Source organism: Pantoea sp. CCBC3-3-1 (assembly GCF_007981265.1).
In the GTDB taxonomy this organism is placed as follows: domain Bacteria; phylum Pseudomonadota; class Gammaproteobacteria; order Enterobacterales; family Enterobacteriaceae; genus Erwinia.
In genome coordinates this window covers 632,201-862,886 of sequence record NZ_CP034363.1, presented here as the reverse complement: position 1 = coordinate 862,886, position 230,686 = coordinate 632,201, and the positions used below count along the sequence as shown (strand labels likewise).

The following is a 230,686-nucleotide window of genomic DNA, read 5'->3' as shown; positions in this document are numbered from 1 at the left end:
TGCTCACGGTCCTGCGGCGTGTACTGCTGGCCGTTCGGGCTGTAAATACCAATCTGACGGAACAGGCCTTCCATACCGAAAGTACGCGCTTCGTCGGCGATGATCGGAACCAGACGATCTTTGATCGACTTGTTCTTCAGCATCACGTTCAGCGCACGAACGAAAGCGATGGTGGTGGAAATTTCTTTGTTCTGCTCGTCCAGCAGCTGACGGAAATCTTCCAGCGCAGGCATTTCCAGCTTCTCGCTGAAGTTTGGCTGGCGGGTTGGCAGGTAGCCACCCAGCTTCTCACGCTGACCGTGCAGGTATTTGTACTCTTCCGACGCTTTGTCGAAGGTGATGTACGGCAGATTTTCAATGTTGGCGTCGTCCACCGGCACGTTGAAACGATCACGGATATAGCGCACGCCATCCATGTTCATTTTCTTCACCTGGTGCGCGATGTTTTTACCTTCAGCGGTGTCACCCATACCATAGCCTTTGATGGTATGCGCCAGAATCACCACAGGTTTGCCTTTGGTGTCCTGCGCTTTTTTCAGTGCCGCATAGATTTTTTTCGGATCGTGGCCGCCACGGTTCAGCGCCCAAATCTCGTCGTCGGTCATGTCTTTGACCAGCTCTGCCGTCTCCGGGTATCTGCCGAAGAAGTGCTCACGCACGTAGGCACCATCACGAGATTTAAAGGTCTGATAGTCACCGTCAACGGTTTCGTTCATCAGCTGAACAAGCTTGCCGCTGGTATCTTTTCTCAGCAGCTCGTCCCAGCGAGCGCCCCAGATAACTTTGATCACTTCCCAGCCTGCACCGCCAAAAATGCCGGCCAGCTCGTTGATGATTTTGCCGTTACCTGTTACCGGACCATCCAGACGCTGGAGGTTACAGTTGATGATGAAGACCAGGTTGTCCAGCTTCTCACGGGTGGCGATGGTGATCGCACCTTTGGATTCCGGTTCATCCATTTCGCCGTCGCCCAGGAAGGCATAAACGGTCTGCTGCGCGGTATCTTTCAGACCACGATGCTCAAGATATTTCAGGAACTTAGCCTGGTAAATCGCGCCGATTGGACCCAGGCCCATTGACACAGTCGGGAACTGCCAGAAGTCAGGCATCAGCTTCGGATGCGGGTAAGAAGACAGGCCTTTACCGTGAACTTCCTGACGGAAGTTGTTCATCTGCTCTTCGGTCAGACGCCCTTCCAGGAACGCACGTGCGTAAACGCCTGGAGAAATATGGCCCTGGAAGTAAACCAGGTCGCCGCCGTCTTTTTCGCTGCGCGCGCGGAAGAAGTGGTTAAAGCACACTTCATAAATAGTCGCGGAAGACTGGAAGGATGACATATGGCCACCCAGCTCCAGATCTTTCTTCGACGCGCGCAGAACGGTCATGATCGCGTTCCAGCGGATTGCGGAACGAATACGACGCTCCAGTGAGGTATTGCCCGGGTAATCGGGTTCATCTTCAACAGCAATTGAGTTAACGTAGTTGCTGGCCCCAGCGCCTGCCGCTACCTTCACGCCGTTTTTGCGTGCTTCACTCATTACCTGATCGATCAGGAACTGCGCGCGCTCAACACCTTCTTCACGGATGACCGATTCGATCGCCTGTAGCCAGTCGCGAGTTTCAATCGGATCCACGTCATTGTGTAAACGTTCTGACATGGGGGTATTCCTTATCTGTGTCTAATACGTTGAATTGTCTGGAGCCTGTCTCCTTGTGCTCTGATTCATTCCAAAGCACAAGGAGACAGGCCCTTCGTTGTACCCTTTAATTTTGGGTCGAATTGCCGCGTTATTTTTACGCGTTATTCCTTACGTTGCTGTAAACGGCGTAAGGAGCGCTCTCGACGACTCTGCTCCCGACTTCTGTCCAGCAATATTTCCTCAATAAACGCCAGATGGCGGTGTGAGGCTTCACGTGCCTTTTCAGGCTCGCGTGCCACAATCGCCTCAAAAATTCTGGCGCGGTGACCGCCTACTTTTGCCAGCATTTCGCGGCGCGAGTAGAGCAATTCAAAATTCTGTCGAACGTTTTGCTTCAGCATCGGCCCCATTGAACGAAGCAGATGCAGCAGAACCACATTATGGGCAGCTTCTGTGACAGCGATCTGATACTGCATAACGGCATCGGCTTCCGCATCAAGATCGCCGCTGTCCTGAGCCGTTTGAATCTGTACATGGCAATGGCGGATCCGCTCAATGTCGTCATCCGTTCCCCGCAGCGCCGCATAGTAGGCAGCAATGCCTTCCAGCGCATGGCGCGTTTCGAGTAAATCGAACTGGGATTCAGGATGGCCGGCCAGCAGCTCAACTAGCGGGTCGCTCAGGCTTTGCCACAGGCTGGTCTGGACGAAAGTGCCGCCACCCTGGCGGCGCAGCAGCAGGCCTTTTGCTTCAAGGCGCTGAATAGCTTCACGCAGGGAGGGACGAGAGACATCGAACTGTTTTGCCAGTTCGCGTTCAGGAAGCAGCTTTTCACCGGGACGCAGCGTCCCTTCCATGATCAGGGATTCGAGCTGCTGCTCAATAGCATCGGACAGCTTTGGTTGGCGGATTTTGCTGTAAGCCATCATCCCTTCTTGTTTCCAGAAGCCTGAGTAAATTGGTAATACCAATTGCAAAAAGTTGCCCGTAAAGTAACAAAGTATTCACCTGATGTCTATATGGCATCCGGGCAAAACCAGACCCAGGTCTCGTTTTTGCCGCATGCCTTGCTGGCAGAAAAGACCAGTCAAAAAAAGAACAAATGTTAATTTTTTTAACTTTTTTAAGCAGGGCAACCGCTTACGTCAAAGTTAGCGAGCAAGGGTCATAAGAGAAAACTATTCGTCATCATTTGTGATTTATGTAAAAAACAGTAAGGCCGCCATGACGACGCTTTTTTGCGCGTTCTCCAGACCGAAACAGAGAAAGCGAGTGCATTGGCAGGCGCTTATCATTATTCTTGACGCGAAGGTAGCATTGACCTCTTTTTCTTACATCACTCACTGTAAACAAACCCATACATTGGACGTAAAAAAAGAATGACACAGGCTCGCCCTCAATGAAAAAAATAACGACATCACGAGGTTTATTATGGAACAACAGCAGGGCGAAATGCTGAAGCGCGGGCTTAAAAACCGCCATATTCAGCTGATCGCGTTGGGTGGTGCTGTCGGCACCGGCCTGTTTCTGGGGATTGCACAAACGATCAAAATGGCCGGCCCGTCCGTATTACTGGGCTATGCCATTGGCGGCTTTATCGCCTTCTTAATTATGCGTCAGCTGGGCGAAATGATTGTTGAGGAGCCGGTAGCCGGTTCATTCAGCCATTTCGCTTATAAATACTGGGGTAACTTTGCTGGTTTCGCTTCCGGCTGGAACTACTGGGTGCTGTATGTTTTGGTGGCAATGGCCGAACTGACCGCAGTAGGCAATTATATTCAGGTTTGGTATCCGCAATTCCCTTCCTGGGCAGCAGCAGCCATCTTTTTTGTCTTAATTAACGCCATCAATCTGAGCAGCGTGAAAATCTTCGGTGAAATGGAGTTCTGGCTGGCGATCGTGAAAGTTGTTGCCGTTGTGGCGATGATTGTCTTTGGCTGCTGGCTGCTGTTCAGCGGCAACGGCGGGCCGGATGCAGCCGTTAGCAATATCTGGGCGATTGGCGGCTTCTTCCCCCACGGCGTGGGCGGACTGGTAATGGCGATGGCGATCATCATGTTCTCCTTTGGCGGTCTTGAGCTGGTAGGCATTACCGCTGCAGAAGCGGATAATCCGGAAAAAAGCATTCCTCAGGCCACCAATCAGGTGATCTGGCGCATCCTGATTTTCTATGTCGGCTCCATTATCGTGCTGCTTTCGCTCTATCCGTGGACCAAGGTGACCGAGCACAGCAGCCCGTTCGTGATGATTTTCCACGATCTTGGCGAAACGCTGGCGGCGAATATCCTCAACCTGGTCTTCCTGACTGCGGCGCTCTCGGTTTATAACAGCTGCGTTTATTCTAACAGCCGCATGCTTTATGGCCTGGCTCGTCAGGGCAATGGACCGAAAGCTTTGCTGAAGGTTGACCGTCGCGGCGTGCCTTATGTGGCGCTGGGCTTCTCTGCGCTGACCACCGCAATTTGCGTGCTGGTAAACTATTTGATGCCGGGCGAAGCGCTAAACCTGTTTATGGCACTGGTGGTATCGGCATTGGTCATTAACTGGGCGATGATCAGCTACGCGCACTTAAAATTCCGCCGTAAGAAAGATCAGCAAGGGGTGCAAACTCGCTTTAAAGCGATGCTCTACCCTGCGGGCAACTGGATCTGCCTGCTGTTTATGGTCGCCATTCTGGTGATCATGGCGCTAACGCCGGGTATGGCAATCTCCGTCTGGCTGATCCCTGTCTGGGTGGCTGTTTTGGCTGTCGGTTACGCAGTAAAAAACCGCATGCAAAAAGCCTGATTGTTCGGGGCGCTTCGGCGCCCCTGTTTTATGCTTTTCATTCCTTTCCTGCTTAACAATCTTCAATCCTTTCACCTTATTGATTCATCAGCGTGGCGAATTGCCGTGCAAATCACACTTTCCTGCTGACAGCTATTTTGTCCATCTCTGCGACGTTTCCCACCCGCGCAATATGACGCTAAACCAATAATACTGTGGGCTTCATCCAGTGTCGGAGAATAATCCATGAAGGGCATGGCGCTTTCGGTTAAAGAGAAGATCGGCTACGGCATGGGGGATGCAGGCTGCAATATGATTGGCGGCGCTATCATGCTTTTCCTTAACTATTTCTACACCGATGTCTACGGACTGGCACCGGCGCTGGTTGGGGTATTACTGCTTTCCGTCAGGGTGATCGACGCGGTTACCGATCCCATTATGGGCGCCATCGCCGACCGGACTCAAAGCCGGTGGGGGCGTTTTCGTCCCTGGCTATTATGGATTTCGCTGCCTTATGTGCTGTTCAGCGTGCTGATGTTCACCACGCCAGACTGGAGCTATGACAACAAAGTTATCTACGCTTTCGCTACCTATTTTCTGATGTCGCTAACCTATACGGCGATTAACATTCCCTATTGTTCGCTGGGCGGCGTAATCACTAACGATCCCGGCGAACGTGTCTCCTGCCAGTCTTATCGTTTTGTTATGGTAGGCGTGGCGACCTTAATTTTATCACTCTCGCTGCTGCCGCTGGCCGAATGGTTTGGCGGAGAAGACCGTGCGCGCGGCTATCAAATGGCCATGAGCGTGCTGGCATTCATCGGCCTGTGCATGTTTCTGTTCTGTTTTGCGACGGTGCGCGAGCGGATTCATCCCGCCGTACCCAGCAACAGCGATTTGAAATCTGATTTGCGAGACGTATGGAAAAACGATCAATGGGTGCGCATCTTGTTGCTCACTTTCTGCAACGTCTGCCCCGGCTTTATTCGCATGGCCGCCACCATGTATTACGTCACCTGGGTAATGGGACAATCAACACATTTCGCCACGCTTTTCATCAGCCTCGGCGTTGTAGGCATGATGCTGGGCAGTACGCTGGCTAAAATCCTGACCGATCGCTGGTGCAAACTGAAAGTCTTTTTCTGGACTAATATCGTTCTGGCGCTGTTTTCCAGCGGCTTTTACTTCCTCGATCCTCACGCTACCGTACTGGTGGTGGTGATGTACTTCCTGCTGAACATCCTGCATCAGATCCCTTCACCGCTGCACTGGTCGCTGATGGCCGATGTGGATGATTACGGCGAATGGAAAACCGGCAAGCGCATCACGGGCATCAGCTTTTCCGGCAATCTGTTTTTCCTGAAGGTGGGTCTGGCCGTTGCGGGTGCAATGGTCGGTTTCCTGCTCTCTTATTATGGTTATAACGCAGGCGCGAAAACCCAGTCGCCAGTGGCGATTAACGGCATCGTACTGCTGTTTACCGTGATCCCAGGCGTGGGCTATTTGATCACCGCTGGCGTCGTGAGACTGCTGAAAGTCGATCGCCCAACGATGCAAAAAATCCAGCTGGAGCTTGAGCAGCGTCGCCATAACTTCCGCGAACTGAACGATTATCATCACGGCAAAGCGCCGGTTAAACCAGAAGGAACCGAAGCATGAGCACTTCGCACTGGGCAGTCCCTTTGATTGAGCAACGCGCCGATCCGTTTATCTTGCTTCATGATAATTATTATTACTTTATTGCTTCCGTACCGGAATACGATCGGCTGGAGCTGCGCCGTAGCGAGACGCTGGCAGCGCTCGTGCAAGCTGAACCTGTGGTCATCTGGCAAAAACCAGATCGCGGTGAAATGAGTGAGCTGATTTGGGCGCCGGAACTGCACCGCATTGATAGCACGTGGGTTATCTATTTCGCTGCCGCGCCCACACGGGAAATTAAAGACGGTTTATTTCAGCATCGAATGTTTGCGCTTACCTGCACTGCCGACGATCCTCTTACGGGAGAGTGGCGCGAATGTGGCCGTGTAGAGACGCCGCTGAACAGCTTCTCACTGGATGCCACGCATTTTGTTCATCAGGGTAAGAACTGGTATTTATGGGCGCAAAAAGATCCGGCCATCCCCGGTAACTCAAATCTTTATCTGGCAGAGCTGGCGAATCCCTGGTCGCTTAAGAGCAAACCGGTAATGCTAAGCCGCCCGGAATATGACTGGGAATGCGTGGGTTTTAGCGTGAATGAAGGGCCAGCGGTAATACGACACGGCAATCGCCTTTTTGTCAGCTATTCGGCAAGCGCTACCGATGAGAATTATTGCATGGGCCTGCTGTGGATCGATATTGATGCCGATCCAATGGCGGCGAATAACTGGCAGAAATCACCCGTTCCGGTGTTCAAAACCAGCCGTGAAAATCGTCAGTTTGGCCCTGGTCATAACAGTTTTACCGTAGCGGAAACGGGTGAAGATGTGTTGGTTTATCATGCCCGTAATTACACGGAAATTGAGGGCGACCCGCTGTACGACCCTAATCGCCATACCTGTATTAAGACCTTTAGCTGGGATAACGACGGCATGCCGGTCTTTGGCATCCCGCCTGCCAACGCTCCTTCAGGTGAGTCCAAAAAAGCTGATGAAATTGATTAAAATCAACAAAATGTATTTATTTTCTTGCTGAAAATGCGCAAAGATTGAGAACGCTATTACGTTAGCTTATAACTCGTCTTGCTCATTGATACTAAATAAGGAGATTAAGATGAGAGAGCTATCCGTTATGGAGATCGAAAATGTCAGCGGGGCGGGCGTATTTGCGGATATGACCACCTGGATGGGCAGCACAGCAGGTGACTTTATTGGCAGCTCCATTGGCAGCCTGGTCGCTATCCCGGTCATTTCAACCGTGGTTTCTAAAGCTACAGGTTATGTCGGTAAACAGATTGGCAGCTTTATTGGTAGCGCCTTCGGTAATTGGGTCGAAGGATGGTTTAGCAGCACCGACAACAGTCACGCTTCTGCCTGAGTATTTTATTAGCCCTGATTAAGCAGACATCCGGCCATGCCGGATGTCTTTCGTATGATCTATTGCTATTAACTCACCGGCTTCACTACCCTAAATCAGACCAGCGTGCCGTATATAGTTAACAGCGCTACTACCACCACAATCACCAGAGAAACTTTTTTTGCCAACGCGACCGCAATACGAGGCGTTTCGACTTTATCCGTATGCAGATCGCGAGCCAGCGAGAATTGCGCGAGTCGGGTAAGCACCTGATATTGTGAAGTATGACGATCGCCGAGCGAGGCAAACCAGGCGGGTAATGCACGCTCGCCGTGTCCCAGCAAGGCATAAGCAACGCCCACCAGGCGCACCGGTATCCAGTCGATGCAGTGCAGAAGCGCATCCACGCCAGACTGCGAGCGCTCCAACGGCGTATGGTGCCGCGCCATCCAGCTTTGCCAGGCGCGCAGAAAAGCATATCCCACCAGCAATACCGGCCCCCACGCGCCACCTACAACAAACCAAAACAGCGGCGCAAGATAAAAACGGTAGTTAATCCACAGCAGCGCATTTTGCAGCTCGCAAAGGTATTCACGCTCGTTGCATTCTATCGGCAGGCCATGAATCAAGGTCAGTTCTTCCGCCAGTGCGGTGTGGGCATCAATATCGTTGCGGCTCGCGGCTTTCAGATAAGCGTGATAGTGCAGGCGCACCGAACCGGCACCAATACAAAGTAAGCCAACGCCAATCCAGAACAGCAGCTGTAATAAGCCAAAAAACAGGCCTTTCAAGGCCAGCAAACATAGCGCAACCAGCGCCATAGCAATCAGCATCATCGCCAGCGTCCGCCCCATAGAAAAGCGCTGCTGCCGGCGAAATACCTTGCTCAGATGATGATCCAGCTGCCAGTGCTCCCCTGATTTGAACAACCGTTCCCAGCCTAAAACTAACAACAAACTAAAAAGCGTCATGCCTGCTACTCCTGCTTTGTAACATTACCTGAGCGTAAACCGGCCCGGTATCGCACCCAGTCAAACGCCGGACCGGGATCGGTTTTTCTTTCCGGCGCGATATCACTATGCCCGGTAATATTTTCCGCTATTTGCGGATAATGCTCCGCCAGTAGCTGGGTAACGTTTTGCAAAGCCTGATATTGCTCATCGGTATAGGCCAGGCAATCGGTGCCTTCCAGCTCAATACCAATGGAAAAGTCATTGCAGGCTTCTCGCTCCTGATAGCGGGAAACGCCGGCATGCCAGGCCCGAAGATGAAAAGGAACATATTGAACGATTTCGCCATCACGTCGAATCAGGCAGTGTGCCGAGACCCGCAGGTGAGCAATCCCGGCAAAATAAGGATGAGCGGAGGGATCCAGAGTGCCCATAAACAGGTCATCAATCCAGGGACCGCCAAACTCGCCCGGAGGCAGGCTGATATTGTGGATCACCAAAAGCGTTGGCGTTTCCAGTAGGGGCCGCTCGTTGAAATGGGGGGAAGGCACCCTTCTTACGCCCGTTAGCCAGCCTGCTTGCAGCTGCATACTCTGCTCTCCTGTAGTGTCAATTTTTCCAGAGTAACATGAATTTTTTTTTCAGAAAGCCCAATGCGTTACCCGAAAAAGGAACACGGGAAAAAAATTTTTCATTTTTTTGCATCCAGTTTCATCGTTCATCCGTATGTAGTTATGTGAGGCTGATGACCGCGACGACGGATAAAGAAGAACAGCCCACGCAGCACCAGGGAAAATATTGCCAACACCAGTTTTATGCAGTGAATAAGAGCCAAGGCGGGATCAAGAAATTGCTCCCGACCAGAGGCCGAAACGTCAGAAACGCGTTATACCAGGTGCAGTGGATCCGTTTGAATCCATTGCACCTTTCTCATGGGACGCGGCATGACAGACACGATTATTGATAGTCAGATTCTTTTATTGCAGGCGGCAGGACGAGGCGACAGGCGTGCTTTCGAGCAGCTTTATCGCCAGATGTCACCTTATCTTTTTACCATCGCTTTACGAATACTTCGTCGGCGAGGCTGGGCTGAAGAGGTCCTCCATGACGCTATGCTGGCCATCTGGCAAAAAGCGGGCAGTTACGACCCGTTGCAGAGTGCGCCAAAAACGTGGATGACGACTATTGTTCGCCACCGTGCTATTGATTACGCCCGATTGCGGGCCAATCAGACTACGTCACTGGAGTCGACAGATTTCGATGCGCCAGAAGACGACGAACTGCAATCTCTTTCCAGCACCTTTGCTGACGGTTTACCAACGACCTCAGAAGCCCGCAGGCTGTCAGAATGCCTTAATAGCCTGCCGGGGGACCAAAAACAAAGCGTAGTACTGGCTTATTATCAGGGGTTATCGCACAGCGAGGTGGCTGAGCATTTACAGCAGCCCACCGGTACGGTTAAAAGCTGGATCCGTCGTGCGCTGGCCCACCTGAAGGAGTGTGTGGGAATATGAAAGCAAGAAGCCATTATGATACGGCTCTGGCTGCCGAATATGCTCTTGGTACGCTGCGCGGACCGGCACGGCGACAGTTTGAGCGGCGGCTGGAGCGGGAATCTGCCCTTGGGCAGGAAGTGAACCGCTGGCAAACCGTCCTCGGCCATCTTGATAATTCAATCCAGCCCGTAGCGCCGCCCGACCGGGTATGGCAAAAAATCACCCAAAGTTTACCGGCAGAAAAACGAGAACAAAAAACTTTCCGCTGGCACTATCTCGGCTGGGCGATGGCGGCTTCTTTCGCCGGTGCGCTCCTGTTCCAAATCTCTCAGCAGCCGCCTGAACTCCAGGCCATTGCGGTATTGAACAGCAGTAATGTGCAACAAGGCTCATGGGTAGTCGCACTAAACCGCAGCAAAAGTGAACTGACGATACAGTCGCTCAATGCCGGAAGTTTACCCGCGGACCACAGCTTTGAACTGTGGCTAATACCTCCAGGCCAAAAACCTCAGTCGTTGGGTTTAATCCAGGCTTCAGGTAAAACCCGCATCGCGCTAGCCGCCGAACGGCTTACGGCTGAACCAACGCTGGCTATCAGCCTTGAGCCAAAAGGCGGTTCGCCAACAGGTCAGCCTACCGGGCCGGTGATGTACAGCGGGCAGGTCTCTGCCGGTTAGTTTTCCCTGTAAAAATCAGTCTGGTTGGCAACAAAGCGGTAAAAAGCTAGCATGGTCGCACTCTTATCCGCCCTTTCGGAGTTCGACCATGACAACCCGCCGCTACGATCCCAACAGCCGCCGTGACGCATTGTTGCAGCGTATTGAAGATGATATTCCTTCTGCCGTCGCCCAGGCGTTACGGGAAGATTTGGGTGGCGAAATCGATCCCGGCAATGACATCACTGCCAGCCTGCTGCCAGCCGAAAACCAGTCTCACGCCGTGGTCATTACTCGTGAGCCCGGCATTTTTTGCGGCAAACGCTGGGTTGAGGAAGTTTTCATCCAGCTGGGCAATAAAACGCAGATCGCCTGGCATGTTAACGATGGCGATGCGATTGTCGCTAATCAGCCGCTGTTTGAGGTCACTGGCCCGTCATCGTTTATCCTCACCGCTGAGCGGACGGCGCTTAATTTTGTTCAAACGCTCTCGGGTGTGGCCACAGAAGTCAGCCGTTATGTTGCGCTTCTTGCCGGAACGAACACCCAACTGCTGGACACTCGTAAAACGCTGCCGGGCCTGCGTACCGCGCTAAAGTACGCCGTACTTTGCGGCGGCGGGGCGAACCATCGCCTTGGCCTGTCAGACGCGTTTCTGATTAAAGAAAATCATATTATTGCCACTGGTTCTATTCGTCAGGCGGTCGAAAAAGCTTCCTGGCTGCATCCCGACGTGCCTGTCGAAGTCGAAGTTGAGTCTCTGGATGAGCTAACTCAGGCAATTGATGCCGGTGCAGACATTATCATGCTGGATAATTTTAGCGTCGAACAGATGCGCGAAGCCGTGCAACAAACTCAGGCCCGCGCACTGTTGGAAGTTTCTGGCAATGTGACTGACGAAACGCTGCGAACCTTCGCCGAAACCGGTGTTGATTACATCTCTGTCGGTGCGCTAACCAAGCATATCCGTGCATTAGACCTCTCCATGCGTTTCCGTTAACTGCGTTGTTTATAGCATGCGCCATCCGTTCTGTGATGGCGTTTTTCCGCTTTCAGGTAGATTGTGCGAGCCGTCTTCCAGACTTTTTAGCAATCGCTGAAACGTAATAAAACCTGCTGAATCCTTCTCCAAAAATCCTGTTTTGCTGCTGGCGCATCCTTTCTCTAAGGCGCTAACGTGCAGTCCTCTTCACCACAAGGAGGTTGGAAAAATGGAAACACAACAAGGTTTTACCCTAATCGAACTGATGATCGTAATCGCCATCATCGCTATTCTCAGCGCCATAGGCTTGCCGGCATATCAAAACTATCTGCAAAAGGCCGCGCTAACCGACATGTTGCAAACGGCAATGCCGTTTAAAACCGCTGTCGAACTTTGCGCTATTGAGCACGGCGGTGCTGCAAACTGTAGCGAAGGAAGCAATGGTGTTCCCGCTGGAAAAGGCTCCCGCTATGTTTCCGCCGTGACGGTCAAATCAGGCATGCTCACGCTGAGCGGCCAGGAAAGCCTTAACGGACTCACGGTTATGATGATCCCACAATGGGACGGGTTGGAAGGCCAGATGAGCTGGCAACGAAGCTGTTCGACATCACAGTCCAGCCTGAAAGAAGCCTGTGAAAATGTCTTCCGCTTTGATGATTCTGATGAGGTTGCCGAATGATCTCATCCTCTTCCCACCGGGCCGTTGAGGCCCTTTGTCAACGCTACCAGGCCGTCATACTCTCTTTCACGCCGCAACGCTTACATCTTGCCGTTGCTGCACCGCCTTCTGAGGAGATGATGGAAGCGCTACGCTTTGCCACCCATACGACTATTGATGTGGAGTGTTGGCCGCCAGCACGTCTGGAGCAATTCAGGCAGGAGCGCAATCTCACACCGGCTTCCGGTATTCAGGCATCGGCAGACAACGGCGAAACAGCGGTTCAACGTATCGACGGTATACTGACGCTGGCAGTGCAGCAGCGCGCTTCTGATATCCATATTGAGCCGCAGACGGATTCCCTGCGGATTCGCTTTCGTGTCGATGGGGTCTTACAGGAAGTGCCTCTTAACGGGAGGGAGAACGCGGCGGCGCTGGTGGCAAGACTGAAGATTTTAGCCAATCTGGATATCGCTGAACGCAGAATGCCGCAGGATGGTCAGTTCACACTGTTGCTTCAGGAAAAGGCCGCGTCGTTCCGCCTCTCCACATTACCCACACGCTGTGGCGAGAAAGCGGTTATCCGCCTGTTGCAAAATGATGCCCAATCCATCGCGCTGGAAAACCTGGGTATGTCTCAGACTGCACTCAGGCATTTTAAAGAGGCTCTGGCGCGGCCACAGGGATTGATTTTAGTCACCGGTCCAACAGGCAGTGGCAAAACATTTACGCTCTATAGCGGATTAAGCTCGCTAAATACGCCGGGCCGCAACCTGTGCAGCGTTGAAGATCCCATTGAAATTCCGCTGCCGGGCATTAATCAAACGCAAATCCATCCCAGGGCGGGTCTGGAGTTCAGCCACGTATTACGTGCGCTCCTGCGCCAGGATCCCGATATCATCATGATTGGCGAAATTCGCGACGGGGAAACTGCAGAAATTGCGATTAATGCGGCTCAGACGGGCCATCTGGTACTTTCAACGCTGCACACCAACTCTACCCTCGAAACCTTAACCCGGATGGGGCAAATAGGTATTCCCGGTTATTTGCTGGCTTCAGCCTTAAAGCTGGTTATTGCCCAAAGGCTGGTTCGCCGGCTCTGCCCGCACTGCCGGGAGCCCGCTGAAGCCGTCGCGCATTTCCCGCGGTCGCTCTGGCCCGGCACGATACAAAACTGGCATGCTCCAGGCTGCGAACGCTGCTATTCCGGTTTCTATGGCCGGTTAGCGTTGTTCGAACTTCTCCCGGTTACCGCCCGACTACAAAATGCGATTGCGGCAAACCGTTCACAAGAGGAGCTGGTAGAAATCATGCATCAGCAAAAAGTGAACTCTTTGTTTGTTGAAGGATTGCATTGCGTTAATCGCGGCGAGACCACTCTCGAAGAGCTAAACAGAATAGTGGGCAAAGAAGATGGCTGATCCTTTGCTGTTCCGCTGGCAGGCGACTGACGGAGAAGGTCATTTTCATCAGGGCGCGTTCTTCTGTCTGAACCAACAGGAGGTTATGGAGCGCCTGATATTACTGAATTTGCATCCGCTAAAGCTGATCAAAGGGCGTAAATATCGGGCCAGAGACTGGCAATGGCAGCATAAAATTACTTTTTTTCGCGAACTGGCGACCTTACTGCGAGCAGGCATGACGTTGTCTGCCAGCCTACAGCTGATTGCTGAAGGACACAGCGATCCCGGCTGGCAGGCATTGCTGACGCAAATACAGCAAAGCGTCGCGGAAGGAACACCGTTTTCCGATGCACTGGCAAGCTGGCCTGCGGTATTTCCCTCTCTGTTTCCTGCGCTAATCAAAGTCGGCGAACTCACCGGGAAGATGGACGAATGCTGTCTGCGGCTCGCTGAACAGCAGGAGCGCCAGCGGCTACTGCAAAAGAAAGTCATTAAGGCGCTGCGCTATCCGCTGTTTGTGGTGGCTATCGCGCTGGTGGTCAGTATCGGTATGTTGGTTTTTGTGCTGCCCGAATTTGTCGCTGTTTATCAGGCTTTCGATGCTCCGCTTCCGGCATTTACCGCAGCCATTATTGCGCTGTCGGCAGGACTGCAAAAATACGGCCTGCTGCTGCTTCCCTTACTGTGCGCACTGGGCTATTTCTGGCGCTGGCAAAGCCACAGATTGCCAGCCTGGCAACGGGCGGAGCAACAAGGGTTACTTCGCCTGCCTTTAATCGGCAGGCTCTATCGTGGCGGCCAGCTCTGCGCAATATTTATGACCCTCTCTCTGACTCAACAATCCGGGCTAACCTTGCTTCAGGGCTTACAGGCTGCTGAGAAAATTTTGAGCCAGCGGATCTGGCGTGAAGCCATAGCGGTATTGCAGCAGCACATCGCCTCAGGTTATCCCCTGCATCAGGCCCTGGCTCATCACCGCCTTTTTACCCCGCTCTGTTATCAATTAATCAAGGTTGGGGAAGAGGCCGGCGCGCTGGATACGCTGCTAATCAGACTGGGAGAATGGCACGAAAGCAGCACGCATGAGCTGGCCGATAATCTGGCTGCGGCCCTGGAACCTCTGATGATGTTAGTCACGGGGATTTTAGTAGGAACGCTGGTTGTCGCCATGTATCTGCCCATTTTTAACCTTGGGGAGGCATTGGGGTAACAGGCCCACTGCAAAAATGTGCAGTGGGCAACGACGTTCTAACGATTGAAAACCCGGTTTTCCTGCTCCGCAACGCGAATAAACGTCGTGCGTTTAGTCAGCTCTTTCAGGCGTTCTGCACCGACATAGGTGCAGGCCGAACGCAGGCCTCCGAGGATATCTCTGGCAGTGTTGTCTACAGGCCCGCGAACGGGTAGCTTAACGGTTTTGCCTTCTGCTGCACGGTAGCCTGCTACTCCGCCTACATGGCGATTCATGGCGGATTCAGAACTCATGCCGTAGAACAACATAAACTGTTCGCCATTTTCCTCCACGACTGTGCCTTCACATTCATCATGCGCAGCGAGCATACCGCCTAACATGACAAAATCGGCACCGCCGCCGAATGCTTTAGCCACATCGCCAGGCACCGAGCAGCCGCCGTCACTGACAATTTGCCCTCCCAGGCCATGAGCCGCATCGGCACACTCGATAACGGCAGAAAGCTGCGGATAACCTACCCCTGTTTTTACTCGGGTTGTACAGACCGAGCCTGGACCGATGCCAACCTTAACGATATCCGCACCGGACAGAATCAGTTCTTCTACCATTTCACCCGTTACCACATTACCGGCAACGATCGTTTTACCCGGGCAGGCTTCCCGCGCGCGCTTCAGGAAAGCGACAAAATGCTCGGAATAGCCATTGGCTACGTCGATACAGATAAAATTCAGCGCGGGTGAAAGCGCCAGAATTTGCTGCATTTTGATAAAGTCGGCATCTGAAGTCCCGGTTGAAACCATAACGTGTTTAAGCACGCTCTCGGGAACACGGGAAATAAATTGCTGCCACTGCGCTACGCTGTAGTGTTTATGTACTGCGGTGAGCAAGTCGAATGAGGCGAGTGCTTCCGCCATACTAAAGGTGCCCACGGTATCCATATTGGCGGCAATAATCGGCACGCCTGACCAGGCCACACCTGAATGTTTAAAGGTAAATTCGCGAGTTAACTCAACCTGTGAACGGCTTTGTAACGTAGACCGCTTAGGACGGATCAACACATCTTTAAAGCCCAACTTGATATCTTCTTCAATACGCATATTTCTCTTCCTGGTTGATGGCGCAAGTCTTGAGCGCGGGCACTGCGGCCAGCTCCAGTGTAGTCATCATACGCACTAAAAACGCCGCAACAAGACTGCGAAAGCAGGTTTATTTACGCTACAATCCGATAAATTTATCTGACATCCTCTGATGTGATCTGCGCCTCATTTAGGCCCCTTAGCCCCAGTGTTTTAAACGCGGCTACGATGCATTCACACCAGAGCCGTAAGAGCCGAGGCTTATGAGCTATACTGTTGCGCTGACCGGTGGCATTGGCAGCGGAAAAACAACCATCGCCAATGCCTTTGCCGCCAGGGGCATAGAGATTATCGATGCCGATGTGATTGCCCGCCAGGTAGTCGAACCGGGGCAGCCTGCTCTCGAGGCTATTCGACAGCGGTTTGGCACCGGGATCGTCCCGAAAGACGGCACGCTTAATCGCGCAGCCTTACGCCAACGCATTTTCAGTTCTGCGCCCGATAAGGCCTGGCTGAACGCCCTTTTGCATCCGCTGATCCATACTGAAACCCGTCGTCAGCTGGCGCTTGCCCGCTCGGTTTGGTGTTTATGGGTGGTGCCTTTACTGGTCGAAAATAATTTACAGCATCTGGCGAACCGGGTGCTGGTGGTCGACGTAGACCGTGATACTCAACTGGCGCGTACTATCGCCAGAGATGGGATTAGCCGTGAACAGGCTGAACATATTCTGGCTGCGCAGGTCACTCGCGAAGAGCGACTTGCTGTGGCAGACGATATTATTGATAACGGCGGATCGCCTGACGATGTAGCCGCCCAGGTTGCCCTGCTGGACCAGCGCTATCACCAGCTCGCCGGAGCAACAAATCAGGATTAAAAGCATGAGCACAACGGTTTTATTTGAGCACCCTTTAAACGAAAAAATGCGCACCTGGCTGCGAATTGAATTTTTACTGAGTCAGTTAGAAAGCAGCCGCACCATTACTAATCCTGTCAGCGCGTTGACTTTTTTCCGCAATGCGGCGGAACTGCTTGATGTTTTCGAGCGGGGTGAACTGCGTACTGAGATTGTTAAAGAGCTGGAAAAACAGCAGCAGAAATTACGCTCATGGGTAGAGGTGCCGGGCGTTGATATGGAGCTGGTAAACACGCTGCGCGAGAATCTTAAAGCGCGATCCACTGAGCTGATGGCTGCCCCGCGTATGGGTCAGCTGCTGCGCGAAGATCGCCTGATAAGCCTTGTTCGTCAGCGTCTGAGCATACCTGGCGGCTGCTGTAGCTTTGATCTGCCTACGCTACATATCTGGCTGCATATCGCACAGGAAAAACGTGATCTACAGGTTGCGCAGTGGATGAATTCACTGGCACCCATTCGTGAAGCATTGACGCTGATCCTGGATTTACTGCGTCAGTCTGTTAACTTCCGCAACCAGACCAGCCTGAACGGATTTTATCAGGATAATGCGGAGGGCGCGGACTTACTGCGTCTCCAACTGATGCTGGAAGATTCGCTATATCCGCAAATATCCGGGCATAAAAGCCGCTATGCCATCCGTTTCTTACCGCTCGACAGCGAGCACGGCGAAGTGCCGGCCCGCCTCGATTTTCAACTTGCCTGCTGTTAAGGTTTTTACCGATGAATGAAGTGACGATTGTTAACTGCCCAACCTGCTCAAAAGAGGTGATTTGGGATGAGCTCAGCCCCTGGCGCCCGTTTTGCAGCAAGCGCTGCCAGCTGATCGATCTGGGTGAATGGGCGAATGAAGAGAAGCGCATTGCCAGCGAAGGTGAGTTCTCAGAAAGCGACGACTGGAGTGAACAGCAGCCGGATCGCGATTAATCCATCAGATCGGTAATGAAAGGAAAACAGAAGTGAGGTTTATTCTGTTTTCCAGCTTCTGTGAGCAACCGCTATTCAAGCGCTTCCGCTTTTAAACGGGTAATGACGCCAGCGTTAGCGGGGGGAAACTGCTCCGCCACTAGCGCTTTCTGTGCGACCCAACGTTCAGGCTGCCCTTCACGGCCATAGGGTGTGCCCTTCCAGCTATCGACAATAAAGAAATGCAGCGTCACTTTCAGCTCGCTATCAGCGTGCTCTGCCTGGCCATAAGCATTTAGCTGCAAAACTTCAATGCCGGCTTCTTCACACAGCTCACGCTTTAACGCCTGCTCAGGCGTTTCCCCCGCTTCGATTTTTCCGCCAGGAAATTCCCACATATTAGCCATATGCGATTTCGCCGATCGCCGGGTAAGAAAGATATTTTTATTCCGATCGCGGATGATACCCACCGCTACTTGCAGATGTTTCATGAACTCTCACTCTGAATAACAACACACCTCGTCACTATTCCAGCGTTAAGGCGCAATGACAAGCCGCAAACGCAACAGTGCGTAATGCCTCGAAAATTTGTTATGCAATACGATGAAATCGTTTCTGCACCACGACACTCAATATGTACAGGCGTAAAGTGCTTTTGGCAAAGACGTTCCCGGACTTTAACAGCGAAGGATAATGCAAGAGGTGGAAAATGGACCAACAGTTCTGGAATATCAGGCAAAAGATCCTGGTTGCTGTCGCCATCGTTAGCGTGACGTCGCTGGTAATCTGGCGGATACCTTCAGGAATATTGCTACCTGCTACATTGTTGCTGAGCTGGATGCTGCTGTCTCTGTCGCTGACAGACCTGCGATATATGCTGTTACCCGACAGATTGACGCTCTCATTACTGTGGCTCGGACTGATAAGTAATGCCGCGGGGCTGCTTCCTTCTGTGCAGCTGGCCTGGGCGGTCTCTGGCGCTGCTGTTGGCTATACCTCGCTTTTTTTGCTTTCACGTAGCTATCGATTTTTCGCAAAGAAAGAAGGATTAGGTTTGGGAGATGCCAAGCTGCTGGCCGCTCTGGGCGCGTGGCTTGGGGTTTACCGACTGCCGACAATCATCCTGATCGCTTCATCCATTGCCATTGTTATGCTGCTGGCAAGCTGGATGTTTACCGGCCGCGATTTGAGTAAACCTTTCCCTTTTGGTCCCACACTGGCTTTCGCTGGTTGGGCGGTTTTTCTCTGGCAACATGGATAAAAAAATACCCTGTCAGCCAGTGCTGACAGGGTATCCTCAGTCGACTTATCCGGACCGCAAAGTTAGCGGACCCTCACGCTGGCAGTTACGCCAGACGACCGTGACACTGCTTGTATTTTTTACCCGAGCCACATGGGCATGGATCGTTGCGGCCGACTTTGCGTTCACCGGTTTGCTCAGCCAGCGCCAGCGCGGCTTCCGTTTCGGTATCGACATGGCTTAGCTGCTGCTGCTGTGCCAGGCGCTCAGCTTCCTCACGGCGCTGCTCTTCCATCGCTTCCACTTCTTCCGGCATACGAACCTGTACCTTGCTCAGCGTGCTGATGACTTCATACTTCAGCGACTCCAGCATAGCTGCGAACATAGCGAAAGATTCGCGCTTATATTCCTGCTTAGGATCTTTTTGCGCGTAGCCACGCAGATGGATACCCTGACGCAGATAATCCATCGCCGCCAGATGCTCTTTCCACAGTGAATCCAGCGTTTGCAGCATCACGCCTTTCTCGAAGTTGCGCATCATTTCAATGCCAACAATTTCTTCTTTACGCTGATACTGCTCTCTCGCCTGCTCCATAATACGTTCGCGCAGGGTTTCTTCATGCAGTTCAGGCTCTTTATCCAGCCATTCTGCAATCGGCATTTCCAGGTCGAAATCGTTTTTCAGGCGTTCCTGCAGGCCAGTTACATCCCACATCTCTTCCAGAGACTGCGGCGGAATGTAGGTATCGATAGTCGTTTTAAATACGTCATCACGGATGCTGGCGATGGTTTCAGACACGTCAGAAACGTCCAGCAGCTCGTTACGCTGGGTATAAATTGCCCGGCGCTGATCGTTAGCCACATCGTCATATTCCAGCAGCTGCTTACGGATATCAAAGTTACGGCTTTCAACTTTACGCTGCGCGTTAGCGATAGCCTTCGTCACCCATGGATGCTCAATCGCTTCGCCAGGCTTCATGCCCAGTTTACGCATCATGTTGGAGACGCGATCGGAAGCAAAGATACGCATCAGCGCATCTTCCATCGACAGGTAGAAACGCGATGAACCGTTATCACCCTGACGACCAGAACGGCCACGCAGCTGGTTATCGATACGACGCGACTCATGACGTTCTGTACCAATGATATGCAGACCGCCCGAAGCCAGTACCGCGTCATGGCGAATTTTCCAGGCACTTTTGATCGCGTCAATTTGTTCTGGAGTCGGTTCAGCCAAATCGGCAATTTCAGCCTGCCAGCTACCGCCCAGCACGATATCGGTACCACGTCCTGCCATATTAGTCGCGATAGTTACCGCGCCAGGCTGACCAGCCTGAGCAACGATATCAGCTTCACGAGCATGGAACTTGGCGTTCAATACAGCATGTTTGATGCCTGCACGCGTCAGTTCTTCCGAAACAACTTCGGATTTCTCAATTGAGATGGTCCCTACCAGTACCGGCTGACCGTTAGCGGTACGCTCGCGGATATCTTCAATGATCGCATCGATCTTTTCCTTCTCGGTCATATAAACCAGATCCGGCAGATCTTTACGCACCATCGGGCGGTTGGTTGGCACAACAATGGTTTCAAGCTTGTAAATCGAGCTGAATTCAAAGGCTTCCGTATCGGCCGTACCTGTCATCCCGGCCAGCTTGTTATACAGACGGAAGTAGTTCTGGAAGGTAATCGAAGCCAGCGTCTGGTTTTCGTTCTGAATTTCCACGCCTTCTTTGGCTTCTACCGCCTGATGCAGACCATCAGACCAGCGACGCCCCTGCATAGTACGGCCGGTGTGTTCATCAACGATGATAACTTCGCCATCTTTAACGATGTAATCCACATCACGAGTAAAGAGAACGTGGGCGCGCAGTGCAGCCGTCACATGATGCATCATCATGATATTGCCTGGCGAATAGAGCGACTCGCCCTCTTCCATAATGCCTTCACTGACCATCAGTTCTTCAATTACCACCAGACCGCGCTCGGTAAGATGCACCTGACGGGCTTTTTCATCCACGGAGAAGTGTCCCTCACCCTGGAAGGTGTCGGAATCTTCTTTTTCCTGACGGATCAGGTGTGGGATGATTTTGTTGACCCGGATATAAAGCTCCGAGCTGTCTTCTGCCGGGCCAGAAATGATCAGCGGCGTACGTGCTTCATCGATCAGGATTGAGTCAACTTCATCCACCAGCGCATAGTTCAGCTTACGCTGGACGCGATCTTCAGGGCTGAACGCCATGTTGTCGCGCAGGTAGTCAAAGCCATATTCGTTGTTGGTGCCGTAGGTAATATCTGCCGCATAGGCTTCACGTTTAGCTGGTGCAGGCATGCCAGGCAGGTTGATGCCGATTGACAGGCCCAGGAACTCAAACAGCCCGCGGTTGTTTTCCGCATCACGCTGTGCGAGGTAATCATTCACCGTGACAACGTGAACGCCTTTGCCGCTCAGCGCGTTTAGGTAGGCGGGTAACGTCGCGGTCAGGGTTTTACCTTCACCGGTACGCATTTCAGCGATGCAACGATCGTTCAGTACCATACCGCCCAGCAGCTGGACGTCAAAGTGACGCATGCCAAACACACGTTTACTCGCCTCACGCACCGTAGCGAACGCTTCCGGGATCAGATTTTCCAGCACTTCACCTTTTTCCAGGCGAGCACGGAACTCAACGGTTTTCGCTTTCAGCTGCTCATCAGTGAGCTTTTCGAAATCGGGTTCCATCTTGTTGATCTGCTCAACAACTTTACGCATGCGGCGTAGGGTACGGTCGTTACTGCTACCAAAAACCTTGGTTAATAATTTGATTAACATAATAAAAATATTCTCTCAGCCACCACATATGTGGTGAAAACCTAAACGTAGATATTAAAAAATGAAACGCCAGAGGTTACGCGAGAGAAGCAGGCCCGGCACGGATGCCCTGAACCTGGGCCAGCCAGAGGCCGGTTTGATGGTGAGGTTTGGCGGCCACCTGACGCTGCTGCGTCTGACGAATAATCGTTGGCGGCTTCGCTTCATGCGTCAGTAATGCATTCAGCGTGTCGAGCAGCGCCAGCTTCTGGACTTCAAGCGGCATTGCCTGCTCAATATCTGGAGTACTGGCGGGCGTCAGTGAGAAAGAAAGATGGCGAATAACGGTGCGGATCGCATGCTGATGCCAGTAATCGACGTTAAAATTAGGCCGACGGGCGCTTTCCTGCAACAGTGCCAGGCCATCAAAGCGTACGACACTGCTGATATTGAGGCTTCTGGAGGCGGTTTCTGGTATGGTTGCACGATCGCCACTTGAGGCGTGAGGCAGGCCGAGACTCGCCGCGACCATCCCCAACAGGAGATGCGGCCAGAAATAACGTCTGCCAAATTGTCGCCAACGATTTAGAATACCCACTGTTTTCCGCCGGAGCCTGCTATGCGCGATAGTCGCCCGCAATCTATAGAATATTTATTCGAAACTACCGAAGGCCAGAACATGCTGCAGTCCATTCAGCAACGCGCCATTGCGCTGAATAAGCTGAACCGTGCAGTAAAAGGAGTTCTCCCTGCACAGCTGCATCCCTGGTGCCGCGTGGCGAATTTTCGCCAGGGCATTCTGGTGCTCGAAACCGCTAATGCCAGTTGGATGATGCGTTTACGCTACGAACAATCCAGCCTGCTGTCAGCTTTACGAGCGCAAATACTACCATCATTGACGGCAATCGACATCAGGATAAATCCAACGTTAGCGGCAAAAGCACAGGAAAGCGCGCAGGAAAGCAGCAGTCAGTCAGCGGCCGAAGAAAAATCAGCTGGACGTCAGCTTAGCGAACAGAGTGCGGAAATTTTGCGGAGCGTGGCGAGCCGTAGCCCGGAGAAGCTGAGACAAACAATAGAACGACTGGCCTCGCTGGCCGGAGAGAGTACCCGCTCAACCAGTCGTAATAAATAGCTCTGGCTTATGCCAGAACCAGGTTTGGTGCCCTGAATTTCACCGGCAGCTCAGCTTCGTCTTCGAAGGTTGCCCATTCCCAGGCTTCCTGCTTAGCCAGCACGGCCTGGAGCAGTTTGTTGTTCAGTGCATGACCACCTTTGTATGCGGTAAACGCACCAATGATGTTATGACCACACATAAACAGATCGCCAATAGCATCAAGCATTTTATGGCGAACAAACTCATCTTCAAAGCGCAGACCGTCTTCGTTCAGCACGCGATAGTCATCGACCACGATGGCGCAGTCAAAGCTGCCGCCCAGGCAAAGGCCCCGTGACTGTAACGCTTCGATGTCACGCATGAAACCGAAGGTACGAGCACGGCTGATCTGACGCGTAAAGGATTCTGCAGAAAAATCCATGCAGTAGCGCTGAGAGCTGGAATCAATCGCCGGATGCTTGAAGTCAATGGTGAAGTCCAGTGTAAAACCGTTGTGCGGAGACAGTTCAGCCCATTTGTCGCCATCTTCAACCCGGACCGGTTGTTTGATGCGCACAAACTTTTTCGCGCAGTTCAGTTCTTCAATACCGGCATCCATCAGCAGATAAATAAAGGGAGCGGCGCTGCCATCCATAATAGGAATTTCAGGCGCGTTAACTTCAACCACAATATTATCAATGCCGAGGCCAGCCAGAGCTGCGTTCAGGTGTTCGACTGTCGAAATACGCACGTCATGCTCATTGACCAGGCAAGTACAGAGCATGGTATCACGCACGGATTTGGCATCAGCCGGGAAATCAACCGGTGGATTCAAGTCAGTGCGACGATAGATGACCCCGGTATTAGCCGGCGCAGGGCGTAATGTCAGGGTGACTTTTTTGCCGGTATGCAAACCGACGCCAGTCGCCTGAACAATACGTTTTAATGTCCGTTGTTTGATCATCGCATTATCTCGCAAAATTACTCATCCGACCGCCAGTGTATATCACTGACGGGCGAACATTTTAACACAAAGAGCGGAGAATCCTAATTCTCAGGAAATTCTTAGTCCGCCTGCTTACGCAGGAAGGCTGGAATATCCAGATAGTCAGGCTCTTTGTTTGTTTGCGTGGCCGGATCGTTAACCACTTTCGCCGCAGGCTTCTGTTCCTGTGGCAGCGGTGCCATACCATGCTGCTGGTAGCGATGATCGATAGCCGGTTGCGTCTGCTGCTGCTTGTTGGTCACCAGGGTGATTTCCGGGCGCTTGTCCATACCAATACCGGTAGCGACAACGGTTACACGCAGTTCGTCGTTCATTTCCGGATCCAGCGAGGTACCGATAACCACGGTGGCATTGTCGGAAGCAAAGGCACGAATGGTGTTACCCACGGTTTCGAACTCGTCCAGACGCAGATCGAAGCCAGCGGTGATGTTAACCAGTACGCCGCGCGCGCCAGACAGATCGATGTCTTCCAGCAGCGGGCTGGAAATAGCCATTTCTGCGGCTTCTTCTGCGCGATCTTCGCCGCAGGCTACGCCAGAACCCATCATCGCATAGCCCATTTCGGACATAACGGTGCGCACGTCAGCAAAGTCGACGTTCATCAGGCCTGGACGCGTAATCAGTTCGGCAATACCCTGCACCGCGCCTTTCAGCACGTCATTAGCTGCACCAAATGCGTCCAGCAAAGAAATGCCGCGGCCCAGAACTTTCAGCAGCTTGTCGTTTGGAATAGTAATCAGTGAGTCGACATGCTTAGACAGCTCGGCAATACCCTGCTCCGCGAAAGCCATACGCTTTTTGCCTTCAAAATTGAAAGGCTTAGTGACGACAGCAACGGTCAGAATACCTAAATCTTTTGCCACTTCAGCAACCACTGGCGCTGCACCGGTACCGGTACCGCCGCCCATGCCGGCTGCGATAAACACCATATCCGCGCCTTCCAGCGCCTGACGCAGTGCTTCACGATCTTCTTCTGCAGAGTTGCGACCCACTTCCGGATTTGCGCCGGCTCCCAGACCTTTGGTAATGCCGTTACCAATCTGGATAGTCTGGCCCACTGCCGTTTTACGCAGCGCCTGAGCGTCAGTGTTCACGGCAAAGAATTCAACGCCTTCGATGCGCTCACGCACCATATGCTCTACGGCGTTACCGCCGCCGCCGCCGACGCCGATGACTTTAATCACCGCGTCATTGGTTAATTCCATAGGTTCAAACATAATTTCTCTCCGTTATGTGCCTGTCGCCTGGAGATCATAAATAAGCCTAGCATGATCTCCTTTTCTCAAAATTAAAACTCTTTTCTCAGCCAGCTGTTGATTCGTTTGAACCAGTTACCCACTGAGGCTCTTTTTTCGACATCCGCCTCACCGTTAAGATGAGACTCTTTTCCGTAATGCAGCAGGCCAACCGCCGTTGAGTAATACGGCTCCTGCGCATAATCCGTTAATCCGGTAATGTTCAGCGGCTGCCCAATGCGTACCTGCGTGTGGAACACACGCTGGGCGCAGGCCGCCAGACCTTCAATCTGTGCCGCGCCGCCCGTCAGGACAATGCCAGCGGCAAGGTGGTGCTTCACACCCTGCTGGCGCAGCTGTTCCTGCAGCTGCAGGATTTCGTCGTTGACTAGGTTTAGCAGCTCGGTGTAACGCGGCTCAATCACTTCGGCCAGCGTCTGACGCTGTAAACTTCTTGGCGGACGGCCGCCAACGCTCGGTACCTCGACGTTTTCGTCTTTACCAACAATCGAGCCTAAAGCGCAGCCATGACGCACTTTAATGGCTTCGGCATCCGTTGGCGGCGTCCCGAACGCATAAGCGATATCGCTGGTGACCACGTTACCCGCATACGGAATAACCTTAGTGTGACGCAATGCACCGCCAGTATAAACCGCGATATCCATTGTGCCGCCACCGACGTCCACGACGCAAACGCCCAGCTCACGTTCATCTTCGGTCAGTACGGCAAAACTGGCGGCCAGACCGGCAAAGATCAGTTGGTCAACTTTCAGGCCGCATCGTTCAACGGCTTTTACGATGTTTTTTGCCATATCGTTATGGCAGGTAATCAAATGCACTTTCGCCTGCATGCGCACACCGGATAACCCTACCGGATTTTTGATCCCTTCCTGATAATCAATCGCGTACTCTTGCGGAATAACGTGCAGAATGCGGTGTTCATCACGAACACGGACGGATTTAGCGGTATGCACCACATTTTCCACATCTTCCTGTGTCACTTCTTCTTCCGAAATAGGAACCATCCCTATTTCGTTCTGGCAACTGATATGTTTGCCTGATAATGCAAGGTAAACGGATGAAATCTGGCAATCCGCCATCAGTTCTGCCTGGTCAATCGCGCGCTGTACGCACTTTACGACGGATTCCAGGTCGTTTACGCCGCCTTTATCCATGCCGCGCGAAGGACAGCTGCCCACCCCGATGATGTTGACCATGCCATCGGGCAGAATTTCCCCTACCAAAGCAGCGACCTTAGCGGTGCCGATTTCGAGTCCAACTACCAGTTTTCTGTCCGTCGCCTTGATCATTGTTGTTTAACCTGTGCCTGATTCTGTTGCTTATTACCGTCAGTGGTCGGAATGAGTGGCGGCGCCCAGCCTACTGCCGCGCCAGAGTCATATCGCAGGTCCACATAACTGATACGCTTATTTTCCGTCTGCGCCTGCTGTTGCAGCGTTGGATAAAGCTGGATGAAGCGTTTTAGTCGCTTCATATCTTCATTGCGTCCTAATTCCAGACGCTCATCATCGTCCAACACCAGCTGCCAGGACCGTCTTGCGGTCATTGACGCGGCTTTCAACTTAAATTTACTGGCGGCCAGCATGTCGCTCATCTGGTGAAAACCTGCCAGCACCTCAGATTCGCTTCCTTCAGGGCCATAGAGCATCGGCATTGACGCTTTGCCCATATGGTTAGCCGGTACGCTAAATGATTTTCCACTGGCATCAACCATATGCAGATCATTCCACCGGGCAACCGGAACATATTCAACCAGATGAATCTTTAATTCATCCGGCCATTGCTTACGCACGCTGACCTGCTGGATCCACGGCAGGCGTTCTATCTGCTGCTGGATAACGTCTACGTCCTGCGACATAAACGTTCCCGGTGCGCCCAGCGACAAAATAGCCTGACGAATATCATCGTTGGTGGTGTAGTGCATTTGCCCTGTCACCACCAGCCTTGACAGCGGTAGCCGGGAAGCGTCATTCATCCACTTCACAATCACGAAACCACCTGCAGACATCACGCCAAGCACTATGAGCAGAAAGAGAATGCCTGCCAGCCGCGAACCATTGCTGCGGCCGGTGCCAGTGCGCACTTTTTCCTGCGCTTCACGATTTCGGACATTCAGAGCGGCCTGGGACATATCAGTCGGCCAGCTCCAGAATGCGCGCTACCAGCTGGGAGAAGCTCATTCCGGCTTGTTTGGCCGCCATCGGCACCAGGCTGTGGCTGGTCATCCCTGGCGACGTATTCACTTCCAGCAGATAAAACTGCCCGTCACCGCCCATCATCAAATCAACACGCCCCCATCCGCTACAGCCAAGCGAACGCCAGGCTTTCAGCACGATTTCACGCAGTTCAGCTTCCTGTTCAGCCGATAAACCGCTTGGACAGAAGTATTCAGTATCGTCAGAAAAGTATTTTGCTTCATAGTCATAGAACTCAGAAACGACCTGAATACGTATAGAAGGTAGTATATCGTCGCCAATTACCGCTACGGTATATTCCGGACCGCTCAAAAATGCTTCAACCAGCACTTCGTCGTCATGGCGAAACGCTTCAACCAGTGCAGCCTGAAGCGTGCCAGCTTCATTGACACGGGAGATGCCTACGCTGGAGCCTTCACAACTTGGCTTGACGAAAACGGGTAAGCCCAGTGCCGCAATACGAGCGCGAATGTCATCACTCAGACCGGCATCCATTTCTTTACGCGTGATGGCAACGTAAGGCGATACCGGCAAGCCGCAACCCTGCCACAGGCATTTGGTACGCAGCTTGTCCATGGTGATCGCAGACGCCATTACGCCGCTACCGGTGTAAGGCACCGACAGGAACTCCAGTACGCCCTGAAGCGTGCCGTCTTCCCCGCCACGACCGTGCAGTGCGATAAAGGCTTTATCAAAGCCTTCTTCTTTCAGACGCATTACCGGGAAGTCCCGGATATCAACAGGATGAGCATCAATACCGGCTTCGATCAGCCCGGCCAGCACCGCTTTACCTGACATCAGCGACACTTCGCGTTCAGCAGAAGTGCCACCCAGCAATACCGCTACTTTCTCAGCCATGATGAACTCCTTCTTTTGTCTGCGGTTGTAACTTTTGATCGGCCAGCTTGCGCGCAATGCGCCCAACATTCCCCGCGCCCTGCACGAGGATTAAATCGTTGCCTGTCAGTTTTGGTGCCAGCATTTCCAGCACCGCATCGTGATCTGAAACCAGGATAGGATCGACTTTGCCACGGCCGCGGATGGTGCGACATAACGAACGGCTGTCGGCCCCTGGAATGGGCGTTTCACCCGCGGAATAGACGTCCAGCATCAGCAACACATCTACCTGTGACAACACGTTAGCAAAATCGTCATAAAGATCGCGGGTGCGCGTGTAGCGGTGTGGCTGAAAAATCATCACCAGCTGCTTATCCGGCCAGCCCGCGCGAGCCGCTTTAATCGTTGCATCAACTTCGGTTGGGTGATGTCCATAGTCATCAACCAGCATCGCTGTCCCCGCTACGCCGTTAACTTCCTGCAACGGATATTCGCCCAGGAAATCAAAACGACGGCCCGTTCCCTGGAAACTTTCCAGCGCGCTGAGGATCTCTTCATCCTCAATGCCTTCTTCCGTCGCCACGGCCACGGCGGCCGCTGCGTTAAGCGCGTTATGGCGACCTGGCGCATTGAGCGTGACGCGCATCAGCGGCTTATCATGGCGGGCCAGGGTGAAATGCCCCTGCGCACCATGCTGTTCATAATGCTCAATGCGAACGTCGGCATCTTCACTAAAACCATAGGTGGTTATCTGACGTCCAACACGCGGGATCAGTTCCCGAATCACAGCATCATCAACGCACATTACCGCGCGGCCATAAAACGGCAGGTTGTGCAGGAAGTTGATAAAGGTCTGCTTCAGATTTTCAAAGTCGCCCTGGTAGGTATCCATGTGGTCGGCTTCGATATTGGTGACAATCGCCACCATCGGTTGCAGATGCAAAAACGAGGCGTCGCTTTCATCCGCTTCGGCAATCAGATAACGGCTGCTGCCCAGACGCGCATGGGTGCCTGCGGCTTTCACCAGCCCACCGTTTACGAACGTTGGATCGAGGCCGCCTTCAGCATAAATGCTGGAGACCATCGCCGTGGTGGTGGTTTTACCGTGCGTCCCGGCAACGGCGATACCGTGGCGGAAACGCATCAGCTCGGCCAGCATCTCAGCACGGCGAATGACCGGTATACGGGCTTCACGCGCCGCAACAAGCTCCGGGTTATCCTGCGAAACGGCCGTGGAGACAACCACAACGCTGGCGTCACTGACGTTCTCAGGACGATGGTTAAAATAGATGGTGGCACCAAGGCCGCTCAGATGCTGTGTCACCGCATTGGGTGCCAGATCTGAACCGCTGATTTCATAGCCTTCATTGGCCAACACTTCGGCAATACCGCCCATGCCAGCACCACCGATGCCGACAAAGTGAATGTGCCGGACGCGACGCATCTCGGGCACGATAGAACGCAGTTTTGCCAGTTGTTGTGTATTCATCTTTTCTGCCTGTCGGTGCGTTGTCGCACCTGGTTCCGGGCGAGTCATCTCGCCCCACGAAATTCTGTTTATAACGCCGCTTTACAGACTTCTGCCGCCACACGCTCGGTCGCATCAGGAACCGCTACCGCACGCGCTTTGTGGGCCATCTGCAATAAGGTAGCCCGATCCCAGGCCGCCAGCGTTTGCGCCACTGTGTCCGCAGAGAACTGCGGCTGCTCATAAATTTTTGCCGCGCCCGCTTTTTCCAGCGGCAGCGCGTTCCAATACTGTTGGCGATCTTTATGCTGGAACGGTACAAAGATGGCGGGTAAACCTGCGGCGGCGACTTCACTAACGGTCAGCGCGCCGGAACGGCATACGATCACGTCTGCCCATGCATAGGCTGCGGCCATATCATCAATAAACTCGGTGACGTTATGTCCGGTTTGTTCAACCTGCTGGTAGGCGCTGTTAACGCTATCCAGCGCGCCCTTACCCACCTGGTGCCAGAGCGTAATCTTGTCGCCAAGCTTTGCGGCTACCTGCGGCATGGTTTGATTCAAAATGCGCGCGCCCTGAGAGCCGCCAATAACCAGCACACGTACAGGCCCCGTGCGATTCGCCATACGCGCTTCCGGCAGTGGTAGCGCCAGCACGTCGGTTCTCACCGGATTGCCCACCACTTCTGCCTTTGGGAACGCACCGGGGAAAGCCTGCATCACTTTTTTCGCGATCTTTGCCAGCCATTTGTTGGTCAGACCGGCAATACCGTTTTGCTCATGCAGCACTACCGGGATGCCACAGCTCCAGGCCGCTAAGCCACCAGGCCCGGAAACATAACCGCCCATGCCCAGCACCACATCAGGCCTGTAGGCTTTCATGATGGCGCGAGCCTGACGCACGGCGGTAAAAATACGCAGCGGTGCAGCAATCAGTGCCTTCAGACCTTTGCCGCGTAAGCCGCTAATGCGAATAAAATCGATGTCGATACCGTGTTTCGGTACCAGGTCGGCTTCCATACGGTCCGCCGTGCCGAGCCAGCGCACTTCCCAGCCCTGCGCTATCAGATGGTGTGCAACGGCCAGGCCAGGGAAAACGTGTCCCCCGGTGCCGCCAGCCATGACCATCAGTCGCTTCCCTTTCATCGACTACCTCGCGTAAACGCCTGTGCTTTTGCCAGACGCGTCTCATAATCAATACGTAACAAAAATACGATGGCGGTCGACATAATAATCAAACTGGAACCACCGTAGCTGATCAGCGGCAACGTCAGGCCTTTGGTGGGCAGCATGCCTGCCGCAGCACCGACGTTTACCAATGCCTGGAAGCTGAACCAGACGCCAATTGAGCAGCCGAGGAAACCGGCAAACCGCTGGTCAAGCTCCAGCGCACGACGGCCAATGGACATCGCGCGAAAAGCGACGAAGAATACCATTAACAGCGCCAGAACCACACCGATATAACCCAGTTCTTCTCCAATAATGGAGAAGATAAAATCGGTATGCGCTTCCGGTAAATACTCCAGCTTTTGTACCGAATTGCCTAAGCCCTGCCCCCAAAACTCCCCGCGTCCAAAGGCCATCAGAGATTGGGTCAGCTGATAACCGCTGCCAAACGGATCTTCCCACGGATTCCAGAAGGAGGTGACGCGGCGCATACGATAGGGTTCAGCAATAATCAGCAGGCATACGGCAAAAATACCGGAGCCGATAATTGCCAGAAATTGCCACAGCTTGGCACCCGCCAGGAACAGCATCGCCAGCGTCGTCACGAACAGCACAACCACCGTACCGAGATCGGGCTGTGCCAGCAGCAGTACCGCCAGGACAACCATCACGCCCATTGGCTTACAGAAGCCCCAAAAATTGTTTCGGACCTCGTCAACTTTGCGCACCAGGTAGCTGGCCAGATAGCAAAACAGCGACAGCTTGGACAGCTCCGCAGGCTGTATACGTAGCGGCCCCAGCGCGATCCAGCGCGACGCACCGTTGACCGAGCTGCCGACCACCAGAACGATCAGCAGCATCACCACCGTCACCAGCAGCATGATGTTGCTGTAGCGCTGCCAGAAGTCCATGGGGACACGCAGCGTTACCAGCCCCATCCCGAAGGCGAGCACCAGATAAAACGCATCACGCTTGGCAAAGAAGAAGGGGTCGTCCGATAAACGCTGGCCCACCGGCATGGATGCCGACGTCACCATGACAAAACCGATGATGGCAAGACCGATGGTCAGCCAGAGCAGCGTGCGGTCATAAAGCACCATTGAGCTGGCATCGCTTTCACGTGCGCCCATCACCCACTCTTTCAGGCGTTCAGAAAGCCAGCTGGCAATGCTTAAACCAGGAATACGCATCAGCCAAGCTCCTTCGCCAGTTGAGTAAAGGCGTCACCGCGCTGCTCAAAATTTCTGAACTGATCGAGGCTGGCGCAGGCTGGTGACAGCAGCACCATATCGCCTGGCTGTACCTGAACCGCAATTTGCTTCATCGCTTCAGCCAGCGTTTCCGTTTGCACCGCGATTTCAGGACGCAGCGCAGCCAGACCCGCAGCATCGCGGCCAAAGCAGTAAATCCGTACCTTGTCGCCTTGCAGATAGCTCGCCAGCGAACTGAAGTCCGCCGATTTTCCATCACCGCCTAACAGCAGCCAAAGCGTTCCCTTAACCTGCAAACCGTTGAGCGCCGCTTCAGTACTGCCGACGTTGGTCGCTTTAGAATCATTGATCCAGCGCACGCCATTGTGTTCATAAGCCAGCTGGAAACGGTGTGCCAGCCCGGTAAACGTTGTCAGCGCTTTCAGGCTGCTGCTGCGTGGCAGGCCCACGGCATCAGCCAGCGCAAGCGCCGCCAGCGCGTTGGTATAGTTGTGCTGGCCAACCAGCATCATTTCGTCGGTGTTTAAAACTTTCTCGCCTTTTACACGTAGCCAGACGCTGCCCTGCTGGCGGTTGAGGTGATAATCACCGACGTCTACGCCAAAACTGATGCAGCGCTTATCCGCACCGCGAACCGGCATGGTCATCGCATCATCAGCATTGACGACACAGACTCCAGCCTGTTCGTAAACGCGCAGTTTAGCTGCGCGATACTGCTGCATACCCAATGGATAACGATCCATATGATCTTCAGTGACGTTGAGAATGGTCGCAGCCGCCGCTTTCAGGCTGCTGGTGGTCTCCAGCTGAAAGCTGGACAGCTCCAGCACGTAGAGCTGGGCGGGCTTGTCCAGCAGCATCAGGGCGGGCAAACCAATATTGCCGCCTACGCCAACCTGCCAGCCTGCGGCTTTTGCCATCTCACCGACTAACGTAGTAACGGTGCTTTTTCCGTTCGAACCGGTGATGGCGACAATCGGCGCCTGTGCTTCACGACAGAAAAGCTCAATGTCGCCAACAATTTCCACGCCGGCTTCAGCGGCTTCCATCAGCGACAAATGGCTGAGTGCCATGCCGGGACTGGCGACGATTAGGTCAGCATCCAGCAGCCAGCTGTCATTCAGCGAACCTAACCAGCGCTCAACGTTTTCCGCCAGCTGGTCCAGGCCTGGCGGCGCGATGCGGGTATCCATCACGCGCGGCGTTACGCCACGCGCCAGAAAGAAATCAACGCAGGAAAGGCCAGTCAGGCCCAGCCCGATAATGACAACTTTTTTGCCCTGGTAGTTAACCTTCATCACCGTACCTTCAACGTTGCCAGGCCAATCAGCACCAGCATCAGTGAAATAATCCAGAAGCGCACGATGACGCGTGGTTCCGGCCAGCCTTTCAGTTCGTAATGGTGATGGATAGGCGCCATGCGGAAGATGCGCTGACCGCGCAGCTTAAAGGAGCCGACCTGTAGGATCACCGACAGGGTTTCCACCACAAATACGCCGCCCATAATCACCAGCAAAAATTCCTGTCGCAGCAGTACGGCAATCGTACCCAGCGCGCCGCCCAGCGCCAGCGATCCGACATCGCCCATAAAAACCTGCGCCGGATAGGTGTTGAACCATAAGAAACCCAGCCCAGCGCCGACAATCGCGGTGCAGACAATGACCAGTTCGCCAGCGTGGCGCAGATAAGGAATATGCAGGTATTCAGCAAACTTAACGTTACCGGTTGCCCAGGCAACCAGTGCAAAACCGGCCGCAACAAACACCGTAGGCATAATCGCCAGCCCGTCCAGACCATCGGTCAGGTTCACGGCGTTGCCGGTTCCCACAATCACAAAGTAAGCGAGCACGACGTAGAACAGACCCAGCTGTGGCATAACGTCTTTAAAGAACGGCACCACCAGCTCGGTGGCAGGTGTCCCTTTGCCGGCAATGTATAAGGCAAAGGCAACGCCCAGCGAGATCACCGACATCCAGAAATACTTCCAGCGGGCGATCAGACCTTTGGTATCTTTACGCACCACTTTGCGATAATCATCGACGAAGCCGATGATGCCAAAGCCCACCAGCACCACCAACACGCACCAGACATAGGGGTTGGTCGGATAAGCCCACATCAGTACGGAGACCGTGATGGAAAACAGGATCATTATCCCGCCCATCGTCGGCGTCCCGCGCTTGCTGAAGTGCGACTCCGGGCCATCGTTACGCACAACCTGACCAAAAGACATTTCCTGCAGGCGGGCAATCATACGCGGCCCCATCCACAGCGAGATAAACAGCGCCGTCAGCAGGCTGACAATGGCGCGGAACGTCAGATAAGAAAAGACGTTAAAGCCCGAATAAAAAGTGACCAGGTGTTCGGCCAGCCAGACTAACATGTTCCTTTCTCCTGTAAGCTCTGTACTACCTGCTCCATGGCGGCACTACGTGAACCTTTGATTAAAACGGTAATAACCGGCTGCTCATTTAGCAGCGCTTTCAGACGCGCAGTGACAGCGGCCTTGTCAGTAAAGTGTTCGCCCGTCCCGCTGGCATCGCTGATGATTTTGCTCAGTGAGCCGACGCTCAGCACTTTATCGATCCCTGCCAGACGAGCCGCTTCGCCCACCTCGCGGTGGCACTCCTGCGCTTCGTCGCCCAGTTCAGCCATATCACCGACAACCATCACGCGATAGCCGGGCATTTCTGCCAGAACCTGAGCGGCAGCGGTCATTGAACCCACGTTGGCGTTGTAGCTGTCATCAAGCAGTAATTTGTCCTGAGCGAGCAGAATCGGGAAAAGACGTCCGGGAACGGCGGTCAGCGTGGCCAGTCCCTGCTGGATGGCGCTAAGCGGCGCATCTACCGACAACGCCAGCGCGGCGGCGGCCAGCGCGTTGGCAATATTGTGGCGGCCAGGCAGCGGCAGCTGAACCGGGATGGTGCCCGCAGGGGTGGTCATCGCGAAATGCGTACCCGTGCTGGTAATCTGAATATCGGTAGCAGAGAAATCGCTTTCGGCCTGTGGCTGAGGCGAAAAACGCCAGACTTTTTTACCGTGCAGCGTTTGCTGCCAGTGCGGCCAGTCGTTGCTGTCGGCATTCAGAATGGCGGTACCGTTCAGCGGTAGCCCCTGAAAAATCTCGCCTTTGGCTTTTGCCACGCCTGCCAGCGATCCAAACCCTTCCAGATGCGCGGCGGCCAGGTTATTCACCAGCGCCGTTTCAGGTCGGGCGATCTCAGTGGTGTAAGCAATTTCGCCCTGGTGGTTCGCGCCCAGTTCGATAACCGCATACTGATGCTTAGCCGTCAGGCGCAGCAGCGTCAGCGGCACGCCGATATCATTGTTCAGGTTGCCTGCGGTATAGAGCGTTTCACCACACTGACGCAGAATGGCTGCCGTCATCTCTTTTACCGAGGTTTTACCGGAAGAACCGGTCAGCGCAACGACGCGAGCCGTCGATTGTTGCCGAACCCAGCCAGCGAGCTGGCCCAGCGCAATGCGAGTGTCAGTAACAACGACCTGCGGCACAGCAACGGGTAAGTGCTTACTTACCAATAGAGCTGCCGAACCGGCGGCAATGGCATCGCCAACCAGATCGTGTGCGTCGAAACGCTCGCCTTTCAGCGCGATAAACAAGCAGCCAGCGCTTACTTTACGCGTGTCGGTAGTGACGTCAGCAAACGTCAGGTCGCTACCAAAAAGTTTGCCGCCCGTTAGCTCGGCCAGCTGTTGTAAAGAAAGAGCTATCATGCCATCACTCCCAATAAACGAGCGACGGTGTCGCGGTCGGAGTAGTCCAGACGACGATTGCCAACGATCTGGTAATCTTCGTGGCCTTTGCCTGCCACCAGCACAATGTCGCCTTCTTTCGCCTGCATGACGGTATTAGTTACCGCCTCTGCTCTGCCGGATACGACGCGAGCGCGGCCCGGATCGAGTAAGCCAGTAAGGATATCAGCGACGATCGCAGCGGGATCTTCGCTCCGGGGATTGTCATCAGTAATCACTACTACGTCGGAGAACTGCTCGGCAATCGCGCCCATTAGTGGCCGCTTGCCTTTATCACGATCGCCGCCGCAGCCAAAGACGCACCACAGCGTGCCCTGGCAATGAAGCCGGGCCGCTTCCAACGCTTTTTCCAGTGCGTCCGGCGTATGTGCGTAGTCCACCACAACCGTCGGTTTGCCTGGCGCCGTGAAGACTTCCATTCTGCCGGTCACCGGCTGTAGCTGATGACCCGTTGCAATGAGTTCAGCCAGCGGGTAGCCCAGCGACAGCAGCGTACCCAATGCAATCAGCAAGTTACTCACGTTAAAAGCGCCCATCAGACGGCTTTCGATCTCACCCCCGCCCCAGCTGGAGTCGAAACGAATCGACGCGCCGTTATCGTGATAACTGACCTGCGTGGCTTGCAGCCAGCGGCCATGGCAGCCCGGCTCCAGGTTGTTCTCCATGGTGACGGCCACCGCATCCGGCAGCTTTTTCAGCCAGCGACGACCGGTTTCATCGTCCGCATTAATGATCGACTGTCCAACTGTATGTTCAGCAAACAGCAGCCATTTTGCGGACTCATAGCTCACCATATCGCCATGGTAATCAAGATGATCGCGGCTCAAATTGGTAAACGCCGCAGCGGCGAACGGCAGTGCGGCAACGCGGTGCTGCACCAGTCCATGGGAAGAAACTTCCATCGCCGCCAGCGTAGCGCCCGCTGAAACCAGCGAATTCAGGGTATGCTGCACCTCAACCGCCGAACCCGTGGTGTTTTCCGCCGGCGTGAGATGACCATACAGGCCATTGCCTACGGTCCCCATCACCGCACCGGTTTCGCCCAGCAGCTGTCCCCACTGGGCCAGCAGCTGAGTGGTGGTGGTTTTGCCATTGGTGCCGGTCACGCCAATCAGACGCAGCTTCTCGCCGGGCTGATCGTAAAAACGGCCAGCCAGCGCAGAAAGGCGCTGGGAAAGCTGTGCCAGGTAAATCACCGGCACGCCATGCATGGCTTTGATCTCGCCATCTTCCGCTTCGCCCTCGGCTTCAGCGATGATCGCCGATACGCCCTGAGCAATAGCCTGTGGAATAAAACGACGACCATCTGCAGCAAAGCCTTTTATCGCCACAAACAGATCGCCGGATGCCGCAAGGCGGCTGTCCAGAATCATCTCACGAAGCGGCAGCGAAGGCGCGCCGGGTACCCAGGGCGCCAGTAAGTCGCGCAGGTTACGATCTGTCACTCGATCCCTCACTTATTATCTACCAACTCGTTTTTGTCCGGTGGCGGTAGCGCATCAGGTTCAATATTCATGGTGCGTAATACCCCGCCCATGATGGCACCGAAGACCGGCGCGGAAACCGCACCGCCATAATATTTGCCAGCCTGGGGATCGTTGATGACCACCACCAGCGCAAAACGAGGATGACTCGCTGGCGCAACGCCAGCGGTGTAAGCAATATATTTATTCACATAGCGCCCGTCCGGCCCGACCTTTTTGGCGGTACCGGTTTTAATGGCGATGCGATAACCTTTGATGGCCGCTTTTACGCCGCCGCCGCCAGGCAGCGCCACGCTTTCCATCATGTGCATGACGGTGCGAACCAGTTCTTCCGGGAAGACACGCTGACCCGCCACTGGCGGATCAACTTTGGTGATCGAGAGCGGACGATAAACGCCATAGCTGCCGATCGTGGCATAGACTCGCGCTAACTGTAACGGCGTTACCATTAGCCCATAGCCGAAAGAGAAGGTGGCCCTCTCTATGTCAGACCACCGTTGTTTTTGGGGATATAAGCCACTGCTTTCTCCGACCAGTCCCAAATTGGTCGCCTTTCCCAATCCAAAGCGCGCGTAAGTGTCTACTAACGCTGAGGACGGCATCGCTAACGCCAGCTTGGAAACGCCAACGTTACTCGATTTCTGCAATACCCCGGTGAGGGTCAGTTCGTTATAACGCGCCACGTCTTTGATTTCATGGCCGTTGATTCGATAAGGCACGGTATTCAGGACGGTGTTTTCTTTCACCACGCCACGCTGCAATGCGGTCATCACCACCATCGGCTTCACCGTCGAACCCGGTTCGAAAATGTCAGTGATGGCGCGGTTACGCATCACGTCTTTAGTGGTTCCCGTCAGGTTGTTCGGGTTATAAGCCGGGCTGTTAGCCATCGCGAGCACTTCGCCCGTGTTGACATCAACCAGCACGGCCGTACCGGATTCCGCTTTGTTAAAGGCAACGGCATTGTTCAGTTGACGATAGACCAGCGCCTGCAGCCGTTCGTCAATGCTCAGCGCCAGATTGTGCGCGGCACGGCTGTCGACGAAAGAGATATCCTCAATGACGCGACCGTGACGATCTTTACGCACCGTACGCTCGCCAGGCTGGCCGGTCAGCCATTTATCGAAGCTTTTTTCAACGCCTTCAATTCCCTGCCCATCGATATTGGTGAAGCCAATCAGATGCGAAGTGACCTGGCCGGCCGGATAGTAACGACGCGACTCTTCACGCAGGAAAATGCCAGGAAGCTTAAGCTTTTTGATGTAGTCGCCAATGGCAGGATTGACCTGACGCGCCAGATAGACGAAGCGTCCTTTCGGGTTGGCATTCACACGGGCGGCCAGCTGATCGAGGGGAATAGAAAGCGCATCCGAAAGTGCCTGCCAGCGGCTGTCGAGCGTAATGCCGCCTTTATCATGCAGCTCTTTGGGATCGGCCCAAATGGCGTTGACCGGCACGCTGACGGCCAACGGCCTTCCGGCGCGATCGGTGATCAAACCGCGTGAAGTAGGAACAGCCTGCACACGCAGAGAGCGCATGTCGCCCTCCCGCACCAGCTTATCCGGGTTAATAACCTGTAAATAAGCCATACGCGCCAGCAAACCGCCCAGCGCGAGCAGGATGCAACCGCAAAGCAAAGCAAAACGCCAGCTGACAAAGCTGGCCTGATCTTCCTGCCGTTTTAACTTAGGCGTTGCTTTCATTCCGTCTCTTATGGCTGTACCACGATATTTTCCTGCGCAGGATCGACATGCTGCATTTGCAGTTTTTCCGTTGCCGTCCGCTCTACCCGGCTGTGATCGCCGAGGGCATTTTCTTCCAGGATCAGGTTGCGCCATTCAATGTCCAGCGCATCCCGCTCCAGCACTAACTGCTCGCGCTGTGCCGTGAGCAGGCGCGTCTTATGCGCTGTGGTCACAACTAACACCGCAGAAATCAGCACGGCGACAGCCAGGATTATCGGCAACTTGCCGTGGCGTAAAATATCGCCTGCAATAACGGCCGGTAAACTGTGTCGCTCGTTGCCAATCAAGATGCGGTCCTCTCGGCAATACGTAATACAGAGCTACGCGCCCGTGGATTCTCTGCCACTTCCGCTTCACCCGGCATCATTTTACCCAGCGCTTTCAGCTGACGGCCGCCAAGCTTGCTCAGCTGCGCTTCCGTCATTGGGATCCCCGCGGGCACCTGTGGGCCACGGCTTTGTTCACGCATAAAACGTTTCACGATGCGATCTTCCAAAGAGTGAAAGCAGATCACGGACAGACGGCCCGTGGGTGCCAGCGCAGAGAGGGCGCCTTTCAGCGCTTTTTCAATCTCGTCCAGCTCGCTATTGACCCAAATACGGATCGCCTGGAAGCTGCGCGTCGCGGGATGTTTAAACTTGTCTTTGACTGGCGTCGCGACATAGATCACCTCGGCCAGCTCTTTGGTACGCGTCATCGGCTGCTCGCGGTTGCGCTCAACGATGGCGCGCGCAATACGTTTAGCAAAGCGCTCTTCACCAAAGGTTTTCAGCACAAAAGCAATATCGCTTTCTTCTGCCTGCAAGAGCCATTCAGCGGCCGACAGGCCTTTAGTGGGATCCATGCGCATATCCAGCGGTCCGTCGCGCATAAATGAAAAACCGCGCTCGGCATCATCCAGCTGCGGTGACGAAACGCCAAGATCCAGCAAAATACCATCGATACGTCCCGTCAGTCCGCGTTCTTCGGCATACTCAGCCAGCGCGGAAAAAGGGCCGTGAATAATGGTAAAGCGCGGATCGGTGATAGCGGCGGCGGCGGCGATAGCTTGTGGATCACGGTCAATAGCATACAAGCGCCCCTGTTCTCCCAGCTGTGAGAGGATCAGTCGTGAATGCCCGCCGCGTCCAAAGGTGCCATCGATATAGATGCCGTCAGATTTGATATTGAGACCGTTAACGGCCTCGTCCAACAGCACCGTGGTATGTTTGTAATTTTCCTGCATAGCTATAACGACAAGTCCTGCAAACGCTCAGAGAGTGGTTCCTGAGTCGACTGCTCCGCGTCAATATCTTCCCTGACTTGTTGATACCAGGTCTGTTCATCCCACAGCTCAAATTTATTAAACTGCCCAACCAGCATCACTTGTTTGGCCAGGTTCGCATGCTGACGAAGCGTATTCGCAATCAGCAGACGCCCTGCATTATCCATCTGGCATTCACTGGCATGTCCGAGCAACAGACGCTGTACGCGGCGTTCCTGCGGATTCATGCTGGATAAACGAGCCAGTTTGCGTTCAATGATTTCCCATTCGGGCAAGGTATAAAGCAGCAGGCATGGCTGGTGGAGGTCAATGGTACAAACCATTTGCCCCGCGGATTCCCCGATCAGCGTTTCGCGATAGCGCGTTGGCACGGCAAGCCGCCCCTTGCTGTCGAGATTGACTAACGTTGCTCCCCGGAACATGCCAGTCTCACCCTCCAGTCACCACTTTTCACCACATTTTCCCACCGGAGGAGTTTACGGAGCGGAGGAAATCATTGTCAAGCTGCTGCTGGGCTGCGGAGGAGGTTTTCTTTTCGCGTTAAATAGCTGAAAAGTTGAAAAAGAACGGGCTTTAGGTGAAATTTGAAAAATAAACTGATGAATAATGAAAGGAATTTCCGCTGCAAATTTAAATTGTTCAAAAATATACCAATTCAAAGCGGCAAATTCGGTCTGATCAACTTTGCGACGCGGGTTGCATTTTAAGGTATTTCTTAAAATTTTCCTACCCTGTCCGCGCTACGTCTGGCCTGGTAAGAAACGGGGAGGGTCAACCGCTTAATATTGGTGGGGGTTCAAGAAAGTGAAAAGGGGTTAACGGGTTTGTCTTTACTTTTATTTACGCTCTCACCGCCTGAAAATCATTCAGGCTATAACCATTCAAGAGAACAGGCGGATATTAAAACCAGCATTAAAAAATCAGACAGGGGAATGCCGCCTGATTTTTTAACGGGCCCTTTACCCTATTTTGCGGCTTAAACGGCCACGTCGGTAAAGATTGCGTCGAATACGGGTTAAGCCAGGCTTAGGTTTGCGAGGCTCATCCAGGCTGGCCAGCACCAGTTCCAATACCCGCTCAGCCACGTCACGATGGCGCTGCCCTACGGCAAGCACAGGACAATCGAGAAAATCCAACAGCTCGTGGTCGCCAAAGGTGGCGATGGCCAGATCCTTTGGTAAACGCCCTTCGCGCTTTAGGGTGGCGTCTATCACCCCCTGCAACAAACCAAAGGATGTGGTAAAAAGCGCATCCGGCATTTCATTGTTTTCCAGCCAGTTTTCAAACAATGCCGCCGCGGCAGTACGCTCAAAACTGTTGGCATAGATGAAATCTATTTTCCGCTCGTCGCCTTTCCATGCCTCACGAAAGCCCATTTCTCGTAAAAAGCTGACCGAGAGTTCGGGTAAGGCACCCATAAAGAGAATGGATTCAGCAGACTGTTTACGTAACTCCGCGGCCAGCATTTCTGAATCATCCTGATCCGCCCCAACGACGCTGGTAAAGTGCTCACGATCGAGCGCCCGGTCAAGCGCGATAATCGGCAAGGGATCGTTGATCCAGCGCTGATAGAAAGGGTGTTCCGGCGGCAGAGAGGTCGAGACAATAATCGCATCGACCTTGCGTTGCAGCAGGTGCTCCACGCAGCGCATTTCGTTATCAGGCTGATCTTCCGAGCAGGCGATCAGCAACTGATAGCCACGCTGACGCGCCTGCCGCTCAAGATAATTAGCAATACGCGTATAGCTGGTATTCTCCAAATCAGGAATAACCAGTCCGATGGAGCGGGTCCGCCCGGCGCGCAGCCCCGCAGCAACCGCATTCGGATGGTAATTATGCTCGCGTACCACCGCCATCACTTTCTCGACGGTTTTTTCGCTGACACGATACTGCCTGGCTTTACCATTAATCACGTAGCTGGCCGTCGTGCGCGATACACCAGCAAGGCGCGCAATTTCATCCAGTTTCACAATAACCCCACGCTTAAGGCACCCGATCGGCGCAGATAATAGCCACGTCGCGGCTAAGGTTAAGATAATCTACTACATCTAACAGCAGAATAGTTTAGCCCGCAACCGCTTTTAATCGTACACGGGAGCTTTCTGGCAAAAATAAAAAAACCCGACATTACGCCGGGTTAGAAGCAAAGCGGAATAATCACGCGGAGAAATCAGCGCATAATACGTTCGCCACGCGCCACGCCAACAATGCCTGAACGTGCAACCTCTACGATTTCAGCGACCTCACGCACGGTGCTCAGAAACGCATCCAGCTTATCGCTACTGCCGGCAAGCTGAACCGTATAAAGCGAAGGTGTCACATCGACGATTTGCCCGCGGAAGATCTCAGCGCTACGTTTAACCTCTTCACGGCCGTATCCCGTCGCCTGGATTTTAACCAGCATGATTTCCCTTTCAACAAAAGCACCCTGGCCCAGTTCGGTAACGCGCAGGACGTCTACCAGCTTGTGGAGCTGCTTTTCGATCTGCTCCAGCACTTTTTCATCGCCGACAGTCTGGATAGTCATGCGGGACAACGTTGGGTCATCAGTTGGCGCAACGGTCAGGCTTTCAATGTTGTAACCGCGCTGTGAGAAAAGCCCCACCACGCGCGATAGAGCGCCGGATTCATTTTCCAGTAATACCGATAACACACGACGCATAATTAAGTCCTCTCCGTTTTGCTCAACCACATCTCGTCCATCCCGCCGCCGCGAATCTGCATTGGGTATACATGCTCGGTACTGTCTACGTTGACATCGACAAACACCAGACGGCCCTTACTCAATTCTTCCAGCGCCTCGGTGAGCTTTGATTCAAGCTCATGAGGATGATTGATGCCGATACCGACGTGGCCATAGGCTTCAGCCAGCTTCAGGAAATCGGGCAAGGACTCCATATAGGATTGCGAATGGCGACCGGAGTAGATCATGTCCTGCCACTGTTTTACCATGCCGAGATAGCGGTTATTCAGGCTTAATACCAACACCGGCAAACCATATTGCAGGGCGGTAGAAAGTTCCTGAATATTCATCTGGATACTTCCGTCACCGGTCACGCAGACCACCGTTTCTTGCGGCAACGCCAGCTTCACACCCAGCGCCGCAGGCAGACCAAAGCCCATCGTGCCCAGACCACCGGAATTGATCCAGCGTCGTGGCTTGTCGAAAGGATAATAGAGCGCGGCGAACATCTGGTGCTGACCCACATCAGATGTCACATAGGCGTCACCGTTCGTCAGGCGCCAAATCGTTTCAATCACCGCCTGCGGTTTAATTTTTTCACTGTGGCGATCGAACTCGAGGCATTGACGGCCTCGCCACTGTTCAATGCTCTGCCACCAGTCACGCAGGCTGTCGAAATCCTGCGGGTTTTCACCCTGCGTCAACAGCTCCAGCATCTGTCTCAGAACATATTTTGCATCGCCGACGATCGGAACATCTGCCGACACGGTTTTGGAGATCGACGCAGGATCGATATCAATATGCAAGATGGTAGCGTCAGGACAATACCTGGCCAGATTGTTGGTTGTTCGGTCATCAAACCGCACGCCGACGGCAAAAATCACATCCGCGTTGTGCATGGTCATGTTAGCTTCATACGTGCCATGCATACCGAGCATACCCACGCTCTGACGATGCGTACCTGGGAAAGCCCCCAGTCCCATCAGCGAACAGGTAACAGGTACGTTGAGCTTTTCCGCGATCTCGCGCAGTTCATCATCACAAGCCGCATTAATGACGCCGCCACCCGCGTAAATCACCGGTTTTTTGGCAGCTAATAAGGTTTGCAGCGCACGCTTGATTTGACCTTTGTGGCCTTGAGTCGTCGGATTGTAAGAACGCATACTGACCGATTCCGGCCATATATACGGCAGCTTGTTAGCCGGATTCATCATGTCTTTCGGTAAATCGATCACAACCGGCCCCGGGCGACCGCTGGCGGCCAGCCAGAAGGCTTTTTTCATTACCGTTGGGATCTCTTCCACCTGCCGAACCATAAAGCTGTGTTTCACAATGGGACGGGAAATGCCGACCATATCGCATTCCTGAAAAGCATCGTAGCCAATCAGTGACGAAGGCACCTGCCCGGAGAGCACCACCATAGGAATGGAATCCATATAGGCAGTCGCGATACCGGTAATCGCATTCGTCGCGCCTGGACCTGAAGTGACCAGTACGACGCCTGTTTCACCGGTAGCGCGGGCATAACCATCTGCCATATGGACGGCGCCCTGCTCATGGCGCACCAGCACGTGATCGATACCGCCAACGGTTTGTAAAGCGTCATAAATGTCCAGAACAGCCCCGCCGGGGTAGCCAAACACATGTTTTACGCCCTGATCGATTAACGATCGGACCACCATCTCGGCTCCTGACAACATCTCCATTTTCGCCTCCAGGCTTTAAGGTGCTGATTTATCTAAGCGCGCGGCAAAAAAATATCGCCACGGAACGGTCTGCGCTCATATAAGTTCAAAACCCGTTTTTATTTACATCTGGAAAATATTTCCAGCATTCAGGTACAGGGCATAGCCCATATTATTTTTGCTTTGAGTTAATGGATTACCATAACCGCAGAAAACGTGGCAGGCAAACGGCCTGATGAACGGCTGAGAAAGTACAGGTAAGCCAAGCCACTGCACATTTAGCCGAGTTATCGACAATTACACTGACTGATTGCCTTGAGAAAAGCGGTTTATACTGCCGGAAGATTCATTTTCAGTGTGATCGTTTCATTATTAAAATCAGAACAGGCTTTATTAAAGCGTACCTGTTCAAACATCCGGGCTATTTTAGTTTTATCTGCTAATAGCGAATATTTATCTGAAACAATAAACTAAACGCACCGGTATTATCAGTGAGAGGAAACCATAAGGAAAACCTTTTAAAAACCATTATAAACAGCAAGTTGCATAAGAATTACCTGTGAAAAAAAACGACATTTCCCCACGCCCGCTTTTTTCAGTGCAATCATCCTTCCTTTTTCTTCTGTCAGGCCGTTCAGCCTCAGAATATTTTCCCCTAAACAAAATTGATTTGCCGTTTATAACCTTGTTATCCGGGTTGACATCGCCCCCTTTTTTCAAGTATCAATAAAGGAACAGCAAATTTATGAGGTCTGATTCAATGATTCGTACTCTCCTCCTACCAGGTCTACTACTAAACGCATTTTACTGCGCGGTAGACTTGTGGGCGGAATGAATCACTGATTCAGGCTTACAAACTAAAGAACCCGCGCAAATGCGCGGGTTTTTTTATGCTCGCAGCAAATGGCGACGCAAACACGACAAGGAATTACTTCATGAGCCAACAAGTTATTATTTTCGATACCACTCTGCGTGATGGCGAACAGGCATTACAGGCCAGCCTGAGTGTGAAAGAGAAACTGCAAATCGCGCTGGCGCTGGAGCGGATGGGCGTTGACGTGATGGAAGTCGGTTTCCCTATCTCCTCACCTGGTGATTTTGAGTCGGTACAGACCATCGCCCGCCAGATAAAAAACAGTCGTGTTTGCGCCCTGGCCCGCTGCGTTGATAAAGATATTGATGCCGCTTACGAAGCGCTGCGTGTGGCAGAAGCCTACCGAATCCATACCTTCCTGGCGACGTCACCGATGCATATCGCCACCAAGCTGCGCAGCACGCTGCCGGACGTGATTGAGCGCGCCGTGACCATGGTGAAACGCGCTCGTAACTACACCGACGACGTTGAGTTCTCTTGTGAGGATGGTGGACGTACGCCAATCGACGATCTGTGCCGTGTTGTTGAAGCCGCTATTAACGCGGGTGCGACCACCATTAACATTCCTGACACCGTCGGCTACACCCTGCCAAATGAATACAGCAACATCTTTACCCAGTTGCGCAATCGCGTCCCAAATATTGATAAAGCGATTTTGTCCGTCCATACCCATGATGATTTAGGCATGGCTGTCGGCAACGCGATTGCTGCGGTCCAGGCGGGTGCTCGCCAGGTTGAAGGCACCATCAACGGTCTGGGCGAACGCGCCGGTAACTGCGCGCTGGAAGAGGTGATCATGGCGATCAAAACCCGTAGCCAGATCATGAACGTGCAGACCAACATCAATCATCACGAAATTTACCGCACCAGCCAGCTGATCAGCCAGATTTGTAATATGCCGATCCCGGCCAACAAAGCCGTGGTCGGTACCGGCGCTTTTGCTCACTCTTCTGGTATTCATCAGGACGGCGTGCTGAAAAACCGCGAAAACTACGAAATCATGACCCCGGAATCTATCGGCCTGAATCAGGTGCAGCTGAACCTGACCTCACGCTCGGGCCGTGCCGCCGTGAAGCATCGTATGGACGAGATGGGCTACAAAGAAAATGACTACAACCTGGACAGCCTGTACGACGCCTTCCTGAAGCTGGCTGATAAGAAGGGCCAGGTGTTTGACTACGATCTGGAAGCCCTGGCGTTTATCAACAAGCAGAACGAAGAACCTGAGCATTTTCGTCTGGACTACTTCAGCGTGCAGTCGGGTTCCAGCGTAATGGCAACCGCGTCGGTGAAACTGGGCTGCGGTGAAGAAGTGAAGTCCGAAGCGGCGACGGGCAATGGTCCGGTCGATGCCGTTTACCAGGCGATTAACCGTATTACTGACTTCGATGCAGAACTGGTGAAATATCAGCTGACGGCCAAAGGTCACGGTAAAGATGCGCTGGGACAGGTAGATATCGTGGTGAATTACAACGGCCGTAAGTTCCATGGCGTAGGTCTGGCGACGGATATCGTTGAATCCTCAGCCAAAGCGATGATCAATGCGCTGAACAACATCTGGCGCGCACGTCAGGTCGAGCAGGAACTGCAACGAAAATCTCAGGCTAACGATCAAAAGGAAGCGGTATAATTATGTCAAGGACCTATCATATTGCGGTTTTGCCCGGCGACGGTATTGGCCCGGAAGTGATGGCTCAGGCCAGCAAAGTACTGGAGGCGGTGCGTCAACGTTTTGCCATGCGCATCACCACCAGCGAATATGACGTCGGCGGTATTGCCATTGACCGCCACGGCGAGCCGCTGCCTCAGGCGACCATTGCCGGTTGCGAACAGGCCGATGCCATTCTGTTCGGTTCCGTAGGCGGCCCGAAATGGGAACATTTGCCCCCTGCTGAGCAGCCTGAGCGCGGCGCGCTGCTGCCGCTGCGTAAACATTTCCGCCTGTTCAGCAACCTGCGTCCGGCCAGCCTGCATCAGGAGCTGACCGCGTTCTGCCCGCTGCGTAGCGATATCGCCGCCAAAGGGTTTGATATTTTGGTCGTCCGCGAGCTGACTGGCGGTATCTATTTCGGCCAGCCAAAAGGCCGCGAAGGCAGCGGCCAGCATGAACGCGCCTTCGACACCGAAATTTATCACCGCTTTGAAATCGAACGCATTGCCCGTATTGCCTTTGAATCCGCACGCAAACGTCGCAAAAAAGTGACCTCCATCGATAAAGCCAACGTGCTGCAATCTTCTATTCTGTGGCGGCAAATCGTAACCGAAGTGGCGCAGGATTATCCGGACGTCGAGCTGCATCATATGTATATCGACAACGCCACTATGCAGCTGATCAAAGAGCCTTCCCAGTTTGACGTCATGCTCTGCTCTAACCTGTTCGGCGATATTCTTTCCGACGAGTGCGCGATGATCACCGGTTCGATGGGCATGCTGCCCTCGGCCAGCCTGAACGAGCAGGGTTTTGGCCTGTTTGAACCTGCGGGTGGCTCCGCACCCGATATCGCCGGTAAAAATATTGCTAACCCCATTGCCCAAATCCTGTCGCTGGCGCTGCTGTTGCGCTACAGCCTCGATGCGGCCGATGCGGCCGATGCCATCGAGCAGGCCATCAGCCGCGCGCTGGCAGAAAATTACCGTACCGGCGATTTAGCCGGCAACGGTAAAGCGACCAGCACCGAGGAAATGGGTTCGATTATTGCCCGGTTTATCCGCGAAGCCTGATTATGAAAACATTATACGAGAAGCTGTTTGACGCGCATGTCGTTTATGAAGCGCCCCGTGAAACGCCGCTGTTGTACATCGACAGGCATCTTGTCCATGAAGTGACGTCAGCGCAGGCCTTTGATGGTCTGCGTGCGCATGGCCGCCCGGTGCGCCAGCCGTCAAAAACCTTTGCGACAATGGATCATAACGTCTCCACCCAGACGCGAGACATCAACGCCAGCGGCGAAATGGCACGCATCCAGATGTCAATGCTCATCAAAAACTGTGAAGAGTTTGGCGTACGGCTGTATGACCTCAAGCATCCTTTTCAGGGCATCGTGCATGTGATTGGCCCCGAGCAGGGCATGTCTCTGCCAGGCATGACCATTGTCTGCGGCGACTCGCATACTTCCACGCATGGCGCTTTTGGCGCGCTGGCGTTTGGTATCGGCACCTCGGAAGTTGAACACGTGCTGGCAACGCAGACGCTGAAGCAGTCTCGTGCAAAAACCATGAAGATTGAGGTGATCGGTCAGACCGCGCTGGGGATTACCGCTAAAGATATTGCGCTGGCAATTATTGGTAAAACCGGTAGCGGCGGCGGTAACGGTCACGTGGTGGAGTTTTGCGGTCAGGCAGTTGAAGCCCTGAGTATGGAAGGCCGTATGACGCTGTGCAATATGGCGATTGAACTGGGCGCGAAAGCGGGCCTGGTCGCGCCGGACGACACCACGTTTAATTACGTTAAAGGTCGACAGTTCGCGCCGAAGGAAGCCGCCTGGGACGAGGCGGTTACTTACTGGCGCACGCTGAAATCCGACAGCGGTGCGCGGTACGATAAAGTCGTCACGCTGAAGGCGGAAGAGATTGCACCGCAGGTAACCTGGGGCACCAATCCAGGCCAGGTGATTGCCGTTAACGAACGCATTCCCGATCCGGCCTCATTCAGCGATCCGATTGAACGTGCTTCGGCCGAAAAAGCGTTGGCTTATATGGATTTGAAAGCCGGAACGCGGCTGACCGATGTGAAGATCGACAAAGTCTTTATCGGTTCCTGCACCAACTCGCGTATTGAAGATTTACGCGCGGCGGCTTTGGTGGTGAAAGGCCATAAGATTGCGGCGGGCGTTCAGGCCTATGTCGTACCGGGTTCCGGTCCGGTGAAAGCGCAGGCGGAAGCGGAGGGTTTAGATAAAATCTTTCTTGATGCCGGTTTTGAATGGCGCCTGCCTGGCTGCTCCATGTGCCTGGCGATGAACAACGACCGTCTCAGCCCTGGAGAACGCTGCGCTTCCACCAGCAACCGCAACTTCGAGGGTCGCCAGGGGCGCGGCGGGCGCACGCATCTGTTAAGCCCGGCAATGGCTGCCGCTGCGGCGGTCGCAGGGCATTTTGCCGATATCCGCGAGCTGACTTAAGGGATCGTTATGGCTAAAAAATTCACCCAACACACCGGCATCGTGGTGCCGATGGATGCGGCTAACGTTGATACCGATGCCATCATTCCTAAACAGTTTTTGCAGATGGTGACGCGCACCGGCTTTGGCCGCAATCTGTTCTACGACTGGCGCTATCTTGACGCGGAAGGCCAGATCCCTAACCCGGAATTTGTATTAAATAAACCTGAGTTTCGCGGCGCGAGCATTATGCTTACCCGCGAAAACTTTGGCTGCGGTTCTTCACGTGAACATGCGCCCTGGGCGCTGACCGATTATGGCATTCAGGCGATTATCGGCAGCGATTTCGCAGACATCTTTGCCAATAACTCCTTCAACAATCAGCTGCTGCTGGTGACGCTGAGTGAAGAGGAAGTCGAGGAGCTGTTCCAGCGGGTTGCCGCGGATCCGGGCATCAGCTTCACCGTTGATCTGGAAAACCAGCAGGTCATTGCCGGTGAGAAAGGTTATGCGTTTAGCATCGACAGCTTCCGTCGTCACTGCCTGATTAACGGGCTGGATAATATCGGCCTGACGCTTCAGCACGATGCGGATATCACCGCTTACGAGCAGCAGCAGCCCGTGTTTTTGCGCTAGCGGATTTAAACAACCTCCCCAAAGCGTGCTGCACCAGCGTACAGCACGTTTTTTTACCTCTTAAAATTCAGAAACTCAAACATCCTTCACTTTCACCGACATCGCCAGCGCCGCCAGCGACAGGATCAGCGCGCCCCAGTAAACCGAATAATGGCCGAAGCTTTCGGCTAATGCGCCCTGCAAAACGCCCGCAAGGATTACGCCGGTTGAAATGCTGTTGGTGAATAACGTTGTTGCTGCGCCCGGCCTGCCTGGCATCAAATCCTGAAAATAGAGCATGCCGATCCCGGCGATAATCCCAATAAAAATGGCGTTGAAAATTTGCAGCGCCATCAGGGCCGCCCGTGAATGAAACAGCACCAGCCCCAGATAAAACACCACGCCGGACAGCACCGCAAACAGCATCATTTTACGTTTACCAAAGCGCTTTACATAATGACCCGCCAGCAGCATCGCCGGGATCTCCAACCCTGCCGCCACGCCCATCAGCAGGCCGGCTAGTTTGTCCGGCAATCCCAACACGCTGCTGATATAAAGCGGCATATCAATGATATACATGGTATTGCAGGTCCACATTAGCAGCGAGGCGATAAACAGCAGGCGCACATCCTTGTTTTTCCAGGCGCTTATCTGGGTCACTAATACCTCAGGCGATTGCTCAACCCGTGGAACAGAGGGCAGCGCAAACCAAATCAGTGCAATACAAACCACAAACAGGCCTGCGGCGATAGCAAACATGGTGGTAAAGCCATAATTCAGCGCCAGCGCAAAGGAAAGCGGCGGGCCGACAACCCAGGCAAGCGACAGCTGAGCACGCATTACCGAGCTGAACATCACCACTTCTCGCGCCGAACTGTCGGCATATTCACGTGCCAGGGCGAAAATTTGTGGCATCGAGACGCTGGCGATCGCTGAAAGCAGTACGCCGAAGGTAATCAGCGTCAGGTAATGACGGTTAAAAGCGAATAACAGCGCGTTGCCTACCGCCATCAAACAGCAAAACAGGATCAGCATCCGTCGGTCACCACGGTTATCCGAACGTTTGGCCAGCAGCAGGCTGACCACAATCCCGGCAATAGCGTTAACAGTATAAAACAGCCCAACCCAAAACGGACGCACTTGCACTTCGCGAGTCAGAAACAGGCTTAAGGTAGGTGCCTGAAGCGCACCCGCAACCCCGACCATAAAAGAGACGGCCATAAAAGCGAGATACACAGGATTGATACGACGGCCGGGCGTGAGAAGCGATTTCATAACTGATCCTTCAAGGAAAAATATCGCGACAGCAGGGAATAACGAAGCATAGAAGAAAACATGCAATGAAAAAAGCCAGCAGGCAAAACGCCCGCTGGCTGGTGAAACAGCACCATACTCAGATCGTAAAAAAATGAAATGTCAGAGCGCCATTCAGAGAATGCCTCCCGCTCTTTCATCCGCTTTCATTATTGCCTTAATATAAGGCAAGAAAAACTGACAGCTTTTGGCCAAGAGTTCCTCTTTTATGACATCGAAGCGTTTACATCAGCAGTTTATCCGGCTGTGGCAATGCTGTGAGGGCAAGACACAGGAAACCACGCTCAACGATTTAGCCGTGCAGCTTAGCTGTTCACGCCGCCATATGCGTAATCTGCTGAATGCGATGCAGCAGGAAGGCTGGCTGGCGTGGCAGGCAGAAGCGGGACGCGGTAAGCGCTCAACGCTGAGTTTTCTTTATACCGGACTCGCGTTACAGCAGCAGCGGGCGGAGGACCTGCTGGAACAGGATCGCATCGATCAGCTGGTGCAGCTGGTTGGCGATAAAAATGCCGTCCGCCAGATGCTTATCTCGCATCTGGGCCGCAGTTTCCGCCAGGGACGGCATATCCTTCGCGTTCTTTACTACCGTTCACTGCTCAACCTGCATCCGGCTACGCCGTTGCGCCGCTCAGAAACGCACCTTGCCCGCCAAATCTTCAGCAGCCTGACGCGGATAAATGAGGAAAACGGGGAAATCGAAGCGGATATCGCCCATCACTGGCAGCAGGTTTCGCCCTGCCACTGGCGTTTTTTCTTACGTCCGGCGATCCATTTTCATCACGGTCGTGAGATGGAGATGGTGGACGTTATCGCCTCGCTGGAAAGGCTCAAAGCCCAGCCGCTGTATGCCAATTTCCAGCATATTTCGTCGTCTACCCCATGGACGCTGGATATCCATCTGCATCAACCTGACAGCTGGCTTCCCTGGCTACTGGGCAGCGTCAGCACCGTGATCCTGCCGAAAGAGTGGCCTTCCCTGCCCGACTTCGCTCGCCAGCCAATTGGTACCGGGCCTTATGCGGTGGTGCATAATCAGCAAAGCCAGCTGCGTATTCAGGCCTTTGATGATTACTTTGGCTTCAGAGCGCTCATTGATGAGGTCAATATCTGGGTATTGCCAGAAATCAGTGAGGAGCTGGTCTACTCAGGCGTGAAGCTGGAAGGCGGCAGCGAGGCCGAAAAGTCGGAAGAGAGCCGCCTGGAGGAAGGCTGCTATTTTTTGCTGTTCGATCAGCGTTCAGAGGCAGGACGCAATGAGCATATCAGACGCTGGGTCAGCGCCATTGCTAATCCCATTGCCTTGCTGAACCAGTCCGGCGTTGGCTATCAGCGCTACTGGTTTCCCGCGTGGGGCCTGCTGCCGCGTTGGCATCATCGCAATGACATCACGCCTGTAGAAAAACCGGAAGGCCTGACTTCGCTAACGCTGACTTTCTATAGCGATCATATTGAACATCAGGGCATCGCCAATGCCTTACGGCCGCTGCTGGCTGAGAAAGGCGTTGAACTGATCGCCAGACAGGTCGATTACGAAACCTGGTATCGTGGCGAGGCAGAAAGCGATATCTGGCTGGGCAGCGCCAACTTTACGCTGCCGCTGGAATTTTCGCTGTTTGCCCTGCTGTATGAAATGCCGCTGATGCGCCACTGTCTGACCGTAGACTGGGAAAGCGACGCCCAGCGCTGGCGTGAACAGCAGCTACCGCTGGCCGACTGGAGCAGGAAGCTGATTACCAGCGGCAGCCTCCATCCTCTGTTTCACCACTGGCTGTTGCTGAAAGGCGAACGCAGCATGCGCAATGTGCGGATGAACACGCTCGGCTGGTTCGACTTCAAATCCGCCTGGTTCGCGCCGCCGGAATCGTGATGCTTTCGCAAGCCGCCGGAAATCATTATGATTATGCCGACCTCAACAGGGTGCATAACGGGTTGTTAGTCCGTTTACGCTGAGAAAAACCCATCGAACCTGACCCGGCTAATACCGGCCCAGGGATTTGAGATGACTCGCCTGCTCAGATCATGCGTCACTTCCCTCTACAAGGAACGCAAAGTGTTAAAAAAAGTTCTTCCTCTGATGGTTCTCTGTTCGCTCCCGGCCTTTGCCGCCAAACCCACGCTGACGGTTTATACCTACGACTCTTTCTCTGCCGACTGGGGCCCCGGCCCGGCAATTAAAAAAGCTTTTGAAGCCAGCTGCGGCTGCGAGCTGAAGTATGTTGCGCTGGAAGATGGCGTCTCGCTGCTTAATCGTCTGCGGATGGAAGGCAAAAACAGTAAGGCTGACGTGGTGCTGGGGCTGGATAATAACTTGCTGGATGCGGCCGAAAAAACCGGGCTGTTTGCCGCGAGTCATGTCGATACTCACAAAATCACCGTGCCGGGTGGCTGGAGCAACAGCACCTTTGTGCCTTACGACTATGGCTGGTTCGCCTTTGTCTATGACAAAACCCGGCTGCAAAATCCGCCCAAAAGCCTGAAGGAACTGGTGGAAAGCGATCGCCCACTGAAGGTGATTTATGAGGATCCACGCACCAGCACGCCGGGGCTTGGCCTGCTGCTGTGGATGCAAAAAGTCTTTGGCGATAATGCGCCGGACGCGTGGCAAAAACTGGCGAAGAAAACCGTCACCGTGACCAAAGGCTGGAGCGAGGCTTACGGCCTGTTCCTGAAAGGGGAAGGCGATATGGTGCTGAGCTACACCACCTCTCCGGCTTACCATCTGATTGAAGAGAAGAAAACCCAGTACGCTGCGGCAAACTTCAGCGAAGGTCATTATTTGCAGGTGGAAGTCGCCGGGCAGCTGAAAGGCAGCAAGCAGCCGCAGCTGGCACAGAAATTTATGCAATTTATGCTGGATAAGCCTTTCCAGAGCGCGATACCGCAAGGGAACTGGATGTACCCCGTCGTGCAGAGCAAGCTGCCCGCAGGCTTTGAGACGCTGACCATCCCGACCGTGTCGCTTCAGTATTCGCCACAGGAAGTCGCCAGCCAACGTAGCCAGTGGATCAATGCATGGCAACGCGCCGTCAGCCGCTAACCGCCGGTCCGCTGGTGCCGGGTGCACTGGCGGCCACGCTGCTGGTGGCTGTTGCACTGCTGGCAATAACGGCCCTGTGGCGCAGCGCGCCTGCCGTCGACTGGCACAGCATCTGGCAGGATGACTATCTCTGGCACGTGCTGCGCTTCTCTTTTTGGCAGGCTTTTCTCTCTGCCTCGCTTTCAGTCCTGCCCGCTATTCCTCTGGCGCGGGCTTTATATCGCCGCCGCTTTCCGGGGCGAAAAATGCTGCTACGCCTTTGCGCGATGACGCTGGTGCTGCCGGTGCTGGTAGCGGTGTTCGGCATCCTCAGCGTATATGGCCGCACCGGCTGGCTGGCGCAGCTTTGTTCGCTGCTTGGGCTGAACTACAGCTTCACGCCTTACGGCCTGCAAGGTATTTTACTGGCGCACGTATTTTTTAATCTGCCGCTGGCCGCACGACTGCTGCTTCAGGCCCTTGAGCAAATTCCTGGCGAACAGCGCCAGCTGGCTGCCCAGTTGGGGGTGGCTGGCTGGAACCATTTTCGGATTGTGGAATGGCCGTGGCTGCGCCGCCAGATCCTGCCTGCGGGCGCGCTGATCTTTATGCTGTGCTTTGCCAGCTTCGCAACCGTGCTGTCGTTGGGCGGTGGGCCAAAAGCGACCACCATTGAACTGGCTATTTTTCAGGCGTTAAATTTTGATTATGATCCCGGCCGGGCAGCGCTGCTGGCGCTGATCCAGATGGTTTGTTGTCTGGCGCTGGTGATGGTTAGCCAGCGACTCAGTAAGGCGCTGCCTGCCGGAACGGCCAATATCAGTGGCTGGCGCAACCCGGAGGAGAGTCTGACCGCAAAACTCACTGACGGCCTGCTGCTAACGCTGGCGCTGCTGTTACTACTGCCTCCCCTGGTGGCCGTTATCTCCGAGGGCCTGAACGGCGGAATGGCCAGGGTGCTGCAACAGCCTGCACTCTGGCAGGCAACGTTTACCTCGCTGCGGATTGCACTGGGTGCGGGCATGCTGTGCGTGATCCTGACCTTTATGCTGCTGTGGAGCAGTCGCGAGCTGCGTCTGCGGCAGCGGCCTTTTTCCGGCCAGATGCTGGAGCTGAGCGGTATGCTGATCCTGGCGATGCCGGGCATTGTATTAGCTACCGGTTTTTTCCTGCTGCTTAATGAAACCACCGGGCTACCGCAGTCGGCAGACGGCATCGTCATTTTTACTAATGCGCTGATGGCCATCCCTTACGCAATGAAAGTGCTGGAAAATCCGCTGCGCGACATTGCAGAACGCTACGATCGCCTGTGTACAGCACTGGATATTCGCGGCTGGAACCGGGTGCGTCTGATTGAAATTCGCGCGCTGAAACGACCGCTGGCACAGGCGTTGGCCTTTGCCTGCGTGCTGTCGATTGGCGATTTTGGCGTCGTAGCGCTGTTTGGCAATGATGATTTCCGCACGCTGCCTTATTATCTTTATCAGCAAATTGGCGCCTATCGCAGCGCGGACGGTGCGGTTAGCGCGCTGCTGTTGCTGCTACTCTGTTTTTTGCTGTTTACCCTGATTGAAAAACTGCCGGGACGCCATGCTAACGCTGACTAATCTGACCTATCTTTATCATCATCTGCCAATGCGTTTTGCCTTACAAATGCAGCCTGGCGAGCGGGTCGCGGTGCTTGGGCCAAGCGGCGCAGGGAAAAGTACGCTACTCTCACTGATCGCTGGTTTTCTTCACGCCGACAGCGGTGGCCTGCTGCTGGCAGGTCAAGACCACGTCAAAAGTGCTCCGGCAAAGCGCCCGGTTTCGATGCTGTTTCAGGAAAACAATCTTTTTACCCACCTCACCGTGGCGCAAAATATCGCGCTGGGGCTGCACCCGGGCATGAAGCTTGATGCCGGCCAAAAGCAACAGTTGCAGTCTATTGCCGGGCGCGTGGGGCTGAGTGAATATTTGCAGCGGCTGCCTGCGGAACTCTCTGGCGGCCAGCGCCAGCGTGCCGCCCTCGCCCGCTGTCTGATGCGTCAGCAGCCGCTTTTGCTGCTGGACGAGCCTTTCTCGGCATTAGATCCCGCCCTGCGCAAAGAAATGCTACAGCTGGTCGATGAAGTCTGCCGGGAGCGTAATCTTACCTTGCTGATGGTCTCGCACAGTCTGGAAGATGCGGCACGCATCGCGGATCGCAGCGTGCTGATTGTCGATGGTCGCATTTACTGGGATGGCAGCACACAGGCACTGCTGAACGGTGAGGTCAGTGAGGCGGCGGTGTTAGGGATCGGCCTGCGATAAACGGCCGACCCCGACACATCACTATCCAATAAATACTTGCCACAGCAGATGGCGGAAAATTGGCATCATAGGATGGAACTGAATAGCAATAAAACTGGCGATGGCCGCCAGCATCATTAACGGTGCCAGCCAGCGTAAACGGGACACGGGCAGATAAGGCGTGGCCCAGTCGTTCTGTTTTTTCACCCGCAGCCAGCGCCAGCCGAGCCAGACACCCAGCCAGACCAGCAGCGCAACCGCTAACAGCAACCATTTAAACAGGCCGCTGTTGGCCTCTTTTGGCACGTCGATAGCCACGCCAGCCAGAATACCCGGCAGCAGATAAAGCGGCGGCCAAAAGATGCAGCCAATAATATTCGGCGGAATAAACTTCTTCACTGGCAGTTCGAGCATGCCCGCGACCAGCGGGATCAGCGGACGCGTCGGGCCAACAAAGCGACCGACAATAATGGTAAACATGCTGTGCTGATGCAGCGCATGTTCTGTTTTATCCATCAGCGCCTGATGTTTTTTGATAAACGACCAGCGGTGAAGCGGTCCTTTAAACTGCCAGCCGATAGCGTAGGAGATCCAGTCGCCAAGCAGGCAGCCGACCGTTCCCACGGCCCAGGCCGGGTACAGACCAATCTGGCCGCTGCCGATCAGCGCGCCAAACGACGCCATTAGCACCGTGCCGGGCAGCAGCAGCCCTACCAGCGCCAGCGATTCGAAAAAGGTAATCAGCCCAACAGCCAGCAGCGACCAGGCAAGTGATTGCGTAATAAGATGTTGTAGCCAGGCTTCCATACTTTTCACATTTTCTGTAACAGGATCCCGGATTGTCCTGAGCTGGCTGAATGGCGTCAAGCGCTGATTTGTATGCGAATACTGACGCAAGCGATAACGACATGGATAAGGCGGGAGACACTGTATAAATGAACATGTTATCCTTGTTCATTGTGACAGCAATAAGGGCATCTGGTGAACGACGCACGCGCAGGCTTTCTGCTTACCCGCCACTGGCGGGACACGCCGTCCGGGACGGAGATTGTTCTGTGGCTGGCGACCGATGCCGGCCCGCAGCGGGTGGTATTGCCCGTGCAGGAGTCGGTGGCTTTTCTTCCTCAGCAGCAGCTTGCTCAGGCCGAAGCGCTCCTTACGCATGAGCGCGACTATCGGCTGGTGCCGCTTAATCTGAAAGACTTCCGGCAGCGTCCGGTCACCGCTATTTACTGTAAACAGTATCGCCAGCTGCAAAAACTGGAAAAGCTGCTGCGGGAAAATGGCGTGATGGTGTATGAAGCGGATATCCGCCCGCCGGAACGTTTCCTGATGGAACGGTTTATTACCGCTCCCGTGTGGTTCAGCGGCCAGCCTCGCGGTAACAGCCTGGTCGACGCCCGCCTCAAACCTAATCCGACTTACCGTCCGCCGCTGAAATGGGTCTCGCTGGACATTGAAACCACCCGCCACGGTGAACTCTACTGCATTGGTCTGGAAGGCTGCGGCCAGCGTGACGTGTATATGCTGGGGCCGGAGAATGGCGATGCCAGCAAGCTGGATTTCAATCTGGAATACGTCGCCAGCCGCCCGCAGCTGCTGGAAAAACTCAATGCCTGGTTTTTGAAACATGACCCTGACGTGCTGATTGGCTGGAACGTGGTGCAGTTTGACCTGCGCATGTTGCAAAAGCATGCCGATCGCTACGGTATTCCGCTGCGGCTGGGTCGTAATAATGAGACGCTGGAGTGGCGCGAGCACGGCTTCAAGCCAGGGATCTTTTTTGCTCAGGCGACCGGACGGTTAATTATTGACGGTATTGACGCCCTCAAATCCGCTTTCTGGGATTTTGCCTCATTCAGTCTCGAATCCGTCTCGCGCGAGCTGTTAGGCGAAGGCAAAGCCATTAACAATCCCTGGGACCGAATGCAGGAGATTGACCAGCGCTTTGCCGAAAACAAACCCGCGCTCGCCCATTACAATTTAAAAGACTGCGAGCTGGTAACACGCATTTTTCAGCACACCGATCTGATGCCGTTTCTGCTTGAGCGCGCAACCGTCAACGGTTTACCTGTCGATCGTCACGGCGGCTCGGTTGCCTCTTTCAGCCATCTTTATTTGCCTCGCATGCACCGCGCCGGATTTGTGGCGCCAGGTATTGGCGAAGTGGCGCCGGAAGCCAGCCCCGGCGGCTACGTGATGGATTCCCGGCCCGGACTGTACGATTTGGTGCTGGTGCTGGATTACAAAAGCCTTTATCCCTCGATTATTCGCACCTTTCTGATCGACCCTGTCGGGCTGGTCGAAGGCCTGGCCCACCCTGACGAGGCGGACTCGGTCAACGGCTTTCGCGGCGCGCGTTTTTCCCGGACTACGCATTGCCTGCCGGAAATTGTCAGTCAGATTTCGCAGGGCCGTGAAGCGGCGAAAAAACAGGGCAACAAGCCGCTTTCTCAGGCGCTGAAAATCATTATGAATGCGCTGTACGGCGTGCTGGGCACCAGCGCCTGTCGCTTTTTCGATCCGCGCCTGGCTTCCTCCATTACGATGCGAGGCCATGAGATCATGCGCCAGACCAAAGAACTGGTAGAGGCCGAAGGCTATGACGTGATTTACGGCGACACGGACTCCACCTTTGTCTGGTTGAAAACGCCACATGATGAGGCTTCAGCGGCAGCCATTGGCCAGCAGCTGGTGGAAAAAGTGAATGCCTGGTGGCAAACGCATCTGCGGGAAACGCTAAACCTGACCAGCGCGCTGGAACTGGAGTATGAAACCCATTTCTGCCGCTTTTTAATGCCCACCATTCGCGGCGCGGAACAGGGCAGCAAAAAACGCTATGCCGGACTGATCCGCGAAGGCGAACAGGAACGCATGGTGTTTAAAGGGCTGGAAACGGTACGAACCGACTGGACGCCGCTGGCCAAAAAATTTCAGCAGGAACTCTACCTCAGAATTTTTAAACAGCAGCCTTATCAGGATTATATTCGCGAAACCGTTCGCCAGCTGCTGGATGGCGAGCTGGACGAACAGCTAACCTACAGTAAAAGGCTGCGACGTCCGCTGGATGAATATCAGCGCAACGTACCGCCTCACGTGCGGGCTGCGCGGATTGCCGATGAGCAAAATCAGAAGCTGGGACGGCCTCTGCAATATCAGAAAGGCGGAAAAATTCGCTATGTGATGGCAACGTCCGGCCCGGAACCGCTGGAGGTTCGCATCACGCCACTGGACTACGAACATTACCTCTCACGCCAGCTACAGCCAGTCGCTGAGGGGATTCTTCCTTTTGTGCAGGATGACTTTGCTACACTGGTAACTGGTCAGTTGGGGCTTTTTTGACAGGTGACGAACGCGCCACCTTCCAGTACCATAGCGCCCTTCCTGACTATCTGAATTGTATTTTGCCGGGCACAGAGTGCCGGGCGGTAGTGCTATTGCCTGAAACAACCTCTACGAGAATCGAGCCGAATATCTATGCCTTTTACACTTGGTCAACGCTGGATCAGCGATACGGAAAGCGAATTGGGATTGGGAACCATCGTCGCGGTAGACACGCGCATGGTGACGCTGCTTTTCCCCGCCACCGGTGAAAACCGTCTTTACGCCAGAAATGATTCTCCTATTACTCGTGTGATCTTCAACCCGGGCGACACCATCACCAGTCACGAAGGCTGGCAGCTGGAAGTTGTTGAAGTGATTACTGAAAATGGTCTGGTCGCCTATCTTGGTACGCGTCTGGATACGGGCGAGTCTGGCGTGCTGATGCGCGAGGTGATGCTTGACAGTAAGCTGGTGTTCAGCAAACCGCAGGATCGCCTGTTTGCCGGCCAGCTCGATCGTATGGATCGCTTTGCCCTGCGTTTTCGTGCCCGTAAATATCAGAGCGAACAGTACCGCCTGGCGGTCAGCGGCCTGCGCGGCATGCGTACCAGTCTGATCCCTCATCAGCTGCACATTGCTCATGATGTGGGCCGTCGTCATGCACCACGCGTGCTGCTGGCGGATGAAGTCGGTCTGGGTAAAACCATCGAAGCCGGGATGATTATCCACCAGCAGCTGCTGGCAGGCCGCGCCGAACGCGTGCTGATCGTGGTGCCAGAAACCCTTCAGCACCAGTGGCTGGTTGAAATGCTGCGCCGCTTTAACCTGCGTTTCGCCCTGTTCGATGACGATCGCTACGCGCAGGCGCGCCTGGACAGCGACAATGCTTTCGATACCGAACAGCTGGTTATCTGCTCGCTCGATTTTGTCCGCCGTAACAAGCAGCGTCTGGAAATGCTGGCGGAAGCCGAATGGGATTTGCTGATCGTCGACGAAGCGCACCACCTGGCGTGGGAAGAAGGTCAGCCAAGCCGTGAATATCAGGTGATTGAACAGCTAGCCGAGCAGATCCCGGGCGTACTGCTGTTGACCGCAACGCCGGAACAGCTGGGTCTTGAGAGCCACTTTGCCCGTCTGCGGCTGCTCGATCCGGATCGCTTCCACGATTTTGACGCCTTTGTTGAAGAGCAGCAGCACTTCCGTCCCATTGCGGACGCCGTTTCCGGCCTGCTGGCCGACAAGGCTATCGATCAGCAGCAGATGAATATGCTGAACGATCTGATGGGCGAGCAGGATATCGAGCCGCTGTTGCAGGTTGCTAACAGCGATCGTGAAGGCAAGCTGGAAGCACGTCAGGAGCTGATCAGCATGCTGATGGATCGCCACGGCACCAGCCGCGTGCTGTTCCGTAACACCCGTAACGGCGTGAAGGGCTTCCCAAAACGCGAGCTGCATCAGATTCGCCTGCCGCTGCCAACGCAGTATCAGACCGCCATTAAAGTTTCCGGCATTATGGGCGCGCGTAAAGCGGCCGATGAGCGCGCGCGCGACATGCTTTACCCTGAGCAAATCTATCAGGAATTTGAAGGCGATAGCGGCACCTGGTGGAACTTCGATCCGCGCGTCGAATGGCTGATGGGCTTTTTGACCAGCAACCGCGATCATAAAGTGCTGGTAATTTGCGCCAAAGCGACCACTGCGCTGCAATTGGAACAGGTTCTGCGCGAGCGCGAAGGCATTCGTGCCGCCGTATTCCACGAAGGACTGTCGATTATCGAGCGTGACCGCGCTTCGGCCTGGTTTGCTTCTGAAGAAGATGGCGCTCAGGTGCTGCTCTGCTCGGAGATCGGTTCCGAAGGCCGTAACTTCCAGTTCGCCAGCCAGATGGTGATGTTCGATCTGCCGTCTAACCCCGATTTGCTGGAACAGCGTATTGGTCGTCTCGACCGTATCGGCCAGGCACATGATATTAAGATCCACGTGCCTTATCTGGAAAAAACCGCGCAGTCCGTGCTGGTACGCTGGTATCACGAAGGGCTGGACGCTTTCGAGCACACCTGCCCGACCGGCCGCGCTGTTTACGATAAAGTCAGCGCTCGACTGGTCGATTATCTGGCCTCGCCCGAAAATACCGAAGGGCTGGACGAGTTTATCCACGAATGCCGTAAGCAGCACGACGAGCTGAAAAGCCAGCTGGAACAGGGACGCGACCGCCTGCTGGAACTGAACTCCAACGGCGGCGAAAAAGCCCAGGCGCTGGCAGAGAAAATCGGCGAACAGGATAACGATATAGAACTGGTTAATTTTGCGCTGAACCTGTTCGATATCGTGGGTATCAATCAGGAAGATCGCAGCGATAACCTGATTGTACTGACGCCTGGCGACCATATGCTGGTGCCGGATTTCCCTGGCCTGCCGGAAGATGGCTGCACCATCACCTTCGATCGTGGTCAGGCGCTGTCGCGTGAAGACGCACAGTACGTTACCTGGGAACACCCGATTATCCGCAACGGCCTGGATCTGATCCTGTCGGGCGATACCGGAAGCTGTGCGCTCTCTCTGCTGAAGAACAAAGCGCTGCCGGTCGGCACGCTGTTGGTTGAGCTGATCTACGTGGTGGAAGCGCAGGCGCCGAAGCACTTACAGCTGACCCGCTTCCTGCCGCCAACGCCGGTGCGCATGCTGGTTGACCGTAAAGGCACCAACCTGGCGGGCAAAGTGGAGTTCGAAAGCTTTAACCGTCAGCTGAATGCCGTAAACCGCCATACCGGCAGCAAGCTGGTGAACGCCGTGCAGCAGGATGTCCATGAAATCCTGAAGCTGGCGGAAGATCAGGCGGCGGAAGAAGCCCGTAAGCTGATTGACGTTGCCCGTCAGGAAGCGAACGAAAAACTCAGCGCTGAGCTGTCGCGTCTGGAAGCCTTAAGCGCGGTCAATCCTAACATTCGTCAGGATGAAATTGACGCGCTGGAAAGCAATCGTGAGCAGGTGCTGGAAGCGCTGAATGACGCGGGCTGGCGCCTTGACGCGCTGCGCCTGATTGTTGTGACGCATCAGTAACACCTAAAGGGCGGCGCAGGCCGCCCTCAGACAGCTGACAAACTTAAAGTGAGAGGAACACGGACCTGGAACAAAGCGTCCTGGGCCATGGAAGGCCCAGGTCGAGCTGGCATAGACGCCGCTTTTTGCGCCTTTGTGGAAGGCCCGTGTTCCTCGCACCGGCACTGTGTCAACAACCTCAGGGCGGCGCAGGCCGCCCTGATACAGGCATGAAGATGGAACCCTACAATCCTCCGCAAGAGCCCTGGCTACATATTCTGTATCAGGATGAATATATTATGGTGGTCAACAAGCCCAGCGGACTGCTGTCCGTACCCGGCCGCCTGCCTGAACATAAAGACAGCGTGATGACCCGCATCCAGCGTGACTTCCCCGACGCTGAATCGGTGCACCGGCTGGATATGGCCACCAGCGGCGTGATTATCGTTGCGCTGACCAAAGCCGCCGAGCGCGAACTGAAACGCCAGTTCCGTGAACGCGAGCCGAAAAAAACCTATGTGGCGCGCGTCTGGGGGCATCCTGAGAAAGATAAAGGCCTGATCGACCTGCCTCTGATTTGCGACTGGCCGCAGCGACCAAAACAGAAAGTCTGTTTTGAAACCGGCAAAGCGGCACAAACGGAATATGAAGTGCTGGACTATGCCGCTGATAACAGCGCACGGGTTTTGCTCAAGCCGATTACTGGCCGTTCGCATCAGTTAAGAGTGCATATGCTGGCGCTGGGCCATCCTATTCTGGGTGACAATTTTTACGCGCACGACGAAGCCAGAGCGATGGCACCACGTCTTCAGCTGCATGCAGAGATGCTCACCATCACCCATCCGCAATACCAAACGCCCATGACTTTCCGTCAGCCTGCGGACTTTTAATGCTGCTGCCGTCGCGTTTTAGCCCCCATAAATAAAAAAGTCCGGCGCCAGGCCGGACTCCCGTCCATGTGGTTTTGTTGCCTTTTCAGCCAATGCAGTGCGACAAAGTCACGGTGGATAAACCGTACTTATTCGCCGCGTTGACCAGACGCTCTACCTGCGGCTTGCCGTGGTCGGGATGCATCTCTTCATAAGCACAGGTTTTGCCAGAGAGAGTATATTTCCGCAGGCCAAAGTTGTGATAAGGCAGCAGATCGATACCGCGAAAAGCAGACTTTCCGCGGGTTATGCTGGCGATCAGCGCCATCATATTCTCCGCTTCTTCCAGACTGTCATTCACTTCCGGGATCACCGGGATGCGAATGCGCAGCGGGATTGCTTCATCAAGCATCTTTTGCAAATTGCTTAAAATGCTGCGATTACTGACGCCGGTATACCGCTGATGCCGTTTCTCGTCGGCCAGCTTCAGGTCGAACAATACCAGCTGGCTGGCCTCACAGGCCTGCCATAACAGCGGCCATGAGGCAAAACCGGACGTCTCCACCGCGGTATGGATCCCTTCCTGCCTGGCCGTTTGTAATAGCAAGCGTGAAAAGACGGGCTGAAGGGCGATTTCACCGCCGCTGAGCGTCATACCGCCGCCAGACGTTCGGTAATAGAGTTCATCGGCAATGACCGTCTGCATGACCTGCTCCACGCTTAGCCGGTTACCAATATTACGGATCGCCGCCGCCGGGCAATCCTCATCATCCGGCCAGTCAGCATAGCCCGCCTTCACAAATTTTCCCTGCGCAGCTTTGCCCGGACAACGCTGCCAGCATTGCGAGTGGCGACATCGCTGGCCGTCAAATAAGACTTCCGGCTGGCCCGACAGGCTTTCCGGGTTGGCACACCATGCACACGCCATCTGGCAACCTTTCAGAAACACCACCGTGCGTACGCCCGGTCCGTCATGCAGTGAAAAGCGCTGGATATTAAAGACGATGCCTGAGCTGTTCACCTCAGAACTGCTGCAACTGGGTGCGGCTGATAATTTCATCCTGGACCTCACGACTGAGTTCAACGAAGAATGCGCTGTAACCCGCAACTCTGATCATCAGATTGCGGTAAGCCTCCGGGTTTTCCTGTGCTTTACGCAGCGTCTCGTCATCCACGTAGCTAAACTGCATCTGCGCATTGCCCAGCATACTGGCGCTACGCAGCAGGGTAATTAACCCCTGTTCGCCCTCATCAGTGTCCAGAATGCCATGCAGCAGCTTAAAGTTATGCACCATCCCAATTTCCATCTCTTCGACGTTAATACGCCCAACGGAATTCACGATGGCAGTGGGTCCGGCATAATCGGTCTGCTGGGAAGGACTGATCCCGTCAGCCAGCGGCATGCCCGCCAGACGTCCGCTGGGCAGCGCGCCGGTCGCCAGACCAAATGGCGTGTTGTTAGAGATCGACAGCGTACCGTGAGTGAACGGGCCATACAGCATCCGGTACTGCCGATGCTGCTGCTCGATAAAGCGGATCAGATCCCGGGCGATGTAATCAACTTCGGCAATATCGTTGCCAAATTTCGCTACGTTCAGGCATGCGGAGCGGAGCGATTCATGACCGTCAAAATTATCGTGAAGCGCCTGCACCATTTGCTCAGGCGTAACCTTGTGCTGGGTGTAAACCAGCTCGCGCATCGCCATCATGGCGTTGGCATAGTCCGCCATGCCGGTCCAGATCAGGCCCGGGCCATTATTGACCATCGCCCCGCCGTGCATCACATCTTTACCCTGCTCAACACAGCCTTCTACCAGACAGGAAATCAGCGGCTTAGGGGCCAGATCCCGGTGCAGTTTCTGCATCATCAGCGTGGCTCTGGCGGCCTGCCGGACGATATGGCTTAACTGCTGTTTTACCGCCGCTTCAAAAGCAGCATAGGTGGTGAGTTCGCCCGGCTCGCCGGTCAGTGGCCCAACCTGAGAACCGCTGGCCGTTTTGCCATTGTTCAGCGCCAGCTCAATTGCGCAGGTAAAGGTGGTATACCCCACCGATGTCCACTGATAAATACGGCCCGATCGCTGCGGCTCCACGCAGCCCATCAGACAGTAATCGCGCGCATCTTCATAATCGAAGCCTTTACGCAGCATCATTTTGATGTGGGCGTCGTCAAAATGGCAGGCCGGGAAACCGATGCCTGCCCGAATAACCTCGACGATTTTGCGCATAAACGGCTGCGGTGACTGATTGTGAATACGCACCGCCAGGCTCGGCTGATAAATTTTCAGCTTGCGGGAACAGTCCATAATCAGCAGGGTCAGAGGATTGGTCGCATCGCCGCCCTCGCGTTTTTGCCCGCCGACCACAAGGTTGACGAAAGGCTGATAACCCGCAAAGTACATGGCGGAACTGGCGCTGCAAATCCACATGCATTCGGACATTTTAATCATCCAGCAGCACAGCAACTCTTCCGCTTTTGCTTCGGTTAACTCGCCAGACGCCAGATCCGCCGCAAGAAGCGGCCACAGATATTGATCGACACGACCCAGCGAAATCCCCGTCTGGTTCTCTTCCAGAATGAACAGCGACTGAGCGAACCAAATCGCCTGTAATGCTTCATAGAAATTTTCTGGCGGATGTTCCGGCACGCGGCGGCAAATGTGCGCCAGTTTTATCAGCTCCGCTCTGCGCTGGCCATCCACTGCCTGTTCTGCCAGCTGCTGGGCATAATCGGCATAGCGGTTGGCATAATCTTTCACGCCTTCACAGGTTTCAATCACCGCTTCGTAAAAAACCTGTTTATCCTGATCGTCAGGACAGGTTGGCGATAAGCCACCTAATGCTGCGCGAGCCTCGTCCGCCACGCCGCCCAGCCCTTTTTTCAGCAAAATAATATCGTAGCCGGGACAGGTATCACCGCCGCCGTTCTGGGTTTTGATGCTGAGGTCGCAGATGCCGTCATCGGTACTCCACTCCCACAGCCCGGCATGACGCAGCTGCGTTTCCGCCACCTCATCCAGTGAGCGCCCCTGCCAGAAAGGGAAAATGTCTTCACGCAGTTCGCGCTTAACCTCATCGCTGATTTCGTACGGATCCTGAGCGCGAGTGGACATGGTATCGAGCTCATCCGCCACCCAACGCCAGGCGATTTCCGGCGACACTTCGCCTCCCCGGGCTGCACCGGCCGGATGACTGATAATCAATTCATCGTCCTGAATCACCAGCGGCGCAAGCTGACAGGCACGGCGAAATGCCATTGCGCGGAGCAATAGCGTTGGCATGCCTGGATAGCGGCGATAAATTTCGGTAACGGCTCTGGCCCGGGTTGCGGAGATAAAAGGTTTCGCCTGTAAATAACGCGTTCGCAGACGATGAATGCGGGGATAAAGCTGATCCATAACATTATTCATTGAAACATTCCCATTATCACACAGCCAGCTACAATTAATGAAATACCGATAAAAGCGGGCCGATCTATTTTATTACGATAAATAACCACGCCGACCAAATTGATGATAACAATGCCCAAACCGCACCAAAGGGCATAGGCAAGGCCGACCGATAAAACCAGAATCGCTTTTGATAAAGCATAAAAACAGCAGGCGTAAATTGTCATTACCCCAAGGGTAATGCCCCAACGGCGAAAACTGTCGGTTTTAGGCAGCAGGCTGGTGGCTACAACCTCCAGCACAATGGCAATAAATAGCCACAGCAACCCGGTTAATGTACTGAGCATGATTACCTGCCTCCTGAAACAGAATTAGCGGGCTTGTCTTTTCCAGAGAGCAGATTAATCACCACTACCCCCGCAAGAATTAATAACATGCCAATTATGCTGCCATGGCTGATCAACTTGTCGAACACTACGCGGTTGGTGATTGAGGTGGCGACAATGCCGACACCGGCCCACAGTGCGTAGGCAAGGCCAATAGGGATTTTCTTCAGTGAAAGCGTCAGGAAAAAGTAGGAAACGGCATACGCCGCCAGTGCAAGCCCTGCTGGCAAAATTATCGACATTCCCTTCGATAAAGCTAACAGCGTGGTTGCCACTATTTCCATGGTAATGGCAATGCAGAGATATAAAGAATACCTGTCTTTTTTCATAATTTAATAAACCAGTGTGATACAGATAATTAACATTCAGAATTTAAAAATAAAAACGTTCTGTTCTGTATCAGTGTATCTGGATCTCTGTCAATCCAGCATAAACAATGAGGCCTCTAAAGCCTCATTATTATCAACCGGAGTAAAAATTATTGATAATTTATCATGATGACAGTAGTTTTATTTATCGCAGCCTTTAGGTTAATCATGCGATAATTTTAAATATTCAATAAACCCGTTGCAGGTTAGCACTTGACTATAAATAAAATAACTCTGTTGATTACGCTAAGCTATCCAGCCGGTGAGCAACGCACCACCGGCCGGATAATGCTTATTTAAAGCCTTTTTCCCGCTTAATCAGATCGTAAGCAGCCTGGATTTCCTGCGCTTTCTGCTTCGCCATTTCCATCATCTGTGGCGGTAAGCCTTTCGCCACCAGCTTATCAGGATGATGCTCGCTCATTAGCTTACGGTAGGCCCGTTTTATAACCGCTGGCTCATCGCTGCTTTTTACGCCCAGTACGCTACAGGCATCTTCCAGCGTCGGCCCACGCTGAGCGGATTGAAAACCACCCTGCGAACCCGCGCCCTGATAGTGACCGCCGCCGCCAAACTGCTGACCGCCTTCCATCATGCGCAGAAACTGATCGAACTGGTTATGCGAAATACCCAGCTCCTCTGCGATCACATACAGCACCTGACGCTCATTAGGATGAAGCGATCCATCAGCAAAGGCCGCCTGGATTTGAATTTCCAGAAACATCCTAATCAGGTCAAAACGGCCAAAGCAGGCGCTACGCAATTCACGCAGTTTAGTACGCAGCGGGTAGTCTCCCTCTTTTCCTTCGCGAAAGGCACGCTGCGCCGACGTTCTGGCTTCACCATGCAGCTGCATGCGATCCATCAGCAGGGAAGCCATCTGAATATCCGCATCCGTAACGCGCCCTTTCGATTTGGTCAGATGCCCCATAACCTGAAAGGTGGTGCGGAAAAACAGCGTCTGTCGGGTCTGCTGATTGGCGAAATAGCCCTGTCCTCTGACCGCCTGCGCCTTATCAACCAGATGACCAATCAGCAGGCCAAATGCTATTCCCCAAAAGCCGATGCCGCTTAACAAACCCAGCACAAGCCCGATTACTTTTCCCCAATAGCGCATATACTCCTCAATTCGCCATGCTGAAGCCCAGAAATTGCATTATCATACCCGTCATTTATCTCAGAGCCTAACGGCAACGCGGTCAAACAACCAGAGCAAGCACTGCCGCTTTCACCTTACAGCACCGCTGTAATTTGTAAGATGCAGGGTATAACACTAGCGCAACGCAGTTGAGTACGTTAGTCTCTGACCGTTTGTCGGCATGATGCCTGCTATCACGGAATTTTCGATACCGCGTATGAAAAAACGACTACCTACTTTGCTGGCCACGCTTATCGGTTCAGCGCTTTACAGCCAGCAAGGTCTGGCCGACGACCTCGCATCGCAATGTATGCTGGGCGTACCAAGCTATAACCGTCCTCTGGTTCAGGGCAAAGACACCAATAACCTGCCGGTAACGATTAATGCGGATCAGGCTAAAGGCAACTACCCGGATGATGCGGTGTTTAGCGGCAACGTCGATATTCAGCAGGGCAACAGCCGCATGCTGTCTGACGAAGTGCAGCTGCACCAGAAGCCGCAGCAGGGCCAGCCGACGCCGGTACGCACCGTCGACGCGTTAGGTAATGTGCACTATGACGACAATCAGGTCATCCTGAAAGGTCCGAAAGCCTGGTCCAATCTGAACACCAAAGACACCAACGTCTGGAATGGCACCTACCAAATGGTTGGCCGTCAGGGACGTGGTAGCGGCGATCAGATGAAGCTGCGCGGGCAAAATCGCTATACCATTTTGGAAAATGGTACCTTCACTTCCTGTCTTCCTGGCGACAATAGCTGGAGCGTGGCGGGTACAGAAGTGATTCAGGATCGCGAAGAACAGGTTGCTGAAATCTGGAATGCCCGCTTTAAAATTGGCGCGGTTCCGGTGCTTTACAGCCCCTATTTGCAGTTGCCTATCGGCGACAAACGCCGTTCCGGTTTCCTGATCCCTAACGCTAAATATGGCAGTTCCAACGGCTTTGAATTTATTCTGCCCTACTACTGGAACATCGCGCCGCAGGCCGACGCCACCATTACGCCACACTATATGAGCAAGCGTGGCATGCAGTGGCAGAATGAATTCCGCTACCTGACCAAAGCCGGTGTGGGCCTGATGGAATTCGACTACCTGCCAACCGACGATCAGTACAACAAAGATGCGGCGGCTCGTAATCTTTCCGACGACAAAGATTCCAATCGCTGGTTGTTCTTCTGGCGGCATTCGGGCGTCTACGATCAGAACTGGCGCTTTAACGCCGACTACACCAAAGTCAGTGATGTTTACTACTTCACCGACCTGGATTCGCCGTACGCTAACTCAACCGACGGTTATGTGACGCAGAAATTTAGCGTGGGCTACGCTGAGAAAAACTGGGATGCCACGCTGTCGACTAAGCAGTTCCAGATTTTCTCCACCCAAACCAATAACGACGTTTATCGCGCCGAACCGCAGTTTGACTTTAACTATTATCAGAACGACGTGGGTCCATTCGACACCCATCTGTATGCACAGGCGGTGAAGTTTACCAACGTTAATGAAGAATACCCGGATGCGACGCGTCTGCACCTGGAGCCCACGATCAACCTGCCGCTTTCTAACGGTTGGGGCAGCCTGAATACCGAAGCGAAACTGCTGGCGACGCATTACCAGCAGGATGACATCGAATACTGGAACGAAAACGTTGATACCACCAAGGTCAACCAGCTGAAAAGCAGCGTGAACCGCGTAATGCCGCAGTTCAAAGTTGACGGCAAGATGGTATTCGATCGCGACATGAATTGGGCAGAGGGCTACACGCAAACGCTGGAACCGCGTATGCAGTACCTCTACATTCCTTATCGTGACCAGAGCACTATCCGGGCTTATGACTCCACGCTGCTGCAAAGTGATTACACCGGCCTGTTCCGTGACCGCACTTATAGCGGCCTGGATCGCATTGCTTCTGCCAATCAGGTGACCACCGGCGTCACTACCCGAATATTTGATAACGATCTGGTTGAACGTTTTAACGCTTCCATTGGTCAAATCTACTCGTTTACCCCGTCTCGTACCGGACTGGAGAACGCAGACAGTGACGATCGTGGCAGTCTGGTATGGGCAGGTGATACCTACTGGAAGATTAGCGACCGTTGGGGAGCGCGTGGCGGTGTGCAGTATGACACCAGCCTCAATGACGTTTCACAAGGTAATGCCATACTGGAATACCGTCGTGATGCAGACCGGATGGTGCAGTTGAACTACCGCTATACCAGCCCGGAATATATTCAGCAGACGCTAAGCCAGATCACTAACCCTGGCTATCAGCAGGGGATCTCACAGGTGGGTACAACGGCAAGCTGGCCGATTGCTGATGCCTGGTCAGTTGTGGGTGCCTGGTATTACGATACGAAAGCGAAGCAGCCGGCCGATCAGTTACTCGGCGTGCAGTACAGCTCCTGCTGTTATGCCATTCGCCTGGGGTACGAGCGTAAAATATCCAGCTGGGAAAACGACAGCAGTAAGTACGATAACAAAATCTCGTTCAACATTGAGCTACGCGGCCTGAGCCCAACTTACAACCTGGGCACCGGCCAGATGCTGCGTCAGGGCATTCTGCCTTATCAGCGCTCTTTCTGATGTTGTGATTTAGTATGCAAACCCGCAGTGCGGATAGAAGAATGGAAAAAGTATGAAGAACTGGAGAATGCTGATCCTCGGTGCAGCGCTGACAGCCAGCACCGCGTTTGCAGCACCGCAAGTTGTTGATAAAGTCGCCGCCGTCGTGAATAACGGCGTGGTGTTAGAAAGTGACGTCGACGGCATGATGCAGTCGGTAAAAGGTCAGGCTCATCAGGCTGGTCAGCAGCTGCCGGATGACAGAACGTTACGCCATCAGATCATTGAACGTCTGGTGATGGATAACATTCTGCTGCAAATGGCAAAACAGGCGGGCATCCAGATTTCAGATGCACAGCTGGATCAGGCGATTGCCAACATTGCTGCGCAAAACAAAATGAGCGTGGATCAGCTGCGTAGCCGCCTGGCTTACGACGGCATGAACTACGCAACTTATCGCGAGCAGATCCGCAAAGAGATGACCATTGCCGAAGTGCGCAATAACGAAGTCCGTCGTCGTGTGACCATTCTTCCGCAGGAAGTGGATTCGCTGGCGAAACAGGTTTCTTCTCAAAACACCGCTTCGACTGAGCTGAACCTCAGCCACATCCTGCTCCCGCTGCCGGAAAATCCAACCCAGCAGCAGGTTGACGATCAGGAAACCCTGGCGAAACAGCTGGCAGGCGAGGCCAAAGGCGGTGCCGATTTCGGTAAGCTGGCAATCACCTACTCCGCCGATCCTCAGGCGCTGAAAGGCGGCAACATGGGCTGGGGCCGGATTCAGGAACTGCCTTCACTGTTCGCACAGTCGCTGGTGACGGCGAAAAAAGGCGATATCATTGGCCCAATCCGTTCCGGCGTCGGCTTCCACATCCTGAAAGTGAATGATGTTCGTGGCGATAACCAGAGCATTTCGGTGACTGAAGTGCATGCCCGCCATATTCTGCTGAAGCCTTCACCAGTGATGACTGACGCCCAGGCGCGCCAGAAGCTGGAACAGGTTGCGGCGGATATCAACAGCGGTAAAACCAGCTTTGCTCAGGCAGCTAAACAGCTTTCACAGGATCCTGGTTCAGCCAATCAGGGCGGCGATCTGGGCTGGAGCTCTCCGGAAGTCTTCGATCCCGCTTTCCGCGACGCGCTGTTGAAATTGAAGAAGGGGCAATTGAGCACGCCGGTTCACTCTTCTTTCGGCTGGCATTTGATTCAGCTGATGGATACCCGTCAGGTTGATAAAACGGATGCCGCGCAGAAAGAACGCGCTTACCGTCTGCTGTTCAACCGTAAATTTGCTGAAGAAGCACAGACCTGGATGCAGGAACAACGTGCTTCAGCCTACGTGAAAATTCTGGATGCCAATGCTCAGTAACCTGCGCGTGGCGATCACTCCCGGCGAACCCGCCGGGATTGGTCCTGATGTCACCCTGCAACTGGCCCAGCGCGACTGGCCAGTTGAACTGGTCGTCTGTGCCGATCCAGCTTTGCTGCGCCAGCGTGCGGCAAAGCTGGGTTTACCCTTGACGCTACGAGAATACCAGCCGGGCGTAGCCGCACAGCCACAGGCTGCGGGAACGCTGACGGTATTGCCGGTGATTACGCCACAGCCGGTTAAGGCTGGCGAACTCTGCGTGGCCAACAGTCATTACGTGCTGGAAACGCTGGCGCGTGCCTGTGACGGTTGCCTTAATGGTGAATTTGCCGCGCTGATTACCGGTCCGGTGCATAAAGGCGTAATTAATGATGCGGGCATCTTTTTCAGCGGGCATACTGAGTTCTTCGCGGAGCGGGCAATGTGCTCACGCGTGGTGATGATGCTGGCAACGGAAGAGCTGAGAGTCGCGCTGGCGACCACGCATCTGCCGCTTAAAGATGTCTCTGCCGCCATCACTCGCGACAGCCTGCACGAAGTGATCAATATTCTTCACGCCGATCTGCAAAGCAAATTTGGTCTGGCCCAGCCGCATATTTTTGTCTGTGGCCTGAATCCGCATGCAGGTGAAGGCGGACACATGGGACGTGAAGAGATCGATGTCATTATCCCTGCGCTGGATGAACTCCGACGCCAGGGGATGCAGCTGACCGGCCCGCTGCCGGCAGATACGCTGTTTCAGCCCAAATATTTACAGCATGCCGATGCAGTCCTGGCGATGTATCACGACCAGGGCCTGCCGGTGCTAAAATATCAGGGATTTGGTCGTGCGGTGAATATCACCCTTGGCCTGCCCTTTATCCGTACCTCCGTCGATCATGGCACAGCCTTAGAGCTGGCAGGCCAGGGTGACGCGGATGCGGGCAGCTTTATTACGGCGCTTAACCTCGCCATTACCATGATTAAGAGCAGTAATGAATAATCGCGTCCATCAGGGCCATTTCGCCCGCAAACGTTTCGGACAGAACTTCCTGAACGACCAGTACATTATCGACAGCATCGTCTCCGCTATCCATCCACAGGCAGGCGAGGCGGTTGTCGAGATCGGCCCAGGCCTCGGCGCGTTAACCGAACCGGTTGGCGAACGTCTGGATGCCATGACGGTCATCGAACTTGACCGCGACCTGGCGGCTCGTCTGCAGACCCATCCTTTCCTTGGGCCTAAGCTGACGATCTTCCAGCAGGATGCCATGACCTTTAATTTCGCCGAGTACGCCCGTGAAAAAGGCCAGTCTCTGCGCGTCTTCGGCAACCTGCCCTACAACATCTCTACCCCGTTGATGTTCCACCTTTTCAGCTATACTGATGCGATTCGCGATATGCACTTTATGTTGCAAAAAGAGGTGGTCAATCGCCTGGTTGCCGGGCCTGGCAGCAAGGCGTATGGTCGGCTGACGGTGATGGCACAGTATTACTGCCAGGTGATCCCGGTGCTGGAAGTCCCGCCGGAATCCTTCACCCCGGCACCAAAAGTGGATTCCGCCGTGGTGCGTTTGATCCCTCATTCGACGATCCCGCATCCGGTTAAAGATATTCGCTTACTCAGCCGAATCACCACCGAAGCTTTCGGTAAGCGCCGTAAAACGCTACGTAACAGCCTTGGTCATCTCTTCACGCTTGAAGTTTTGCAGCAGATGAATATCGATCCAACGCTGCGTGCGGAAAATATCTCAGTGGCGCAGTACTGCCAGCTGGCTAACTGGCTGAGCGAGCATCCTCAGGTTCAGCAGCAGGAGAACTAAGCAATGACCGATACGCCCCGGGTTAGTATTAATGTGCAGAGCGTTTATATTGCGTCGCAGTCGGATCCTGAAGAGGAGCGCTACGTTTTTGCTTACACCATTACAATCCGCAATTTGGGGCGTACCGCTGCTCAGCTGCTTGGCCGTTACTGGCTCATTACCAACGGCAACGGCCGCGAAACTGAAGTTCAGGGTGAAGGCGTGGTGGGCGAACAGCCGCTTATTCAGCCCGGAAACGAGTTTCAGTACACCAGCGGTGCCGTTCTCGAAACGCCGATGGGCACCATGCAGGGACACTATGAGATGATCGACAGCGAGGGCGAAGCCTTCCGTGTAGAGATCCCGGTGTTCCGCCTGGCAATCCCCACTCAAATCCATTAATTCTGATTGCGGTGCAAAGCCCTGCCGCCGCACCGCATATGGCTGGACAGGTTTATGAGCACTTATCTAATCGGCGATATTCATGGTTGCTACGATGAACTGCAATCTTTGCTGGCGCAGGTTGCTTTCGACCCCGCTCAGGACACCCTGTGGTTAACCGGCGATTTAGTAGCGCGGGGTCCCGGCTCGCTGGAAGTTTTACGCTTCGTTCGCTCTCTCGGTGATGCGGTTAAGGTGGTATTAGGCAATCATGATTTGCATCTGCTGGCCGTTTTCGCCGGGATTAGCCGTAACAAACCTAAAGACCGAATTACGCCGCTGTTGGAAGCCGAAGACGCGGATGAGCTGATTAACTGGCTTCGTCGTCAGCCGCTGTTGCAGGTTGATGAAGAGAAAAAGTTGGTGATGGCCCATGCCGGGATCACCCCGCAGTGGGATATCGAAACGGCGCAAAGCTGTGCTCGTGAAGTGGAAGCCGTGCTCTCCAGCGATACCTATCCGCTGTTTCTTAACGCTATGTATGGCGATATGCCCAATAACTGGACGCCAGAACTCAGCGGGCTGGCCCGTTTGCGCTTCAGCACCAACGCGCTGACCAGAATGCGGTATTGCTTCCCTAACGGCCAGCTGGATATGATCTGCAAAGATACACCAGACTCTGCCCCGCCGCCGCTAAAGCCCTGGTTTAAAATCCCCGGCCCGGTTTCCCGTGATTACACCATTGTGTTTGGTCACTGGGCTTCACTGGAAGGAAAAGGCACGCCGGAAGGCATTCTGGCACTGGATACCGGTTGCTGCTGGGGCGGTACGTTGACCATGCTGCGCTGGGAAGATAAAGCGTGGTTTATTCAGCCCTCCAACCGGGAACGGTCGGTAGAGGAATAATGCACAGGGCGGAAAATTTTCCGCCCTGGCTTTTAACGGCGATCGAGAATTTCGAAGCAGTAGCTGTGAGTGTTCTGTTCGTCCGCGTCATGGAACTCGCTGAACGTGGACTGCCATTCGTCAGGCTCATAATCCGGGAAGGTCGTATCGCCTTCCACTTCTGCATCAATGTGCGTCAGATAAAGACGATCGGCTCGTGGCAGCAGCTGCTCATAAACACGCCCGCCGCCAATGACCATGATTTCTTCAGCGTCGGCTGCCGCCAGCAGCGCATCCTCGATCGAACTGACCCAGGTCACGCCTTCTGACTCACCTTTCTGAGAACTGATCACAATATTCAGTCGGCCGGGCAGAGGGCGACCAATAGATTCAAAGGTACGACGCCCCATGATCACAGGCTTGCTCAGGGTGTTACGTTTGAACCACGCCAGGTCGGCAGGCAGATGCCACGGCATGGCGTTTTCCATTCCAATTACGCGGTCGGCCGCCATGGCCGCAATCAGGCTTATCATCAGATAATACTCACAAGGTGTAAAATTGGCGCCATCATACGGAAAGGTGAAACTTTCGTCGATAGCTAAACCTGGCGAAATACGTAAAGGTTTTTCAGCGTATCGTTTGCGTGTCTTTTCGCGGAACTTCGCGCTAAAATGCGCGCAGCAAGCTACGTAAAATCCTTTTTTCCAACCGACATCGAAGAACATCATGTTAGAAACCAGTTTACTTATCGTCACGATTGCGACGCTGGGCATGCTCTCCCCTGGCCCGGACTTTTTTCTGATCGTTAAAAACGCAGCGCGCTATCGCCGCAGCGCGGCTTTGATGACGGCTTTAGGCGTTAACTGCGCCGTGGCGACGCACATGACTTACTGCGTTGCCGGGCTGGCCGTGGTGATCACCACCACGCCATGGCTGTTTATGCTGCTTAAATATGCAGGTGCCGCTTACCTGATTTACGTAGGCGTGCAGGCGTTGCTTTCGCGCGGCGGCAGCAAGATGGATCTGACCAATGTCGCGCCGGAAAATACCTCGCTGAAAAAGGCGTTTTTGCAGGGCTATCTTTGCAATCTGTTAAACCCAAAAGCAACGCTGTTCTTTCTGTCGATGTTTACTCAGGTGCTGAGCGTTAACTCTGGTTTCGGCGAAAAGGTGTGGTATGCGGGCATTATCCTCACGCTTTCCTCTCTCTGGTGGCCTTCGCTGGTGATCCTGATACAGAGCGCGCCTGTACGTCGCGGGCTGGCTAAAGCTCAGAAGCTGATCGACAAACTGCTCGGCGGCGTGCTGATTGCATTGGGCATTAAAGTCGCCCTTTCCTGATAGCCTCGTCCGCGCCCGTCAGCAAAATCTCCTGCTGACGGGTAAGTCTCTGCTTATCCTTCAGCTGCTTTCCAGCCCCTTCCTTTTTATATCTAGTTCCCTCCCCACTGGCTAAAACTTTGCAGGCAGGAAAACCTCTTTGCGAGGCGTTACGCAGTCTCAGCCAGTGAGTGGCGCATCTCAACTTAAATAACGGCAAACTACCTGACGAAAAATCGTGCAATACCATTGAACTATCCTTTATTTGGGGATAGATTATGCATAATCAGGAGACACAGCAGTGGATGCTATCTTTGTCGAACTTCCGCCATTCGCACGCCATCGTGCGGATTATCTCTCCGATGAGGCGTTTATCAGCCTGCAAAATCTCTTAATGCTTTCGCCATGGTGTGATGACGTTATCCAACACACGGGCGGATTGCGTAAAGTCAGGTTAGGCGATGAGGACCGCCAAAAAGGGAAGCGTACAGGCCTGCGGGTGATTTATTACTGGTGGCAGGAAAACGCCCAGTTCCTCCTTTTTACGCTTTACAGTAAGGGAGAAATGGGCGATCTCACCGTCTCGCAGAAAAGCATGCTGCGTCAGTTGCTTGATTATCATATGGCAGGAACACCATGAAAAAACGACAGTTGTTCAATGAGCTGGTTGAAGGGATGGATGCCTGGGGAGAGATGAATGCGGGCAAAAAAACGCTGAAAACTCACCGGCTGAGCGTTGAACGCGAAATTGTGTTGCCCTCGTCTGAGCTACGGCAGATCAGGGAGTCGCTACAGCTTTCGCAGGCGCTGTTTGCCCAGTACTTACATACCGGGCTGACCACCTATCAAAACTGGGAGCAGGGTCGTGCTAAACCCAACAAGCAGGCGATTCTGCTTATCCGCATGGTTGAAAAAGATCCTCAGCTGCTGCAAACCCTTGCCGGATTGTCGCTGTAGAAACCAGTGGCAGCGCACCGCCACTGGAAAGGATTACGAACCGCTCAGACGTTTGAATTCTTCTTTTGCTTTTTGCAGCTGCTGGGTAAATCCTTCATCGGCATGCAGACGCGCGACGATGGCGCCGCCCACCACACGGGCGGCCGTCACGTCACTCTGCCAGTGATAGCCACAAATTACCCTGCTCTGCCCAAGATCGTAGCCACGCTTGAGGATAGCATCCTGTCGGGACGGATTGATTTCCGTTAGTACCAGCGCGGTGGCCCAGCCTATCGTGGTATGGCCGGAAGGATATGAGCCATTTTTGGACAGCGTGGCCTCCTCATCGGCGCGACAGGTTGGCTCATTGTAATAAGCAAATGGCCTGATACGCATATAGTGCTGCTTGGCGCTGCGGGTCGCCAGGTCGCCTGCATCCTCACGCATTTTCATCAACAGCCGGTAGATTTCAGGCGTTTTTTCTTTAGAAATCACGTGGCCGAAAGCCCCGGAAAATGCTTCCGCCACGCCGTTACCGGAAATATGCGCATCCTGCCACGCCTGCTTACCGCGCGGCGTATTACGCAGCAATTTGGCCGCATCGTACTGGGCTTTGTCATTGAGGAAGTCGATGCTGTCCCCTGCCGGTGGCGGCGGCAGTAAGGCAAGGCTGTCGATCGACTGGGATTCTTTCAAAAAGAAGAGGTCCGGGTTGGTGGTGACATCAGGAGCGGCAAAAACAGGCCCAATAACCGCCCACGTCAGCGAGGCGAGTAAGATTTTTTTCATTATTTAATCCCTTTTTCATTATCCAGTGGTATGCAAAACGCTCCGCTTTGCAAATAAAAGCAATTGCCGCGTAGATAGTAAGGGATTGTCAGCATGACCTCTGCCCTGAAGGTTACAGATTGAGCGCCGGATCACAGAGCATTCCAGAAAAAGGCAAAAAAAATCCCCGCCGGAGCAGGGATTTAGTCATAACAGATAGCGGTTTTAGCCGTTAATCTGCGCGTGCATTTCCTGTACCGAAATAACCTGCTCGGTCGGATCGGCATTCAGCGACATTGCAGTCGCAAAACCGCCGTTCAGCGTGGTGTCGTAGTGTACTTTATATTGCAGCGCACTGCGGCGGATCAGCTTGGAATCTTCAATTGCCTGACGGCCAGCCGTGGTGTTAACAATGTAGGCATATTCCCCGTTCTTCAGGCGATCCTGAATGTGCGGGCGGCCTTCATGCACCTTGTTCACCAGGCGCGGATTGATACCCGCCTCACCCAGCACCACAGCCGTCCCGTGAGTCGCATCCAGCTCGAAGCCAAGTTTTTGCAGCTTTGCCGCCAAATCCACAATGCGTTTTTTATCGCCATCGCGAACTGACAGCAGCGCACGACCGCTTTTCTTCATGTTGCTTTGCGCGCCGAGCATCGCTTTGGAGAAGGCTTCTGCAAAAGTGCGGCCCACGCCCATTACTTCACCGGTAGAACGCATTTCCGGGCCGAGGATCGGGTCAACGCCCTGGAACTTGTTGAACGGCAGCACGACTTCTTTCACCGAGTAATACGGTGGGATCACTTCTTCCGTCACCCCCTGCTCTGCCAGCGTTTTGCCTGCCATCACGCGAGCGGCAACCTTCGCCAGCGGCACGCCGGTCGCTTTGGACACGAACGGCACGGTGCGTGCGGCACGCGGGTTTACCTCAATCAGGTAAACTTCGTTATCCTTCACCGCAAACTGGACGTTCATCAGGCCACGAACGCAGAGCTCAAAGGCCAGTTTCTCAACCTGCTGACGCATTACATTCTGGATATCTTTGCTCAGCGTATAGGCCGGCAGTGAACAAGCCGAGTCACCGGAGTGAACGCCCGCCTGCTCGATATGTTCCATGATGCCGCCAATCAGCACGCGTTCGCCGTCGCAAATGGCATCGACGTCCACTTCCACTGCGTCGTCCAGGAAACGGTCCAGCAGTACCGGCGCGTCATTGGAAACGGAAACCGCCGTCTGGAAGTAGCGCTTCAGGTCGATTTCGTCGTAAACGATTTCCATCGCCCGGCCGCCCAGCACGTAAGAGGGACGCACCACCAGCGGATAGCCGATATGCGCGGCTTTTTCTACCGCCTGCTCCAGCGCGGTGACCGTGGCGTTTTCTGGCTGTTTCAGGCCCAGGCGATCGACCGCCTGCTGGAAACGCTCACGGTCTTCCGCACGGTCAATCGCATCCGGGCTGGTGCCGATCACCGGCACGCCAGCGGCTTCCAGCTCACGCGCCAGCTTCAGTGGCGTCTGGCCGCCGTACTGGACGATAACGCCTTTTGGCTTCTCGATACGCACGATTGAAAGCACGTCTTCCAGCGTGACCGGTTCAAAGTAGAGACGGTCAGAGGTATCGTAATCGGTAGAAACGGTTTCCGGATTACAGTTGACCATGATGGTCTCATAACCATCTTCACGCAGCGCCAGCGCCGCATGAACGCAGCAGTAGTCAAACTCAATGCCCTGGCCGATACGGTTTGGCCCGCCGCCCAGCACCATGATTTTTTCACGGTCGCTGTTCTGGTTAGCTTCACACTCTTCCTCATAAGTTGAATACATGTAAGCGGTGTCGGTAGAGAATTCCGCCGCACAGGTATCCACGCGCTTATAGACCGGGTGCAGGTTGTACTGTTCACGCAGCTTACGTACTTCAGATTCGGCGACGCCAGCCAGCGCTGACAGGCGTGCATCGGCAAAGCCTTTACGCTTCAGGGTACGCAGAAATTCTGCCGTCAGGCCGTTAACGCCTTCATGAGCCACCTGCGCCTCCAGCTGTACCAGCTCCTCAATCTGCACCAGGAACCAACGGTCAACATTGGTCAGCGCGAAGACGTCATCAACTGACATGCCCGCACGGAAAGCATCAGCGATGTACCAGATACGGTCGCAACCGGCATCTTTCAGCTCGCGGCGAATCTGGGTCATCGCTTCAGGATCGTTCAGGTCAACTTTAGGGTCGAAACCGTGCGCGCCCACTTCCAGACCGCGCAGCGCTTTCTGCATCGATTCCTGCAACGTACGGCCAATCGCCATCACTTCGCCCACTGACTTCATCTGCGTGGTCAGACGGTCGTTGGCACCGGCAAATTTTTCGAAGTTAAAGCGTGGGATCTTGGTGACAACGTAGTCGATAGACGGCTCGAACGACGCTGGCGTCAGGCCGCCGGTAATATCGTTCATCAACTCGTCAAGCGTGTAGCCCACAGCCAGCTTGGCGGCGATTTTCGCAATCGGGAAGCCGGTGGCTTTTGACGCCAGCGCCGAAGAGCGGGAAACGCGGGGGTTCATTTCAATAATGATCAGGCGGCCGTTCTCAGGGTTCACCGAGAACTGTACGTTCGACCCTCCGGTTTCCACGCCGATTTCACGCAGTACCGCCATTGAGGCGTTACGCATGATTTGGTATTCTTTGTCGGTCAGGGTTTGCGCAGGCGCAACGGTGATGGAGTCACCGGTATGAATGCCCATCGCATCGAAGTTTTCGATGGAGCAAACGATGATGCAGTTGTCGTTCTTATCCCGCACCACTTCCATTTCATACTCTTTCCAGCCGATCAGCGATTCATCAATCAGCAGCTCGTTGGTTGGCGACAGATCCAGACCGCGCTCGCAAATCTCTTCAAACTCTTCGCGATTGTAAGCGATACCGCCACCGGTGCCGCCCATCGTGAAGGAAGGACGAATGATGCAGGGGAAGCCAACGTCTTCCGCTACCTTCAGCGCTTCGTCCATGGTATGGGCGATGCCGGAACGCGCGGTTTCGAGGCCGATTTTCTTCATCGCCACATCAAAGCGACGACGGTCTTCCGCTTTATCAATGGCATCCGCCGTGGCACCGATCATGGTGACGCCGAATTCGGCCAGCACGCCCTGACGCTCCAGCTCCAGCGCACAGTTCAGCGCGGTCTGACCGCCCATGGTTGGCAGCACGGCATCCGGACGCTCTTTTTCAATGATTTTGCGTACTACTTCCCAGTGAATTGGCTCGATATAAGTGGCATCGGCCATCTCCGGGTCGGTCATGATGGTTGCCGGGTTGGAGTTAACCAGGATAACGCGGTAGCCCTCTTCGCGCAGCGCTTTACAGGCTTGCGCGCCAGAGTAGTCGAATTCGCAGGCCTGGCCGATGACGATCGGGCCAGCGCCAAGGATCAGGATACTTTTTATGTCGGTACGTTTTGGCATTTTCTCGCTCCTGATTATTTCGCGGTTGAACGGTAAGCGTCGATCAGTTCGATAAAGTGATCGAACAGCGGTGCGGCATCGTGCGGGCCAGGGCTTGCTTCAGGGTGTCCCTGGAAGCTGAAAGCTGGCTTATCAGTACGATGGATGCCCTGCACAGTGTGGTCAAACAGCGAAGTATGCGTTACGCGCAGGTTTGCAGGCAGGTTGCTGTTGTCTACCGCGAAACCGTGGTTCTGCGCGGTAATCATCACGGTGTTGTTGTCATGATCTTTTACCGGATGGTTGCCGCCATGATGACCCAACTTCATTTTCACCGTCTTTGCACCACTGGCCAGAGCCAGTAACTGGTGTCCCAGACAGATGCCGAATACCGGCACGTCTGTTTCCAGGAATGACTTAATCGCGCTGATAGCGTAGTCGCAAGGCTCCGGGTCGCCAGGACCATTTGACAAGAAGATGCCATCCGGATTCAGCTTCAGTACTTCTTCAGCGGAGGTCTGTGCCGGTACAACAGTCAGTCGGCAGCCGCGATCCACCAGCATCCGCAGGATGTTGCGCTTAACACCGTAGTCGTATGCCACCACGTGGTAAGGCAGCTCAGCATCGTCCTTCGGCGTTGGCAGTCCGCTCAGCGTCCAGCTGCCCTGCTTCCAGCTGTAGCTCTCGTTAATGGTGACTTCTTTCGCCAGGTCCATCCCTTTCAGACCGGGAAATTCTTTCGCCTTCTGCAGCGCCAGCGCCGCATCAGGCGCGTCGCCTGCAATGATGCAGCCGTTCTGCGCGCCTTTTTCACGCAGCAGACGGGTTAGCTTACGGGTATCGATATCGGCAATAGCGACAATGTTCAGGCGCTCCAGGTAGGCAGACAGTCCTTCTTCATTACGGAAGTTGCTGGCAATCAGCGGCAGGTCGCGAATAACCAGACCCTGCGCATGAACCTGAGAAGATTCTTCGTCAGCGGTATTGGTGCCGACATTGCCGATATGAGGATAAGTAAGAGTAACGATCTGGCGGGAATAGGAAGGATCAGTGAGGATTTCTTGATAACCGGTCATTGAAGTGTTGAAAACAACTTCCCCCACTGCCGAACCTAAAGCCCCGATGGCCCGACCGTGGAATTGGGTTCCGTCTTCCAGAACCAATAGCGCTGACTTAATCAAAACGTCCTCCAGAGAATAAACAGTCACATTATTTGCATATTAATTCAGGATGACCCCTTAAATCAATGCAAAAACCGCCTGACTGCTCGATTTTTGGCAAATTGCGCGCATTCTAATGATCGCCCATCTTATTGTCTACCCTGAGCACCTATTTTTCTTACTTTTATGCCTCACTGAGCTTAAAAAAGACTGGTCAGCACTGAAAACCACAACTATGTAGACGATAAAACCGGTTGCGTGAATAAATCGACTCAGAAAAAATCAGGAAGGAGGTAAAAAGTGGACCAAATGGTCAAAAACAGCTAGCGAAAACGAAAATTATGATACTAAAGATATTAAAACAGCACCCAGCAGATAAAAAAATACCGAAACCAATTTAAAATACAAAAACAAAAAAGGATGCAATAAAAGGCATCCTTTTCAGTTATTTACATTAGTAATATAAAATAACCTTCTGACTCAACTCAAAGTTCGTCTAAATTTAGCACGCTTCTCATATCAAAAAGGCCTGATTTCTTCCCTTTCAGCCACGATGCCGCGCGAACGGCACCTTTTGCAAAAGTCATTCGGCTGGAAGCCTTGTGCGTGATCTCTACACGTTCACCTATATCGGCGAACATCGCTGTATGTTCGCCGACGATGTCGCCAGCACGAACCGTTGCAAAACCAATGGTTTTCGCTTTACGCTCTCCAGTATGCCCTTCACGCGCGTATACCGCATGTTCGTTCAGATCCCAGTCCATCGCATCAGCAATTGCCTCGCCCATGGCCAGAGCAGTACCTGACGGCGCATCAACTTTATGACGATGGTGCGCTTCGACAATCTCGATATCGGCATAATCACCCATCACTTTCGCCGCTTTTTCCAGCAATTTCAGCACAAGGTTTACTCCAACGCTGAAGTTAGCGGCAAAGACGATCGCTATCTCTTCTGCGGCAGCCTTAATGGCCGCTTTACCAGCTTCATCAAAACCGGTAGTGCCAATGACCATGGCCTTGCGATGCTGGCGGCAAAAGGCCAGATAAGCCAGTGCCGCATCCGGCCGGGTAAAATCAATCAGCACGTCAAAGTCATCAACCACGGCTGACAGGTTGTCGCTGATTTTTACGCCCAACGCGCCAATGCCCGCCATTTCGCCCGCGTCGGTACCCGTCAGCGAAGAGCCTTCACGTGCCAGCGCTGCGCCTAAGCATACCCCTTCCGCCTCATTTACTGCCTGAATTAACTGACGCCCCATGCGTCCGGTGGCGCCAACGATAGCGAGGCGGATTTGTGCATCTTTCATAGTGAGTCCCTTTAAGTCTGTGCATGCAAAGCGTAAACAGGTTAACTACGCGCTAACCTGCACGCCACAATAAAAAAGGTATGATTAGAATTTTATGCCAGACAGGATCGATTATCAGTAAAACAAATCCCGGCACCAGCAGGAAGCGGGTGGCGTGACTCGTCAGGGGCTTTGACACTCAAAAAAAAGGGGCGGCAAAATGCCACCCCCTCTTTACGCCTTGAGCGAAAATTCAGCAACCGACAACACGTCAGGCGTTACTGGATTTCACGTACTTCCACACGCAGCTCTTTCGGCACTTCAAAGACAATATTTTCTTCGCGCCCAATTAGCTCAATAGCCGCTTCGCCGCCCAGCTCACGCAGACGCTGGATCACCTCCTGCACCAGAATATCCGGCGCCGAGGCTCCCGCGGTGACGCCAACGCAGCTTACGCCTTTGATCCACTCTTCCTGAATATCATCCGCTGAGTCGATCAGACGCGCCAGCTTACCGGCTCGCTGTGCCAGTTCGGCCAGCCGGTTAGAGTTGGACGAGTTACGTGAACCGACCACCAAAACCACATCCGCATCTTTCGCCAGCGTTCTCACCGCTTCCTGACGGTTCGTCGTGGCATAGCAGATATCGTCTTTACGCGGCCCAACGATTTTCGGGAAGCGGTCGCGCAAAGCATCGATCACTTCATAAGTATCATCAACCGACAGCGTGGTCTGGGTCATAAAGCACAGGTTTTGCTCATCTTTTACCTGTAGCTTATAAACGTCTGCCGGTGACTCCACCAGATACATGCCCCCTTTCGGGTTACTGTACTGACCCATGGTGCCTTCCACTTCCGGATGCCCGGCATGGCCGATAAGGATCGCTTCGGTACCTTTACGACTGGCACGCGCGACTTCCATATGCACTTTAGTCACCAGCGGACAGGTCGCATCAAACAGCATGGTCAAATCGCGGGCACGGGCTTCGGCACGCACCGCCTGAGAAACGCCATGCGCAGAGAAAATCAGGATCGAACCGTCCGGGACTTCCCCAATCTCTTCGATAAAGATGGCGCCACGTTCACGCAGGCTGTTGACGACGTAGCGATTGTGCACCACTTCATGACGCACGTAGATAGGCGCGCCATACATCTCCAGCGCGCGCTCTACGATGCTGATGGCCCGATCGACACCGGCACAAAAGCCGCGGGGATTAGCCAACAGGATTTGCATTTGTTGCCTCCAGCACCGGATCGATTTCCAGGACTTCTACATCAAAGTGAATAGTTTGTCCGGCCAGCGGATGGTTGAAATCCACGGTGATAGAATCGCCAGAAATCTCGCGGATCACCCCTGGCATCTCGTTGCCATCCATGCCGCTAAACAGCATGATTGCACCGATTTCCGGCTCGCCAGCCTGGGTAAAATCGCGGCGGGAAAAGTACTGAATCAAATCCGGGCTGGTGTGACCGAAGGCCGCGTCAGGCGCCAGCGAAAAGGCTTTTTTATCGCCTACTTTCAGGCCCAGCAGCTCGGCTTCCAGCGCGTCAGACAGGCTGCCGTCACCGAAGCTGAACAGTGCCGGTTTGCCGTTATTACGCGTCGATTCCGCCGTTGAACCGTCATCCAGTTTCAAGGTGAAATGCACCAGCACCGCGCTGTTGCCCTGTACAGAATCAGTCATGGCCAACCCTATTTTTCACTTTGCCCGCGGGCGTAAGAAACCCTTCCAGCACGATCAGTGCAGCACCGATACAGATGCCGCAGTCAGCAATATTAAAGGTAGCAAAATGCCAGTCGCCCACGTAGAAGTCGATAAAATCGACCACAAAACCGTGGTAAGCGCGATCGAACAAGTTACCTAATGCGCCGCCAATAATCAGCGCATAAGCAATATTGTTTAGCTTCTTGCTGGCTTCGGTGCGGTACATCATCACCAGCAGCGCCACGGCAATCGCCACGGCGATCCCGGCGAAGAACCAGCGCTGCCAGCCGCCTTTATCGGCCAGGAAGCTGAAAGCCGCGCCATAGTTATGCGCATAGAAGAAGTTAAAGAATGGCATCACCGACATCGACTCGTGCAGCATCAGCGTATTCATAATCCACTGCTTGCTGCCAAAGTCGATGGCAATCACCACCAGCACCAGCCACAGCCAGCGCAATCCGGTAGAGAAAACGGGCCGCTTCATCAGGCAAACTTACGCTGTTCGCCAGCGCCGCTGACGTTGGTGACACAACGGCCACAGACATCCGCATGCTCAGCATTCTGACCCACATCGGTGGTGTAATGCCAGCAGCGCGGGCACTTCTCGCCTTCTGCTTTATGCAGCGCGATTTTCAGGCCTTTTACCAGCTCGCTCTGCTGAGCTTCTTCTGTCGCCAGCGCGTAATCCGCAACCTGTGCGCCGGAAGTTAGCAGTACAAAGCGCAGTTCATCGCTCAGGCTGGTCAGTTTTTCTGCAAGCTGTGCGTCGGCGTACAGCGTGACGGTCGCTTCCAGCGAACCGCCAACACGCTTATCGGCGCGAGCCTGTTCGATAACCTTGTTCACTTCACCACGCACTTTCAGCAGTTCAGCCCAGAAGCTGTCGTTCATCGGTTCGTTTTCTGCCAGACCAAACAGGCCGTCGAACCACTCTCCGGTGAACACATACTTCTCACGCTTGCCTGGCAGTTCGTTCCAGATCTCATCAGCGGTGAAGGACATGATCGGTGCCATCCAGCGAACCAGCGCTTCAGCGATATAGTATAACGCGGTCTGGCAGCTGCGACGCGCCAGGCCATCGGCCTTCGCGGTGTACTGACGATCTTTGATGATATCCAGATAGAAAGAGCCCATCTCAATCGAGCAGAACTGCATCAGACGCTGGATCACTTCATGGAAGTCATAGTTCTCGTAAGAAGCGACGATATCGTCCTGCGCCGCTTTCGCTCGGCCAACGGCCCAGCGATCCAGTACCACCATCTCTTCCGGCTTGACCATGTCCGTTTCCGGATTGAAGCCGTTCAGGTTGGCTAGCAGGAAGCGCGCGGTGTTACGAATACGACGGTAGGAATCCGCCGCACGCTTCAGGATTTCATCAGAAACGGCCATTTCGCCAGAGTAGTCGGTAGATGCGACCCACAGACGCAGGATATCGCCACCCAGCTTGTTCATCACGTCCTGAGGAGAAACCGTGTTGCCGATAGATTTCGACATTTTGCGGCCCTGACCATCAACGGTGAAACCGTGCGTCAGCACCTGACGATAAGGCGCTTTGCCTTTCATCGCCGTAGAGATCATCAGGGATGACATAAACCAGCCACGGTGCTGATCCGAGCCTTCCAGGTACAGATCCGGCGTGTGGCCTTCAAATTCCGGACGCGCATCAACCACTGAGTAACTGGTTGAGCCTGAATCGAACCAGACATCCAGCGTGTCAGGCACTTTGACGTAGTTTTCTGCGTCGTCGCCCATCAGATCTTTGGCGTCCAGATCCCACCAGGCCTGAATACCATCCTGCTCAACGCGCTGCGCGACTTTTTCCATCAGCTCAAGCGTATCCGGATGCAGTTGCTCGGTCTCTTTATGCACGAACAGCGCCATCGGCACGCCCCAGGTGCGCTGACGAGAGATACACCAGTCAGGGCGCGTTGCAACCATACCTTCGATCCGTGCCTGGCCCCAGTCGGGGATCCACTGCACGCCTTTGATCTCTTTCAGGGACTGCTCGCGCAGGCCTTTCTGATCCATGCTGATAAACCATTGTGGCGTGGCACGGAAGATGATTGGCGTTTTGTGACGCCAGCAGTGCGGATAGCTGTGCTGCATTTTTTCAAAGTGCAGCAGTGCGCCTTTTTCACGCAGTAGCTCAACGACCATATCGTTCGCTTTAAAGACGTTAACACCATCCAGCGTTGGATAAGTGCCAGGCAGATATCTGCCGTCCGGGCCAACCGGGTTAGCGGTTTCGATACCGTATTTCTGGCAGATCACATAGTCATCAGGACCGTGCGCAGGCGCAGTATGGACCGCACCTGTACCCGCTTCCAGCGTCACATGCTCACCAAGGAGCACCGGAGAGGTCAGGTCGAGGAACGGATGCTGGAAAGGCAGCAGCTCTAGCGCAGCGCCTTTCGCTTCGCCCAGAACCTGCCATTCGGCAACGCCGGCGCGTTTCATTACGCTCTCAACCAGATCTTTTGCCAGAATCAGCGCGCGGCCTTCGATCTGCACCAGCTGATAGTCAAATTCCGGATGTACCGAGATCGCGCGGTTAGAAGGCATAGTCCATGGTGTAGTGGTCCAGATCACCAGAGAGATCGGCCCTTCCACCTTGTCTGCACCAAATTTGGCACGCACGGCATCCGCATCGACAGCGTTGAACATCACGTCGATGGACGGAGAGGTTTTGTCGTAGTACTCGACTTCCGCTTCGGCCAGCGCGGAGCGGCAGTCCAGACACCAGTGCACCGGTTTAGCACCTTTGTGCATATGGCCGTTGCCGATGATTTTACCCAGCGCACGGATGATGTTGGCTTCCGTTTTGAAGTTCATCGTCAGGTAAGGACGATCCCAGTCGCCCAGCACGCCCAGGCGAATAAAATCTTTTTTCTGCCCTTCTACCTGCTCAGCCGCGTAGTTACGGCAGGCTTCACGAAATTCAGCCGCCGATACTTTCTCGCCCGGCTTGCCGATCATCTGCTCAACTTTGTGCTCAATAGGCAGACCGTGACAGTCCCAGCCCGGCACGTAAGGCGCATCAAAGCCCGCCAGGCCTTTCGACTTAACGATAATGTCTTTCAGAATCTTGTTGACTGAGTGACCAATATGAATGCTGCCGTTCGCATAAGGAGGGCCATCGTGCAGGATAAAGGTTTTTTTCCCTTTTTTGGCTTCGCGGATGATGCCGTACAGGTTGTCATCATACCAACGTTGCAGCATTCCCGGTTCGCGTTTGGCCAGATCGCCACGCATCGGGAACCCCGTTTCCGGCAAATTCAGGGTAGATTTATAGTCACTCATCAGATTCTCGATTCCGTATTTCGGTTCTGTTTAAACCGGTGTTTTCAGCCCAAAAAACGTTCGGGCTGCCACCACATCTTTAGCAATTTGCTCTTTAAGCGCGTCAAGCGAGGCGAAACGCTGCTCATTACGTATTTTTTCACAGAGCACCACTTCTATATGGCGCCCGTACAGATTCATTGCAACGTCCAACAGGTGAACTTCTAACTGCTGACGCAGCCCGGCTACGGTGGGACGCGTGCCGATATTGGCAACGCCCGGAAGCGGCTTCTCGCCGAGGCCATGAACCTCAACGGCATACACGCCTTTCACCGGCGAAACGTAACGGCGGAGCGGCAGATTAGCGGTAGGAAAACCGATGGTCCGGCCCAGCGCATCACCATGCACCACCCGGCCAGAAATGCTGAAAGGGTGTCCCAGAAGCGTGGCGGCCAGCGGCAGATTGTCTTCTGCCAGCGCCTGACGAACCGCAGTACTGCTAATCCGTCGGCCATCATCGCAAAATGTCTGGGTGCTGATGACGTCAAAGTTATAATCAGCGCCCGCTTTCTGTAATAACAGGAAATCGCCCTGCCGACCAGCGCCAAAGCGGAAGTCATCGCCAACCGCCAAAAATTTGACGCCGAGCTTATCAACCAGCAAATCGGTAACAAAACTTTGCGCCGTCTGTGCAGCGAAGAGCTTGTCAAAGCGCAGACAGAGCACCGCATCGACGCCCGCCTCGCTCAGGTAACGAATTTTTTCACGCAGGCGCGTGAGTCGCGCAGGCGCTCTTTCAGGCGCAAACAGCTCCAGCGGCTGTGGCTCGAACAACATCACCACGACCGGTAAATGACGCTGACGCCCTTCTTCACACAGTCGGGCCAGCAGCGCCTGATGGCCGCGATGCACACCATCAAAGTTGCCGATGGTCAGTACGCAGCCGCGATGCTGCTCCCGGAGGTTATGTATGCCGCGGATAAACTTCATGGCTGGCTCGAATTTGTGGAAATCGGCGGATTATACCAAGTACCGCCGGGAAGGTTAACCCGCGAATGCGGCTTTACGGTTTTTATCAGCGCAATTTATGCCAGTCAGGGTGGGTTGTACGATTTTTCTTGTGAATAAGCTGTATTCATTCGGGTGAAGCTGGTAGAATCTTGCGCCATCGAAACGTAACCAGGCGTCGTTGTTTTAGCGACGCTTATTTGCACAAATCCATTGACAACCTCAGGCGAAAGAGGCATATTCCTCGGCCTTTGAATTGTCCTCATAGAACTATTTGGGAGTTGGACCTTGGCTAATATCAAATCAGCTAAGAAACGCGCCGTAACGTCAGAGAAGCGTCGTAAGCACAACGCTAGCCGTCGTTCAATGTTGCGTACTTTTATCAAGAAAGTATACGCGGCTATCGCTACTGGCGATAAAGCTGCTGCGCAGAATGCATTTAATGAAATGCAACCAATTGTGGACCGTCAGGCAGCTAAAGGCCTGATCCACAAGAACAAAGCTGCACGTCATAAAGCAAATCTGACTGCACAGATCAACAAACTGGCTTAATCGCCACGCTGTTAATCGGCTTTGATAAAGAAACCCGCCTGGCGGGTTTTTTTATGTCCATTTTTCCTCCGTCAGCCAGGTAATCCCTTACCCAGCTGAATGAAGCTCGCTAGCGTAGCTTAACCCGTAGCAGCGTATACCCCACCACGGCAGACACGACCGACCCGGTCAAAATTCCCAGTTTCGCCAGCGTCACCATTTCTTCATGAGCGGCATCAAACGCCAGCGACGCGATGAAAATCGACATCGTGAAGCCAATACCGCACAGCACGCCGATAGCGGCAATATCCTGCATGCGGGTACTTTCCGGTAGCGCGGCAATGCGCAGCTTTACCGCCAGCCAGCAAATCAGCGTAATCCCCAACGGCTTGCCGATAAACAGCCCCAGGATGATCCCTAAAGGCACGGCGGAAAAGAGTCCATCGACAGAAACGCCGCTCAGGGATACACCCGCGTTGGCAAAAGCAAACAGCGGCAGGATGAGCCAGCTCACCCAGGGCGCTAAGCCGTGGGCCAGATGAATAGCCGGCGAGTGCCCGCTCTTCTTCTCCAACGGGACAAAGAAACCGACAATCACCCCAGCCAGTGTCGCATGCACCCCAGACTTGAGCACGGCCACCCACAGCACCAGCCCTACCAGCATGTAGAGCGCGATATTGCGTACGCCAAGGCGATTTAACAGGGCCAGTACTACGATAGCGCCAGCGGCCACGCCAAGCGCCATCATGGACAGGTGCTGGGTATAGAAGAAAGCGATAATGACAATGGCACCCAAATCGTCAATCACCGCCAGCGCCATCAGAAACATTTTCAGCGCCGGAGGAACGCGACTGCCTAACAACGCAAGGATACCCAGCGCAAAAGCGATATCGGTCGCGGTAGGAATAGCCCAGCCGTGTATGGCCTGCGGGTCGCTGTGGTTGAGTAAGGCAAAAATCGCCCCAGGTGCCAGCATTCCGCCCAGTGCGGCAATCAGCGGGAACATAGCGCGTTCACGAGTGGCCAGTGAACCCGATATCAGCTCGTGCTTAACTTCCAGTCCAATCATCAGGAAAAACAGCGCCATCATGGCATCGTTAATCCACAGCAGCAGATTTTTACGGATATCCAGCTCGCCAAAACGGAACTCCACCGGCATCGCCAGCAACGATTGATAGCCGTGTTGAGTGGAAGGATTGTTTGCCAGATACATGGCGACAGCGGCGGCGATAATCAGCACCACGCCTCCGGTGGCTTCGTTCTTAATTAATCGCTTTAAAACGGCTTTCATCGGCGTCTTTCCTGTACAGAGATGAGCGTAATGGCCTGACAGGATACGCTTTTCTGACCGGGGGAAAAACAGTTTCTGGCGGGAGAATGGTTTAAGAATTAGACGGTCAGGAGAAAGATATTACCCATAAAAAACGGGCAGCCTGAGCCGCCCGTTTTGTTGGTTGTGACGGAGAGCAGAATTAACGCGTCAAATCGTCAAAGAACTTCTTCACACCGTCAAAGAAGCTTTTGGAGCGAGGGCTGTTCTTCTCGCCAGCCGCGCCGCCAAAGCTCTCTTCCAGCTCGCGCAGCAGCGCTTTCTGCTTGTCGCTGAGGCTAACCGGCGTCTCGACCACTACGCGGCACAGCAGGTCGCCCTGAGCGCCACCACGGACGGATTTAACCCCTTTGCCACGCATACGGAACAGTTTGCCGGTCTGCGTTTCAGAAGGTACCTTCAGCTTCACGCGGCCGTCCAGCGTGGGGACTTCGATTTCGCCGCCCAATGCCGCCATGGCGAAGTTGATTGGCACTTCGCAGTAGAGGTTATTTTCTTCACGCTCAAAGATCGGGTGTTTACGCACCTGAACCTGAACATACAGATCGCCTGCTGGTGCGCCATGCTCGCCCGCTTCACCTTCACCCGTCAGACGGATGCGGTCACCGGTATCCACGCCAGCCGGAATTTTTACCGACAGCGTTTTAGATTTTTCTACGCGGCCGTGGCCGTGGCAGGCATTACAAGGATCCTTGATAACCGAACCGCGACCATGGCAGGTTGGACATGCCTGCTGCACGGTGAAAAAGCCCTGGCGCATCTGCACCTGGCCCTGACCATGACAGGTCGGACAGGTCTGTGGCTGAGTCCCGGCTTTCGCGCCGCTACCGTGGCACACTTCACACTCTTCCAGTGCAGGAATGCGGATCTCTTTGGTCACGCCGCGGACAGCTTCTTCAAGCGTCAGCTCCATGTTGTAGCGCAAATCGGCACCGCGCGCAGCACGCTGCTGACGGCGTCCTCCGCCAAAGATATCGCCGAACACGTCGCCAAAGATATCGCTGAAATCTGCACCGCCGCCGCCGCCAAAGCCGCCGCCACCACCGCCCATGCCGCCCTGTTCGAAGGCTGCATGACCGTACTGGTCGTAAGCCGCACGCTTCTGCGCATCGGTCAGAATTTCGTAGGCTTCCTTGACCTCTTTAAATTTGGCTTCTGATTCTTTGTCACCCGGATTACGATCGGGGTGATGTTTCATCGCCAGGCGTTTATAGGCCTTTTTGATTTCGCGCTCGTCCGCCGATCGCGAAACGCCCAAAATCTCGTAATAGTCTTGCTTCGCCATTGTACTGGTCCTGCCCTTAACATACGTGCACGGGCGTGGAGAAACTCCGACGCCCGTGCTGGATATCATCAGTGGCCTTGCTCAGGCCACCGTGCCCGCTCAAGGGCGATTATTTTTTGTCTTTTACTTCTTCGAATTCAGCGTCGACAACGTCGTCATCTTTCTTCGCAGAAGCATCAGCCGCGTCAGCTGCGCCGCCAGCGGCCTGCTGCTGCTGTGCGAACTCCATCAGCTTGCTGGACACTTCCATCAGCGCCTGCATTCTCGCTTCGATTTCCGCTTTGTCTTCGCCTTTCAGCGCGGTGTTCAGCTCGGTCAGGGCTGCCTCGATAGGCGCCTTGTCGTCTGCTGGCAGTTTGTCACCGGCTTCGTCCAGCTGCTTACGGGTGCTGTGCGACAGATGATCGGCCTGGTTACGCGTCTGCACCAGCTCTTCGAATTTACGGTCGGATTCAGCATTAGCTTCAGCATCACGCACCATTTTTTCGATTTCATCGTCGTTCAGACCAGAAGAAGCCTTGATGGTGATCTTCTGCTCTTTACCGCTGTTTTTGTCTTTCGCAGACACATGCAGAATACCGTCGGCATCGATGTCGAAGGTAACTTCGATCTGCGGCATACCGCGTGGCGCTGCCTGAATACCGTCAAGGTTGAACTGGCCCAGCGACTTGTTATCTGCTGCGCGTTTACGCTCACCCTGCACCACGTGAATGGTGACGGCAGACTGGTTGTCTTCTGCGGTAGAGAACACCTGGCTGTGCTTGGTTGGGATGGTGGTGTTCTTGCCGATCAGCGAAGTCATCACGCCGCCCATGGTTTCGATACCCAGAGACAGCGGGGTAACGTCCAGCAGCAGAACGTCTTTCACATCACCAGCCAGTACGCCGCCCTGAACCGCAGCACCGACTGCAACCGCTTCATCCGGGTTGACGTCTTTACGTGGCTCTTTACCAAAGAACTCGGCAACTTTTGACTGCACCATTGGCATACGAGTCTGACCACCGACCAGGATAACGTCGTTGATGTCAGAAACAGACAGACCAGCGTCTTGCAGAGCAACTTTCAGCGGCTCAATAGAACGAGAAACCAGATCTTCTACCAGCGATTCCAGCTTCGCACGGGTCACTTTGATGTTCAGGTGCTTAGGACCTGTTGCATCAGCGGTGATGTACGGCAGGTTAACGTCAGTCTGCTGTGCAGAAGAAAGTTCGATTTTCGCTTTCTCTGCGGCTTCTTTCAGACGCTGCATTGCCAGCGGATCGTTGTGCAGATCGATGCCCTGATCTTTCTTAAATTCCGCAACCAGGTAGTTGATCATGCGGCTGTCGAAGTCTTCACCACCCAGGTGGGTATCACCGTTGGTTGCCAGAACTTCAAAGGTTTTTTCGCCGTCAACTTCATCAATTTCGATGATTGAGATATCGAAGGTACCACCGCCCAGGTCGTATACCGCGATGGTGCGGTTGCCCTGGCCTTTATCCATACCGTAAGCCAGTGCGGCTGCGGTTGGTTCGTTAATGATACGCTTCACGTCCAGACCAGCGATACGGCCGGCATCTTTCGTTGCCTGACGCTGCGCATCGTTAAAGTAGGCCGGTACGGTGATAACCGCTTCAGTTACCGGTTCGCCCAGGTAATCTTCCGCCGTTTTCTTCATTTTCTTCAGCACTTCAGCAGAAATCTGCGGCGGTGCCATTTTCTGGCCTTTTACATCAATCCAGGCGTCGCCGTTGTCAGAACCGGTGATTTTGTAAGGCATGATTTTAATATCACGCTGTACTTCTTCGTCCTGGAAGCGACGGCCAATCAGGCGCTTAATCGCAAACAGGGTATTTTGTGGGTTCGTCACTGCCTGACGTTTAGCAGGCTGACCAACCAGAATCTCACCATCCTGAGTGTAAGCAATGATCGATGGCGTGGTGCGATCGCCTTCTGCATTCTCCAGTACGCGAGCTTTGCCACCGTCCATAATAGCGACACAAGAGTTAGTCGTACCCAGGTCAATACCAATAATCTTACCCATCTAAACGTCTCCCACTTAAATTCAATTCATTTCAAATCAGGTTATGCACACTTAATGCGGGCTGTTTTTGCCGTTTCAACTCCCGGCGCCACGCTTTTTTTCCGGCACATAGCCTCGGATGCCAAATAAGATGGGGCCTGAACCTGAGGCATCAAGGGGCAAAGTAAAAAAATTTTCGTTTTTAAACGCTTCTTCAGATCAATGTTTCACGCCTGATGGATGATTATGATGCCGCCCACACTGAACGGCAGCGGAATTTTCGATGCTGTTGGTTACGTTAACACCCTATTTTTATTACATTTATGTTATAGCAGAGGACTTATGCATAACACTAACCTGGCAAATCCTGGCCCGCTGGGGCTGATGGGCTTCGGGATAACGACCGTCTTGCTGAATTTGCACAACGCCGGCTTTTTTCCCTTAATGTCCGTCATCATTAGCATGGGGATTTTCTTTGGTGGCCTGGCGCAAATTTTTGCCGGGCTGCTGGAGTACAAAAAGGGCAACACCTTCGGTATGACCGCCTTTACCGCCTACGGCTGCTTTTGGCTGAGCCTGGTTGGCATTTTGCTGCTGCCTCGTCTGGGGCTGGCTGAGCCAACCGATGCCGCTTTTCTTGGCGTCTGGCTGGCGCTGTGGGGCATTTTTACGCTGTTTATGTTCTTCGGCACGTTACACGCCAGCCGCGCCTTGCAGTTTGTTTTTGCCAGCCTGACGCTGCTGTTTGTTTTGCTGGCCATCGGTAATCTAACCGGCAATCACAGCGTATTGGTTTTAGCCGGTTTCGAAGGGATCGTTTGCGGTGCCAGCGCAATGTATCTGGCAATGGCTGAAGTGATTAATGAGCAGCTTGGCCGCCAGATATTACCAACAGGTGAGAGAAAGGCGGCGTAATCCCCCTGCCCTGCGCATCAGCCGCAGGGCAGCGTTAATTAGCTAAATGTATCGGCCTGGCTGCCAACCATTGCGGGTTTAAGATCGTGTTTCAGGTAGATGCCAAGCAGCAAGCCGATGACTGAAAGCGCCAGCACATACCAGGCGGGAGCCATTGGCGTCACGTTCATCATCAAGGTGACAAAGACGGGCGTTAAGCCGCCAAAAATAGCGTACGAAACATTGTAGGAAAAAGAGATACCGGTGAAGCGTACCGCGGCGGGAAAGGCGCGCACCATCACATACGGCACGGCACCGACTACGCCAACGCTGAAACCTACTAACGCATAGCAAGGGCGCAGCATGTCCGGGTGCACGCCCACCGTGTGGTAGAACAATGCGCTACAGGCGGCCAGCAACAGGCTGCCAGTGATAAAGGTTTTACTGGCACCAAATCGATCCGCAGCCAGCCCCGCGCTCAAACACCCGACAATGAGCATAATGGTCGCAAGACTGTTGGCCTGCAGCGCTTGCGTTGCCGCAATGCCATACTGTTTTTGCAGCCAGCCGGGGGTCATCAGGATCACCACTACAACGCCTGCGGAGAGCAGCCAGGTGAGCAGCATACAAACGGCCACTTCTTTTTTGTGATTCACCACGACCGCTTTCAACGGCAGTTCCGCTGCCAGCGCTTTGCGCGTATGCAGCTCAATGAACACCGGCGTTTCCTGTAACCAGCGACGTAAATAGAGGGCAATCAACCCGAAAACGCCCCCAAGCAGGAAAGGGATCCGCCATCCGCCAGCCATAATGCCCTGTGGGCCGAAAGCGGTATTAATGAGCGTTGCCACAAGCGAGCCAAGCAGGATGCCTACGGTTAAACCGGCCGTCAGCGTGCCGCAAGCGAAACCGATACGCTTTTCCGGTACATGTTCCGCGACAAACACCCATGCGCCCGGTACCTCACCGCCTATCGCGGCTCCCTGCACAATGCGCAGCAGTAAAAGCAGCACCGGGGCTGCGATTCCCCAGTCAGCATAGGTTGGCAGCATACCCATGAATAGCGTCGGCAGCGCCATCAACAATATGCTGAGGCTGAACATCTTTTTACGCCCTTTACTGTCGCCGAAATGCGCCATCACAATGCCGCCTAACGGGCGCGCCAGATAGCCTGCCGCGAAAATAGCAAAGGTTTGCACCTGTCTTAACCAGTCAGGAATATCAGGTGGGAAAAAGAGATCGCCGATAACGGCGGCGAAGAACACAAAGATGATGAAATCATAAAACTCCAGCGCGCCGCCAAGCGCAGCCAGAGAAAGGGTTTTATAGTCCTGCCGGTTCAGTCGGCGTGCGCTGTCGTCTTGCATAATTGTCAGGCATATCCAGAAGTAATAAGAAAAAAGTATCGTTAACAGTGTAAAGCTGAGCTTACTATAACGTTCATCTTCTCTTACAACAGCGCAACTCTATTTTATGCCTGAATCATTTATTTTTTAGCTGTTTGTATCGCGTCTCGCGCTCTTAGGACGAAAAGCTGCTACCACTTCGGCATGCGTTTCAATATAGGGTCCATCAAGCAGCTGAATGCAATAAGGTACGCTGGCAAAAATGCCGTGAACCTGGGTTTTCCCGTCGGCGTCTTTCAGCCCTTCCAGGGTTTCTTTGATCGATTTTGGCTGGCCCGGCAGGTTAATCACCAGCGACTGCTTGCGGATCACCCCGACCTGGCGCGAGAGAATAGCCGTTGGCACGAAGTTAAGGCTGATCTGACGCATCTGCTCACCAAAGCCGGGCATTTCGCGGTCGGCGATAGCCAGCGTGGCATCCGGCGTGACGTCTCGTCTTGCGGGGCCGGTGCCGCCGGTCGTCAGCACCAGGTGGCAGAATAGCTCGTCGACCAGTTCGCAAATAGCGTGCTCGATCATCGGTTGCTCGTCTGGCACCAGGCGTTTTTCAATCTCAAAAGGCGTAGACAGCGCCTGAGCAAGCCAGGCTTCTAAAGCGGGTAATCCTTCATCCTGATAGATGCCATTCGCGGCGCGATCGGAAACGGAAATCAATCCTATGCGTAGTGTATTCATGGTGTCATCACTGTGATCCCGGCCGCTTCAAGCGTGCGGGCGCGGTTTATAAGAAGAATAGCGGGATAAAAGAAGGATAAACCATTGCAAAGTGGGATGTACAGCAGAGGCAGGATCGTGGCCGGCAAGCCGGCCACGCTCGCCGGTTACAGCAGATCGGCAATCATTTTCTCAAGTTTGCCCTGGTCAACGGCAAAATTACGGATGCCCTGAGCCAGTTTATCTACCGCCATCGGATCCTGGTTATGCTGCCACAGGAACTCAGATTCGGTCATTTTTGCCGGACGTGCTTTCACTTCACCCGTGTAAGAAAGCTTACGCTCCAGCGTGCCTTCGCTCTCGGCCAGCTCCTTCAGCAGCGCTGGAGAGATGGTCAGACGATCGCAGCCTGCCAGTTCGATGATCTCACCGACGTTACGGAAGCTGGCACCCATCACCACCGTTTCATAGCCGTGCTGCTTGTAGTATTCGTAGATTTCAGAGACGGACACCACGCCCGGATCTTCATGCGCTGCATACTCTTTCTTATCGGTATTGGCTTTGTACCAGTCAAGAATACGGCCCACGAATGGCGAGATCAGGAATACGCCTGCTTCGGCACAGGCACGCGCCTGAGCAAAGGAGAACAGCAGCGTCAGGTTACAGTTGATGCCTTCTTTTTCCAGCTGTTCTGCGGCACGAATACCCTGCCAGGTGGAAGCCAGTTTGATCAGGATGCGATCGTTGCTGATACCCGCATCGTTATACAGCTTGATCAGCGCGCGCGCTTTGTTGATGCTGCCTTCGGTGTCGTAAGAGAGGCGCGCATCGACTTCGGTAGAGATACGGCCAGGCACCAGCTTCAGGATTTCCAGGCCAATTTTCACGTTCAGCATGTCGGAAGCGTACTGGACCTGCTCTTCTTTTTTGCTGCTCTGATCGCGCGCCCAGGCCACAGCTTCATCAATCAGCTTGCGGTATTCAGGGATCTGCGCAGCGTTCAGAATCAGTGAAGGGTTGGTGGTCGCGTCTTGTGGCTGGTACAGCTTCATCGCGGCAATGTCACCGGTATCGGCAACTACGGTAGTGAGTTGACGCAGGGAAGTCAGTTTGTCCGTCATGGTTTTCATTCTCTCAGAAGAGTTATCGGGTTCTTGAAACTGTCTGCCACGGATAATATCACGCGAGAACCGCCTTGCAAGGTAAGCTTGTCCCGACGCCACTGAGTGCTAAATCTGCCCGTTTTCCCTTGTTTTGCGAGGGATAAGCCGTGGCGATGGCAGCGATTTGTCTTTTCACCGTGCTTTTTTGTTACAGTAGCGGCTCCGTTTTATCTGCCCTGATATGGCGTATTACTTAAGGATTCTTTGATGTTGATGGTGATCTCTCCGGCAAAAACGCTGGATTTTGAAAGTCCGCTGGCGACAAAAACATTTACCCAACCTGCGTTGCTGGATGATTCCCAAAAACTGATTGAAGTCGCACGCGAACTGACGCCGGTTGAAATAGGCGCACTTATGAGCATCAGCGACAAGCTGGCCGATTTGAACGTCGGACGTTTCCAGAACTGGCACCCGCCCTTCACGCTGGAAAATGCCCGTCAGGCTATTTTGGCGTTTAAGGGCGACGTCTACTCGGGCTTGCAGGCCGAAACGTTTAACGAGCAGGACTTTGCTTTCGCGCAGCAGCATTTGCGCATGCTTTCCGGACTGTATGGCCTGCTGCGCCCGCTGGATTTAATGCAGCCGTACCGGCTGGAGATGGGCACGAAGCTGGCCAACCCGGCTGGCAAAGATCTTTATGCATTCTGGGGCGATAAACTCACCGAGGCGCTGAACGCGGCGCTGGCGGAACAGGGCGACGACGTGCTGATAAACCTGGCATCGGATGAGTATTTTAAAGCGGTTAAGCCGAAGAAAATTAACGGTCGCATCATCAAGCCGGTATTCCTTGATGAGAAGAACGGTAAGTTCAAGGTGATCAGTTTCTACGCCAAAAAAGCACGTGGCCTGATGAGCCGGTATGTGATTGAAAATCGCCTCGGCAAAGCAGAACAGCTAAAAGATTTTGCCGTGGACGGCTACTTTTTTGCCGCTGATGAGAGCAGCGAAAACGAATGGGTATTTAAGCGTCGCGAGCAGTAAAGTCCAGGTTGCCTGTTATTAACACCGTGCAGGCGCGAGGGACACGGGCCGTCCAGAAAGACACAAAAAGCGGCATCCATGCCAGCTCGATATGGGCCGTCCACGGCCCGTGACGCTTTCTTACCGGCCCGAATCCCTCACGCTTTAAGCCTGTCAGTTACTTGTTCAGCAGGAAATCGCGCAGCGCAGCGAAATCCGCCGACATCTTGTGCGACAACAGCGGCAGCTCAGCACGCTCGGCCAGCGCTTCTGGCAGCGGCAGTTTCTGGCCCAAAATTTCCTCCACGCTCTCCTTAAATTTCGCCGGGTGCGCCGTTCCCAGGAACAGGCCAAACTCGCCTTCCTGAAGCTGATCGCGCAGCAAACGATAAGCGATAGCCGCATGCGGCTCGGAGATATAGCCCAGATCCGCCAGCTCCAGCATCGTCGCTTTCGTGGTTTCATCATCCACCGCGCCGTAGCCCAGGTCGGTCAGGCGCCAGGTTTTACGGCGGAAGAGTTCTTCCACGCGTGGCCAGTTGTTAGGCTGGCTCACATCCATGGCGTTAGAAAGCGTAGCGACCGTGGTATTCGGCGACCATTCGCCGCCGGTAAGGAAGCGCGGCACGGTATCGTTGGCGTTGGTTGCCGCGATAAAACGCTTCACCGGCAGCCCCAGCGATTTGGCTAACAGGCCCGCAGTCAGGTCGCCAAAGTTACCGCTTGGTACGGAAACCACCAGCTGATTACGCTTCTCCTGCGGCAGCTGCGCGACCGCTTCAAAGTAGTAGCAAATCTGCGCCAGAAGACGGCTGATGTTGATAGAGTTTGCGGAATTCAGACCGATGGTCTTTTTCAGATATTCATCGTCGAATGCCTGCTTGACCAGCGACTGACAGACGTCGAAATCGCCGTCGATAGCGATAGTCTGGATATTGCCGCCCAGCGTGCAGAACAGTTTTTCCTGCAACGGGCTGATTTTGCCTTGTGGATAGAGGATCACCACACGCACGTTTTCCATGCCGTAGAAAGCATGCGCTACCGCCGCGCCGGTGTCGCCAGAGGTTGCCGTCAGAATGGTAATTTTTTCATCGGCGCCGCTCACATAAGAGAGCATTTGCGCCATAAAACGGCCGCCAAAATCTTTGAATGCCAGCGTCGGGCCATGAAACAGTTCCAGCGCGGAAATGTCGTCGGTCACTTTTGCCACCGGTGCCGGGAAAGCAAAGGCGGTTTTCAGACGCTCATGCAGCTGGTGTGGCGCGATCTCATCGCCGATAAAGGCAGAAAGAATTTTGCTACTGCGGCTGACGAAATCCATTTCCAGCATTTCATCGATCTCGGTCAGCTCAAATTCAGGCAGCTCCAGCGGGAAAAACAGGCCCTGTTGCTTGCCCAACCCCTGCTTTACAGCCTGTGAAAAGCTAACCTGCTCGTTGTGATCCTTTAGATTGTACAGTTTCATGCGTTATCCCAGTTTACGTGCGCCTGCCGTGTCTAAACGGCAGATGTGAACGAAGCCTTCATCATTTTGCAGATAGTGCTGACGAAGCCAGTCTGCCATGCGCTGCGCCGTATCGCTTTGATTACAAACGGCAAACAGCGTTGGGCCGGAGCCAGAAATGCCGCAGGTCAGTGCGCCAATATCCTGTGCGGCCTGGCGGGCCTCGGCAAAGCCCGGTAAAAGTTTGGTGCGATAAGGTTCGGCAATGACATCGCGCATCAGTTTCGCCGCCAGCTGCGGTTGCTGAGTATGGCAGGCGTGAATAAAGCCGCCCAACAGACGACCATGTTTAATAATTTCTTCTTTACGGTACTGCGCAGGCAAAATGGCGCGTGCCTCAGCCGTCGAAACTTTGATGCCCGGGTACGCCATCACCCACAGCCAGTCATCAAAAGCCGGAACGGACTGGCTGATGATGCCGTTCTCTTCCAGCATCAGCTGGATGCCCCCTAAAAAACAGGGCGCGACGTTATCATAATGTACGCTGCCGGAGATGCGGCCTTCCAGCTCGCCCATTAGCGCCAACAGTTCGGTATCGTTCAACGGTTTGCCACAGTGCTCATTCATCGCCATCAGGCCCGCAACCACTGAACAAGCGCTGGAACCAAGACCGGAACCGATCGGCATATTCTTTTCCAGCGTCATAGCTACCGGTACGCGTTCGCCAATCGCTTCGCAAAAACGATCCCAGCACTGCCAGACAATATTTTCCTGCGGATTGGCAGGCAGTTTGCTGACAAAGCGCCCTTCATTGCGCAGGCTAAATTCGCTGGCAGCTTCTACCGTCACGCAGTCACCCAACAGCGAGCCGTCAACGGGCGAAACCGCCGCGCCTAATACATCAAAGCCCACGCTGACGTTACCGATTGAGGCAGGCGCATAAATCTTGACCATTCTTAAACTCCCAACTTCCATGACAAGGTGCGTAACAGATCGGCGAACACCCCTGCGGCGGTCACATCGTTACCGGCACCATACCCGCGCAGCACCAGCGGAATCGGCTGATAATAACGGCTGTAAAACGCTAACGCATTCTCGCCGTTTTTCACTTTGAACAGGGGATCATTGCTATCAACGGCATCAATTTTTACCTGGCAACGGCCGCCCTCTTCAATCACGCCCACGAAGCGCAGCACCTTACCTTCCTGCTCCGCTTTACTGACTCGTGCCGCAAAAGCGTCATCCAGCTCCGGCAGGCGAGCCATAAAGGCTTCAACATTGTCGATAGCCGTCAATTCCTCAGGCAACACGGCCTCGATTTCAATATCGCTTAACTCCAGCTGATGGCCGGCTTCGCGCGCCAGAATTAACAGTTTACGAGCCACGTCCATACCGGACAGATCGTCACGCGGATCCGGCTCGGTGAAGCCCAGCTCGCGCGCCATTGTGGTTGCGGCGGAGAGCGAAACGCCTTCATCCAGCTTGCCAAAAATAAAGGAAAGCGAACCTGAAAGGATGCCGGAAAAACGCAGCATCTCATCACCGGCATTGAGCAGGTTTTGCAGATTTTCAATAACCGGCAAACCTGCGCCTACGTTGGTGTCGTACAGGAACTTGCGACGTGATTTTGCCGCAGCGGCACGCATCTGCTGATAGTAGTTCCAGGAAGAGGTGTTAGCCTTTTTGTTTGGCGTGACCACGTGGAAACCGTCGGCAAGAAAATCGGCATATTGATCGGCCACCGCCTGGCTGGAGGTACAGTCAACGATCACCGGATTCAGCAGGTGATACTCTTTCACCAGCCGGTTGAGGCGCCCGAGATTAAAGGGCTCGCTGGCTTCCTGTAACGCAGCCTGCCAGTTATTCAACGGAATACCATGAACGTTAGTCAACAGCGCTTTGGAATTCGCGATGCCACAGACGCGCAGGTCGATATGTTTATTTTTCAGCCATGCCTGTTGACGATGCAGTTGGTCAATCAGCGCCGCGCCGACGCCACCGACGCCAATCACAAACACTTCAATAACCTGATCGGTTGCGAACAGCATTTGATGTACCACGCGCACACCGGTGGTGGCATCTTCGTTATTGACCACCACCGAAATAGAGCGTTCTGACGATCCCTGGGCGATGGCAACAATATTAATATTGGCACGTGCCAGCGCGGAGAAGAATTTAGCCGAAATACCCCGCAGCGTGCGCATGCCGTCGCCGACGACTGAGATCACCGCGAGGTTTTCCATAACATCCAGCGGCTCAAGCAAGCCATCCTTTAGCTCAAGGAAAAATTCATCTTCCAGCACGCGACGGGCGCGCGCCTGATCGCTTTGCGGCACGCAGAAGCTGATGCTGTATTCGGAAGAGGATTGGGTAATCAGCACCACGGAAATACCGCTACGGGACATGGCGGCAAACACGCGGGCCGCCATACCGATCATGCCTTTCATCCCTGGCCCGGAAACGTTGAACATCGCCATATTGTTCAGGTTGGTGATGCCTTTTACCGGATTATCATCATCCGGGCTGTCGCCGCCGATTAAGGTGCCGGGCGCCTGTGGATTAGCGGTATTTTTAATCAGGCAAGGAATTTGAAACTGGGCGATGGGGGTGATGGTGCGTGGATGCAGCACCTTCGCGCCAAAGTAGGAAAGCTCCATCGCTTCCTGATAGGACATGGTTTTGAGCAGGCGGGCATCGGGCACCTGACGCGGATCGCAGGTATAAACGCCATCCACATCAGTCCAGATTTCACAACAGTCAGCACGCAAACAGGCAGCCAGCACGGCCGCTGAGTAGTCGGAACCGTTACGGCCAAGCACGACCAGCTCGCCTTTTTCGTTGCCGGCCGTGAAACCTGCCATCAGGATCTGGTTTTCAGGAGGAATTTTACTGGCGGCGATTCGGCGAGTTGATTCAGGAATATCAACGGTCGATTCAAGATAATGTCCAACCGCCAACAGTTTTTCGACCGGGTTGATCACGCTGACGCCATGACCACGCGCTTGCAGCAGCGCCTCCATGATGGCGATAGAGAGCTTTTCACCGCGACAGATGATAGCCGCATTGACGCTATCCGGGCACTGTCCCAGCAGAGCGATGCCGTGCAGCACCTGCTTCAGCTGAGCGAATTCCTCGTCAACCACGCGCGAGAGCTTAGCGTAGTCGAAGCCTGGCTGAGCTTCCGCCAGCCCTTGCAGCAACGCGGCAAAAATGTGTTCAGCGTCGGTCAGGTTCGGCTGAGCGTCCTGGCCGCTAATGGTTTTTTCAATCATCGCCACCAAATGGTTGGTGATTTTTGCTGGCGCGGACAATACGGTAGCAACCTGTCCCTGCTTAGCATTACTCTCCAGAATATCCGCCACGCGCAAAAATCTTTCCGCATTGGCGACTGAGGTTCCACCGAATTTCAGCACTCGCATGATCATTCTCCTGAATTTTTGCCGAAAAAAAAGCCCGCACTGTTGAGGTGCGGGCTTTTTTTTATTTTTTCCTGTATGCGTCAGCCCGCACCGTTACCTGTGGTAATGGTGGTGGTAATAATGATTGTTGTCATCAGGCTGTGAGTACGCATTTTAGATTTCTTGTCTGTCTTGTAAATTTTGTCCGCTTCCAGAAGTAAAGCAAACGCTATGTTAAGTCAATTTATTTATCCGGCCGCCAAAAAGCGCGGGCAAAACGCTCAGCCAGCATTTACGCCACAACCCGATCAGATCTGTTATTAAAGCGCCCTTGCATCAGCACCACTTGCTGAAACCGCACTATTATCCAGCGTTTTTATCTATAAGTTTTTTTTCTACATCGTGCAGCAACCGATGCAGCATCGCCGTATCGCGCTGTTCCAACAGTCCAATACGCTGATTCAGCCAGTCCGCCAACTTTTGATCATCATTGACATTAAGCGTGCTCAGCAATGTATTTGCCCGCTGGCGCAAAGCGGTAAGCTGCTGCTCATCGGCCGGCTCCGCCTGTAATGCTGTCACCTGACGCAGGGCGGAAAGCTGGTAACAGTAAACCATTACCGCCTGGCCCAAATTCAGTGAAGGATAGTCGCCAGCCATTGGGACGCCGGTCAGCACGTCGACCTGTTCTAATTCTTCATTTGTCAGGCCGGTGTCTTCACGGCCAAACACCAGCGCCGCGCAGCCAATCCAGTGGTGTTTTTCCTGCAGCAGGCTTTCAACCTGCTGAGGCGTGGCGTAATAGCGGAATTTGGCCCGGCTGCGCGCCGTCGTGGCAATACTGAAATCCACGTCAGCAAGTGCGGCATCAAGCGATTCCCACTGCGTGGCATTTTCCAGGATCTCTCCTGCACCATGGGCGACACGCCGCGCCGCAGGATCGAGATGGGCCTGACTATTAACGATACGCAATTCGTCAAATCCCATGGTTTTCATAGCCCGCGCTGCCGCACCGACGTTTTCAGGTCGCGCTGGGGCGACAAGTATCAAAGGAAAACGCATAACCGCCTTCTGAAGTTAAAAAATGTGAAAGTAATCTGGCCTGAGCCGGAAGTGAAATACCGAATTGTATTTTTTAACAAATCAATAACATAGAAAAACCATTGCTAACCCGTCATAACGCAAAACTATGACTTTCTTCCTCTGAATTCAGTAATAAATACATTTATCTCAATATAATCCCATTTACTTCAAGTGATTAACAAATGTTAAAAAAGGGCTATAGCTGACGGCAACGCGTAACGCGATTTGCGCGTTTGCAAACCTAACTTTGTGAGCTAAACCGGCATTCTGCGAAGGGTTTTTCACAAAAAGGTTAACGTGCTACAATTGGTTTGATATAAGTCAACTAAGCCTTATTTATTGCCAGTTGGCTGGGCCTTGTGCTGTTATGTTGCTGTTAATGAGGTTAGGATGTACGCCATTTTTGACCTTGCCGGGACAGGAAGCATTCCAGTACAACGATGAATCTTCCGGTCCAAACATGGCTTGTGAACATATTCCGTACAGCTCGTGTTACGCGTCTGAAAGGCGCCCGTGTTCTCTCCGGTACGGTAACCGCTGTATGCCCCATATCGTATTTTAGGCAATTTTAGGTAGCGAACACATGCAGACCCCGCACATACTTATCGTTGAAGACGAATTAGTTACTCGCAATACTCTCAAAAGTATTTTTGAGGCCGAAGGCTACATGGTTTATGAGGCTACGGATGGCGCCGAAATGCACCAGATTCTGACAGAGAATGACATCAATCTGGTGATTATGGATATAAACCTACCCGGCAAAAACGGCCTGCTGCTGGCGCGCGAACTGCGTGAACAAGCTAACGTGGCCCTGATGTTCCTGACCGGCAGGGATAACGAAGTCGACAAAATCCTTGGCCTTGAAATCGGTGCGGATGACTATATCACCAAGCCTTTCAACCCGCGCGAACTGACTATCCGTGCACGTAACCTGCTGTCCCGTACCATGAATCTGGCGCCTCACAGCGAAGAGCGTAAGCTGGTAGAAAGCTATCGTTTCAACGGCTGGGAGCTGGATATCAACAGCCGCTCGCTGGTCAGCCCGCAAGGCGATCAATACAAGCTGCCGCGCAGTGAGTTCCGCGCGATGCTGCACTTCTGCGAAAACCCAGGCAAAATCCAGACCCGTGCCGATCTGCTGAAAAAAATGACCGGACGCGAACTGAAACCGCACGATCGCACTGTCGACGTGACCATTCGCCGCATTCGTAAGCATTTTGAATCGACGCCGGATACGCCAGAAATTATCGCCACCATCCACGGCGAAGGTTATCGTTTTTGCGGTGATTTGCAGGACTGAGTAAAAGCTTAATGATACTTAAGGGCCCCTTCTGGCGGCCCTTTTCTTTGCAGATTATTTGTTCCACGGCATAATAGGCACCGCGCTCAGGGCGTTCTTCGGCGAGCCGTCTACGACCTTATCGGAATAGCTCAGATAGATTAACGCGTTACGCTTTTTATCGTAGAAGCGTACCACCTGAAGTTTTTTAAATACCAGAGAAGTTCGCTTGCGGAACACGACCTCGCCTTCTGATTTACCCTGGGCGATGTTATCGCTAAGCTCCACCGGACCAACCTGCTGACAGGAAATTGCCGCATCTGAGGTATCTTCGGCCAGCCCCAGTCCCCCTTTGATGCCTCCGGTTTTTGCCCGGCTGATATAACAGGTAACATTTTTTACATCGGGGTCATCGAAAGCTTCGACAATGATTTTATGATCGGGCCCAAACACTTTGAACACGGTATCAACTGAGCCGACCACCTCGGCCCGTACAGAAAGTGAGGTGAAGATTACAGCTGTGACTATTAACAATTTTTTCATTGTCATAACGTTACCATTGCATAGAAAATAGATGACATTGTAAGTTAACCGGCAGCATTGCCCTAATCAATCCGACCTGTCTTACGGGCTACCCCGGCGCAGACGGTCTTCTCAAAAGCCGGATACGTGACCTTAGCATGTCGACAGATTGCTTATTGCACCAATATTAACCAGGATGAGGACGTTTTATGGATCAAGCCGGTATCATTCGCGATTTGCTTGTCTGGCTTGAGAGCCACCTTGACCAACCGCTGGCGCTGGACAACGTAGCGACCAAGGCGGGCTACTCAAAATGGCATCTGCAACGAATGTTCAAAGAGGTCACCGGTCATGCTATCGGTGCTTACATCCGTGCACGTCGTTTGTCAAAAGCAGCAGTGGCACTGCGCCTGACCAGCCGTCCGATTCTGGATATTGCCTTGCAGTATCGCTTTGACTCGCAGCAAACGTTTACCCGCGCTTTCAAAAAACAGTTCAACCAGACGCCTGCTTATTACCGCCGCGCGTCTGACTGGCAGTCGTTCGGTTTACGTCCGCCTATTCGCCTTGATGATTTTAGCCTGCCTGCGGCAACTTATGTGACCTTGCCGGAGACCGTTCTGGTCGGACAAACACAGGTTTATAGCTGTACGCTGGAGCAGATTTCCAGCTATCGTGACGAGATGCGTCTGCATTTCTGGCGTCAGTTCCTGACCGAAACGGACAGGGTTCCGCCGGTGCTTTACGGACTGCATCAGACGCGCCCAAGCATGGAAAAAGATGATGAGCAGGAGATCCTCTACACCACTGCGGTGCCGTCCGACAAGCTTTTCCAGCCGATCTCGTCAACGCAAACGGTCTTACTGGAAGGCGGCGAATACGTGCAGTTCACTTACGAAGGCCCCCGCAGCAATTTGCAGGAATTTATTCTGCTGGTTTACGGTACCTGCATGCCGGGCCTACAGCTGACGCGCCGACAGGGTCAGGATATTGAACGTTTCTACACGCACGGCGGTAAGAAACGTCCCGAGCCACCTACGGATATCCGCTGTGAATATCTGATCCCTATCCGCCGTCCGGCCGATACGCAGACGGCCTGATGCCTTCATTGCTGCCATGACGCAATGGCAGCAATGAAGCAAGCGCCGGTTTCCGCGAGCGGCTAACGCTGTAATTCGTCGAGGGCTGGCTCATCAAGATGCGCGACGTCCCCCGCCGTTTCCACGACCCAACCGGCAGCCAGCCATTCACTTTGCTGATGATCTATCCGCGAGATAGAGCAGTTACGCAACCGTAAACGACGTTCAGCGTAGGCTGGCAGACCCAGTAACGTACTGACCAGCACGCCCAACGCCATGCCGTGACTGACCAGCAGCGGACGACTTCCCGCAGGCAATTGCAGGCAGGCGTTCAATGCCTCATGCATTCTGTCTGCCATTTCAGTCATCGACTCACCGCCGGGAATACGGCCGCCTTCGGTGCCGTTAACCAGGGTTATGCGCCAGTTCTCTTCTTCTGGCGTTAGCGAATCCAGCGGCCGCTGCTCCAGCACGCCCATGTTCAGCTCCCGCAAGCGCGGATCCAACTGGATGCGACAGCCGCAGGCATCGGCAATAATCTCGGCAGTACGTTTGGTGCGACCCAAATCGCTGGCGATAACGTGGGTGATGCCAAGGTGTTTAACCCGCTCCCCCACCTGCCGTGCCTGCTGCTCTCCCTTTTTCGTCAGCTCGCTGTCTGACTGTCCCTGAATGCGCCGCGCCGCATTCCAAAGCGTTTCCCCATGACGAACAAGATAGACCTGTAACATTGCTATTTTCCGTTATACTGCGACAAATTTGCGTAGAGGGTTCAAACAATTATGTACCATGTCATCGCTGCCACCATCAATCCGGCAAAAATTAACGCAATTTCTCAGGCTTTCAGCGATATATTTGGTGAAGGATCCTGCCATATTGAGGGCGTCGAGGTCGACAGCGGCGTTTCGCCTCAGCCCCTGACAAATGCAGAAACGAGAACTGGCGCACGCCAGCGCGTGGCAAATGCGCGTCAGATTCGTCCTGAAGCGGATTTTTGGGTGGCGATTGAAGCTGGTATCGAAGAAGACAGCGCGTTTGCCTGGATGGTCGTTGAAAACCCTCAGCAGCGTGGAGAATCGCGTTCTGCCAGTTTTACCTTACCTGCGGTGGTGATGAAAGGTATTCACGCAGGTCGCGAGCTGGGCGAAGAAATGGCCAGTTTGACCGGCATTGAAAATATCAAACATAAAGGCGGCGCCATTGGCGCATTTACCGCCGGGCTGCTGACGCGTACCAGCGTCTACCATCAGGCGCTAATCCTTGCGCTGTGTCCGTTCCATAATGCGGTTTATCAGATGCGCGTTGATTCAGATCTTCTCTGAGCCCTGGATTAGCTGCGCCTCCAGCCAGGCTTTCAGCGCTGGCGGCGCGCTTTTCAAACTGTTAGAGCCGCGCGTAATCGTTGCGATACCCACGCCCAGATCGTTTTTTAGCTCGCGCTGGCTTAGCTCACCCCGCATCAGTTCTTCAATTATGCGCAGACGCGTACCCAGCGCTTCGCGTTCGTCCGGCGTGGTCATCAGCTGCAACAGCGGCAAATGCAGACCACTGTCAAAAGCGCGCTGGAGCAGCGTAACATACCGCTGCCACTCTTCGTTGTGCGGTTCCATGGTGACAGGAACGGATGATTCGGTCATGTGTTGCCCATACTCGTTAACGAGTACAGCAGCATAGCACAGCCCGCTTCAAATCAGTAGCGCCGCTGCCATTCGCTCTCGCTTAAAATGTTGTCCGGTTTATCCATGAAATAACGGTAGTACGCATCATAAGCCAGCACGTTCTTCACATAGTTTCGCGTTTCCGAGAAAGGAATGGTTTCGATAAAAGCGACCGAATCCAGCCGTCCGGCGCTGTTTCCCAGCCAGGTTTTCACCCGCGAAGGCCCGGCGTTGTAAGCGGCCGATGAGAAGATACGGTTTTGCCCAAACTGCTGGTATACCGATTCCAGATATTGCGTGCCGATTTGAATATTGGTTTCCGGGTCCAGCAGCTGGCTGCTGTTGCTGTATCCCGGCAGGCTGTAGGTTTGCACCGTATGCTGCGCAGTGGCTGGCATGACCTGCATCAAGCCTGCGGCACCCACCGGCGAACGCGCTTTCGGATTCCATGCGCTTTCCTGACGGGCAATGGCCATGGCATAGCTGACGGGGATCGCTTTGCCATCGGTATAGCGACGGAACTGATCCTGGAAAGCCAGCGGGAAGCGCTCCTGAAGGCTGTTCCACAGCTTGCCGCTAATCGTCGCCTGCACGCTCAGCACCCACCAGTTTTGCTCATAAGCGTAACGCGCCAGCTGCTGTTGCTGAGGACGGGTTTTGCTGGCAACCAGATAGCTCCATTCCGTACGGGCCAGGTTATCCATGTTCCAGTACATCAGTTCCCGCACGCGAGAAATTTCCGCGCCTTGTGTCAGGCTACTTTCCGGCTCCGGCGCTTTATCAACCTGGAGCGGGAAATCGACGCCCAACCGTTGAGCCGCGACCATTGGATAGAAACCGCGTTCCTGCATCAGTTTGCGCAGGATCGTTTCTGCTTCCTCTTTGCGCCCACGTTCCAGCAACAGATCCGCCTGCCAGTATTGCCACTCATCCTTTTGTTTCGCCTCAACAGGTAAACGCGCAATCCAGGTATTCAGGCCACGGCGATCGTTATTGCCCAGCGACATGCGGATCCGCCGCTCAAGCAGCGAAACAGCGTCGCTGCGCATGACTACATTATCCCGCCAGCGCGCCTGCTCTGGGGTGATATCATTGCCCATCAGCCGCCACGCCACCGCTTCGTTAAGCTGCTGTTCCTCTTCTTCGCTCATCTTTTGCAAACGCACCAGCGAGGGGATCATCGCACGGGCATTTTCAGCATCGCCACGCGCTACGCTGGCAAAGGCAATGGCGGTTGCCTGACGGGTAAAATCTGTCGGGCCGACGGCGCGGGCAAAAGCTTCCACATTCTGCGGGTTGTTCTGCAAATCCATTACCGCGCTGGCAATGGTTTGATAATCTTCCGGCAGCTGCTTCGCGAGGGCGTTTACCAGGCTGGTATTGCCCTCTTTCATCGCCAGACGAATACGTTCCAGCGTGGTAATTGGCGTCTGTTTTCCGGCCGCCTGCCAGACGTTAATCAGCTTGTCGCAGGCGGATGGCAAGGCGGTGCCACGCAGCCAGAGCGTTTTTGCGCCATCCCAGGCCACCTGCTGCTCGCCGGTCGCCCATTTGGCGTAATACCAGTTGCAGCTCGCCGCGACGGGTTTTGGCACCGCCGGGCTGAAAACCAGCAGGCCGCGCCAGTCTTCACGACGAGCCAGCTCGTTGACGAAGCGGGACGGAAGCGAGCGCACCGGCGGCAGCGTAGGGTACTTTTTAATGAAATCGTTAATCACAAAACCGCTTTCCTGATCCAGGTTCTGCCCCAGCTCGCGGTATTCCAGATAAGGATAAAGAGGATAGTCACGCAACGTGGGCATTAACGCCGCCACGGTATCCATTTGATTGCTGTCCCACGCCTGCTTAATTTGCAGATAGCGACTGCGCTGGGCATCCAGCGAATCCGCCTGCGCCGTGCCGGCGACGATTGCTAAACAGGCGCCTGCTATCCACAACTGCCACTTGTCCACCATGACTTTCCTCACGTTAACGCCTCACTTTGTCCTGTTGCTGCCTCAACACATGCTAACCAGGCTTGGCCGGTCTCGCTATGCTACACACATTAATTTACTAAACTCCGCTGGCCTAAACGGCAACTCAATCACTTCACGATAGTTGTTCTTTCCCAATCGGGGTTAATTCCGATCAAAAATCGCCAATCAGCCTTCCGTCAACATAGCGGCTTGCCATCCTCGCCGGATTCACCGTTACCGCTTCGGGCTGTTAAACGGCACCAACGACAGAAGCGTTAATAGGTGAACAGGTGGCGAGATCCTACTTTTACCGATTCATGCAGGTGATGACATGACGCAACAGAATTTCGCTTCCTCCGGGCTGAAGCCTGCTTTTGCCTGGTACCGCTTTGATGCCGCCTGCGTAGTAAAGAGATTACACAGTAGCGAAACCGGTTTGTCCGCTGAAGAAGCGCGGCTGCGCCTGACGGAGCTGGGGCGCAACCAGCTTTGCTCTGATAAAGACAAAAGCACAGTACGACGCTTTTTCAGTCACTTTAACAACGTGCTGATTTACGGGCCGCTGGCTGCGGCAGGGCTGGGTGTCATATTGGGTCACGGGTTTGTCGCGGCAGTCATTAGTGGTGTCGTTATTTTCAACGTAGGGAAGCGTTTTACCGAGGAAAACAAAGCGCAGGAAGCCCTGCAAGATAAGGAAAAGCTGTTGCCCCCCCAGGCCCGGGTCATGCGCAACGGTCAGGTGCAAACGATTGATGCCCACGAGTTGGTGGAAGGCGATATTGTTGTCCTGCAAGCGGGCGATGGCGTTCCTGCCGATATGCGTTTACTTGAGGCAGACAGCCTGCTGGTGAATCAGGCAGCTCTGACGGGTAGCGCTATGGCGGTCAGCAAACAAACCGCTACCATCGCTACTGAAGTGACGATGGGTCACCGCGATAACCTGGTTTTCTGCGGAACGACGGTCAGTGCTGGTCGCGCAACCGGGATTGTTATTGCCACCGGCAGCGAAACCGAGCTGGGCAGAATGAATCAGTGATCGCGGATCGATAGCCTCACTATCCTTATTGGCGCGTTTACGGGCAAAATTAGCGCTCCTGTCCGCCGGCACCCTGGTGGCGCTGGCGGATCGCGTTAAGATAAGCGGGCTGTTTGCTGCCGATAAACATTTCCACCCGGCTGAAGCTGGTTGATAAATGCCCTTCTTTCGTTCACTCCCTGCTCACCCATAGTGCACACCATTCAGCCTTCTTTGAATAAAGCCTTCTCTTTCAGAGCATTAACGTTATGGCACAGCTTTTGCTCACCTAATCCCATCTTGTATACCAGATGGGATTCAACCTATGGCTTTCACCACCGGCTTTACCCTGAATGACTGGCAACAACACTATCAACAGCATCCGGATGATGTGCTGGCTACGCTCTCTTCGCTGCTGGCTGAATTATCGACCGATGACAACGCCTGGCTCTATCTCGCCTCACCCGCACAACTCCGCGCGCAGGTCGAGCCGCTGCTGGCGGCATGGCGGCAGGATCCCGCTGCACTGCCGCTGTTTGGCGTGCCTTTTGCGGTAAAAGACAATATTGACGTCGCGGGCTGGCCTACCACCGCGGCCTGTCCGGCATTTATTCATCAAGCCGCTGTCGATGCTACCGTCGTTGCCAGGCTGAAAGCGGCCGGGGCCGTGGTGATTGGCAAAACCAATCTCGATCAGTTCGCTACCGGCCTGGTCGGCACCCGATCCCCATTTGGCGCGGTGCAAAACACCTTTAATCCTGACTATGTTAGCGGCGGTTCCAGCTCCGGCTCGGCCTCCGTCACCGCTCGCGGCCTGGTGGGCTTTGCGCTCGGGACGGATACGGCAGGATCGGGCCGCGTTCCGGCCGGATTTAATAATATCGTTGGCCTCAAACCGACCAAAGGCTGGCTGTCAGCGACCGGTGTGGTGCCTGCCTGCCGTCTGAACGACACCATTTCCATCTTTGCGCTGACCGTGGAGGATGCTTTCCAGATCGCGAGCTGCGCCGGGGGTTATGACGCCAGCGACGCTTATTCACGCGTCAATCCAGGCTGTGCACCGGCGGCCTTATCTGCCACGCCAAAACTGGCCGTTCCCGCTAACCCGGAATTCTTTAGTGATACTCAGGCTGAAGCCGCATGGGAAAAATCACTGACGGCGCTGCAAGCCTGCGGCGCAACGCTGCATCCCATTGATTTCTCGTTATTCCACCAGCTGGCCGACCAGCTGTACAACGGTCCCTGGGTTGCCGAACGCACGGTGGCCGTTGGCGGCATGCTGGAACGGCCCGATGAGATGGATCCGGTGGTTTATAGCATTGTCGCCAAAGGCTTGCAGTACAGCGCCGTCGAAGCCTACCAAGCCGAGTATCTGCGCGCTGAGCTCAGCCGTCAGATCGCCCAAACCCTCAGTCAGTTCGATGCGCTGGTGGTACCCACCTCTCCTACTATCCATACCATTAATGAGATGAAACAGGAGCCGGTGCGATACAACTCGCAGTTCGGCACCTATACCAATTTCACCAACCTTGCTGATTTGTCGGCGCTGGCGCTGCCTGGCCCTTTCCGGGAAGAGGGACTGCCTGCCGGGATCACCCTGATTGCGCCCGCCTGGTACGATCGGGCGCTGGCGACTTTTGGTCAGCGCTGGCAGGCCAGCCTGGCGCTACCGCTGGGCGCGACGCAGAAGCCACAGCCTGCCACACACGCCGCGCTTCCCGCTTCGCCTCTTCACGTCCGCGTCGCCGTTGTCGGTGCCCATCTGACCGGCATGCCGCTTAACCACCAGCTCACCTCACGAGACGCGGTGCGGGTGGAGGAAACGCTTACGGCCGGCTGCTATCGCCTCTATGCCCTGGCGAACACCCATCCGCCCAAGCCTGGCCTGGCAAAAGCGGCTTCAGGCGCGTCGATTATCGTCGAGTTATGGGATATCCCGCTGGCCCGCTTTGGCGAATTTGTGGCGGAAATCCCTGCGCCATTAGGGATGGGTACGCTGGAACTGGCGGATGGCCGTCAGGTAAAGGGCTTTATCTGTGAGCCTGCGGTGCTGGCGCAGGCAAGAGATATCACCGAGTTTGGTGGCTGGCGCAACTGGTTGAACCGCAAGGAGATCCCTCATGTTTGATACCGTTCTTATCGCTAACCGCGGTGAAATTGCCTGTCGCGCTATCCGTACGCTGAAGCGTCTTGGCATCACCAGCGTAGCGGTATTTTCCGAGGCGGATAAAAACGCACAACACGTTAAAGATGCGGATATCGCCCTGTCGCTGGGCGGCGAAAAAGCCGCCGACAGCTATTTGCGCATTGATAAGATTCTCGCAGCGGCGCAGAAGAGCGGCGCGCAGGCTATCTGGCCGGGCTACGGCTTTCTTTCCGAAAGCCTGCCCTTTGCCGAAGCCTGTGAAAACGCCGGCATCGTCTTCGTTGGACCAACCGCGCAGCAGATTGGCGAATTCGGCCTGAAGCATCGTGCCCGCGAGCTGGCCGCCGCGGCTGGCGTACCGATGACGCAAGGCACCCCTCTGCTGGCCTCGCTGGAAGAGGCACTGAGCGCCGCAGCGGAAATCGGCTATCCGGTGATGTTAAAAAGCACCGCGGGCGGCGGTGGCATTGGCCTCACCCGCTGTGCCGACCAGCAAACCCTGCGTGACGCGTGGGAAAGCGTGCGCCGCCTTGGCGAACAGTTTTTTAGCGACGCGGGCGTATTCCTTGAACGTTATATCGACCGTGCGCGCCACGTAGAAGTGCAAATTTTTGGCGACGGTAAAGGCAAGGTTATCGCGCTGGGTGAACGTGACTGCTCTTTACAGCGCCGTAATCAGAAAGTCGTGGAAGAAACGCCCGCGCCAGGCCTGACGCCGGAAACCCGTGCGGCACTGCTGGCTTCGGCGGTCAAGCTGGGCGAGCTGGTCAACTACCGCAGCGCCGGCACCGTTGAATATATTTATGATGCCGGCCGCAACGAATTCTTTTTTCTCGAGGTGAATACTCGCCTCCAGGTGGAACACCCGGTCACGGAATGCGTGACGGGGCTGGATTTGGTGGAGTGCATGCTGCGCGTGGCGGCGGGAGAAGAGCCAAACTGGGCGCAAATGACGCAGAAGCCACAGGGCGCAGCAATTGAAGTGCGTCTCTACGCCGAAGATCCGCTGAAGCACTTTCAGCCCAGCCCCGGCGTACTGACCGAAGTTTGCTTCCCCGAAGGCGTGCGGGTTGATGGCTGGGTTTCGACCGGCACCGACGTCTCCGCCTTCTACGATCCGATGATTGCCAAGCTGATCGTGCACGCGGAGAATCGCGAAGCGGCGCTGGCAAAATTGCGCGATGCGCTCAATGAAACCCGGCTGCACGGCATTGCGACCAATCTCGATTACCTGCGGCAAATCGTGGCGACCGACGCCTTCACGCATGGCGACGTATGGACGCGCTGGCTGGACGACTTCACGCCAGCGGCACAGGTGATTGAGGTGATTCAGCCCGGCACCTGGAGCAGCATTCAGGATTATCCGGGCCGCCTCGGCTACTGGGACATTGGCGTCCCGCCTTCCGGCCCGATGGACGATTTCGCCTTTCGCCTGGCTAACCGCATTGTCGGCAACGCCGAAGAAGCGGCCGGGCTGGAGTTTACGCTGCAAGGCCCGACCCTACGCTTTCACAGCGATACGGTGATTGCGCTGACCGGCGCAGAGTGCCCGGCCACGCTGGATGAGGTCTCGCTGGCGTACTGGCAGCCGGTTGAGGTGAAAGCCGGTCAGACGCTGACGCTGGGCCGCGCGCAGAAAGGTTGCCGAACCTATCTGGCCGTGCGCAACGGTTTTGACGTGCCTGAATATCTTGGCAGCCGTTCAACGTTTGCGCTGGGGCAGTTTGGCGGTCACGCCGGGCGCACGCTGCGCGTGGCGGATATGCTGGCCATCTCCCAACCTACTCTGGCGGCCTGCACCACGCCCGCGCCGGTTAGTGAACCTCAAATACCCGATGCGGCGCTGATCCCCGTTTACGGTGACGAATGGCAGATTGGCGTGCTGTATGGCCCCCACGGCGCGCCGGATTTCTTCACGCAGGCATCCATTGATGAATTCTTTGCCAGCGAATGGCAGGTTCACTACAACTCTAACCGGCTGGGCGTACGGCTGGTGGGGCCAAAACCCACCTGGACGCGGCCGGATGGCGGTGAGGCGGGGCTGCATCCTTCTAACGTTCACGACTGTGAATACGCCATTGGCGCGGTAAATTTCACCGGTGATTTCCCGGTAATTCTTACCCGTGATGGGCCGAGCCTTGGCGGCTTTGTCTGCCCGGTGACGATTGCCAAAGCCGAACTATGGAAGGTGGGCCAGGTGAAACCCGGCGACCGGATCCGCTTTCATCCCATCAGCTTTGACGATGCGCTGGCGCTGGAAAACGCCCAGCAGGAGAGCGTGAAAAGCCTGCGCGCGACAGCGGAGCCCACCTTTACGGTTACGTCACTGGCCGCAACAGCCAATGGTTCGGCCACCGTGCTGGCAGCCATCAACGCCACGCCCCTGACGCCAACCGCCGTTTACCGACAGGCGGGTGACAACTATATCCTGCTGGAATATGGCGACAACGTGCTGGATCTGGCGCTGCGCCTGCGCGTGCACCTGCTGATGGTGGCGATACGGGAAACCGGCCAGCCCGGCATTGAAGAACTTTCACCCGGCGTGCGTTCACTGCAAATTCGTTACGACAGCCGGCTTGTCAGCCAGAAACAGTTACTCAGCCTGCTACTGGGGCTGGAGAAAAAGCTGGGCGATGTCAGTCAGATGAGAGTGCCGTCACGCGTGGTGCATCTGCCGATGGCGTTTGAAGACAGTGCCACGCTGGGTGCCGTTGAGCGCTATCAGCAAACCGTTCGCGCCAGCGCCCCATGGCTGCCAAATAACGTCGATTTTATCCAGCGCATTAACGGCCTGAGCACGCGCGAAGAAGTGCGCCAGACGCTGTTTGATGCCAGCTACCTGATCCTCGGCCTGGGCGATGTCTATTTGGGTGCACCCTGCGCGGTACCCATCGATCCCCGCCATCGCTTAATGAGTTCCAAATACAATCCGGCCCGCACCTTTACCGCTGAAGGCACCGTCGGTATTGGCGGCATGTACATGTGTATTTACGGCATGGATTCGCCGGGCGGCTATCAGCTGGTGGGCCGTACGCTGCCCATCTGGAACAAGTTTCTGAAAAACGCCCAGTTCGCAGCCAGCGAACCCTGGCTGCTGCGCTTCTTCGATCAGGTGCGTTTCTATCCGGTGAGTGAAGCTGAACTGGACGTGCTGCGCGACGATTTCCGCGAAGGTCGCGCCACCATCACGATTGAAGAAACGATTTTCGATTTCGCCGAACACACCCGCTTCCTGCACGACAACGCCGCTTCCATCGCCGAATTCCGTGAAAAACAGGCCAGCGCTTTCGCCGTAGAGGCCGCGCTGTGGGCGCAGGAGGAAGAAGGCGCACCGCTAACCGGTGAAGAGAATCTGTGCCTGGAGGAAGAGGAAGATGGCCTGCTGCCCATCAGTGCCGATCTTAACGGCAATATCTGGAAAATCCTCGTGCAGCCAGGCGACGAGGTGACGGTGGGGCAACCGGTGATCATCGTGGAAGCAATGAAAATGGAACTGACGATTACCGCGACGCAGGCCGGCAGAGTGAAACGCCTCGGCTGCCAGTCGGGACGCCCGGTCCGTCCGGGCGACACGCTGCTGTGGCTGGAATAGAGAGGCGATGATGGCGGAGCGACAGAGAACACAACGGCCGGAAGCGCTGGCGGAAAAGGTCTATCAGACGATCAAAAACGACATTTTCGATTTTCGCCTGATGCCGGGCGATCGCTTCAGCGAAAGCGAAATCGCCGCGCGTTTTGACGTCAGCCGCACGCCGGTACGCCAGGCGCTGTTCCGGCTGGAGCGCGAAGGCTATGTCGAAGTGTGGTTTCGCAGCGGCTGGCAGATCTGCCCATTCGACTTCGCCCACTTCGAAGATCTGTATGACTTACGCATTGTGCTGGAGCGTGAAGCGGTGCGCCGCCTCTGCTCGCTGCCATCGGATCAGACCCGCGAGCTGTTAAGCGATACGTGCAGTTTCTGGCTGGAAGCGCCCCGGCTGGAGGACGGCAAAACGGTATCGCTGCATGACGAAGCCTTTCACATCGCCCTGGTGACCGCCGCGGGCAACCGTGAAATGGCCCGTATTCATCGCGAACTGACCGAAAAAATTCGCATCATCCGTCGTCTTGATTTCACCCGTAACGATCGTATCGAGGCGACTTATCAGGAACACGCCGACATCCTTCAGACGGTATTACAACAACAAAGCGAGGAGGCCCAGCAAAAGCTGACAGCCCATATTGCGGTCAGTAAAGCCGAAGTCCGTAAAATTACGCTGCATATGCTGCAACAGGCACGAGCGCCGGAACAACCATCCTGATTTCATTACTTTAGAGGTTCACCAGATGAAAAGACGTTCACTGCTGAAGGCTTTTGCGCTTTCTGCGACGGTTGTGAGTATGGGTTTTGCATGGGGTGCACAGGCCGCTGACACCATTAAAGTCGGCATTCTTTCTTCGCTTTCCGGCACCATGGCGATTTCGGAAACGCCGCTAAAAGATGTGGCATTAATGACCATTGATGAGATCAACGCCAACGGTGGCGTACTGGGCAAAAAACTCCAGCCGGTGGTGGTCGATCCCGCATCTAACTGGCCGCTGTTTGCAGAAAAAGCCCGTCAGTTACTGACGCAGGACAAAGCGGCGGTAGTCTTTGGCTGCTGGACATCCGTTTCCCGTAAATCGGTGCTGCCGGTCTTCGAAGAGTTGAACGGCCTGCTGTTCTATCCGGTGCAGTATGAAGGCGAAGAGATGTCCCCAAACGTCTTTTACACGGGTGCCGCGCCTAATCAGCAGGCGATCCCCGCCGTGGAATATCTGATGAGCGAAGATGGCGGCAGCGCAAAACGTTTCTTCCTGCTGGGAACGGACTATGTCTATCCGCGCACCACCAATAAAATTCTGCGCGCGTTCCTGCACTCAAAGGGTATTAAAGACAGCGACATTGAAGAGGTCTACACGCCGTTTGGCTACAGCGATTATCAGACCATTGTCGCCAACATTAAAAAATTCTCCGCTGGCGGTAAAACGGCGGTGATCTCCACCATCAACGGCGACTCCAACGTGCCGTTCTACAAAGAGTTGGCGAATCAGGGTATTAAAGCGACCGACGTGCCGGTTGTTGCCTTCTCGGTGGGCGAAGAGGAGTTGCGCGGCATTGATACCAAACCGCTGGTGGGGAACCTGGCGGCATGGAACTACTTCGAATCGGTTGATAACCCGGCTAACAAGAAATTTGTCGCCGACTATCGGGCTTACGCGAAAGCGCACAAGCTGCCAAATGCGGATTCGGCCGTCACCAACGATCCGATGGAAGCGACTTATGTCGGCATCCATATGTGGGCGCAGGCGGTAGAAAAAGCCGGGACGACCGACGTTGATAAGGTGCGCAAAGCGATGGCTGGACAAACCTTTAACGCGCCCGATGGCTTTACGCTGACCATGGATCAGAGCAACCACCATCTGCACAAACCGGTGATGATTGGCGAGATCGAAGACAACGGGCAGTTTAACGTGGTCTGGCAGACCGATAAGCCAGTCCGTGCCCAGCCATGGAGCCCGTTTATTGCTGGCAATGATAAGAAGCCAGATAGCCCTGTGAAATCAACGCAGTAATCAGACCTTAAGCGCGCCCGGAGCAAAACATTACCGGCCATGGACGGCCCGTCAAGAGCAGCCATGAATGGCTGAGTACGGGGCATATCCTCAGGAACGAGCTTCTTCGTCCTGATTTCTGAACCTCAATGCACAGGTATTGCGATGAAAAACCGTCAACTGTTCACGCTACTCCTTACGCTGTGCCTGCTGCTGCCATGGGTAGCGTCCGCCGGACCTGCGGCAGATTTTGCTGCCGCCAGCCGGACGGAGCAGGTTAAGTTGCTACAAATCTGGGCCGCCGCGCCGGAGGCGGCCCGCCTGCCCTTTCTCACCGCGCTGCACCAGGAAAACGTCGTGCTGGATGAAAACAAACAGCCGTTCAGCCTGCATGACGGCACGCTGACGCCGCTCGACGCTGCCACTCAACCCACTGGCAGCACGAAAAAACTGTTTATGAATAACCGCCTGCGCGTGCTGATCGCCACGACGCTGGCCGCTCACCAGTTAGTGAGCAACAACGTTGCTGTGCGGCTTGCGGCGGCCCATCAGCTGCAAAACGAGGCGCAGGCCGACCAGTTGCCGCTACTCAGCCGCAGGCTGGCGGCGGAAAAGGATGCCGATGTGCACGCGGTGCTCGTTCAGGCCGTTGCGGGTCTGCAAATCAGCGATCCCGCCGCTGCGGTTCGTTTGCAGGCGGTAAAACTGCTCGGCGAAACTAGCGATCCACAAACGCAGGCGGCGCTGGAGCGCCTTACTCAGCCGCAAAACGAACCGGATGCCAGCGTGCGGGCAGCAGCGACTGAAGGCCTGCAACAGATCCGCCACCGCCTGATGCTGGGGGATTTGCTCGGCCAGGCTTTTTCTGGCCTGTCGCTGGGCTCGGTGCTGCTGCTTGCCGCGCTGGGACTGGCGATCACCTATGGCCTGCTGGGGGTGATCAATATGGCGCATGGCGAAATGCTGATGCTGGGTGCCTACGCTACGTGGATGGTACAAACGCTGTTTCAGCGCGTCGCGCCGGAGTGGCTGGCCTTTTACCCGCTGCTGGCGCTGCCGGTGGCTTTTTTTGTCACCGCCGCCATCGGCATGGCGCTGGAACGTACTATCGTGCGCCACCTGTATGGTCGCCCGCTGGAAACGCTGCTGGCAACCTGGGGGATCAGCCTGATGCTGATCCAGCTGGTGCGGGTGCTGTTCGGCACGCAAAACCTGGAAGTGGCGAATCCGCCGTGGCTCTCGGGCGGCATGCAGGTGCTGCCTAACCTGGTGCTGCCTTATAACCGCATCGCGGTGATCCTGTTCGTGTTTGGCGTGCTGATCCTTACCTGGCTGCTGCTGAACAAAACGCGTCTGGGAATGAACGTGCGGGCGGTCACGCAAAACCGCGCGATGGCCGACTGCTGCGGCGTGCCTACCGGCCGCGTCGATATGCTGGCGTTCGGGCTGGGTTCCGGGATAGCGGGCTTAGGCGGCGTGGCGCTGTCGCAGCTCGGCAACGTCGGCCCGGAACTCGGTCAGGGCTACATTATCGACTCGTTTCTGGTGGTTGTAACCGGCGGCGTTGGCCAGCTGGCTGGCACCGTGGTGGCCGCTTTCGGCCTCGGCATCCTCAATAAAATCCTTGAACCGCAAATCGGTGCCGTGCTGGGCAAAATCCTGCTGCTGGCGCTGATCGTGCTGTTTATCCAGAAACGGCCACAGGGACTGTTTGCCTTTAAAGGCAGGGTAATCGACTGATGACGCAACCTGTAACGCTTACACTCACCCGCAAAGCGCCGCGCCTCAGTATTGCTGTCGGCGCGCTGGCGACGATCGCGCTGCTGCTGTTGCCTTTTCTGGCGCTGCTGCCTGCCGATCACCCGCTGGCGCTTTCCACCTATACGCTGACGCTGGTCGGTAAAATTCTCTGTTACGCCATTGTCGCCGTGGCGCTGGATCTGGTCTGGGGCTACGCCGGCCTGCTGTCGCTGGGCCATGGCCTGTTTTTCGCGCTCGGCGGTTACGCGATGGGCATGTATTTGATGCGCCAGGCCGCTGGCGATGCCCTGCCCGCCTTTATGTCGTTTTTATCATGGAATAAGCTGCCGTGGTTCTGGGCAGGCACGCAGCATTTTGCCTGGGCGCTGTGCCTGATTGTGCTGGTGCCGGGCCTGCTGGCGCTGGTGTTCGGCTGGTTTACCTTCCGCTCAAAAATCAAAGGCGTCTATTTCTCGATCATGACCCAGGCACTGACCTGGGCGGGCATGCTACTGTTTTTCCGCAACGAAACCGGTTTTGGCGGCAACAACGGCTTTACCGGCTTCACCACGCTGCTTGGCTTTCCCGTTACCGCGACCAGTACGCGCATCGGCCTGTTTGTGGCCACGGTACTGCTGCTGGCGGCCAGCCTTGCCATTGGCTTTGCGCTGGCCCGCAGCAAATTCGGCCGCGTGCTGACCGCCGTGCGTGATGCGGAAAACCGGCTGATGTTCTGCGGCTACGATCCGAAAGGCTTCAAGCTGTTTGTCTGGACGCTGTCGGCGGTGCTGTGCGGGCTGGCAGGTGCGCTGTACGTGCCGCAGGTGGGCATTATTAATCCCAGTGAGATGTCGCCAACCAACTCGATTGAAGCGGCAATCTGGGTGGCATTAGGCGGTCGCGGCACGCTGATTGGGCCGCTGCTCGGTGCCGGGATCGTCAACGGTGCCAAGAGCTGGTTTACCGTCGCCTTTCCCGAATACTGGCTGTTTTTCCTGGGTTTGATGTTTATCCTCGTGACGCTGTTTCTGCCGCGTGGCGTGGTCGGTCTGCTGCGCCGGAGGAAACATGACTGATCAACTTTTTACCCAGCCTCACCTTGCGGATCGCCATCGTCAGCAAACCGATCCGGTATTGCTGCTGGAGAATATTAACGTCTCGTTTGATGGTTTTCAGGCGCTGACCAACCTGTCGCTGCACATCGGCGTGGGCGAATTACGCTGCATCATCGGCCCCAACGGGGCGGGAAAAACCACGTTAATGGATGTGATCACCGGCAAAACCCGACCGGATAGCGGTCGCGTTTTTTACGATCAGAGCACCGATCTCACTACCCTTTCACCCGTGGAAATCGCCCGGATTGGCATTGGCAGAAAATTCCAGAAGCCGACCGTTTTTGAAGCGCTTACGGTGTTTGAAAACCTGGAGATTGCGCTTAAAACTGACAAATCCGTCTGGGCCTGTCTGCGCAGCAGGCTAAACGGAGAACAGCGCGATCGCATTGATGACGTGCTGAAACTGCTGCGTCTGGGGGCCGATCGCTACCGGCCTGCGGGATTGCTCTCGCACGGCCAGAAGCAGTTTTTAGAGATCGGCATGCTGCTGGTGCAGGATCCGCATCTGCTGCTGCTGGATGAACCCGCGGCGGGCATGACCGACGCGGAAACAGAATACACCGCCGAGCTGTTTCGTAGCCTGGCCGGTCAGCATTCGTTGATGGTGGTCGAGCATGATATGGGCTTTGTGGAAACCATTGCCGATCGCGTAACGGTTCTGCATCAGGGGCAGGTTCTGGCGGAAGGATCGCTGCGCCAGGTGCAGGCTAACGAGCAGGTTATCGACGTTTATCTGGGGCGCTAAGATGTTACAGGTATCTGAACTGAATCAATATTACGGCGGCAGCCATATTCTTCGCGGCCTCTCTTTTGAGGCGAAGCCCGGCGAGATCACCTGCCTGCTTGGCCGTAACGGCGTGGGCAAAACCACCTTGCTGAAATGCCTGATGGGTCTGATCCCGGTAAAATCCGGCACCATCCGCTGGCAGGAGCAGATTATCAACGGCCGCAAACCTCACCAGCGCGTACAGGCGGGCATCGCTTACGTTCCGCAAGGCCGGGAGATTTTTCCACGCCTGACGGTCGAAGAAAACCTGATGATGGGGCTCTCCCGCTTTTCCGGCGCTAAAGCGAAACAGGTGCCGGAAGAGATCTACCAGCTGTTTCCCGTGTTACAGGAGATGAAACAGCGCCGGGGCGGCGATTTGTCCGGCGGCCAGCAGCAGCAGCTGGCGATTGGCCGCGCGCTGGCTTGTCAACCGCAGCTGCTGATCCTTGATGAACCGACTGAAGGGATCCAGCCTTCGGTGATCAAAGAAATCGGTGCGGTGATCCGTCAGCTTTCTCAGCGCGGTGATATGGCGATCCTGCTGGTAGAGCAGTTTTACGATTTTGCCGCCGAACTGGCCGACAGCTATCTGGTTATGTCGCGCGGCGAGATCGTACAGCGTGGCCGTGGAGAAACAATGGAAGGCGATGGCGTGCGCGGGCTGGTGGCGATTTAGCAACCGGTTTGCGGGCCTTTCTCAATGCAGGTAAGATTAAGCTCTGCCTGCCGATCTCTTCGCAACTTATTCAAATATGAGTTTTTTTAGGGTGCACAGCGGCGTTGAAAATGACCAACTCAGGAAACCGACCATGGAAACCCGCCGCGTTGAGCGTTTGAAAAAACTGGCGCTGGCGCTGAAGCGCACCGACAAGATCCACCTGAAGGAAGCAGCCTCGTTACTGGGCGTTTCTGAAATGACTATCCGTCGTGATATCAGCGAACATCCTTCAGCGGTGGTATTACTCGGCGGCTATCTGGTCAGCGATCCAAAAACGACCCAGCAACACTATTTTGTGTCCGATCAACAGACGCATAATATTGAAAAAAAACGGCGGCTGGGTCAGCTGGCCGCTTCCCTGATCCAAAAGGACGATACGGTCTTTTTTGACTGCGGCACCACCATGCCGTGGATCATCGACGCCATCGATAACCAGCTGCCCTTTATCGCTATCTGCTGCGCGGTAAATACTTTCCTGGCGCTGAAAGAGAAACCCCACTGCAAGGTGATCCTCAACGGCGGTGAGTACCATGCCGACAATGCGATTTTCACGCCGCTTGGGCCTGGCTCGGTCATGGATAATCTCTGCCCGGCCAAAGCGTTTATTTCTGCCGCAGGCGTAGATATTGAGCAGGGCGCGACCTGTTTCAACCTGAATGAACTGCCGATGAAGCACCAGGCAATGCAACGCGCAAGCACCACTTTTCTGGTAGCCGACAGCAGCAAATTCGGCAAAGTGCTGCCTGCACGAATCGGCGAACTCAGCCTGTTTAGCAGCTTAATTAGCGACGAGCCCGCCCCAAAAACGCTGGCGCAGCGGCTGCAACAGCTGGGTGTAGCGCATTACTCGCCCTGAATCCGGTCATAAAGCCACCTTCCTTTGTGGCAAACCGCACAACTGACGGGCGCTGGCCCTAAAGATACGCGGGTACGGCTGTGATTACCGGGGGAAACCAGCTAAACTTCGTGATCTGAGTGGGCAGCGAATGCCCCGGTTACTACACAGACACCAAGAGGCTCATCCTAACGTGGCTCAATTCGTCTATAGCATGCATCGCGTCGGCAAAGTGGTTCCGCCGAAGCGTCATATTCTGAAAAATATCTCCCTGAGCTTTTTCCCGGGCGCGAAAATCGGCGTACTGGGCTTAAATGGCGCAGGTAAATCCACCCTGCTGCGCATCATGGCCGGTATCGATAAAGATATCGAAGGAGAAGCGCGTCCGCAGCCCGGCATTAAAATCGGCTACCTCGAGCAGGAACCGAAGCTTAACCTCGAGCAGACCGTGCGTGAATCGGTGGAAGAAGCCGTGAGCGAAGTGGTCGGCGCGCTGAAACGTCTGGACGAAGTGTACGCACTGTACGCGGAAGAAGACGCTGACTTCGACAAGCTGGCCAAAGAACAGGGCGTGCTGGAAGAGATTATCCAGGCGCACGACGGTCACAACCTGAACACGCAGCTGGAACGCGCCGCCGATGCGCTGCGTCTGCCGGACTGGGATGCCAAAATTGCAAATCTGTCCGGTGGTGAACGCCGCCGCGTCGCGCTGTGCCGCCTGCTGCTGGAAAAACCAGACATGCTGCTGCTGGACGAACCGACCAACCACCTGGATGCTGAATCCGTGGCCTGGCTGGAACGCTTCCTGCACGACTTCGAAGGCACCGTTGTGGCGATTACCCACGACCGTTACTTCCTGGACAACGTAGCGGGCTGGATCCTTGAGCTGGACCGTGGTGAAGGGATTCCGTGGGAAGGCAACTACTCTTCCTGGCTGGAGCAGAAAGACGCGCGTCTGGCGCAGGAAGCTTCTAGCGAAGCCGCTCGTCGTAAATCGATTGAGAAAGAGCTGGAGTGGGTGCGCAAAGGCGCTAAAGGTCAGCAGTCTAAAGGCAAGGCCCGTCTGGCACGCTTTGAAGAGCTGAACAACAGCGATTACCAGAAGCGTAACGAGACCAACGAACTCTTTATTCCACCAGGGGCTCGTCTGGGCGATAAAGTGCTGGAAGTCAGCAACCTGCGTAAATCTTACGGCGATCGCCTGCTGATTGACGATCTCTCTTTCTCCGTACCAAAAGGGGCTATCGTCGGCATCATCGGTCCGAACGGCGCGGGTAAATCCACGCTGTTCCGCATGATGTCCGGTCAGGAACAGCCTGATTCCGGCGAGATCGTGCTGGGCGAGACGGTGAAACTGGCTTCGGTCGATCAGTTCCGCGACAGCATGGATAATGCCAAAACCGTGTGGGAAGAAGTTTCCGGCGGCCAGGACATCATGCGCATCGGCAATACTGAAATGCCAAGCCGCGCCTACGTTGGACGCTTTAACTTTAAAGGCGTCGATCAGGGCAAACGCGTAGGCGAACTGTCCGGCGGTGAGCGCGGTCGTCTGCATCTGGCTAAGCTGCTACAGGTTGGCGGCAACATGCTGCTGCTGGATGAACCGACCAACGACCTGGATATCGAAACCCTGCGCGCGCTGGAAAACGCCCTGCTGGAGTTCCCGGGCTGCGCGATGGTTATCTCGCATGACCGCTGGTTCCTGGACCGTATTGCCACGCACATTCTGGATTATCAGGATGAAGGCAAGATCGAGTTCTTTGAAGGTAACTTTACCGAATACGAAGAGTATAAGAAGCGGACGCTGGGTGCAGAAGCACTTGAGCCAAAACGCATCAAGTACAAGCGTATGACCAAGTAAGATGATGATTAAGGGCGGAGAAATCCGCCCTTTTTTATAACTACTGATAAAACTCGCGAAACACCGGTGACGTGAGCGCATATTCAACAAACCGCGTCAGCGCGGGCGAGTTAAGTTTGCGGCTGGGATAAACAAGCCACAGCTCGTTACCTGCCACCTTCCATTCCGGTAAGACCTCCACCAGCTCACCCGACGCCAGTAATTCATCGCATAAAAAACGCGGCAGCAACGTGATGCCTGCCCCCTGAAGCGCACATTCGCGCGCATAGACCAAATTGTCGGTCATATGAATCAGCGGCAGCAGCCAGCGGTAATACTCTTCCTCTTTTTTCAGCAACCATTCGTTCCACGCCTGATGAGCAATGCAGCGATGCTCTGCCAGCTGCTGAGGATGTTCGATTGCGCCGAACTGCGCCAGATAGTCCGGTGACGCCACCAGCAAACGATCGCAGTAGCCAATGCGTCTGCCGATCAGCGACGAATCCTGCGGCTGTCCGGTACGCAGGGCAATATCGTAACCCTCCTGCACGATGTCACGCAGCTGGTCAGAAACCGAGACCTCCAGCGTCACGCCTGGATATACTTGTTGAAAAGCCGTGTTAAAACGCGCCAGCAGCGTGGCGCCGATCCCGGCCGGTGAAGTGATGCGCAAACGGCCGCTGGGGTTATCCCGCAGCCGTTCGATCGCCGTTGTTGCGCGCTCGCTGGCCTGCAACATTTCCTGGCAATGCACCAGATAGCGCTCACCAGCAAACGTCAGATTGAGCTGGCGGGTTGTGCGATTAATCAGACGCAGTCCCAGCATCTGTTCAAGCTGGCTGATACGCTGACTGACGCTGGACTTGGGCAGCCCCGCGCGTTTGGCTGCCCCGGTAAAACTGCCGCATTCGGCCACCATGGCAAAGAGGGCCATATCCTGCAGCTGTTTAAACATTATTGTTCACCTGAAACGAACGCTTCGTTAGTAATTGTACGGCTTATCATTAGCCTGCTTAGCTTCTACACTCAATAACACAACATACAGGAGAGGTGTTATGACAATCAGAGCAATCGCTGTTAATCCAGAAAAACCGGATCGCTTTATCGAAATCCATCCCGAACAGCCCACCCCCGGCGAATACGATCTGCTGGTGGAAGTGAAAGCCGCTTCGGTCAACCCGGTTGACACCAAAGTGCATAAAGGCGCCCAAAAAAGCGGCCTGCAACAGCCGCGTATTCTTGGCTGGGATGCCAGTGGCGTCGTGCTGGATGTGGGTAGTAAAGTCAGTGGTTTCAAGGCAGGCGATGAAGTTTACTATGCGGGTGACATCACTCGTCCGGGCAGCAACACCACGCATCAGCTGATCGATGCCCGCATCACCGGTCATAAGCCAGCCTCGCTGAACTGGGCGGAAGCGGCAGCTATTCCACTGACGGCGCTAACGGCATGGGAAGGACTGTTTGACCGTTTGCACATCGACCAGGCGGCGGAAGATAAAACGCTGCTGATCGTTGGCGGCGCTGGCGGCGTTGGCTCGCTGGCCATCCCCTTTGCCAAACTGCACAGCAAAGTCAAAGTGATAGCGACAGCTTCCCGCCCGGACTCCGTTCAGTGGTGTAAAGATCGCGGTGCTGACCTGGTGATCAATTATCAGGATATGCCGGCCGAACTGGAAAAACAGGGTCTGAAGCAGGTGGATTACATTTTCTGCCTGAACGATACCGATGGTCACTGGGATACGCTGGCACAGTTGATTGCGCCGCAGGGCCAGATCTGCACCATTGTAGAAAACGAGAAGCCGCTCAATATGGATCAGCTGAAGCTAAAAAGCGCGGCGCTGCACTGGGAATTTATGTATACCCGCAGCATGTATACCACACCGGATATCGCCCGCCAGGGAGAGATCCTGAATGCAACGGCGAAGCTGCTGGACGAAGGCAAAATCACCACGTCATTAAGCAAAACGTTGCAGGGCCTGAGTGTGGAAACGCTGACCGAAGCGCACCGTCTGGTGCTGGAAGGCCATATGCGCGGTAAAGTGGTGATGGTTTACTGATGAGCAACGGGCGCCGAGCCGCCCGTTAATTTCTGCAATATTTTTATTCTCTCTACTTCTCCCTGCCCTTCATTTTACCTTCGAGCTCGCTCGTAAAAATAAACTTTTCTTCTGCGAGATATTCTCTTTTTGCTTAAAAATTTAATGCTGAATGGATGACGGTGGCAGGTAAGCCCAGGCTGCATCTTTATGTATAAACGGCTGGAATGGTCGCCCAGGACAGATCAGAGGATCAGAGGATCAGAAACAGTAAACCCGCCTGAGGGCGGGTTTACTGTTGAATCAGGCGGCCTTGTACAACAAGGCCAAAACGAACCTGGTGTCATCACCAGTATGATAGCTGGGAGAGGACGTAGCCCAGGGCTGCGGATCGATAGTAACAGCGCGGTACAATAATTAAAAGGAGATAAAAATGGACTGGGACGATTTGGAAAAACATTTTTCCTCAGCCAGACTGGGGCGCTATCGTGCTGCACGCAGTGGAGAAAAGGACAAAGCTGCAATCGATTATGCTAATAATCTCCATCTTGCCGAAGCAATGGTTCCTCTACTCAATGTTTTAGAAATCGCCCTGCGTAATGGGATCCATAACCGCCTGAGTCTGCTTTATCAACGGGCTGACTGGTGGGAGGCCTGGACGAACGAGCCCGCTTTCATTTGGCAAAATAAAGAAATTGTCATTGCCAGTACCAAACTGCTTCGACGACATGAGCAGCAAACCGCGGACAAAATGATCGCCGAATTGACATTCGGGTTCTGGAGCTCACTGTTTAATACCCGCTATCAGGATATGCTCTGGAAAGACCTACGCCTGGTATTTGCACACTGTCCAAAACCCCAGCGGCAGCGGCGTACTATTTCGGTGGCCCTGAATCGGATCAGGGATTTACGCAACAGAATTTTCCATCATGAACCCTTACTGTGGCTAACGCCCCTACTGCCCGTTCAACATGCAACAGGCGTAGCAGTCATTAACTGGATCGATCCTTGTCTGAACGAATGGCTGACAAACCATGATCGCCTTCCTGCTGTTTGGGCAGACTCACAGAAATAAACGTCCCTTTCACCGCTATCATTTTGCGCTACGCAGACATTTTTGTGACCCATCCCGCAGCCGCTTATCCAGATGCCAAAATTAACCCGGCATCGTGCCGCCATCCTTGTGCGGCTGAACGATGCTCCACCTCATCCTGCTTTTTATACTGAACCGGCAGTCTCTTATCTCGCCGGTCGGTACGCATCTTAACCATAACTTCAAGCGACTGACCGCCCTACACTTTGAGGTTTATGGCATGAGAATTCATCATATTGAGGTGATTCGCCTCAGCATTCCTTTTGAAAGCGATCGCGATTCCATTATCAAAGAAGAAACCACATGGAATGCCGCGTCGCCTGCGCTAAAGCAGATGGAAACGCTGCTGGTGCGGATTGAAACCGACACCGGCTTGCAGGGTTGGGGAGAAGGTTTTGGACATCTTTGTAATCCGGTCACCGCTCAGGCTTTGCAGGATCTGGTCATCCCTATGTTCCTGGGGAAAAACGTACCGCAAACGCGCGAAGCGTTAGTTGCCCTGACAACAGAAGCAGAACAGGCGCTGCATGCTTTTGGCCGTAGCGGTCCGGTACGCTATGCCCTGTCGGCAATCGATATTGCGCTGTGGGATCTGCTGGGACAGCATCTGGGCCAGCCGCTGTGGAAGTTATTGGGCGGACGCCGTGAGATCGGTCTGTATGCCAGCCTGGTCAGCTATAACAATCAGCCAGAAGAGGTCGCACGTCAGGTACAGCGTGCCTGGCAGGCGGGTTTCCACACGCTTAAGCTGCACGAAACGGAATACGAAGCCATTGCAGCAGCCCGCGCGGCACTGCCGCCAGAAGCCACGCTAATGGTCGATGTGAACTGTCCGTGGACGGTCAGCGAAGCCAGCCGCCGTGCTCGTCAGCTGGCGGAACTGAAGCTGGGCTGGCTGGAGGAACCGATCTGGCCGCCAGACGATATCGACGGGCTGGCTCAGGTGCGACGTGAAGGCACGCCCATCGCGGCCGGTGAAAATGCATCGGGCGAATGGGGGTTTGAATCTTTTTACTCCAGTCAGGCTGTTGATGTTGTACAGCCAAGCGTGGCGAAAGTCGGTGGGATCACTGCATCATTGCGCGTCATTGAACGTGCGCAATTGCACGGTGTAAAAGTGGTTCCACACTGTTTTTACTATGGCGCGGGTTTACTGGCAACCGCGCACCTCGTGGCGAGCCTGCCTGCCGATATTCTGCTGGAAGTGCCTTTTATCCGCTTCTCCGCCCTGCTTTATCCGCAGCTGGCTTTTGCCCCGACGCTCACCCTCGCGGAGACGCCCGGCCTGGGTTTTCAACCGGACAGCAATGTACTGAGCAACCACACCCTGAGTCACAGCACATTTAGCGCGGAGGGCATTCATCATGTTTAAAAATTATCGTAGCGTCGTTGCGCTGCTGCTGTTTTTTGCCGGGATGCTGAACTACCTCGACCGCGCCGCGCTCTCCGTCATGGCACCGCTGGTGAAAAAGGATCTGCAAATCGATGATGCGCAGATGGGCGTTCTGTTCAGCTGTTTTTTTATCGGCTATTGCCTGTTCTGTTTTCTCGGCGGCTGGGGCGCAGACCGCTTTGGCCCGCGCAAAGTGTTTAGCTGGGCTGCCGCTATCTGGTCGCTGTTTTGCGGCGCGACCGCGCTGGCAGGCAATTTTACGCACTTACTGATTGTGCGGGTGCTGTTCGGCATTGGCGAAGGCCCGATGGGCACCACCACCAATAAGTCAATTTCGAACTGGTTCCCACGCAAAGAAGTGGGCCGCGCAGTGGGATTTACCAATGCCGGTCAGCCGCTGGGCGCAGCGGTCGCCGCGCCGATAGTGGGTCTGGTTGGGCTGCACTTCGGCTGGCGCGTGTCGTTTGTGGTGATTGCTGCGCTGGGCTTCGTCTGGCTGGCGTTCTGGCTATGGCTGTTTCGTGATAAGCCGGAGCAACATCCTCGCGTTAGCGAGCGCGAGCGGATAACCATCGCGGCTCAACGTCCTGCCACTCGCGCACCTGCAGCAGCGGCTCAGCCAACAAAACTCTGGGGTTATGTTTTTTCCCTGCCGGTACTGGGTGTAGCTGCGGCATTCTTTTGCTTCAACTATATCCAGTTTTTCTTTCTCTCGTGGCTGCCGAGCTATCTGACCGATTTCCAGCATCTGGATATCAAAAGCATGAGCCTGATCGGCATTCTGCCGTGGCTCGGCGCGACCATTGGCTTTATCGGCGGCGGCATGATTTCGGACGCGCTGTTCCGTCGGACCGGCAATTTTCTGCTGTCGCGTAAGCTGGTGATTTTTTGTGGACTGGCGGTCGCAGCAGTTTGCGTCATGCTGACGGCCTGGGCAAGCAGCGTTACGGTGGCGGTATCGCTGATTACGCTGGCCAGCGTATTTGCCTATATGACGCCGCAGGCATGCTGGTCGCTGCTTCAGGATATTGTGCCGGCGGAACGCATCGGCACGGCCGGTGGATTTGTGCATTTGCTGGCAAACCTGGCGGGAATTTTATCCCCGGGCATTACCGGATTTTTAATCCAGTATGGCGGCGGCTATTCTTCAGCCTTCCTGTTGGCCAGCGCGCTGGCACTCGCCGGTATCGCGCTGCTGGCGCTGTTTGTTCGCCAGCAAAATGTTAACCAACTGCGTTCCCTCGCGTGATATTGATGGCAGGCTCTGCCTGAGAGCCTGCCAGCTTAGTGAACTGCCCGATGATTTTTAATAAAAGGAGCTTTAGATTAAATGGATAATAATGACGGCATTAAAATTATTCTCTCCCCGGTACATCTTGCAGCCTTGCTATCAGATAAAAGTGTCAGCGAGGGAGAAACCCTTAGCAATCGTCTGTATGGAGGTCTGGGCCTGGCGGGTGGCATTATCGAAATGTTCGGTGCCGGAGCGATGTGTATTGCGCCCGAGCCTACAATGCTCACAAAAGCCGGATGTGTCATCGTCGGAACACACAGCCTTGATACCGTACAGGCTTCACTCAGGCAGGTCTGGACAGGTCGCAATACAGACACCGACACTTATAATTCTGCCGTTTCATTAGCCGAATCACTGGGGGCAGACAGGAAAGCTGCGATGAAAGTCGGTTTTACGGTCGATCTGGCAATTCCGCTCGTCTTTTCTCTCGCTATCGGCGCTCAGCGAGTTATTGCAATTCAAAGTGGGCGGTTAAAATTGTCTGCACATGAAGCTCTTCCTGGCAGCAGAGCGGGCGGCCATACAATTGACAAACATATCGGTAAAACTTCGGAAGAATTACTGGCCAGACTCAAGGCGTCTCCACGACTCACCCAGTCGAGTAGCTTCCAATCAATGCGGGATGCAGAAGCTCTTATTTCAAAAGTCCTGCGAGACAACAAAAATCAGATTGCCGTATTAACAAAAAATGTCCCTTCGGGGCAGAATCTAAAAATGGTCTTTGACAGGAATTTTGCAAAGCAAACGGGCATCTCTGTTAGCCGGGGGGAAAAAGAGGCTAAAGCCTGCTATCAAGTCAGAATAATTCTGAAATTTGAATCCTGGCATGGGAAACCCTATTTTATTCTTACAGCTTTTCCAATGGTTTAATTTATGAAAAATATCAATACATTTGGACTGGACAGCTTAATTGCGGTCTATTTTGGGCAAGATTACGATATGTTCGGTAGCGGTGAGAGTGTTGATGCACAAATTGATGCCTGGATTGCTGAAACGCCGGACGCATTCAGGCACGGTTTGATCGGGGATATCGATCAGTTTTACCGCGAGTGTGACAATCTTGAGGAAGACTTTGAAGCCCGTTACGGGTTCGATTTTTCACCCGAACTATGGGGAACAACGCCGACTGATTTTCTCAGGCTTCTCAGAGAAAAAGTCATTCATTCTCTTGAATGAATTAACAAACTTAACAAGCGCTACAATAAAGACCGAACCTGGCAAAGCAGATAATCGGTCTGGTATTTGCTGATGAGATCTCCGGATGTGAGTAATGCAAAATTAGCCTGTAGCATCCGTTATTCTTGCAGGCGGTCGTGGCAGTATTACGACCGCCGCACTTACCTTTCAGCTAAATGTTCCACTGGCCTGACGATATAGAATACGCCGACCCGATTTCCCTCTTTTATGAGCCTGTCAGAATATCCGTTACGCGCTCATCATCCCTTTGACCAGCTCAACGCAGCGCAGGAAGCGCTCGTCATAATTATCCTGCTCGACATGAACAAACTCGATATTGTTTTCCTTCAGCATTGAAACCAGCAGCGACTGAAACTCTTTACGGTCCACCGAGCTGCCCAGGCTACGCAGGCCATCTGCCACCCAGGGCACATTGTTTTCCACCAGGATCACCAGATCGAAGCGGTATTCGTCAATCAGCGCCTGCACAAAGGGATGTTCGCGCCCTTCATACTTTTTGCAGAACGCCTGCGTGGTGACGAAATCGGTATCGATAAAAGCGACCTTGTTCGCATATTTAATTGCGAAATCAATGTACTGCGCCTGACCGAGCGCAATTTTATCGTAGTCGGAATATTGCAGCGCCATCTCGTCACCGCCCAGATGAGAAAAGACGTAATCACGACCAAATTCCCAGGCGCTGGTGGTGTTAAAGATGTTGGCAAGCTTGTTGACCAGCGTTGATTTTCCGCTGGATTCGCCGCCGAGGATGGCTACCGTACGCACAAAGAAAGGCTTCACTTCCGTTGGGATATATTCCCAGTAGCGGAACGGATCCTGGCGGATCTGCCCGCCGCTGATATTCATAAAAGATCGCCTGGGATCGATCAGCACCGCTTCAATGCCCAGATGTTCCTGATACTGCGGCGCATCCAGTTCTTCGCTGGTGTAAACCCGGTTTGGAATGATGCCGTGGTTTTCCATAAAGTCGTTGATGCCGCGACTCCAGATATCCCAGCCGTGCGGATAAGGCTCCATTCCTTCTTCATTGAACGAGTGAATACGGATATTTTTCTGATATTTGAAGGTTTGCAGCAGCCAGCGCAGGCGGTCGCTTACCGTAGGCTGTTGCGACATCGCACTATCTTCAAACAGCTGCCGATCGCGCGGATCGTCGTAGCCCATGATGATATGCAGCTCATCAACCTGACTACAGGCGCGCTGGATCAGATAAATGTGGCCGGTATGCAGCGGATAGAATTTACCAAACACCACGCCAATGGTTTTTTCACGGCGGGGAAATTCGAGTCCCAGATAGCGGTGCAGCGCTTCCAGCTTTTGCGCGCTGGGGCTTTTAATCTTGGCATTCAGCAGCTGGCTGAGATAGCCCTTGGTCATCCCGCTGGCTTCCGCCACCTGCTGCAACGTATAGCCCCGATGACGGATAGCCGTTTTCAGATATTCGAAAGACGACATCAAATGCCTCCTGCATATAAGGGCGCACCCTTCAGATGATAAAATGCCTGGTCAGGGCGAACATGCCGCCCCAACAGAAGTTAACTGCCTGAAGGCGGTCAGAGATCGTCCAGAATCGCCAGCGCGTCGGCCAGCTTTTTCACGCCGTAAACTTTCATGTTTTCCGGCACTTTTTTCGGCACGTTCGCGGCAGGCACAATCGCCCGTCGGAAACCGTGCTTCGCCGCTTCAGAAATTCGTTCCTGGCCGCTTGGCACCGGACGGATTTCTCCAGCCAGCCCGACTTCGCCAAAGACCACCAGATCCTGCGGCAAAGGTCGATCGCGCAGGCTGGAAACCATCGACAGCATCAGCGCCAGATCGGCACTGGTTTCGGTCACTTTTACACCGCCTACCACGTTAACGAACACATCCTGATCGGCCATCTGCAAACCGCCATGCCGGTGCAGCACGGCCAGCAGGATCGCCAAACGGTTCTGCTCCAGCCCTACGGCCACGCGCCGTGGATTGCCCATCATCGAGTGATCCACCAGCGCCTGTATTTCTACCAGCAGCGGCCGCGTGCCTTCCCACAGCACCATAACGGAACTGCCAGAGGTAATTTCATCACCCCGGCTGAGGAAAATAGCGGAAGGATTGCTGACCTCGCGCAGACCCTGTTCGGTCATGGCAAACACGCCCAGCTCGTTGACCGCACCAAAACGGTTTTTATGGCTGCGCAGCGTACGGAACCGTGAATCGGCATCACCATCCAGCAGCACCGAACAGTCGATACAGTGTTCCAGCACTTTAGGCCCGGCCAGCGAACCATCTTTAGTCACGTGCCCCACCATCACGATCGCCACGCCGCGAGTTTTGGCGAAACGCGTCAGATAAGCGGCGGTTTCACGCACCTGCGCCACGCTGCCTGGCGAAGACTGGATGTCTGCCATGTGCATGACCTGGATGGAGTCGATTACCATCAGCTTTGGCTGTTCCTGCTCGGCGATCAGACAGATCTGCTCGATGCTGGTTTCCGAAAGCATATTGAGGTTTTCCGTAGGCAGGCCAAGACGATGCGCGCGCATCGCCACCTGCTGAAGGGATTCTTCGCCGGTGACGTAAAGGGTATTCATGCCTTGAGCAAGCTTGCAGAGAGTTTGCAGCAACAGCGTACTTTTCCCTGCCCCCGGACTGCCGCCGATCAGGATTGCACTGCCCGGCACCACGCCGCCGCCCAGCACGCGGTCAAACTCTTTGAAGCCGGTGCTGAAACGCGGCAGCGCTTCCAGGCTGATTTCCGACAGCTTCTGTACGCGGCTGGGGCCAGAACTGCTGCCCGCATAGCCCGAGAGCCGCTCGTTGCGGGCGACCGTCGGCGACGCCGCCAGACGCACTTCGGTAATGGTATTCCAGGCGTGACAGGCACTGCATTGTCCCTGCCAGCGTGGGTAGTCTGCGCCACATTCGTTACAAACAAAGGCACGTTTTACCGCTTTAGCCAAATTGACCTCTTAACGCTCATCATTGATCAGACTGCCGCTGAGGATGCAGAACACCCCCATCAGGTCGGCATGACGGATCGTCACTTCAGTTTTTTCATTCACTTTCGGCTTGGCGTGATAAGCAATGCCCAGCGCGGAAGCGCCAATCATCAGCAAATCGTTGGCGCCGTCGCCGATAGCGACAGTCTGTTCAGGTGGAATTTCAAATCGCGTCGCCAGCGCCTTAAGCGTGTCCGCTTTATATTGCGCATCGACGATATCGCCTGTCACTTCGCCCGTCAGTTTGCCGTCGCGGATTTCCAGCGTATTGGCGACAATTGCTGATAAATGCAATGTATCGCGCAGGTACTCGGCAAAGTAGGTGAAACCACCAGAAGCAATCGCGACATGCCAGCCCATCGCATGCAGCTTCTGCACCAGCGAAGTGAGGCCTGGCATCAGCGGCAGCTCATCGCGCACCTGCCTGAGAATATTGGCATCGGCATCTTTAAGTGTAGCTACGCGCTGGCGCAGGCTGGCGGTAAAATCAAGCTCGCCGCGCATCGCACGCTCGGTCACTTCAGCCACCAGCTCGCCGCTGCCGGCCAGTTTGGCGATTTCATCTATACATTCGATTTCAATGGCGGTGGAATCCATATCCATCACCAGCAGGCCTGGCGTTTTCAGATGCGGAATACGGCCCAGCGGCGCAACATCCAGTCCGGCTTCATGCGCCAGCTTTAACGCGCGCGGCGTCAGGGAACCCGCCAGACGAATCACCTGATAATCTTCCACGCGCCAGGCGCTGACGATGACCATTGCCGCGCCCAGCTTATGCTGTAGCGCCGTCAGGCAATCTTTATCCAGCTTCCGTCCATACAGAAGCCAACCCGTTCGGCCCGCATGGTAGTCCAGCGGCATCACTTCATCGCCACTCAGAGAGAGAGGTAAACCCGGCCAGAGAGAGACATCGGAAGGCAGGTCGCACCAGGTCAGACTATTTGGCATTATAGCTCCTGTAGGGACATATTAACCACGCAAGAGGCTACCCTGACAGGCCCGCTTCTGGCAACATAAAGCTTTGGGCCGCTCTGCGTTTTGTAGATATTTTTAAAGGGTAATGATGGCCAAAGCCAAACTGAAATTTCGCCTGCATCGTACCGCGATCGTACTGATCTGCCTGACGCTGCTGGTCGTGCTAATGCAGGGTGCCTCATGGTTTAGCCTTGGGCGGCAAATGGCGCGTTCCGAACAGGTTGAGGAGCTGGCCCGCACGTTAACGCGGCAGGTAGCATTCAGCCTGTCGCCGCTGATGGAGAACAGTGATGATAACCATCAGAAAATTGTCGATATCCTGACGCAGCTGACCCGCGAGAGCCGTATTCTGGACGCTTCAGTCTATGACGATGCCGGAGCGCTGCTGGCGCATAGCGGTGAAACGATTAACGTGCGCGACAGGCTGGCGCTGGATGGCCAGCGGGCCGGCAGCTACTTTAACCATCAGCTGGTGCAGTCGCTGGACAGCCCGGACGGGCCACGCGGCTTCCTGCGCGTCACGCTGGATACGCACGTGCTGGTCACGGAAGCTAAACAGGTGGATAACACCACCAACATTCTGCGTCTGATGATGCTGCTGGCGTTGGCGATTGGGATTATCCTGACCCGAACGCTGCTCAGAGACCGCCGCACTCGCTGGCAGCAGTCGCCATTCCTGCTGACCGCCAATAATCCCGTGAAAGAAGACGAAGAGAGCGACGAGCCTTCGGTGAAAGAGAAATCCTGAAATGATGATGCCGGATGACGGCATCATTACCTGATTGAGAAAGACTCACCGTTACCTTGCTTTCCTGCCTTAATGGACGTAGTAAAGCGTAGCGTGTTGCCCGTGCACGGCCATATTTAATAATCTGAGGATCGGCGGAAATCAGGCGTGACAGCGTCGCCTGGCTAATACCGATCCGGGCCATTAGCGTTGCCGCATCGAGCGGACCTTGCAAAAGTAGGGCGCTAATTTCAGCCATAGTGAATAGATTCTTGAATAGATTCGTGAATAGATAATTATCACTTAACTTAATAAGAAAAAAGGAAAGTTTTGTAAAACCTAAGGTGGTTGTGAATAGATACTGAAGGGGAAACGCTGACCAGGGAGCGGCCAGCGTTGAGAGTACGATTAAATCAGGCTTTGTCGCCCAGCAGTACAGATTCCAGCGCGATTTCGATCATCTCGTTGAACGTGGTCTGACGTTCTGCCGCCGTGGTCTGCTCGTGAGTACGGATATGGTCAGACACGGTGCAGATTGCCAGCGCTTTTGCGCCAAACTCTGCCGCCACGCCGTAAATTCCAGCCGCTTCCATTTCCACGCCCAGAATGCCGTATTTTTCCATTACGTCGAACATCTGTGGATCCGGCGTGTAGAACAGATCCGCAGAGAAGATATTGCCAACGCGCGCATCAACGCCAAGGTTTTTAGCCGCGTCTACTGCGTTACGCACCATCTCGAAGTCGGCGATTGCCGCAAAGTCGTGATCCTTGAAGCGCATACGGTTTACTTTGGAATCGGTGCTGGCACCCATGCCAATCACGATGTCACGCAGCTTCACGTCCTCGCGCACGGCACCGCAGGAACCCACACGAATGATTTTTTTCACGCCAAATTCAGTGATCAGTTCTTTAGCGTAGATTGAGCAGGAAGGAATGCCCATACCGTGGCCCATGACGGAAATCTTGCGGCCTTTATAAGTGCCGGTATAGCCCAACATGCCGCGCACGTTGTTCACTTCTACCGCATCCTGCAAAAACGTTTCTGCGATATGTTTAGCGCGTAGCGGATCGCCCGGCATCAGCACAACGTCAGCGAAATCACCCATTTCAGCGTTAATATGAGGGGTTGCCATCTTTTTTCCTTATCTTATTCTGACCGGCGTCGACGCGCCGGTATGTTACGTTTCGCTGATTACAGCATGCTTTTGCCATATTCCATGGGGGTCAGGCCAAAATAGTTTGCAATAGTCTGACCGATATCGGCAAAAGTGTCACGATATCCCAGCGAGCCTGGCGTAACGCCCGGGCCGTAGATCAGCACCGGAATATGCTCACGGGTGTGCTCCGTGCCTTTCCAGGTAGGGTCGCAGCCGTGGTCGGCGGTCAGGATCAGGATATCGCCCTCCTTCACCAGCGCCATCAGCTGCGGCAGGCGACGGTCAAACAGTTCCAGACCGCCCGCGTAGCCCGGCACATCGCGACGGTGCCCCCAGGTGGAGTCAAAATCGACGAAGTTAGTGAAAACGATGCTGTTATCCGGCGCGATTTTCATCTCTTCAATCGTGGCGTCAAACAGCGCGTCCAGTCCGGTCGCCTTCACTTTTTTCGTAATGCCAACGTGAGCATAGATATCGGCGATTTTGCCAACGGAGATCACTTCACCCTTCTGCTCATCAACCAGTTTTTTCAGAATGGTCGGTGACGGCGGTTCAACGGCCAGATCGTGACGGTTGCCGGTACGCTCAAAATGCCCGGCTTTATCGCCCACGAATGGACGCGCAATCACGCGGCCAATGTTATAGCCGCCTTCAGTCAGTGCTTCACGGGCGATTTCGCACAGCGCATAAAGGCGTTCGAGGCCAAACGTCTCTTCATGACAGGCGATCTGGAATACGGAGTCAGCAGAGGTGTAGAAAATCGGCTTGCCGGTTTTCATATGTTCCTCGCCCAACTGGTCAAGGATCACCGTGCCGGAAGAGTGACAGTTGCCGAGATAGCCCGGTAAACCGGCCTTTTCCACCAGCTCATCCAGCAGCGCCTGCGGGAAGCTGTTTTCTTTCTCGGTAAAGTAACCCCAGTCGAACAGCACCGGAACACCGGCGATTTCCCAGTGGCCTGACGGCGTATCTTTCCCGGATGAGAGTTCGCTGGCATAAGCGTAAGCGCCGATAATCTGCGCGTCTTTATCCAGCCCCAGCGGGAACCTGCCGGTGGATTCTTCTGCCGCTTTGCCTAACCCTAAAGCGGTCAGGTTCGGCAGATGCAGCGGCCCTTTGCGCCCTACGTCCGCTTCGCCCTTATAACAAGCTTCAGCAATATGTCCCAGCGTATCGGAGCCTTCATCACCAAACTTGTCAGCGTCTTTACTGGACCCAATTCCGAAGGAATCGAGCACCATAATAAATGCACGTTTCATCGTGGTCTCCTGCGTCTTACGACGCGCTAAAATTTTATCGATCAGAGTAGTATGACGGTTATCCGGTGATTCTGCGACAGATAACTGGTGTCTTTGCCGGCGTGCTGTCGCTGAGGGATATGGCCTGTTTTACTGCCGTGGCCGCTTCCTGCCAGCTCGCCTCGCTGGCAGCATGGATGACCGCCAGCGGACGCTGGTTATCTGCATAATCCCCCAGCTGCGCCATCTCACTAAAGCCGACACTGTAGTCGATGCCGTCACTGGCGCGACGACGACCGCCGCCCATTGTCACAATCGCCATACCCAGCGCCCGCGTATCCATTGCGCTGATAAAGCCGGGCTTGTCAGCGTAAACCGCTTTACTGAGCATCGGCGCGGGCAGATAGCTGTCCAGCCGTTCAATAAAGTCCGCCGGGCCTTTTTGCGCCTTCACCATGCGGGCGAATACTTCCGCCGCGCGGCCGTTATCCAGCACCGCCTGAAGCTTGTTGACAGCATCGCTGTTATCCACCGCCAGCCCACCGGAAACCAGCATCTCGGCGCTCAGTGCCATCGTCACTTCCAGCAGGCGCGGATTGCGGTATTCACCGGTCAGGAAGCGTACCGCTTCACGCACTTCCAGCGCGTTACCGGCGCTGGAAGCCAGCACCTGATTCATATCGGTCAGCAAAGCTGTCGTTTTGCATCCTGCTCCGTTTGCCACGCCGACGATCGCCTGCGCCAGCTGCTCAGATTTCTCAAAAGTTGGCATAAACGCGCCCGAGCCGACCTTCACATCCATCACCAGCGCATCCAGCCCTTCGGCCAGCTTTTTCGCCAAAATTGAGGCAGTGATTAGCGGAATAGAGTCGACCGTCGCGGTAATATCACGCGTGGCGTAAAAACGCTTGTCGGCCGGAGCCAGCGAGTTGGTCTGGCCAATAATCGCCACGCCAACCTCTTTGATGATACGGCGAAACGCCTGGTCGTCGGGGAAGATATCAAAGCCAGGGATCGCTTCCAGCTTGTCCAGCGTGCCGCCAGTATGACCCAGACCGCGCCCGGAAATCATTGGCACAAAGCCGCCGCAGGCAGCCACCATCGGTCCCAGCATCAGCGAGGTCACGTCGCCCACGCCGCCGGTAGAGTGTTTGTCCACCACCGGCCCGCTGAGATCCAGCGCCTGCCAGTTCAGCACCGAACCGGAGTCGCGCATTGCCATGGTCAGCGCCACGCGCTCCGGCAGCGTCATATCATGAAAAAAGATGGTCATCGCCAGCGCGGCAATTTGTCCTTCGGACACGGAATTGTCGCGCACACCGTTGATGAAAAAGCGGATCTCTTCTTCCGTGAGCGTCAGCCCATCCCTTTTTTTACGGATAATTTCTTGTGGCAGGAACATGGTGCCCCCTGGTCATTTTCAGCCCGGACGGATACCCTCCGGGCAAGTTAAAGCGCAAGGCTGAATAGCCAACAGTGGCGTGCCGTGAGTGTGTCAGCAATCTGAGTGGACTTGACTCACCGCCCGTTTAATACGCCGAGTCGCTTTTGGCGGAGGAATGTCCGGCAGCATTCAGCAGGCTGGCTAACAGGCTTGAAGCGCCAAAGCGGAAATGACGCGCATCCGCCCAGTCGCTACCGAGAATGTCATCGGCCAGCTTCAGGTAGATGGCTGCATCTTCAGCGGTTTTCACGCCGCCCGCCGGTTTAAAGCCAACCTGATGCTTCACGCCCTGGTCAGCAATGACGCGCAGCATGATTTCAGCCACTTCCGGCGTAGCGTTAACCGGCACTTTTCCGGTCGACGTTTTAATGAAATCGGCGCCGGCAGCGATGGCGATTTCCGACGCTTTGCGGATCAGTTCAGCTGATTTCAGCTCGCCGGTTTCGATAATGACTTTCAACAGCACGCCCGAATCGGCACAGGCTTCTTTGCAGGCACTAACCAGCTCAAAACCGATCTCTTCGTTGCCGCCAATCAAGGCGCGATAAGGGAACACCACGTCCACTTCGTCGGCACCGTAAGCGATGGCCGCGTGCGTTTCCGCCAGCGCGATATCAATATCGTCGTTACCCTGTGGGAAGTTGGTGACGGTAGCAATGCGAATATCTGGCGTGCCCTGCTCGCGCAGCGTTTTGCGGGCAATGGGAATAAAACGGGGATAGATACAGATAGCGGCGGTGTTGCCAGCCGGAGATTTGGCCTGATGACAGAGCGCGATAACTTTCGCTTCAGTATCGTCATCATTCAGGGTGGTCAAATCCATCAGTTTTAGCGCACGTACGGCGGCTGCGGTTAAATCACTCATTATTTTCTCCAAACATTACTGGCAATGTTAAAATAATAACATCCATCCCGGCGATTATCCGTGATGGTTTTCACACTCATAAAAAAGCTATTGCATGAATTGTATAAAATTCGTGACTACAATCACACAAATTGTCGCAATGGCGCGCTAAAAAGCGGCTTACACAACGCTGATAAACGCCATCATACAAAAATGTTATGATAGTAACATTTCATTGTAACCGATGGCGGAAAGGAGAGTCGGGGTGGAAGGCGTAAACCGGAAGGCAGCTTCAGAAATTTGCCCGTTGTTTTAAATCCGAAAAATCCTGCGGGTGTTTTCACGCAGGGTTTCGGCAATTTCCTGCGGCGATTCATCACGAATTTCACACAGGCTTTGCCAGACGTTACGTATCCGTTCAGGCCGGTTAGGCGCGCCCTGGAATCCCTGCAACGGCATATCCGGCGAATCGGTTTCCAGCAGCAGCGAGGTAAGCGGCAAACGCGAAATCGCATTGCGGGTTTTGCTCGCACGCTCATAGGTGATGGTGCCGCCAACGCCGATGGCATAGCCTGCACGGATAAACGCCTGCGCCTGCTGCTCGCTACCCGCAAAGCCATGAACCACGCCACAGGCGGGCAGATCGAGTTTGCGAAGGTGCATAGCAAGCTTATCGTGAGTACGGCGTGAATGCAGGATTACCGGCAGGTTATAGTGCTTTGCCAGCCGCAACTGGGCATCCAGCACCGCCTGCTGCTTATCAAACTGCGGATCTTCAATATAAAGATCCAGGCCGATTTCGCCGATCGCCACCAGCTTTTCTGGTTGTTGCTTCAGGTAAGCTTCCAGCTGTTGAAGATGCGCGTCTTCATGCTGTGCAATCGCCATTGGATGCGTGCCCAGCGCGGCATACAAAGGTGCCCAACGATCGGCCAGCGCCATTACGCCAGCAAAACGATCTGCCGCAACGCCGACCACGATGATTTTTTCCACGCCCGCCGCCGCGGCCAGACGCAGGCTTTCCGCTTCGTTGCCGCTAAACGGCGCGAAGTCAAAATGACAGTGGGTATCGACGAACGTCGTCATGCCAGCGATCCTTTATCATAATCTGCATCACTGCCTGCCAGCGGATCGAGAGTGATACTCGGTTCATTTGCCACGGGAACGGCGGGCAGGACAGGCGGTTTAAGCAGCGAGTCCCCCGGACTCAGCCACTGCCCTATTGTAGCCAGGAAGTAGCGACCGGAACGACGTCCCAAATGATAATCCTGATTTAGCGAGGCAATACGGCTACCCAGCGCCCTGCTTGCCAGCGCGCGTGGCGGGAAGATTTCGATAATATTCAGTTTGCCGGGCGGATTGTTAATAAAATGCTGTGTCTGGTGATAGCTTTCTTCGTGCAGCTGAAGGATGTTTACCAGCGGCTGGAGTGCGCCGTCGCTAAGCCAGTGCTCGGCGCGTTTAAGCCACTGCGGCATGTAATTCATTTGTGGAGGAACAGTGCGGATCACCACAATCGTTTCCGCACCGCGACGCGCGGCTTCACGCACGGGAATCGCATCGCTGACGCCACCATCCAGGTAACTGATGCCGTCAAGGTCAACACCCGGCCGATACATACCGGGAATGGCGCTGGAGGCTTTAATGATTTCCAGCCAGTTTGCCGCGGTCGGCGCAAAGTAACCGGGCGTGAAATCATCACTGCGGCAGGCACACATATAGAATTCGCGTCCTTCAGCAAACCTCTTTTCACCCGCCGTTATCGCCAGCGGGAACTCTTTTGCCGTCGTTTCTACCAGCCAGTCCAGATCGATCAGATGGCCGCCACGAACAAAGCGCAGAGGATTAAAAAAAAGTTTACTGGTGGTATAACGCGTGATCACCCGACGAGCATAGCCCGCCTGGCCGCAAATATAGGCTGACAGATTTTGCGCACCCGCAGAGGTGCCAAGCAGCAAATCAAAGGGATTGAAGCCGGCTCGCTGAAACTCGTCCAGCACGCCTGCGGTGAAGATACCACGCTGCCCCCCGCCCTCACAGACCAGCGCCAGTTTGCCGGGGTGAAAAGGCGTGAGCGCCAGCGGCGCAATATTGCCGAGTGAAACGGGAATGCGCTGGCCCAATGTTGGTATCCTGTCGGAAGAAGGTAAAAAAAGGATACGCGTATCGAAACGGCAGCGTTTGACGCTTGTTGCGGTTTTGTTGTGAATTGCTTTATGCATGCAAACGGGCTGTATTCAGCCCGTTTGTTTTCCTTGCAACAGCACCGGATGGCCCGGGCTATTGTTGGCTGGTTGGCGCTAACCGTCCGGCTATAACTTCTTGCGGCCGGTAAACAGGCTGATCAGGAAGATGATGATACCCACTACAAAGACAATTTTAGCTGCCCATGCGGCTGTACCTGCCAGACCACCAAAACCTAACGCCGCAGCGATAAGTGCGATAACCAGAAAAATAATGCCCCAACGAAACATAAGCCTCTCCTTACCCTATATTAAAAATCGAACAGCTCGTGTTATTGATTTCTGCCTGAGTTCGGCATAGCTGACTTTATGGTCCTGCGATGTTTTGACACGAACCGCTTCACTCCGGAAGCGGCCCGCACCAGCGCGATTATTTAACCGTAAGGTCGTTTTTCACGCTTTTTACGCCCTCGATAGCTTTAGCAATGCCTTCTGCACGATCGGACTCTGCCTGAGTTTTCACCGTACCGGAAAGCTGAACCACACCGTTGGTGGTTTCCACTTTCACATGACGGGATGGCACATTGCTGTCCGCTAACAGTTTAGCTTTGATTTCGCTGGTCGTTGCTGCATCACCGGCATAGCCGCTGACGCTGGCTTTCGTGCTGTCTTTTACGTGTAGTTTGTCACTGACGGATTTAACACCCTCAACTTTTTTCGCCGCATCAACAGCCAGTTCGGCCTGATCCTGCGACGTCACAAAACCGCTCAGGGTAACAACACCGCTGTGGGTTTTGACTGAGATATCCGTACTTTTTATCGCGTCGTTATCAACCAGGGCAGCTTTCACCTTGGCAGTAACACCGCTGTCATCCATGTATCCACCGACTTTTTTCATAGAACTATCGATTTTGGAACCCGCGGAGTCAGTAGTGGACTGCACTTTAGGCGTAGCGGTATCTTCTGCCATAGCAGTACCACCAATCAGTGCAGAACCTACCAGAGCAGCCATCAGAGTTTTAGCAATCTTAGTCTTGTTCATCGATCTCATCCTTCTTCATGTGTGATGCACTCACAACTGTGAGCTTTCAGCCACAAACGGCGTGACTGCAGTAATCAGGCGTTGCAGCAACCGCGCCGCATGTATTGCGTCCTGTTGAATTTAAATATAGACGCTAATCTGGATTTCACCGCCGCTTGTGATTGATATGTTGGAAAAATGCTCAAATCAGAGGTTTTTTAAGATGAGTCTGTAACAAGACGCGCAGGCATGGATGAAGCGAAAACGGCATAAAAAAAGCGATGCCAGAGCATCGCTTCCAAAACAGGGCAAAAGGTGCGCGCCGTAAAGCGCCACACCGATTTGCAGAGGATTAATGTTCGCGCGTTTTGCGGAACACCACCTCAGGATAACGTTCCTGAGTAATATTGAGGTTTACCATGGTCGGCGCAATGTAGGTCAGGTTATCACCGCCATCCAGCGCCAGGTTCACTTCGTTTTTACGCTGGAACTCTTCAAATTTCTTCGCGTCTTTGCACTCTACCCAGCGGGCAGTAGAAACGTTTACCGATTCGTAAATCGCCTCAACGTTGTACTCGCTTTTCAGACGCGCAACCACCACGTCGAACTGCAGCACACCCACTGCACCTACAATCAGATCGTTGTTGTGAACCGGACGGAAGACCTGCACCGCGCCCTCTTCTGACAGCTGCACCAACCCTTTCAGTAACTGTTTCTGCTTCAGTGGGTCACGCAGGCGAATGCGACGGAACAGCTCCGGCGCGAAGTTCGGAATACCGGTGAACTTCATGTTTTCACCCTGGGTAAAGGTATCGCCGATCTGGATGGTGCCATGATTATGCAGGCCGATAATATCGCCTGGATAGGCTTCTTCCACGTGCGAACGGTCACCGGCCATAAAGGTCAGCGCATCGGCAATCACTACATCCTTGCCCAGACGAACCTGGCGCAGCTTCATGCCTTTTTCGTACTTGCCGGAGACCACACGCAGGAACGCTACGCGGTCGCGGTGTTTCGGATCCATGTTCGCCTGAATTTTAAAAACGAAGCCGGTGAATTTATCGTCGGCGGCGGTAACGGTACGTACATCGGTCTCACGTGGCATTGGTGAAGACGCCCAGTCAACCAGGCCATCCAACATATGATCCACGCCAAAGTTACCCAGCGCGGTACCGAAGAACACCGGGGTCAACTGGCCTGCCAGGAAGGCTTCTTTCTCAAATTCGTGAGAAGCGCCCTGCACCAGCTCCAGCTCTTCGCGCAGCTGTGCCGCCAGCTCCTCACCGATTGCAGCGTCGAGATCCGGGTTATCCAGCCCTTTAACGATGCGAACTTCCTGAATGGTATGGCCTTTCCCGGTCTGATAAAGATAGGTTTCATCTTTATAAAGGTGATAAACCCCTTTAAACAGCTTGCCGCAGCCAATAGGCCAGGTGATCGGCGCGCAGGCGATTTTCAGCTCGCTTTCCACCTCATCCAGCACTTCCATTGGATCGCGGATATCACGGTCCAGCTTGTTCATAAAGGTCAGGATCGGCGTGTCGCGCAGACGGGTAACTTCCATCAGCTTACGGGTGCGATCCTCAACGCCTTTCGCGGCATCGATAACCATCAGGCAGCAGTCCACCGCCGTCAGAGTACGATAGGTATCTTCGGAGAAGTCTTCATGGCCCGGGGTATCCAACAGGTTGACCAGGCTGTCGCGATACGGGAACTGCATCACCGAGGTAGTGATTGAAATACCACGCTGCTTTTCCATCTCCATCCAGTCGGATTTAGCGTGCTGGTTAGAGCCACGTCCTTTAACCGTACCGGCGGTCTGAATCGCCTGTCCGAACAGCAACACCTTTTCGGTGATGGTGGTTTTACCCGCATCCGGGTGAGAGATAATGGCAAAAGTGCGGCGACGAGCCACCTCTTGCATAAAAGGTGCATTTGACATGAACAAACTCTGTGTGGTGCTGTGCCATCGTTACGCAGACCGCGCAAAGACTTTCACAGGCGATTAATCATCAATGGCCCGCATTTTCGCCGATCCGGGCGTCATACACAATCCACAACGCCACCTGATTCAGGGAAATGGAAGACGTGCCGGAAAGCTCAGCGCTTTTCCTGCGGTTTTTGCAATGATTATGCGGCAGTGTACTCACTTTTCTGGCTGCGGGCGGCGCAGATTCTCACGCGCCTGCTCAAAATTTTCCCGGCACTGGCAGCCCTCAATATGATCGTTGATCATGCCAAGCGCCTGCATCAGCGAGTAGATGGTGACAGGGCCAACCCAGCTCCACCCTCGTTTTTTCAACGCTTTGGATAACCGCGTTGCTTCCGGGGAGGTTTTGGCATTCTGCCAGTATTCCAGATCCACGGTCGCCGGACGATCTTCCTCTTTTGGTTCAAACTGCCAAAACCACGCCGCCAGCGATCCGGCCTCTTCCACCAGCTCAATGGCTCGCTGCGCGTTATTAATCGCTGAGAGGATCTTGGCCCGGTTACGCACGATGCTTTTATCCGCCATCAGCCTGGCGACATCGTCATCGGTAAATTTAGCCACCTGATAAAAATCAAAATCCTGAAAAGCGCGGCGAAAGTTCTCTCGCTTGTTGTAAATCAGCTGCCAGGACATGCCGGAGTGAAAACCTTCCAGACACACTTTTTCATATAGCCGCCGGTCGTCCACCACCGGCTTGCCCCATTCATTATCATGATAATCCGGCATTGATGGCTGCCAGTAACAGCAAACCCGACCATCGTCGGTCAGGGTCAGTCCGGCCTGTTTCAGGTCAGCAAGATAGTGCTCGTCCATCTGTTAGCTCCCTCTCAATTGTTGCGGTGTGCTCTTTGCGGATAAACGTTGACCGCGCGCCAGTGCTATATCTGACATCAGCTGTAACAACCGCTTTTGGTTTTATCCGGTATTCACCGCTATTTTTAGACCATTAACGGCGAGACGTCAGTATTCGCTACCTAACCATGAAAGGGAAAATTTGATGAGCAATAACGACTATCAACCAGCCAAAGTCTGGTCAGAGAATAAAGAAGCTGGCGGCACCTGGGGCAGCATCAACCGTCCGACAGCGGGCGCGCGCACCGAGGCAACATTGCCAGTAGGCATTCATCCTTTACAGCTTTATTCCATGGGCACACCAAACGGCCAGAAAGTGACAATCCTGCTGGAAGAGCTGTTGGCGCTGAACGTTAACGATGCGGAATATGATGCCCATCTGATCCGCATCGGCGAGAGCGAACAATTTACCTCAGGTTTTGTCGATGTGAACCCGAACTCCAAAATCCCGGCGCTGCTGGATGTTTCCACCACGCCGCCAACCCGCGTCTTTGAGTCAGGCGCAATCCTGCTGTATCTCGCGGAAAAATATGGTCACTTCCTGCCGAAAGATCCGGCTGGTCGTACCGAAACCCTGAACTGGCTGTTCTGGTTGCAGGGTTCTGCGCCTTACCTGGGCGGCGGCTTTGGCCATTTTTATAACTATGCGCCGGAGAAAATTGAATACGCTATCGATCGCTTCACCATGGAAGCCAAGCGTCAGCTGGATCTGCTGGATCGCCAGCTGGCCGAACACCGTTATATTGCCGGCGAAGACTACACCATTGCCGATATCGCCATCTGGCCATGGTATGGCGCACTGGTTAAAGGCCAGCTGTATAATGCCGCTGAGTTCCTCGATGCCGGTTCGTATAAAAATCTGCAACGCTGGGCAGATGAAGTTGCACAGCGCCCTGCCGTACAGCGCGGCCGTATCGTGAATCGTACCTGGGGAGAGCCCGCTGAACAGCTGCGCGAGCGTCACGATGCTTCCGATTTTGACCTGAAGACAGAAGACAAACTGGCGAAATAGTCCGGTTAGCAGGATAAAATAGAAAGGGCACCTTAACGGTGCCCTTAAATTTGATCGGACGATGAATGATATTTTAAATAACCAGATCAAAGGACATTATGAAAATTGCCGCTATCTCAGATATTCACGGTAATCTTGCTGCGCTGGATGCCGTACTTAAGGATATCGCCAGACAAGATGTTGATTTCGTCGTTAATCTGGGTGACCTTTTTTCTGGTGCGCTCCAGCCTGCTGAAACCGCCGATCGCCTGCTTCCCCTGCCTTTTATAACCATTCGCGGCAATCATGAGCGCCAACTCCTGGAAAACGATCCGCAACAGATGAGCCTTTCCGACAGGCATGCCTACTCCGCATTACGTACTGAGCACTGGGAGTGGCTGAAGAGTCTGCCCGCCGAGCTCAGGATTGAAGATGACATCCTGCTGGTTCACGGCATTCCGGGTAACGATTTAATGTATTTTTTGGAAGAGGTTACGCAGGACGGCGTTGTTCTGGCTTCGGCAGAACTTGTTCAGCAGCGGGCCGCAGGAGTCAGGGAATCCTTAATTCTTTGCGGTCATACTCATCTTCCGCGCAAATTCGAACTTGCTGATGGACGCGTGATTATCAATCCCGGCAGCGTAGGATTACCGGCTTATGACGATGACCAGCCGTTTTACCATAAGATGGAGAGCGGCTCGCCTCATGCCCGCTATGCGGTGATTGAACGTAAGCAAACAGGATGGGAAGTCGATTTCCGCCAGGTGATTTACGACTGGAATTCGGCAGCAAAACAGGCAGAAGCAAATCAACGTCCGGACTGGGTTGTGCCGCTGAGAGAAGGGAAAATTGCTTAGGGATAGTATCGCATACTGACAGCCCGCACTTTAAAACAGGCATTATGGTTAATATAACGAAGCTTTCAGAGTGAAATAAACTTATCACCTTATTTAATTTCCCAGAACCGCCACGCACTTGATAATTATAAATTTTCCTGCGAGAGGAAAATATCTAATCTGCATAGCGAAAGTTATAATAGGTAAGATACCAGCCTTTATTCGAAAACCGTATAACTGTGGATAGTTAGCATAGTCGTCTACAGTTGTTGGGGCTCGATGTATGAGAAAAAAATCAAAATCATATTTTAAAGTACTTTAGCAATGTATCTCAGATGAATAAAACTATTGCATCCGCAGCAATGAACCTTTAATGAAAAAAAATCACTCTTTTAAATCTATCTAAAATAAAAAATTAACCTCATCATGTAAACCATAAGATTGTACATGATGATTATTTAAAATGTTAGCTACAGTTAAAAAAACTTAACCTATTTAAAAGACTGGACACCTAGTAAAACACCTTCATCAATCATCTTTTGTATTTCTTGCGAGTTACTTTCAATGTTTGAGGTAACCTTTCCAATAGGATATTCTTTTGAAGCTCCTAATACCTTTAGCTTTAGCTTTACTAAAGCCATTTGATAAATCAATCGGTGGCTAAAAATATCATGGGAGTTTTTATTTTTACTAGAAAAGTTAGAATTATCAAACTCAACACCCTCGCCAGCCATAAATCGTTTGTGTACATTTATTTTTATTTTCTTTGGTAATCCTTCGCCCGAGTTTAGAGCATCGATGATTTTCTTTATTGAATCTTTATTTTTTTACCGTCATTATTTATGATAGATATTTCTGCGCGTAAAGCAATAGCATATTCTATCCATGCCCAATAATCATAATCATTATTGAATTCAATTCCTGATAACTTATCGACTATAGAAATAACATTTTTAAAATCTTTTTTTGCGCATAAAATAAACGCAATCTTTGTTAAAATTCAACAATCCCCTTGTCAGTTTTTATAAATTTAGCTTTTATATTATCAAAAAATCCTCTTAAAACCTCATTCTCATTAGATAACTCTTCAATAAATCTTGAGTATTTCATTTTAATCCTCAATTCATTGAACTATTGTTTTAACTTTAGTTCCTTAGGAAAAGTTTTAAGAGCATTAGCTATTGAAGAACCAGCACCTCAATTATCACCAGGATCGATATAGCTATGCAATGTTCATTCTAATTCATGCGCTATAATTTCGTAAAAAAAACGCCGCTAAAGCGGCGATAGTATAAAATCCTTAACTTTTTTTAAAAGGATGAAGGCAACTATACAAATATTCCCGCATTAACTTAGATGCTATTTTCTTCGGGGTTGTCTCTTATTGCTTTTCTGTTTTTTTCCGCAATAAAGATTCCATTATTATGAATTACCCCTGAAATGAGATAAACGATGTTTATCCGCTAATGTATATTTAGTGTCGTATTATCAATTTTTAATTTTATTAGGAAGAACCCTTAGGATTCTTCCGGTTATATTGAGTGGCTTTTATCTGCTAAACAAAGAATTACAGATAATATTTTTACTATTTATCAAATCCTTACAATAACTTCGATATTATTGCACTTCTCACTGCTAGCCTTGAAAACTAGTGTTATACAAGAAAATTCCTTCTTGAATTGTACTTCGTAGTACCCAGGGTTCAACTTAACCATAACTCCGGACATATAATCAGAACCATCAGGTTCAAGATCCCCTCCGGTAGTATCTTCTCCAGCACCTACATAAACTTTTCCTGTTGGAACATTTAAGTACAACGATTTATAATCATCTTGTATCTCATCTTTAATTTTTATTTCATATTGTCCATCACTACCAAGATTTAAAAAAATAACGTTTCCTTTATTGATCTCATTGATCTCATCTTCAGGAATACTCCACCAATCAGCATCATCATTGATCCTGTGTTTGAGAGACCCTAAGTCAAAAATTGATAATGTTGCAGTATCAGTTGTAATTAAGAATTGTTCACTCATGACTACCTCTATTGAAAGATTATTTCGCTAATCATATCACCCGGCTGAAGGCCAGCTTTTCTTCCTGCATTTTTTAAAGAGCTTCCAACGCTTTTATTTATAGATTCATTTAACATTTGTAACCTTTGCGTTGGTGAACCACCAACAATCAGATCAACAGGATGATCCGCATTCAGTTTTGTTAAATCAGGAGATTTCCCGAAGATTCTTTCATAACGTGCAGCAACTGTTCTTCTATATGAACTTTGTACCGAGGAAATCCTAACATCATGGGTTCCTGGAGACCAAATCAACTCACCACGTTGAGCAGCACGATTAAGAGCATTTTGTTTTTTTAGAAACTGTCTTTCAAGAAAGTTCTTTTCCGAATTGCTTAAATTAGTATTGCTCAGGATTTTAGGTCTATTAACAGTTAATGTAGTGCCTGAAGTACATCTTGTTAGTCCTAAGGGATCAATCCAGTTTAACGGATTTGGCACATAAGCATAAGTATTCAACCCACCCATCAACCCAATAGGGTCAACCTGCGTAAAGCGCCCGCCGACCGGATCGTAATACCTGAACAGATTGTAATGAAGGCCCGTTTCTCTGTCCAGGTACTGGCCCTGGAAACGCAGGTTCTGCTGCACCGCCTGGAAGCCCGTGCTGTTTTCCCGCTCCGTTTCGCCCCAGGTGGAGAACCGGCCGCGCCACACCACCTCGCCCCGCTCGTCGGTCATGCGCTCCGGCAGGCCGTTCAGTTCGGTGTGGTACCAGAAGGTCTCCGACTGCCCGCCAATGCTGTCGACTCTTGCCACCGGCTCCCAGCTGCCCTCGCTGTAGATGTACTGCGTGTTGCGTGCAGGCTGAAGGCTGCTGCTTTCGCCCACCATCCGTAATCCGCTCCACAGGAAGCTTATCGTTTCCGCGTCTTTCCCGTGGCGGTGCAGGATTTTCTGCGTGCGGCGGCCCAGCGCGTCGTAGCGGTACTCCGCCCGGATATATTCACGGTCGCCGTCAAAGCGCACCTCCGTGACCCGGTGCTCGTCATCGTAAGTAAAGTGCTGCTCCGGCGCGCCTTCAGCGGCCCTGCGCCACGTCATCCGGCCAAAGCCGTCGTGGCGCCAGCGCGCGCCCTTCAGCCTTTTCAGCAGGTTGTGCCAGACGATATCGCCCGGTTTATCCGTCTGATTTCCGGCCGCGTCCCACGTGAAGTGCTCCTCCTTAAACGGCCGCACCTCGCGCGTCACCTGGCCCGCCGCGTCGTAGCCGAAGCGCTGCTGCTGGTTCGCCCACTCGCGCTGCCCCGTACTGCCGTCGGTCACCAGCTGCTGCATCACCTGGTCGAGACGGTCCCAGCGGTAGCGGCGCTCAAACACCACGGCGTTGCGCCCGCTGAAGCCGCTGCGCCGCATCACGATGCGGCCCGCCGGGTCGTAGCGCGTTTCCTGATGCAGCGCGCCCTGGGTACGCCCGGTTTCGCGGTGCAGCCTGTCGCGCTGATATCCGGCGATTTCATGGCGCCTGCCGCCGTGCTTCAGGTTCATCTGCAACAGATGCCCGGTGCCGTAGCGCAGGCAGCTCAGCTCGCGCCCGTCCGGCAGCGTGGTCGAGGTGAGGTTGCCCAGCGCGTCGTACTGATGTGCGATAAGGCCGCCACTGTTCTCTTCCGCGAGCAGATTACCCGGCGCGTCGCTGGTGAAGCTCAGCATCTCGAAGTCGGTGACTTCGCGCCCTTCCGCCTGCGCGCTCAGCCACGCCGCCAGCGGCATCTTCTTCACCGTCACGCCGCGGTCGCCGTAGTGATATTCGGTGCGGTGCTGCGCGGTGGTTTTTGCCGTCAGGCGGTTTACCGCGTCGTATTCAAAACGGGTCACGTGAGGCTGGTCAGCTGCCGGTTCAGAAAGCGCGGACTGCCAGGCGGCCTTCTCTGTAACACCGCTGCTGGCAGAGCGCTCAGCCTCGCCGTCACCGCTCAGAGGATGCTGCACAATCTCCGCCACGCGACCCAGCGCGTCGTAGCCGTAGCTCCTGCGCCGTCCCGCCCAGTCGATCTGCGCGATCAGCCGCTCGCTGTTGTCGTACTCAAACTGCCAGCGATCCTGATTCGGATTGATCAGCGCGATCGGCCGGCCAAAACGATCGTACTGCCAGCGGGTCCTGTGCCCCGCCGGATCGGTTTCGGTGACGATCTGCCCGCGCGCGTTGCGCGTCACGCTGCGCTCCGAGAAGCCATCGATGTTCTCGCCGGTCAGCATCCCGGCGGCATCATATTCATATTCGGTTGTGCGACCGTCGGGACGCGTCAGGCACTGCAACCGTCCCGCCGCGCTCCAGCGCCAGCGCGTGGTGTTGCCTTCCGCATCCGTCTGGCTCAGCAGCCTGCCTGCGTCATCGTAAATGCGGCTGCTCGGGTTGCCGGAACAGTCCTCGTCGCGCGTCATCTGCCCGCGTTCGTTCCACCAGAAGCGGTGCGTGTTCTCCAGCGCGTCGGTGCGCGTCAGCAGATCGCCCCGATCGTTCCACGTAAACCGGCTGGTGCCGTTCAGCGGATCGGTTACCGCCACCACGTCACCGGCGGCGTTGTACTGATACTGCCAGACCGCGCCGTCGGGCTGCACTTCCTTCACCGGGAAGGCGAACGACGGATGCCAGGTGGTCAGCGTCGTGCGGCCCGCCGGATCGCGCACCATCGTCAGGTTAGCGCGCTCGTCGTAGCCGTACTGCCAGAGCCTGTCGCCCGGCTCGTGCGTGGCCATCAGCAGCTCGCCGTGCTCCGCCCAGCGCCAGTGCCAGCGTGCGCCGTAGCTGTCGGTATAGTCGGTGATGCGACAAAGTTCGTCCCAGCGGTGCTGCGTGGTGCCGCCGGAGAAGCAGGTCACGGTCGCGCTGCGATCCTGCTCGTCGGCATCGATCAGCCAGTGCTCCAGGCAGTTGCGCGCCTCGTCCAGCACCTGATATTCGGTGACGCGCCAGTAGCGCGGATCGCGGGCAGGCTGCCACTGATATTCCACGGTCAGGCCGGTGGCATAGCTGTGCGAGGCCATCAGATCGCTGGCGCGATCCCAGCTGAAGCGGCGGGTCTCGATACCGTCGGCATCCTTCACCGAAATCAGCTGCCCTTGCGGGCTCCAGGCGTAGTGCACCAGCGGACGCAGCTCGTCTGCCACCACCTGATGGACCGCCGCCAGCCTGCCGTGCACCGGCTCGTAGCTCAGGCGCACGTCCAGCGCTTCGTTATCGCCGGAGATGCTGACCAGCTGCCCCGCCTCGTTCCAGCTGAAGTGCTGGCAGTTCTCGTGACGATCGTAAATGCGGCCGATGCGCCACTCGCCTTCGCAAGCCGGATCCGGCTCGTAGAGATGAAACTCGCCCTGTGCGGTCTGCATCACAATCACGCCCTGAAGCGAGCAGAAAAGCGTAAAGCCTTCCTCGTCGAAGCGGACAACGTCACCCGGCGCGATTTCGCCCAGGCCCAGCTCCTGCCCGGTCACATCACGCCAGGCAAACTGGACCGTGCCGTCATCGTGCTTAAACCGGATTAACCGGGTTTCAAACGGCAGCATCCAGCCGGTGCCTAATATGCCGGTGGTCAGATTGCGGCTGTGATAAATGCGCTGCCAGAAAAGCGGGATCCGATCCTCCAGCATGAAATCGAGATCCTCCTGGCCCGCGAGGATCTTCGCACCGGTTGCGTAATTAACCGGATGCGCGCTTTGCATGGCAACGGCGGCAACGGCTCCACTCGCGGCTGCACTGGTGGCTTCACCCGCAGCACTGGCAGCAACAGTACAGGCGATCTGCCGCAGAGCGCGGCGGGCAGCGACGCGGGAAAACAGCTGTTCGAGAAGCTTCGCCCCTTCCTTAGCGATGCCGCCGGTGCTCAGCAGCCCACCAATAAAATAAGCCAGCATGTTTTTGCCGCTGCGAATATCGCGCACCACTACGCTGTCGCCGCCGATACGCACGCGTGGGTTTTCACTTACCTGAACAGTCGCTTCGCAGGTGCTGCGATCGCCGTTACGTGCGGCAGGATGGCCGTTGATCAGCACTTTTTTCGAGCCTTCTGCCAGGAAGTTCACGCTTTCCGCCAGATGCCCTTTGGTGCAGGCGACGGTATCTTTGCTGGCGGGCGTGGCGTAAGGGCTGGCGCTGGCGACGGTCGGCTGAATCAGATCGTCCCAGACCCCACCAAACCAGTTTTTTACCGATTCCCCGCTAATATGGCTGACCTTATCCAGTGCTGCGCTGAGGGTATCGCCCGGATGACGAATGGCCGAAGCGATGCCGCCAGCCATCGCCATGGCGATATCAAGTGCACCAGGTTCCTCTTCGCTGCTCGCGGCAGGAGAATTAAGCCAGGCGTGGCTAACCGTACCCGCTGCACGCGCGGCCGGTTTTCCCATGATGTTGACGTTTTCCGAGCCGCTGGTAATTATCGCATCCGGCGGCCCTCGCATGCCCAGCGTGTCGAGTAATCCATCCACGGCGCTGCTGGCCGCGTTGCCAAGCTTTTCGGGATAGCCTGAGGCCATCGCGCCTACCATTGCCGCTGCGCCCACGGCCACGCCAGCAAACGGATTGACGGCAAACAGTAAAGTTGCACCCGCCAGGATGCCACCATAAATAGCGCCTTCAACCAGGCCGCTTACCAGGTCGCCCAGCGCCGAGCTGTGCACTAGGGGATCGTCGATACGTGCAGCTGTCAGATCGGACATAGATCAGGCCTCCAAGCCCGCAGCAGGAATAAATCCTTCTTTGATATTTTGCCAGATAGCCAGCGACTCCGGATCGAACTGGCCTGCACGACTGAACGTCAGCGCCATCAGGTGGGTATCGGTTCGAACGACCAGCAGCTTTTGCATCACCACAACGCCTTGATTTTCAAAGCGCATTGCCACTTCCCGCGCTTTTAAGCCACCGAACAGCGTCTCTTCCGCTTCTTCTGCGGCAAACTTCTTCATATCGCGCTTCACTTTTGCCAGTTGCTGCTTCAGGTAGTTCTCTTCCTCGCCAGCTTTTACGTCCCAGGCGCGAGTTATCACCAGCGTGGCGCGCGCTTTAGGCAGTCTGAGCAGCGTAACGCTCTGCTCCTGAATGGCTTCCGGTAAGGGTAAGGTTCCTTCTGACAGGACGTAATTCATGAGTTGCTCCCTTTTTTATCAAAGGCTTCCTCAACCTGTATGGCAATGGTCATTGGCGTCGGATCTGGCGTCACGCCTGGGGTCGGCTGGCTAATGTTAAGATCCAGCGTTCCACCGGTATTGATCTGCCCTTTGCCAGTCGCATTGATTTCAAATTGGGTGCATTGCAGCGAGATAGTCCCGTTTGGATTGAGCGTCAGTACGCTGTCGCCTGAAATAAAGCTGATGCCTTCGCCAGAGGCCAGTTCAAGGCCGCCCTGCACTCGCAACCCATAGTCGCCACCGACCAGTTCGCTACGCGATTTTTGGGTGTTTTGCGTATAAGCGCCACTCACCGAGCTGGTGAACTCTTTTTCGATAGCGACGGTCTGGCTGCCGCCTACCGTGTGCGTCTCATCATTTTTGACGTTGGTATCCATATTCTTTTGCGCCTGGATCCACACCTGCTCCTCTCCCGCCTTGTCCTCAAAGCGCAGCGCGTTGGCATTGTCCGGCGAGCCGTCCTTCGAGCGGCTCAGAAAGCCCATCTGCGTCGCCGCGCCCGGCAGCGCCCACGGCGGCATGCTCGCTTCGTTGTAGACGCGGCCGGTAACGATCGGCCGGTCCGGATCGCCGTTGATAAAGTCGATCACCACCTCGTCGTTGACGCGCGGGATCTGTACCCCACCAAAGCCCTGGCCCGCCCACGCGCTCGACACGCGCACCCAGCACGAGCTGGTGTCGTCGCCTTTCGCCAGACGGTCCCAGTGGAACTTCACCTTGATGCGGCCGTATTTGTCGGTCCAGATCGACTCCCCTTTTGGCCCCACCACTTTTGCCGTCTGCGGCCCGTGCGTGCGCGGCCACGGGGTTTTCGGTTGCGCGCGGAAGGTGATGTCCGACGGGATAACGTCAATCGCGATATTGTGCTTCGTGCTGCCGCCGTTGCCGCTGGCGTAGTTGTTCTCTTCGAAGTCGTATTCCGCGCCCACGGTCAGGTACTCGCCGTTGTCGCTGAAGAACGGCGCGTCCAGCAGCGCAAAGGTGTTGCCCGGGGCCAGCCCCAGCGCGGTGCCGGTGGCGCTGATTTGATGATGCTCCACCTGCCACACTTCCTGACGGATTTTCGCGTAGAACTCGCCGTGGTCGTGGTCAACAAAATGGCCCGGCCAGTCGTAGACGTCAATCTGCCCCGGCGTCGGCGAGGCGGGGTTCTGTTTCGCCTGGAACATCCACGCGTTTGGCTTGCGGAAGTCGTAATCGTCGATGCTGTAGATACCCGGCGTGACCCGGTCTTCCATCTCCCAGTTGCTGATCCCTTCCACGCTGGTGGTGCCGCCGGACGGCGTGGCGTGATACGGAATGACCTCGTAGCCCGCGTACGGCTGGTGCTGCTGCGCGCTGTCCGTCAGCACCAGCGTATGTTTGTCCTGCTCATGGCGGAAGAAATAATAAATCCCCTCCAGCTCCATCAGGCGGCTGATAAAGTCAAAGCTGCTTTCCTGGTACTGCACGCAGTATTCCCAGACGCGGTAGTGGCCGGTCAGCCGGTCTTCAACGGTCACACCATATTCCGACAGCAGCGTTTTGATAATCGCCGGCGCGGTCTGGCTCTGGAAGATGCGCAGGTTGCGGTCGCGCTTCATCGGCCACAGGTCCGGCTCCATCAGCAGCCGGTAGACCGCATAGCGCGTGCCGTTCAGCTCCTGGCTGTTGACCTTCACCTGGGTGATTTTGCCGTTGAGCCAGCGGGTGCCCGTCAGTCCCTGGGTGGGGATACACAGGGTTATCGGCTGGCCGAGCAGCGACTTGCGGTCGATGCGGGCGTCGGTGCTGAGCAGGTCAACGGTGAGTTCAAAGGCGGTGGAAAGGGCTTCGCGGCCGCTGAGCTTCCAGAACAGCAGCCCCTCAACCGGCAGGAGTACGGTGATGCGATCAAACATGGTGATTTCCCGGAGTGGCCCGACGCGGTGCCGGGCGAAAACAGTTAACTCGGTGGATTAAGCAGCGCACGTCATATGGCGATACTTCAATACGGCGGACTTCCAACAGCGGCCACAAAAGTCTCTTCTAGGCGTCAAACACAGACGGCACGCCTGCTATCTCACTGCAACGCATTATATCCTAAGGGGATATATCATTCATTCCCCGGTGCGCGCTTAAATAATTCTTCTGCCAGGGTAGTGATATGGGATTCGTCGGTCAGCCTGCTGCGCCATTCCTGAGGGATGCCGGAATAGCCATACAACGCCCCGGCAATCTGCCCGGCCGTTGCTGCCACGCTGTCGGCATCATCGGCCAGGTTAGCAGCAAGCAGGATTGCATCACGGAAGTTATCGGTATGCCAGACTGCCCAGAGTGCCGCTTCCAGCGTATCAATGACATAGCCACTTGAGCGTATCTCATCCCGTTGTTTTTGTTTGTATTCTCCTGCATTAATCAGCGCAGTGCGGGCGTTGAACGGGCAGAGATGCGGCGATAGCGCTGTCTGTTTATCAGCGCCATTCAGCAGCCCGTAAAGCACCAGTCCCAGCAGACGGCTGGCATCAAGCGATTCAATCGCACCATGCGTCGCGCGGCCCTGCTGTTCGGCATCGTGTAATGTTTGCAGCAGCGAGTGACGTTGGAAAATAGCCGATGGTGCCTGACGAATAATGGCGGCGTTACCCGCCGTGCCGGGATCGGTATTACCGAACCAGTCCGCGCCCTGCTTCAGATACTGCTCAAGTGCAAACCGGGTTGCGCCACCGATATCGAAGCAGACGCCCGTTACGCTGTTCACGCCGTGGCGATACCAGTTCACCATGCGATTGCGAAAATCCGTCAGGTCCAGGCGGTTTTTGTAGAGATAGGTTTCTGCCAGACACAGCGCCATGGTAGTGTCGTCGGTCCAGTCGCCAGGACGCAGAGCAAAAGGCCCGCCGCCGACCATATCAGTGATAAAATGCTGATCCCGCGGCTGGAATTCCAGCGTGGTACCTACTGCGTCGCCAACAGCCAGCCCAACCAGTGCACCTTTGGCGCGATCCCGCAGCGCTTCTCTGTCAGCTGAAGATGGGGTCGATTGCAGCCAGTTTGGCAGCGGCTCTTTGCCTGCCAGCCACGGCTGATAATTAAGTTGAAAAGTTTCCAGGCTAATATTTTGTGCTGCATATTCAGCCGGAAAATAGTGAGAATAGTGGACTCGGACGTAATGTTCGAGAATGGGAAGTTGAGTTTGCAGGTTTATCATAGAATTATCTTCAGGGTTATTTTTATTAAGGCCACTTGCCGGATCGTAATACCTGAACAGATTGTAGTAAGGTTCTGCTTCGGTGCCTAAGTCACTTTGCGCAATAATGCTCCACTTTTGGGCGTTCCCCAATTGCGCCATGCATTACGTAGACACGGTATGAATCTATCGCTAGAGTCTCGGCTCTTGCACCCCTTCGCTCGATAGTCTACTTATCTGCAAGGCGCAATCTGTAACACTATTTGGAGAAGCTATTTAGATATGAACGTAGACTCGGGAATTTTCGGCATCTGGAAAAAAAATGCCAATCTCACTATGAGGGTCTAATTCTAATTATTTAATGATGAAAACCATTTCGCTTCATATTCATCTTGCTCAATTGGATCAGAGGCCAAGCCCTCCTCCTCATAGTCAAATATATTGACTAAATTTTCCTTTCGAGCAGGCTCTCCTAAACTTGTTTCGTAAGCACTTAAGCCCTTAGTCATTTGCCTTGTCATTCTTGAAGGAAGAACATTGATTTTAGCACCTTTACAATAATAAACTATAGATTTATCTAACGCCCTTATTTTTTTAAAACACTCAAAAAAGTCTTCTCCTTCAGCGATAAGTTCACACTCATCTTTAATAAATATTTTTATGATGCACTTAATATCACTTATCAAGTTCATCTCTACATCACTAACACCTATATGAGCATCACAAATTACTTTTACTGTTACTTTTTTAAAATTCATTTTAGTATCTCAAAAAATTTATAAAGCTAAAACCCACAAAACTTCCATCTTCGTTTACCGGAGTAACACCCAAAACATCTTTATTTGAAATCGCTCCAGGAACAGCAATTTCCACTTCATCAGGGAATGGGGTATTTTTACCCAGAGCTTTATTAACATCAATGCCATCTGGTTGTTGTCGGATAGCATAAACAAATCCTTTTTTTTCGTCCCTGACCGCGAAATTTTGAGCCACCTCTATATCGGATGACGTACTGATAAAATTACTGGGCGGTGACCTGTTATCTTTTGCGTGTAGAAGAAGATCTGAACTATCGCCAAGAGGCTTAAATCCTTCACGAAAAATTACGTTAGGTGCTCTTTTATCACCTCGATACAAAAAGTCTGCTTTACACCGACTCAACCCCAGCGGATCAACCCATCCCAGCGCATTCGGCGCATACTGATAAAGGTTCAACCCGCCCGCCAGCCCTATCGGATCCTGCTGGGTAAAGCGGCCGGTATCCGGATCATAGTACCGGAACAGGTTATAATGCAAACCCGTCTCGCGGTCCAGATACTGCCCCTGCATCCGCAGGTTCTGCGCAAAGCCCGGGCCGTTCAGCCGCTCTTCCCGCAGCAGTTTGCCCAAGGCGCCGTTATGTCCGTGCCAGCGCAGCCTGCCTTTCTCATCGGTCAGCCGCTCCGGCATGCCGTTGGGATGGCAGTGATACCAGAAGATTTCCGGATCCGTCAGCCCGTCGATACGCGCCAGCGGCGCGTAGCTGCTCTGGTCGGCGTACACGTAGGTCAGCGGAATGGCGTCCTGGATTTCCTGCAACAGCCGCAGCCCCTGTTCGGGCGCGGCGGTGACGTGTTCGCCGTCCAGCGCCGGATGGAACGCCGCCTTCAGCAGCTGGATAGATTTTAACCCTAAACTCGTTAATACTTGATTAAAATAAGCTATTTATTCCACAATCAAGGCGCAGGGAAGGGAAATATATAATCTTGAAATGAATCATCATGTAAAGGATCATATTCCTTACCGTTTTCTAAAGCATGTTTAATTTTTTTACCCTGAATTATTTTCTCATTGGTCACATTTCTCTTAGAGTAAAAATTTTTCGAAAATTTACCCAAATCATCGACCTCAATTATTTTAACCAGCACACTATTAATTAATGGACTACCTGCGTATAATAGAGAGCCTGTCTCTTCGCACTCAAACTTCAAATATAATATTGCTTTTTTTAAAGCGTTGACCTCTGCCTGGCTTAAAGTTACATTTTTATTTTCTTTATATGCATCATCGTCCACAACGGTTTCCTCTTGAGTTTATTTGTTCTTGCAACATAGTCAGCCGTTTTTCATATGGGTGATCTGCGACAATACTATATGGATTCTTTCCAGCATATATTACATTATTTAACTTGAGCTTTCCAGAGTGGATATACTCTAGCTCTGAGCTCTGTTGTATATTTCGTGCCTGCAATTCATCAGACTTAAATACAACCGCATATTCGCCTCTACCTATGTGGTCTTTATTGTTTATCAGTAGATTTCTTGACACATCTTCAGGAGACATTAATAAATCAGTAATATAAACCTTACCACTAGCATTAGGATTAAGAACTTTAGTGTTCATAATACCCTCTAAGCCTTTTTGATCGGTATAATGAATAAATATATCCTCGCCGCTCAACCCCAGCGGATCAACCCATCCCAGCGCATTCGGCGCATACTGATAAAGGTTCAACCCGCCCGCCAGCCCTATCGGATCCTGCTGGGTAAAGCGGCCGGTATCCGGATCATAGTACCGGAACAGGTTATAATGCAAACCCGTCTCGCGGTCCAGATACTGCCCCTGCATCCGCAGGTTCTGCGCAAAGCCCGGGCCGTTCAGCCGCTCTTCCCGCAGCAGTTTGCCCCAGGCACCGTTATGTCCGTGCCAGCGCAGCCTGCCTTCCTCATCGGTCAGCCTCTCCGGCGTGCCGTTGGGATGGCAGTGATACCAGAAGATTTCCGGATCCGTCAGCCCGTCGATACGCGCCAGCGGCGCGTAGCTGCTCTGGTCGGCGTACACGTAGGTCAGCGGAATGGCGTCCTGGATTTCCTGCAATAGCCGCAGCCCTTCCCAGACAAAATGCGTGGTGCGCGCTCTGCCCGGCCGTTCATCTTTTCTGACGGTGCGGCTGGTTTTGCTGATGCGCCGTCCCAGCGGATCGTAGCGGAAGCTGACGTACGTCTGCACGCCGTGACGGCCCTCGCGCACCACTTCGCTGAGGCGGTGCTCGCCGTCGTAGCTGAAACGCCAGCGCTCGCCGTCCTTTTTCTTTTCCACCGTGCGGCCATGCACGTCATAGCGATATTCACTGCCGTGCAGCTGCGTGACCCGGTTGTGCGGCACCGCATTTGTGCCTGCATCCAGCGGGTTGGAAGCCGCGTCCCAGCGCCACTGTTCATGGTCCGGCAGGCCGCCGTCCTGCTTCAGCAGCCGTCCGGCGGCGTCGTACTGCCACTGACGCCAGGTGAACGGATTATCGTTATGCGCTTCGCGGATTAAGTTATTGCGGTAGTCATAGTCCCAGCGGCGCGACCACTCACGCGGTGCCGGGCGCTGGCGGGTCCCGGTAAACACGTCGCGCTGGCGCAGACGGCCCAGCCGGTCGTATGACACGCGGCTGATTAATCCGCCCTGCGTGCGACTGGTTTCGCGGTGAAGGTTGTCGCGGCTGAAGCCGGTGACCGGCAGCCCGTCGAGCGCGATGTTCAGCAGATGCCCGCTGCCGTAATAAAAGTTACGCAGCTTACGGCCGTCCGGCAGCGTGGTGCCGGTGCGGTTGCCGAGCGCGTCCCACTCGTACTCCACCGCGCCCTGCTCGCCGGTCTCTTTAATCAGCCTTCCCTGCGCGTCATAAGTAAAGTCCAGCGCCTGTTCGGGCGCGGCGGTGACGTGTTCGCCGTCCAGCGCCGGATGGAACGCCGCCCTCAGCAACTGGCCAGCGGCAGAATAGTCAAAACGGGTTTCGCCGTCGGGTGAACGGCGGGCGATGACCCTGCCGCGCGCGTCGTAACGGAAAAGGTGGCTGAAGGCAGAAGTCGTGCCAGCGGCAAAAGTCCGCTCCGCCACGCGTCCGCCCGCATCATAACCGTAGCGGGTTGCCACGCCATCCAGTCCCCGCTCTTCCAGCAGCAGGGAGCCCGCACCCCACTTAAAACCGTAACGCTCGCCGTTTTCATTAATCAGGCCGGTCAGGCGGCTGCGGCTGTCATATTCGCGTTGTACTTCCTGTCCTTCCGGGTTGCGAGTGGCGATCAACCTGCCAGCATCGTCGTAACGGAACTGGCTTTGTCTGCCATCAGCGGCCTGATGCGCCACCGGCAACCCATTCCGGCTCCAGTGCAGCTTCTCTTCCCAACCTTCCGGCCGCTGTAAGGCCGTCGGGCGTCCGGCCGCATCGTATTCGTAATGCGTTTCTTCCCCGTCCGGGGCGATCTCCGTCAGCAGCCAGCCCAGCGGATGATAGCGATAGCGGGTAGTGAAACCGGAGCAGTCCGTCGCCGCGATAATCTGCCCGGCCTCATTGTATTCATAGTTGCTGATGCCGCCTGCGGCATCGGTACGGCGGATGACCAGACCGCTTTCATCACGCTCAAATTGTTCGCTGATCCCTTCTGCGGCCAGGATCTTTGCCAGACCATAGTGCTCATCGTAAATAAAACGCGTGGCGGATCCATCTGCTTCCAGAATGCTGGCAGGCAATGCGCGGGTTTCCAGCCACTGGGTAGTGCGAACGTTACCGAGCGCATCCTCCTCGCCGACCAGATCGCCACCATCGTCATAACGGAACGTCGTCTTATTGCCAAGAGGATCGGTGGTTTGCGTCAGTTGCTGATCGCGGTCCCAGTCAAAGCGCCAGGTTTCTCCACGCTCATCAATGTAACGGGTAATCAGTGATTGTTCGTTCCAGAAATGCTGATGCCGGGTGTCGTCGTCATGCAATACCGTTGTCAGACCCGCCGCCAGATCGTAAGTGATGGTCGTACTGTCGCCCGCGCTGGTTCGGGTTGCCACCACGCGCCAGTCGTCAAAACGCTGCCAGCGATACTCACTGAGCATGCCGCCAGGCAGGCGATGGCTGCTCATCAGCCCTTCGTCGTTATAGGTGAAAGTACGTGTCGTTACACCTGCTGCATCCGTCACCTGACCCAGTTGACCCGATTCGCTGTAAACATAAGTCATCAGCGGCCAGTGCGTTGTGCCATCAAAATGATGCAGCGCTGTGATCCGCTGTGGGAAACGCAGATCCTGATAGATCAGCTGAAGATCAATAGCACAGGAGGCATCATGAATACGAACCGGACGGCCAGTCTCGTCGTAATCGATCTCCAGCATGTTGCCGTATTCATCGCTCAGCGAGGCCAGCTTCAGCTGCGAGGGCTCGCTACGCACTGGCCGATAGAGACGCCAGACGCTGCCGTCAGCGTCGGCGATAGCCAGTTCACCGCCAGGCCCGCGTCGGAAGATAAGCCCATCCGCCGGGCTGTAGAGCGGTTCGTTTTCAGCGGGTAATGTGAAACGCAGTTCACGACCAAACTCATCAAACCACAGGCACTCCTCGCCATTTACTTCCAGCCGCGTATCAAAAACCGTGCTCCAGCCGCGGCCAAACAGCCCTTCCAGAGTTGAGCGGCTGTTGTAATTACGCTGCCAGCGTAGCGGAAAGCGTCCCGGCAGGCTGAAATCCAGGTCGTTGTCATCATTCAATACTTTCACGCCGGTTGCTGCGTGTACCGGGTTGGAAGATGAGAACGTTGCGTTAACCAGCATATCGGCGGCCATCCCGCCAACCGCTCCGGCCACCATGCAGGGCATATTGCGCAGCACTGCGCCCGGTCGTCCTCTGAGCAGCGGCAGCAGCATCATTGCCAGCGCCAACCCGGGGGTTTTACCGCTTTTGATCTCGCGAACCACTACGCTGCCGCCACCGATAATCACATCGGGAGAGACGGTATCCGCCACGGTGGCTTCGCAGGTTGACCTGTCGCCTGCACGGATCGCTGGCTGACCGTTAATCAGGACTGTTGAGGAACCTTCGGCCATAAATTGCGGGCCGGAATGTTTATCGCAAAGGACGGTATCCTGCTGCGTTGGCCTGGCATTAGCAACAGCAGAGGCGACCGTCGGTTGCCAGAACGAGTTAGCTATCTGCCCGACGCTGCCTAACAGTTCACTTCCATAATCCAGAAAGCTCATCGGCGACTGGCTTTCCGGTACGGTAACGGCAGGCGGCAATAGCTGCGCCGCAGCGCGGGCCGCCATCTTATTATTGGTCAGCACGTTGGAAGAGCCGCTGGTGATTTTACCGCTGACCGAGGGTGGAAAAAGGAAATCGCCCACGCCACTGGCAGCAGAAGCGATGTCATCCGTTACGCCAGCCATATTCGCCAACAGCCCGCCAATAATGCCGCTAAGCACGCAGCTTGAGCCGACAGTAGCCAGTCCGGCCGCTACAGCTCCTGCCCCGGCAAGCGGTGCCGCAGCCGCAGCGGCTACGCCCACAGCCGCACCAATAGCGGCGTAGGCCGCACCTTCCACCACAATACTGGCGATATCTGCCAGCATGCTGGAGTGGATGAGATCGTCACCCATACGGGCAGCAGGTTTATTACTCATATATCAGGCATCCTGTCCTGGCTGTAAATTCAGCGTGCTTTTTAACGCATCCCAGCGTGTTTGATCGCCTTCACTGAACTGGCGCAGCGCTGAGTAAGTGAAAACCATTAAAACAGCCTTGCCTTCTGCCTGGACTGCCAGCTGATGCTGACAGAGCATCTGTCCGTTGCGTTCAAACTGGCTGCTGACCTCTACGCCACGAATATGCTGACGAGCCCCCACGCTGACGCGAGTAAATTCTGACTGTTGCAGCTTCGTCATCTGAGAACGCATACTGTCCCACTGGCGATGAAATTCCTGCTCGAAATCGCTGTCTTCCGGGATGGGACCACGGCTAACGATCACGGTGATCCCGTTAGCATCATCACGCAGTACGTTCATGCTGTTATCCAGCCAGTCATTGCCGGCAAGTGAAAATGATCCTTCGTTCAAATGGTATTGCATAAAAACTCTTTTTGAATGAGTGGAGTAGTTGCTGAATGTAGCCGTAGCTGGCATTAATCAATCGGTTATTTGTACGGGTTCAGCTATGCGTTTTAAAATAATCGGGAGCTATGCCGGTATCCGTTTCATGCAACCGATATTTATTTACCCAGTTTTGAACCGTATCGCCATTTTTGGTCACGTACATAAATGAATTGAGATTTTTGAATTCAACACAGAAATAAAATCTTAATTTTAATCCCCTGGATTTAGCAGAGTGAGATATGTGTTGTTTAAAATTTAGCCCGACTTATCTGATATAGTTACGAAATATAAATCATTCAGTTTTTTTTAAAAGTAGGGTGATATAGCTAACTTTACCATTTTCGATTTGAAAGGCTATACGCTTATCATCACTCTCATAAACCAGCGAGTGCCGTTCTTCGCTGTCATCAATAATTCCCGCCCCATATTTATCTACCACTTTATTTTTACTGTCACCAACTTTGACACCTCGATAAGTTACTATAACAGCTGAATCAAGGCTAATTTGCGCAACAATATAAGAATCCACACTTCGCTGTTGTTTATCCCAAAGAAAATTCGAGCTATATATCGAGTAACCGGGATAATTATGTTGCCAAAACTTATAGTTGACATCGCCAAAAGCCACATCGCCAACAAACTCATTGCTTTTCTCGGTGCCAGCGAGCTTTAGTGTTTTCTCACTCCATTGGTCACCGATTGAGAGGCTATGTCCTGAAATAAAAATAGAAAAGTCGGCCTTTGTTACAGGAGAAATTTTATCAGCGAAAGACCAGGGACTGAAAATTGTTAAAATCACGGCTACTATATAGAAAAGTGCCTTAGTTGTCATTTTTCCAGATACCTGTTTGATTGACGATTACCTTACCGTTTTTTGTAACCTGAAGAAGAGGCTTATCATAATACACATGGTAAATTATATTGCCGTTAGAAAACTCTGCGCCGACCACTTTTCCGTTATTTTTACTTAAGATCGTTTTACCGTAAAGTGAGATTGAACTGCCATCGCTATTCCTTACACCAACATAAAGCATTTCTTCACAAGGCATTAAGAACGTACCGCATCTGTTTTTAATATTAATAGTAAATTTATCATTAATAAATACTTTGCTTTCACTCTGACTTCCATTCTTATCAGTCGAACGGGTCAACGTATAGTGTGTGGGTGCATAGGACACCCCATCTTTAGGTTCCGCAAGAAGTGTCCATCGCATTTCCTTGCCATTTATAGTCAGTTTTGATTTACCTGACTTTCCGCCAAATGAGGAATCAAAACTTATCTCAGCTACTGAACCCTTGATAATACCGGAAAGATTGTTGATGTTATCAGCAGGGCAATCTATTCTGTTACCATTTTGTGTAATGTAACAATACTGCCCCTTTATCCCGTTACCATTCTGGTTTAGCTTTAACATTAAAGATGAATATTCATCCTCATGACCTTGCCAGACTCCTGAAAACAGTTCATGAGATATATAATCTCCACGGTTAAATACAGTAGATCCATATTGCTTACTCGCTTCCGTCGCTGATGAGTAAAATATAAATGCCAGACACCCTGTCATAAATAATAACTGATACTTTTCCAAAATTATTTTATTTAAAATCATCTGCCCGTTCCGTTGTCATTTTAAGATAACAACTATCACCAACAATTGAAGAAAGTGTCCCACCTTCTTCTTGAGATGAAAATGCAGAACAATTTTCATCTCTAAATTTAATCCATAGTCTTTGCGCATTGACGAAATTATTTTTCGTTTCAGGAGACAACTTTGCTATGTAACGCTTATAATTCAAATTTAGCCTTTTATCCTGCGTGGCAGATTCATCAGCGTAACATGCTCTCATTGCCAAAGTAACACCTTCTGCAGAGCTCATACATTCATTAAAATTTTTAGAATAAACGCTTTCATTTGCAATAACTGGTGTTGATACCATGGTCATAAAAGCAAAAAAAATAATTAATTTCATTTTATTCTCCTGTAGATAACATTCCGAGCGCACGAGTGTTTTCACTTACATACCTTGCAGCTAAACTAGCTTTGCCACTTTTATCTAATGTGGATAGATTATTCACATAATCTGTCCTGTTTTTATAAACCTGATTAATCAGTTTTTTATCAAAGTCTGCGCTATTTTCTGTAGTTGTTATTTTTACTTCATTAACAGCATCTGTAAGAATTTTTGAGGCCGCTCCGTGCTGGACTGAAGTCGACCAAGCCACGTCCTGTACAGCTGAACTTCTTGAAGAAAGATCAACACCCGTATTTTTTAGTACCTTATCTATCACAGGCTGATAATGTGTTCTTTCAATATAAGCATGTTGTGCATTGAACATTTCATCCGGATCTTTAGCTGCAATTTCTTTCCATTTAGATTCAAAAAGTCCGGGCTGCTGAGGATCCATCCCTTTGAATTGTTCACTCCATTTTGAACCTTCATTTTTTAAGAAATTTTGAACCTGACTTCCCCCTTTCTTAGAAGAGGCTAGTTGATAGGCTCCATATGATTTCCCTCCCGGATCTCTCACTCCACTTGATACTGTAGCCGCAGCCTGAGCATATTGATTTGGGGTCCTTCCGGTTTCATATTTCATAGATAGATCACCACGTCGATGATTTTTACTTGCGGATGATATTTTTGCTACCTTAACCGTTTCCTTAGCCCCCTTACTTCCCTTTTTTGCCGGGAACAGCGCCTCCACGGCACTGTGAATATCTTTTTTGTGGTTATTACCAGGCGCTGAAGTTGCCGCTCCCGTGCCATCATTCAGGTTCAGCTTGCCACCGCTGGTATTAATGTATCCCTGCCCTTCCACAAAGATATTAAAGCCCTTACCGATCATATTGATCTGTCCTGCCGCCGTCAGTTCAATTGCGCTGTTACCGCAGACTAAACGCAATTTGGTGCCTGACGCCAGCACATATTCATCCACAGCGGCATCGGTTTTTTTACTGCCGGTGAGGATCGTTTCGTCAACTTTGACACCGTGCAGGCGGCTGGCCTCAACGCGATGTTCCTCGTTCTCACCCACATAGTGGTTATGATTTTTCCCAACAACGTGCGTCGCGTCCGCCTTGACGTTGGTATCCATATTCTTTTGCGCCTGGATCCACACCTGCTCCTCTCCCGCCTTGTCCTCAAAGCGCAGCGCGTTGGCATTGTCCGGCGAGCCGTCCTTCGAGCGGCTCAGAAAGCCCATCTGCGTCGCCGCGCCCGGCAGCGCCCACGGCGGCATGCTCGCTTCGTTGTAGACGCGGCCGGTAACGATCGGCCGGTCCGGATCGCCGTTGATAAAGTCGATCACCACCTCGTCGTTGACGCGCGGGATCTGTACCCCACCAAAGCCCTGGCCCGCCCACGCGCTCGACACGCGCACCCAGCACGAGCTGGTGTCGTCGCCTTTCGCCAGACGGTCCCAGTGGAACTTCACCTTGATGCGGCCGTATTTGTCGGTCCAGATCGACTCCCCTTTTGGCCCCACCACTTTTGCCGTCTGCGGCCCGTGCGTGCGCGGCCACGGGGTTTTCGGTTGCGCGCGGAAGGTGATGTCCGACGGGATAACGTCAATCGCGATATTGTGCTTCGTGCTGCCGCCGTTGCCGCTGGCGTAGTTGTTCTCTTCGAAGTCGTATTCCGCGCCCACGGTCAGGTACTCGCCGTTGTCGCTGAAGAACGGCGCGTCCAGCAGCGCAAAGGTGTTGCCCGGGGCCAGCCCCAGCGCGGTGCCGGTGGCGCTGATTTGATGATGCTCCACCTGCCACACTTCCTGACGGATTTTCGCGTAGAACTCGCCGTGGTCGTGGTCAACAAAATGGCCCGGCCAGTCGTAGACGTCAATCTGCCCCGGCGTCGGCGAGGCGGGGTTCTGTTTCGCCTGGAACATCCACGCGTTTGGCTTGCGGAAGTCGTAATCGTCGATGCTGTAGATACCCGGCGTGACCCGGTCTTCCATCTCCCAGTTGCTGATCCCTTCCACGCTGGTGGTGCCGCCGGACGGCGTGGCGTGATACGGAATGACCTCGTAGCCCGCGTACGGCTGGTGCTGCTGCGCGCTGTCCGTCAGCACCAGCGTATGTTTGTCCTGCTCATGGCGGAAGAAATAATAAATCCCCTCCAGCTCCATCAGGCGGCTGATAAAGTCAAAGCTGCTTTCCTGGTACTGCACGCAGTATTCCCAGACGCGGTAGTGGCCGGTCAGCCGGTCTTCAACGGTCACACCATATTCCGACAGCAGCGTTTTGATAATCGCCGGCGCGGTCTGGCTCTGGAAGATGCGCAGGTTGCGGTCGCGCTTCATCGGCCACAGGTCCGGCTCCATCAGCAGCCGGTAGACCGCATAGCGCGTGCCGTTCAGCTCCTGGCTGTTGACCTTCACCTGGGTGATTTTGCCGTTGAGCCAGCGGGTGCCCGTCAGTCCCTGGGTGGGGATACACAGGGTTATCGGCTGGCCGAGCAGCGACTTGCGGTCGATGCGGGCGTCGGTGCTGAGCAGGTCAACGGTGAGTTCAAAGGCGGTGGAAAGGGCTTCGCGGCCGCTGAGCTTCCAGAACAGCAGCCCCTCAACCGGCAGGAGTACGGTGATGCGATCAAACATGGTGATTTCCCGGAGTGGCCCGACGCGGTGCCGGGCAGAGAACAGTTAGCTTTGCAGATAAGATAACTAAAGTAATTTCGCCTGACAGCGTTACGGCAGTAAGTCAGAATTAGCTTTCGCGCGCCTCGGTGAGCGGGGTCCAGTGTTCGCCTGCCGCAGAACTAAACGGGCTTCCCTCAGCATTGTATACTTCAATAAATTCAGGGTTGACCGATTCTCTGGTCATTTTTCCTCTGAACTCCGACATATCCTGCTCAAGATGATTAATAACGGTACGTCTTACCCGAAGCACTCTACAATTTATTTCGCCCTGATGATGTTTGGTATAATCCCGGTAGCAGTCAGAGGAATATTTTGTCTCAAAGAAATAAATATGATTAGAGGTGACACGCTCTTCAATAGCATAATGTAATCGTACGTAATCTTTGGCAAACCGGCATAAAGCATGATTAGGATTATCGCGCAGCATTTTTGCCGCGGGTTCTTCAAAATCCTGTGGCCTTGCCCTTGGGCCTTTTACGGCGCGCTTTGGAAAATATTCGTTATAGAAATTCGTTTCAAAATCGGTCAGGGTTTTCATTGCCTCCTCCCGATCGCTATTCAGATCGACGGGAATAGCGGTGAACATATAATTCTTATTTTTTATTTCCTCAAGGGTATAACCTCGGGTTGCACCCAAGTAAAGTGCGCCTCTTAGCTTCAATATTTCTTTCTTTTCTGAATTTTTAGCCCGGTCAGTGGCGAAAGCCCCTTCACGTTGAGCAACAGATGCCCCCGATAAACGGGCAGCCGGAACCAGGCCCTGCTGTTTTATATTGTCAAAGGCAATACGCTTTTTAGCAATATGATAGATATATTCATCCATTGTTTATTTCCTGAAGTGGCCCGACGCGGTGCCGGGCGAAAACAATTAGCTTTGCGGGTTAAGCAGCCATACGCCTTCTTTATCGACGGTGATGCTCTGAGCGCGGGTGTGGCCACCGTTGCTGATGCTGAAGCGATAGTCGCCCGGCGGCAGTTGCAGCATGGCGAAACCGTTCGGCGACGGCACCAGCGCCTGCGGGTTGCCGTTCATCGCCACTTCGTCGCCCGGCAGCAGCTTGATATAGATCTGCGCGACCGGTTCCGGCGGTGGGGGTGGCGCAGCCGGTTCGTTATGCTGAGCGGCTGGTGCCGCCGTACTCGCGGTGGCTGCCGGTGCCTGACTGGCAGCTGGCGGCCGGGCCGTCTCCGTGGTGGAAGCCGTTTGCGGCTGGTCATCGCTACCGCCACCGGCGATCAGCGCCCCCACACCAATCCCCACCAGCACACCTGCCGCAATCAGCCCTGGCACCATAAAGCGCTTCAGCCCGGCGGTTTTGCTTGCTGCTGCCGCTTCTTCTTCTGCAACCGGCACCAGCATCGTGCCAGGCCCGCTGACTTTTACTTCAAAGATCTCGTTGATATCGCCAGGAGAAAGCTCCATCAGCGCGGCCAGCTGATCGACCGTCTGCGGACGATCTTCCGGTTGCAGCGCCAGCGCCCGGTCAATAGCATGCAGCAGCGGCAGCGAGTAGCCTTCCGGCTTCAGCTGAACCAGCGGCTGATAGTTGTCTTCGATGCTGCGCACCACGCTCACCGGCGGCGGCGCGCCAACAATCAGCGTATGCAGCACCGCGCCCAGCGCGTAGATGTCAGTCCAGGTCCCCTGCTCGCTCTCGTTGTCGTCGCTGTACTGCTCAATCGGCGCAAAGCCCGGCTTGAGCATGGTCTCCGTTTCATCGGACAGGTTGCCAATCGCTTTTCGCGCTGAACCGAAGTCCAGCAGCACCGGCACGCCATTCTCCTGGATTTGAATGTTATCCAGCGAGATATCGCGATGCAGATACCCTTCCTGATGAATGGTGTTGATCGCACCAAACAGCGGCGGCAGCAGGCAGCGGATCCAGGCTTCGCTGATCATCTCCGGGCGCAGATTGTGCAGCTGAGACAGCGTGGTGCCGCTGTAAAACGCGGTACCCATATAAGCGGTGTCGTTCTGCACCCAGAAGCGCAGCACGTGCAGCAGGTTCGGATGGTTAAAGCGCGCCAGCAGACGCGCTTCCTGAATAAAGCTGTTCAGTCCGGCGTGGAAAGTTTTGCTGAAGCGCTCGCTGCGCAGCACCAGCGTCAGGTCATCGTTACGCACTGCCAGCGAGGCGGGCATAAACTCTTTAATCGCGATGGTGCGTTCCAGCTGATGATCCCAGGCTCGATAGACGATGCCAAAGCCGCCGCCGCCAATCACTTCCTTGATTTCAAACTCGTTAAAGCGGTAGCCCACCGGCAGCGCATTGTGGATCGCTCGCGGTTTATCTTGTTCTGACATAATGGACAACTCTCTGATAGGTACAGGCTTACGCCTCAAACTGACACTGGAACTCGCCGTCGTGCAGGCTTACGCGCAGGCGTTTGTAGTGTTCTTCGTTACTGCTGGCGACCAGCAGCATCTGGCTCATCTGCGGCAGCAGCGTATTGGTAAGGATGGCGTCGACCATACGGCCCCCGGATTCTACCTCAGTACAGCGCTGAACGATAAGGTCGATCACGCTGTCATCGACTTCAGAAGTGATGCCGTGGTTTTGCTCAAGACGTCGCTGAACGCGCTTCAGTTGTAAACGAACAATGCTGGCCAGCATCTCATCGCTCAGCGGGTAGTAAGGCACCACTAGCAGGCGACCCAGCAAGGCAGGCGGGAAAACTTCCAGCAGCGGTGCCCGCAGCGCACCCGCCAGCGCGTCCGGCTCCGGCATCAAATCCGGATCGGCGCACATCGCGCTGATAAGCTGCGTGCCGACGTTGGAGGTCAGAATAATTAACGTATTGCGAAAATCGATGTGCCGGCCTTCGCCATCCTCCATCCAGCCTTTATCAAATACCTGGAAGAAGATTTCATGCACGTCCGGGTGCGCTTTCTCAATTTCATCCAGCAGCACCACGCTGTAAGGACGACGACGCACGGCCTCGGTCAGTACGCCGCCTTCGCCGTAACCGACATAGCCCGGAGGCGCGCCCTTCAGGGTGGAAACGGTGTGGGCTTCCTGGAATTCGCTCATGTTGATGGTGATGATGTTCTGCTCGCCGCCGTACAGCGTTTCCGCCAGCGCCAGCGCGGTTTCGGTTTTACCCACGCCGGAAGGGCCACATAGCATAAACACGCCGACCGGCTTGTTTGGATCGTCCAGTTTTGCACGGGAAGTACGAACGCGTTTGGCAATCAGATCCAGACCGTGACGCTGACCAATCACGCGCTCGTTCAGCGTGTCCGCCAGCTTCAATACCGCTTCGATTTCGTTTTTTACCATGCGGCCCAGCGGGATGCCGGTCCAGTCGGAGACCACCGCAGCAACAACGTTCGCCTCCACGGCGGCAAACAGCAGCGGCGCTTCGCCCTGCAACGCTTTCAGCTGCTGCTGGCGTTCGGCAAGCTGCTGATGGATAGCCGCAATATCTTCCGCTTCGTCTCCATGTAGCTGCGCGCGCAGCGCGATAATGCCATCGACCAGTTCGCGCTCTGACTGCCAGCGGTGGGTCAGTTCGTCACGCTGCACCGCCAGTTCGGCGAGCTGCTCGTTTAGCCTGGTCACGCGGGCGGCATCGCCAATCGCCACTTTCGCTTCGCGTTCGGCAATCTCTTTTTCAATCTCCAGCGCGTGGATGCGGTGCAGGCAATCTTCCAGCTGCGGCGGCTGCGCGCTCTGACTCACGGCCACGCGGGCGCAGGCGGTATCCAGCAGCGCCACGGCTTTGTCCGGCAGCTGGCGAGCAGGAATGTAGCGGTGGGAAAGCTTCACGGCGGCGGCAACCGCTTCATCCAGCAGCAGCACGCGGTGATGTTTTTCCAGCGGGCTGACGGTGCTGCGCAGCATCAGCAGCGCTTTTTCTTCGTCAGGCTCCTGCACCTGCACCGTCTGGAAACGCCGCGTTAATGCCGGATCTTTCTCGATATACTTTTTGTATTCCGCCCAGGTAGTGGCACCGATAGTACGCAGCTGGCCACGCGCCAGTGCCGGTTTCAGCAGGTTAGCGGCATCGCCGGTGCCCTGCTGGCCGCCCGCGCCTACCAGCGTATGGATTTCGTCGATAAACAGAATGATTGGCGTTGGGCTGGATTGCACTTCATTGATCAGCGCCTGAAGGCGCGCCTCGAACTCGCCCTTCATGCCTGCACCTGCCTGTAACATGCCGATATCCAGCAGCCACAGCTGTACGTTTTGCAACGGCTCCGGCACGTCGCCCGCTGCCATCCGCAGCGCCAGCCCTTCCACCACCGCCGTTTTACCCACGCCCGCTTCACCGGTGAGCAGCGGGTTGTTCTGGCGACGACGCATCAGAATGTCTACCATCTGGCGGATCTCTTCGTCACGGCCGGCAACCGGATCGATTTTGCCTTCGCGCGCCCGCGCAGTCAGATCCTGAGCATACTGCGCCAGCGTACTTTGCTGCTGCGGCACCGCGCCATCGGTCTGTCGCGGCGCGGCGGTAACCTGCTGCGCCTCTTTGCTGTTGGCAAACACGCTGTCGAACTGTTCCAGCAGCGCGTCGGCGCTGATGCGGCTGAACTGAGATGAGATGCCCTTCAGCAGGTTCGCCAGGTTAAAGGTTTTCAGCATGCCGATCAGCAGATGGCCACCACGGATTTGCTGCACGCCAAACTTCAGCGAGCCATAGACCCAGGCGCGTTCAACCGCGCTGTCGATGTGCTCGGACAAATCGGATACCGCACTTGCGCCGCGCGGCAGGCGATCCAGCGCCGCCACGATATCGCGGGTTAGCGCATCTTCATCCAGTGAAAAATGGCGGATCAGCTGTTGCAGATCCCCATCCTGCTGCTGCATCAGCTGATGCAGCCAGTGCACCAGCTCTACATAAGGGTTGCCGCGCAGTTTACAAAAGGCGGTAGCGCTTTCCAGCGAGGTAAATAACAGCGTATCCAGTTTGCCGAACAGTACGGCGCGGCTGATTTCTGACATGGTTAATCCAAATTAGGTGGCGGATGGAACAGGAGCTGTGAAAATCAGCCCGGTAAAATAATGGTCTGAATCAATAAGAGAGACAGGCTAAAAAAACTATCTGCTATCATTTACTTTTTGGAACATTGTTTTTACTTTTTAAGTTTTCATTCCGTTCTACTGTAAAAAACGCATAAACAATGACGAAGAAAAGCGCAGAATACCGGATAGTATAATCATCCCAGAGAATATAATTAAAAAAACGGTAAATATAACCAGCGCCATTCATTGCAATATCACACTGAAGTGAACAAAACACAATTACAGCAAGCAGCTTTACTCCCCGTTTAAAACGGAAAGGAAAATATTTTTCTGAGTTCAGTAAGTAGAGTAGAGCAATCGCTAACAACGAGACGATTTCATAACCCGCTGTGATTAAATAACCGTTATCCGTTATTGTTACTTCACTGTACATTGCTCTCTTCCTTCCCCAGCTTATAAATGCTGCTCAGATTATTAATATCTCCCGTTATCTCAAGAGAAAGGGGAACTGTCCCCATATCCTGCCAGCCACGAATAAAATCCGTGTTGATATGCCTGAAGAGGCGAAACTTATCGGGCAAGGGAACTTGTCTGGTCATACCGTACCCTGACAGCCCGATGTCCACAACGCTATAAGCAGTATCTGCGTGTTGTCCACTGGCACCTAATCTGTGAGCCAGTAAGCGGTAAGTATCACGGGTCAATCCGGATGTCTGTTTTCTGTAAAGGAGGTAGTAACCATTTTCATAGATATTATTCAGCCCATGCATCATTAAAGGCATGCCGTAAGCTGCACAGAGCATCCCGGATGATACAGCACAAACGCCACCGCCACCAAAAAACTGAACCCCTCCACCAATAAAACCTATCTGATTAAGGATTAGGTTCACTCGCCGGTTAACGTTTTCTTTTTTTATCGCTGCATACTGCACTATTCTGGCAAGTGCCATCTGAGATTCCTGCTTTTCCAGCAGGCGAATCTCTTGTTCAATGCGATCCAGCCCTCCTCTAACCGAAAGACAATTTATCGACACTTCCCGGCTTATCGCAGAAATAAAATAATTTATTTCCCGGAAAAAAATTTCACGAGACTGACTCGCTGGGAAATATACGATTCCGAGTCGGCGGCTTAATTTAAGTAATTTATTGGCTGCTTTATCCAGACTTGCCTGATTGATGACGTTATTTACCATAACCCACTCCTTGTGATTGTTATCCCTGCCCCATCGATGCCGGTTCCTGGCATCTTTTAACCTGCATTCTGGCCCGACAAAACCGTCATCAGTATAAAACTCAACCAATAAACGACAAGGCTATATTTTATCTGGCTACGGTCTTTGTCGTTTCTTCAGGACTGAACACCATTTCCCCGCGCGGCTGCGGAATAGCCGCTTTGCCGAGCCAGCAGCTTTGTCCCAGCCGGGCCTGGCCGCCAAGGGTGACGCCTTTCACCTCTTCCGCTGCCAGAATCAGCCGTACATCCCAGACGTACTCAATGCCCAGATACTGCCTTACCCAGTCACGCAGCTGAACCGCCCAGGGTGCGCGGGGCAGAAAACGGTTGTAGTTAGCCAGCGTCAGCGGCCCCAGTTCGATGCGGATTTTGTGTTGCACATCGCGTACCGCCACGCCGAGAAACATCGATTCGCCCAGCTTCGGCATTCTTCTGCCTGCGCCCAGCCTTGCGCGATCGCTCGCTTCAATCGGCAACCAGTGCGGCACGTTTTCTACCAGCGTCACCGGTACGTTGAAATAGTGGCTGAGGATCTTCTGTAACCCTTCTGCATCCCGCCCGTGGCGGGTGAGATGTCCGGCCACGGCAAAGCGCGAGTGGTCGCTGAGGCTGCCCTTAGCCAGCTGCCCCGGCTGCCCCATGCCGATCAGGCTGGCGAGATAGCGCTCGAACTGCTGATTATCGGTACGATCCAGCGAAACGGTTGGCTGCGCATCGGCCCAGGCACGATAAAACAGCAGCGTCAGGCGGTGATGAAACAGGTCGGCAAAGGCCGACAGGCTGCGATCCTGATGATGCGTGATGCGCTCACGGGCGTATTCAGTCAGATGCGTTGGCAATGGGCCGTTAGGGCCAAACAGGCCGAAGCTGGCGATAGAGATATCGTGCAGCGCGCTGTTTTCACGCTCGCTTGCTTTCGTTAGCGTGGCGGGCGCAAAGGCCAGCGAAGGCTCCTGACCAATACGCAGAGGTTCGTGGCGCGGCTGAGGCGCACGCCCCAGCGGATAACGTTCGCCGCCCTGCGCGTCCAGCCGGCGCAGCAGCTGGAAAAGATCGTAGCGCCAGGGCGCAAGCCGGACCGCAGACCAGAACGTTGCCGGCAAACGTTTTGCACTAAGAATTTGCAGGCTGTCGGTCATATCAGCGCCCTTTTGCCCATTCGCGGTGGCCAGTAGCCTACCTCGCCACGCTGCTGGCTGGTCAGCGTCATTTCCGTAAAGCCGTTCATCGCCACCAGCCGGGAAAAGACCCGCTCCAGCACGCTACCCAGTAACCACGGACTGGAACCGGAAAACGCCTGTTCGTCGACGTTCAGTTCAATGCCAATGCCACGGGCAAAGACGATCGGGCCAGGTTCCGGCACCCGACGGTTGACCGCTTTCAGTTGGCAGTGGCGAATGCCTTCTATCTGCCTCGCCACCGGCGCCTCCGCCAGATTGGCATACAGCCCCAGCAGCTGGCGCAGCGCCGATGCGCCCTGTCCGTCGTCACCATCCATCAGGCTGAGATAATTCATCTGTAAATGGCTGATTAGCCGCCAGGTCGTTAAGCCTTCCGCCAGCGCCGGCCGTGGCGCAGTCGGGCCACATTTAAACGACAGTTTTCCTACGGGAATCGAGTCCGGCATCATGAAGTTGCCCTGATCCTGCTGCAACAGCATCAGCGGCAAATCACGGCTGGTACACATCACTTCGGCAGTGAGGTGACGCAGATCGTCACGCCACGGCGAATGGCGCTCGTCCACCAGCGACAGGAACACCTCCGAGCCAATATAGCCGGTTCGCGTGCCGAAACGCTGGGCGCGTTCCGACAGCGTGCGCTGTTCCCGACGCAGCGAGAAGTAGGCCCCGTAGTCGCCTTCATCCTGCCCGAAGGTGCTCCAGAATGGCCGGAAAACCTGCTCGCCGCGCTGCTTGTCGCCGGTGGCATACAGCTTTTGCACCGAGTAGATTTCGTAGTCCAGCGGACGAATGTTATCGACCACCAGATGGTATTCATGGACGCTTTCGCTGATTTTTTGCCGTTCCGCCGTTTTGGGGAACAGGTTAATCACCGGCGTACAGTGCAGCGCCAGATGGCTTTTATCCACCACGCGCTCCAGCGCCGCATCGGCTTTATCCAGCAACAGCACAATCTCGAAGGCTTTCACGTCCGGCCCGCATTTGCCCAACAGGCCGCGCAGCTGGCTGATGCTGATAAACTGGAAGCGCGCCGGGAAAGCAAAGTACTCCTGCAACAGACGGTAGCCGTCAAAGTTACGCAGATCGTCCGGCAGCAACGCCTGGTCCGCGGCAAAGCCCTCCTGCTGGAGCGCATCGTCACCCAGCACCACCCGCTGTGGCTGCGCCTCAACCGTCTGGCAGAAGCTGCCAACCGTGTGCTGCATCACCAGCTCAAGCAGCTGCTGCGCCTGGATATCCGGGCCGCTGAGAAAGAACATCAGGTTGTCAAAAGTCAGGTGATTCAGCGCCACTTCATTGAAGCATTCCAGACGGATACGCAGTGCGCTGACCGCACCGCGCTGTCCCAGCTGGCTCAGCGGAATATCGGCAGGAACACCACCCAGCTCGACGTTGCTGATGCGCAGCGGTTGCAGCATTACGTCATGCGCCGTCGCGTAGCTACAGGTGACGCCGTTTTTTTTCAGCGTCTGACTGTCCATCATCGTGCCGCGTGGCACCTTAAAACCGCCGCTGATATCGCCTTTTTTACTGTCGGGATGCAGTTCCGCAATCGCCATCGACGGCGTGGGCGCAAGATAGTTCGGCGCGATCATCTCCAGCAGACGCTGGGAGAAACGCGGGAACTCCGCGTCCATCTTTAACTGCACGCGGGAAGTCAGGAAGGCAAACCCCTCCATCAGCCGTTCGACATAAGGGTCGGCCACGTCAATGCCGCGCATTCCCAGCCGTCCGGCCACTTTCGGATAACGTTCCGCAAACTCTGCGCCCATCTCACGCAGATAGGCCAGTTCGCGGTTGTAATAATCGAGCAGTTTGCTGTCCATGATTACCCTACGTCTTTCAGCTCAAAATGGCCGTTTTCCAGGTCCAGATCGGTACGAAACAAAAACTCCAGCGGATAAGGCACGCACCACAGTCGCCCTTTGATCTCAATCGACAGGACGTTGTGCAGGCTCAGCGAGCTGGTGTCCGACACGCAGCGCACCTGCAACCCGGCGGGCAAAATACGCGGCTCGAAGTGCAGAATCGAGTTGGTCAACTTGCGCTGAATATCAGACACTTCGATATCGGACATGCGCTGTCCGGCCAGCGGCGAGACGCCAAAGTTGTAAGCCGAACGCTGCACGTGAGGAAACGGAGACAAATCCTGCTGCGCTTCGTTGTTGATGCTGTTAAACAACCACTGAAGGTCGCGCAGCACGTTGCGACGCAGCGCGCTGTGGGAGATCACCCGGTTGCTGGCGGACTCCTGCTCTTTGTCCGGCGCGTTATCCGTTAAGCGGTCCAGCAGCGAAGGCTGCATTTTGTCGCGAACGTTCGGCGCTTCCGGCTTGTTGCGATAGCGATAGCCACCGTGCAGCAAATCGTGCCCCTGCGGCTTGTTAAGATCGATATCACTCATCTTGCGCGCCTGTCTCAGCGAAGCTCAGCTGTTCCAGCGTGAGCAGCGGGTAGTCGGCATCTTCGCTTAGCCAGGTTTTTTGACCATGGCCGATATACTGCGCCGATTCTGCCAGCGGCGACCATTCGGTGACGGCGGCGAGACGCAGATTATCCGCCGCCTCTGCGCTAAACGGATAGCGCACCGGCAGCTGGCAAACCTGTTCGCTGCCGTCGATCAGCACCACCCGCGTATGGCGCCAGACCAAATCGGTGACGCTCGCCGGCGGCAGAAAATGCAGCTCGCTGATGGCGGCAAACGGCAGCCAGGTGTACTGGCCGTTGACCATCAGTTCGCAGATCGGGCCAAGGCGGCCATCGCCATCCATCAGCCACGCCACCGCCTGCGTACCCTCCTGCACGTTAATCAGGCCAGGATTGATCGGCGCAGCGTCAAACGCCGTTGCACGCAGCGCGGCGGCCTGCTCAGCCTGCCCTTTTGCCTCCGCTTGCAGCGCGCTCAGCAGCGCTTCCGCCCAGCCAAAGGCTTCGCCGGGCATCCGCGGCGAGGCTTCACCGGCAAACACGGCCGCACGCTGTACTTCACCCGCAATAGCCTGTTCAAGCAGCGTTACCGTCGGTTTGGCCTGCGGCTTCAGCGCCAGCCAGGATTTCAGCTGGGTGTTCGCCCGCTTCCAGTTGCCCGCCACGCACAGCAGCTGGACAAAGGCCGCGCGCAGATCGGCATCCGCCGGACGGCTTTTGATGTCGCCTTCGACACGAGCCAGCGTGTCGCTCAGTGACGCACCGGCCATCAGTTGATTAAGAGAGTACATAGGCTTTCCTTGTGACGGGCGGTGAACTAAAGGGTTTTGAACGAACCGGCAGCCGGATCTTTCAGCTGCGGATGGATTTCGTCCACCAGCTTGATAGTCAGACTGCTTTTGTTGTTCAGATAGGGCGACCAGACTTTACGCACTTCGTCGAGACGAGCCTTCAGGCCGCTTTCGTCGCGGGCATCCTGCTGGCTGATCTGCACGACCACCGTGCCGTTAGCCTGCCAGCCGTTGATCTCTGGCGCATAAGGAACAATCATCCAGCTTTGCGGCGATTTTTCGTCGCTCAGCACCATGCGCTCATTATTAACGGTAGTGATTTGCATGCTGCGCCCAAACGCTTTGCTGCTCAGGCCAGCCACCGGGAAACCTTGCAGGAAGCTGACGCGGATATTTTTCGCCGCGCCTTTGCCCATCTGCGCAATCTGGCTTTCGCCGCTCAGCCAGCCGTCGTCGCCACAGGTCACGCCGCCTTTCGCCGGTACGAACAGCGCGCTGGTTTCAGCGCTGCTGCGCCAGTAGGTGCGGAAGTGGCAACCATCAAGCAGGCTGAACTGGATGTACGGTGTGGTATCGGCAGGCGGTGAGAGATCTTCTGCATTCACCACCGGCGCGGCTGGCGGCGCTTCGGCGACCGGAGCCTGAGCCTGAGCCTGAGCCTGAGCCTGAGCCTGAGCCTGAGCAGGAACCGCTGCGGCGACGGGCGCCTCTGGCTCAACCTTAATTGCCCAGTCCTGCGCTTTCTCAGCACTGCCCTGAGCCAGCGTTTTGCCGTTTTGATCGTTCATCTTCCAGTGAACGGTTTTCAGCGTGGCACAACGCGTTTCCAGCAGGTTGCCTACGCGCGGCAGGAAGTTTTTCAGCACGTCTGGGTTTTTGGTGCCGCTGCTTACGATGCGCAGCGGCAGCTCGTTTTTACACCAGCTGGCGGCTGACTGATCGCGAACGTTATCAATCCAGATATCGAGCTTAAGCTTTGGAGAGGTAACAACGCGATAATCCTGCGCCCACGCACTGGAAGCGATAAGCAGTGAAAGCGCGCCTGGTAGCCAATATTTCATAATTTTTTAAGGCCTGTATTAATCACGAAGGGGGAGAAACTGGGCTGCTTCAGAGAGTGAATGCAGCAATGTTGTGTCCTGCGGGTCGCCAACCCAAACGGCAATAGCGCTGTAGTTATCCTGACTGACGTCCGACTGCTGCTCGTTTTTACGGATCACTTCCTGCATTAGCGTTAGCCATTCATCCGGCGTGTTGACCATATGTAACGATTGCTGCATATGGTCGCGCGAGAGCGCGTGCCAGAAACCATCGGTGCAGAGCAAAAAGGCGTCGCCATCTTCAATCGGCACCACGTCGCTGTAGCTGGCATCACGCTCCTCATCGCCCATTCCCAGCGCAAAGTAGAGCAGATTGCTGTTGATGCCTTCGGTCTGATGACCGGCATCTTTCATCTGCTGTACCAGGCTGTGATCGGTGGTGACATGATACAGATAACCACGACGAAACAGATACAGTCGGCTGTCGCCCGCGTGCGCCCAGTAGGCCAGCTCGTAATCGCGATCGATAAACAGGCCGACCAGGGTGGTACCCATGCGTTTGTAGTCACTGACCGCTTTTTGCTGCTGGCGGATTGCGTCGTTGGCGTCGTTAACGTACTGGCGGATACGCTGCGCATCCAGATGCTGGTCGCCGTCGAAACGGTCCAGGATAGTATTGCGCGCCAGTTCTGCCGCAACGTCACCGCCGGGCAGTCCTGCCACGCCGTCACAGACGACGAAGCAGGCCGATCGATCGCCGATATGCTCTCCGGTCTGATCCTGGTTGCTTTCGCGCGCTCCCTGGTGCGACATAGAGGCCATGGTGATATTCATCATTCTTCCGATCTGATTTGAGAGTCTTTGTACTGGTTCACTTCCATGTCATAAGCATGCAAAAACGCTTCGCCAAACAGGGTATGGAAGTCATCTTCGATTTCACCAGCCGTCTCGTCGTAGCGTTTGGTGAAATGTTCCCACAGCGCGGCTTTGCGGCTGCCCGGTAGCGAAAGGCGCGAGGTCACGCCCTGCTGCTTCGCCTCTTCTTCCAGCTGCTGTGGGTTAAAGGATTGCAGCATAGAGGCGATGATGGCGCGGATCCCGGCGATCATGCCCAGCTGGTGCGCCTGAAGATCAACCAGCGCATCGCGTACCGACTGTTTCGGCGGCATAAAGCCCGGCATGCGGCTGCCGAACATCTGCATCAGCACCGATTTGCCCGATGGCAACAGCTTGAACGGGTTGTTCGCTTCGTCAAGGATCACCGTCATTTCCGCTTTTACGCCACGCTTGAGGATCGAGCGGGATGACAGCAGCGCCACGGTGCCCTGCGAGAACATGCTGAGCATTTGCCCCAGTTCCTGCATTGATTCGCTGTCGAAGCGCGGCGTGGGTTGCAGATCTTTCAGCCCCATGCCGCCCATCAGCGCTTCGAGCAGTTCGCCATCCAGCTGCTGGCCACCGGAGGAAGAGGCTGCCTGCTGCGGTGCCGGATTAGAGACCGGATCGATGCGCAGACGTCCTTTCGGCGGCGGCGTAGTGTTGCGGGCAACGGCCTGAGGCGTGGGTAAGGTGATACCGCCGTAATCCTGCTGATGCGCAGGCGCATCCTCCGGCAGATCATCAAACAACGGCGAGCTGGACAACGGCGCGGTAGAGGCGTCATCGAACCCTGATGAACTGGCCGGATCCTGCTGCACCTGCTGGTGGTCAGCAGTGGATGGCTGCGCAGGCGGTTCGTCGAATAGCGGCGATTTGTCAGCAGCGTTCTGCTCGTCGAGCAGCGGCGATTTATCGGCAGGGTTCTGCTCAGCGAACAGCGGCGAGTGGCTGAAGGCGTCTTCTGGCAGGCCGTCAAACAGTGAGCCGTTGCCGGAATCATTTCGCTGCTCATTGCAGAGTGGCGAGTGGCTGAAGGCGTCCTGCGAGCGGGAAGCAGACTGGGCGCTTCTCTCATCGTCAAAGTCGCTGTCCAGCGCTTTTGGCGTGGGCGGAACAAACGCATCATGCTTAGCCGACTGCGGTGGATTAGCGGGTTTTTCGTCCAGCGGCGTTAACGGGACGGCGCTGCCGGTCATCAGGCCCAACGGGTCGTCGCTGTTAAGCTGCGCCGGGGTGCTGCCGCCGCCAAACAGCGCCAGCGGATCCACTTCATCCGCTTTCGCCGACCGGGACTGGGCAGGCTGCTGCGTCAGCGTGCCTGGCGTGCTGTCATCAAAAATGCTGCGCTGATTGAACAGAGGATCGTCGTTGAACAGCGAGTCAGGTGTTTGATCGCGACGATCCAGATTCAGCGCGTTTGACTGGCGGGCAAACTGCGCCAGTGGATCGACCGGGTTACGATCCTGAGCCGTTTCGGTCAGCGGATTCGCGCCGGTTGGTGCGGGCTTGCTGCGGCTGCTGGAAAGGCTGTCGGTGATGGAGAATTCCTGCGCCAGGCTGTCCCAGATTTCCGTCGGGATGGCGGCAGGCTTGCTTTCCTGCGGCGCAGCAGGTTTAGCCACAGGCGCTGGCCGGGCAATCGGCGCGTGTGCAGGCTGTGCCGGACGAGCTGCCGACGCCAGTTCACTGACCTGGAGGCGATAGTCGTCGATGCTGAGGATATCGCCTTCTTGCAGGTCGACCTGACGGCCGCGCTCAAGCGGGATGTCGTTCAGATGCACCAGCGTGACGTTGCCACGGTTGGTGATGCGGCATTCACCATCGGCGGTGATATGCACAATTGCCTGGAGACGGGAAATGGTGCGGTCATCGTCGGGCAAGACCAGGTTGTTATCGGCACCGCGGCCGATGGTGCCGCCTGGCGGCAGAAAGTCACAGCTGCTCTGTGGCGGCTGATGACCCGGTTTGGTCGCTATTATCGTAAATCGCATAACGTTTTCCTGCGTTAGAGTGTTACCCGGGAGCATAAGGATGCAGGGTAATTCGGCGTTCAAACTATGCCGGTCTTGGTAAAACCGGCTGAGTTTGCAGACAGAACAAGGACGCGCCGGGCGCTGGCGCGAGGACGTTGCCTGCTGCCGTGGCGCCGGGCGCTGGCGCGAGGACGTTGCCTGCTACCGTAGCGCCGGGCGCTGGCGCGAGGACGTTGCCTGCTACCGTAGCGCCGGGCGCTGGCGCGAGGGCGTTGCCTGCTACCGTAACGCCGGACGCTGGCGCGAGGGCGTTGCCTGCTACCGTAGCGCCGGGCGCTGGCGCGAGGGCGTTGCCTGCTACCGTGGCGCTGGGCGCTGGCGCGAGGGGCATGGGCCGTCCAGAAAGACGCAAAAAGCGGCATCCCTGCCAGCTCGACACGGGCCGTCCATGGCCCGTGACGCTTTCTTACCGGCCCATGCCCCTCGCGCTTATATATCAGTGTCTTTTGTGGCAAAAATCTGAGGACGTTTAAAAAAAAAATCCAAAATTATTTAGTTTGAGGAAATTAATTAAGCGTTCCGGTTTGGCTATCCAGAACCTGATCGCCCTGGCTGATATTCATAGTCCAGACTTTAAAATCGTTGGTAATAAAGGAGTACGTATAATTTTCATTATTAAATACGTATCCACGGAAATCACAGGCGTCCGGGCAGTTAACGTTAATGGTTTTGCCCTGAAGCAGAATGTGATTTCCTGTACGTTTACTCTTTGAATCCAGCGTCACGTCATCGCAGCCGACATTGCCTTCCGAACACCAGTTGGTGATGCGGGCGATATATTTCTTACTGTCGAAGGTTTCAGACGTGCCGGGATGGGCAGCATAAAATTGGCGGATTTTAGGGACGCTATCGACTACTGCATAATTCACTCTTTCCGTCAGCGCATTATCCACCACCACCGATCCGGTACGAGGATTGATCGCCAGCACAACGGGCACCAGCGCGGTTTCAACAATGGTGGTACCGGTGTAAATCAGCGCGACTTTAATCTCTTCATCACCCGGTTGAGAAATCACGCCGACGCTTTTCACATCCTCACACGCCTCGCCTTTCCACTGCGCAAAGCCAATGGTCGGAATGGTGCGGGTAACGGTTTTACCCTCCCGCGACCAGCCGATAAAGCAGGCATTCATATCGGCCCGCAGCAATCCTTTTGCCGGAACCAGCACGCCCAGCAGTTCACCGTTATTTTTTAGGGCGAAAGTTTGCTGCCTGAAAGGCTCCGCGCCAGCAATATCAAGCGAGAGCGCTTTAGCTGCTAAAGAATCTTGCAGTGGTACAGCATCAAATGCCGCCAGTTTCGGGCTGGCCGTAGCAATGTTGATGCTGAATAAGGCAAGGAGAGTGATAAGTAGCTTCATGTCGTATTCCGGTAAAAATGTCAAAGACTGACGGGGCTGACGATAGCTCTCGCTAAGAACATTCACTCGATCATTCATATTTCATCTACGCGATATTCTTAAATATGCATATTGAAACTGGTGAGCGGCCTTTTGCCCCGGAAGGGTTATTTGTATTATTCAGCGCCAGCTCAGACAGCGCTATAATTCATTATTTACCTGTCTTTTAACATTCTTGATAAAATTAAATATTTTCCGCAAGATTATTGAATTTTAAGACAGTCCCTGCTTTGAGGATTTCTCTATATTCTATTTATAAACAACCCGCCGTGAGCGAGGTTGCCAGCACATTGCCAGGCATGGCAATCCATTTAAATTGGTCATTATATTATTTAAAAAAGAGGGGTTATTTAGCCGGGGCCAAAGGCACCATAGTGCCCTCGACAGGATCATCTTTATCACTCAGCATTTGCCCGGTTTCCTGATCGACCAGAACGTTGAATAAACGAGGCTGCGTTTGCGGATCGCCCGGACAGCGGCCGCCGTGTTTTTCAACGATGCTGACCAGATCAAGTCCCGGCTCAGCATTCTTCGTAAGCAGATAGTCGGTACAGGCCGGATCGGTAACCAGATGTTCTTTTTCAACGGTAGTTTTTACCTGCTTCACTACAGGATTTTTTTCAATCATGGACGATGACGCATCGGTAGCCAGTGCACACCCCGTTACCGTCAGCATAGCGGCGGCCAGACAAATTTTAATGCTGAAATTTGGATTTTTCATTTTCTTTTTATTCCTGAAAATAAGCATTACTGGTGCGTTGCATTTTTAAAAGTACCTGAGGTTGCTATCTCTGGCGCATCATAATCTTTAAGACCATTTACACGTATAATACTCAGGATAAGTTTCTCATATTTTGGATTAGTCGCATATCCCGCCGTTGCCACAACATGGATAAACTTTTCAGGATCATTACGAAAAGCAAATGCGCCCGCATAACGTCTGTTAGTTGCAAGGAAGCGACCATAATCATCAGCCGCTTCCTCAAGTGAATCATAGGCGCGGAAGCCATCCGTGATTTTCTCTGACTTTTTGCCGTAGTTCTCATGAGTTGTGACCGTAACAGACTTTCCGTGGGGTGATTTACCTTTTATGCCGAAAAACATATTGCCGGGTGCACGCGTACCCCAGGTCGACTCAAGTGCTCCCTGAGCAAGCGTTACGGCAATCGGCACGCCCCATCGGGCCTTCACGTTAATTGCAGCGGGTAATGCACGATTGAACCAGGCAATCTTATGGTTTGCCGGTCGAGCCGATGCCTGCTGCTGTAGGTATCTGGCTGCCGCACTATCAGGTTTAATGTGAACAGTTTCGTGGCTGGCAGTACTGCGTGCAGAATTTACCTGTTGCGCCGTCTGATGAGCAGTATGGCTTAGCATACGCTGCGTGCGGCCATTACGGTCGACCACCCCATCGGCATGTATCATATGGGCTGAATCCCGTTGAAATTGCTCAATGCGGGCCTGGGTTTTTGGGCCAAACAGGCCATCTTCATGCAGGATTGCACCATGATCCTCATGAGCCGCCCGGTTCAACAATATCTGTACTTTTTTTACATCATCGCGATGATTTGGCTGCCCTGCACCAACCGCAGCACTTAGTTTCCAACGCATACTGGTTCCTTTGCTAAATTGAAATACCTGATAGGGTTTTATACGCCCAACGTTTCTTTTATTAAAATCACTAAATGTGATTGCTTTTTATTCAGATCGATAACGCATAAAAATATAAAATCAATAAAAGCAATATATAAAAATCACCATAAATATAAAAAACAATATCGTAATAGCAAATATCACCCTGTAGAAAGAATGAAGACTCAACATCCAGGCTATCTTTTCAGGCGGTAGATTTTGCACAAAGCAATAGGCTTCCTTATGTACCAATTCCCCCCGTACCCAATGCATCCTTACGCCTTTATACAATCTGACAAAATAGATTATTTTTTGATAATTTGCGTAAGAACCACAAAGTGAGGCCATCCTGGTAGCTGTATCAAGCTGCAAGTCTTTCCCTCTAAACTGACTGAGAAATCCTTCATAATCTGACTCTTTTTTTTTGAACCAGATATTGGCAACAGCATAAAGCATGATCAATAAGAAAAAGAGAAAAATTAACATATAAGCTGTAAAATTTTCCAGAGTCATGATAGCTCTTCCGTAAACAATCACTCTTTCATTCACAATTTAATTGTATTGTTCAAAAGCGTTTTAAGCATCTTCACTTTGTGAAATGAGTGTAAATTTCAATACATTAAAATCACCTTTAACAGCACCCGTTAATTTCATACTCAGGTATTCATTAATGAGCTTGTCGCTATCATTGTCTAAATCACTGCGTTTCAAATAACCTATTTTTTGAGAACGGGAAGCTGGTTTTGAGGCATTGTAGATATCCCTCAGAGACGTGGTTTATAATTTTGCTTTCTTTTTCGAATGCCGCAAGTGAAAATAAGCAAATTAGTAAGATAGATATTCCCTTTACCATACTTAGATCCATCTACAATTTTTTACAGTCAAAGCCAGGAAAAATAAAAATTTAAAAGCTATTCTCCCGCGCTAAATGGAATAAACTATACTTCCATCCATTTAGAGACAGATATGCAAGCAAGAAACAGCATTGCTATTAAAATTTGAAATTTAAATATACCGTAAAAGGAAACCACCCATTTAAATTCACTATGAGTACTGTCGATGAGGTGTTTTTTAGCATGAGGATCGATGCAGCAACCCTCTTTGATTTTAAAGTGCTTTCCTTTCAACAACATATTCAAAATAGAAATTTTAAAACCAAAACCCCAACGAGTCGTAAAATTAATAATCACTCATTAACAAATACCCTTTATCAATTAATATCTGAAAGGCATATTGCAAATTATTTTTATTCTTTTTATAAAAATATTAAAGATAGAGAATAGGAGCAGCCAGCAGCAAGAAAAAAAACAACTTTCAGGCATATTACTAAATAGAGCCAATCCACCTCTCTTACCTTTATAAATAAAATGATAAATATCGCTACCCTATAGTTATGACGATCAACAAAATATCATTTTAATAAGTTTGTTTTAACCACATTAAAAATGAGGATGTCTTTAGGATAGTAAATTTTTAGCTATGAAAACCCACTCCCATTAACTTTACTACAAAGTTGTTATTAAATGAAACTTAGTAGTTATAAACTACGCTATGAATAAAGCATGAAATAAGCGTTATACACAGCAATGTACTTTGTATAAAGTAATTCCTTCTCCACTCCCACATCCATTTTACTTCTTCGGCAGGTCTTGATTGAATATATCTGTAACAACGTTCGTCAACCAACACACCTTTTGCAGCATATATTTTTTTATTTTTTAGCAACCGAACAAAAAAAGCAATTTTTAAGTAGAAAAAAAGAAAACCTAAATGTTCACTAACTTTTGTTATTGAATCGACAAAAAGCCCCTGTTCACGATATTTTTTTAAGAAACGTTCATAATTTCTCAGATTTTTTTTATAAGATACCCAAGAGCAAATTAATGAGGCTGCAAAAAGCACTGCAAACGCGATTACAACGAGGAAAGCTAAGTGTTCTGCACGCATAATATCAGTTTAGAAAGTACACAAATAAAATCAAAAGAACAAAAAACAAAGCAGAAATTGAAAATATAATCCTATACAGAGAGTGAAGCTTCAAAATCCAGGCAATCCTATTTTTATCTTGTTTTTTTATAAATAAGTAGGCGTTCTCATGAACCAGATTTCCTTTGGTGTGATACATTCGCACTCCTTTATATAACCTTACAAAATAAATAATTTTTTGATAAGTGGCAAGAAAACCTAAATTAGATGCCATGCTAGTTACTGAATCTATTTGAAACCCCTGCATTCTAAATTCCGCAAGTAACGCTTCATATTCTGACTCTTTCCTCTTAAAGAGAATAATGGCTATAAGGTTAAGGATAAGTAATAAGAAAAAGAGAAAAACTATTGTATAAATCACTCCCTTCTCCAGACTCATAGTATTTTATCCATAATCAAATCAGTCCCTTTACTTCCAAGTTCACCACCAGCATAGCCGCCTGCGGCTGCACCTACAATACTACAGGCTAGAAAACCAGCGCCTCCCGATGCTACACCTAAAGCAACACATGCGGCACCGGCCATACCAGCACCTAAAGACCCCCCGAAATAGCCTGTTCCAGCGCTTACGCCAAATTTGGTATATTCCCTTACCGCAACCTTTCTACACTCCCCCTCTCTTCCGGTTGTGCAGGCATGATGAACTTCATTAGTCGTGTTGAGCCCGGCAAAGCCAATCGCAACCCACCCGCCCATTTTCATATATTTCGCTGCACCAGCGGCACGATCAATGTAACTGGAGTAACCTTTTATTGCCTCAATACCGGCCGTTTGCCAGTCATGAACAATGGAGCGGCTTGATAAATTCAAAGCACGTTTGAGATCGTCATAAGGCCGAAACTTCAGTGCGCTTTTCGCTAATCCGTTAAGATGCCCTTCCAGTTCAGCAAAAAGCCGGGCACGTTCACTGAAAAACTGCTGACTAATAAGCGAGCCTTGGGTTCTAAATTGATTTTGATAAGTAATTTCAATCTGCTTCAGTTTCTCAGCAATCCTTGAAAAGTATTTTTCGCCAGCGTCGCTAACTGTTCCCGTTGATTTATCAAGGATATTCGTCAGTGCTGCTATAGTGCCGTAATGCGTGTTCAAAAAACTCGAGGTTTCTGCATCTGTGGTTGCCAAAGCATGATCTACTTTTCGCTTTGCTTTTCTAAGGTTTTCAATTTGTGAGCTTTGGTTCTTGTTATTGGGATCGGCCACAATCAATAACTGCCCAGGTTTTACCCAAGATGTATTGCTATTTAGCTGCATAAATAGCATTGCAGCTTCTCTATTTTTATCCCGGAAGAGTTCATAGGCTTGTGAACTTAGCGTTCCTGGCTGCTGAGCAATACAAAACCCAGGTTGAACATTCAAATCCTTTTGATTATTCATGGCCGTTCTTCTTTTAATTTGAAGCTTGAAAATAAGCTCAGAAAATCACTCAAGCTCATTTTTAAATTTCTTATTAAAACCCACTCCATAAGGAGTGGGCACAAACAAACTTATGCTTCTTTGTTTTCTTTGATGTTCCAGCCAGCGCTGCTTTCTGCGCCTTTACCGCCGGAAGAGCTCTGCTCCCAGTACTGCTGCTTCACTTTAGAAGCCTGGAAGGAGTAAGTCATACCCAGCGTATCGCCGTTGTCTGAACCATTGTAGTTAACAGTGGTGACCAGAACGTCTTCCAGGGTGATGCGTGCGTACTCAACCTGAGTACCGCCAGCTTTACAGATAGACAGCTCAACTTTAGTGATGTGCTTACCGCTGGCGCAGTTCTTCAGCAGGGCGGTAACAGACTTGTCGATCAGCGCGTTAACGTGCAGGTCGTTGAAGTTAACTTTACCGGCACCGCCGCCGCCGCCAACAGACATGTTGCCTGGCTGAGAAGCACCCCAGGAGAAAGAAGTAATATCGGTCCAGCCGGTGTGGTTAGAATCTTTAGATTCGCCAGTAACACCGTCAACCTTCATAAACATATCAATAGCCATTATTTTCTACTCTTTATTAATTAACAATTTTGCTTTATTAAAGCGCGGGTATAGCAAACACAAAAGTATGGGCTGAATAAAGCAGACCATATTTTACCTTTGCCTCTATTCTGAATACCGTAGCCTACGATACTCCAGAAGTTTTTCCTCCGGCTAACAAACCGGAAATATATCTTTTTACTTATTACATTTGATGTCTGACAGTGCTACCGATCAATTTACCCCGGCAGAATGATAACATCCTGACAATAATCCCATAGACAGAATCCTGAAGAATGCTCTATAGTTACTTAAATGTTTAACGAGGAAATAAATATGAAAAAAATCACATCAACTATCCTGATAATAATATTATCATTGCTCTCGCTCTATGCAGTAACTGATGTTATTGGTTCAATTTACCTGGTCACACGCTATGAACATTTTGATCTGACATCATCTGGATTAATTGCAGGGAAAATACTATTTACCGCACTCTGCCTGACGATGAATCTGTTGTTAATAAAGATCGCCCGAAAAAAACGTCCTTAACTCATTTTTTAAGCTTTTCCGCAAAGCCATAGATGGCGATCGACGCAGTGATGGATAACAAAATGACTACTGCGTTGATAGCGATGCTCATTGCAGAAGTGTGCCAGTCAAAAAACAGAAGGTAATATCCCAGACAAGTTACAAAAGCCAAAACAGAGAAAAATGTCAGGACATAACTTACCAAATACATGGCTGTTTTTTTAAACATCGTTTAGCCCTGTAATAAAGTTATTGAAAACCTCATTTGCTAATGGGGAATTTTTTTGTTGCAGCGCAATTGCATCTAACCAGGGTTCAACATTGTCTTCTACCACAAAGTAGAGGAGATCAAGATCGCCAGCACCACGAAGAAGTGTATAAACTTCACTGTTTTTCTTCATCAAATCCCGAGAAGTATAAATCGAGCGTGATACGGATGCCCCGATAGTAATTATCCCGGTCATACCTGCACTAAACAAAAACTTAGGGATCACCCGGCTAAAAAACTTTGACACAATTTCATTTACGAACAGGTACTTAAACGCGAATGAGCCTGCATTTTTACCCCCCATCTTTACCAGCATTTTTTCTAAATGCTCTTCATCCAGTCTTTTTACGTATTGCTCAACGACCAATTTTATAAGTCGTTTCAGATCATCACTGGTTGCGCCTTTTTTCAATAACGTAATAAGACGAATACGGTCCGTTTCGTTATCCCAGCGGTGATCGCTGTCAAGAAAGTCTTTGGTCAGTGCATAAAGATCGCCAGGAATGCTGGTAAAACCACTCAGTGCACTCACCATAAACGTTTCAACACCCGATTTTTTTTTGGTATCAAACAGCTTTAACATTCCGTCGGCGATACTTTTTGCTGAGTTCATGTCGCATATCCTTTTTCGTTATGATTGTTTTGGCTATCAGCCTTTCAAAAGGTCATCTTTTTCTTACAGAAAAGAAAGCGATACCTGAGACGAACTGGCGCGTCTCAGGCAGTTCACACATTCAAGAGATAAGTTCTCTTTAGCCGGAAAAGGGAAATCAGGCGTCCCTTTTTGATCGGCCGTTCTTAAGCATCATCACTTTTCAGTGAAGGCAGTTTAGAGACCAGACGCAGCGACACGGTCAGGCCTTCCAGCTGGTAGTGCGGACGCAGGAAGAATTTCGCGGCGTAGTAGCCCGGGTTGTCTTCCAGCTCTTCCACCAGCACTTCGGCAGAAGCCAGCGGCTTGCGGGATTTGGTTTCCTGCGAGGAGTTGGCCGGATCGCCATCCACGTAGTTCATCACCCAGTCGTTCAGCCAGCGTTCCATCTCTTCGCGCTCGCGGAAAGAACCGATCTTGTCGCGCACGATGCACTTCAGGTAGTGCGCAAAGCGGCAGCAGGCGAACAGGTACGGCAGGCGCGCGGCCAGACGTGCGTTAGCGGTGGCGTCCGGATCGTGGTATTCCGCAGGCTTTTGCAGCGACTGCGCGCCAATAAAGGCGGCGAAGTCAGAGTTTTTGCGGTGTACCAGCGGCATAAAGCCGTTTTTTGCCAGCTCGGCTTCACGACGATCGCTGATAGCGATTTCGGTTGGGCATTTCATGTCCACGCCGCCATCATCGCTTGGGAAAGTGTGGCAAGGCAGGTTTTCTACCGCGCCGCCCGATTCCACGCCGCGAATAGAGGTACACCAGCCAAACTCTTTGAAGGAGCGGTTGATGTTAGCCGCCATCGCATAAGCTGCGTTGGTCCAGGTATAGTTACCGTGATCCGCGCCTTCGGTTTCTTCTTCAAAATCGAAGCTGTCGACCGGGTTGCTGCGAATGCCGTAAGGCAGACGAGACAGGAAGCGAGGCATAACCATGCCCAGATAGCGCGCGTCTTCTGACTCACGCAGGCTGCGCCAGGCGGCATATTCGCTGTTCTGGAAGATTTTGGTCAGGTCGCGTGGGTTCGCCAGCTCCTGCCAGGACTCCATCTGCATTACGCCCGGCGCGGTGCCGGTGATGAACGGGCAGTGAGACGCCGCGCCGATGCGCGCCATTTCGCTCAGCAGCTCAACGTCCTGCGGGCTGTGATCGAAGTAGTAGTCGCCCACCAGGCAGCCAAACGGCTCGCCGCCAAACTGGCCATACTCTTCTTCGTAGATTTTCTTGAAGATCGGGCTCTGGTCCCAGCCCACGCCTTTATAACGCTTCAGCGTGCGGCCCAGCTCCTGCTTGGAGATGCTCATAAAGCGAATCTTCAGCATCTCGTCGGTTTCGGTGTTGTTGACCAGGTAGCTCAGGCCGCGCCACGCGCCTTCCAGTTTCTGGAAATCGTCGTGATGGATGATCTGATTAACCTGCTTCGACAGCTTCTCGTCGATCTCAGCAATCAGCGCCTGAATGGTGCGATAGGCATCGTCAGAAACCGTAACGGTGTTTTCCAGCGCCTGCTGCGCCAGCGTTTTTACCGCGCTTTCTACCGCATCACGGGCAGAGTCGGTTTTAGGACGAAATTCTTTGTTCAGCAGCGCGCTGAATTCGTCCTGGCTGTATGCCTGTGGCTGTTGCTGTTGGTCAAGTTGGGAAGAGTTGCTCATTACTCGTCTCCGTCTTTAGTCGCGTCAGATTGCTTTGGCAGATGGCTCAGCGATTTCAGCAGCGTTGGATCCTGTAGGATTTTAGCGATCAGCTCTTCCGCGCCGTTTTTGCCGTCCATATAGGTCAGCAGGTTGGAAAGCTGAGTTCGCGCGTCGAGCAGCTTGTTCAGCGGCTCAACGTTACGGGCTACCGCATCCGGCGAGAAATCTTCCATGCTGTTGAAGGTCAGATCGATGTTCAGATTACCTTCACCGGTCAGGGTGTTTTCTGCCTGGAACGCGACGCGTGGCTTCAGCGATTTCATGCGCTCGTCGAAATTGTCGATGTCGATTTCGAGGAATTTACGCTCATCGACGGCTGGCAGCCCTTCAACAGGCTTGCCGACCAGATCGGCCAAAACGCCCATAACAAAAGGCAGCTGAATTTTACGTTCCGCACCATAGATCTCTACGTCGTACTCAATCTGAACGCGCGGCGCGCGGTTGCGGGCGATAAATTTTTGCCCGCTGGATTTACCAGCCATGATGTTCTCCAAGGGTATGTGCGATTAAAAATTTAACGAAGCGACTGGGTCGCGGGAGTGATTTATTCAGTGCAGGCGCGAGGAATGTCAGGGTTATCAGTCGCGACGTCCGAAAATATTTTCCAGCTGATGCACGCCGTCCGGGGCCAGATCGCGAATAATGCTCATAAAGTCCATTTCTACCATCCGCTGTACGCGGTCAATCATCAGCGGTGCCGGATGGCTCGGTTCATGCTGAACAAAATAGTGCTTCACTTTTTCCAGCATCAGTTGCGCATCGGCACGTGAGGTGAGCTGCACGCTGCGCCAGTCCGCTTCCACGCGAGGCGCTTTAGCGGGCTGGTTTTGCGGCGGCGCACTTGCCGCCTCTTCTGCTGTAGAGGTGGTGGGCATCAGCATAGTGAGGTCGGTCATTTCACACGCCTGCGCCACGGTATTCACCGTTTTCAGCAGCTGTTCCATTTCCGGCACGCCGCTCTCGCCCAGGTGTTCAGTCAGCGTTTCACGAATGGTTTGTAACCGCTCACTTATGCTGAGGATAGCGGCGATACCCGGTTGTTCACCGCGAGCCAGCTCATCCAGCAGCCGCGCGCTGCCGCCGGGAAATTCAGGACATTCGCTTTTGCTGCCGTCGAGCAGGCTACAGGCATCGCGCAGGGAAAGCTGGTCGGAGGCGTTACGCAGCAGCAGCGACTGACGTAAAGCGAGCGTTAGTGCTGACTTATCACTGAGAGACGCCAGCGCGTTGATGCGGTAAAAAGGATCGTACTGCCCGTCCTCTTCCAGCACCGGCCACAGCGGTTCCCAGTAAAGCAGCAGCGACTGTTTAATCAGTTGAAGGCCGTCGGCATAGCCGCTCAGGCCGCGCAGCTGCGTCCAGGCACGCGTCAGCGCCAGCATCACGCGCAGGTCTTTGGTGCGGGTCAGCAGGCCGCTGGCCAGCTTCTCAACTTTGTTCCAGTCGGCGGGTTCCGCAGGAATGATGGTGTCGCCAAACTGCTGCTCCGCTTTGCCCGCGCTGGCCTGCTCCATAGCCATGTAGTCAGCGTCATACTCGAGGTTCTCCCCACACGGCTGGTCATTACTGACAGGAGCCAGTAACTCATCAATATTCATGGCGATTCCTTAATTACTCAAACATCGGCGGGTAAAGACCGTGGCGGCCAGGTTTGGCACCCGCTGCCGGGTCGAACAGCATTGAGAACAGCTGGCCGGTAAAGTTGCCGCTGTGGACATGGGTGTAAAGCGGACAGCCGTCGGTCTGATTGGTCCACCAGAAACTGGTGTAATGCTGCGGATCGAAGCAGTCTGAAACGCGTCGCCAGCTCAGCGTGCTGTGACCATCCTGATAACCGATAACATCGAGGATGTCCGACTGCGGCTTGTGCTGCGGCACCGGCGGCGGCGGTATCGTCAGCAGCGCCTGATCCAGCTGTTCCGCAGAGAAGCCGTTGCGCACCGCGTGCAGCAACGTGCGGCCCAGCTGCTGATACCAGTCGCCCGCCATCGCCAGCTGCTGCTGCGTCCAGCTTTGCGGCGAGAAGGTCATCAGGGCACAAAGCGGATACTGGCGGCCAACGCTGTCGCGGGCGGGCATCAGACAGCCCATCTGTACCTGCTGGCTGCCCAGCATCGGTGGAACAATGAAGTTCCAGACCGGTGCCTGGCTGAACTGGCGTTCCCCCTCGGCCCGTGGCGGCTCGCTCTCCTGCCAGTTCAGCAACCCCACCTGAAACCAGTGGGTCCACTGCTGCAAAAGCGCATCGGGGAAGCGGCGTTTGATAAAATCACCGCCGCTCGGCAGTTTTCCATACCAGCAAGGTGCAGGTGTCTGACTCATTGTATTTTCCCTGATCATGGGCAGCTGAAGCCGGGTAGCTGGAACGGGTTGCGGATGCTGTTTGGCGTAAATTCCAGCGTCACGCGGTGCCCGTTAGCGTTAAAAGTAGCCTGACGGCTCAGCGCGCTACTGCCCGATGAGAGCTGCGCGCGGTCAAAGAAGCGGTTCAGCGCCCAGGCACCGTTGGTCACTAAGGTTGCCGTGGTGCCGTTGGCTAAGCCGAGCTGCATGCGCACCTGACTGGTACCGCCCGGTCCCGGCCAGCTCATCAGCTGCTGTGCCTGAGGGCCGTGGCTGTAGCGCAGCAGCTGTCCGTCCACATCCAGCGTCAGCGTCAGGATGTCGTTATCCATTTGCAGGGTACGAATGGTGACGCGATAAGAAGGCGAGGTTGCGCCGTTAGCAAAGAATGCATCACGAATATTCTGCGCCTGCTGGAAAGGCCGCAGCACGCTTTCGCCACCCGGCAAGGTTTTGCCATCAATGCCCGGCGTGAAGCGCCAGTTAGCCTGCGTGGTATCGACCTTGTTCGCCAGGTTGTCGCGGAAGAAGCTGTCCATAAGGCCGGAGCCTGGCGCAAACATGCGGGCCAGATCGTCCGGCGTGACTTCGCTGCGACCAGAGCGCGACAGCGGATAACGACCGGCAATCGCCTGACGGCAGAAGCTGCCCACTTCCACGTTAATGCGTTTACGCACGTTATCCAGATCGCGGCGCTGCGTGTCGCTGCTGGCCCCGACCGCCATGCTGGTAAACATGTTCTGCAAGGAACCCGGCAGGCGTCCGGCACTGGCCTGCAAGCGACTGATTGCTTCACTGGCCGGCGGCGGCATCCCGCTGTTGGCCGCATCCTGTACCGCTGTCAGGTAGCGATAGAGGTCATCGATCTGCTTGAGGAAATCGTCAAAGGCGATGGTTTTACCGCCTTTTTCCAGCGGCTGCGCCAGTTCGCTTATTGGTGCAAAGTGAGCAGTCACTGTCTGCTCAGGCGTTTGTGGCTGTGCTGCTGCCGTGGTGGCCTGCCGAGAATGGAACAGCGCCTCCAGCGTGCTGCTGGCGCTGCTTTGCGCAGGCTGCTCGCCTTTCGTTTTGTCTCCGACCGGTAGCGCTTTATCCAGCACCAGATAGTGGCTGAGATTGATAACCAGTTTACGCAACGGTGAACTGCTGCTGGAAAGCAGCCGTGCCGTGTTAATGCGCTGCGACAAATCCGCGCTGTTATTCAGCTGGATGTCCTGGAGTAACCCGTCCCACTGGCGGATGTAGTCATCCATATAGAGCTGGCGAACCGCGTAGTCAGTTTGCGCTTTGTTTTCATCCTGCACGGCACCGCCAAGCACCCACTGGTCATCGCTGTGCAGCCCGGAGGTGACGGCGGCAATTTTTTTGTCGAAGCTGTTCCAGTAGCCTTCCGGGGTAAACAGGCCAGGAATGCCGTCGCTAATGGATTTGCCGCTTTTACGCGACAGTACCAGTTCGCTCTGCGGGCCACCCAGCGAAGCCAGCGAGACCGCTTTCAGGCTTTCATCGCGTTCCAGCAGGCGCTTGAGGCGGCCATAGACGCGCTGCGACAGCGGCATCTGATTAATCAGCGCCTGCTCGCGCTTTATCAGTGCATCATCCTTTGCATAAGGTGAGGCCTGAATCTGCGTTTCCAGCAGCTGGGCCAGATGCCAGTCGAGCTGTTTGATCTGCGCCTGAGTCACGCTTTGCGGCTGATTACGCTGAATATTCAGCATCACCCACGCATGCAGGAACTTGCCGTCGTAATGCTTTGGCTGATAAAGCATCTGATATGCCTTCAGCGCTTCATAGCTGTAGTCCGCATCGCTGCCGTTGTCATTGCGCAGCCAGGTGGTGATCAGCTGGGCGACCTGCGGCATCAACAGCTGCTTCAGCGATTTCTGATACAGCGCCATCGTCGCATCGCTGACTTCGCCGCCGCGATAGAGCCCCATACGGCGCGTTAGCGGCGGATCGTTCAGGTCAAAATCTTCACTTTCCGGCAGATGCAATACGCCATTGAGGTAAGGCAGCAGCGCATACAGGTCGGTCAGATTGCCGGTCTGCAAATGATTGCTCAGCGCCGCCACCTGCGGCACCTTAGCCTGCACTTCCGCCAGATAGCTTTTGTTGTTGCTGTAGCTGGTGCTCCACAGCAGCGCCGCAATCACCAGCGCGCTGGCCAGCGCAACATAGCCAGACCACAGCACGGCGCGATTACGCAGTTCCCACCAGCGATTGCTGCCCGCCAGTCCCGCTTCCTGGAAAATGACGTTTTGCAGCAGATCTTTCAGGAAGAAGCTCTGGCCTTTGTTGCCCGGTATCGGTGCTTCTTTATTCACGTTGTCCCACGAGCCGCTGTTGCCGCCTTCACTCTGTGGCAGATGCAGCGCGCGGGTCAGTTCGCCCATCACGCGGTCAAACGGCAGGCCTTCCTGCGTACCGCTGGCAAAGTAAATGCCACGCGGCGAGAACTGGGTTTCAAAGTTGGAGCGGCTGAAGACCGTTTCCAGATAGTCGTTCAACAGAGGACGCAGCGCGGCGAACTCCTGCGGGAACAGATAGCTTTCGGCGCGGGCCTGCGCGTCGCTTTCCGCCAGCAGCGTGTCCGGCAAACCGGCATCCAGACGCTGTTGAAGCAGCGCATATTCCTGCGTGAAGGCGCTGTGCAAATCGAAATCGGCATGCTTTGCACGTTCCCACGGAAAGGTAAAGCCCCAAACCTGATCGCGCTGCGCTTTGTCGAATTTGGCGAAGTAAGCGCGAAAACCTTTCAACAGGTCGGTTTTGGTCACCATGACGTAAACCGGGAAGCGGATCCCCAGCTGTTCGTGCAGCTCCATCAGCCTCTGGCGCAGCGAGAGCGCCTGCTCGCGTGACGCTTCTGCCGATTGAGAAAGCAGGTCGGAAACGCTGACGGTAACGATGACGCCGTTAATCGGCTGACGGCCACGGTATTTACGCAGCAGCCCGACGAATTTGTTCCACTCGCTGGCATCCTGCTGCCGATCGCTTTCCTGCGTGGTGTAGCGCCCTGCCGTATCCAGCAGCACCGCTTCGTTAGTGAACCACCAGTCACAGTTTCGCGTGCCGCCGATGCCGCGCAGTGCGGCCTTGCCGAAGCGATCCGCCAGCGGGAACTGCAAGCCGGAGTTCACCAGCGCCGTCGTTTTACCTGCGCCCGGCGCACCGATAATGACGTACCACGGCAGCTGATAGAGGTACTGGCGGCTGAAGCGCTGCGTCCAGCGGCGATTTCCGGCACGGCTGAAGTGGGCTTTTTTCAGCAGCTCCTGCGCTTCGTTAAAGCGCTCGGCCAGCACGCGATCTTCGCTGGTCAGACGTTTATGATCGCCGGCTTCATCTTCCGGCGTGGTTTTCAGGCTGCCCATCAGTTTGCGGTTCAGCCAGGCGTTGTAAACGCGCGGCACCACGTTGCTCAGGCCCCAGGCGATGTAAAGCAAAGCGATACTGATTTGGCGGTTAACTTCCGGCTCCAGCGGGCGGGAGTCGACAATCGAAAACACCGGCCCGATCACCCAGATGATAAACGACAGCGCGGTGATGCCGATAAATCCCCACATCAGCCGGTTGGTCATGATGGCAAAAAGAATATTCAGCATCCGTTAATTTCCTTGCTGCGACGTCAGTTCCGCGCGGGTGCTGTCGGGTGCGACCAACAGCGTAATATCAACACGACGGTTACGCGCGCGGTTCTCTGCGGTGGTGTTCGGCACCAGCGGATTGGTTTCGCCCCGCCCTTCCGCCTTCACGCGTTGCGGCTGACCTAAACTCTGCTGCAACCGTTCCTGAACGGACTGCGCTCGCGCCAGTGACAGCTCGTAGTTCGAAGCAAAACGCGCGCTGCGGATCGGCACGTTATCGCTGTAGCCAATCACCAGGATGCGGCCGCTGACGTTGTTCATGGCCTGGGCAACGCGATCCAACACCTCTTCGTAGCGCCCACGCACGGCGGTGGAACCCGAGGTAAACAGGCCGTCGCCTTTCAGCGTCACCACGCTCTGATCCGCTTCGTCTTTCACCGAAACCAGCCCCTGTTCAATTTCAGGACGCAGGAACGCTTTCAGGTTTAGCGCGGCTGGCGCAGGCGGTGCCGGATTGTGAATCGTCACTTCCGGCAGCGGCGTTTGATACACCGCCGCCAGCACCGGGCTGGTGGCATCGCCCAGCCGCCAGTTAAGCAGGATATAGAGCAGACAGGCGAGGAAACCGACCAGCGCGGTACAGGCCCACAGCGGCACGACCGGACGCCACAATTTGCGCGTCACCGGATGATCTTCCGGATGGGGCGAAAGCGGCGGTGCATAGCCGCCACGCACTGAACGGATCATCTGCAACAGGCGCTGCTTGATGGTTTCCAGCTGCGAACGACCGTTGTCCAGTACGCGGTAGCGCCCTTCAAAACCGAGTTGCAGGCAGAAGTTGATCAGCTCCAGCAGCACAATCTGTTCGCGAGGGTTCTGCGACAGCTTGGCCAGCAGCTGGAAAAACTTCTCGCCGCCCCAGGTTTCGTTATGGAAGGTGACCAGTAGCCCCTGCCCCGGCCAGACGCCACGGCTGCCCCACGGCGTTAGCGCGGCGGCTTCGTCCAGCGCGGTACACAGGCAGTAACGTGCGCCGATAATCACTTCATAGGGTAGCCCGGCGCGCTGGCAGTTCATTTCAAACTGGCGCATCTCGTCGATTAACCGCTGGCGTAAACCGGCGGGATCGGCGTGCGTCACCGAATGGCGGATTTGAGGGATGGCGTTCAGTAAGGGATTTGCCGCCGCAACCAGCGGATTGTTACTGCCCGCGCCCGAAAAGAGGTCGCTCTGGGCGGTGGCCTGTCGTTCCTGCATATTATCGCTCCAGGCCAGCTGAATGACTACGAATCGCCCAGAACTCCATCGTCAGGCCGGGGAATTCACCGGCGAGATGAAGCGCGAACGTGCCGGATTTTTCCATCTCCTGCCACAGCTCGCTCTCTTTCGACAGCTCAAAGTAGCTGTAACCGGCGTGCCACGGAATTTGCGGCGGGGCGACAGGCATTGCGCGCAGCACCATGCCGGGCAGCTGAAGCTGCACCAGATCGCGAATTTTGGTCACGGGCGCGACTTTCATCTGCGCCGGGAAATGGGTCAGCAGCGCTTCGCCCGGCACGTTGGCGCGAACGGCCAGCACAAAGCCGAACTCGCGCACCATGGAGGTATCCGGCACCGTGGCAACGTTCAGTCCGTGAGAGCGCTCGGTTAACGGCAACTGGATGGCGTTCTCTTCCAGCACCTGCGACAGCCCCTGACGCAGCATCAGCATCAGTTTGCCAAAGCACCATGCCAGATCGTCATGGTCGTAGACCGGCAGCGTGGCATCCGGGAAACGCTGTGGCGTATAGCTGCTGAGCTCGCAGGCAAACGCCAGCCAGTTGGCGAATAGCGCTTCAGGGTGCAGCAGCGGCAGATTTTTCAGATGGCTGGCGTGGCCAAGGTGATGATTCACCAGCGCCAGCAGCATAAAATCGACCATATCAGCGGTGTTAAAACGGCCCGGCTGCTGGAGCCGCTGCCCAATCTGCTGGCTGCGCTGTTTCAACAGGCCCGGCATGTCGCTGAGGTAGTCGTACAGCTGCGGATGCGCAATGCAGTTGAGCATCGGCGGAATATAGCTGCTGTCCAGACGTACCTGATTATCGCTACGCTTTTCCACCACTCTGACGGCAGCCATCGCCGTCCACTCTGCGGAAAGTTCACTTTCCAGCATCAGGCGCAGGCGCAACTTACCAAACTGTACGGCAGCCGGGCTGACCGCGTCGGCATTAAAGTCATCCACTTCCTGCTCAAAGGTGACATAACGCGCCAGCGAGTCCACGGCTTCGCTGAAGATGACCTCTTCGCGACCGTTACGCCGTGCAGGCAGCGCCAGCACCACTTTTTCATTGTTCTGATTATCAGGGATCGCCAGCGGTGCAGGGCCATTGCGGCCATCACGAAAAGAGAAAAAAGTGCCGTCTGGCAGCAGCCCGCTCGCCGAACTGAGCGCGACTTTTCCCTGACGAAGCATCCCTTCATCAATTTCAAAATCTAAAAAGCCCCACAGGTACGGACGCTGGGTCATTCCCCAGTTGATGAGCGTACTTTGCAGATGGCTTTCTGCCTGCTGGAAATGGTGCGGGCGCAGGAACATGCCTTCGGTCCAGACCACTTTTTCTGCTTTATTCATAATGACTTCCGTTTTATGGCAGGGAGGCGCGAACGACACGCAAGCCGCCGGCGTCAGCGCTGATATTGACCTTCAGTTCATCCGACGACGCTTGCCAGATGGCTTCGGGCGTGCTGCTACCCGTGGCGGACAGCGGCAGCGAGAGGCGCCATTTTTTGCCATCCAGGGTCTGATATTCGGCCAGAATGCCGATATAGCGGGCCTCTGGCGCGGCGGGCACGGTAACGGTTTTGCTGCTGTTTGTGGGCATCAGGAAGAATTGTTCGCTGTAGAGCAGATTGCCGCCCAGCAGGGCCGCCGTGCTGTTTTGCAGCGAATAAAAATCGGCAGACATAAAATCGGCGTCGGAGCGAAGCAGCAATAAACGAACCTTAAGCGGCGCGGCATTATTGGTCTGCGGATGGCTCTGAAACGCCAGGCTGTAGTGAGTTGGTACGCTGTGTGAAGTGCAGCCCGTCAGCACGCTGAATGCCATCAGGAAAAACGCCTGAATACTCAGGCGCCAAAAAAGACATTTTTTCATAATGTGGCCACTGGCCCGTTATCAGTCGATGACCCAGGTCCCGCTGGTGTTGTTCTGGCAGGCTTTGCTGGCGCCATCTACGGCGACGCAGGTTTTTTTAGTGCTTGCACGAACGCGTTTACGGCGGGAGTCGGCTTTGATCGTTTTGTCGTAGAGATCGCTTTTAACCACGGCGCGCAGCGGCACATAACCGATCATCTGCTCTTCGCCCTGTTCAGCGATAGCAAACCAGTTGTTTTCAACCGTACCCAGCACGGTATAAGGCTTGCCGTTTTCCAGGTTCGTCACCAGCTTGCCGCCAAAGTCAGGACGCGTCATAACAGAAGCGGCGTACAGGGCGCGGTACTCTTCGTTGACCGGCGTGAAGCTTAGCGGCGGCTGTACCGCATGACGATAGGTCAGTTTGACGCCATCAACGGTGGTGGAAACGATTGTGTCGTCCGTCATCGGTGGCGGTGGGGCTTTACATCCGGCAACCGTCAAAACAAAAAGCAGGCTTAATGCAATTCGAATTTTCACCATATTCCTCATGAAGTTTTTGTTTAAAAAGACGTTTTAGGGGCTGGAAATGTTTAATCTTATACCGCCTTACCGTGCTGCACGAGGCGATTTTTTTCAAAAAAGGCGCGTTGAATGGCGGAGCGGGATCGGATTCTGTAACACCCTGGCCGTACCAGAATAAAAAACAGTCAAAACGACTGTGCCCACAAAGGCCATCGCCTTCGGGCCACACAGATTGCGCATTTTTATTAACAAAAATTCGCCGCAGCATCACGATTAGCCGGATAATTGTGAAGTAACCGGGGGCAAAATTGATACTGTTATAGCAATTTATTTACCGCTGCATGCACTACCGATAGCTTCGCAGCCTTTCTTTGAGCGCTAAAGTAGTACAATTATTGCTAAATACAATTATTTCAGGGGTAATTTTTTTCGGGGGGAGTTGCCAGCTGAAAATCAGTCACTCTGTGTTACATGACATCTTAACAGCGCAAATACAGGCAGTTACTGCTTAGAAACCGATACCATAGCTACCGCACGAGATGGTGCAATCGCAATCCATCCCTGACCGAAAGTACAGTTTTAACCCTTTTTTTCGGCAAGTTTACAGTGTCCTTCCAATTATTCAACGATTCGCATTTACATTTGAAAACATTAGCCTTACTAATGTTAAAAAAATAAAGTAAATTCTGCATAAATGGCACGCATTTACCAGGACTATCCTGCATTTATTGCTTAAAACTCAGCCAGTTTATTTAAACTGGTTATTAAAATTAAGATATGTAATAACTAAATATTATATAACAATGTTAGTTAATGGACCTGAGTTGTAACAGAAATGGGAAAGGGTTTTTGGTGACGGGAAAATTCAGTGGATTATATTGCTCGAAATGCCCCTGAGAGCATAACGAACAATATGCTGCTAAAAATTTAGCTTTATGTGCGTTTTACCTGGCAAAATGTACACTTAAGCGATCAGAATCTCTTGCAGTTCGGCGAGCGTGCTTACCTGCCAGTCCGGGCTGATGCCATCAGGCAGCGGGCGGTTATCCGCGTTTAGCCAGCAAGTGGCTAATCCTGAGTTGATGCCGCCTAAGATATCCGAGTCCGGGTTGTCGCCTACCATCATTACGCGCTGGCGGGAGGGATTGCCCATTTTCTCCAGCGCATAATCGAAGATCGCCGGATGCGGCTTGGCGTACCCCACCTGTTCAGAAATCACCAGCAGATCGAAATACTCCAGAAAACCCGTACGTTCCAGGCGCGTCTGTTGCAGCGCGGTGAAACCGTTGGTGATAATCCCTATCTTCACGCGCCCTTTCAGCGCATTGAGTAGATTGACTGCGCCCGTCAGCGGCAGGCACAGCTCGGCCATCGCACGTAAAAAGCCATTGTTCAAATCCAGCGGCGTCACGTTGAGTTTATCGGCCCAGCCCTGAAAACGCTGGTGTTGCAGCTGCATCGCACTGATGGCGCCATTCTGATATTCCACCCACAGCGGTTTGTTAACCGACTGGTAAGTGTCGTAATCTTCTGCTGTAAAATGCACGTCGTACTGCTGAAAAAGACGCTGAAGACCTGCGAAGGCGTCAAAGTGAAACAGCGTGTCGTCCGCGTCGAATAAGATCCAGTCCCAGTCTTTAAGCATTGTTCAAAAGCCCTTGTTAAATCGTCAGCGCCATAATGATGGCATCTTCTTTGCCATCTGCGGTTGGGTAATAGTTGCGGCGCACCGAGACTTCATTGAAATCGAGCTGTTCATACAGCGCAATAGCCGGGCGATTCGAGGCGCGAACCTCCAGCCATAACGTCAGAATGCCGCGTGCTTCCAGTTCGCTAATCAGATGTTGCAGCAGTTCCCGGCCCAGCCCCTGACGCTGAAAAGCCGGATCGACGGCCAGATTGAACAGCGTCGCTTCGTCGAGCACCACTTGCGTAATGGCAAAGGCCGCCATCTGTTCACCGACATCAAGCCGGTAGTTGAGGTAACGTTCGCCCTGATTGCTGACCAGCGTTTTTTCACTCCAGGGAAAAGCATGGCTGCGCTGCTCAATGGCAAAAGCGCGGTCAAGGTCTTGCGGTGTCAGTAAAGAAATCTGCTTCATAGTGGGTGATCTGCTGCCACAACGCGCGTTTGGCGCTGGCATTATGGTAAAGCTCCGCAAGAACGGGCGAAGCGATTTGTGAACCAGGCACGTTAATGGGTGCGTCCAACCCCAGGCACCAGCTGGTGCAGCGGGTGTCGTCAGGCAGCATCATTAACTGTTCCGGCGTAAGGACCACCACTTCATGCGTGCGCATCTGCATGGCAGAGAGCACATCGCTGATGAAAGGATCGGTTAACAAAGGCGGCACATCGGCCACGATCAGCAGGCGAGTCTGCCCACTAAGCGATACGGCTATTTCACCGTGTAAAGCACCCGGACGCCGCAGCGTATACTGCGTAATACCCATTTGCTGTAATAACCAGTCACGTCTGGAAGACATCTTTATTCCCCGTCTGGTCGCCCAAGATGCGGGCTATGCTAGCAAACCAATGGCATCCGCGCCAACAAACCCCGCACCCAAGGCGCGCTTACAGCGGGCGGCGACAGTGCGCAAAAAGCATTCTCTCGCTGTCATGCTGCAACGCCGATAAATTTCGGTATAATCGCCGCTCTGATTTATGAGGAGCCACCGATGTCTGCATTTACCCCGGCCAGTGAAGTTATACTGCGCCACAGTGATGAATTTACTCAACGCCGCGTACTGTTTGCTGGCGACCTGCAGGATGACCTGCCCGCCCAACTGGATACCGCGCTGAGCCGGGTACATACCCAGCAGTTTCATCACTGGCAGATCCTCAGCCGTACGCTGGCGGAAAACGCCAGCTATGGTCTGGTGGCGACGGCAGAAATGGTTGCCGACTGCGATACGCTGATCTACTTCTGGCCGAAGAACAAGCCAGAAGCCCAGTTCCAGCTGGAAAATCTGCTTTCTTTGCTGCCCGTTGGCAGCGATCTGTTTATCGTCGGTGAAAACCGCAGCGGCGTGCGTAGCGCAGAACAGATGGTAGAAGAATGGGCGCAGCTGACCAAAATCGACAGCGCGCGTCGCTGCGGTTTATATCATGGCCGCCTTGAGGCAAAACCGTCCTTTGATGCAGAAGCATACTGGAATGAATATCCGCTGGGCGATTTGACCATCAAAACGCTGCCGGGCGTGTTCAGCCGTGACGGTCTGGATACGGGCAGTAACCTGCTGCTTTCCACGCTACAGCCGCACACGAAAGGTAAAGTGCTGGATGTGGGCTGTGGCGCGGGCGTGCTTTCTGTGATGCTTTCCCGTTTTTCACCCAAAGTCCGTCTGACGATGACCGACGTTAACGCGGCGGCGATAGAAGCAAGCAAGGCCACGCTGGCGGCAAACAATCTGGAAGGCGACGTTTACCCAAGTAACGTCTATTCCGACGTGAACGGTCGCTTCGACATGATCCTCTCCAACCCGCCGTTCCACGACGGCCTGCAAACCAGCCTGGATGCAGCTCAAACGCTGATCCGCGGCGCGGTTAAGCATCTGAACATGGGCGGCGAGCTGCGCATCGTGGCAAACGCCTTCCTGCCTTACGCACAGGTGCTGGACGAGACGTTCGGCAACCACGAAGTGCTGGCGCAGAACGGCCGCTTCAAGGTTTACCGCGCCGTGCATTCCCGGGCGGCGAAAGCAAAACGTTAAATAGCAGGGAGCGCTTATGCTCCCTGAACCTGCACGTTGTCAGCCATCGCGCGATTTGTGGCGCTTTTTACAGCGATCGTATTGCGGCAGTTAAATAACTGTTGACGTACCGGGGAAAATCTCTAGAATGCGCCTCCGTGGTTGCAATATAACGTTGTCATATTGACGGTACGCGAAGGTGGCGGAATTGGTAGACGCGCTAGCTTCAGGTGTTAGTGTCTTAACGGACGTGAGGGTTCAAGTCCCTCTCTTCGCACCAAAAACCACGTTATTCATGTTATGCGCACTGCGCGAAGGTGGCGGAATTGGTAGACGCGCTAGCTTCAGGTGTTAGTGTTCTTACGGACGTGAGGGTTCAAGTCCCTCTCTTCGCACCAATGCGATGATATGAATAGAAAGTTCAACACGATGCGAAGGTGGCGGAATTGGTAGACGCGCTAGCTTCAGGTGTTAGTGTTCTTACGGACGTGAGGGTTCAAGTCCCTCTCTTCGCACCACGTTGAACCTCCGCTTTTACTGCAATGCCCTCGGTTTTTCCCGCAATAGTCTGATTTTCCTGCAATATTAATTCGTTTTACCTTCTTAAACTTCCCTGCTTTTACGCTTTTATTCGCACGATCCCGCTTATCTTTACAGAACCGTTCCGTTTATCAATCCGAACCGGTTATAGCGTGCCGAAGTTAATGGAAACCGCCGCCATGCCGCCCGCCAGTGCAAGGCAGGAAGGCAGCAGCAGATAATGGCGCAGACGTTTGTGGTAAAGCATGACCGCCGTGGCCAACAGGGCAATGACCATCACCACCCGCCATTCGGCAAAGGAGAGGTGCAGCAGCGTAATCAGTGGCATTATCGCGCAGGGAAGCAAGACACCCCATCCGCTATCCAGTCGTTTATTTAACATCCAGCTTATCCCCCACAGTCCGCACGCGGTGATCATTGCTATCAGCATCGCCGTATCCACACCTTTTTAAATGATAATGATTACCAATAGCATATAAGAATCCTTATCACTTTGCAGCTAAATTTGCTGGCGCTTTGCGTAATCTTTACACTCGATGATGACAGTGAGGGCATAAAGTGATAAATTGCCCGCGTTCGACTATTAAGTAAATTCAAATAATATCAGCTTCAAACTATTCCAGGTTGAAATCAGGCCAGCCTTTCAGGTTGCGTCAGGGAATATTCACAGGGTAGTCATGAGTAAAAAATAATGAAATTACAAAGCTATGATGAATTGCTTCGCAGCAAGCATCGGCTGTCGCTGATGCTATTTCTTTTTTTAAACACAGCCACATCGCTCTTTTATTTATATCATAACGAGGAAAACCCGCCTTTTTTATTCACGCCGCCGCTGCTGGTGATTGCACTATTGAGTGTGACAATATTGTTATGGATGCTGTTACGTCCCGGACGCAAATTTCCACCCTTAAATATCGCTGCGGCAATAACCGGTTTACTCTGGAGTTGGCAAATTGTATTTAAGTATCAACTTGTCTTTTATTATGACAGCAGCTTTTTGATTATCAGCCTGGTCAGCGTCTTTTTTATCAGCGCCATTGCGCTGGGCGATCATCTGCTGGCGTTCTGCCTGCATATCGCCCCGCCAACGCTGGCGGTGCTTGTGCTGGATCGTGGTGAGAACACGCTGCTGCTGCTGTTCACCATTATCCTGCCCCTGACCGGTTTTACGCTGCACCACCTGATGCAGCAGCGTCGCGACCGCTTTACCCGTCGGCTGGTGAGCCAGCTGTACGAAGAGAAACAGACCTACAGCGACCTGAGCATGCTTGACCCGCTGACCGGCCTGTATAACCGGCGTGGCCTGGCAAGCCGCCTGAAGAATATCCTCGACAACCACGCCGGCAGCCACTTTCTGCTGCTGCTGGATATCGATCATTTCAAAGCCTATAACGACAACTACGGCCATGCCATGGGCGATCAGGCGCTGGCCAGGGTTTCGGTGGCCATTCGTGACGCTGTCCGCTCCCGCGATATTGTGACGCGCTACGGTGGCGAAGAGTTTCTGGTTTTACTCACTAATGTGAACGAGTCGATTGCCATGAAGCTCGCTGAACGCATCCGCCAGTACGTGCAGGAATTGTCCATTCCTCATCTTTTTAATGAGCGAGTGGCGACGCACGTGACGATCAGCGCGGGTTTTGCCCCCCTGCATGCGGATGATTTTGACAGCGCACTGACCAATGCCGATCGCGCGCTTTATCTGGCCAAAAACCGCGGTCGAAATAATATTCTTTCTCATGCAGCTATTTCGCAGAGCGATCTTAGTAAGACTGTCGACGGGCCATAATATTGCCTGGCCCGGCGCGAAGCCGGGCCTGTTCTCGCCTGATACCCCGCTATTATCCCCCCTCTTTTTTCCTTCGAGGTATTATTTGACTTATTTTAAATTGCGAACTGTAAATATGCTCTGTTGCAGATTAAATTCGGCCAGTAAGGCGAACATGCCTGGCACCAATAATTGCCAGCATTGCTAACAGCAAATTTTGCTTAAATAGTGATTTATGCCGCGATAATTTTAGCTACCTGAGAATAAACCTTTTCCAACAAATTGCCTGTCAGCCCGGAAAATGGATTAAATACCGTTAAATTCCATTAAAACAGCATGATTATTCCCTGTTGTTATTATGGCTTTTAGATTATGCCATGCCCGCTGTTAAACGCACAAAATGCTGCTTGTTTGCACAATCCCCCTCAGATACAATCAAGAACGATTATCATTTGTTTTCCTGTTTGGTTTATTGCGGAACCCCTCATGAGCACCATTTTGCGTCAGGCATCTGAGTATGGCTCTTACCCGCTGATCTTCCTGCAAAGCGATCGCTCACTGGCGAGCTCGCTGCGCGATTTGCTCAGTGAGCATCGTGCTTATTTCCTCGATACCATCAAGCTGGGCGGCGAAGCGCCGGCTGGCTGTATGACGCTGAAACGCTGGTCGCAACCGGAAAACTTTGCGCGCCTGAATCAGCGCTACGGCGATTTTATCTATCGTGATAACGGCGGACTGGCGCGTGAGAACAAACCCTTGCAGTCGCTCTGGGCACAATGGTATTTCGGCCTGCTCCTGCCGCCAATGATGATGGCGCTGCTGCTGGAAAATCGTGCGCTGGACTGTTCGCCAGAGCATATTCACGTTGAATTCCACGAAACCGGCCGCCCTGCGGCTTTCTGGATTGACGCGCGTGAAGATGAAGAGGCACGTTATCTCAGCCCGCGCCGCCGCATGGATCGCCTGATCCAGCAGCATCTTATTCCGGCAGTTGAGGGCATTGAGCGCCACGGCGACATCAACGGCAAACTGATCTGGAGCAACAGCGGCTTTGCCGTCTGGTGGTTCCTGGGCGAACTCGCACCGCTGTTGGGTGAAGCGCTGCGTGCAGAGTTGGAACACGCTCTTTTCTTTAGCCGCTCGCTGCTCGACGGTTCTGATAATCCCTTCTACCGCACCATGTTGCCGCGCGACGGTGAAATGCAGCGCCGCACCTGTTGCCAGCGCTATCGTCTGCCGGATGTAGAACGCTGCGGCAACTGTACGCTGAAACCTGTCTGATTTTTTCTCCATCCGTTTACAGCCCGGCTTCTCTGTGGCAGCGTTATCGCCTCAAAATGAGGGAGATAAGCATGAGCCTGGAGTCTGTACGGCAGTTTTTTGCCGAGCGCGCACCTGATATTGGTATTATTGAGCTGGCCGAAAGCACCGCCACCGTTGAGCTGGCCGCCCGCGCCCATCACGTTAAGCCCGGCCAGATAGCGAAAACGCTCTCGCTGAAGGTGAAAGATCGGGTTGTGCTGATTGTGACACGCGGCGATGCGCGCCTTGATAACCGCAAACTGAAAGCCATGCTGGGCGCAAAAGCACGCATGCTCAGCACCGACGAAGTGGTGAGCTGGACCGGTCACCCGGTGGGCGGCGTCTGCCCTTTCGGGTTGGAAACGCCTTTGCAGGTTTTTTGCGACGTATCGCTAAAAGATTTCGCAGAGGTGTTGCCCGCCGCCGGTTCAATTTTTAGCGCGGTACGCATCGCGCCAGCGTTGATGGCAGAGCTGACTGAAGCAACCTGGGTAGATGTCTGTCAGCTGCCTGAATAAGGGCGTCGGATTCAGGGCGCATTTGCCAGCCGCCCTGAATAACCTACTTGTTGCGGGCGGTCAGTTCGATTCCCCGCGTTTCGCGTCCGAAAGCGACAAGCACGCAAATCAATACCGCAACCGTACCTGCCACTATCGCCATCGCCAGCCCATAGTTATTGCCATGGCTTTCTGCAATGCGCGACTGCAACGTGGCGTTGACCGACGCAATCAGATTTCCCAGCTGATAAACGAATCCCGGCAGCACCGCTCGCGTATTGGCAGGCACTAACTCAGTCAGATAGCCCGGCACCACGCCCCACGCGCCCTGCACCATAAACTGCATCAGGAAAGCGCCCAGCCCAATCGTCACCGAACCGGTTGAAAACGCCCACAGCGGTAGCACCGGCAACGCCAGCAGCGCCGCGATGATAATCGCTTTTTTCCGGCCGATTTTCTCTGACAGCGTGCCAAACAGTACCCCGCCCAGCATTGCCGCAATGTTATAGCAAATGGCAATAATACTGACCGTATGCGGATCGAAGCCGTGCTGCACTTTCAGGAAGGTTGGGTAGAGATCCTGAGTGCCGTGGCTGAAGAAGTTAAAGCAGGCCATCAACAACACCAGCCAGAGACAAAGCTTCCAGTGGCTGCGTAATACCGGCAGCAGCGATGCCCGCTCGCCTCGTTCTCTGGCGGCCAGCCATACCGGTGACTCCGGCACTTTGAACCAGACAAACGGCAGCAGCAGCACCGGCAAAGCACCGATTAAAAACATGCCGCGCCAGCCAACCATGCTGTAAAACAGCCCAAAGATGATCGACGCCAGCAGATAACCGGCCGGATAGCCGGCCTGAAAAATGCCGGACATCATGCCGCGTGAACGATCGGGAATGGTTTCCATCGCCAGCGACGACGCAACGCCCCAGATACCGCCCATCGCAATGCCGTAGACCACGCGAAAAGCCAAAAACGTCGCCAGCGTGGGCGACCAGGCGGACAGTAATTCAAACAGCGAAAAGGTGACGATATTCACCATTAGAATCGGCCGTCGGCCATACTTTTCGGCAAGATGACCAAACAGCAGTGCGCCTATCGGCCTGACCGCCAGCGTCAGCATAATCGCCAGCGAAACGTCGGAAATTTCAGTATGAAAGTTAGCGGCAATATCACTCAGCACGAACACCAGTATAAAAAAGTCGAACGCGTCCAGCATCCAGCTGGCAAAGCAGGCGAAAGCCACATTGCGCTGGGTTGAAGTCCAGTTGAACATAGGGTTTATCCTGTCTTACAGAAGGCAAGCGTCTGCGAAGCAGACCGGTATTTGTTAAGTATTTGTTTATAGCATGTAATAAGGTAGCGATTTGGACGCAGTTGTCAGTCTTCAATTCAGGATGTAAGCACGCGTTTCAATTCACAATCCGATCTCACGCAGAAACTTTGCTACACTGCGACGTTCGTGAATGACGAGGAAGCCTGGGCTTGTCGCTGATTCAGATGCACCGTTCGCCCAGCCGTTTTGCTGCCTGGCTGGGACTGATCGCTATACTGCTGCTGTTTATCGCGCCGGTGATTTCAAAATCGCTGACGACTTCCCCTGCCCGCCACGCAATGATGATGGCGAGCCATCAGCCCGCCGATCATGACGCAGACTGCGTAATGGCCGAGATGTCGCCCCAGGAACATGCCCGCATGCAGGCGCACCATCCCCTGTCGATGATGGACGACAGCGCCTGCGGCTACTGTGTGCTGCTGGCGCATCTGCCGTTGGATTTAAATAATCTGCCGCCGCTGTGGTCAGTGCTTCAGGCGGCAAAGCAGCCCGCTCTGCCATTGCTTCGCCCCCTCTTCTCACGCTTTGCGCCGCGTTTTTTCCATCCCCGGGCCCCGCCCATTTTCTGAGCATCTGGACCATAAAATTACGTCGCAATAGCGGCCAACACCTGCTTATGCCTGGTTTCAGGCGGATGGAATGACTATGTCAGAAAAAATTCTGGCGCAGCCGGCGCGCGTGGAAAACACCCGCAGCGCGCTTCTGCCCTTACTACGTCGTCTTCACTTCTATATTGGCCTGTTCATTGGCCCTTTTATCTTTATTGCCGCCCTGACCGGCACCTTATATGTACTGACCCCGCAGCTGGAAAACGCGCTGTATGCCCACCAGCTGTTTACACCCAGCAAGGTGCCCGCAAAATCACTGGCCGACCAGGTGCGGACGGCGCAAAACTTTGTGGGTCCCGGCATCAGGATTTCAGCGGTACGCCCGGCACCCGCCGTCGGCGAGACGACCCGCGTAATGTTTATTACGCCTGAATCCGGGCCTTCGGAATCGACGGCGGTGTTTGTCGATCCCGGCACGCTTGAGATCCGTGGCATGCTGCCGGTTTATGGCACCAGCGGCGTGCTGCCGTTACGGACCTGGCTGGATTATCTGCACCGCAACCTGTTGCTGGGCGATCTCGGCAGAAACTACAGCGAACTTGCCGCCAGCTGGCTGTGGGTTGCCGCGTTGGGTGGCGTGCTGCTCTGGGCTGCCAGCCGTTCATCGCAGAAGGTAAGAAAAGCCGGGCCGGGCCAGCGTCAGCGCCACTGGCATATCACCCTTGGCCTGCTGCTGCTGGCTGGCCTGCTGTTTTTCTCGGCAACCGGACTGACCTGGTCGCGCTGGGCGGGAGACAATATTTCGTCGATGCGGGCGCATTTCGGCTGGATGACGCCATCCGTCAATACGACGCTGGCACCGCCAGTCATGCAGCCGATGACGGACGCGATGCCAGCAATGACGACGTCTGGCGAACATGCCGGGCATCATATGACCGCCGACGAACATGCGGAGCATCATATGACCGCCGACAAGCATGCAGAGCATCCTGTGCCTGTCGACGAGCATGTGGAGCATCATATGACCGGGCCAATGCCCGCCGCGACGGTCGCCATCACGCCCGCGCAGTTTAATGGCGTGGTAAAGGCGGCCCGCAGCGCCGGGATCGACGCTGAAAAAATAGAAATCCGTCCCGCCTGGCAGGCCGACAAAGCCTGGACAGTCAGTGAAATCGATCGCCGCTGGCCTACGCAGGTAGATAGCGTAGCCGTGGATCCGCATGACTTTACGGTGGTGGATAAGGTTGAGTTCGCCCGGTTTGGGTTGCTGGCAAAACTGACGCGCTGGGGGGTGGATGCTCACATGGGCGTGCTGTTTGGCCTGCCTAATCAGCTGCTGCTGGCCACCTTTGGCCTGGGGCTGTGCCTGCTGATCGTGATGGGTTATCGCCTGTGGTGGCAACGACGACCTGCGGCAGGCAGCGGGCCTCATCCGGCGGATACGCTGCTGCACAGCTGGCGACAGCTCTCTCTCAGCGCAAGGTTTTTACTGCTGGTTTGTAGCGTCGCGCTGGCGTTCAGCCTGCCGGTAATGGGCGTCAGCCTGCTAATACTTGTACTGATTGATGCGCTGCGCTGGCAACGAGCCATCAGGATCGCCAAACACTAATCTCACTATATTGCACTTGCGCACAGTGCGGGAGTGCAATAAAGTAGTGCGATTATTACGCAGCGGAGGCGTGAACTGAGATGTTGAGAAACATTGAAAATTTTAGGGATGAATGGCTTGAAGATTATTTTTTATATGGCAAAACGCATAAAAAAATCCCGGCAAATCTGGAGTCAGCATTAGCTCGCAAACTGGACCTGATAAATGCTGCGACAACGTATAAGGACTTACGATCGCCACCGGGTAATCGATATGAAGAGTTGCATCCTCCGCTGAGTGAGTACTCTGCGATACGCATCAATGAGCAATACCGATTAATTTTCAAATGGATTGAAGGAAAAGCAATTGATCTTTATTTAGATCCGCACAGTTATAAAAAACACAAATGAGTGGAAGAGTTTACAGATGCGCCCTGTAACGCTCTAAAAAGCGTGAAGTTGGCGAAGCATTATGAAAAGAGAAAAATTATGATGAAACAAGCGACACGTAAGCCCACCACCCCAGGCGATATTTTGTTATACGAATACCTGGAACCGCTTTCGCTAAAAATCAATGACTTAGCAGAGATGCTCAATGTACACCGTAATTCGGTCAGCGCTTTACTGAATAACAACCGCAAACTGACGCCTGATATGGCTTTCAGACTGGCTATGGTCTTTGATACCAGCGTTGAATTTTGGTTAAACCTGCAAAACAGCGTGGATATTTGGGAAGTGGAAAACGATGCGCGCACTCAGGAAGAGATGAGCCGCGTAACCTCTTTAGAACGTTTTCTTACGCAGCGAGCCGCTAAGAACAAGGTAGCCTGATTCTTAACGTAATCTTCGCGCCAGCAACCGGTTAACAAGCTTAAGGCCCGCCATCGCGGGCCTTAAAATCACTTCGCTAACGCCTGTTCCAGCATGTTCAGCAGCAGTTTGTTATCCACCGTTTTCAGCACGTGTACCATGCCGCCCGTTGTCTCACCCACGGCAATATCAACCCGCAGCGGCAGCCGATAACGCCAGGACTTGCCGCGCGTCATGCCGGGCCGCAGTTCCACATTCACGTAGTAGTCTGCCGCCGTTGCCACCTGCTGATTGATCAGCCAGGCAATGACCAGCGCATCGTGGATCCAGCAGCCCGGAAGCTTGCGCGTCTGAATGGAATAGTCGAGCCACGGCCTGAAGGTTTCACAGACAAACTTCGCCAGCGGCGTATCCAGCTTCTGGATCCTGTCCAGGTCGCGGTGCGTCATCAGCGTCCGGGTCGTGACATCCATCGGCACCAGCGTGATAGTGGCACCGCAGGTCAGAACACGCTGCGCCGCTTCCGGATCGAGGCCAAAATTGGTGTCCTTAATAAAGTCATCCAGCGCAAAAACGCCGCCCATAATCGCGATTTCCTGCACCGCTTCCGCCATCTGCGGATAACGATCTAACGCCCGCGCCACGTTGGTCAGCGGCCCGATAGCCACCAGCGTTATCTTGCCCGGATTGGCGCAAATCAGCCTGCCGATGGCATCTGCCGCCTCTTCATCCGGCGCGCTGTACGCCTGTGGTTGACGCACGCCCTGCCACAGATGCGCCAGCTTTGACTGATGAACCCGGTTATCAAGCGCCTCCCGCCATGGCTCCGACGGCTCAACCAGCGCCCGGTCAGCACCTTTGCGTACCGGCACATCCAGTCCCAGTTGCTCAACCAAATCTTTCGCTACGTTAAAGCCCGTTTCACTGGGCGTGTTGCCTGCCACGGTGGTAATCAGCTCGACGGAAAGGCCCGGTGAACCGAGCGCCAGCGCTATCGCCAGACCGTCGTCAACGTTCGCTCCGGTAATCCCATTTCCCGGATCGCAATCAATAATGACTCTTTTCATTTTTATCTTAACTTGCCGCATCGCGGCTGGCGGTAAGGAAACAGCCACAGGATTCGCCAAGCTGTAGCTGGTGAGAAAATTCGCTCAGGTGCACTTCATTTCCGGGTTGCGCGAGCATCGCGAGTGCCGCTTTTGCCATCGCTTCGACCGGTTGCCGTACTGTCGTTAAAGAGGGAACGTGAAAAGCCGCCTGATCCGTGCCGTTAAAACAGACCAGTGCAACCTGCTGCGGCACAGCGATATGATGTTCTGCCAGAGCACGGATACACCCAATCGCCTGCATTTCGTTAGAGGCAAATAGCGCACGCGGCAGCGGTCCCCGCAACATTTCTTTTGCTGCGTGATAACCCCCTTCACGGGTATAGGCTGCCGGGAAAATCCACTCTGCCCGCTCACGCACGCCAAAGTCCTGCAACGCCTGTCGCCAACCTGCGAGGCGATCCTGCGCGTTGAACATCTCCGGCGGCCCACTGATGATGCCGACGTCCTGATAGCCGTGACTCAGCAAGTGCGCCGTTACCTGGTGCGCCGCTTCACGCTCGTCCACACGCAGGATATTGACGTTCAAAGCAGGATCGACGCGGTCAAGCATCACCAGCGGCGTGCCGCTGGCCTGAATAACATCGATATAGGGATGACGATCGACGCTGTTGTAAAACAGGCCGTCTACCTGCTGGCTGAGCAGGTTGTTAATCAGCTCCAGCTCGCGCTTGCGGCAGTCGCCCGCGTCGCCCAGCAGCATCACCATGCCGTTATTTAGCGCTTCCTGCTGTAGAGCATGCGCGAAAGAAGCGACAAAAGCGTTGCCGATATTCGGCACCACCAGCCCGTAGGTTTTGCTGGTGCCGGAAGCCAGGGCGCGCGCCACGCTGTTAGGTCGATAGCCAGTCTTTTGTACCGCTGCCAACACGCGAAGCCGGGTCGCATCTGCTACCGGCCTCGGGCCATTATTGATAACGTAGCTGACCACCGCTACGGAGGTTCCGGCCTCTCTGGCGACATCGACCCGGGTGGCGCGATGAATGTTTTTTGCCAAGGTTTCACCTCATTGATTGCGCGAACCGGCAGCCCGGTCCGCATTACTGCTTAAATAGCATCTTCCGGGGCATTGAGATCGCGACCTCGCGTTTCCGGTGCCACAAAGGTGGTCAGGAAACCAATTGTCGCCATCACCGCGAAATAGGTGGCAATTGGCCACCAGTGACCCGTCCAGGAAAGCAGCGCGGCGGCTACCAGCGGCGCGGTACCGCCAGACAAAATTGACCCCAGCTCTTTTGCCGTTGCCATTTTAGTGTAGCGATGTTTTACGCCAAACATCTCCACGCCCCAGGCCGCCTGCACGCCATAGATACCCAGCGAGGCCAGCCCCATCCCGACAACAATGGTTGCCATCACCACGATCGGCTCACGAGAATCCAGCAGCATAAAGGCCGGGAAGGCATAGATAATTAACAGCAAGCAGAACCAGCGATAGGTTATGCGACGGCCGAAACGGTCGGAAAGCCAGCCAGCAAAAGGAATAATCAGGAAGCCCAGCAGCGAGGCGATCAGCACCGCTGTAGTGGCGACCGATTTATCTACCGCTAATACTTTGACCACATAACCAATCATAAAGCCCTGCGCGAGGTAGGAAGGCCCGTTTTCGCCGATGCGTAAACCCAGCATCACCAGAAACGCCCGGCTACGCTGCCACAGGCTGCGTGGCGCTTGCGGATGGTAAGACACCAGCTTGCCTTCACGTACCGCCTGCATCTCGGCATTTTTGCGCTCAAACACCGGGGTTTCTTTCAAATGGCGGCGGATCCACAAGGCAACCAGCGCGATCAGCGAGCTGCACAGGAACGGGATTCGCCAGCCCCACGCCTGCAACTGCTGAGGATCCATCTGTACCACGATCAGCCAGACCAGCGAGGCCAACAGCGTGCCGCTGTTCGATCCCAGCGCGATAATCGACGATACCAGCCCGCGTTTCTCAGCAGGGGCATATTCTCCCAGCATCACCGTGCCACCGGACAACTCGGCACCCGCGCCAAACCCCTGGCTAAACCGCAACAGCACCAGACAGGCCGGTGCCCACACGCCAATTGACGCATAGCTGGGGATCAGGCCAATTAAGGTGGTCGAAGCCCCCATCAGAATGATGGTGGTGATCATCACCGCTTTACGCCCTTTACGATCGCCCAGCCAGCCGAAAAACAGCGCGCCGATAGGCCGGGCGATAAAGCCAACGGACCAGGTTGCAAAACTGGAGAGTAGCGCCATGGCAGGCGTGGCTTCAGGAAAGAAAACGTCGCCAAAGATGATACCGGCAGCGAGACCGTACAACGCAAAATCTGCATACTCCATCGCCGTGCCAAGCCAGCAAGAGACGGTCGCCCGCCAGAAATCCTTGCGCCCTTCCGTGGTGGCCAGACGTTCATCGGCGGCAGAACAGGCAGAAGATGCCGCTGGCCGGATGCTTTGAGGTGTGGACATGAAAAAAAATCCCTGATGTTAAGAGGTCTGTTTCGCCTTCACTGGCTCGCCCCCGGATCGCCGGGAAATGCATCAGTGAGGACGCTCTTTTGCTGAGCCATAGTTAAAGGTCAGTAACGGGTTCCCTGGTGTTGGACTCTGTTCTGTAAGCTTCCCGGCCGTTGGTTTTGATTAACCAATCATATGTATACGGGAAACAAAGTTGACCTTTCACTGCGCTGACAGGCATCGACACGGTGATTTTTTGACGTGCATGCATTGTATCTACGCGCGTAGATAAATCAAGTAATCTTGAGAAATAAATTAGATTAATTTCACATTCATTACGCCAGCATACCCGACATTCGCTGATATAACAGACATTTATGATAAATTAACGCTAAAGTATTTCGTTATGACAGGCCAATAGTGTGTTAAAACTTCACTGATGTGTCATTTTTCGCCATCACCGCGCCTTCTCAGCAGACCACAGTGTAAATCGCCCGCTGTGACAGGCGGATGACGTTGTCGGAGCAGACCGTCTATTATCTGAAGGGATTGCCGCATTTTTTCTCAGGGAACGCCGATCCCTTAATCGTAAATTATCTTTGAGGAAAGCAATGAGCATTATACTGATGCGCCACGGTAAGCCCGATCACCATCCTGGCGGCCGTTTGCCTGCGCTGGCGATGGAACAGTGGTGTGAAGCGTACGATATGTCGCGGGTTGAAGATGCGCCACCGGACAGATGCCGACAGGTAGTGAGCACGGCCGACTATATTATTACCAGTCCGCTGCCTCGCGCCCGATCCTCCCTGGCAAAATTAGACCGCGAACCCGCCTCAATCGATGAACTGTTTAGCGAAGTCTCGCTGCCCATCATGCGCCTCGGTTATCCTCATTTACCTGCGGCTTTCTGGCTGACGGTGCTCCGCACCTTGTGGCTGTGCGGCTATGCCGGTTCGGTAGAGTCTTTTCAGCAGGCAGAACGGCGAGCCGCTCTGGCAGCCACCACGCTGATTGAGCATTCATCCAAGGGTAACGTGCTGCTGGTGGGACACGGCATTATGAACAAACTGATTGCGCGAGAGCTGCGCAAAGCGGGCTGGCTGGCCGAAAAACACGCCAGCAGCCGCCACTGGAGCACCGCCATCTATCACCCACCTTTTATTCCCTCGGAAATTGAGTAAGGCCCCGTTTTAGAGGATTAGGCAAGCTTTAAAGAGGCACGGATATTTTCACCACACGATAACCCTCATACGCTGGTAGTCACTGACGGATAGTCCGTTTAGTGAGGCTCATTGTGGAGGTTTCTGTGTCTGAACTGATGAATAAAGTTATCGCGATTACCGGTGCCAGTAGTGGCATAGGCGAAGCGACCGCTCGTTTATTAGCGGCTAAAGGCGCTCGCGTCATGCTGGGTGCGCGTCGGACAGCGCGGCTGGAAAAGGGGGTCGCGGAGATCCACGCGGCGGGCGGTGAGGCCCATTTTATGGCGCTGGACGTTACCCAACTCGAACAGATGGAAGCATTTGTCGCTGAAGCGCAGCAGCGTTTTGGCGGACTGGACGTAATGATTAACAACGCTGGCGTGATGCCGCTCTCGCCGCTTTCCTCGCGCAAAGTAGACGAGTGGAATCAGATGATTGATGTGAACATCCGTGGCGTGCTGCACGGTATTGCCGCTGCTCAACCGCTGATGGAGCAGCAACAGTACGGCCATATTATTAATATTTCGTCGATTGGCGGGCTGAGCGTTTCACCTACCGCGGCGGTTTACTGCGCGACTAAATACGCTGTGCGGGCTATTTCGGACGGCCTCAGACAGGAGACGGATAAACTCCGGGTGACGGTGGTTTCGCCCGGCGTGGTCACTTCCGAGCTGGCGGAGACCATCAGTGATGAATATGCCCGTGAGGCGATGAGAAGCTATCGCAGCGTGGCGCTGGATCCGGAGGCGATTGCTCGTGCCATCGCCTGGGTGATTGCGCAGCCTGATGACGTGGACGTGAGCGAGCTGGTTATCCGTCATACCGCCAGCCCGTACTAAATCGCTTTAGCCGGTCACGGCAATGGCAGGCTCCAGCCGCAGGATCTCTTTCATATACAGGGCTTCCTGCTGCGGGCTACGGCCAAAAAAGCGCTTAAATTCGCGACTGAACTGCGAAGGACTCTCGTAGCCCGTCTCTGCCGAAGCCGCCGCGGCAGAGACGCCATTTCGCACCATCAATAGCCGGGCCTGATGCAGACGCAAAGACTTGAGATACTGCATCGGCGAGCTTTGCGTGACGGCTTTAAACCGCGCGTGAAACGTTGCGCTGCTCATGCCGACTTCACGCGCCAGATCGGCCACTTCCATATGCTCCTGATAACGATGCTGCATGATCTGCAACGCCCGGGCGATTTGCGCAAAATAGCCCTGATTCGATAACGCCGCCCGCAGCGAAGCGCCCTGCTCGCTCATCAGGACGCGATAGTAAATTTCGCGCAGCAGACCAGCCCCGAGAACCTGCGTTTCCTGTGGTGAGCGCAGCGTTTCCAGCAGGCGCAGGACGCTATCGCCTAATTGCTCGTCCAGCGGCGTGGAGAGCATGCTGGCTGGCTCCTCTGTCGTCAGCGGCAGCTTAAGCGTCACCAGTAAATCCGCCACCACCTGCAAATCCAGACGCAGCGCCACCGCCAGCATGGGTTCCTCGGCTGTGGCCTCCGTCTGGCTGATAAAAGGCAAAGGGACGGCCACGACTAAAAACTGCTGTGCGTCATAAATAAAGGTTTGATCCGCCAGAAAGCCCCGTTTACGCCCCTGACAGACCACCACGACAGACGGCTCGTACAGCACGGGCGTGCTCTCCAGCGAGATATCGGAACGTAAAAAACGCACATCTTTTAAAGCCGACTGCGTGTAACCATTGTTTGGCGCAAGCTGAGAAATCAACGCCGCCATTTTCCGCCGACGGCGTTCAGACGAAGAGTGCATATCAACCACGCTCGGCTCCTTAAATTGATGACAAGGGTGATTCGGCAACCCATGCAGCAGTTCACTTAACCTCATTAACGGACAGAGTGAGATATTGCAGACTTTGACACAACCCGTTTCAGGGTGCGGCAAAAGCAGGCTAAGTGTAGGACCCCGGCTAATGGATTGTTATTTAATCATTTCTGACATGCAGCACAACGTCTAAAAAACAGCCAAACGGTGGCGCAATGCTGGATTGCATCAGCAACTTACATTATAATTCCGCGCCACGGCCCCTTAGCTCAGTTGGTTAGAGCACGCGACTCATAATCGCTTGGTCACTGGTTCAAGTCCAGTAGGGGCCACCAGAATTTACCTGTTAAATCAGGGCATTAAGCCACTCTTAACCGAGTGGCTTTTTTGTTTCTTGCGGTCAATGTCCCCTTTTCGTCCCCCCACCCTTTTCTTTTTGGTTCCTGACTTTCCCTTTTTAGCTGACCAGGAAAACTGGATAACCTTTCTTCAGGCGAAAAAAAACCGCTTTCGCGGATCGTATCAGTGAAGTAATGCTGATAAGCGCGGTCGCGACTTCGGCCACGCGGACCACGACCATAACCAGTTTGGCCTGGTCGGCAATCGCCTGAAAGGATGCGGCCAGCGTGCCTTTGGTCCCGGCTTTAGCAATACCGCCCTGCACGTTAGTTAACAATACCGGCGTGTTAAGTGGAAACGCGGTAGTGTCGGCGTCCCCGCCGGTACAGAGCAGCCCAACGATGGCGGTGGATACGGTGGAAATAGTGCGCGTGCCGTCGTTAATTTCGACGACCCGCACACCGTGATGACAATCAGACATCTGATGCACTCCGTGTAATGAGTGCGCTCAGATTGCCAGCTCAGGCGGGGCAGTGTATGCGTTTGGGGTTTGCTGGCTGATGGGCGGACAATTAACGGGGGAATGATCGTTTTTTCATCCTGTGGCACTATAAACCGCCATCATTAAAAGAGGGAACGAGATGATTACAGCAACGGCAGAAAGGCAGGAACCAGGACGGTATTACACTTTTGAGTCGAGATTGCCACAAGGCGAATTTTTCGAGCTGCGACCGCATAATTTACCGCGCAATGCTCAACCGGTGTTGGACGACAAAAGCGGCATGTGCATCGGATACACCGTGGCTCAGGCTCCCGGCCTATGGCAGATTTATGACGCACAGGGAAATTTTGTACGACTTGAAGAGGCTCCGCTTGAAACACCTTTAATCGATCCCACGGATATCGCGCTGATCGCTTTCGGTGTTTTCCGCATCCTTCGTACCGGCCGCGCATTATTTGAAGCAGGGACACGAACCGCTGTTACCGCTAAGCTCAGCCAGAGCACCATTTTATTTTTACGGGCCAGATTTAAGCTCGGCTTGTCAGCTCGTAATTTGAAAATGACCGAGACGGCTGCAAAACACATGTATGAACCGGGCCGCTATGTTCCTTTGCATATCCAGGAAAAAGCTATTCGTTACGGCAGGCGCATGGCCGATCTCCGCAAAGTTAAAGGGCTGTACAGATACGAAATTGAGATGTACAAGCTATATCGCAAAAAAGCCACCACTGAGTATAAAAAATACAAGCTGGAAGTTGTGGTAAGAGAGTCTGACTGGACGATTACCCATTTCATGTATTTTTGAAAGACCGACAGGAACGCATCCATGTTTGATATCAAAAATGAAGAATTCACTTTTGCGATCTCTCCTTTTGAAAGAGTGATCGATAACGAGATTGACCCGGAGCATCACCGCTGGGACTGGATTAAATCCTTTGTTGAATTCTCTGTTCCCGGCCTGAAAGCACAATTCCAGACTGAATTTACCGTAGGCGAGTTGCTGGCACTACGCGAGCAGTTTGCAGCGCACCATAAAGCTTTGATTGCTCAGCGTGAAATAAAGCTTTTCGAGTTTCAAAGCCAGTGCCATCAACTGAATATGGTAATCAGGAAAGCAGCTGGCGCTGATGGCGTGGTTATTGAATATGACCTTCGCCCGGGACCCCATGCAGACAGCGTTCAGGTTAAAGGGAGCTTCGGTCTTGATGAAAGCTTTTTCCCTGATATCTTGAAACGGCTGGATGAAATGATTGAATGGCAGAATTAAGAACTGCTTTATTCTGTCAAGTATTACAGCCGGATATGCGTCAGCGTATCCGGCTATGAAACAACCTGTTAAAATTAATCAGTTCCTTCCGGTTCAGCCTCATCCTCTAAAATAAGCTCACCACTTTTATTAGCGCTAATATCCGGC

General features: G+C 54.0%; 203 protein-coding genes, 4 tRNA genes, 5 pseudogenes, 1 riboswitch and 1 other annotated feature (2 of these 214 cut by a window edge). Of the genes and pseudogenes, 80 read left to right on the top strand and 132 right to left on the bottom strand.

Annotated features, from left to right (window positions below; translation table 11 throughout):
- Both aceE and pdhR read right to left on the bottom strand, forming a co-directional pair.
- Positions 1 to 1,658, bottom strand: the 5' portion of a protein-coding gene (gene aceE, locus EHV07_RS03875) for a pyruvate dehydrogenase (acetyl-transferring), homodimeric type (RefSeq protein ID WP_147195271.1). The gene continues 1,006 nt to the left of window position 1, outside the view; the window shows 1,658 of its 2,664 coding nt (coding positions 1–1,658); the start codon lies at positions 1,656 to 1,658; its stop codon lies beyond the left edge, outside the window.
- Between the two features lie 143 nt (positions 1,659 to 1,801).
- Entirely contained in the window at positions 1,802 to 2,566 is a 765-nt protein-coding gene (gene pdhR / locus EHV07_RS03870) for a pyruvate dehydrogenase complex transcriptional repressor PdhR (protein ID WP_147200517.1), read from the bottom strand.
- 505 nt (positions 2,567 to 3,071) lie between these two features.
- Here pdhR and EHV07_RS03865 point away from each other — a divergent pair.
- The 4 genes from EHV07_RS03865 (at position 3,072) to EHV07_RS03850 (ending at position 7,421) form a co-directional block, all read left to right on the top strand.
- Positions 3,072 to 4,427: an amino acid permease gene (locus EHV07_RS03865; protein ID WP_147195269.1), complete on the top strand. Its 1,356-nt coding sequence runs from the start codon at positions 3,072 to 3,074 to the stop codon at positions 4,425 to 4,427.
- Between the two features lie 225 nt (positions 4,428 to 4,652).
- The gene (locus tag EHV07_RS03860) at positions 4,653 to 6,065 is read left to right on the top strand and encodes a glycoside-pentoside-hexuronide (GPH):cation symporter (RefSeq protein ID WP_147195267.1); all 1,413 of its coding nucleotides are present in this window, start codon (positions 4,653 to 4,655) and stop codon (positions 6,063 to 6,065) included.
- Complete coding sequence (locus EHV07_RS03855) at positions 6,062 to 7,048, top strand: family 43 glycosylhydrolase (protein WP_147195265.1); 987 nt, start codon at positions 6,062 to 6,064, stop codon at positions 7,046 to 7,048. The genes EHV07_RS03860 and EHV07_RS03855 overlap by 4 nt, the downstream gene beginning before the upstream one ends.
- Positions 7,049 to 7,157: 109 nt before the next feature.
- Positions 7,158 to 7,421, top strand: coding sequence for a hypothetical protein (locus EHV07_RS03850; protein ID WP_147195263.1), 264 nt, complete (start codon positions 7,158 to 7,160; stop codon positions 7,419 to 7,421).
- 95 nt (positions 7,422 to 7,516) lie between these two features.
- Here the strand turns inward: EHV07_RS03850 and ampE are convergent, their stop codons facing one another.
- Positions 7,517 to 8,371 carry a beta-lactamase regulator AmpE gene (gene ampE / locus EHV07_RS03845; protein ID WP_147195260.1) on the bottom strand — a complete coding sequence of 285 codons (855 nt, stop codon included), beginning with the start codon at positions 8,369 to 8,371 and terminating at the stop codon, positions 7,517 to 7,519.
- 5 nt (positions 8,372 to 8,376) lie between these two features.
- Positions 8,377 to 8,940: a 1,6-anhydro-N-acetylmuramyl-L-alanine amidase AmpD gene (ampD, locus tag EHV07_RS03840; protein ID WP_147195257.1), complete on the bottom strand. Its 564-nt coding sequence runs from the start codon at positions 8,938 to 8,940 to the stop codon at positions 8,377 to 8,379.
- Positions 8,941 to 9,294: 354 nt separating this feature from the next.
- Here ampD and EHV07_RS03835 point away from each other — a divergent pair, with 354 nt between their 5' ends.
- The 6 genes from EHV07_RS03835 to hofC all read left to right on the top strand — a co-directional run bounded on the left by EHV07_RS03835 (position 9,295) and on the right by hofC (position 14,755).
- Positions 9,295 to 9,864, top strand: a complete 570-nt coding sequence (locus tag EHV07_RS03835) for an RNA polymerase sigma factor (protein WP_147195254.1) — start codon at positions 9,295 to 9,297, stop codon at positions 9,862 to 9,864.
- The gene (locus tag EHV07_RS03830) at positions 9,861 to 10,523 is read left to right on the top strand and encodes an anti-sigma factor domain-containing protein (RefSeq protein WP_147195252.1); all 663 of its coding nucleotides are present in this window, start codon (positions 9,861 to 9,863) and stop codon (positions 10,521 to 10,523) included. The genes EHV07_RS03835 and EHV07_RS03830 overlap by 4 nt, the downstream gene beginning before the upstream one ends.
- Before the next feature lie 88 nt (positions 10,524 to 10,611).
- Positions 10,612 to 11,502, top strand: coding sequence for a carboxylating nicotinate-nucleotide diphosphorylase (gene nadC, locus EHV07_RS03825; RefSeq protein ID WP_147195248.1), 891 nt, complete (start codon positions 10,612 to 10,614; stop codon positions 11,500 to 11,502).
- Positions 11,503 to 11,713: 211 nt separating this feature from the next.
- The gene (ppdD, locus tag EHV07_RS03820; protein WP_147195245.1) at positions 11,714 to 12,163 is read left to right on the top strand and encodes a prepilin peptidase-dependent pilin; all 450 of its coding nucleotides are present in this window, start codon (positions 11,714 to 11,716) and stop codon (positions 12,161 to 12,163) included.
- Entirely contained in the window at positions 12,163 to 13,563 is a 1,401-nt protein-coding gene (gene gspE / locus EHV07_RS03815; RefSeq protein ID WP_147200516.1) for a type II secretion system protein GspE, read from the top strand. The genes ppdD and gspE overlap by 1 nt, the downstream gene beginning before the upstream one ends.
- Positions 13,556 to 14,755 carry a protein transport protein HofC gene (hofC, locus tag EHV07_RS03810; RefSeq protein ID WP_147195242.1) on the top strand — a complete coding sequence of 400 codons (1,200 nt, stop codon included), beginning with the start codon at positions 13,556 to 13,558 and terminating at the stop codon, positions 14,753 to 14,755. Before gspE ends, hofC begins: the two co-directional genes overlap by 8 nt.
- Positions 14,756 to 14,793: 38 nt before the next feature.
- On the opposite strand, the gene EHV07_RS03805 is transcribed toward hofC, so the two are convergent.
- Positions 14,794 to 15,834, bottom strand: a complete 1,041-nt coding sequence (locus EHV07_RS03805; RefSeq protein WP_147195240.1) for a GMP reductase — start codon at positions 15,832 to 15,834, stop codon at positions 14,794 to 14,796.
- A 242-nt stretch (positions 15,835 to 16,076) separates the two neighbouring features.
- Here EHV07_RS03805 and coaE point away from each other — a divergent pair, with 242 nt between their 5' ends.
- From coaE to yacG, 3 genes are read left to right on the top strand one after another with little or no spacing between them, the layout of a single operon-like run.
- Complete coding sequence (coaE, locus tag EHV07_RS03800) at positions 16,077 to 16,688, top strand: dephospho-CoA kinase (RefSeq protein WP_147195238.1); 612 nt, start codon at positions 16,077 to 16,079, stop codon at positions 16,686 to 16,688.
- A 4-nt stretch (positions 16,689 to 16,692) separates the two neighbouring features.
- Positions 16,693 to 17,436 carry a cell division protein ZapD gene (gene zapD / locus EHV07_RS03795; protein ID WP_147195236.1) on the top strand — a complete coding sequence of 248 codons (744 nt, stop codon included), beginning with the start codon at positions 16,693 to 16,695 and terminating at the stop codon, positions 17,434 to 17,436.
- An 11-nt stretch (positions 17,437 to 17,447) separates the two neighbouring features.
- A complete protein-coding gene (gene yacG, locus EHV07_RS03790; protein WP_147195234.1) occupies positions 17,448 to 17,651 on the top strand; it encodes a DNA gyrase inhibitor YacG in 204 nt (67 codons plus the stop codon).
- Positions 17,652 to 17,722: 71 nt separating this feature from the next.
- On the opposite strand, the gene mutT is transcribed toward yacG, so the two are convergent.
- Positions 17,723 to 18,121, bottom strand: a complete 399-nt coding sequence (mutT, locus tag EHV07_RS03785) for an 8-oxo-dGTP diphosphatase MutT (protein WP_147195232.1) — start codon at positions 18,119 to 18,121, stop codon at positions 17,723 to 17,725.
- A gap of 218 nt (positions 18,122 to 18,339) precedes the next feature.
- On the opposite strand from mutT, the gene EHV07_RS03780 reads away from it, so the two are divergent.
- Positions 18,340 to 18,891 carry an A24 family peptidase gene (locus EHV07_RS03780; RefSeq protein ID WP_147195230.1) on the top strand — a complete coding sequence of 184 codons (552 nt, stop codon included), beginning with the start codon at positions 18,340 to 18,342 and terminating at the stop codon, positions 18,889 to 18,891.
- Between the two features lie 85 nt (positions 18,892 to 18,976).
- Here EHV07_RS03780 and secA read toward each other — a convergent pair whose 3' ends face one another.
- On the bottom strand, positions 18,977 to 21,682 hold the full coding sequence (gene secA / locus EHV07_RS03775) for a preprotein translocase subunit SecA (protein WP_147195228.1): 2,706 nt from the start codon (positions 21,680 to 21,682) through the stop codon (positions 18,977 to 18,979).
- Between the two features lie 76 nt (positions 21,683 to 21,758).
- Positions 21,759 to 22,259, bottom strand: coding sequence for a secA translation cis-regulator SecM (gene secM / locus EHV07_RS03770; protein WP_147195226.1), 501 nt, complete (start codon positions 22,257 to 22,259; stop codon positions 21,759 to 21,761).
- Positions 22,260 to 22,280: 21 nt separating this feature from the next.
- Between secM and EHV07_RS03765 the strand changes: the two genes are divergently transcribed.
- Entirely contained in the window at positions 22,281 to 22,796 is a 516-nt protein-coding gene (locus EHV07_RS03765) for a DUF721 domain-containing protein (protein WP_147195224.1), read from the top strand.
- A 7-nt stretch (positions 22,797 to 22,803) separates the two neighbouring features.
- Here the strand turns inward: EHV07_RS03765 and lpxC are convergent, their stop codons facing one another.
- The 19 genes and pseudogenes from lpxC to ilvI form a co-directional block, all read right to left on the bottom strand.
- The gene (lpxC, locus tag EHV07_RS03760; RefSeq protein WP_147195222.1) at positions 22,804 to 23,721 is read right to left on the bottom strand and encodes a UDP-3-O-acyl-N-acetylglucosamine deacetylase; all 918 of its coding nucleotides are present in this window, start codon (positions 23,719 to 23,721) and stop codon (positions 22,804 to 22,806) included.
- A 101-nt stretch (positions 23,722 to 23,822) separates the two neighbouring features.
- On the bottom strand, positions 23,823 to 24,980 hold the full coding sequence (ftsZ, locus tag EHV07_RS03755) for a cell division protein FtsZ (protein ID WP_147195220.1): 1,158 nt from the start codon (positions 24,978 to 24,980) through the stop codon (positions 23,823 to 23,825).
- A 71-nt stretch (positions 24,981 to 25,051) separates the two neighbouring features.
- A complete protein-coding gene (gene ftsA / locus EHV07_RS03750) occupies positions 25,052 to 26,308 on the bottom strand; it encodes a cell division protein FtsA (RefSeq protein WP_147195218.1) in 1,257 nt (418 codons plus the stop codon).
- A complete protein-coding gene (gene ftsQ / locus EHV07_RS03745) occupies positions 26,305 to 27,150 on the bottom strand; it encodes a cell division protein FtsQ (protein WP_147195217.1) in 846 nt (281 codons plus the stop codon). Before ftsQ ends, ftsA begins: the two co-directional genes overlap by 4 nt.
- Before the next feature lies 1 nt (position 27,151).
- On the bottom strand, positions 27,152 to 28,072 hold the full coding sequence (locus EHV07_RS03740) for a D-alanine--D-alanine ligase (RefSeq protein WP_147195215.1): 921 nt from the start codon (positions 28,070 to 28,072) through the stop codon (positions 27,152 to 27,154).
- A complete protein-coding gene (gene murC / locus EHV07_RS03735) occupies positions 28,065 to 29,540 on the bottom strand; it encodes a UDP-N-acetylmuramate--L-alanine ligase (protein ID WP_147195213.1) in 1,476 nt (491 codons plus the stop codon). The genes EHV07_RS03740 and murC overlap by 8 nt, the downstream gene beginning before the upstream one ends.
- Positions 29,541 to 29,608: 68 nt before the next feature.
- A complete protein-coding gene (gene murG / locus EHV07_RS03730) occupies positions 29,609 to 30,667 on the bottom strand; it encodes an undecaprenyldiphospho-muramoylpentapeptide beta-N-acetylglucosaminyltransferase (RefSeq protein ID WP_147195211.1) in 1,059 nt (352 codons plus the stop codon).
- Entirely contained in the window at positions 30,664 to 31,878 is a 1,215-nt protein-coding gene (gene ftsW / locus EHV07_RS03725) for a cell division protein FtsW (RefSeq protein WP_147195209.1), read from the bottom strand. Before ftsW ends, murG begins: the two co-directional genes overlap by 4 nt.
- On the bottom strand, positions 31,878 to 33,197 hold the full coding sequence (gene murD / locus EHV07_RS03720; protein WP_147195207.1) for a UDP-N-acetylmuramoyl-L-alanine--D-glutamate ligase: 1,320 nt from the start codon (positions 33,195 to 33,197) through the stop codon (positions 31,878 to 31,880). Before murD ends, ftsW begins: the two co-directional genes overlap by 1 nt.
- The gene (mraY, locus tag EHV07_RS03715) at positions 33,197 to 34,279 is read right to left on the bottom strand and encodes a phospho-N-acetylmuramoyl-pentapeptide-transferase (RefSeq protein ID WP_147195205.1); all 1,083 of its coding nucleotides are present in this window, start codon (positions 34,277 to 34,279) and stop codon (positions 33,197 to 33,199) included. The genes murD and mraY overlap by 1 nt, the downstream gene beginning before the upstream one ends.
- A complete protein-coding gene (gene murF / locus EHV07_RS03710) occupies positions 34,273 to 35,634 on the bottom strand; it encodes a UDP-N-acetylmuramoyl-tripeptide--D-alanyl-D-alanine ligase (protein WP_147195203.1) in 1,362 nt (453 codons plus the stop codon). The genes mraY and murF overlap by 7 nt, the downstream gene beginning before the upstream one ends.
- On the bottom strand, positions 35,631 to 37,118 hold the full coding sequence (gene murE / locus EHV07_RS03705; protein WP_147195199.1) for a UDP-N-acetylmuramoyl-L-alanyl-D-glutamate--2,6-diaminopimelate ligase: 1,488 nt from the start codon (positions 37,116 to 37,118) through the stop codon (positions 35,631 to 35,633). The genes murF and murE overlap by 4 nt, the downstream gene beginning before the upstream one ends.
- Positions 37,119 to 37,129: 11 nt before the next feature.
- A pseudogene (locus EHV07_RS03700) lies at positions 37,130 to 38,860 on the bottom strand (peptidoglycan glycosyltransferase FtsI); the annotation flags it as partial.
- Between the two features lie 8 nt (positions 38,861 to 38,868).
- On the bottom strand, positions 38,869 to 39,189 hold the full coding sequence (ftsL, locus tag EHV07_RS03695) for a cell division protein FtsL (protein WP_147195194.1): 321 nt from the start codon (positions 39,187 to 39,189) through the stop codon (positions 38,869 to 38,871).
- Positions 39,186 to 40,127, bottom strand: a complete 942-nt coding sequence (rsmH, locus tag EHV07_RS03690; RefSeq protein ID WP_147195191.1) for a 16S rRNA (cytosine(1402)-N(4))-methyltransferase RsmH — start codon at positions 40,125 to 40,127, stop codon at positions 39,186 to 39,188. The genes ftsL and rsmH overlap by 4 nt, the downstream gene beginning before the upstream one ends.
- A 2-nt stretch (positions 40,128 to 40,129) precedes the next feature.
- On the bottom strand, positions 40,130 to 40,588 hold the full coding sequence (gene mraZ / locus EHV07_RS03685) for a division/cell wall cluster transcriptional repressor MraZ (RefSeq protein ID WP_147195188.1): 459 nt from the start codon (positions 40,586 to 40,588) through the stop codon (positions 40,130 to 40,132).
- Positions 40,589 to 41,125: 537 nt separating this feature from the next.
- Positions 41,126 to 42,136: a catabolite repressor/activator gene (gene cra / locus EHV07_RS03680; RefSeq protein ID WP_147195184.1), complete on the bottom strand. Its 1,011-nt coding sequence runs from the start codon at positions 42,134 to 42,136 to the stop codon at positions 41,126 to 41,128.
- A 200-nt stretch (positions 42,137 to 42,336) separates the two neighbouring features.
- On the bottom strand, positions 42,337 to 42,828 hold the full coding sequence (gene ilvN, locus EHV07_RS03675) for an acetolactate synthase small subunit (protein WP_147195182.1): 492 nt from the start codon (positions 42,826 to 42,828) through the stop codon (positions 42,337 to 42,339).
- Between the two features lie 2 nt (positions 42,829 to 42,830).
- The gene (ilvI, locus tag EHV07_RS03670) at positions 42,831 to 44,555 is read right to left on the bottom strand and encodes an acetolactate synthase 3 large subunit (RefSeq protein ID WP_147195180.1); all 1,725 of its coding nucleotides are present in this window, start codon (positions 44,553 to 44,555) and stop codon (positions 42,831 to 42,833) included.
- A gap of 914 nt (positions 44,556 to 45,469) precedes the next feature.
- On the opposite strand from ilvI, the gene leuA reads away from it, so the two are divergent.
- The 4 genes from leuA to leuD are packed head-to-tail and all read left to right on the top strand — an operon-like array spanning position 45,470 to position 50,144.
- Positions 45,470 to 47,038, top strand: coding sequence for a 2-isopropylmalate synthase (leuA, locus tag EHV07_RS03665; RefSeq protein WP_147195179.1), 1,569 nt, complete (start codon positions 45,470 to 45,472; stop codon positions 47,036 to 47,038).
- Positions 47,039 to 47,040: 2 nt separating this feature from the next.
- Positions 47,041 to 48,129, top strand: coding sequence for a 3-isopropylmalate dehydrogenase (gene leuB / locus EHV07_RS03660; RefSeq protein WP_147195177.1), 1,089 nt, complete (start codon positions 47,041 to 47,043; stop codon positions 48,127 to 48,129).
- 2 nt (positions 48,130 to 48,131) lie between these two features.
- Positions 48,132 to 49,529 (top strand): 3-isopropylmalate dehydratase large subunit, encoded by a 1,398-nt coding sequence (gene leuC, locus EHV07_RS03655; protein ID WP_147195175.1) that lies wholly within the window; start codon positions 48,132 to 48,134, stop codon positions 49,527 to 49,529.
- Positions 49,530 to 49,538: 9 nt separating this feature from the next.
- Positions 49,539 to 50,144, top strand: a complete 606-nt coding sequence (leuD, locus tag EHV07_RS03650) for a 3-isopropylmalate dehydratase small subunit (protein ID WP_147195173.1) — start codon at positions 49,539 to 49,541, stop codon at positions 50,142 to 50,144.
- A gap of 75 nt (positions 50,145 to 50,219) precedes the next feature.
- Here leuD and EHV07_RS03645 read toward each other — a convergent pair whose 3' ends face one another.
- A complete protein-coding gene (locus EHV07_RS03645; protein WP_147195171.1) occupies positions 50,220 to 51,398 on the bottom strand; it encodes a sugar efflux transporter in 1,179 nt (392 codons plus the stop codon).
- Positions 51,399 to 51,645: 247 nt separating this feature from the next.
- Between EHV07_RS03645 and sgrR the strand changes: the two genes are divergently transcribed.
- The 4 genes from sgrR to thiQ all read left to right on the top strand — a co-directional run bounded on the left by sgrR (position 51,646) and on the right by thiQ (position 56,748).
- Positions 51,646 to 53,307 carry an HTH-type transcriptional regulator SgrR gene (sgrR, locus tag EHV07_RS03640; protein ID WP_147195169.1) on the top strand — a complete coding sequence of 554 codons (1,662 nt, stop codon included), beginning with the start codon at positions 51,646 to 51,648 and terminating at the stop codon, positions 53,305 to 53,307.
- A 36-nt stretch (positions 53,308 to 53,343) separates the two neighbouring features.
- Positions 53,344 to 53,451: riboswitch (TPP riboswitch) on the top strand.
- A 39-nt stretch (positions 53,452 to 53,490) separates the two neighbouring features.
- Complete coding sequence (gene thiB, locus EHV07_RS03635; RefSeq protein ID WP_147195167.1) at positions 53,491 to 54,477, top strand: thiamine ABC transporter substrate binding subunit; 987 nt, start codon at positions 53,491 to 53,493, stop codon at positions 54,475 to 54,477.
- Positions 54,453 to 56,063, top strand: a complete 1,611-nt coding sequence (gene thiP / locus EHV07_RS03630; protein WP_147195165.1) for a thiamine/thiamine pyrophosphate ABC transporter permease ThiP — start codon at positions 54,453 to 54,455, stop codon at positions 56,061 to 56,063. The genes thiB and thiP overlap by 25 nt, the downstream gene beginning before the upstream one ends.
- Positions 56,047 to 56,748, top strand: a complete 702-nt coding sequence (thiQ, locus tag EHV07_RS03625) for a thiamine ABC transporter ATP-binding protein ThiQ (RefSeq protein WP_147195163.1) — start codon at positions 56,047 to 56,049, stop codon at positions 56,746 to 56,748. Before thiP ends, thiQ begins: the two co-directional genes overlap by 17 nt.
- A 21-nt stretch (positions 56,749 to 56,769) precedes the next feature.
- On the opposite strand, the gene EHV07_RS03620 is transcribed toward thiQ, so the two are convergent.
- Entirely contained in the window at positions 56,770 to 57,534 is a 765-nt protein-coding gene (locus EHV07_RS03620) for a DedA family protein (RefSeq protein WP_147195161.1), read from the bottom strand.
- Positions 57,535 to 57,708: 174 nt separating this feature from the next.
- On the opposite strand from EHV07_RS03620, the gene polB reads away from it, so the two are divergent.
- The 3 genes from polB to rluA all read left to right on the top strand — a co-directional run bounded on the left by polB (position 57,709) and on the right by rluA (position 63,980).
- Positions 57,709 to 60,069 (top strand): DNA polymerase II, encoded by a 2,361-nt coding sequence (polB, locus tag EHV07_RS03615; RefSeq protein ID WP_147195159.1) that lies wholly within the window; start codon positions 57,709 to 57,711, stop codon positions 60,067 to 60,069.
- A gap of 135 nt (positions 60,070 to 60,204) precedes the next feature.
- On the top strand, positions 60,205 to 63,111 hold the full coding sequence (rapA, locus tag EHV07_RS03610; RefSeq protein WP_147195157.1) for an RNA polymerase-associated protein RapA: 2,907 nt from the start codon (positions 60,205 to 60,207) through the stop codon (positions 63,109 to 63,111).
- 209 nt (positions 63,112 to 63,320) lie between these two features.
- The gene (gene rluA, locus EHV07_RS03605) at positions 63,321 to 63,980 is read left to right on the top strand and encodes a bifunctional tRNA pseudouridine(32) synthase/23S rRNA pseudouridine(746) synthase RluA (protein ID WP_147200515.1); all 660 of its coding nucleotides are present in this window, start codon (positions 63,321 to 63,323) and stop codon (positions 63,978 to 63,980) included.
- Between the two features lie 85 nt (positions 63,981 to 64,065).
- Here the strand turns inward: rluA and EHV07_RS03600 are convergent, their stop codons facing one another.
- The 5 genes and pseudogenes from EHV07_RS03600 to djlA form a co-directional block, all read right to left on the bottom strand.
- On the bottom strand, positions 64,066 to 64,980 hold the full coding sequence (locus EHV07_RS03600; RefSeq protein ID WP_168199588.1) for a glycyl-radical enzyme activating protein: 915 nt from the start codon (positions 64,978 to 64,980) through the stop codon (positions 64,066 to 64,068).
- Position 64,981: 1 nt separating this feature from the next.
- Positions 64,982 to 67,357: pseudogene (gene cutC / locus EHV07_RS03595) on the bottom strand (choline trimethylamine-lyase); the annotation flags it as partial.
- An 8-nt stretch (positions 67,358 to 67,365) separates the two neighbouring features.
- A complete protein-coding gene (locus EHV07_RS03590) occupies positions 67,366 to 67,695 on the bottom strand; it encodes a multidrug efflux SMR transporter (RefSeq protein ID WP_147195151.1) in 330 nt (109 codons plus the stop codon).
- A gap of 2 nt (positions 67,696 to 67,697) precedes the next feature.
- Positions 67,698 to 68,063 (bottom strand): multidrug efflux SMR transporter, encoded by a 366-nt coding sequence (locus EHV07_RS03585; RefSeq protein WP_147195149.1) that lies wholly within the window; start codon positions 68,061 to 68,063, stop codon positions 67,698 to 67,700.
- A 331-nt stretch (positions 68,064 to 68,394) separates the two neighbouring features.
- Positions 68,395 to 69,219, bottom strand: coding sequence for a co-chaperone DjlA (gene djlA, locus EHV07_RS03580; protein WP_147195147.1), 825 nt, complete (start codon positions 69,217 to 69,219; stop codon positions 68,395 to 68,397).
- A 202-nt stretch (positions 69,220 to 69,421) separates the two neighbouring features.
- Between djlA and lptD the strand changes: the two genes are divergently transcribed.
- Genes lptD through apaH form a run of 6 tightly spaced genes read left to right on the top strand, consistent with a single transcriptional unit; the run spans position 69,422 to position 76,234 of the window.
- On the top strand, positions 69,422 to 71,818 hold the full coding sequence (gene lptD, locus EHV07_RS03575) for an LPS assembly protein LptD (protein WP_147195145.1): 2,397 nt from the start codon (positions 69,422 to 69,424) through the stop codon (positions 71,816 to 71,818).
- 52 nt (positions 71,819 to 71,870) lie between these two features.
- Entirely contained in the window at positions 71,871 to 73,166 is a 1,296-nt protein-coding gene (gene surA / locus EHV07_RS03570; protein ID WP_147195142.1) for a peptidylprolyl isomerase SurA, read from the top strand.
- Positions 73,156 to 74,148 carry a 4-hydroxythreonine-4-phosphate dehydrogenase PdxA gene (gene pdxA / locus EHV07_RS03565; protein WP_147195138.1) on the top strand — a complete coding sequence of 331 codons (993 nt, stop codon included), beginning with the start codon at positions 73,156 to 73,158 and terminating at the stop codon, positions 74,146 to 74,148. The genes surA and pdxA overlap by 11 nt, the downstream gene beginning before the upstream one ends.
- The gene (gene rsmA, locus EHV07_RS03560) at positions 74,141 to 74,968 is read left to right on the top strand and encodes a 16S rRNA (adenine(1518)-N(6)/adenine(1519)-N(6))-dimethyltransferase RsmA (RefSeq protein ID WP_147195134.1); all 828 of its coding nucleotides are present in this window, start codon (positions 74,141 to 74,143) and stop codon (positions 74,966 to 74,968) included. The genes pdxA and rsmA overlap by 8 nt, the downstream gene beginning before the upstream one ends.
- 3 nt (positions 74,969 to 74,971) lie before the next feature.
- Complete coding sequence (gene apaG, locus EHV07_RS03555; RefSeq protein WP_147195131.1) at positions 74,972 to 75,349, top strand: Co2+/Mg2+ efflux protein ApaG; 378 nt, start codon at positions 74,972 to 74,974, stop codon at positions 75,347 to 75,349.
- A gap of 54 nt (positions 75,350 to 75,403) precedes the next feature.
- A complete protein-coding gene (gene apaH / locus EHV07_RS03550) occupies positions 75,404 to 76,234 on the top strand; it encodes a bis(5'-nucleosyl)-tetraphosphatase (symmetrical) ApaH (RefSeq protein WP_147195129.1) in 831 nt (276 codons plus the stop codon).
- Positions 76,235 to 76,266: 32 nt separating this feature from the next.
- On the opposite strand, the gene folA is transcribed toward apaH, so the two are convergent.
- Positions 76,267 to 76,746 carry a type 3 dihydrofolate reductase gene (gene folA / locus EHV07_RS03545; RefSeq protein WP_147200514.1) on the bottom strand — a complete coding sequence of 160 codons (480 nt, stop codon included), beginning with the start codon at positions 76,744 to 76,746 and terminating at the stop codon, positions 76,267 to 76,269.
- A 193-nt stretch (positions 76,747 to 76,939) separates the two neighbouring features.
- On the opposite strand from folA, the gene EHV07_RS03540 reads away from it, so the two are divergent.
- From EHV07_RS03540 to EHV07_RS03530, 3 genes are all read left to right on the top strand, one after another.
- The gene (locus EHV07_RS03540) at positions 76,940 to 77,554 is read left to right on the top strand and encodes a LysE family translocator (protein WP_147195127.1); all 615 of its coding nucleotides are present in this window, start codon (positions 76,940 to 76,942) and stop codon (positions 77,552 to 77,554) included.
- A gap of 280 nt (positions 77,555 to 77,834) precedes the next feature.
- Positions 77,835 to 78,173: a toxin gene (locus EHV07_RS03535; RefSeq protein WP_147195125.1), complete on the top strand. Its 339-nt coding sequence runs from the start codon at positions 77,835 to 77,837 to the stop codon at positions 78,171 to 78,173.
- A complete protein-coding gene (locus tag EHV07_RS03530; RefSeq protein WP_147195124.1) occupies positions 78,170 to 78,490 on the top strand; it encodes a DNA-binding transcriptional regulator in 321 nt (106 codons plus the stop codon). The genes EHV07_RS03535 and EHV07_RS03530 overlap by 4 nt, the downstream gene beginning before the upstream one ends.
- 33 nt (positions 78,491 to 78,523) lie before the next feature.
- Here the strand turns inward: EHV07_RS03530 and EHV07_RS03525 are convergent, their stop codons facing one another.
- The 9 genes from EHV07_RS03525 to ribF all read right to left on the bottom strand — a co-directional run bounded on the left by EHV07_RS03525 (position 78,524) and on the right by ribF (position 91,085).
- Positions 78,524 to 79,258, bottom strand: a complete 735-nt coding sequence (locus tag EHV07_RS03525) for a phosphatase PAP2 family protein (RefSeq protein WP_147195123.1) — start codon at positions 79,256 to 79,258, stop codon at positions 78,524 to 78,526.
- Between the two features lie 204 nt (positions 79,259 to 79,462).
- On the bottom strand, positions 79,463 to 82,687 hold the full coding sequence (carB, locus tag EHV07_RS03520; RefSeq protein WP_147195122.1) for a carbamoyl-phosphate synthase large subunit: 3,225 nt from the start codon (positions 82,685 to 82,687) through the stop codon (positions 79,463 to 79,465).
- Between the two features lie 14 nt (positions 82,688 to 82,701).
- Positions 82,702 to 83,847 carry a glutamine-hydrolyzing carbamoyl-phosphate synthase small subunit gene (gene carA / locus EHV07_RS03515; RefSeq protein ID WP_168199587.1) on the bottom strand — a complete coding sequence of 382 codons (1,146 nt, stop codon included), beginning with the start codon at positions 83,845 to 83,847 and terminating at the stop codon, positions 82,702 to 82,704.
- Positions 83,848 to 84,311: 464 nt separating this feature from the next.
- Entirely contained in the window at positions 84,312 to 85,133 is an 822-nt protein-coding gene (gene dapB / locus EHV07_RS03510) for a 4-hydroxy-tetrahydrodipicolinate reductase (RefSeq protein WP_147195118.1), read from the bottom strand.
- Between the two features lie 257 nt (positions 85,134 to 85,390).
- The gene (gene ispH, locus EHV07_RS03505; RefSeq protein ID WP_147195116.1) at positions 85,391 to 86,344 is read right to left on the bottom strand and encodes a 4-hydroxy-3-methylbut-2-enyl diphosphate reductase; all 954 of its coding nucleotides are present in this window, start codon (positions 86,342 to 86,344) and stop codon (positions 85,391 to 85,393) included.
- Positions 86,325 to 86,795: an FKBP-type peptidyl-prolyl cis-trans isomerase gene (gene fkpB, locus EHV07_RS03500; protein ID WP_147195114.1), complete on the bottom strand. Its 471-nt coding sequence runs from the start codon at positions 86,793 to 86,795 to the stop codon at positions 86,325 to 86,327. The genes ispH and fkpB overlap by 20 nt, the downstream gene beginning before the upstream one ends.
- Positions 86,788 to 87,300 carry a signal peptidase II gene (gene lspA, locus EHV07_RS03495; RefSeq protein ID WP_174822350.1) on the bottom strand — a complete coding sequence of 171 codons (513 nt, stop codon included), beginning with the start codon at positions 87,298 to 87,300 and terminating at the stop codon, positions 86,788 to 86,790. The genes fkpB and lspA overlap by 8 nt, the downstream gene beginning before the upstream one ends.
- A complete protein-coding gene (gene ileS, locus EHV07_RS03490) occupies positions 87,300 to 90,116 on the bottom strand; it encodes an isoleucine--tRNA ligase (RefSeq protein WP_147195110.1) in 2,817 nt (938 codons plus the stop codon). The genes lspA and ileS overlap by 1 nt, the downstream gene beginning before the upstream one ends.
- Before the next feature lie 30 nt (positions 90,117 to 90,146).
- Positions 90,147 to 91,085, bottom strand: coding sequence for a bifunctional riboflavin kinase/FAD synthetase (gene ribF / locus EHV07_RS03485; RefSeq protein ID WP_147195108.1), 939 nt, complete (start codon positions 91,083 to 91,085; stop codon positions 90,147 to 90,149).
- A 306-nt stretch (positions 91,086 to 91,391) separates the two neighbouring features.
- Here ribF and rpsT point away from each other — a divergent pair, with 306 nt between their 5' ends.
- Positions 91,392 to 91,655, top strand: a complete 264-nt coding sequence (rpsT, locus tag EHV07_RS03480; protein ID WP_025901190.1) for a 30S ribosomal protein S20 — start codon at positions 91,392 to 91,394, stop codon at positions 91,653 to 91,655.
- Between the two features lie 109 nt (positions 91,656 to 91,764).
- Here the strand turns inward: rpsT and nhaA are convergent, their stop codons facing one another.
- The 3 genes from nhaA to dnaK form a co-directional block, all read right to left on the bottom strand.
- Positions 91,765 to 92,925: a Na+/H+ antiporter NhaA gene (nhaA, locus tag EHV07_RS03475; protein ID WP_147195106.1), complete on the bottom strand. Its 1,161-nt coding sequence runs from the start codon at positions 92,923 to 92,925 to the stop codon at positions 91,765 to 91,767.
- 181 nt (positions 92,926 to 93,106) lie between these two features.
- A complete protein-coding gene (gene dnaJ / locus EHV07_RS03470) occupies positions 93,107 to 94,249 on the bottom strand; it encodes a molecular chaperone DnaJ (protein ID WP_147195104.1) in 1,143 nt (380 codons plus the stop codon).
- A gap of 109 nt (positions 94,250 to 94,358) precedes the next feature.
- The gene (gene dnaK, locus EHV07_RS03465) at positions 94,359 to 96,272 is read right to left on the bottom strand and encodes a molecular chaperone DnaK (RefSeq protein ID WP_147195102.1); all 1,914 of its coding nucleotides are present in this window, start codon (positions 96,270 to 96,272) and stop codon (positions 94,359 to 94,361) included.
- Positions 96,273 to 96,593: 321 nt separating this feature from the next.
- Here dnaK and satP point away from each other — a divergent pair, with 321 nt between their 5' ends.
- On the top strand, positions 96,594 to 97,166 hold the full coding sequence (satP, locus tag EHV07_RS03460; protein ID WP_147195100.1) for an acetate uptake transporter: 573 nt from the start codon (positions 96,594 to 96,596) through the stop codon (positions 97,164 to 97,166).
- Between the two features lie 38 nt (positions 97,167 to 97,204).
- On the opposite strand, the gene EHV07_RS03455 is transcribed toward satP, so the two are convergent.
- From EHV07_RS03455 to tal, 3 genes are all read right to left on the bottom strand, one after another.
- The gene (locus tag EHV07_RS03455; protein WP_147195098.1) at positions 97,205 to 98,512 is read right to left on the bottom strand and encodes an MFS transporter; all 1,308 of its coding nucleotides are present in this window, start codon (positions 98,510 to 98,512) and stop codon (positions 97,205 to 97,207) included.
- Positions 98,513 to 98,638: 126 nt separating this feature from the next.
- Positions 98,639 to 99,226 carry a molybdopterin adenylyltransferase gene (gene mog, locus EHV07_RS03450; protein WP_147195096.1) on the bottom strand — a complete coding sequence of 196 codons (588 nt, stop codon included), beginning with the start codon at positions 99,224 to 99,226 and terminating at the stop codon, positions 98,639 to 98,641.
- Positions 99,227 to 99,372: 146 nt separating this feature from the next.
- Entirely contained in the window at positions 99,373 to 100,326 is a 954-nt protein-coding gene (gene tal, locus EHV07_RS03445) for a transaldolase (RefSeq protein ID WP_147195093.1), read from the bottom strand.
- Between the two features lie 249 nt (positions 100,327 to 100,575).
- Between tal and yaaA the strand changes: the two genes are divergently transcribed.
- Positions 100,576 to 101,349 carry a peroxide stress protein YaaA gene (gene yaaA / locus EHV07_RS03440; protein WP_147195090.1) on the top strand — a complete coding sequence of 258 codons (774 nt, stop codon included), beginning with the start codon at positions 100,576 to 100,578 and terminating at the stop codon, positions 101,347 to 101,349.
- Between the two features lie 157 nt (positions 101,350 to 101,506).
- On the opposite strand, the gene thrC is transcribed toward yaaA, so the two are convergent.
- The 5 genes from thrC to EHV07_RS03415 all read right to left on the bottom strand — a co-directional run bounded on the left by thrC (position 101,507) and on the right by EHV07_RS03415 (position 107,232).
- On the bottom strand, positions 101,507 to 102,793 hold the full coding sequence (thrC, locus tag EHV07_RS03435) for a threonine synthase (RefSeq protein WP_147195087.1): 1,287 nt from the start codon (positions 102,791 to 102,793) through the stop codon (positions 101,507 to 101,509).
- A gap of 3 nt (positions 102,794 to 102,796) precedes the next feature.
- Entirely contained in the window at positions 102,797 to 103,726 is a 930-nt protein-coding gene (gene thrB, locus EHV07_RS03430; protein ID WP_147195084.1) for a homoserine kinase, read from the bottom strand.
- A 2-nt stretch (positions 103,727 to 103,728) separates the two neighbouring features.
- Positions 103,729 to 106,191 (bottom strand): bifunctional aspartate kinase/homoserine dehydrogenase I, encoded by a 2,463-nt coding sequence (thrA, locus tag EHV07_RS03425; RefSeq protein WP_147195081.1) that lies wholly within the window; start codon positions 106,189 to 106,191, stop codon positions 103,729 to 103,731.
- A 23-nt stretch (positions 106,192 to 106,214) separates the two neighbouring features.
- Positions 106,215 to 106,336: a sequence feature (Thr leader region), on the bottom strand.
- Positions 106,272 to 106,325: a thr operon leader peptide gene (gene thrL / locus EHV07_RS03420; RefSeq protein WP_233268544.1), complete on the bottom strand. Its 54-nt coding sequence runs from the start codon at positions 106,323 to 106,325 to the stop codon at positions 106,272 to 106,274. (Overlaps the previous feature by 54 nt.)
- Before the next feature lie 197 nt (positions 106,337 to 106,533).
- Positions 106,534 to 107,232 carry a tRNA/rRNA methyltransferase gene (locus EHV07_RS03415; RefSeq protein WP_147195077.1) on the bottom strand — a complete coding sequence of 233 codons (699 nt, stop codon included), beginning with the start codon at positions 107,230 to 107,232 and terminating at the stop codon, positions 106,534 to 106,536.
- 604 nt (positions 107,233 to 107,836) lie between these two features.
- On the opposite strand from EHV07_RS03415, the gene arcA reads away from it, so the two are divergent.
- Positions 107,837 to 108,553 (top strand): two-component system response regulator ArcA, encoded by a 717-nt coding sequence (gene arcA, locus EHV07_RS03410; RefSeq protein ID WP_147195075.1) that lies wholly within the window; start codon positions 107,837 to 107,839, stop codon positions 108,551 to 108,553.
- A gap of 54 nt (positions 108,554 to 108,607) precedes the next feature.
- On the opposite strand, the gene creA is transcribed toward arcA, so the two are convergent.
- Positions 108,608 to 109,081 (bottom strand): protein CreA, encoded by a 474-nt coding sequence (creA, locus tag EHV07_RS03405; RefSeq protein WP_147195073.1) that lies wholly within the window; start codon positions 109,079 to 109,081, stop codon positions 108,608 to 108,610.
- A gap of 182 nt (positions 109,082 to 109,263) precedes the next feature.
- On the opposite strand from creA, the gene robA reads away from it, so the two are divergent.
- Positions 109,264 to 110,154: an MDR efflux pump AcrAB transcriptional activator RobA gene (robA, locus tag EHV07_RS03400; RefSeq protein ID WP_147195071.1), complete on the top strand. Its 891-nt coding sequence runs from the start codon at positions 109,264 to 109,266 to the stop codon at positions 110,152 to 110,154.
- Between the two features lie 62 nt (positions 110,155 to 110,216).
- Here robA and gpmB read toward each other — a convergent pair whose 3' ends face one another.
- Entirely contained in the window at positions 110,217 to 110,864 is a 648-nt protein-coding gene (gpmB, locus tag EHV07_RS03395; protein WP_147195069.1) for a 2,3-diphosphoglycerate-dependent phosphoglycerate mutase GpmB, read from the bottom strand.
- 51 nt (positions 110,865 to 110,915) lie between these two features.
- Between gpmB and yjjX the strand changes: the two genes are divergently transcribed.
- Positions 110,916 to 111,455 carry an inosine/xanthosine triphosphatase gene (yjjX, locus tag EHV07_RS03390; protein ID WP_147195067.1) on the top strand — a complete coding sequence of 180 codons (540 nt, stop codon included), beginning with the start codon at positions 110,916 to 110,918 and terminating at the stop codon, positions 111,453 to 111,455.
- Here yjjX and trpR read toward each other — a convergent pair.
- Positions 111,441 to 111,770, bottom strand: coding sequence for a trp operon repressor (gene trpR, locus EHV07_RS03385; protein ID WP_147195065.1), 330 nt, complete (start codon positions 111,768 to 111,770; stop codon positions 111,441 to 111,443). The genes yjjX and trpR overlap by 15 nt on opposite strands.
- Before the next feature lie 53 nt (positions 111,771 to 111,823).
- Positions 111,824 to 113,746, bottom strand: a complete 1,923-nt coding sequence (gene sltY, locus EHV07_RS03380) for a murein transglycosylase (RefSeq protein ID WP_147195063.1) — start codon at positions 113,744 to 113,746, stop codon at positions 111,824 to 111,826.
- A 331-nt stretch (positions 113,747 to 114,077) separates the two neighbouring features.
- On the opposite strand from sltY, the gene EHV07_RS03375 reads away from it, so the two are divergent.
- The 11 genes from EHV07_RS03375 to ettA all read left to right on the top strand — a co-directional run bounded on the left by EHV07_RS03375 (position 114,078) and on the right by ettA (position 129,519).
- Positions 114,078 to 114,782: a cation-transporting P-type ATPase gene (locus EHV07_RS03375; RefSeq protein ID WP_147195061.1), complete on the top strand. Its 705-nt coding sequence runs from the start codon at positions 114,078 to 114,080 to the stop codon at positions 114,780 to 114,782.
- 304 nt (positions 114,783 to 115,086) lie between these two features.
- Positions 115,087 to 116,889 carry an allophanate hydrolase gene (atzF, locus tag EHV07_RS03370; RefSeq protein WP_147195059.1) on the top strand — a complete coding sequence of 601 codons (1,803 nt, stop codon included), beginning with the start codon at positions 115,087 to 115,089 and terminating at the stop codon, positions 116,887 to 116,889.
- Entirely contained in the window at positions 116,882 to 120,499 is a 3,618-nt protein-coding gene (gene uca / locus EHV07_RS03365; protein WP_147195057.1) for an urea carboxylase, read from the top strand. Before atzF ends, uca begins: the two co-directional genes overlap by 8 nt.
- Positions 120,500 to 120,506: 7 nt before the next feature.
- A complete protein-coding gene (locus EHV07_RS03360; protein WP_147195055.1) occupies positions 120,507 to 121,208 on the top strand; it encodes a GntR family transcriptional regulator in 702 nt (233 codons plus the stop codon).
- Between the two features lie 25 nt (positions 121,209 to 121,233).
- Positions 121,234 to 122,502 (top strand): urea ABC transporter substrate-binding protein, encoded by a 1,269-nt coding sequence (gene urtA, locus EHV07_RS03355; RefSeq protein WP_147195053.1) that lies wholly within the window; start codon positions 121,234 to 121,236, stop codon positions 122,500 to 122,502.
- Between the two features lie 144 nt (positions 122,503 to 122,646).
- Complete coding sequence (gene urtB / locus EHV07_RS03350) at positions 122,647 to 124,221, top strand: urea ABC transporter permease subunit UrtB (RefSeq protein ID WP_147195051.1); 1,575 nt, start codon at positions 122,647 to 122,649, stop codon at positions 124,219 to 124,221.
- Positions 124,221 to 125,297 (top strand): urea ABC transporter permease subunit UrtC, encoded by a 1,077-nt coding sequence (gene urtC, locus EHV07_RS03345; protein WP_147195049.1) that lies wholly within the window; start codon positions 124,221 to 124,223, stop codon positions 125,295 to 125,297. The genes urtB and urtC overlap by 1 nt, the downstream gene beginning before the upstream one ends.
- On the top strand, positions 125,290 to 126,081 hold the full coding sequence (gene urtD / locus EHV07_RS03340; protein WP_147195047.1) for an urea ABC transporter ATP-binding protein UrtD: 792 nt from the start codon (positions 125,290 to 125,292) through the stop codon (positions 126,079 to 126,081). Before urtC ends, urtD begins: the two co-directional genes overlap by 8 nt.
- 1 nt (position 126,082) lies before the next feature.
- Entirely contained in the window at positions 126,083 to 126,781 is a 699-nt protein-coding gene (gene urtE / locus EHV07_RS03335) for an urea ABC transporter ATP-binding subunit UrtE (RefSeq protein ID WP_147195044.1), read from the top strand.
- A 133-nt stretch (positions 126,782 to 126,914) separates the two neighbouring features.
- The gene (gene deoR, locus EHV07_RS03330) at positions 126,915 to 127,679 is read left to right on the top strand and encodes a DNA-binding transcriptional repressor DeoR (RefSeq protein ID WP_147195041.1); all 765 of its coding nucleotides are present in this window, start codon (positions 126,915 to 126,917) and stop codon (positions 127,677 to 127,679) included.
- A gap of 172 nt (positions 127,680 to 127,851) precedes the next feature.
- Complete coding sequence (ettA, locus tag EHV07_RS03325) at positions 127,852 to 129,519, top strand: energy-dependent translational throttle protein EttA (RefSeq protein WP_147195039.1); 1,668 nt, start codon at positions 127,852 to 127,854, stop codon at positions 129,517 to 129,519.
- A gap of 40 nt (positions 129,520 to 129,559) precedes the next feature.
- Here the strand turns inward: ettA and EHV07_RS03320 are convergent, their stop codons facing one another.
- A complete protein-coding gene (locus EHV07_RS03320) occupies positions 129,560 to 130,456 on the bottom strand; it encodes a LysR family transcriptional regulator (protein ID WP_147195036.1) in 897 nt (298 codons plus the stop codon).
- Positions 130,457 to 130,553: 97 nt separating this feature from the next.
- On the opposite strand from EHV07_RS03320, the gene EHV07_RS03315 reads away from it, so the two are divergent.
- The 6 genes from EHV07_RS03315 to EHV07_RS03290 all read left to right on the top strand — a co-directional run bounded on the left by EHV07_RS03315 (position 130,554) and on the right by EHV07_RS03290 (position 136,490).
- Positions 130,554 to 131,555, top strand: coding sequence for a zinc-binding alcohol dehydrogenase family protein (locus EHV07_RS03315; RefSeq protein WP_147195033.1), 1,002 nt, complete (start codon positions 130,554 to 130,556; stop codon positions 131,553 to 131,555).
- A 412-nt stretch (positions 131,556 to 131,967) separates the two neighbouring features.
- Positions 131,968 to 132,609: a hypothetical protein gene (locus tag EHV07_RS03310; protein WP_147195030.1), complete on the top strand. Its 642-nt coding sequence runs from the start codon at positions 131,968 to 131,970 to the stop codon at positions 132,607 to 132,609.
- Between the two features lie 238 nt (positions 132,610 to 132,847).
- Positions 132,848 to 133,999, top strand: a complete 1,152-nt coding sequence (locus tag EHV07_RS03305; RefSeq protein ID WP_147195027.1) for a mandelate racemase/muconate lactonizing enzyme family protein — start codon at positions 132,848 to 132,850, stop codon at positions 133,997 to 133,999.
- Positions 133,992 to 135,269 carry an MFS transporter gene (locus EHV07_RS03300; RefSeq protein ID WP_147195023.1) on the top strand — a complete coding sequence of 426 codons (1,278 nt, stop codon included), beginning with the start codon at positions 133,992 to 133,994 and terminating at the stop codon, positions 135,267 to 135,269. Before EHV07_RS03305 ends, EHV07_RS03300 begins: the two co-directional genes overlap by 8 nt.
- Positions 135,270 to 135,350: 81 nt before the next feature.
- Positions 135,351 to 136,184 carry an RNase A-like domain-containing protein gene (locus tag EHV07_RS03295; RefSeq protein WP_147195021.1) on the top strand — a complete coding sequence of 278 codons (834 nt, stop codon included), beginning with the start codon at positions 135,351 to 135,353 and terminating at the stop codon, positions 136,182 to 136,184.
- Between the two features lie 3 nt (positions 136,185 to 136,187).
- The gene (locus EHV07_RS03290) at positions 136,188 to 136,490 is read left to right on the top strand and encodes a contact-dependent growth inhibition system immunity protein (protein ID WP_147195019.1); all 303 of its coding nucleotides are present in this window, start codon (positions 136,188 to 136,190) and stop codon (positions 136,488 to 136,490) included.
- A 249-nt stretch (positions 136,491 to 136,739) separates the two neighbouring features.
- On the opposite strand, the gene nadR is transcribed toward EHV07_RS03290, so the two are convergent.
- The 3 genes from nadR to serB form a co-directional block, all read right to left on the bottom strand.
- Positions 136,740 to 137,966: a multifunctional transcriptional regulator/nicotinamide-nucleotide adenylyltransferase/ribosylnicotinamide kinase NadR gene (gene nadR / locus EHV07_RS03285; RefSeq protein WP_147195017.1), complete on the bottom strand. Its 1,227-nt coding sequence runs from the start codon at positions 137,964 to 137,966 to the stop codon at positions 136,740 to 136,742.
- A gap of 98 nt (positions 137,967 to 138,064) precedes the next feature.
- On the bottom strand, positions 138,065 to 139,450 hold the full coding sequence (gene radA, locus EHV07_RS03280) for a DNA repair protein RadA (protein ID WP_147195015.1): 1,386 nt from the start codon (positions 139,448 to 139,450) through the stop codon (positions 138,065 to 138,067).
- 9 nt (positions 139,451 to 139,459) lie between these two features.
- Positions 139,460 to 140,437, bottom strand: a complete 978-nt coding sequence (gene serB / locus EHV07_RS03275) for a phosphoserine phosphatase (protein WP_147195014.1) — start codon at positions 140,435 to 140,437, stop codon at positions 139,460 to 139,462.
- 115 nt (positions 140,438 to 140,552) lie between these two features.
- On the opposite strand from serB, the gene EHV07_RS03270 reads away from it, so the two are divergent.
- Positions 140,553 to 141,212 (top strand): YtjB family periplasmic protein, encoded by a 660-nt coding sequence (locus EHV07_RS03270; protein WP_147200512.1) that lies wholly within the window; start codon positions 140,553 to 140,555, stop codon positions 141,210 to 141,212.
- 55 nt (positions 141,213 to 141,267) lie between these two features.
- On the opposite strand, the pseudogene EHV07_RS25115 reads toward EHV07_RS03270, so the two are convergent.
- The 11 genes and pseudogenes from EHV07_RS25115 to EHV07_RS03215 all read right to left on the bottom strand — a co-directional run.
- Positions 141,268 to 141,450, bottom strand: a pseudogene (locus EHV07_RS25115) (transcriptional regulator); the annotation flags it as partial.
- A 154-nt stretch (positions 141,451 to 141,604) separates the two neighbouring features.
- The gene (deoD, locus tag EHV07_RS03260) at positions 141,605 to 142,324 is read right to left on the bottom strand and encodes a purine-nucleoside phosphorylase (protein WP_147195012.1); all 720 of its coding nucleotides are present in this window, start codon (positions 142,322 to 142,324) and stop codon (positions 141,605 to 141,607) included.
- A 59-nt stretch (positions 142,325 to 142,383) separates the two neighbouring features.
- Positions 142,384 to 143,607, bottom strand: a complete 1,224-nt coding sequence (gene deoB, locus EHV07_RS03255; RefSeq protein ID WP_147195009.1) for a phosphopentomutase — start codon at positions 143,605 to 143,607, stop codon at positions 142,384 to 142,386.
- A gap of 58 nt (positions 143,608 to 143,665) precedes the next feature.
- Positions 143,666 to 144,988: a thymidine phosphorylase gene (gene deoA / locus EHV07_RS03250; protein ID WP_147195007.1), complete on the bottom strand. Its 1,323-nt coding sequence runs from the start codon at positions 144,986 to 144,988 to the stop codon at positions 143,666 to 143,668.
- 127 nt (positions 144,989 to 145,115) lie between these two features.
- The gene (deoC, locus tag EHV07_RS03245) at positions 145,116 to 145,895 is read right to left on the bottom strand and encodes a deoxyribose-phosphate aldolase (protein WP_147195005.1); all 780 of its coding nucleotides are present in this window, start codon (positions 145,893 to 145,895) and stop codon (positions 145,116 to 145,118) included.
- A gap of 291 nt (positions 145,896 to 146,186) precedes the next feature.
- Positions 146,187 to 146,960 (bottom strand): TatD family hydrolase, encoded by a 774-nt coding sequence (locus tag EHV07_RS03240; RefSeq protein WP_147195003.1) that lies wholly within the window; start codon positions 146,958 to 146,960, stop codon positions 146,187 to 146,189.
- Entirely contained in the window at positions 146,957 to 147,997 is a 1,041-nt protein-coding gene (locus EHV07_RS03235) for a patatin family protein (protein WP_147200511.1), read from the bottom strand. The genes EHV07_RS03240 and EHV07_RS03235 overlap by 4 nt, the downstream gene beginning before the upstream one ends.
- Before the next feature lie 189 nt (positions 147,998 to 148,186).
- Positions 148,187 to 148,348, bottom strand: a complete 162-nt coding sequence (locus EHV07_RS03230; protein WP_071995405.1) for a DUF1328 domain-containing protein — start codon at positions 148,346 to 148,348, stop codon at positions 148,187 to 148,189.
- A gap of 139 nt (positions 148,349 to 148,487) precedes the next feature.
- The gene (gene osmY / locus EHV07_RS03225) at positions 148,488 to 149,099 is read right to left on the bottom strand and encodes a molecular chaperone OsmY (protein WP_147195000.1); all 612 of its coding nucleotides are present in this window, start codon (positions 149,097 to 149,099) and stop codon (positions 148,488 to 148,490) included.
- 331 nt (positions 149,100 to 149,430) lie between these two features.
- Positions 149,431 to 151,020 carry a peptide chain release factor 3 gene (gene prfC / locus EHV07_RS03220; protein WP_147194998.1) on the bottom strand — a complete coding sequence of 530 codons (1,590 nt, stop codon included), beginning with the start codon at positions 151,018 to 151,020 and terminating at the stop codon, positions 149,431 to 149,433.
- A 204-nt stretch (positions 151,021 to 151,224) separates the two neighbouring features.
- Entirely contained in the window at positions 151,225 to 151,881 is a 657-nt protein-coding gene (locus tag EHV07_RS03215) for a DNA-3-methyladenine glycosylase I (protein WP_147194996.1), read from the bottom strand.
- Positions 151,882 to 152,065: 184 nt separating this feature from the next.
- Between EHV07_RS03215 and yghU the strand changes: the two genes are divergently transcribed.
- Positions 152,066 to 152,932 carry a glutathione-dependent disulfide-bond oxidoreductase gene (gene yghU / locus EHV07_RS03210; RefSeq protein ID WP_147194994.1) on the top strand — a complete coding sequence of 289 codons (867 nt, stop codon included), beginning with the start codon at positions 152,066 to 152,068 and terminating at the stop codon, positions 152,930 to 152,932.
- Positions 152,933 to 153,030: 98 nt separating this feature from the next.
- Positions 153,031 to 153,768 carry a metallophosphoesterase gene (locus EHV07_RS03205; RefSeq protein ID WP_147194992.1) on the top strand — a complete coding sequence of 246 codons (738 nt, stop codon included), beginning with the start codon at positions 153,031 to 153,033 and terminating at the stop codon, positions 153,766 to 153,768.
- 470 nt (positions 153,769 to 154,238) lie between these two features.
- Here the strand turns inward: EHV07_RS03205 and EHV07_RS03200 are convergent, their stop codons facing one another.
- The 28 genes and pseudogenes from EHV07_RS03200 to tagH all read right to left on the bottom strand — a co-directional run bounded on the left by EHV07_RS03200 (position 154,239) and on the right by tagH (position 190,130).
- A complete protein-coding gene (locus EHV07_RS03200) occupies positions 154,239 to 154,481 on the bottom strand; it encodes a hypothetical protein (protein ID WP_147194991.1) in 243 nt (80 codons plus the stop codon).
- 74 nt (positions 154,482 to 154,555) lie between these two features.
- Entirely contained in the window at positions 154,556 to 154,687 is a 132-nt protein-coding gene (locus EHV07_RS25110) for a DUF6707 family protein (RefSeq protein ID WP_371419677.1), read from the bottom strand.
- A gap of 652 nt (positions 154,688 to 155,339) precedes the next feature.
- A complete protein-coding gene (locus tag EHV07_RS03195) occupies positions 155,340 to 155,783 on the bottom strand; it encodes a DUF6386 family protein (protein ID WP_147194989.1) in 444 nt (147 codons plus the stop codon).
- An 8-nt stretch (positions 155,784 to 155,791) separates the two neighbouring features.
- On the bottom strand, positions 155,792 to 160,480 hold the full coding sequence (locus EHV07_RS03190; RefSeq protein ID WP_147194987.1) for an RHS repeat-associated core domain-containing protein: 4,689 nt from the start codon (positions 160,478 to 160,480) through the stop codon (positions 155,792 to 155,794).
- 3 nt (positions 160,481 to 160,483) lie between these two features.
- Positions 160,484 to 160,906 carry a DcrB-related protein gene (locus EHV07_RS03185; protein ID WP_147194984.1) on the bottom strand — a complete coding sequence of 141 codons (423 nt, stop codon included), beginning with the start codon at positions 160,904 to 160,906 and terminating at the stop codon, positions 160,484 to 160,486.
- Positions 160,903 to 162,828 carry a type VI secretion system Vgr family protein gene (locus EHV07_RS03180; RefSeq protein WP_147194983.1) on the bottom strand — a complete coding sequence of 642 codons (1,926 nt, stop codon included), beginning with the start codon at positions 162,826 to 162,828 and terminating at the stop codon, positions 160,903 to 160,905. Before EHV07_RS03180 ends, EHV07_RS03185 begins: the two co-directional genes overlap by 4 nt.
- Before the next feature lie 194 nt (positions 162,829 to 163,022).
- Entirely contained in the window at positions 163,023 to 164,117 is a 1,095-nt protein-coding gene (gene tri1, locus EHV07_RS03175; RefSeq protein ID WP_147194981.1) for an ADP-ribosylarginine hydrolase Tri1, read from the bottom strand.
- A gap of 329 nt (positions 164,118 to 164,446) precedes the next feature.
- Positions 164,447 to 164,854, bottom strand: coding sequence for a hypothetical protein (locus EHV07_RS24835; RefSeq protein WP_147194978.1), 408 nt, complete (start codon positions 164,852 to 164,854; stop codon positions 164,447 to 164,449).
- Between the two features lies 1 nt (position 164,855).
- Positions 164,856 to 165,689 (bottom strand): annotated as a pseudogene (locus EHV07_RS03165) (RHS repeat-associated core domain-containing protein); the annotation flags it as partial.
- 122 nt (positions 165,690 to 165,811) lie between these two features.
- The gene (locus EHV07_RS03160) at positions 165,812 to 166,150 is read right to left on the bottom strand and encodes a hypothetical protein (protein ID WP_147194972.1); all 339 of its coding nucleotides are present in this window, start codon (positions 166,148 to 166,150) and stop codon (positions 165,812 to 165,814) included.
- Complete coding sequence (locus tag EHV07_RS03155; protein ID WP_147194969.1) at positions 166,140 to 170,510, bottom strand: RHS repeat-associated core domain-containing protein; 4,371 nt, start codon at positions 170,508 to 170,510, stop codon at positions 166,140 to 166,142. Before EHV07_RS03155 ends, EHV07_RS03160 begins: the two co-directional genes overlap by 11 nt.
- A 3-nt stretch (positions 170,511 to 170,513) precedes the next feature.
- The gene (locus EHV07_RS03150; RefSeq protein ID WP_147194968.1) at positions 170,514 to 170,954 is read right to left on the bottom strand and encodes a DcrB-related protein; all 441 of its coding nucleotides are present in this window, start codon (positions 170,952 to 170,954) and stop codon (positions 170,514 to 170,516) included.
- Between the two features lie 316 nt (positions 170,955 to 171,270).
- Positions 171,271 to 171,810 carry a hypothetical protein gene (locus tag EHV07_RS03145; protein WP_147194963.1) on the bottom strand — a complete coding sequence of 180 codons (540 nt, stop codon included), beginning with the start codon at positions 171,808 to 171,810 and terminating at the stop codon, positions 171,271 to 171,273.
- Entirely contained in the window at positions 171,800 to 172,588 is a 789-nt protein-coding gene (locus EHV07_RS24670; RefSeq protein ID WP_174822349.1) for a hypothetical protein, read from the bottom strand. Before EHV07_RS24670 ends, EHV07_RS03145 begins: the two co-directional genes overlap by 11 nt.
- The gene (locus EHV07_RS03135) at positions 172,575 to 172,949 is read right to left on the bottom strand and encodes a lysozyme inhibitor LprI family protein (RefSeq protein ID WP_147194960.1); all 375 of its coding nucleotides are present in this window, start codon (positions 172,947 to 172,949) and stop codon (positions 172,575 to 172,577) included. The genes EHV07_RS24670 and EHV07_RS03135 overlap by 14 nt, the downstream gene beginning before the upstream one ends.
- A gap of 1 nt (position 172,950) precedes the next feature.
- Positions 172,951 to 175,575: a type VI secretion system Vgr family protein gene (locus EHV07_RS03130; RefSeq protein ID WP_147194958.1), complete on the bottom strand. Its 2,625-nt coding sequence runs from the start codon at positions 175,573 to 175,575 to the stop codon at positions 172,951 to 172,953.
- A gap of 109 nt (positions 175,576 to 175,684) precedes the next feature.
- Positions 175,685 to 176,440 (bottom strand): hypothetical protein, encoded by a 756-nt coding sequence (locus EHV07_RS03125; protein ID WP_147194955.1) that lies wholly within the window; start codon positions 176,438 to 176,440, stop codon positions 175,685 to 175,687.
- A 45-nt stretch (positions 176,441 to 176,485) separates the two neighbouring features.
- On the bottom strand, positions 176,486 to 177,922 hold the full coding sequence (locus tag EHV07_RS03120; protein ID WP_147194952.1) for a serine/threonine-protein kinase: 1,437 nt from the start codon (positions 177,920 to 177,922) through the stop codon (positions 176,486 to 176,488).
- A gap of 28 nt (positions 177,923 to 177,950) precedes the next feature.
- Positions 177,951 to 180,566, bottom strand: coding sequence for a type VI secretion system ATPase TssH (tssH, locus tag EHV07_RS03115; RefSeq protein ID WP_147194949.1), 2,616 nt, complete (start codon positions 180,564 to 180,566; stop codon positions 177,951 to 177,953).
- 106 nt (positions 180,567 to 180,672) lie between these two features.
- Positions 180,673 to 181,020, bottom strand: a complete 348-nt coding sequence (locus tag EHV07_RS03110) for a hypothetical protein (RefSeq protein ID WP_147194946.1) — start codon at positions 181,018 to 181,020, stop codon at positions 180,673 to 180,675.
- A complete protein-coding gene (locus tag EHV07_RS03105; RefSeq protein WP_147194943.1) occupies positions 181,010 to 181,780 on the bottom strand; it encodes a DUF4225 domain-containing protein in 771 nt (256 codons plus the stop codon). The genes EHV07_RS03110 and EHV07_RS03105 overlap by 11 nt, the downstream gene beginning before the upstream one ends.
- Before the next feature lie 127 nt (positions 181,781 to 181,907).
- Entirely contained in the window at positions 181,908 to 182,960 is a 1,053-nt protein-coding gene (gene tssG / locus EHV07_RS03100) for a type VI secretion system baseplate subunit TssG (protein ID WP_147194940.1), read from the bottom strand.
- Positions 182,957 to 184,828 carry a type VI secretion system baseplate subunit TssF gene (gene tssF / locus EHV07_RS03095; protein WP_147194937.1) on the bottom strand — a complete coding sequence of 624 codons (1,872 nt, stop codon included), beginning with the start codon at positions 184,826 to 184,828 and terminating at the stop codon, positions 182,957 to 182,959. Before tssF ends, tssG begins: the two co-directional genes overlap by 4 nt.
- Before the next feature lie 2 nt (positions 184,829 to 184,830).
- Positions 184,831 to 185,406, bottom strand: coding sequence for a type VI secretion system baseplate subunit TssE (tssE, locus tag EHV07_RS03090; RefSeq protein WP_147194934.1), 576 nt, complete (start codon positions 185,404 to 185,406; stop codon positions 184,831 to 184,833).
- Positions 185,399 to 186,220 (bottom strand): type VI secretion system accessory protein TagJ, encoded by an 822-nt coding sequence (locus EHV07_RS03085; RefSeq protein ID WP_147194931.1) that lies wholly within the window; start codon positions 186,218 to 186,220, stop codon positions 185,399 to 185,401. Before EHV07_RS03085 ends, tssE begins: the two co-directional genes overlap by 8 nt.
- A 26-nt stretch (positions 186,221 to 186,246) precedes the next feature.
- On the bottom strand, positions 186,247 to 187,281 hold the full coding sequence (locus EHV07_RS03080) for a hypothetical protein (protein WP_147194929.1): 1,035 nt from the start codon (positions 187,279 to 187,281) through the stop codon (positions 186,247 to 186,249).
- An 18-nt stretch (positions 187,282 to 187,299) separates the two neighbouring features.
- A complete protein-coding gene (locus tag EHV07_RS03075; protein WP_147200510.1) occupies positions 187,300 to 188,094 on the bottom strand; it encodes a PP2C family serine/threonine-protein phosphatase in 795 nt (264 codons plus the stop codon).
- Positions 188,094 to 190,130 carry a type VI secretion system-associated FHA domain protein TagH gene (gene tagH / locus EHV07_RS03070; protein WP_147194926.1) on the bottom strand — a complete coding sequence of 679 codons (2,037 nt, stop codon included), beginning with the start codon at positions 190,128 to 190,130 and terminating at the stop codon, positions 188,094 to 188,096. The genes EHV07_RS03075 and tagH overlap by 1 nt, the downstream gene beginning before the upstream one ends.
- Positions 190,131 to 190,224: 94 nt before the next feature.
- On the opposite strand from tagH, the gene EHV07_RS03065 reads away from it, so the two are divergent.
- A complete protein-coding gene (locus EHV07_RS03065; protein ID WP_147194923.1) occupies positions 190,225 to 190,635 on the top strand; it encodes a hypothetical protein in 411 nt (136 codons plus the stop codon).
- 43 nt (positions 190,636 to 190,678) lie between these two features.
- Here EHV07_RS03065 and EHV07_RS03060 read toward each other — a convergent pair whose 3' ends face one another.
- The 4 genes from EHV07_RS03060 to EHV07_RS03045 all read right to left on the bottom strand — a co-directional run bounded on the left by EHV07_RS03060 (position 190,679) and on the right by EHV07_RS03045 (position 193,717).
- Positions 190,679 to 191,533, bottom strand: coding sequence for a hypothetical protein (locus tag EHV07_RS03060; RefSeq protein ID WP_147194920.1), 855 nt, complete (start codon positions 191,531 to 191,533; stop codon positions 190,679 to 190,681).
- 385 nt (positions 191,534 to 191,918) lie between these two features.
- Positions 191,919 to 192,293, bottom strand: coding sequence for a hypothetical protein (locus EHV07_RS03055; RefSeq protein WP_254446304.1), 375 nt, complete (start codon positions 192,291 to 192,293; stop codon positions 191,919 to 191,921).
- Between the two features lie 26 nt (positions 192,294 to 192,319).
- Positions 192,320 to 193,183, bottom strand: a complete 864-nt coding sequence (locus EHV07_RS03050; RefSeq protein WP_147194917.1) for a glucosaminidase domain-containing protein — start codon at positions 193,181 to 193,183, stop codon at positions 192,320 to 192,322.
- Between the two features lie 120 nt (positions 193,184 to 193,303).
- Complete coding sequence (locus EHV07_RS03045; protein ID WP_147194914.1) at positions 193,304 to 193,717, bottom strand: hypothetical protein; 414 nt, start codon at positions 193,715 to 193,717, stop codon at positions 193,304 to 193,306.
- 563 nt (positions 193,718 to 194,280) lie between these two features.
- Here EHV07_RS03045 and EHV07_RS03040 point away from each other — a divergent pair.
- Positions 194,281 to 194,487 carry a hypothetical protein gene (locus EHV07_RS03040; protein ID WP_147194911.1) on the top strand — a complete coding sequence of 69 codons (207 nt, stop codon included), beginning with the start codon at positions 194,281 to 194,283 and terminating at the stop codon, positions 194,485 to 194,487.
- A gap of 247 nt (positions 194,488 to 194,734) precedes the next feature.
- On the opposite strand, the gene EHV07_RS03035 is transcribed toward EHV07_RS03040, so the two are convergent.
- The 4 genes from EHV07_RS03035 to EHV07_RS03020 all read right to left on the bottom strand — a co-directional run bounded on the left by EHV07_RS03035 (position 194,735) and on the right by EHV07_RS03020 (position 197,157).
- On the bottom strand, positions 194,735 to 195,151 hold the full coding sequence (locus EHV07_RS03035; protein WP_147194908.1) for a hypothetical protein: 417 nt from the start codon (positions 195,149 to 195,151) through the stop codon (positions 194,735 to 194,737).
- A gap of 4 nt (positions 195,152 to 195,155) precedes the next feature.
- Positions 195,156 to 195,569 carry a hypothetical protein gene (locus EHV07_RS03030; protein ID WP_147194905.1) on the bottom strand — a complete coding sequence of 138 codons (414 nt, stop codon included), beginning with the start codon at positions 195,567 to 195,569 and terminating at the stop codon, positions 195,156 to 195,158.
- Positions 195,566 to 196,564 (bottom strand): hypothetical protein, encoded by a 999-nt coding sequence (locus EHV07_RS03025; protein ID WP_147194902.1) that lies wholly within the window; start codon positions 196,562 to 196,564, stop codon positions 195,566 to 195,568. Before EHV07_RS03025 ends, EHV07_RS03030 begins: the two co-directional genes overlap by 4 nt.
- Before the next feature lie 110 nt (positions 196,565 to 196,674).
- Positions 196,675 to 197,157: a type VI secretion system tube protein Hcp gene (locus tag EHV07_RS03020; RefSeq protein ID WP_147194899.1), complete on the bottom strand. Its 483-nt coding sequence runs from the start codon at positions 197,155 to 197,157 to the stop codon at positions 196,675 to 196,677.
- 315 nt (positions 197,158 to 197,472) lie between these two features.
- Here EHV07_RS03020 and EHV07_RS03015 point away from each other — a divergent pair, with 315 nt between their 5' ends.
- Positions 197,473 to 197,688 (top strand): hypothetical protein, encoded by a 216-nt coding sequence (locus EHV07_RS03015; RefSeq protein WP_147194897.1) that lies wholly within the window; start codon positions 197,473 to 197,475, stop codon positions 197,686 to 197,688.
- 1 nt (position 197,689) lies between these two features.
- On the opposite strand, the gene EHV07_RS03010 is transcribed toward EHV07_RS03015, so the two are convergent.
- The 14 genes from EHV07_RS03010 to EHV07_RS02945 all read right to left on the bottom strand — a co-directional run bounded on the left by EHV07_RS03010 (position 197,690) and on the right by EHV07_RS02945 (position 212,330).
- Positions 197,690 to 197,896 (bottom strand): hypothetical protein, encoded by a 207-nt coding sequence (locus EHV07_RS03010; protein WP_147194894.1) that lies wholly within the window; start codon positions 197,894 to 197,896, stop codon positions 197,690 to 197,692.
- A complete protein-coding gene (locus tag EHV07_RS03005; RefSeq protein ID WP_147194891.1) occupies positions 197,889 to 198,548 on the bottom strand; it encodes a hypothetical protein in 660 nt (219 codons plus the stop codon). Before EHV07_RS03005 ends, EHV07_RS03010 begins: the two co-directional genes overlap by 8 nt.
- Positions 198,549 to 198,733: 185 nt before the next feature.
- Entirely contained in the window at positions 198,734 to 200,233 is a 1,500-nt protein-coding gene (tssC, locus tag EHV07_RS03000) for a type VI secretion system contractile sheath large subunit (protein ID WP_147194888.1), read from the bottom strand.
- Positions 200,233 to 200,757: a type VI secretion system contractile sheath small subunit gene (tssB, locus tag EHV07_RS02995; protein WP_147194885.1), complete on the bottom strand. Its 525-nt coding sequence runs from the start codon at positions 200,755 to 200,757 to the stop codon at positions 200,233 to 200,235. Before tssB ends, tssC begins: the two co-directional genes overlap by 1 nt.
- Positions 200,758 to 200,853: 96 nt before the next feature.
- Entirely contained in the window at positions 200,854 to 201,873 is a 1,020-nt protein-coding gene (tssA, locus tag EHV07_RS02990) for a type VI secretion system protein TssA (RefSeq protein ID WP_147194882.1), read from the bottom strand.
- A 13-nt stretch (positions 201,874 to 201,886) separates the two neighbouring features.
- Positions 201,887 to 202,597: a type VI secretion system-associated protein TagF gene (tagF, locus tag EHV07_RS02985; RefSeq protein ID WP_147194879.1), complete on the bottom strand. Its 711-nt coding sequence runs from the start codon at positions 202,595 to 202,597 to the stop codon at positions 201,887 to 201,889.
- 14 nt (positions 202,598 to 202,611) lie between these two features.
- Positions 202,612 to 206,223, bottom strand: a complete 3,612-nt coding sequence (tssM, locus tag EHV07_RS02980) for a type VI secretion system membrane subunit TssM (protein ID WP_147194876.1) — start codon at positions 206,221 to 206,223, stop codon at positions 202,612 to 202,614.
- A 3-nt stretch (positions 206,224 to 206,226) separates the two neighbouring features.
- A complete protein-coding gene (locus tag EHV07_RS02975; RefSeq protein ID WP_147194873.1) occupies positions 206,227 to 207,462 on the bottom strand; it encodes a DotU family type VI secretion system protein in 1,236 nt (411 codons plus the stop codon).
- A 1-nt stretch (position 207,463) separates the two neighbouring features.
- Positions 207,464 to 208,819 carry a type VI secretion system baseplate subunit TssK gene (gene tssK, locus EHV07_RS02970; RefSeq protein ID WP_147194870.1) on the bottom strand — a complete coding sequence of 452 codons (1,356 nt, stop codon included), beginning with the start codon at positions 208,817 to 208,819 and terminating at the stop codon, positions 207,464 to 207,466.
- Between the two features lie 13 nt (positions 208,820 to 208,832).
- The gene (tssJ, locus tag EHV07_RS02965) at positions 208,833 to 209,342 is read right to left on the bottom strand and encodes a type VI secretion system lipoprotein TssJ (RefSeq protein WP_147194866.1); all 510 of its coding nucleotides are present in this window, start codon (positions 209,340 to 209,342) and stop codon (positions 208,833 to 208,835) included.
- Between the two features lie 21 nt (positions 209,343 to 209,363).
- Entirely contained in the window at positions 209,364 to 209,861 is a 498-nt protein-coding gene (locus EHV07_RS02960) for an SH3 domain-containing protein (RefSeq protein ID WP_168199667.1), read from the bottom strand.
- Positions 209,862 to 210,810: 949 nt separating this feature from the next.
- Positions 210,811 to 211,491, bottom strand: coding sequence for a pyrimidine 5'-nucleotidase (gene yjjG / locus EHV07_RS02955; RefSeq protein WP_147194860.1), 681 nt, complete (start codon positions 211,489 to 211,491; stop codon positions 210,811 to 210,813).
- A gap of 16 nt (positions 211,492 to 211,507) precedes the next feature.
- A complete protein-coding gene (gene rimI, locus EHV07_RS02950) occupies positions 211,508 to 211,948 on the bottom strand; it encodes a ribosomal protein S18-alanine N-acetyltransferase (RefSeq protein WP_147194857.1) in 441 nt (146 codons plus the stop codon).
- On the bottom strand, positions 211,911 to 212,330 hold the full coding sequence (locus EHV07_RS02945) for a DNA polymerase III subunit psi (RefSeq protein WP_147194854.1): 420 nt from the start codon (positions 212,328 to 212,330) through the stop codon (positions 211,911 to 211,913). Before EHV07_RS02945 ends, rimI begins: the two co-directional genes overlap by 38 nt.
- Before the next feature lie 192 nt (positions 212,331 to 212,522).
- On the opposite strand from EHV07_RS02945, the gene rsmC reads away from it, so the two are divergent.
- The 4 genes from rsmC to EHV07_RS02925 all read left to right on the top strand — a co-directional run bounded on the left by rsmC (position 212,523) and on the right by EHV07_RS02925 (position 214,054).
- Positions 212,523 to 213,557, top strand: coding sequence for a 16S rRNA (guanine(1207)-N(2))-methyltransferase RsmC (gene rsmC, locus EHV07_RS02940; RefSeq protein WP_147194852.1), 1,035 nt, complete (start codon positions 212,523 to 212,525; stop codon positions 213,555 to 213,557).
- A gap of 172 nt (positions 213,558 to 213,729) precedes the next feature.
- Positions 213,730 to 213,816, top strand: a tRNA-Leu gene (locus EHV07_RS02935).
- Between the two features lie 31 nt (positions 213,817 to 213,847).
- Positions 213,848 to 213,934: transfer RNA gene (locus EHV07_RS02930), tRNA-Leu, on the top strand.
- 33 nt (positions 213,935 to 213,967) lie between these two features.
- Positions 213,968 to 214,054 (top strand) — tRNA-Leu (locus EHV07_RS02925).
- Positions 214,055 to 214,221: 167 nt separating this feature from the next.
- Here EHV07_RS02925 and EHV07_RS02920 read toward each other — a convergent pair.
- Positions 214,222 to 214,506 carry a DUF1435 domain-containing protein gene (locus EHV07_RS02920; RefSeq protein ID WP_147194849.1) on the bottom strand — a complete coding sequence of 95 codons (285 nt, stop codon included), beginning with the start codon at positions 214,504 to 214,506 and terminating at the stop codon, positions 214,222 to 214,224.
- Between the two features lie 261 nt (positions 214,507 to 214,767).
- On the opposite strand from EHV07_RS02920, the gene EHV07_RS02915 reads away from it, so the two are divergent.
- From EHV07_RS02915 to EHV07_RS02905, 3 genes are all read left to right on the top strand, one after another.
- Positions 214,768 to 215,865, top strand: a complete 1,098-nt coding sequence (locus EHV07_RS02915; RefSeq protein WP_147194846.1) for a GGDEF domain-containing protein — start codon at positions 214,768 to 214,770, stop codon at positions 215,863 to 215,865.
- Positions 215,866 to 216,330: 465 nt separating this feature from the next.
- Positions 216,331 to 217,125 carry a siderophore-iron reductase FhuF gene (gene fhuF, locus EHV07_RS02910; protein WP_147194844.1) on the top strand — a complete coding sequence of 265 codons (795 nt, stop codon included), beginning with the start codon at positions 216,331 to 216,333 and terminating at the stop codon, positions 217,123 to 217,125.
- A gap of 71 nt (positions 217,126 to 217,196) precedes the next feature.
- Entirely contained in the window at positions 217,197 to 217,664 is a 468-nt protein-coding gene (locus EHV07_RS02905) for a YbaK/EbsC family protein (protein ID WP_147194842.1), read from the top strand.
- Positions 217,665 to 217,707: 43 nt separating this feature from the next.
- Here EHV07_RS02905 and EHV07_RS02900 read toward each other — a convergent pair whose 3' ends face one another.
- Positions 217,708 to 218,916, bottom strand: a complete 1,209-nt coding sequence (locus EHV07_RS02900) for an MFS transporter (RefSeq protein ID WP_147194839.1) — start codon at positions 218,914 to 218,916, stop codon at positions 217,708 to 217,710.
- 209 nt (positions 218,917 to 219,125) lie between these two features.
- Here EHV07_RS02900 and EHV07_RS02895 point away from each other — a divergent pair, with 209 nt between their 5' ends.
- The 4 genes from EHV07_RS02895 (at position 219,126) to EHV07_RS02880 (ending at position 221,942) form a co-directional block, all read left to right on the top strand.
- A complete protein-coding gene (locus EHV07_RS02895; RefSeq protein WP_254446303.1) occupies positions 219,126 to 219,545 on the top strand; it encodes a DUF2946 domain-containing protein in 420 nt (139 codons plus the stop codon).
- A 76-nt stretch (positions 219,546 to 219,621) separates the two neighbouring features.
- The gene (locus tag EHV07_RS02890; protein ID WP_147194836.1) at positions 219,622 to 221,133 is read left to right on the top strand and encodes a PepSY domain-containing protein; all 1,512 of its coding nucleotides are present in this window, start codon (positions 219,622 to 219,624) and stop codon (positions 221,131 to 221,133) included.
- An 80-nt stretch (positions 221,134 to 221,213) separates the two neighbouring features.
- Entirely contained in the window at positions 221,214 to 221,522 is a 309-nt protein-coding gene (locus tag EHV07_RS02885; RefSeq protein ID WP_147194833.1) for a type II toxin-antitoxin system RelE/ParE family toxin, read from the top strand.
- A gap of 81 nt (positions 221,523 to 221,603) precedes the next feature.
- Positions 221,604 to 221,942 (top strand): HigA family addiction module antitoxin, encoded by a 339-nt coding sequence (locus EHV07_RS02880; RefSeq protein WP_147200507.1) that lies wholly within the window; start codon positions 221,604 to 221,606, stop codon positions 221,940 to 221,942.
- Between the two features lie 68 nt (positions 221,943 to 222,010).
- On the opposite strand, the gene EHV07_RS02875 is transcribed toward EHV07_RS02880, so the two are convergent.
- The 3 genes from EHV07_RS02875 to EHV07_RS02865 are packed head-to-tail and all read right to left on the bottom strand — an operon-like array spanning position 222,011 to position 225,463.
- Complete coding sequence (locus EHV07_RS02875) at positions 222,011 to 222,988, bottom strand: nucleoside hydrolase (protein WP_147194830.1); 978 nt, start codon at positions 222,986 to 222,988, stop codon at positions 222,011 to 222,013.
- 7 nt (positions 222,989 to 222,995) lie between these two features.
- Positions 222,996 to 224,024, bottom strand: coding sequence for a LacI family DNA-binding transcriptional regulator (locus EHV07_RS02870; RefSeq protein ID WP_147194827.1), 1,029 nt, complete (start codon positions 224,022 to 224,024; stop codon positions 222,996 to 222,998).
- A 50-nt stretch (positions 224,025 to 224,074) separates the two neighbouring features.
- Positions 224,075 to 225,463, bottom strand: coding sequence for an MFS transporter (locus EHV07_RS02865; protein WP_147194824.1), 1,389 nt, complete (start codon positions 225,461 to 225,463; stop codon positions 224,075 to 224,077).
- A 599-nt stretch (positions 225,464 to 226,062) separates the two neighbouring features.
- On the opposite strand from EHV07_RS02865, the gene EHV07_RS02860 reads away from it, so the two are divergent.
- Together EHV07_RS02860 and EHV07_RS02855 are read left to right on the top strand one after the other, a co-directional pair.
- Complete coding sequence (locus EHV07_RS02860; RefSeq protein ID WP_147194821.1) at positions 226,063 to 226,632, top strand: histidine phosphatase family protein; 570 nt, start codon at positions 226,063 to 226,065, stop codon at positions 226,630 to 226,632.
- Positions 226,633 to 226,769: 137 nt separating this feature from the next.
- The gene (locus EHV07_RS02855) at positions 226,770 to 227,492 is read left to right on the top strand and encodes an SDR family oxidoreductase (protein ID WP_217363428.1); all 723 of its coding nucleotides are present in this window, start codon (positions 226,770 to 226,772) and stop codon (positions 227,490 to 227,492) included.
- 6 nt (positions 227,493 to 227,498) lie between these two features.
- Here the strand turns inward: EHV07_RS02855 and EHV07_RS02850 are convergent, their stop codons facing one another.
- Positions 227,499 to 228,419, bottom strand: coding sequence for an AraC family transcriptional regulator (locus tag EHV07_RS02850; protein WP_147200506.1), 921 nt, complete (start codon positions 228,417 to 228,419; stop codon positions 227,499 to 227,501).
- Between the two features lie 270 nt (positions 228,420 to 228,689).
- Between EHV07_RS02850 and EHV07_RS02845 the strand changes: the two genes are divergently transcribed.
- A tRNA-Ile gene (locus tag EHV07_RS02845) sits at positions 228,690 to 228,766 on the top strand.
- Positions 228,767 to 228,987: 221 nt separating this feature from the next.
- Here EHV07_RS02845 and EHV07_RS02840 read toward each other — a convergent pair.
- Positions 228,988 to 229,251, bottom strand: a pseudogene (locus tag EHV07_RS02840) (phage tail protein); the annotation flags it as partial.
- Positions 229,252 to 229,411: 160 nt separating this feature from the next.
- Between EHV07_RS02840 and EHV07_RS02835 the strand changes: the two are divergent.
- Positions 229,412 to 230,077, top strand: a complete 666-nt coding sequence (locus EHV07_RS02835; RefSeq protein ID WP_254446302.1) for a hypothetical protein — start codon at positions 229,412 to 229,414, stop codon at positions 230,075 to 230,077.
- Between the two features lie 21 nt (positions 230,078 to 230,098).
- Positions 230,099 to 230,539, top strand: a complete 441-nt coding sequence (locus EHV07_RS02830; RefSeq protein WP_147194812.1) for a hypothetical protein — start codon at positions 230,099 to 230,101, stop codon at positions 230,537 to 230,539.
- Between the two features lie 74 nt (positions 230,540 to 230,613).
- Here EHV07_RS02830 and EHV07_RS02825 read toward each other — a convergent pair whose 3' ends face one another.
- Positions 230,614 to 230,686: the 3' portion of a phage virion morphogenesis protein gene (locus EHV07_RS02825; RefSeq protein ID WP_147194809.1), read on the bottom strand. Its footprint extends 359 nt past the window's final position; only the last 73 of its 432 coding nucleotides appear in the window; its start codon lies beyond the right edge, outside the window; it ends in the stop codon at positions 230,614 to 230,616.

Coding starts and splice junctions, on each gene's coding strand:
- pdhR (WP_147200517.1), bottom strand. CDS start 2,566: ATGGCTTACAGCAAAATCCGCCAACCAAAGCTGTCCGATGCTATTGAG.
- EHV07_RS03865 (WP_147195269.1), top strand. CDS start 3,072: ATGGAACAACAGCAGGGCGAAATGCTGAAGCGCGGGCTTAAAAACCGC.
- EHV07_RS03860 (WP_147195267.1), top strand. CDS start 4,653: ATGAAGGGCATGGCGCTTTCGGTTAAAGAGAAGATCGGCTACGGCATG.
- EHV07_RS03855 (WP_147195265.1), top strand. CDS start 6,062: ATGAGCACTTCGCACTGGGCAGTCCCTTTGATTGAGCAACGCGCCGAT.
- EHV07_RS03850 (WP_147195263.1), top strand. CDS start 7,158: ATGAGAGAGCTATCCGTTATGGAGATCGAAAATGTCAGCGGGGCGGGC.
- ampE (WP_147195260.1), bottom strand. CDS start 8,371: ATGACGCTTTTTAGTTTGTTGTTAGTTTTAGGCTGGGAACGGTTGTTC.
- ampD (WP_147195257.1), bottom strand. CDS start 8,940: ATGCAGCTGCAAGCAGGCTGGCTAACGGGCGTAAGAAGGGTGCCTTCC.
- EHV07_RS03835 (WP_147195254.1), top strand. CDS start 9,295: ATGACAGACACGATTATTGATAGTCAGATTCTTTTATTGCAGGCGGCA.
- EHV07_RS03830 (WP_147195252.1), top strand. CDS start 9,861: ATGAAAGCAAGAAGCCATTATGATACGGCTCTGGCTGCCGAATATGCT.
- nadC (WP_147195248.1), top strand. CDS start 10,612: ATGACAACCCGCCGCTACGATCCCAACAGCCGCCGTGACGCATTGTTG.
- ppdD (WP_147195245.1), top strand. CDS start 11,714: ATGGAAACACAACAAGGTTTTACCCTAATCGAACTGATGATCGTAATC.
- hofC (WP_147195242.1), top strand. CDS start 13,556: ATGGCTGATCCTTTGCTGTTCCGCTGGCAGGCGACTGACGGAGAAGGT.
- EHV07_RS03805 (WP_147195240.1), bottom strand. CDS start 15,834: ATGCGTATTGAAGAAGATATCAAGTTGGGCTTTAAAGATGTGTTGATC.
- coaE (WP_147195238.1), top strand. CDS start 16,077: ATGAGCTATACTGTTGCGCTGACCGGTGGCATTGGCAGCGGAAAAACA.
- zapD (WP_147195236.1), top strand. CDS start 16,693: ATGAGCACAACGGTTTTATTTGAGCACCCTTTAAACGAAAAAATGCGC.
- yacG (WP_147195234.1), top strand. CDS start 17,448: ATGAATGAAGTGACGATTGTTAACTGCCCAACCTGCTCAAAAGAGGTG.
- mutT (WP_147195232.1), bottom strand. CDS start 18,121: ATGAAACATCTGCAAGTAGCGGTGGGTATCATCCGCGATCGGAATAAA.
- EHV07_RS03780 (WP_147195230.1), top strand. CDS start 18,340: ATGGACCAACAGTTCTGGAATATCAGGCAAAAGATCCTGGTTGCTGTC.
- secA (WP_147195228.1), bottom strand. CDS start 21,682: ATGTTAATCAAATTATTAACCAAGGTTTTTGGTAGCAGTAACGACCGT.
- EHV07_RS03765 (WP_147195224.1), top strand. CDS start 22,281: ATGCGCGATAGTCGCCCGCAATCTATAGAATATTTATTCGAAACTACC.
- lpxC (WP_147195222.1), bottom strand. CDS start 23,721: ATGATCAAACAACGGACATTAAAACGTATTGTTCAGGCGACTGGCGTC.
- ftsZ (WP_147195220.1), bottom strand. CDS start 24,980: ATGTTTGAACCTATGGAATTAACCAATGACGCGGTGATTAAAGTCATC.
- ftsA (WP_147195218.1), bottom strand. CDS start 26,308: ATGATCAAGGCGACGGACAGAAAACTGGTAGTTGGACTCGAAATCGGC.
- ftsQ (WP_147195217.1), bottom strand. CDS start 27,150: ATGTCCCAGGCCGCTCTGAATGTCCGAAATCGTGAAGCGCAGGAAAAA.
- EHV07_RS03740 (WP_147195215.1), bottom strand. CDS start 28,072: ATGGCTGAGAAAGTAGCGGTATTGCTGGGTGGCACTTCTGCTGAACGC.
- murC (WP_147195213.1), bottom strand. CDS start 29,540: ATGAATACACAACAACTGGCAAAACTGCGTTCTATCGTGCCCGAGATG.
- murG (WP_147195211.1), bottom strand. CDS start 30,667: ATGAAAGGGAAGCGACTGATGGTCATGGCTGGCGGCACCGGGGGACAC.
- ftsW (WP_147195209.1), bottom strand. CDS start 31,878: ATGCGTATTCCTGGTTTAAGCATTGCCAGCTGGCTTTCTGAACGCCTG.
- murD (WP_147195207.1), bottom strand. CDS start 33,197: ATGAAGGTTAACTACCAGGGCAAAAAAGTTGTCATTATCGGGCTGGGC.
- mraY (WP_147195205.1), bottom strand. CDS start 34,279: ATGTTAGTCTGGCTGGCCGAACACCTGGTCACTTTTTATTCGGGCTTT.
- murF (WP_147195203.1), bottom strand. CDS start 35,634: ATGATAGCTCTTTCTTTACAACAGCTGGCCGAGCTAACGGGCGGCAAA.
- rsmH (WP_147195191.1), bottom strand. CDS start 40,127: ATGCAGGAAAATTACAAACATACCACGGTGCTGTTGGACGAGGCCGTT.
- mraZ (WP_147195188.1), bottom strand. CDS start 40,588: ATGTTCCGGGGAGCAACGTTAGTCAATCTCGACAGCAAGGGGCGGCTT.
- ilvN (WP_147195182.1), bottom strand. CDS start 42,828: ATGCGTCGTGTGTTATCGGTATTACTGGAAAATGAATCCGGCGCTCTA.
- ilvI (WP_147195180.1), bottom strand. CDS start 44,555: ATGGAGATGTTGTCAGGAGCCGAGATGGTGGTCCGATCGTTAATCGAT.
- leuA (WP_147195179.1), top strand. CDS start 45,470: ATGAGCCAACAAGTTATTATTTTCGATACCACTCTGCGTGATGGCGAA.
- leuB (WP_147195177.1), top strand. CDS start 47,041: ATGTCAAGGACCTATCATATTGCGGTTTTGCCCGGCGACGGTATTGGC.
- leuC (WP_147195175.1), top strand. CDS start 48,132: ATGAAAACATTATACGAGAAGCTGTTTGACGCGCATGTCGTTTATGAA.
- leuD (WP_147195173.1), top strand. CDS start 49,539: ATGGCTAAAAAATTCACCCAACACACCGGCATCGTGGTGCCGATGGAT.
- EHV07_RS03645 (WP_147195171.1), bottom strand. CDS start 51,398: ATGAAATCGCTTCTCACGCCCGGCCGTCGTATCAATCCTGTGTATCTC.
- sgrR (WP_147195169.1), top strand. CDS start 51,646: ATGACATCGAAGCGTTTACATCAGCAGTTTATCCGGCTGTGGCAATGC.
- thiP (WP_147195165.1), top strand. CDS start 54,453: ATGGCAACGCGCCGTCAGCCGCTAACCGCCGGTCCGCTGGTGCCGGGT.
- thiQ (WP_147195163.1), top strand. CDS start 56,047: ATGCTAACGCTGACTAATCTGACCTATCTTTATCATCATCTGCCAATG.
- EHV07_RS03620 (WP_147195161.1), bottom strand. CDS start 57,534: ATGGAAGCCTGGCTACAACATCTTATTACGCAATCACTTGCCTGGTCG.
- rapA (WP_147195157.1), top strand. CDS start 60,205: ATGCCTTTTACACTTGGTCAACGCTGGATCAGCGATACGGAAAGCGAA.
- rluA (WP_147200515.1), top strand. CDS start 63,321: ATGAAGATGGAACCCTACAATCCTCCGCAAGAGCCCTGGCTACATATT.
- EHV07_RS03590 (WP_147195151.1), bottom strand. CDS start 67,695: ATGCTCAGTACATTAACCGGGTTGCTGTGGCTATTTATTGCCATTGTG.
- EHV07_RS03585 (WP_147195149.1), bottom strand. CDS start 68,063: ATGAAAAAAGACAGGTATTCTTTATATCTCTGCATTGCCATTACCATG.
- djlA (WP_147195147.1), bottom strand. CDS start 69,219: ATGCGCTATTGGGGAAAAGTAATCGGGCTTGTGCTGGGTTTGTTAAGC.
- lptD (WP_147195145.1), top strand. CDS start 69,422: ATGATGCCTGCTATCACGGAATTTTCGATACCGCGTATGAAAAAACGA.
- surA (WP_147195142.1), top strand. CDS start 71,871: ATGAAGAACTGGAGAATGCTGATCCTCGGTGCAGCGCTGACAGCCAGC.
- pdxA (WP_147195138.1), top strand. CDS start 73,156: ATGCTCAGTAACCTGCGCGTGGCGATCACTCCCGGCGAACCCGCCGGG.
- rsmA (WP_147195134.1), top strand. CDS start 74,141: ATGAATAATCGCGTCCATCAGGGCCATTTCGCCCGCAAACGTTTCGGA.
- apaG (WP_147195131.1), top strand. CDS start 74,972: ATGACCGATACGCCCCGGGTTAGTATTAATGTGCAGAGCGTTTATATT.
- apaH (WP_147195129.1), top strand. CDS start 75,404: ATGAGCACTTATCTAATCGGCGATATTCATGGTTGCTACGATGAACTG.
- folA (WP_147200514.1), bottom strand. CDS start 76,746: ATGATAAGCCTGATTGCGGCCATGGCGGCCGACCGCGTAATTGGAATG.
- EHV07_RS03540 (WP_147195127.1), top strand. CDS start 76,940: ATGTTAGAAACCAGTTTACTTATCGTCACGATTGCGACGCTGGGCATG.
- EHV07_RS03530 (WP_147195124.1), top strand. CDS start 78,170: ATGAAAAAACGACAGTTGTTCAATGAGCTGGTTGAAGGGATGGATGCC.
- EHV07_RS03525 (WP_147195123.1), bottom strand. CDS start 79,258: ATGAAAAAAATCTTACTCGCCTCGCTGACGTGGGCGGTTATTGGGCCT.
- carB (WP_147195122.1), bottom strand. CDS start 82,687: ATGCCAAAACGTACCGACATAAAAAGTATCCTGATCCTTGGCGCTGGC.
- dapB (WP_147195118.1), bottom strand. CDS start 85,133: ATGAAAGATGCACAAATCCGCCTCGCTATCGTTGGCGCCACCGGACGC.
- ispH (WP_147195116.1), bottom strand. CDS start 86,344: ATGCAAATCCTGTTGGCTAATCCCCGCGGCTTTTGTGCCGGTGTCGAT.
- fkpB (WP_147195114.1), bottom strand. CDS start 86,795: ATGACTGATTCTGTACAGGGCAACAGCGCGGTGCTGGTGCATTTCACC.
- lspA (WP_174822350.1), bottom strand. CDS start 87,300: ATGAAGCGGCCCGTTTTCTCTACCGGATTGCGCTGGCTGTGGCTGGTG.
- ileS (WP_147195110.1), bottom strand. CDS start 90,116: ATGAGTGACTATAAATCTACCCTGAATTTGCCGGAAACGGGGTTCCCG.
- ribF (WP_147195108.1), bottom strand. CDS start 91,085: ATGAAGTTTATCCGCGGCATACATAACCTCCGGGAGCAGCATCGCGGC.
- nhaA (WP_147195106.1), bottom strand. CDS start 92,925: ATGAAAGCCGTTTTAAAGCGATTAATTAAGAACGAAGCCACCGGAGGC.
- dnaJ (WP_147195104.1), bottom strand. CDS start 94,249: ATGGCGAAGCAAGACTATTACGAGATTTTGGGCGTTTCGCGATCGGCG.
- dnaK (WP_147195102.1), bottom strand. CDS start 96,272: ATGGGTAAGATTATTGGTATTGACCTGGGTACGACTAACTCTTGTGTC.
- satP (WP_147195100.1), top strand. CDS start 96,594: ATGCATAACACTAACCTGGCAAATCCTGGCCCGCTGGGGCTGATGGGC.
- EHV07_RS03455 (WP_147195098.1), bottom strand. CDS start 98,512: ATGCAAGACGACAGCGCACGCCGACTGAACCGGCAGGACTATAAAACC.
- mog (WP_147195096.1), bottom strand. CDS start 99,226: ATGAATACACTACGCATAGGATTGATTTCCGTTTCCGATCGCGCCGCG.
- tal (WP_147195093.1), bottom strand. CDS start 100,326: ATGACGGACAAACTGACTTCCCTGCGTCAACTCACTACCGTAGTTGCC.
- yaaA (WP_147195090.1), top strand. CDS start 100,576: ATGTTGATGGTGATCTCTCCGGCAAAAACGCTGGATTTTGAAAGTCCG.
- thrC (WP_147195087.1), bottom strand. CDS start 102,793: ATGAAACTGTACAATCTAAAGGATCACAACGAGCAGGTTAGCTTTTCA.
- thrB (WP_147195084.1), bottom strand. CDS start 103,726: ATGGTCAAGATTTATGCGCCTGCCTCAATCGGTAACGTCAGCGTGGGC.
- thrA (WP_147195081.1), bottom strand. CDS start 106,191: ATGCGAGTGCTGAAATTCGGTGGAACCTCAGTCGCCAATGCGGAAAGA.
- EHV07_RS03415 (WP_147195077.1), bottom strand. CDS start 107,232: ATGCGTTTTCCTTTGATACTTGTCGCCCCAGCGCGACCTGAAAACGTC.
- arcA (WP_147195075.1), top strand. CDS start 107,837: ATGCAGACCCCGCACATACTTATCGTTGAAGACGAATTAGTTACTCGC.
- creA (WP_147195073.1), bottom strand. CDS start 109,081: ATGACAATGAAAAAATTGTTAATAGTCACAGCTGTAATCTTCACCTCA.
- robA (WP_147195071.1), top strand. CDS start 109,264: ATGGATCAAGCCGGTATCATTCGCGATTTGCTTGTCTGGCTTGAGAGC.
- gpmB (WP_147195069.1), bottom strand. CDS start 110,864: ATGTTACAGGTCTATCTTGTTCGTCATGGGGAAACGCTTTGGAATGCG.
- yjjX (WP_147195067.1), top strand. CDS start 110,916: ATGTACCATGTCATCGCTGCCACCATCAATCCGGCAAAAATTAACGCA.
- trpR (WP_147195065.1), bottom strand. CDS start 111,770: ATGACCGAATCATCCGTTCCTGTCACCATGGAACCGCACAACGAAGAG.
- sltY (WP_147195063.1), bottom strand. CDS start 113,746: ATGGTGGACAAGTGGCAGTTGTGGATAGCAGGCGCCTGTTTAGCAATC.
- EHV07_RS03375 (WP_147195061.1), top strand. CDS start 114,078: ATGACGCAACAGAATTTCGCTTCCTCCGGGCTGAAGCCTGCTTTTGCC.
- atzF (WP_147195059.1), top strand. CDS start 115,087: ATGGCTTTCACCACCGGCTTTACCCTGAATGACTGGCAACAACACTAT.
- uca (WP_147195057.1), top strand. CDS start 116,882: ATGTTTGATACCGTTCTTATCGCTAACCGCGGTGAAATTGCCTGTCGC.
- EHV07_RS03360 (WP_147195055.1), top strand. CDS start 120,507: ATGATGGCGGAGCGACAGAGAACACAACGGCCGGAAGCGCTGGCGGAA.
- urtA (WP_147195053.1), top strand. CDS start 121,234: ATGAAAAGACGTTCACTGCTGAAGGCTTTTGCGCTTTCTGCGACGGTT.
- urtB (WP_147195051.1), top strand. CDS start 122,647: ATGAAAAACCGTCAACTGTTCACGCTACTCCTTACGCTGTGCCTGCTG.
- urtC (WP_147195049.1), top strand. CDS start 124,221: ATGACGCAACCTGTAACGCTTACACTCACCCGCAAAGCGCCGCGCCTC.
- urtD (WP_147195047.1), top strand. CDS start 125,290: ATGACTGATCAACTTTTTACCCAGCCTCACCTTGCGGATCGCCATCGT.
- urtE (WP_147195044.1), top strand. CDS start 126,083: ATGTTACAGGTATCTGAACTGAATCAATATTACGGCGGCAGCCATATT.
- deoR (WP_147195041.1), top strand. CDS start 126,915: ATGGAAACCCGCCGCGTTGAGCGTTTGAAAAAACTGGCGCTGGCGCTG.
- EHV07_RS03315 (WP_147195033.1), top strand. CDS start 130,554: ATGACAATCAGAGCAATCGCTGTTAATCCAGAAAAACCGGATCGCTTT.
- EHV07_RS03310 (WP_147195030.1), top strand. CDS start 131,968: ATGGACTGGGACGATTTGGAAAAACATTTTTCCTCAGCCAGACTGGGG.
- EHV07_RS03305 (WP_147195027.1), top strand. CDS start 132,848: ATGAGAATTCATCATATTGAGGTGATTCGCCTCAGCATTCCTTTTGAA.
- EHV07_RS03300 (WP_147195023.1), top strand. CDS start 133,992: ATGTTTAAAAATTATCGTAGCGTCGTTGCGCTGCTGCTGTTTTTTGCC.
- EHV07_RS03295 (WP_147195021.1), top strand. CDS start 135,351: ATGGATAATAATGACGGCATTAAAATTATTCTCTCCCCGGTACATCTT.
- EHV07_RS03290 (WP_147195019.1), top strand. CDS start 136,188: ATGAAAAATATCAATACATTTGGACTGGACAGCTTAATTGCGGTCTAT.
- nadR (WP_147195017.1), bottom strand. CDS start 137,966: ATGTCGTCTTTCGAATATCTGAAAACGGCTATCCGTCATCGGGGCTAT.
- serB (WP_147195014.1), bottom strand. CDS start 140,437: ATGCCAAATAGTCTGACCTGGTGCGACCTGCCTTCCGATGTCTCTCTC.
- EHV07_RS03270 (WP_147200512.1), top strand. CDS start 140,553: ATGGCCAAAGCCAAACTGAAATTTCGCCTGCATCGTACCGCGATCGTA.
- deoD (WP_147195012.1), bottom strand. CDS start 142,324: ATGGCAACCCCTCATATTAACGCTGAAATGGGTGATTTCGCTGACGTT.
- deoB (WP_147195009.1), bottom strand. CDS start 143,607: ATGAAACGTGCATTTATTATGGTGCTCGATTCCTTCGGAATTGGGTCC.
- deoA (WP_147195007.1), bottom strand. CDS start 144,988: ATGTTCCTGCCACAAGAAATTATCCGTAAAAAAAGGGATGGGCTGACG.
- deoC (WP_147195005.1), bottom strand. CDS start 145,895: ATGAGTGATTTAACCGCAGCCGCCGTACGTGCGCTAAAACTGATGGAT.
- EHV07_RS03240 (WP_147195003.1), bottom strand. CDS start 146,960: ATGACGACGTTCGTCGATACCCACTGTCATTTTGACTTCGCGCCGTTT.
- EHV07_RS03230 (WP_071995405.1), bottom strand. CDS start 148,348: ATGTTTCGTTGGGGCATTATTTTTCTGGTTATCGCACTTATCGCTGCG.
- osmY (WP_147195000.1), bottom strand. CDS start 149,099: ATGAACAAGACTAAGATTGCTAAAACTCTGATGGCTGCTCTGGTAGGT.
- prfC (WP_147194998.1), bottom strand. CDS start 151,020: ATGTCAAATGCACCTTTTATGCAAGAGGTGGCTCGTCGCCGCACTTTT.
- EHV07_RS03215 (WP_147194996.1), bottom strand. CDS start 151,881: ATGGACGAGCACTATCTTGCTGACCTGAAACAGGCCGGACTGACCCTG.
- yghU (WP_147194994.1), top strand. CDS start 152,066: ATGAGCAATAACGACTATCAACCAGCCAAAGTCTGGTCAGAGAATAAA.
- EHV07_RS03205 (WP_147194992.1), top strand. CDS start 153,031: ATGAAAATTGCCGCTATCTCAGATATTCACGGTAATCTTGCTGCGCTG.
- EHV07_RS03200 (WP_147194991.1), bottom strand. CDS start 154,481: ATGGCTGGCGAGGGTGTTGAGTTTGATAATTCTAACTTTTCTAGTAAA.
- EHV07_RS03195 (WP_147194989.1), bottom strand. CDS start 155,783: ATGAGTGAACAATTCTTAATTACAACTGATACTGCAACATTATCAATT.
- EHV07_RS03190 (WP_147194987.1), bottom strand. CDS start 160,480: ATGTCCGATCTGACAGCTGCACGTATCGACGATCCCCTAGTGCACAGC.
- EHV07_RS03185 (WP_147194984.1), bottom strand. CDS start 160,906: ATGAATTACGTCCTGTCAGAAGGAACCTTACCCTTACCGGAAGCCATT.
- EHV07_RS03180 (WP_147194983.1), bottom strand. CDS start 162,828: ATGTTTGATCGCATCACCGTACTCCTGCCGGTTGAGGGGCTGCTGTTC.
- tri1 (WP_147194981.1), bottom strand. CDS start 164,117: ATGATAAACCTGCAAACTCAACTTCCCATTCTCGAACATTACGTCCGA.
- EHV07_RS24835 (WP_147194978.1), bottom strand. CDS start 164,854: ATGAATTTTAAAAAAGTAACAGTAAAAGTAATTTGTGATGCTCATATA.
- EHV07_RS03155 (WP_147194969.1), bottom strand. CDS start 170,510: ATGAGTAATAAACCTGCTGCCCGTATGGGTGACGATCTCATCCACTCC.
- EHV07_RS03150 (WP_147194968.1), bottom strand. CDS start 170,954: ATGCAATACCATTTGAACGAAGGATCATTTTCACTTGCCGGCAATGAC.
- EHV07_RS03145 (WP_147194963.1), bottom strand. CDS start 171,810: ATGACAACTAAGGCACTTTTCTATATAGTAGCCGTGATTTTAACAATT.
- EHV07_RS24670 (WP_174822349.1), bottom strand. CDS start 172,588: ATGATTTTAAATAAAATAATTTTGGAAAAGTATCAGTTATTATTTATG.
- EHV07_RS03135 (WP_147194960.1), bottom strand. CDS start 172,949: ATGAAATTAATTATTTTTTTTGCTTTTATGACCATGGTATCAACACCA.
- EHV07_RS03130 (WP_147194958.1), bottom strand. CDS start 175,575: ATGTTTGATCGCATCACCGTACTCCTGCCGGTTGAGGGGCTGCTGTTC.
- EHV07_RS03125 (WP_147194955.1), bottom strand. CDS start 176,440: ATGGATGAATATATCTATCATATTGCTAAAAAGCGTATTGCCTTTGAC.
- EHV07_RS03120 (WP_147194952.1), bottom strand. CDS start 177,922: ATGTCAGAACAAGATAAACCGCGAGCGATCCACAATGCGCTGCCGGTG.
- tssH (WP_147194949.1), bottom strand. CDS start 180,566: ATGTCAGAAATCAGCCGCGCCGTACTGTTCGGCAAACTGGATACGCTG.
- EHV07_RS03110 (WP_147194946.1), bottom strand. CDS start 181,020: ATGTACAGTGAAGTAACAATAACGGATAACGGTTATTTAATCACAGCG.
- EHV07_RS03105 (WP_147194943.1), bottom strand. CDS start 181,780: ATGGTAAATAACGTCATCAATCAGGCAAGTCTGGATAAAGCAGCCAAT.
- tssG (WP_147194940.1), bottom strand. CDS start 182,960: ATGACCGACAGCCTGCAAATTCTTAGTGCAAAACGTTTGCCGGCAACG.
- tssF (WP_147194937.1), bottom strand. CDS start 184,828: ATGGACAGCAAACTGCTCGATTATTACAACCGCGAACTGGCCTATCTG.
- tssE (WP_147194934.1), bottom strand. CDS start 185,406: ATGAGTGATATCGATCTTAACAAGCCGCAGGGGCACGATTTGCTGCAC.
- EHV07_RS03085 (WP_147194931.1), bottom strand. CDS start 186,220: ATGTACTCTCTTAATCAACTGATGGCCGGTGCGTCACTGAGCGACACG.
- EHV07_RS03080 (WP_147194929.1), bottom strand. CDS start 187,281: ATGAAATATTGGCTACCAGGCGCGCTTTCACTGCTTATCGCTTCCAGT.
- EHV07_RS03075 (WP_147200510.1), bottom strand. CDS start 188,094: ATGAATATCACCATGGCCTCTATGTCGCACCAGGGAGCGCGCGAAAGC.
- tagH (WP_147194926.1), bottom strand. CDS start 190,130: ATGCGATTTACGATAATAGCGACCAAACCGGGTCATCAGCCGCCACAG.
- EHV07_RS03060 (WP_147194920.1), bottom strand. CDS start 191,533: ATGAAGCTACTTATCACTCTCCTTGCCTTATTCAGCATCAACATTGCT.
- EHV07_RS03055 (WP_254446304.1), bottom strand. CDS start 192,293: ATGAAAAATCCAAATTTCAGCATTAAAATTTGTCTGGCCGCCGCTATG.
- EHV07_RS03050 (WP_147194917.1), bottom strand. CDS start 193,183: ATGCGTTGGAAACTAAGTGCTGCGGTTGGTGCAGGGCAGCCAAATCAT.
- EHV07_RS03045 (WP_147194914.1), bottom strand. CDS start 193,717: ATGACTCTGGAAAATTTTACAGCTTATATGTTAATTTTTCTCTTTTTC.
- EHV07_RS03040 (WP_147194911.1), top strand. CDS start 194,281: ATGAGGATCGATGCAGCAACCCTCTTTGATTTTAAAGTGCTTTCCTTT.
- EHV07_RS03035 (WP_147194908.1), bottom strand. CDS start 195,151: ATGCGTGCAGAACACTTAGCTTTCCTCGTTGTAATCGCGTTTGCAGTG.
- EHV07_RS03030 (WP_147194905.1), bottom strand. CDS start 195,569: ATGAGTCTGGAGAAGGGAGTGATTTATACAATAGTTTTTCTCTTTTTC.
- EHV07_RS03025 (WP_147194902.1), bottom strand. CDS start 196,564: ATGAATAATCAAAAGGATTTGAATGTTCAACCTGGGTTTTGTATTGCT.
- EHV07_RS03020 (WP_147194899.1), bottom strand. CDS start 197,157: ATGGCTATTGATATGTTTATGAAGGTTGACGGTGTTACTGGCGAATCT.
- EHV07_RS03015 (WP_147194897.1), top strand. CDS start 197,473: ATGAAAAAAATCACATCAACTATCCTGATAATAATATTATCATTGCTC.
- EHV07_RS03010 (WP_147194894.1), bottom strand. CDS start 197,896: ATGTTTAAAAAAACAGCCATGTATTTGGTAAGTTATGTCCTGACATTT.
- EHV07_RS03005 (WP_147194891.1), bottom strand. CDS start 198,548: ATGAACTCAGCAAAAAGTATCGCCGACGGAATGTTAAAGCTGTTTGAT.
- tssC (WP_147194888.1), bottom strand. CDS start 200,233: ATGAGCAACTCTTCCCAACTTGACCAACAGCAACAGCCACAGGCATAC.
- tssB (WP_147194885.1), bottom strand. CDS start 200,757: ATGGCTGGTAAATCCAGCGGGCAAAAATTTATCGCCCGCAACCGCGCG.
- tssA (WP_147194882.1), bottom strand. CDS start 201,873: ATGAATATTGATGAGTTACTGGCTCCTGTCAGTAATGACCAGCCGTGT.
- tagF (WP_147194879.1), bottom strand. CDS start 202,597: ATGAGTCAGACACCTGCACCTTGCTGGTATGGAAAACTGCCGAGCGGC.
- tssM (WP_147194876.1), bottom strand. CDS start 206,223: ATGCTGAATATTCTTTTTGCCATCATGACCAACCGGCTGATGTGGGGA.
- EHV07_RS02975 (WP_147194873.1), bottom strand. CDS start 207,462: ATGCAGGAACGACAGGCCACCGCCCAGAGCGACCTCTTTTCGGGCGCG.
- tssK (WP_147194870.1), bottom strand. CDS start 208,819: ATGAATAAAGCAGAAAAAGTGGTCTGGACCGAAGGCATGTTCCTGCGC.
- tssJ (WP_147194866.1), bottom strand. CDS start 209,342: ATGAAAAAATGTCTTTTTTGGCGCCTGAGTATTCAGGCGTTTTTCCTG.
- yjjG (WP_147194860.1), bottom strand. CDS start 211,491: ATGCTTAAAGACTGGGACTGGATCTTATTCGACGCGGACGACACGCTG.
- rimI (WP_147194857.1), bottom strand. CDS start 211,948: ATGAAGCAGATTTCTTTACTGACACCGCAAGACCTTGACCGCGCTTTT.
- EHV07_RS02945 (WP_147194854.1), bottom strand. CDS start 212,330: ATGTCTTCCAGACGTGACTGGTTATTACAGCAAATGGGTATTACGCAG.
- rsmC (WP_147194852.1), top strand. CDS start 212,523: ATGTCTGCATTTACCCCGGCCAGTGAAGTTATACTGCGCCACAGTGAT.
- EHV07_RS02920 (WP_147194849.1), bottom strand. CDS start 214,506: ATGCTGATAGCAATGATCACCGCGTGCGGACTGTGGGGGATAAGCTGG.
- EHV07_RS02915 (WP_147194846.1), top strand. CDS start 214,768: ATGAAATTACAAAGCTATGATGAATTGCTTCGCAGCAAGCATCGGCTG.
- fhuF (WP_147194844.1), top strand. CDS start 216,331: ATGAGCACCATTTTGCGTCAGGCATCTGAGTATGGCTCTTACCCGCTG.
- EHV07_RS02905 (WP_147194842.1), top strand. CDS start 217,197: ATGAGCCTGGAGTCTGTACGGCAGTTTTTTGCCGAGCGCGCACCTGAT.
- EHV07_RS02900 (WP_147194839.1), bottom strand. CDS start 218,916: ATGTTCAACTGGACTTCAACCCAGCGCAATGTGGCTTTCGCCTGCTTT.
- EHV07_RS02890 (WP_147194836.1), top strand. CDS start 219,622: ATGTCAGAAAAAATTCTGGCGCAGCCGGCGCGCGTGGAAAACACCCGC.
- EHV07_RS02885 (WP_147194833.1), top strand. CDS start 221,214: ATGTTGAGAAACATTGAAAATTTTAGGGATGAATGGCTTGAAGATTAT.
- EHV07_RS02880 (WP_147200507.1), top strand. CDS start 221,604: ATGAAACAAGCGACACGTAAGCCCACCACCCCAGGCGATATTTTGTTA.
- EHV07_RS02875 (WP_147194830.1), bottom strand. CDS start 222,988: ATGAAAAGAGTCATTATTGATTGCGATCCGGGAAATGGGATTACCGGA.
- EHV07_RS02865 (WP_147194824.1), bottom strand. CDS start 225,463: ATGTCCACACCTCAAAGCATCCGGCCAGCGGCATCTTCTGCCTGTTCT.
- EHV07_RS02860 (WP_147194821.1), top strand. CDS start 226,063: ATGAGCATTATACTGATGCGCCACGGTAAGCCCGATCACCATCCTGGC.
- EHV07_RS02855 (WP_217363428.1), top strand. CDS start 226,770: ATGAATAAAGTTATCGCGATTACCGGTGCCAGTAGTGGCATAGGCGAA.
- EHV07_RS02850 (WP_147200506.1), bottom strand. CDS start 228,419: ATGCACTCTTCGTCTGAACGCCGTCGGCGGAAAATGGCGGCGTTGATT.
- EHV07_RS02835 (WP_254446302.1), top strand. CDS start 229,412: ATGATTACAGCAACGGCAGAAAGGCAGGAACCAGGACGGTATTACACT.
- EHV07_RS02830 (WP_147194812.1), top strand. CDS start 230,099: ATGTTTGATATCAAAAATGAAGAATTCACTTTTGCGATCTCTCCTTTT.